We start from the raw sequence: 224,877 nt of genomic DNA on the forward strand, positions 1-224,877 counted from the left end.
ATAAACGGTTGACAGGGCAGCGGAACGATGTAGAATACGCGGCCTTGATTGAGCAACAGCTCAAACGCTCTTTAAAAAGTTAACCAAGTAATTCGTGTGGGCGCTGGCCGAGGTATTTCGGATACGAAATATCAGGACAGTGACTCGTCGAAATTGAGTTTTGTCTTGAGCAAGAATTAAGAACTTTCGGGTTCTTGTATGATTTAAACTGAAGAGTTTGATCATGGCTCAGATTGAACGCTGGCGGCAGGCTTAACACATGCAAGTCGAGCGGTAACAGGGGGTGCTTGCACCCCGCTGACGAGCGGCGGACGGGTGAGTAATGCTTAGGAATCTGCCCAGTAGTGGGGGATAGCCCGGGGAAACCCGGATTAATACCGCATACGTCCTACGGGAGAAAGCAGGGGATCTTCGGACCTTGCGCTACTGGATGAGCCTAAGTCGGATTAGCTAGTTGGTGGGGTAAAGGCCTACCAAGGCGACGATCCGTAGCTGGTCTGAGAGGATGATCAGCCACATCGGGACTGAGACACGGCCCGAACTCCTACGGGAGGCAGCAGTGGGGAATATTGGACAATGGGGGCAACCCTGATCCAGCCATGCCGCGTGTGTGAAGAAGGCTTTCGGGTTGTAAAGCACTTTCAGCGAGGAGGAAGGCTCTGAAGTTAATACCTTCAGGGATTGACGTTACTCGCAGAAGAAGCACCGGCTAACTCCGTGCCAGCAGCCGCGGTAATACGGAGGGTGCAAGCGTTAATCGGAATTACTGGGCGTAAAGCGCGCGTAGGTGGTTAGGTAAGCGAGATGTGAAAGCCCCGGGCTTAACCTGGGAACGGCATTTCGAACTGTCTGACTAGAGTGTGGTAGAGGGTAGTGGAATTTCCTGTGTAGCGGTGAAATGCGTAGATATAGGAAGGAACACCAGTGGCGAAGGCGGCTACCTGGACCAACACTGACACTGAGGTGCGAAAGCGTGGGGAGCAAACAGGATTAGATACCCTGGTAGTCCACGCCGTAAACGATGTCAACTAGCCGTTGGGACTCTTGAAGTCTTAGTGGCGCAGCTAACGCACTAAGTTGACCGCCTGGGGAGTACGGCCGCAAGGTTAAAACTCAAATGAATTGACGGGGGCCCGCACAAGCGGTGGAGCATGTGGTTTAATTCGACGCAACGCGAAGAACCTTACCTGGCCTTGACATCCAGAGAACTTTCCAGAGATGGATTGGTGCCTTCGGGAACTCTGAGACAGGTGCTGCATGGCCGTCGTCAGCTCGTGTCGTGAGATGTTGGGTTAAGTCCCGTAACGAGCGCAACCCCTATCCCTGGTTGCTAGCAGGTAATGCTGAGAACTCCAGGGAGACTGCCGGTGACAAACCGGAGGAAGGTGGGGATGACGTCAGGTCATCATGGCCCTTACGGCCAGGGCTACACACGTGCTACAATGGCGCGTACAGAGGGCTGCCAACTCGCGAGAGTGCGCCAATCCCTTAAAACGCGTCGTAGTCCGGATCGGAGTCTGCAACTCGACTCCGTGAAGTCGGAATCGCTAGTAATCGCGAATCAGAATGTCGCGGTGAATACGTTCCCGGGCCTTGTACACACCGCCCGTCACACCATGGGAGTGGATTGCACCAGAAGTAGTTAGTCTAACCTTCGGGAGGACGATTACCACGGTGTGGTTCATGACTGGGGTGAAGTCGTAACAAGGTAGCCGTAGGGGAACCTGCGGCTGGATCACCTCCTTAAACGAAGCCGAATGCTTCGGTCAGAGTCCACACGAATTACTTGGTTGGCTAATAAAGAGAGCAAAAGGGTCTATGCAGGCCCGATGACTGTGTCACGTTAACGTGAAGCAGGCATTAGCGCTGTAGATTGTGACAGCTGACAAGGCGCAGGCTGAGAGAGCGAGGGAGCGTACATGAGTACGTGACCGAGTGAACGAAGGCTACAACGCAGCTCAGGTGGCACAAGATGCAGTGATAATTGGGTCTGTAGCTCAGGTGGTTAGAGCGCACCCCTGATAAGGGTGAGGTCGGTGGTTCAAGTCCACCCAGACCCACCAGAATTTCACTGCTCGTCGTTGTCGAAGCACTTGCATAGCAGGCTATGCGGCGCACTTCGACGCCTAGATCAGCAAAATTCTGGTCTTGGAGGCGATAGCAGAGCGCAGGTCAGGTTTCGTTAACCTAGGCGCAGCTTGAGTGAGTAAGGGAGTGACCCTCGATGGGTCATGACCGCAGCGAACGAATGTTGCAACGACGGGTAACGGAAGCTGGACAAGTTCTGGGGCTATAGCTCAGCTGGGAGAGCGCCTGCCTTGCACGCAGGAGGTCGGCAGTTCGATCCTGCCTAGCTCCACCAAATATTTTACTGACTAACCAAAGATGGGTTAGCAGTGTACAGAAACGAATGTTTCATATCGATGAAGCCTTCCTTTCTGATCACTGGGTCAGATTTGCTCTTTAACAAATTGGACGAGATAGAACACGAATAGATTTCTCTCATTATCTCCGAGAGAAACTGTTCAAAGTGATAGCGATTTCAAGCGTTATCCGGTGTTGTCGTTGAAGTGGTTGTTATATTGCTTCAAGTGACTGTCTCGAAACAGGGTTCTGTATCAGGCTTGCCTGGTGAAGGATGCTGAATCGTGATCAGTTGTCTTGGGGTTATATAGTCAAGCAACTAAGCGCATACGGTGGATGCCTTGGCAGTCAGAGGCGATGAAAGACGTGGAAGCCTGCGATAAGGTTCGGGGAGCTGGCAAACGAGCTGTGATCCGGACATCTCTGAATGGGGAAACCCACCGACTTTCGGGTCGGTATCTTGTACTGAATCCATAGGTGCAAGAGGCGAACCGGGGGAACTGAAACATCTAAGTACCCCGAGGAAAAGAAATCAACCGAGATTCCCTAAGTAGCGGCGAGCGAACGGGGACCAGCCCTTAAGCTGGACAACTGGTAGGAGAAGGCTCTGGAAAGTGCCGCCATAGTGGGTGATAGCCCCGTATCCGAAACCTGAGTCCAGTGAAATCGAGTAGGTCGGCGCACGAGAAACGTTGACTGAACATGGGGGGACCATCCTCCAAGGCTAAATACTCCTGACTGACCGATAGTGAACCAGTACCGTGAGGGAAAGGCGAAAAGAACCCCTGTGAGGGGAGTGAAATAGACCCTGAAACCGTATGCGTACAAGCAGTCGGAGCAGACTTGTTCTGTGACGGCGTACCTTTTGTATAATGGGTCAGCGACTTATGTTCAGTGGCGAGGTTAACCGTTTAGGGGAGCCGTAGGGAAACCGAGTCTGAATAGGGCGAATTAGTCGCTGGGCATAGACCCGAAACCGGGCGATCTATCCATGAGCAGGTTGAAGGTGCCGTAACAGGCACTGGAGGACCGAACCCACTGTCGTTGAAAAGCCAGGGGATGACTTGTGGATCGGAGTGAAAGGCTAATCAAGCCCGGAGATAGCTGGTTCTCCCCGAAAGCTATTTAGGTAGCGCCTCGGACGAATACCACAGGGGGTAGAGCACTGTTTCGGCTAGGGGGTCATCTCGACTTACCAACCCGATGCAAACTCCGAATACCTGTGAGTACTATCCGGGAGACACACGGCGGGTGCTAACGTCCGTCGTGAAGAGGGAAACAACCCAGACCGCCAGCTAAGGTCCCAAAGTACCAGTTAAGTGGGAAACGATGTGGGAAGGCTCAGACAGCTAGGAGGTTGGCTTAGAAGCAGCCATCCTTTAAAGAAAGCGTAATAGCTCACTAGTCGAGTCGGCCTGCGCGGAAGATGTAACGGGGCTCAAACTGGTCACCGAAGCTGCGGCTGCATACATTGTATGCGGGGTAGGGGAGCGTTCTGTAAGCCTGCGAAGGTGTGTTGAGAAGCATGCTGGAGGTATCAGAAGTGCGAATGCTGACATGAGTAACGACAATGCGGGTGAAAAACCCGCACGCCGGAAGACCAAGGGTTCCTGCGCAACGCTAATCGGCGCAGGGTGAGTCGGCCCCTAAGGCGAGACCGAAAGGTGTAGTCGATGGGAAACGGGTTAATATTCCCGTACCTTGGATAGCTGCGATGGAGAGACGGAGAAGGCTAGGTGAGCCGGGCGACGGTTGTCCCGGTTTAAGCGAGTAGGGAGTGGACTTAGGCAAATCCGGGTCCACAATCCTGAGACGCGACGACGAGTGCCCAAGGGCGCGAAGTCATTGATGCCCTGCTTCCAGGAAAATCTTCTAAGCTTCAGGCTATTCGAGACCGTACCCCAAACCGACACAGGTGGTCAGGTAGAGAATACCAAGGCGCTTGAGAGAACTCGGGTAAAGGAACTAGGCAAAATGGTGCCGTAACTTCGGGAGAAGGCACGCCGGTGTGTACGTGAAGCCCCTGCGGGTGGAGCGGAAGCCGGTCGAAGATACCAGGCCCCTGCGACTGTTTATTAAAAACACAGCACTCTGCAAACACGAAAGTGGACGTATAGGGTGTGACGCCTGCCCGGTGCCGGAAGGTTAATTGATGGGGTTAGCACTCGTGCGAAGCTCTTGATCGAAGCCCCGGTAAACGGCGGCCGTAACTATAACGGTCCTAAGGTAGCGAAATTCCTTGTCGGGTAAGTTCCGACCTGCACGAATGGCGTAACGATGGGGGCGCTGTCTCTACCCGAGACTCAGTGAAATTGAAATCGCCGTGAAGATGCGGTGTATCCGCGGCTAGACGGAAAGACCCCGTGAACCTTTACTATAGCTTCACAGTGAACTTTGAGCATGCTTGTGTAGGATAGCTGGGAGGCTTTGAACCCGGGACGCCAGTTCCGGTGGAGCCAACCTTGAAATACCAGCCTGGCATGTTTGAGGTTCTAACTCTGGCCCCTTATCGGGGTTGAGGACACTGTGTGGTGGGTAGTTTGACTGGGGCGGTCTCCTCCCAAAGCGTAACGGAGGAGCACAAAGGTGGGCTAAGTACGGTCGGACATCGTACGGTTAGTGTAATGGCACAAGCCCGCTTGACTGCGAGACAGACACGTCGAGCAGGTACGAAAGTAGGTCATAGTGATCCGGTGGTTCTGTATGGAAGGGCCATCGCTCAACGGATAAAAGGTACTCCGGGGATAACAGGCTGATACCGCCCAAGAGTTCACATCGACGGCGGTGTTTGGCACCTCGATGTCGGCTCATCACATCCTGGGGCTGAAGCCGGTCCCAAGGGTATGGCTGTTCGCCATTTAAAGTGGTACGCGAGCTGGGTTTAGAACGTCGTGAGACAGTTCGGTCCCTATCTGCCGTGGACGTTGGAGATTTGAGGAAAGCTGCTCCTAGTACGAGAGGACCGGAGTGGACGAACCGCTGGTGTTCGGGTTGTGTCGCCAGACGCATTGCCCGGTAGCTATGTTCGGACAGGATAACCGCTGAAAGCATCTAAGCGGGAAGCCCCTTCCAAGATGAGATCTCCCTGAGGCCTTGAGCCTCCTGAAGAGCCGTTCAAGACCAGGACGTTGATAGGCTGGGTGTGTAAGCGCTGTGAGGCGTTGAGCTAACCAGTACTAATTGCTCGTGCGGCTTGACTATATAACACCCAAGACAATTGCGGATAACGCAGAGCGACAGCTCAATCGAAATCAAACATCACGTTCCATCTCGTCCCCCAGTGATCATCCGTTTTGCCTGACGACCATAGCGGTCTGGAACCACCTGATCCCATCCCGAACTCAGAAGTGAAACAGACCAGCGCCGATGGTAGTGTGGTTCGCCCATGTGAGAGTAGGTCATCGTCAGGCTCTTAATACCCAAAGCCCCAGCATCCTTGATGTTGGGGCTTTTTTATTTGTGCTTCGGGAGAAGTGATATACTTCCTTCCATTATCCGAACCAAGTTTTGATGGGAGCCTTCCAATGGCCGCAACTGATCACCTGGTCATTTTTGACACTACTCTCCGGGATGGCGAACAGAGCCCTGGCGCCACCATGAACAAAAACGAGAAGCTACGCATTGCCAAGGTTCTCGAGAAGTTGCGTGTTGATGTGATCGAAGCGGGCTTCGCGATTGCCAGTCAGGGTGACTTCGAAGCCGTCAAGGCCATCGCAGAAACCATCAAGGATTCCACGGTGTGTAGTCTCGCTCGTGCCCTGGACAAGGATATTGATCGGGCGGCTGAGGCCATTCGTCCGGCGGCCAGCGGTCGTATTCATACCTTCATTGCCACCTCACCGATCCATATGAAGCATAAGCTGCAGATGGAGCCGGATCAGGTAGTGGAGCAGGCGGTTCGGGCGGTAAAGCGTGCTCGTAGCCATACCGACGACGTGGAGTTTTCCTGTGAAGACGCCGGTCGTTCCGAGCTGGATTTCCTATGCCGAATTATCGAAGCGGCGATTGATGCCGGCGCCCGAACCATTAATATTCCAGACACTGTCGGTTATGCAATCCCCGAGCAGTTCGCTGAAACAATTCGACAGCTATTGAACCGTATCCCCAACGCTGACAAAGCCATTTTTTCCGTCCATTGTCATAATGATCTGGGGCTGGCTGTGGCTAACTCTCTTGCTGCGGTTACCAGTGGTGCCCGCCAGGTGGAGTGCACCATTAACGGTCTGGGTGAGCGTGCCGGTAATGCTTCTCTGGAAGAAATCGTGATGGCGGTGCGTACCCGTCAGGATCTCTTCAATATTGATACACGAATCGATACCCAGCACATCGTGCCGGCGTCCCGGCTTGTGTCGACCATTACCGGTTTTCCGGTACAGCCGAACAAGGCCATTGTGGGTGCCAATGCCTTTGCCCATGAGTCCGGCATCCATCAGGATGGCGTACTCAAACACCGGGAAACCTATGAGATTATGCGCGCGCAAGACGTGGGCTGGCATACCAATAGCCTGGTTCTGGGTAAGCATTCCGGTCGTAACGCCTTCCGTACCCGGTTACTGGAACTGGGCATTCAGTTCGATACCGAGTCCGAGCTGAATGAAGCGTTTACCCGTTTCAAGGCCCTGGCTGATCTGAAGCACGAGATTTTTGATGAAGATCTCCAGGCCATAGCCAGCGACACGCGTCAGAAAGACGAGGAGGGGCGTTATGGTCTCGTCTGCATGCAGGTCTGCTCGGAAACCGGTGTTGTACCCAAGGCTCATCTGACCCTGACCATGGATGGCAAGGAACACACGGTTGAGGCCGAGGGTAGTGGTCCGGTGGATGCAACATTCAAGGCGATTGAGTCGCTGGTTGATTCAGGCTGTAATCTCCAGCTGTATTCCGTGAATAATATAACCAGTGGCACCGATGCCCAGGGCGAAGTGACCGTGCGCCTTGAGCGTGGCGGGCGTATTGTCAATGGCGTTGGCTCTGATACTGATATCATCATCGCATCAGCAAAGGCCTATATCGAGGCGTTGAACCTGATTGCCAGAGGTGGTATTCGTCAGCACCCTCAGGTGGCCGATGTCTGATAGTGACGTTATGTGGCACTTGTCCCCGGTCAGAGGCATGACGTGATCCGAACAGAAGCGGAAAGGCAGTTCTATCTCGGGGCCGCAGGCATTCATCTGTGGTATGCCCGCGCACCGCTGCCTGGCGCGGCGCCAAGCCCGGAGTATGATTTCGGCGTTGCCGAAGTCGAGCCAGCCCCGGTCGTTGTTGATGCGCCGGCAACCAAGCGTGCCGTGCCCACTCGCCCTGCCGTTGATCCCGGCAATAAAGACCGTCTGGCGCAACTCAAGAATCTGATGGAGACCGGCGCTGGTAAACCAGATAAAGCAGCGCCGCTGGCCGAGGCTGAGTCGCAAGTTGTGGATTCCGTCGAGCCAGACTCGGCAGCAGACCTGTTGGGTGAAAATCAGCCCAATGTCAGCCCACGGGTTGCTTCGATCAAAGATATCGCTCGGCTGTGTCTGCAGTTCTGGGTGGGAGATAGAGTTCTTTTGCTTGCCAATCTCTCCGAGGAAGCCAGTTTCAGCATGCAGGACGCACTGGCTCGCAACATTCTTCGCAGTCTCGGTGAGCAGACCCTGGACATGTCAGACGTCATTCGCTGGCCACTGTTCAATAATCTGAGGGTGTCGCTCAACAGTGATGCAGATCTGACGGGCTTACTGCGGCAAGCGCTGGTCCCTGCCACTGGCAAGTCTGTCATAGCGCTTGGTCTGGGAGCCGGGGCCGGTGCGGTGCCCAATATCCTTTCCGACGTTATGGGTCGCGGCCCGGAAGTGGTGTTTGACGCCTCCCTTGCTGGCCTGGCAAGTAACCCGGTATTGAAACGAGAGTTATGGCAAAAGATTCGCTCCCTGGGCGCGAAGGATTAATGTCGACACGGGTCCTTCGCCAGGTTCAGAATCAGGACCTGAGGGTTCGCAGCCTCGTGGAATCCGATCTGCCCCGAGTGATGGAACTGGAATGCCTGGGGTATTCTCACCCTTGGCCGATGTCTGTGTTCCAGGACTGTTTTAAACCGCAATATCGACTGTGGGCGCTGGTGCAAGGCGATGAGTTGGTCGGTTATGCCGTAGTCAACTATATGGTTGATGAGGCTCACCTGCTGAATGTCTGCGTGCATCCTGCTCTGCGGGGTCGAGGAGCTGGCCGTCACTTGCTGCGTTACGCTGTGGCGGAATCCATCCGGGATGGCATGGTACAGATGATTCTGGAAGTTCGGCAAAGCAACGAAGCGGCTGCTGCGTTGTATGCCAGCGAGGGATTTGAGGAAATCGGCCGCAGGCCCGACTACTATCCGGATGCCACTGGGCGAGAAGATGCCCGCGTATTGGTCTATCGGTTCACCTGACCCCACGCTACCCCTTATAATAGTCCGTTTTTCACCCAACCCAATCAGGTTTCCGTTGTTTATGTCTAACCTATCCCAGGAAGTGGCCAAGCGCCGCACCTTTGCGATTATCTCGCACCCGGATGCCGGTAAAACCACCATTACCGAGAAAGTGCTGCTCTTCGGTCAGGCGCTTCAGAAAGCCGGAACGGTCAAGGGCAAGAAGTCCGGCCAGCACGCAAAGTCCGACTGGATGGAGATGGAAAAGGAGCGGGGTATCTCGGTCACCACCTCAGTGATGCAGTTTCCTTATGGTGGCAAGCTGGTCAACCTGTTGGATACCCCAGGTCACGAAGACTTCTCTGAGGATACCTATCGGACCCTGACGGCGGTTGATTCGTGCCTGATGGTTATCGACAGCGCCAAGGGCGTTGAGGAACGCACCATCAAGCTGATGGAAGTGACCCGCCTGCGTGATACGCCAATCATCACCTTCATGAACAAACTGGATCGCGACACCCGGGACCCGATCGAGTTAATGGATGAAGTGGAAGATGTTCTAAAAATTGCCTGCGCCCCCATCACCTGGCCGATTGGCATGGGCAAGAGTTTCAAGGGTGTCTACCACTTGTATCGGGATGAAGTGATCCTCTATCAGACTGGCCAGGGCCACACCATTCAGGAAAAGCGGGTTGTCAAAGGCCTGAATAACCCCGAGCTCGATGAAGCGATTGACGGCTATGCCGCTGACCTGCGTGACGAAATTGAATTGGTTAAGGGTGCGTCTCATGAGTTTGATCATGAGGCATTCCTTGCCGGGCAACTAACCCCGGTGTTCTTTGGTACAGCACTCGGTAATTTCGGTGTGGACCATATGCTGGACGGCCTGGTTGACTGGGCGCCTGCGCCCCAGGGGCGCGAAACGGATGTGCGCAAGGTCGAGCCGGCGGAGGATGCTTTTTCCGGTTTTGTATTCAAGATCCAGGCAAACATGGACCCACAGCATCGTGACCGGGTCGCGTTCCTGCGTATCGTGTCAGGTCGCTATAATCAGGGTATGAAGGCGCGCCATGTGCGGATTGGTAAAGAAGTGAGGTTCTCCGACGCTCTGACGTTCATGGCGGGTGACCGTGAACATGCCGAGGAGGCATACGCTGGCGATATTATCGGTTTGCACAACCACGGTACGATCCAGTTGGGCGATACCTTTACCGCCGGCGATGACATGAAGTTCACCGGCATTCCGAACTTCGCGCCGGAGCTGTTCCGCCGTATCCGCCTGAAGGATCCGCTCAAGGCGAAGCAATTACAGAAAGGCCTGATCCAGCTCTCTGAGGAGGGTGCTGTTCAGGTGTTTCGGCCGGTGAAGAACAACGATCTGATTGTTGGTGCAGTAGGCGTCTTGCAGTTCGATGTGGTGGTTAGTCGCCTCAAGAGTGAATACAAGGTTGAGGCCGTTTACGAGCCGATCAATGTTGCCACTGCACGCTGGGTGAGCTGCAGTGATGAGCGCAAACTCGATGAGTTCCAGCGCAAGAATCAGGAGAACCTGGCCCTCGATGGCAGTGACCGGCTGGCCTACATTGCACCGACCATGGTCAACCTGAATCTGGCTCAGGAACGTTATCCGGATATCCAGTTCCATAAAACCCGGGAACACTGATCGGCCACCGGAGGACTCCATGCAGCTGGTTGATGCCCATTGCCATTTCGACTTCCCCGAGTTTGATGGGATTCGTGACCAGGTGTTGGCGGAGGCCAGAGGCCGGGGAGTGGAGGCGTTGGTCATTCCGGGTGTTCGCCGGGCGGACTGGGCGCGGGTTCAGGCGCTGGCTTCACCGGATAGGGGGCTCTGGATTTGCCTGGGAATTCATCCCTGGTTTGTTGGAGAGCACAGTGAGCAGGATCTGATTGTCCTCGAGGCGCAGCTCGCCGACCTCCCCGAGGGCTGCGTAGCGCTGGGAGAATGTGGCCTTGATGCTCTTCATGGTGAACTCGCCGCGCAATTGCCTTGGTTCCAGGCGCAGGTTGATATTGCCGCGAGGGTGAAGTTGCCGTTGGTCATTCACTCGGTGCGCAGCCATGATGAAGTGCATGGGTTGCTGCGCTCTTCCGGTTGGTCTGGCCGGGCCTTGGTTCATGGCTTCTCCGGAAGTTACCAGCAAGCCAGAAAGCTGGTGGATCTTGGCTGTTATATCGGGGTTGGTGGTGTGATCACCCACGATCGGGCGCGTAAAACCCGCGATGCGATTGCCAGGTTGCCGGTCGAGGCCCTGGTGATCGAGACCGATGCGCCCGACATGGCTCCGGCCGGTGTGGCCAAGGGACAGAATTCACCGATTTACCTGCCGAGGGTACTGCAGGCGTTGGCGGAGCTGAGGGCCGAGTCGGCCGAAACGCTCTCTGAAGCCTTGTATGATAACGTTCGACAGTTGTACGGCTGGTGTTGATGCCAGTGCAGAATAGGGGATTGACGAAACACAGTGAGGCAGGGTTGGTTTTCCTGACTGCTTCGAGTATACTTCGCGCCCTGGCTTTTCAAGGCGATGTCACTATCTCAGCCCCGAATGGTGGCGACGTCAACATACAGGTATGAACCTCCTCCGGATGCCTTGCATTTACCGGTGGTGGTTTTTAACGTTTCTTATATAGCGTTCAAGGCGGAATCAATGAAGACTCTGAGTGCGAAACCAGAAACAGTAAAACGTGACTGGTACGTTGTAGACGCAGCCGGCAAGACGCTGGGTCGTCTGTCAACCGAAATCGCCCTTCGTCTGCGGGGCAAGCATAAGCCTGAGTATACCCCTCACGTGGACACTGGAGACTACATCATTGTTATCAATGCCAGCCAGGTGAAGGTTACCGGCAAAAAGGCATCGGCAAAGATGTATTACAGCCATACCGGCTTTCCGGGTGGAATCAAATCCATCAACTTCGAGAAGCTGGTTGACAAGGCTCCCGAGCAAATCATTCAGAAGGCCGTAAAAGGTATGCTTCCGAAGGGTCCGCTTGGTCGCGCCATGTTCAAGAAGCTGAAAGTGTACGCAGGCGCTGAGCATGCTCATGCCGCCCAGCAGCCCAAAGAACTCGACATCTAACGGAAGGCGAATATGTCTGTAGCACAAAATTACGGTACTGGTCGCCGCAAATCATCCACGGCTCGCGTCTTTATCAAGCCGGGTAGCGGTAACATCTCCATTAACGGTCGCACCATCGAAGATTTCTTCGGTCGTGAAACTCTTCGCATGATCGTTCGTCAGCCGCTGGTTGTTGCTGAGTCTGCTGATCGATTCGACATCACCATCACCGTAAAGGGCGGTGGTATCAGTGGCCAGGCTGGCGCAATTCGCCATGGTCTGACTCGTGCGCTGATGGAATACGACGAAACTCTGCGCCCTGCGCTGCGTAAAGCGGGTTACGTAACCCGTGACGCCCGTAAGGTTGAGCGTAAGAAGGTTGGTCTGCGCAAGGCGCGTAAGCGTCCGCAGTACTCCAAGCGTTAATCGGCGCCATTGCCGATGGAAAAACCCGATCCTATGGTCGGGTTTTTTTATGCCTTGAAGGTCGCCAGATTTTTGATCTGACGCAGGGATAGGCTCTCAGTTGAGCCTTTCCGGCTTGTAAGCGAGGGGTAATTTCATTACCATTTCAGCGCTTATATTTTTGGGTTGTGAAGTCCTTTTCGAAGCGCAGTGCCGGTTTTTCCGCGTCTGTGCCTCGCCTGATGGGAGAAAACCATAATGAGTAATGGCGACGTGAACCAAGGTCGACGCCGGTTTTTGATCGGTGCAACGTCCGTGGTGGGTGGTGTCGGCGTCGTCGGTGCAGCGGTCCCTTTCGTGGCGTCCTGGAATCCCAGTGCGAAAGCGGAAGCGGCCGGTGCTCCGGTAACCGTAACTGTCGACAAGATCGAACCTGGACAACAGATTACCGTCGAATGGCGGGGTAAGCCGGTGTGGATTATCCGGCGCACCGACGAGATGCTTGAGAACATTGAAAAGCTGTCTCCGCGAATGAAAGATCCTGAGTCCGAAGACCCTCAGCAACCGGCTTACATCACCGGCGCACAGCGGTCCATCAAGCCGGAGTTTATTGTCCTGGTGGGTATCTGCACGCACTTGGGGTGCGTGCCAAGCTATCGCCCGGAAGTGGCGCCGGCTGACTTGGGTAGTGAATGGTTGGGTGGTCTTTTCTGTCCGTGCCATGGCTCCCGATTCGACTTGTCCGGTCGTGTGTTCTCCAATCAGCCGGCTCCGCTGAACCTTGAGGTTCCGCCGTACCGGTTTGATGACGATGCGACCATGACCATTGGTCTTGATCCGGAGGCAGCGTAATGAACAAACTGCTTAATTGGGTAGACGAGCGTCTGCCGGTTGTCGATGCTTGGAACAAGCATGTAGGTAAGTATTACGCTCCGAAGAACTTCAATATGTGGTACTTCTTCGGTTCGCTTGCCATGCTGGTGTTGGTGAACCAGCTGGTCACCGGAATCTGGCTGACCATGAGCTATAATCCGTCTGCGGAAGGTGCGTTTGCTTCCGTTGAGTACATCATGCGTGATGTCGAGTGGGGCTGGCTGCTTCGTTATCTGCACTCCACCGGCGCGTCAGCGTTCTTTGTGGTGGTCTATCTGCACATGTTCCGTGGTCTGATGTACGGCTCGTACCAGAAGCCGCGTGAGCTGATCTGGATCTTCGGCATGCTGATCTACCTGGTGCTGATGGCAGAGGCATTCATGGGCTACCTGCTGCCCTGGGGTCAGATGTCTTACTGGGGTGCTCAGGTTATCGTTAACCTGTTCGGTGCAATTCCGGTAATTGGTGAAGACCTGTCTCTGTGGATTCGTGGTGACTACCTGATTTCCGGTATTACCCTGAACCGCTTCTTTGCCCTGCACGTGGTTGCATTGCCGATCGTACTGCTCGGTCTGGTGGTGCTGCACATTCTGGCGCTGCACGAAGTGGGTTCTAACAACCCTGACGGTATTGATATCAAGAAGAACAAGGACGAAAACGGTATTCCCAAAGACGGCATTCCGTTCCACCCGTACTACACCGTACATGACCTGTTGGGTGTGGCGGTCTTCTTCTTCATCTTCTTCATCGTTGTGTTTTACTTCCCGGAGATGGGCGGCCTGTTCCTGGAGAAGCCGAACTTCGAACCTGCGAACAGTCTGAAGACGCCGGCACACATCGCACCGGTATGGTACTTCACTCCGTTCTACGCAATGCTTCGTGCGGTAACCGTTGATCTCTTTGGTCTCGATGCCAAGTTCTGGGGTGTGGTTGTGATGGGTGCAGCAATTGCCATCCTGTTCGTGCTGCCATGGCTCGACAAGAGCCCGGTGCGGTCTATCCGCTACAAGGGCTGGATGAGTAAGGTTGCGCTGGCCATCTTTGTCGTCAGCTTTATCGTCCTGGGCTATCTGGGTATCGTTCCGGCCACCGAGGGTCGTACCATCGTCGCCCAGATTCTGACAGTGCTGTACTTCCTGTACTTCATTCTCATGCCGTTCTACACGCGCATGGAAAAAACCAAGCCAGTACCAGAGAGGGTGACAGGATAATGAGAAAGCTGATTTTTGGTCTTTTCATCGCAATCCTGCCGGCTCTCGGGCTGGCGGCTGCTCCCGGCGGTCCTCTCGACACCATGAAGCCGGATCACACCAACAAGGAATCACTGCAGCGGGGCGTGGCATTGTTCACCAACTACTGCATGGGTTGCCACTCCATGGAATACGCCCGTTACAAGCGGGTGTCGGATGACCTGGAGATTCCGGCGGAACTCTACGAGGAGAACCTGATCTTCACTGGTGCCAAGATCGGTGAGTTGATGCAGATCTCCATGAGTAAGGATATGGCTGCCGGCTGGTTCGGTGCTCCGCCACCTGACCTGACTCTGGTCACGCGTGTGCGTGGTGAATCCTGGGTGTACTCGTACCTGCGAGGTTTCTACCAGGATGACACTCGCCCACTGGGTGTGAACAACGTGGTATTCGCCAACGTTGGTATGCCCCATGTGATGGTCGAGATGCAGGGTCTGTGTGCCGTCGAGCCGAAGATTGGTGTCGGCGCCTCGGTTGAGCCGCTTAGTGGTAACATCAATAACGCGGATGTCTGTCCGGAATATGCCATCGAAGGCAATATGTCGGGTGCAGACTTTGACCGTGCCATGTGGGACCTGACCAACTTCATGTCTTACATGGGTGATCCGGTGAAGGTTGAGCGTGAGCGTCTGGGGATTTTCGTGCTGATCTTTGTGGCGATCTTCTTCATCTTTGCGTACCTGCTTAACCGCGAGTACTGGAAAGACGTACATTAAGATTTAGGGTATAATCCTCAATCCTGAATTCCAGCGGGCCGGTAAGGTTCGCTGGAATTTTGCGTTTGTGGATTGTTTCGATTTTTAGAATCGTGAGGTAGCTATATGGGCGTTGTGACCAAGCGGTCATCAATGACGTTTTTCTCGGATCCGGCCAGTCATTACAGCCACCGTGTTCGCATTGTTTTGGCTGAAAAGGGTGTAACCGTTGATATCGTAGACGTGGATCCGGACAACCCGCCTGGAGAATTGGCGGACCTGAATCCGTATAACGCCCTGCCTACTCTGGTGGATCGGGATCTCGTTCTGTACGAGCCCAACATCATGATGGAGTACCTGGACGAACGTTTCCCGCACCCGCCATTGTTGCCGGTATACCCGGTCGCGCGGGCCAATAGTCGCCTGATGATTCACCGTATTCAGAAAGACTGGTGTGGCCTGGTTGATCAGGTTCTGGCGCAACCAACGGGCAAAGCGGCAGATACGGCTCGTAAAGAGCTGAAAGAGAGTCTGCTGGCAACAGCACCTCTGTTCGCGGAAATGCCGTTCTTCCTGTCAGAAGAGTTTACGATTGTGGATTGCTGCATCGCTCCGATTCTCTGGCGCTTGCCTGCGCTGGGAATTGATCTGAGTGACAAGCAGGCCAAGCCTATTCAGAAATACATGGACAGCATCTTTGCCCGGGAAGGTTTCAAGGCAAGCCTTTCAGACCTGGAAGAAGACATCCGAAGCTGATCGGCAAGCCCGCATGGCGGGGCAGGAGTGGTTGCAGTGCCTGATATGAGTGTCACTATGACGTCTAGCCGTCCATACCTGGTGCGATCCCTGAATGAGTGGATTCTGGATAACGACTGTACTCCTTACATCGTCGTCGATGCTGGTGTACAGGGTGTTCAGGTGCCGACAGAGCACGTCGCCAACGGTCAGATTGTTTTGAATATCAGTCCCGGTGCCGTGCGGGGGCTGGTGATCGGCAATGGCGCGCTTGAGTTCAGTGCCCGCTTTGGCGGGGTGCCCATGCAGGTGTTTATCCCGTTGCAGGCCGTCATGGCCATTTACGCCAAGGAAAACGGTGAGGGGATGGTGTTCGGCAGCGAGCCGGGCTCACCGGACCCCGATGGTGGAGCGGATGGCGATGCGCCGGCTGACAGGCGTTCCGATGAGCGCCCGAGTGGGCGACCAACCCTGAAAGTGGTGAAGTAGCCGGCGAAAGCCGGCTTTTTGTTATCCGCCAAACAGTTTGTGGTCAACCAGGTCGCACAGGGTGTTGATGATCAGAAGCATCAACGGGGTGGCTTCATGGGGTGCCAGATCATTCAGTGCAATTTCATGGTCTTCCGGGTGCATTAGCGAGGTGATGTCTGACTTTTCCCGGGCACTTAGCACGACCACCTGCATCTCCCGGTCGTGGGCGGCCTGGATCGCCTGGATGAGGTTGGCCTTGTGGCCGTCATCGACAATGACAAACAGCAGGTCACCGGGTTTGCCGATGGCGCGAACCTGTCGGGAGAAGGTGTCGTTGAACCGGTTATCCCTGCATATGGCCGAATAGGTGGTGGCATCCGCACCGAGGTTGATGGCGGGCAGTGCCGGCCGGTCCTGCTCGAAGCGATTCAACAATGCGGTGCAGAAATACTGGGCCAGGATATTGGCGTTGCCATTGGCGCAGGCGATAAGTTTGCCGTCCTGCAGCAGGGTACTCACAAAGGTGTCTGCCACGTCCTCGATATCCGGCCCAGCGGTGCTGGCGGCCTGGGCAGTCTGTTCCATGTGGTTGGCAAACCACTGGTTAATCTTTTGTGCGGTGTCGGTCATTGGTTCGGTTATTCTGCCTGGATTGCATTTTTGACCCATTGTACCCGGTATTTGCGCACCGTACCCGGCATGATCGCGACGACGTCAATTCTGGAGGCGATGTTCCACAAACCATGCCTGTGCAGGTAATAAGAGGCAGCCCGGAGCAGTCGTCGCTGCTTGCCATACGTTATGGAGCCTGCTGGATCGACCAGGCTGCCATCGCCGCGATAGCGAACCTCGAAGAACACCAGCGTATCGCCGTCCCGGCCAATCAGGTCAAGTTCTCCGCCCCGGTTGTAGACGTTCTGCTCCAGAATGGTAATACCGTTTTTCGCCAGATAGCGGGCGGCCACCCCTTCGTAATGACTTCCAATGGCGCGTTTGCCTTCCATGGCTTATGTCCTCTACAGGCGCTGGCTATCACCTTGCTCAGTTTCACGAGCGCCGTCCCGGGAGGTAGCCTCGTTGAGTTCCGGGGCCAGTACCGGGCGCCCGTTCTGGAACTGTGCCCAAAGTTGATAGCGGTGGATGGCGCCGTCCGGGGTCATGGTGAGGGTGCCGGTTTGACCATCAATGGCGGCGCCTTCCACCTGCCGCAGCAGCGGCAGCCGTTTGCTCAACTGCCAGGCGTCGGCCCCCATGGCAAACAGCCGGCCCAGTTGGCCGCGTGTGCCGCTGAGATTCTGCTCGGCCTGGGTGCGCAGTGGGTTGTCCTCGGCCAAGACCCAGGGGATGTCGGTAAACGTCACCCGGTTCAGGTCGCGATCGCGCCCCGGGTCGGGTGAGCCCTCGTAGACAATGGACGGCGCATATACCGGCAGGTCGCCAGAGAAGTAAAACGCAAACAGCGGATTGAACTGGCGTGCCACGCTGGGTTGCGCAACCAGTACAATGGCCTCGGCATCCTGGCGACGACGAGGCTCGAATTCGACGTTTTGGCCAATGGTCCTTTCTACTTGAATGGCCCGCTGCCGGGACGTGGTGACGCCCAGTAAATCGGCGGTGACTGACCGGAAGTTGTCTTCCGGGAAGAACCGTTCAATATCGAGCACGGTGCCGTTGTGGGTGGCCATGCGTTGCAGCAATGCCTGTTCCACGCGATCACCCCATTCGCCCCTGGGAATGAGCACCAGGATTTGGCGGAGCGACTGTGCTGCCAGCTGGTCGGCAATCTGCCGGGCTTCATCTTCGGCTGATAGGCCGAACTGGTAAAGCCCGTCGGGCACACGGCTGTCCGCCGGCAGGTAATTCAGCCCGAGCACTGGAACGGCAAGTGTGTTTCTCGAACTCAGGCCTGCAAGTGCGTCTTTCTCGAGGGGGCCAACAACCAGGTCAATGTTCTGGCCAGTCAGTTCCTCATACAGCGCCGTAAAAGGTTTGCTGGAGGTGTCGACGATGCGGATATCGGTTTTGCTGCGGTCCGCGCTGTCATCACTGAAATAGGCAGCGAGGAAGCCGTCCCGGATTGCGCGCCCGGCACTTGCCAGAGAGCCCTGCAGCGGAAGTGCCAGTACAATGCGTTCCGGCCGGCTGGTGGCCAGCTCCGACAGCAGGCGAAGGTCTGCGGGCAGGGTCTGTGCCGCGGGGTGCCCTGGCCAGTTATTCTGCCAGGCCCTGATCAGGCGCCCCTGTTCATCCAGGCCGACGTCGCGAGCGCGCAAGGTGGTGGCAAGCTCCAGCCAGCCTTGTTCTTCGAAGCCAATGGCTGTTTCTGAAGCCTCATTCAGCGCTTGCCCGGGGATGGTCCTGAGGTATTGCCAGATCTGGTTGTGGGTGTCCTGTGGGTCGCTTTGGGTGTCAGTCTGGCTGAGCAGCATCAGCGTGAGCGCGGCGGACAGCTGGTCATCATTGAGGGCGAATGTCTCAGCCTGCAGTTGCGCGGCTTTTGCCATGATGTCTGACGGGTAGCCGAGGAAGTGGTCTGGCGACAGATTGCCGACCAGTTCATTCGCCCAGTCGCTGTCTTGCAGTTCGACGGCGCTGGCCATGGACAGAAGTAATTTCTGGCCGGTTAGCTGGCTGTCGATAGTGTCCAGCTGCTGGTTGCGAAGAATCCGGCGTGCCGCCCTGTGGTTGCCCTGATCCTGGAAGTTGCTGGCCATCCGCAGCAGGTAACGCTGTGCTGTTGCGGGGTCTCGTTCACTGGCAGCAAGTTCGAGTGCACGCTCTGGTGTGTCTGCAACCTGGCTGTCCAGGTTGACGGTGGCGCAACCCGCAGTCAGAAGGGTGACCAGGGTGATCAGGGCAAAAAGTGTTCGATGGCTGCGGTATTTAGTCATGGCAGGCTCGGAGTCTCCGGATCATTAGGCTTGTGGTGCCGCTTTATTGGTGGCAAGTTTACCAGCTCCCGGCCCATTTCACATGACATGCCTGTCATGGGTGCCGGGTTGCACGGGAGTGACGCAGCTCCTGTCTTCTATCGGTGGGAGTATGTATATGCCCGGTTCGGAAAATGTCCGGAAAGAGATGGATGGTGTTCTGTACGTTGTGGCAACGCCAATTGGTAATCTGGATGATCTCTCCGACAGGGCTCGCCAGACCCTGGCGAAGGTGGATCTGGTGGCTGCGGAAGATACCCGCCACTCAGGACGTTTGCTCCAGCATCTTGGGTTGAGCAAGCAAATGATGGCGCTGCATGACCACAATGAGCGCTCTCGGGTAGCTGGTATTCTGGAGGCGTTGGCAGCGGGGCGGCAGGTAGCATTGGTGTCTGATGCTGGCACACCGCTGATCTCGGACCCAGGTTACTTGCTGGTTCGCGAGGTTCGCGCGGCCGGTTACCGGGTGTCGCCGGTGCCTGGCCCGTGTGCGTTGGTCGCCGCCTTGTCTGTCGCGGGGTTGCCAACCGACCGGTTTCTGTTCGCAGGTTTTTTGCCAGCCAAGCGCTCGGGCCGGCAGGCTGCGTTAACGGAATTGGCGCGGGAACCGGCCACTCTGGTGTTCTATGAGTCGCCGCATCGCATTATCGATTTTATGAAAGACCTGACTGAGGTGTTGGGGGTTGATCGTGAGTGTGTGTTGGGGCGGGAGCTGACCAAGACCTTTGAGACCTTCTATAGCGGTCGCGCGGATGAGGTGCTTGAAGAGCTGGAGAGTGATCCCCATGGAGCCCGGGGTGAGTTTGTGGTGATGGTCCGTGGCGCGGCGCCGACACCCGCTGGAGAAGCCTCCGTACTGGACACCGATAAACTGCTGGGGTTGTTGATCAAGGAGTTGCCGGTGAAGAAGGCGGCGCGGATTGCGGCGGAAGTCAGTGGTCTGGGTAAAAATGAGCTCTACCAGCGCGCGTTGGAGCTGAAAGATCATTAAGGCCTTGCATGGCGGCGGGTGCGGGGGTATTGTCGGCACCGAGCTCGCCAGACAGTCGCCGCCGGTTTCGATCGGGGGAGGAAAGTCCGGGCTCCGCAGGGCAAGGTGCCAGGTAACGCCTGGGCGGCGCGAGCCGACGGAAAGTGCAACAGAAAGTATACCGCCTAAGCGCCTTCGGGCGCCGGTAAGGGTGAAAAGGTGCGGTAAGAGCGCACCGCGTGGCTGGCAACAGTCCACGGCGATGGTAAACCCCACCTGGAGCAAGACCAAATAGGAATCCAATGGCGTGGCCCGCGCTGGATTCGGGTAGGTTGCTTGAGGCCTGCGGTGACGCAGGCCCTAGATGAATGACTGTCCAAGACAGAACCCGGCTTATCGGCGAGCTCGCCATTTTCTTTTCTGATGTAATGCTCATCCTTCTCACAATTCGGCCTTTATAGCCAAAAAATCTTAAACTTCAGAAAGGCTCTTTAGAGTTTTCTGCAGGTGCTTGTTTTTTCTCCTTTTCTTTACGTCTTTTTAACGATTTTCTAAGTTTCCCCTTTGTAACCTCTTGTCATTAAAGGAACTTTCGCCTGTGTGGTGCCGAATGCGGCGCTTGCATTGTCTTTTGCGTGTTTCTATAGTGTGCGGAAGTGGGAAAAAGTGGTTTCAAGTGGTTTTTTGTGGAAATAGCAGCCTTGGATACGGCATAAATGAGCAACTTTCTTGGCAGTCATGCCATCAATATGGACGCGAAGGGTCGCCTGGCGATCCCGACAAAGGTGCGTGAGGAACTCGCGCAGCTTTGTGGTGGCCGTATTGTTCTGACCGCCAATGCCGATGAAGAGCGCTGTCTTTTGCTGTATCCAGAGCCGGAGTGGGAAACCCTCAGGCCTAAAATTGAAGCGCTGCCAAACATGAATAAAGCCGCCCGGCGTTTACAGCGGCTGATTCTCGGTAATGCGGCGCCCATGGAGCTGGATTCCGCTGGCCGCATCCTGGTGCCGCCGACGCTGAGAAGCTACGCCCACCTGGAGAAAAAGCTGATGCTGATTGGCCAGGGCAAGAAGCTGGAGCTCTGGAGCGAGGAGCGCTGGTTTGCCTGGCTGGATGAGTCTTCTGGCGATGACGATATGCCGCCGGAAATGGAGGCGCTGTCGCTATGACCAAAACAGAGCAGGCGTCAGATCAACCTTTCCGGCATCGCTCGGTGCTGCTGGATGAGGCTGTTGATTATCTGATCAATGACTCGGCTGGTCGTTATGTGGACGCCACCTTCGGTCGGGGCGGTCATAGTCGTCTGATTCTGGGCCAGCTGGACGCTCAGGGCAGCTTGCTGGGTATCGATAAAGACCCGGAAGCCATTCAGGTTGCAAAAGAACTGGCCGCGGAAGACGGCCGGTTTTCCTGGTATCACGGCTCCTTTTCTGAGTTGAGTCAGGCTCTGGACAGTCAGCAGTGGCCGGCGGTACAGGGCGTGTTGATGGATCTCGGGGTGTCGTCGCCACAGTTGGACGATGCCGCGCGCGGGTTTTCTTTTATGCGCAATGGTCCGCTGGATATGAGGATGAACCCTCAGGAGGGGCAAAGCGCTGCTCAATGGCTGGCAACTGCAGACGAGCGAGACATTGCGGATGTGATCTGGCGGTACGGCGAAGAGCGTTTCTCTCGCCGTATCGCGCGCCTGGTCATTGCCCGCCGGCAGGAAGAGGCCATTGAAACAACCCGCCAGCTGGCGGAGTTGGTGGCTGAAGCGGTGCCCAAGAAAGAAAAGCACAAACACCCGGCCACCAGAACGTTTCAGGCTATCCGCATCTTTATCAATCGGGAGCTGGAAGACCTGGAAGTCGGTTTGGCTGCTGCGGTCGAGCGCCTGGCGCCGGGTGGTCGCCTGGTGGTGATCAGCTTTCACTCGCTTGAAGATCGTCTGGTAAAGCGCTTCATGCGAGATTTGGCCCGTGGCCCGAAAATACCAAAGGGTGTGCCAGTGACCGCTGATCAGGAGCGCTCCGAGTTTTGCCTGGTAGGTAAGGCCAGCAAGGCCAATGAGCAGGAAATTACCGAAAACGTCCGTGCCCGTAGTGCAGTCATGCGGGTACTGGAAAGACGAACCAACTAATCGAATTCGCAGGGGAGCGCGACGCTATGGGCGCGGTAGCCATCGAACAACCAACCAAGACCACCAGGCTCAGCAAGCAGCGGGTCCGTGACGGCGTGGTAACCGCCGTGCGCCTGTCCCGGCAGGTTTTCGACACCACGCGGGAGAGCCGGGTGGTGGTGACTCTGGCGTTGGTGGCGGTATTAACACTGTCTGCCATCGGTGTTGTTGTCAGTGCCCACGAAAACCGAGAGTTATTCAATACGTTGTCCGGGTTGCAGCAGCAGCGTGATGCTTATCAGCGGGAATGGAGTCAGCTCTTGCTCGAGCAGAGTGCGCTGAGTGCTCATGGGCGCGTAGAGCACCTGGCGGCGGAACGGTTCAATATGGTGGTGCCGGGGCGACAGGACATAGTTCTTGTGCCGCTGATGTCTCCGGTTGCGGCGAAATAACGATCATAACAAACACATCAGGGTGATCGATTTGTCCGGTCAGGGAAAGCAGGCAGCAAACTGGCAGCAGCGTTTGTCCGCGGGGTTGAAGGCCTGGCGCTTCGGCTCGGTGCTGGGCGTTTTTCTGCTGGTGATGCTGGGTATTGGCTGGCGTCTGGTCGATCTGCATGTGGTGGATAAGGAGTTTCTGCGCCAACAGGGCGATGTCCGGACTATCCGGGTTGAATCGATTGACGCGCATCGTGGTGTGGTTAGCGATCGACATGGTGAGCCGCTGGCGGTCAGCACCCCGGTTCAGACGCTTTGGGCGAACCCCTCTGAAACTGATCCTGATGACCCCCGGTTGGCGGGATTGGCTCGCCTGTTGGGTATGACAGAAGGTTCGCTGCGGGAGCGTTTGCGTACTTTTGCGGATCGTGAGTTCATCTATCTGCGCCGGAAAGTTCAGCCAAGCCTGGCGCGTGAAGCGCTGGATCTTGGGATCGGTGGCATCTATGCCCGGCAAGAATACCGTCGGTACTACCCTGCCGGGGAGGTGACTGCGCATGTGGTTGGTTTCACCAATATCGACGAGCTGGGTCAGGAAGGGATTGAACTGGCCTATAACCAGTGGCTAACCGGCGAGCCCGGGCGCAAGCGGGTGCTCAAGGATAATCGTGGGCGCGTCATCAAAGACCTGATGTTAATCCGGGATGCCCGGCCCGGCCGGGATCTTGAGCTTAGCCTGGATCTGAGGCTTCAATACCTGGCCTACCGAGAACTCAAAGCAGTGGTAGCTGCCCATAACGCCCGGGGCGGCACGTTGGTCATGCTGGACGTTGATACCGGTGAAGTTTTGGCAATGGTTAACCAGGGTTCATACAACCCCAATGACCGGGCCCAGTTATCCGCGGATAATCTGCGTAACAAAGCAATCACCGACTTGTTTGAGCCAGGTTCCACCATCAAGCCGATTACCATCGCGGCGGCGCTGGAATCCGGCAAGTACCAGGTTAACAGCACCATAGACACCTCACCCGGCTTTCGCCGATTTGGTCGTTTTACCATCCGGGATGCGCGAAATTACGGAACCATGGACCTGACAGAAATGATCGTCAAATCCAGTAACGTGGGGGTCAGCCAGATTGCCACGGAGCTTGGGGGCGATGTGTTGAGGAATCTGTTCGCCAGGATGGGGTTGGGGCAGGCAACCGGTATCGGCTTCCCAGGGGAAGCCGTTGGTGTTTTACCGGCACCGTCAAGGTGGCGCCCGGTTGAAGAATCCACGTTGTCTTACGGTTACGGCATGAGCGTGAACGCCTTGCAGTTGGCTCAGGCCTATATGGTGATTGCTAATGGTGGCATCCGTTATCCGTTGAGCCTGATAAAGCAGGACGCGCCGCCCCAGGGGCAGCGGGTACTGAGTGAAGACGTGGCGTTTGCCGTGCGCGGTATGCTGAAAGAGGCTGTGGCGCGGGGAACGGGTGGTCGCGGCCAGCCGGGCCTTTATGCGGCCGGAGGCAAGACCGGCACGGTTCACCTGGTGGGCGCCCGGGGTTATGAAAAGAGCCAGTACAAAGCGATATTTGCGGGCATGGCGCCAATTGATGACCCGCGTATCGTGACGGTTGTGGCGGTGGATGCGCCTCAATCCGGAGAGTACTACGGTGGCGAAGTGGCGGCCCCGGTATTCGCCCGGGTGATGGGGGACGCACTGCGACTGCTGAATGTGAAGCCAGAACTGGAAGTCAGCGGGGCCAAAGGCTCTAGTCGGGCCTCCGGAGAGAGAGGGTAACACCATGTGCATCACATCTATCAGCAACTTGTTACAGGGTATTGTCGACGTGCCATCGGTGTTTGATGTCACCATTCATGGCCTGAAGACCGACAGCCGAACGGTGACGCCGGGGGATGCGTTTATCGCACTGGCCGGGGCTCGAACGTCATCGGAGCAATACGTTGACCAGGCGATATCGGCGGGTGCCACTGCGATACTTCTGGAAGCTTCGGAATCGAGGGAATGCCACGAGCGCCATGGCGCGTTGGTAGTGCCCGTGGTTGGGCTCCGGGCCCAGTTGGGACGGATTGCAGATCGATTTTTCGAGCACCCCTCCCGGCATTTGCGCCTTATTGGTGTGACCGGTACCAACGGGAAAACATCGGTCACCCAGTACATCGCACAACTTTTGAAGGAAACCGGCACCCCTTGTGGTGTGCTGGGCACTCTGGGATATGGCATGCCAGGTAACCTTCAGCCGGCAACCCACACCACGCCGGACGTGGTCCAGGTCAACCGGGTACTTAACCGGATTCGAAACGACGGTGGTCGTGCAGCGGTGATGGAGGTGTCATCCCATGCATTGGATCAGGGGCGGATTGACAAGCTGACCATGACCGGAGCGGTGTTTACCAATCTGACACGGGACCACCTGGACTACCACGGTTCCATGGAAGCTTACGGCGAGGCCAAAGCCAGACTGTTTCGCAGGGAAGAGCTGCACTTTGCGGTAATCAACTTTGACGATCCTTTTGGGCGGCAGTTATTCGAACAGCTCAATGGGCAATGTGACCGGGTTCGTTACAGCCTGCATGAGGCCCAGACCGAGTTGTGGCTGAAAGATTTCGCGCCTGTGGCGACTGGCTTCCGGGCCCGTGTTGATGGCCAGTGGGGCGAATTCGACCTGCAGGTGCCGTTATTGGGTAGCTTCAACGCCAGCAATGTTCTGGCGGCTCTGGCTACGGTCCTGACGCTGGGGGTGCCTGTTGACAGAGCGGTCGCCGCAACAGCAGGGCTGACACCGCCACCGGGGCGGCTGGAGCGGTTCACCGGTGCCGATGGCAGGAACGTGGTTGTGGACTACGCGCACACGCCGGACGCCCTCGCCAATGCCTTGGCGGCCCTGCGCTCCCACGTCACCGGCCGGCTGATCTGCGTGTTCGGTTGTGGCGGTGACCGGGACCCCGGAAAGCGTCCGGAAATGGCTCGCGAGGCGGAGAAAGAGGCGGATGTGATTATCGTCACCGATGACAACCCTCGCTCTGAACACCCGGCACGGATTGTCCGTGATATCGCGCAGGGTTTTTCAAAGGAAGGGTGTTTCAAGGTTATCCATGACCGCGCTGAGGCGATAGCGGCAGCGGTGACCATGGCCGGGCCGGAAGATCTGGTGCTGATCGCCGGGAAGGGACATGAAGCCTGGCAGGAGATTGCCGGGCAGAAGCTTCCGTTCAGTGATGCAGAGCAGGTTCGCCACCTATTGAAGCTGAATGGGGGTGTGGCATGATGCGCGCCTTTTCTCTGGCGGAGGCCCGCGACGGGTTGCAAGCAACTGTTGCCGGATCCGTTGCAGCGCTTGACGCAGTTCGGTTTGACGGCGTTTCCACCGACACCCGGTCTGTGGTGCCAGGGCAGCTGTTTGTGGCACTGCGAGGCGAGCGGTTTGATGGTCACGGATTTGTCCGGCAAGCGATGGAGCAGGGAGCGGTTGCGGCGGTTGTGGATACCGCCGACAGCTCCCTGGCGATCCCACAGTTGGTGGTCGCCGATACGGTGGATGCGCTGGCGCGGCTCGCGGCCGGAAATCGCGATGAAAGCAGCGCTCGCTTGTTGGCGGTGACCGGCAGCAGTGGCAAAACCACGGTCCGGGAAATGACGTCGGCGATTCTTGCGGGCATGGGGCCGACTCTGACCACGGAGGGCAACCTGAATAATCACATCGGGGTGCCGCTGACCCTGTTCCGCCTGGCACCAGAGCACCGGTTTGGTGCCATTGAGTTGGGTGCCAGTGGCCTGGGAGAAATTGCCCACACGGTGGCGGTGGTTCGCCCAGAAGTGGCAATCCTGACCAACGCCGGCCAGGCACATCTGGAAGGCTTCGGCAGCTACCAGAACATTGTACTGGCCAAGGGTGAAATTATTGATGGTGTGCCCGCCGATGGCGTGGTTGTGCTGAATCGCGACGACCCCGCTTTTGACCAGTGGCGCGAGCGGGCGGGCCGGCGCCGGGTGCTGAGCGTTTCCCGGCTCGGGGTTTCAGATGCTGACTATCAGGCGGTCGCCAGCACCCCGATGTCAGAGGGGTTTGAATCCGAAGTAACCGGTCCGGAAGGCTGGCATTGCAAGGTTCGTATACCGCTGGCCGGCGAACACAACATAACCAATGGTCTGCTGGCGCTGGCGGCTTGCCGGGCGCTGGGAGCCACGGATCAACAGATCGTGGACGGCCTCGCAGGGGTGCAGGCGGTGAAAGGGCGATTGCAGGTACTGAACCCCGCAGCCGATTTGACCGTGATTGATGACAGCTACAACGCCAACCCGGCGTCCATGATCGCTGCCCTGAATGTGCTGGCGGGTTACCCCGGCACTCGGGTGGCGGTATTGGGTGCCATGGCAGAGCTGGGTGCGGAGGCTGCCGAGTTGCACCGGCAGGTGGGTGCCCATGCCCAGGCCAAAGGCATTGAGCGCCTGTTGGCGGTAGGCCCGGGTGCAGAGGCATACGAGGCCGGTTTTGGTGCCGGCACTGAAATTTTCCAGAGTCATGAGCAGGCTGTGCCGGCCATCGTGGATGGCCGGCAGGGCGCTATAACAGTTCTGGTGAAAGGTTCTCGCAGTTCCGCCATGGATCGCGTGGTGGAGGGGATTCAGACAAAGGTGAAAAACACATGCTGCTCTGGCTGACAGAGATTCTATCGCAATACTTTTCCGCACTGACGGTGTTTCAGTACCTGACCCTGCGCGCCATTCTGGGCGTGCTCACGGCGCTGTTGATATCGCTGCTGATCGGGCCGGTGATGATTCGCAAGCTAAGCCAGTACCAGATTGGCCAGGCGGTGCGTGATGATGGTCCGCAGACCCATCTCAGCAAAGCCGGAACACCGACCATGGGCGGTGCGCTGATTCTGGTGGCGATTGCGATTTCCACCCTGTTGTGGGCGGATCTGAGCAACCGCTACGTCTGGGTGGTGCTGTCTGTCACGCTGCTGTTTGGTGCGATTGGCTGGGTTGATGATTACCGTAAAGTGGTTGAGCGTAATCCCCGTGGCCTGCCTGGGCGCTGGAAGTATTTCTGGCAATCGGTCATCGGCGCTGCCGCAGCTATTGTGCTTTACATGACGGCATCGCTGCCCCAAGAGACCTCGCTGTATCTGCCATTCCTGAAAAACGTATCACTGACTTTGGGGCCGGTGATGTTCATTCTTCTGACCTACTTTGTGATCGTTGGTAGCAGCAACGCCGTGAACCTGACCGACGGTCTGGATGGGCTGGCCATCATGCCGACGGTGATGGTGGCGAGTGCGCTGGCGATCTTTGCCTATGTGTCTGGTCATGCCCAGTTCGCCAACTATCTGCTGATTCCACACCTGCCGGGTGCCGGTGAGCTGATCGTGTTCTGCTGTGCGCTGGTCGGGGCGGGGCTTGGTTTCTTGTGGTTCAACACCTATCCGGCTCAGGTGTTCATGGGGGATGTAGGTGCACTTGCACTGGGCGCTGCCCTGGGCGTGGTGGCCGTGATTGTCCGCCAGGAGATCGTGCTGTTCATCATGGGCGGCGTGTTTGTGATGGAAACCATCTCGGTGATCCTGCAAGTGGCTTCGTTCCGGCTGACCGGGCGTCGCATCTTCCGCATGGCGCCGTTGCATCACCATTTCGAATTGAAAGGCTGGCCCGAACCGCGCGTTATTGTGCGTTTCTGGGTGGTCACTGTGGTTCTGGTACTGATTGGCCTCGCCAGTCTGAAAATCCGATAGGAAGTGGTTACAGCTATGAGTGTCATTGTTTCGGATCGTCGCACATTGGTAGTAGGGCTCGGTAAAACCGGGCTCTCCTGCGTGCGCTATTTGTCCGGAACGGGCCGCGACATTGCTGTGGCTGACAGCCGGGAAAACCCGCCCGGGCTGGAAGAACTGCGCGCGGGCTGGCCGGATATACCGGTCTATCTCGGAGTGTTTGATCCCTCGTTGTTTGCCGGTTTTAACGAACTGGTGGTCAGCCCGGGTATTGCCATTGCGGAGCCAGCCATTGCCGCTGCCGCCAAAAATGGCGCTCGAGTTCGCGGTGATATTGATGTGTTTGCCGACGCGGCAGATGCGCCCATCATTGCTATCACGGGTTCCAACGGTAAGACCACGGTCACCACCCTGGTCGGGGAGATGGCCCGGGCGGCGGGACGGAACGTCAAGGTTGGCGGCAACATCGGTACGCCAGCCCTGGATCTGCTTGGTCAGGGCGCAGACCTGTATGTGCTGGAACTCTCGAGTTTTCAACTGGAAACCACCGAAGAGCTAAATGCGGAGGCTGCCACCGTACTCAACGTCAGCGACGATCACATGGACCGTTACCCCGACAAAATGGCCTATTTTCAGGCAAAACAGCGGATTTACCGGGGCTGTAAGAACGCCATTGTGAATCTTGACGACGCCCTGAGCACTCCCATGGCGCGGGATAACCTGCGGTTTATCTGTTTTGGCTTTAATCGGGTGAACCCGGAGACCTTCAGCACCCGGGACGACGATCAGGGAACCTGGATAACCTTCGGGTTCGACAACCTGTTGCTGGCCAGCGAGCTCAAGCTGATGGGGCGGCACAACATCAGCAACGTGATGGCCGCATTGGCCCTTGGTCACGCAGCGGGCCTGCCAATGGAGACCATGCTTGGGGTGGCACGTGAGTTTACCGGCTTGCCCCATCGCTGTGAGTTTGTCCGGCATCTGGATGGCGTTGATTACATCAATGATTCCAAAGGCACCAACGTGGGTGCCACTGTTGCCGCGATCGAAAGCCTGGCCCCCGAAGACGGCCAGGTAATCCTGATTGCCGGTGGCGATGGCAAGGGCGCTGACTTCAAACCCTTGGCGGAACCCGCAGCCAGATACTGCCGTGCGGTCGTATTGATGGGTCGTGATGCCGATACCATTGCCAGGTCGTTGGCCGACGGAGTTGACCAGGTCAAGGCAGGGTCGCTGGCCGAGGCTGTCGAGCAAGCGCGCCGGCTGGCGCGGTCAGGCGACCGGGTGGTGTTGTCACCGGCCTGCGCCAGTTTTGACATGTTCCGGGATTATAACGATCGCGGAGACCAGTTCCGTGCGTTGGTGGAGGCCCAGTGATGCAAGTGGGTGCAGCCAGTTACCGGCCACAAGCCTGGTTAGGTGATCTCCAGCCCCTGCCAGTGCTGGTGGTGACGTCCGTTGCGCTTCTGGTGCTGGGCGTGGTGATGATTTCGTCCGCCTCCATGGATATGGCGGCGGCCACCATGGGCAACAGTTATCACTATGTGATCCGGCAGGTGCTGTTTGCGGCGCTCGGTTGCCTCATGGCCCTGGTCGCCGTGAATGTGCCGGTGTCCTGGTGGGAGCGCAGCGGGTGGTTGCTGCTGGGTGTCGGCATACTGGTGTTGTTGCTGGTGCTCACACCCATGGGGCGCACCGTCAACGGTTCAACCCGCTGGATCCCCCTGGGACTGTTCAATGTGCAGGTATCCGAGGTGGCCAAGCTGTGCCTGATTGCCTATCTGGCAGGATACGTGGTCCGGCGCCGGGATGAATTGCTGAACACCTGGCCCGGGTTTCTGAAACCCCTGGTGGTGTTGGGTCTGGCGTCGGTGCTGCTGGTCATTCAACCAGACTTCGGTGCCACCGTGGTGCTGGTCACCGCCGCAGCGGGCATGATCTTCCTTAGCGGTGTTCGGCTGACCCGGTTTGCTCCGTTGATCGGCATCCTGGCGTTACTGGGAACCGTTCTGGTGGTTACCCAGCCCTACCGTCTCAAGCGGGTAGTGAGCTATCTGGACCCGTGGAAAGATCAGTTTGACACCGGGTATCAGCTCACCCAGTCCCTGATTGCTTTCGGGCGGGGCGAGTGGGCGGGCGTTGGCCTGGGTAATTCGATCCAGAAGCTGTTTTATCTGCCGGAGGCACATACCGACTTCATCTTCGCCATCATCGCCGAAGAGTTTGGTTTGTTGGGCTCGCTGATTGTGCTGGCATTGTTCACCGCACTGGTAGTGAGCGGGTTTGTGATTGCGCGGAGGGCGGAGAAAGCTGGTATGCCGTTTGGTGCGTGCTTCAGTTATGGCCTTACCCTGCTGATGGGTCTGCAGGCGGGTATCAATATGGCCGTCAGCACGGGATTGTTGCCCACTAAGGGGCTGACGCTGCCCTTGGTGAGCTACGGCGGCTCCAGCCTGATGATGACCTGCATTGGCATCGGCGTGCTGGCAAGGGTTGAAATTGAACGGCTTGATAAGGTGCGAATGAATTCAGAACAAACCAGAAAAAAAACGCGGGGAGGTGCTGTGTATGAGTAAGCCCCGTCGTTTTCTGATGATGGCTGGTGGCACCGGTGGCCACGTATTCCCCGCGCTGGCGACCGCCCGTGCGCTGCAGGACAGAGGCCACGAGGTGTTCTGGCTGGGTGCAAAGGGCGGTATGGAAGAGCGGCTGATCGGCGAGACGGATATTCCGCTGTCGTTGATCCATATTTCCGGGCTTCGTGGCAAAGGCAAACTGGCCCTGGTGCTGGCACCGATCCGCTTGATGCGCGCACTGGGTGAGGCGTTCACCGTACTGCGAAAGATCAAGCCGGATTGCGTTGTGGGCATGGGTGGCTTTGTGACTGGCCCCGGCGGTATCGCTGCCTTTCTGCAGCGTGTGCCCCTGGTGATCCATGAGCAGAATGCCATCGCGGGAATGACCAACCGTTGGTTGACTCGGGTTGCGGATACGGTGCTCGAAGCCTTTCCCGGGAGCTTCGGTGCGAACGTGGTTACCCGCTGCACCGGCAACCCGGTGCGCAAAGATGTCACCGAAATCGACGGGCCGGAACGCCGCCTCGATGGCCGGACCGGGCCGGTGCGTGTTCTGGTTGTAGGCGGCAGTTTGGGTGCCCGGGTTTTCAACGTGCAGGTACCAGCTGCACTGGCGTTGTTGCCGGAGGAACTGCGCCCGGAGGTTCGGCACCAGTGTGGTGAAAAAAATGCGCAGGAAGCCCGGGACGCCTATGAGGCTGCTGATGTCTCGGCCAGTGTTGAACCGTTTATCCGGGACATGGCCGAAGCCTACGCCTGGGCAGATATTGTGGTGTGTCGGGCTGGAGCCCTGACGGTGTCAGAACTCTGCGCCGCTGGCGTCGGGGCAGTGTTGGTCCCTTTCCCCCACGCTGTGGACGATCACCAGACCCGCAATGGCGAACACATGGTAAAAGCAGGGGCAGCGATTCTGATACCCCAGCAGATGATGACTCCGGATGTGCTGGCAGAGACCTTGAAAGATCTCGCTGGCGACCGGGAACGAATTTCGACAATGGCGACGGCCGCCCGCTCACTGGCCCGCCCTGATGCAACGGAGAGAGTTGTGAATTACTGTCTGGAGGCCGCCAATGGCTGATGTAACCAATCCGCCGCTGGTCTATCAGGTGCCCGAAATGCGCCGTATTCGCCGTATCCATTTTGTTGGTATCGGCGGTGCGGGCATGAGTGGCATCGCAGAGGTGCTCAAGAACCAGGGCTACGACGTGTCCGGGTCGGACCTGAAAGAGAGCCCGGTTACCGGCCGCCTCGGCGCCATGGGCGTAGAAGTCCAGATCGGCCATCGGGCGGAGAACAGTGAGCAGGCAGACGTCGTGGTCGTCTCTTCTGCTGTCGCCGGCGACAACCCTGAGGTGACAGCCGCCCGCAGCCGCCGCGTGCCGATCGTACCGCGAGCAGAAATGCTGGCGGAAATCATGCGCTATCGCCACGGCATTGCCATCGCTGGCACCCACGGCAAGACCACCACCACCAGCCTGATTGCCTCGATTCTTGGGGAAGCAGGACTGGACCCAACCTTTGTCATTGGCGGCAAGCTGAACAGTGCCGGTACCAATGCCCAGCTCGGTGGCTCCCGGTACCTGGTGGCGGAAGCTGACGAAAGCGATGCATCGTTCCTGCACCTGACCCCGGTGATTTCGGTGGTGACCAACATCGAAGCCGACCATATGGATACCTACGGCGGTGATGTTGAAAAACTGAAACAGACGTTCGTGGACTTTCTGCACAACCTGCCATTCTACGGCATTGCCGTAATGTGCGTGGATGACGCCTACGTGCAGGAAATCATTCCGCGGATATCCCGGGCCATCATTACCTACGGCATCGACAACCCGGATGCGGATTACCGGGCCGAGCAGATCAGTTCGGATGGTCTGAGAACCCATTTTGTTGTGCGCCGCCCGGGGAATCGCTCAGACCTGACGGTCGAGCTGAAAATGCCGGGCCGTCACAATGTTCTGAATGCTCTGGCGGCCATTGCCGTCGCCACCGATGAAGGGGTGGATGATCAGGCAATCTGTCGGGGCCTGGCGGGCTTTGCCGGTGTCGGCCGGCGCTTCCAGGTGTATGGCGAATACCGGATTCCGCAAGGGTCGGTAATGCTGGTGGACGATTACGGGCACCACCCCACGGAAGTGGAAGCGGTTATCCGTGCAGCTCGCGATGCCTGGCCTGGCCGGCGCATTGTCATGCTGTACCAGCCCCATCGCTACACCCGTACCCGGGATTTGTACGAAGACTTTGTACGTGTGTTGTCGGAACTCGATGGCCTGTTGTTGATGGATGTGTATTCAGCCGGCGAGCCGGCAATACCCGGTGCCGATGGCCGTGCCCTGTGCCGGAGTATCCGGCAGCGTGGCAAGGTTGAGCCGGTGTTCGTCGAGGAAAACCGGGAAATCGAAAACCTGTTGGAAAGTGCCCTGAAAGACGGCGACCTGCTGATTACCCAGGGTGCCGGCGATATTGGTGGCGTTGCTGCACGACTGGCTGCGGCGGGAGTGAGCAAGTGAGTGATTTGAGTCATACCAACGCACAGCCCTATCAGGCATCACCGGAACTGGTGAAAGCCTTCGGGCGCGTGGCGGTCTTCATGGGGGGCGATTCCGCAGAGCGGGCGGTGTCCCTGAAGAGTGGCCAGGCTGTGTTGTCGGCGTTGCAGTCGGCCGGCGTTGATGCCTTTGGTATTGACGTGCGTGGCTGCCTGCTGAAAACCGTCGAAGCTCCGGAGTACGACCGGGTGTTTATTGCCCTGCACGGCCGGGGCGGCGAAGACGGCACCCTGCAGGCGATTCTGGGGCAGGCGGGCATTCCCTACACCGGCAGCGAGGTTTTGGCCTCGGCCCTGGCCATGGACAAGTTACGTACCAAGTATGTATTCCAGGGCTGCGGTCTGCCAACGCCTGCATTCCGGGCCATGACCTCCGCCGCGGAGGCGGATGAGATTATCCGGAGCCTGGGCACACCGTTGAGTGTCAAGGCGGCCCATGAAGGCTCCAGTATCGGGATCTTCAAGGTTCACAATACCGAAGAGCTGGCGGAGGCCTATCGAAAGGCAGCGGAAATCGATGATCTTGTGCTGGTGGAACAGTGGATTGAGGGGCCGGAATTTACCGTCAGCCTGCTTCAGGACAAAGCTTTGCCGGCCATTGGCCTGAGTACAGACCATACCTTTTACGACTACGACGCCAAGTATCTGGCTGACGATACCCGGTACCGGATTCCGTGTGGCCTGGCCCCGGATGATGAAGTCCGGTTGCAGCACCTGGCGCTGGACGCCTTTCGCGTGCTCGGGTGCAGAACCTGGGGGCGGGTCGACATCATGCAGGATGCGGACGGCGAGTTCTGGTTGCTGGAAGCGAACACTGTCCCTGGTATGACTGACCACAGCCTGGTGCCGATGGCCGCCAAGGCAGCAGGCATCAGCTTCGAAGAACTGGTCGTGCGGATTCTCAAGGACACTCTGCCGGAGGCGACGAATGCTTGAAACATTACTGATCCGGAGCCGGGCGGTACCGCCCGAGCCGCCCCGGCGACGGGGGGCAACCTCGGTCGGACCGGAGCGGGACCGGTTTGGTGTGTTGCGAGGGGTATTGTCGGCGGTGCCCTGGCTGCAGGTGGGGCTGGGCGCGACCATTGTTCTGCTGGCGGCCATGGTGCCCTGGGCAACCGACCGGCTGCTTACCGCCATGGACCAGCAGATCATTGCGGTGGATGTGCGCGGAGACTTTGTTGGCGACAGCTCGGTGGCCGTGGAGCGTGCTGCCGGAGCCTGGATTGGCAAGAGTTACTTCGCTACCGATCTGGCGGAGGTGAAAGCCGAACTGGAACAGCGGCCCTGGGTAGCCTCGGCCGCGGTCAGGCGGGTTTGGCCAGGGCGGCTGGAGATCGACATCCGGGAGAAAAAGCCATTGGCGTATTGGACGGATGGCCGGCTGGTAAGCAGGTCAGGCGAGCTATTCCTGCCGCCAAACCCGGAAGTGGCGGGCAGATTGCCCAGGCTGGCGGGGCCGGATGAGCGGGTGCGAGAGGTGATTTCCATGGCCCGCACCATGAGTGACCAGTTGGCCGGCTACGGGCTCGGATTTGCTGGCTTGTCCCTGGAACAACGGGGCGCCTGGACACTCACGCTGTCAAACGGCATTGAGGTGGTTTTGGGGCGCGACAAGGTTGAGCAACGTTTTGAGCGTTTTATTACGGTTTATGAGAACCGCCTGGCTTCGCGAGTGGACGAAGTCAGTCGGGTTGATGCCCGCTACTCCAACGGCGTGGCGGTGCAGTGGAAGTCGGATGTGGCAACCGCCGCGCCGAAATCCTGATAACGATTATTACGAACCTGGGGTTTGGTGAAACACATGTCATCGGTTGAAACGGAAAACATGATTGTCGGCCTGGATATCGGAACTTCCAAAGTGGTTGCGATTGTCGGCAAGCGCAAGATGGATGGAACCATCGAAGTGGTTGGTATCGGCTCACACCCGTCCCGCGGCCTCAAGCGGGGGGTGGTGGTGAATATCGAAACCACGGTTCAGGCCATCCAGCGGGCAGTGGAGGAAGCCGAGCTGATGGCTGGCTGTCGAATTCATTCGGTCTACGCAGGCATCGCGGGTAGTCATATCAAGAGCCTGAATTCCCACGGCATTGTGGCCATCCGCGACCGGGAAGTGACTCAGGCCGATATCGACCGGGTGATCGACGCGGCCCAGGCGGTTGCCATACCCGCGGATCAGAAAATCCTGCATATCCTGCCGCAGGAATTCGTGATCGATAACCAGGAAGGCATCAAGGAGCCCATGGGCATGTCTGGTGTGCGCCTGGAAGCCAAGGTGCACCTGGTGACCTGTGCGGTAAACGCGGCACAGAACATCGAGAAATGTGTGAAGCGCTGCGGCCTTGAGGTAGACGACATCATTCTTGAGCAGCTGGCATCGAGCCACGCGATTCTGACTGAGGACGAAAAAGAGTTGGGTGTCTGTGTGGTGGATATCGGTGGGGGCACCACCGATATCGCGGTGTTTACCGGCGGTGCGATCCGCCATACCGCGGTGATTCCCATTGCCGGTGATCAGGTCACCAATGACATTGCCATGGCGCTGCGCACGCCAACGCAAAATGCCGAAGAGATCAAGATCAAATACGCCTGCGCGCTGACTCAGCTCGCCGGTGCCGACGAAACCATCAAGGTTCCCAGTGTCGGGGACCGGGCGCCCAGAGACCTGTCACGGCAGGCGCTGGCGGAAGTGGTGGAGCCTCGTTACGAGGAGCTGTTCACCCTGGTGCAGTCGGAACTTCGCCGGTCGGGATTCGAAGACATGATTCCCGCAGGCATCGTGATTACGGGCGGTTCGTCCACCATGGAAGGGGTGGTGGAGCTGGCCGAAGAAATCTTCCACATGCCGGTAAGGCTGGCCTGTCCGCAGGCGGTCTCCGGCATGACTGAAGTGGTCAACAACCCGATCTACGCCACTGGTGTGGGGTTGTTGATTCATGGCTTCCGGCAAATGGATCTTGGCCGGGCGCCGGTGCTCAAAGGGGAGGATGCACCTTCCCTGATTGAGCGCATGAAAGCCTGGTTTACCGGTCAGTTCTGACGGTGAATCAGCAGGTAGTACACGAAGGTATCTCGAAAAACACAAAACGATCGAATGAAACCGGTCTGGAAAGACCGGAAACAGCACGAAGGAGTAGGGGATATGTTTGAACTCGTTGATAGTGTTCAGCAAAACGCAGTTATAAAGGTTGTCGGTGTTGGCGGTGGTGGCGGTAACGCCGTTCGTCACATGCTTAACAGCGACATTGAAGGTGTGGAGTTTATCTGCGCCAACACAGACGCCCAGGCACTGAAAGACCTGGACGCCCGCCAGATTATCCAGCTTGGTGGCAACATCACCAAGGGCCTGGGTGCTGGTGCCAACCCGGAAGTGGGCCGTCAGTCTGCCCTGGAAGATCGTGACCGTATTGCCGAGGCGCTCAGTGGCTCTGATATGGTCTTTATCACCGCTGGCATGGGTGGTGGAACCGGCACCGGTGCCGCGCCTGTTGTCGCGGAAGTGGCCCGGGAGCTGGGTATCCTGACCGTTGCCGTGGTCACCAAGCCGTTCCAGTTTGAGGGTGGCAAGCGTATGAGCGTGGCCGAGTCCGGCCTGAAAGAGCTGGGCGAGAGCGTTGATTCACTGATCACCATCCCGAACGAGAAGCTGTTGGCGGTGATGGGTAAGAAGACCAGCCTGCTGGACGCCTTTGCCTCCGCCAACGACGTGTTGCTGGGCGCGGTTCAGGGTATCGCTGACCTGATCACCCGCAACGGTATGATCAACGTTGACTTTGCCGATGTTAAAACCGTGATGTCCGAAATGGGCAACGCGATGATGGGTACCGGTCGTGCCACCGGCGAGAACCGCGCCCGTGAAGCTGCTGAGGCCGCCGTTCGCAGCCCGCTGCTGGAAGACATCAACCTGCAGGGCGCCAAGGGCATCCTGGTCAACATTACCGCCGGCATGGATCTGAATCTGGGCGAATTCTCCGAAGTTGGTGACATCGTTCGTGAATTTGCGTCAGACGCCGCCACGGTAGTGGTGGGCACGGTTATCGATCCGGAAATGACCGACGAGCTCAAGGTCACCGTGGTGGCGACGGGTCTCGGTGGTGAACGTGAGAAGCCCACCAAGGTGGTGGACAACTCACGCACACTGGACGGCAAGACCGATTACAACCAGCTGGACCGGCCTGCTGTGCTGCGTCGTCGTGCGGTTTCGCAGGGCAATGTGGCGCTGGACCAGAGCAAAGAAAGCGAAGAGCAGGGCGTGGACTATCTCGATATTCCCGCATTCCTTCGCCGGCAGGCTGATTGATAATCTGTCTCACCTGTGTTCGGGGGTATCGGTTTCAATGCAGTGAAATGGAACCTTTAGTCCGGAATAAACGTGAGCTGGTTGGCCATAGCGGATGACTATTGCAATTTTTAAGTAAAGTCATGTTGGCTAAATGGTACTCAGTCTTGAATTCTGATATTCTCCGGGCAGTTTTTTGCTCAGAATATCGACTTTTTGTGACGGAATGATGAACCGATGATCAGACAACGGACACTCAAAAATACCATCCGTGCGACCGGTATCGGCCTGCACTCAGGGGAAAAGGTTTACCTGACCCTGAAGCCGGCTCCGGTTGATACGGGCATCATCTTTCGCCGTACGGACCTCGACCCGATGGTTGAGATCCGGGCATGCGCGGAAAATGTAGGTGAGACCATGCTGTCCACGACGCTGGTAAATGACGGTGTCCGTGTGGCGACCGTAGAGCATTTGCTCTCAGCCATGGCTGGTCTTGGCATTGACAACTGCTACGTCGAACTGAGCGCGGCGGAAGTGCCGATTATGGATGGTTCAGCCGGGCCGTTCGTATTCCTGCTGCAGTCGGCCGGCATTTCCGAACAGGATGCCGCCAAACGCTTCATCCGCATCAAGCGGGAAGTCACCATCGAAGAAGGCGACAAGAAGGCGACCTTCCTGCCGTTTGAAGGCTTCAAGGTCAGCTTCGGTATCGACTTTGACCATCCGGTGTTCAAGGGTCGCGCCCAGACTGCCACGGTGGATTTCTCCAGCACGTCTTTTGTGAAGGAAGTCTCCCGTGCCCGCACGTTCGGGTTCATGCGCGATATTGAAAAGTTGCGTGCGATGAATCTGGCGCTGGGTGGCAGTGTGGACAACGCCATTGTGGTCGACGACTACAAGATTCTTAACGAGGATGGCCTTCGTTATGATGATGAGTTCGTCAAGCACAAGGTTCTGGATGCGATCGGCGATCTCTACCTGCTGGGCAACAGCCTGATCGGTGAGTTCCGCGGTATCAAGTCCGGTCACGACCTGAACAATAAGCTGCTGCGCAAGCTCAGGGCAGAAGAAGACGCATGGGAAGTGGTGACCTTCGATGATGAAGCCACTGCTCCTATCTCTTATATGAAACCTGTGCTCGCGGTGGGTTAAGGCCGGAAGCCTTAATCCCGGACGTGGCTTGCGAGTTTTTCGAGAACCTCGCGTAGTGCTTTATCCTTCGTGTGCCCGGCTTCCTCTTTGAGGAGCCGGGCATTTTCTTTGCTGAGGGGCGTCATTTTCGCCTCCGGTTTGTCCCGGTACCTCAAGGGTGACACCTTGATGCGAACCTTCCAGACAAACCTGAACAACTCCTGCTCCCGCAGCTTTTCCATGATCTCGTGTTGCCGGAACCGTAACCGGGTAGCCTTGCTGGCGTTGTCGGTGGCCAGCACCAGTTCTCCGTCGGTACAGCTGACAAAACGCGTGCCGTCTGCCAGCTCCTCCGGAACCGCGTCGAGCACCAGTTGTTCCGCCTGCTGGTGAAGCTCGGCTTTGGTCAGCAGGGCTTTCAGAGTAGAGCCGGGGCTGGAAGCCACTTTGCCAAAGATCATTTTTTGGTCATTTTTTTTGCTCATAACCGGCTTTTTTCTCGACGGGACTGTTTACGATTGGTTACACTTCGGCACGCTTTGTGCGTAGCACTGGTATTCCACTCGTTTTACATTGTCACAAACGAGTATGTCTACCGGGCGCTGCGATTTATCAGTACGTAGTTGTTGCCAAGGATAGCAGAACCGCTCGGATATTTACTTCCGGGCCGCAGCACTACAGGGACAGGTATGCGGCTCTTCAATGAAATCGAATGACGATATGAACGTAATATTCGTTGGCAAACGCCACGGCCGTTCCCGGGCAATCGCGCTCAACGCCGGTATTGTTGCAGCTCTGGTGTTTACTGTGCTGGCGCTGCTGTTGGCGGCTGGCTGGGCGGGTTATCAGGTGGCCGTGGCAAAGGCGGAAGCCAAAAAGCCCACAGAGACCGAATTGGTATCTACCTGGCAAGACAAGCTTCAGGAGCAACGGGCCGAGGTGACGCGGGTTCGGGAGAACGTGCAGCAGCAGGTGGACGCTCTGACACTCCGGCTTGGTGATATCCAGGGGCGGCTTCTGCGACTGGATGCCCTTGGTCAGCGCTTCGTTGAGTCCGGGCTGGTGGCCAGCGATGAATTCAACTTTGATCAGCCGGCGGCTGTTGGTGGCCCCGAAGACGGTATGGGTGGTGAGTCCTACAGTGCCCCTGAGTTGACCGATATGATCGAGCAATTGGAGCGCACGCTGGATGATCGTGAAAAGCAGCTGCGATTGCTTGATAAGGTGGCGTCCCGCAACAAGCTCGAAGACGAGCTGTATCTGCAGGGCCGTCCCATTACCTGGGGCTGGTTGTCGTCCCCTTACGGATACCGTACCGACCCCTTCACTGGCAAGCGCCGCTGGCATGCCGGAGTGGATCTGGCGGGTAAGGAAGGCAGTGATATCATCACTGTCGGTGCCGGCGTTGTGACCTTTGCCGGTGACCGCTTTGGCTACGGCAATCTGGTTGAGGTAGATCACGGCGACGGGCTGGTTACCCGTTATGCCCACGCCAAGACCATCAAGGTCGAAACCGGTGATGTGGTCCAGAAAGGGCAGGTTGTGGCACTGATGGGAAGCACCGGCCGGTCTACTGGCCCCCACGTGCATTTTGAAGTGATCCGCAATGGCAAGTCCGAAAATCCTGAGAAATATATCCAGCGCGCAAGCCGCTGATTCCATTCCCGTGAACCCCACCTTTTGTCCTGTCGCCAAATAAGGTTAGAATGCCGGCTTCCTCCGTTTAACTGAAGAAGCAGTGGTCTATGTTCACAAAGCTTGCAACGAAGATGTTCGGCAGTAAAAACGCCAGAGAAATCAAGCGGATGCGCAAAACCGTTACGCGCATCAATCAACTTGAAGAGGCGCTGGGCGGGTTGTCGGACACCGAGTTGCAGGGCAAGACCGCTGAATTCCGCCGGCGTCTTGATGAGGGCGAAGCCCTGGATGCCCTGCTGCCCGAAGCCTTTGCCACCGTTCGCGAGGCCAGCCGCCGGGTGATGGGCATGCGTCATTACGACGTACAGCTGATTGGTGGTATGACCCTGCACGAAGGCCGCATTGCCGAGATGAAGACCGGTGAGGGTAAAACCCTGGTGGCCACCGCAGCGGTTTATCTCAACGCATTGCCCGGCAAGGGCGTTCACGTTGTCACCGTCAACGATTACCTGGCAAGCCGTGATGCCGAGTGGATGGGCAAGCTGTATCGCTTCCTTGGCCTGACCATTGGCGTGGTCGTTGCTGGTCAGCCACCGGAAGAGAAGCGCGCCGCCTACCAGGCGGATATCACCTACGGTACCAACAACGAATTCGGCTTTGACTACCTGCGCGATAACATGGCCTTCAGTATTGATGACAAGGTTCAGCGCGGTCTCAACTTTGCCATCGTGGATGAGGTGGATTCCATCCTGATCGACGAAGCCCGTACCCCCCTGATTATTTCCGGTGCTGCCGAAGATTCCTCGAAGCTCTATCAGGCCATCAATACGCTGATTCCGGGCCTTGAAAAAGGCGAGGTCAGTGAATCCGGAGAAAGCTCCGGCGACTTTACCATCGACGAAAAGTCACGCCAGGTGGAGCTCACCGAGGCCGGTCATGAGAAGGTTGAAGAATTACTTCTGGAGCGAGGCCTGCTGCAGGAGGGCGAAAGCCTTTACTCGGCAGCCAACCTGAGCCTGCTGCACCACGTTCATTCGGCCCTGCGGGCTCATCACCTGTTCCAGAAGGATGTCGACTACATCGTTCAGGGTGGTCAGGTGGTGATCGTTGATGAACACACCGGCCGGACCATGCCGGGCCGCCGCTGGAGCGAAGGCCTGCACCAGGCCATCGAGGCGAAAGAAGGCCTGAAGATCCAGGCCGAGAGTCAGACCCTGGCGTCGACCACCTTCCAGAACTATTTCCGTCTGTACGACAAGTTGGCCGGCATGACCGGTACCGCAGACACCGAAGCTTTCGAATTCCGTCAGATCTACGGTCTGGACGTGGTGGTGATTCCGCCCAACAAGCCCATTCAGCGGATTGACTACAACGACCTGGTGTACCTGACCCAGGAAGAAAAGTTCCACGCCATCATTGATGAGATCAAGGATGTCACGGGTGAAGGTCGGCCTATCCTGGTGGGTACCGCGTCCATCGAGGCCTCCGAGCTGCTGTCCATGCTGCTCAAGAAGGCCCGCATCGAGCACAAGATCCTAAACGCCAAGCAGCATGACTCTGAGGCACTGATCATTGCCCAGGCGGGCCGCCCCGGCGCGGTGACGATTGCAACCAACATGGCCGGTCGTGGTACGGACATTGTGTTGGGCGGTAACTGGGAATACGAAGTGGCCGCCCTGGATAATCCGTCCGAGGAAGAAGTCGCCCGCATGAAGGCGGAATGGACCGAACGCCACAATCAGGTGCTGGATGCCGGTGGTCTGCATATTATCGGTACCGAGCGTCACGAATCCCGGCGGATTGACAACCAGTTACGGGGTCGTGCCGGCCGTCAGGGCGATCCGGGTTCTTCCCGTTTCTTCCTGTCGCTGGAAGATAACCTGATGCGGATCTTTGCGCCTGAACGGGTGAAGAACCTGATGCAGGCCATGGGTATGAAAAAGGGTGAGGCCATCGAGCACCGTATGGTCACCAACGCCATCGAGAAATCCCAGCGCAAGGTGGAAGGTCGTAACTTCGACATGCGTAAAACCCTGCTGGAATACGATGACGTAGCCAACGATCAGCGCACGGTGATTTACGATCAGCGTAACGAGGTGATGGCGTCTGACGACATCTCCGAGATGGTCGACACCATTCGCAGCGATGTGGTTGACGCTATGGTCAGCGAGTTTATTCCGCCCCAGAGCATGCCGGAACAGTGGGACGTGGCCGGGCTGGAAGCGCAGCTGCAATCTGAAATGGCGATTGATCTGCCGATTCAACAGTGGCTGGATGAAGACAGCAAGCTGTATGAGGAAAACCTGCGCCAGAAGATTCTCGACGCTATCGTCACCGAATATAAGGCGAAAGAAGAGATTGCTGGCGCAGAGCCCATGCGCAAGTTCGAGAAACAGGTGTTCCTGCAGGTGCTCGACACCCTGTGGAAGGAGCATTTGTCGAACATGGACCACCTGCGCCGCGGTATCCACCTGCGCGGTTACGCTCAGAAGAACCCGAAACAGGAATACAAGCGCGAAGCCTTCAACCTGTTTGAGACCATGCTGGACACCATGAAGCGTGACGTCACCCGTGTGTTGTGTCATGTCCGGGTTCAGAGTCGCGAAGAGATGGAAGAGATCGAGCGCCGCCGCAAGGAAGAGCTGGAGCGGGAAATGGCCCGGGCCAAGTTGCGGCACGATCAGACCAGTGCCACCCAGGGTGAGGATGCTGGCCAGGGCAACCAGGCCCAGGGCACCCCGGAGACCTTTGTTCGCCAGGAGCGCAAGGTAGGGCGAAACGAGCCGTGTCCCTGCGGGTCTGGCAAGAAGTACAAGCAGTGTTGCGGTAAGGTCAGCTAAAACCTGAGCAGCAACCTCGGCACCAGAACCCGCAATCGGCCAGTGTATGGGCGGTATGCGGGTTTTGTCGTTTACAGTTTCGGATAAATTCAGGAGGCAGGCATGGCAGTAGGTCCCGGAACCTTACCCGAGTTTTACCCGGTGGCGGGTATCAAGGTGGGGATTGCGAGTGCGGGTATCAAAAAGCCCGGGCGTAAAGACATAGTGGTGTTTGAGTTGGTGCCGGAGGCGAGGGTCGCGGGCATATTTACCCGCAATCAGTTTTGCGCGGCTCCTGTGGTACTCAGCCGGAAACACTTGGCCCAGGGCGCACCCCGCTACCTGCTGATCAACACCGGCAATGCCAACGCCGGTACCGGCGAACGTGGCATGGCCGATGCTCTGCGCTGTTGTGAAGCGCTGGCCGCCGAAGCAAGCGTTAGCCCTGACGCAGTGTTGCCGTTCTCAACCGGTGTGATCGGTGAGCCCTTGCCGGTCGACAAGATTGTCAAGGCGCTGCCGGAAGCCTTGGCCAGTGCCCGGGAAGACCGCTGGGCGGAAGCCGCCAGTGGCATCATGACCACCGACACCCGGCCCAAGGGGGCGTCTGTGCGGGTGGACCTGGGTGGCCATGCGGTGACCATTTCCGGCATCAGCAAGGGCGCGGGCATGATCCGGCCAAACATGGCCACCATGCTCGGGTTTATCGCCACCGACGCCCGTATTGCACCCGACGTGCTGCAGTCATTGGCGTCGGAACTGGGCGAGAAGTCGTTCAACCGGATTACCATTGATGGCGATACCTCCACCAACGATGCCTGCATGTTGATGGCCAGTGGCCAGTACGACGGGCCGGAAATTACCGCAGGCAGCCCGCACCTGCCGGCGTTGAGAGAAGCCCTTCGTCAGGTATACCTGGACCTGGCCCATGCCATTGTCCGGGACGGTGAGGGTGCCACCAAGTTTGTCACCATCGACGTCAGCGGTGCTGCCAGCCAGCAGGAGGCGCTGGATGTGGCCTATACCGTCGCGCACTCGCCGCTGGTGAAGACCGCGCTGTTTGCCTCGGACCCGAATTGGGGCCGGATTCTGGCGGCGGTGGGGCGCGCGGGCGTGCCGGACCTGGACCTGTGCTCTTTGGAAATCTATCTGGGGGATGTCTGCCTGGTGCGCAACGGTGGCCGTGCCGATGATTACTCCGAGGACCGGGGTCAGCGGGTAATGAGCCAGGAAGAAATCACCATTGCCATCGACCTCAAGCGCGGTAGCGTCCAGGAAACCGTGTGGACCTGTGACTTCTCCCACGACTATGTGACCATCAATGCCGAATACCGTACCTGAGCCTGAGACCCTGGCGGGGAAGAAGCAGATCCACGTTGCCGTCGCCGTCATTATCCGTGACGGCCGGGTTCTGATTGCCCGCCGTCCGGATCACGTGCATCAGGGCGGACTGCTGGAGTTCCCGGGTGGCAAGGTGGAGCCGGGGGAAACCGTACAGCAGGCCCTGGTTCGGGAGATTGCCGAGGAAACCGGCCTGCAGGTACCCTTGGCCAGCCTGGAGCCGGTGATCGGTATCCGCCACGACTACGGTGACAAACAGGTGTTCCTGGATGTCTGGAAAACCTCGGAGGCCGAGGGGCAGCCAGAGGGCCGGGAAGGGCAGCCGATCAGTTGGCTGCGCCCGTGCGAGCTCGCCGATGCGGATTTCCCTGCCGCCAACCGCCCGATCATCAGGGCACTCAATTTACCGCAGCGCCTGGCTATTGTTGGCCCGATGGCATCCTGGCAGGACGGTATCAGCCGGCTGGAACGGTCGATTGGCGGTATGGCGGGGCAGCTGGTTGTGCTTCGGGCGCCTCAATTACCGGATAACGATTACCTGAAACTGGCGGCAGAGGCTTTGCCGATCTGTTCCGGTGCCGGCGTCGGACTGGTTTTGCATGGCCATCCGCGTTTGCTGGGTGCATTTCCGAAAACTGCCGGCCTGCACCTGCCCTGGCGTGAGGCTCAGGCGCTCTCAAGGCGCCCTGTGCCGGCCGATCGATGGCTGGGGGTGTCGTGCCATGACCAAAGTCAGCTGCACCATGCGGCGGCTCTGGGTGCGGATTACGCGACGCTGGGCCCGGTGTTGGAAACGCCCACCCATCCGGGGCAACCCGGAATCGGCTGGGAGCAGTTCGAATTCCTGGTGGCCAATGCCAGGCTTCCAGTCTACGGGCTGGGGGGGCTGGCGCCAGGTCATGAAACACTGTGTCGTGAGCGGGGCGGCCAGGGCATTGCCGGCATCGGATTCTGGTGGTGAGCCGCTGGCGGAGATTACGGATTTCCGCCGGCATCAGCCTGTGCGAAAGTGGTTAAACATTGACAGATCAACAACGAGCGGGGAGTACAGCGTGAGCAAGTTGACCCATCTGGATGATAAGGGCGAAGCCCGAATGGTGGATGTGACGAGCAAGGCCGTCACCGAGCGGGAGGCCCGGGCGGAAGCAACCATCCGCATGGCGCCGGAAACCCTGCGAATGATCATTGATGGTGAGCATCCCAAGGGCGACGTGCTGGCTACCGCCCGTATCGCCGGCATCATGGCGGCCAAGAAGACCCATGACCTGATTCCCCTGTGTCATGCCCTGAATCTGACATCGGTGAAAGTGGAGTTGTCTCCGGGGGCGGATGGCGCCTCTGTGCATATCCTTACCCGTTGCAAGCTGTCGGGGCAGACCGGTGTCGAGATGGAGGCGCTCACGGCTGCCAGTGTTGCCGCTTTGACCCTGTACGACATGTGCAAAGCCGTTGATAAGGCGATGGTGGTGGATGGTGTGCGGCTGTTGGAAAAGAAGGGTGGTCGCTCGGGACACTGGCGCGCGCCGGAACAATGATCTGCTCTCTGGCCTTGGCCGTACTCTTTCCGACCACACTGTATTCGGAGAGTAAACGTGCCAACACTACGCCAGGCAAGCAGCCGCATGATAGAATGCCCGCCCAATTTGTCAGAACCACGAGGAAATACAGTGGCTGTTCGTTACATTGAGACCTGCCGTTTGCCCACCCCCTTCGGTGTGTTCGACATGCACGGCTTTGAGGAGCCGGACACCGGAAAGGAGCATGTGGCACTAACGCTGGGCGATATTGATAGCGATGAGCCGCTGCTGGCACGTACCCATTCCGAGTGCCTGACTGGCGACGCCCTGTACAGTATGCGTTGTGATTGCGGGTATCAGCTGGAAGAAGCATTGCGCAGCATTGCCCGCGAAGGCCGTGGCATTCTGATGTACCTGCGCCAGGAAGGCCGTGGCATCGGGTTGCTGAACAAGATTCGCGCCTACCGGTTGCAGGACCAGGGCGCAGATACCGTAGAGGCCAACGAGCGGCTGGGTTTCGGTGCGGATTTGCGGGACTACAGCATGTGCAAGGACATGCTCGAGCACCTGGGGATCCGAAGCCTGAAGCTGATGACCAACAACCCCAGGAAGGTCAAGGCGTTGGAGTCTTACGGAATTCAGATTTCGGAGCGGGTTCCCCTGCACGTGGGTCGCAACCCGCACAACGAACACTATCTCAATACCAAGCAAAGCAAGCTCGGCCACTGGCTCGAGACTCATCAGGATGACGACCCGGCCTGATTGAGCCGGTTGGCAGAGTCGGCTGATAGCACGGCTGCGCTATCAGCCAGCAGTGATCACTTGATGGCGGTCAGGGCGGCGTTACCGAGGCGGTCAATCCGACTGGCGATGGCGCTACGGATACCTTCCGGGTCCAGCCCGCATTCCTTGAGCAATTCCCCGTGCTTGCCATGGTCGACGAAGCGGTCAGGCAAGCCCAGCTGCAGCACCGGCAGCATCACTTCCCGTTTATTCAGGCATTCGGTCACTGCGCTACCGGCACCGCCGGCCACCACGTTTTCTTCCAGCGTTACCAGCAGGTCATGTTGTTCGGCCAGTTCCAGTACCAGGCTCTCATCCAGTGGTTTAACGAAACGCATATCCGCCACTGTCGCATTCAGGCTGTCGGCCGCTTCCAGGGCTGAGCCCAACAGGGTGCCAAAGTTAAGTATGGCCACCCGAGCGCCCGCGCGGACAACGCGACCCTTGCCGAGGGGCAGAGCCGACAGCGCCTGCTGGATTTCGGCACCGGGGCCGGTGCCCCGGGGGTAGCGCACGGCAGCTGGGCCATGGTACTGAAGACCGGTGTGCAGGAGCTGGCGGGTTTCGTTTTCATCTGAGGGGGTCATCACCACCATTTTCGGGATGCAGCGGAGATAGCTGATGTCGAACGCGCCGGCATGGGTCGGGCCGTCTTCGCCCACCAGCCCCGCCCGGTCGATGGCAAACAGCACGTCCAGATCCTGGATGGCAACGTCGTGAATCAGTTGGTCATAGCCCCGTTGCAGAAATGTGGAATAGATGGCCACGACGGGTTTGGCACCGTCACAGGCCAGTCCGGCGGCCAGGGTGACCGCGTGTTGTTCGGCGATGGCGACGTCAAAGTAGCGGTCCGGGTAGCGTTCGGAAAACGCCAGCAGGTCTGAGCCTTCACACATGGCGGGTGTAATGCCGACCACGCGCTCATCCTGCTCGGCGGCATCGCACAGCCATTGTCCGAAGACGTTGGCGTATTTTGGTTTGGCCTGCTTCGGTTTGACCGGCTCCGGTTTGCTCGGTGGCACGGGTTCAATCTTGTTGATGGCGTGATAGCCAATGGGGTCCGCCTCTGCGGGCGCAAAGCCTTTGCCTTTGGTGGTGACCACATGCAGGAACTGCGGGCCGTCCAGCTCCCGGATGTTCTCCAGGGTTTCAACCAGCAATGGCAGATCGTGGCCATCAATCGGGCCGATGTAGTTGAAGCCCAGCTCCTCGAACAGCGTGCCCGGGGCAATCATGCCCTTGAAGTGTTCTTCGGTTTTCTTCGCCAGCGCCATCAGGTGCGGGGTGCTTTTCAGCACTTTCTTGCTGCTGTCCCGAACCTGGTTGTAGGTTCGGCTGGCCAGCAGCTTGGCAAAATAGTTGGACAACCCGCCCACGTTGCGGGAGATCGACATGTCATTATCGTTCAGGATGACCAGCATGTCGGCATGCAGATGGCCGGCGTGGTTCAGGGCCTCGAAGGCCATCCCGGCGGTCATTGCGCCGTCGCCGATTACGGCGATGCTCTTGCGCCCGGTATTCTGCATGCGGGCAGCAATGGCCATGCCCAGTGCGGCGCTGATCGATGTGCTGGAGTGGCCAACGCCAAAGGTGTCGTATTCACTTTCCGCGCGTTTCGGGAACCCGGCCAGGCCATCCTTGCGGCGGATGCTGCCCATCTGTTCCCGGCGACCCGTCAGGATCTTGTGGGGGTAGGCCTGGTGGCCAACATCCCAGACCAGTCGATCTTCAGGCGTATTGAAGACATAGTGCAGGGCGACGGTCAGTTCCAGAACGCCCAGGCCGGCACCAAAGTGCCCGCCGGTCTGGCCGACAGACCAAAGCAGAAAAGCCCGGAGTTCTCTGGCCAGTTGGGGAAGATCTTCCTCGGGCAGGGTGCGCAGCTGGGCGGGCACGTCAATCCGGTCAAGAATGGGCGTGTTGGGCCGCTGCGACGGGATTTCCCTGAAAATGTATGTGTCCTGCATCAGCTCGGGTCTTTATCGGAATATGGATTCTATGACTGGCATTATAAGGGAACAGGGAGGTGTGTTTCACACTTCCCGGGCCAGATGTTACAAAACGGTGTCGTCAAACCGGCCGATTCTTGTTTGTCAGCGCGGTTCAGTGGCTTCTGGCCACCACATAATCGGCCATGGCCCTAAGCACCTCGGCTTCTTCGCCGAAACTGTCCAGGGCACTCTGGGCCTGATCCAGCAGCTTCTCAAGGTGTTCCCTGGCACCGGAAACACCCAGCAGGGCCGGATAGGTGGGTTTCTCCCTGGCGGCGTCCGAGCCCTGCCGCTTTCCGATAATTTCGGTATCGCCTTCAATATCCAGCAGGTCATCCTGCACCTGGAACGCCAGGCCCAGGGCGCTGGCAAAATCAGACAGGGCGGCCAGTTGTTGATCTGTGACCGAACCGGATGCCAGCGCGCCAAGGCGAACACTGGCTTCGATCAGGGCGCCGGTTTTGTGGCGATGCATGGACTCAAGCTGTTCTATGGTCAGTTGGCGGCCAACCGATTCCAGATCAATGGCCTGGCCACCAACCATGCCCTGATGTCCGCTGGCGGTCGCCAGTTCCCGAATCATTGCGATGCGTTGTTGGTCTGACAGCTCCGGGGCCTCCGCCAGAAGTGCAAAGGCCAGGGTTTGCAGCGCATCGCCGGCCAGTATGGCGCTGGCTTCGTCAAACGCGATGTGAACGGTTGGTCGGCCACGCCGGAGGTCGTCGTCATCCATGGCGGGCAGGTCGTCGTGCACCAGGGAATAGGCGTGCACCAGTTCCAGCGCACAGGCGGGGGTCAGCGCCGCCAATGGATCGGCGCCGATGGCGCGGGCCGCGGCCAGGCACAGTGCCGGGCGAACGCGCTTGCCACCGCCCAGAACGCTGTAGCGCATGGCCTCATCCAGCCTGGGTGAGGCGGCGCCATCGCGAATAGAGCGTTCCAGTGCCTGGTCAATCTGCTGGCGGGATTGCTCCAGAAATTCCAGAGCCAGGGACAGGCGTTCACTCATCAGTTGGCATCATCCGCTGAAAAGGGACGGGTCTCCAGGGAGCCATCGCTGTTCTGAACCAGCTGTTCAACACGCTGTTCGGCGGTTTTCAGGGCGGTCTGGCATTCTCGGGTGAGCTTTACGCCCCGTTCGAAGGCTGCCAGTGACTGCTCCAGCGAAAGCTCTCCCTGCTCAAGATCGCGAACCAATCGCTCAAGTTCGTCCAGGGATTTTTCAAAGTCGGCAATGGATGTGCTGCTGTTATTCTCACCGGCCATGGGCGACCTCCGGTCAGGTGTTTCGGAAATTGCGCGGATTATATCAGAGTCCCTGAGCTATCGCTGCCAGGCGAATTGGCGTTTTTCCAGAGTTGTGGCATTCGGTCCCCAGGATTGCTCGGTGACTGACACCTGGCCCTGTCGGGACACGGTAACAACCGTGGTTGCTCGGGTTCCGTAGTGGTCGCCGACGATGAATGGTGAAGACAGAAATCGCTCGGTTTCCATGCCAACGCCGGTATCCGGAAGGCTCCGGTCGGGCGCTGGCGTGGTGTCCTGTAAGAGTGACAGTAGCTGTTTGTGCAGCGGCGCCGGGTCTTGGCGCGCTTGTTCCACGCAATGGCCAACGGCCTTGCGTAGCCTCAGCAGTTTTGGCCAGGGGGTCTGCAGCAGGTGGTTGCTCAGGCCATAAACGCCCCGGAATACCTGCCGGCCCGGGTGGGCGTCCCGATTGCTGTAATACCAGCCTCCAAGACCGGTCAGCTTCACCAGGTTGAACCCCGCATAGCGCCCGGGCTCTGCATCCAGTGAGGATTGCAGTTCACCGGTTGAGAGTCTCAGTGCGTGTAAGGGCAGTTCGCCACGGCTTTGGCGGCCAGCCTCGGGGCTTCCTTCCCGCACATTGGTAACGGCTGTTACCGTGCCGTCGGTATTGACCGCCAACCAGGTGCCGCCGGATTCCAGGTCCTGTCCGGCCAGAATTTGCTGGCCGCTGTTATCCTGCCACCAGTCCATGGCGGCGGTGGGGCGCCGGAAGAACTCGTCCCGGTTGGCTGCCACCACCAGGGGAAATTCCGGGCTTTGTCCGATGGCGAAAGCAATGAGGCACATGGTCGATGGCAATCCTTTAATTGAATTGGGAGGCTGCAGCGTTTGGCAACAATGCGTATCATACCAGCCTGATTTATTCCCGGGATTAAGCAAACAAACATGACCCTGATCGGTATATTCATTCTGTATCTGGCACTAGGTGCACTGGCAGGCACCATGGCAGGCCTGTTCGGAATCGGCGGTGGCCTGGTTATCGTTCCGGTGCTGATTTTCACTTTTGGCTTCCAGGGGTTCAGTGCCGAGATCGCCGCTCACCTCGCTATTGGTACTTCTCTGGCCACGATTGTCTTTACGTCCATCAGTTCCATCCGCACCCACCATATCCATGGTGCTGTCCGGTGGGAACTGGTGCGGCCCATGACGGTCGGAATCATCGTCGGGGCGTTGTCCGGGGCGTGGACGGCATCGCTGCTGAGTGGCCCGATGCTGAAAACCATCATTGGCGCCTTTGCGATTCTGGTCGCGCTGAAAATGCTGCTGGAAGCAAACCCGAAGCCCGGTCGGGATGTGCCTGGTAACGCCGGTCTCGGGGTGGCCGGTGGGTTTGTGGGCTGGGCATCTGCCATCTTCGGAATTGGTGGTGGCACACTCTCCGTGCCTTACCTCACCTGGTGTAACGTGCGCATGCAACAGGCTGTCGCCACGTCCGCGGCCTGTGGCTTGCCGATTGCCTTGGCTGGTGCTGCTGGCAACATCTGGACCGGCTGGCAGAACCCGCAGCTGCCCGATTTCAGTATTGGGTTTATCTATTTGCCGGCGTTGGTCGGTATTGTTGCCACCAGTGTCTTTTTTGCCCGTTTCGGTGCAAAGCTGGCACACAAGCTGGATGGCCGCCTGTTGAAGAAGATATTTGCCGTTGTGCTGATCCTCGTCGGCCTCCGATTCCTGCTTAGTTGAGAGCGTATTCATGTTGCAACACCCGCAGATTGACCCGGTGGCCATCGCCATCGGCCCCCTGAAAATCCACTGGTATGGCCTGACCTACCTGGTTGGCTTCGCCGCTGGCTGGTGGCTTGGCCGCCTGCGTAGCCGCAAACCCTGGTCGCCCCTGAATGAAGAGCAAGTAGGTGACCTGCTGTTTTACATGGCCCTGGGTGTCATTCTCGGTGGCCGTTTCGGGTATGTGGTGTTTTATAACTTCGATGCCTTCCTGGCCGACCCGTTATGGTTGTTGCGGGTGTGGGAAGGGGGGATGTCGTTCCACGGCGGCCTGCTGGGCGTTATGCTGGCGATGTGGTGGTTCGGGCGTAAAACGTCGGCCGGGTTCTGGAGCATCGCCGATTTTGTGGCGCCGCTGGTGCCGGTGGGTCTGGGCGCGGGCCGCATCGGCAACTTCATCAATGGGGAGCTCTGGGGCAAACCGACGGATGTGTCCTGGGGCATGGTATTCCGCACCGCTCCAGACAGCCTGGCCAGGCACCCCTCCCAGCTCTACCAGTTTGCCCTGGAAGGCGTGGTACTGTTCGCCATCCTGTGGTGGTTCTCCTCCCGGCCGCGCCCGAAAATGGCCGTCTCTGGCCTGTTTCTGGCCTGCTATGGCAGCTTCCGATTCTTTACCGAATTCTTCCGCCAGCCTGACCCGCAACTGGGTTACCTGGCCTTCGACTGGCTGACCATGGGGCAGGTGCTATCGTTGCCCATGGTTATTGCCGGCGCTGCCCTGATTGTTATTGCTTACCGGAGAAACGCTGCATGAAAGCTTACCTCGACCTGATGCAAGACGTTGTCGACAACGGATTCGACAAGGGCGACCGCACCGGGGTTGGCACCCGCTCCGTGTTCGGCCGGCAAATGCGCTTTAACCTGCAGGACGGCTTTCCGCTGGTGACCACCAAGAAAGTCCACCTGCGCAGCATCATTTACGAATTGTTATGGTTCCTGAAAGGCTCCACCGACAACAACTGGCTGGCGGAACGAAAGGTCAGCATCTGGAATGAATGGGCACTCGATAATGGCGACCTGGGGCCAATTTACGGCAAGCAGTGGCGCAGCTGGCAGTGCCACGACGGTCGGGTGATCGATCAGATCAGCGAGGTTATCGAGCAAATCCGAACCCAGCCCAACTCCCGCCGCCTGATTGTCTCCGCCTGGAACCCGGCGGAACTGCCGGATGAGTCAGTCAGTCCTCAGGATAATGTGCGGGAAGGGCGTATGGCGCTCGCTCCCTGCCACTGTCTGTTCCAGTTCTACGTGGCGGACGGCAAGCTGTCGTGCCAGCTGTACCAGCGGAGTGCGGATCTGTTTCTGGGGGTGCCTTTCAACATTGCGTCTTATGCTTTGTTGACCCACATGATTGCCCAGCAGTGTGATCTGGATGTTGGTGAGTTTGTGCACACGTTTGGGGACTGTCACTTGTACAGTAATCACCTGACCGACGATATTGTGTTCGAGCAGCTAAAGCGCGAGCCCCGTGCGTTGCCCAGGCTGGTCATCAAGCGCAAGCCGGCATCCATCTTCGACTATGAGCTGGAAGATTTTGAATTCGAAGGCTATGACCCTTACCCGGTGATTAAGGCTCCGATAGCGATCTGATCCCGAGCCTGGGATCGCGGTCCGGTTGGCTGGGGGGAGGCAGGGCAGCGGGTGGGGCTTTCCGAAAAACGCTGTGAATACGTCCGTGTACGCTTGGCTCCGCCATCCCTGGCTCCGCACATTTTCGGAAAGCCCCACCCGCTGCCCTGCTTTCGAACAATGGTGATCGAAGATCCCGGATGCGCAGTAAGGTTTTAAACAGTCCGGCCTGCCTGAATGGTTAAGCCGCAAGGGGGCGGGGATGCCTCTCCAAAAATGTGCGGAGCCAGGGATGGCGGAGCCCAAGCCGCGCAGGGATGCCTTGAGGCGTTTTTTGGAGAGGCATCCCCGCCCTCTTGCCGCCCCCAAGGCTCAAGCCAAAGGCCCAGAACTCCAGGTTATGAGGACCAAATATGAGAAAAGCACTGATTGTTGCGATGTCCCGGAACCGCGTCATCGGGCGGGACAACAAGCTCCCCTGGTATCTGCCTGGCGACCTGCGTTACTTCAAGCAGGCGACCATGGGTAAGCCCATCATCATGGGGCGGAAAACCTGGGATTCTATTGGAAGGCCACTGCCGGGACGGATGAACGTCGTCATTTCACGGAATGCAGACTGGCAGGCGCCGGCCGGTACGGTTGCGGCGGCTTCATTGGATGAGGCGTTGGTCAAGGCTCAGGCCCAGGCGGAGCTGGAGGGTGGTGATGAGGTAATGATTATCGGCGGTGGCCAGATCTACGCCGAGGCACTGCCCATGGTCGACCGGATGTACATCACACAAGTACACGCCGAAGTAGATGGCGACGCTTACTTTCCGGAAGTGAACTGGGATGACTGGGAAGAGATCGGACGCGAAGATTTCTCCGCGTCTGACAATAATCCTTACGACTACAGCTTTGTCGTCTACCAGCGTAGCCGGTCAGCCTGACCGGCTAGCGGTTCTGGCCCTTAGCGCGGGGCGCGCTTGGGGCTATTGGCAGAGGGCTTGCCGCCTTTGCCAGCAGGCTTGCCCTTGGGCGGTCCCTTGCGGAAGCCGGGCTTGCCATCTTTGCTGAATTTCTTGCCGGGCCCACCCTTGCGGAAACCGCCTTTGCCCGGAGGCGGGCCTTTGCGGTCGCGACGGGGCGCTGCCGACACTTCCGGCAGGGCTTCGGGCTGCTCCAGCGGCAGGGAATCCGGCTGGGAGGCTTCCAGCAAGCAGGCGAGGGCGCCAGCAACGGCGGCCATGTCCATGTCATTGCGCTCGGCAATGTCATCCAGCAGGGCAATGGCCTTGGCAGATCGGGGATCGTTGGTGAAGCCCAGCAGTTGCTCTTCAAACTGCTCTACCCGCATTTTCTGAAGGGCAGCCGGTGACGGCAGCTGGTACGGTTCCATTGGCGAGTTGGTGGCCCGCTCCAGGGTGCGCAGCCAGCTGCGCTCGCGCGGTGTGACCAGCAAAATCGCTTTGCCGGTGCGGCCGGCGCGGCCGGTGCGACCAACCCGGTGGATGTACGCCTCGGTGTCGTAGGGCACGTCGTAGTTGATCACGTGGGTAATCCGGGGCACGTCCAGGCCACGGGCAGCAACATCGGTGGCGATGATGATGTCTTTCTTGCCGCGCTTGAGGTCTTCTACGGTCTGTTCACGCTGGCGCTGGTTGAGGTCACCGCTCAGGGGCGCAACCGCATGGCCTCGGGCTGACAGTTTTTCCGCCAGCAGGGTGGTCTCGGCCTTGGTGCGCACGAAGATAATAGAGGCGTCGAACGGCTCCACTTCCAGGATGCGGGTCAGGGCGTCCAGCTTGCGCTCCGCGTAGACTGGCAGAACGAACTGGGCGATACGCTCAACGGTGCGGGTTTCGCTTTCAATGCGCACTTCCGTGGCGTTCTTCAGATAGGTTTGGGCAACCTTTTTGATCTGCGGCGGCATGGTGGCCGAGAACAGGGCGCGCTGACAGGTGTCCGGAGTTTTCGCCAGAATTGCTTCTACGTCGTCAATAAAGCCCATGCGCAGCATTTCGTCTGCTTCATCCAGCACCAGTGCCTTCAGGCTGCCCAGCTTCAGGGTACCTTTGCGCAGGTGGTCCAGCATCCGGCCTGGCGTACCCACGATGACCTGGGCGCCACGCTTCAGGCCGCGGATCTGTGGCGCAAAATCCTGGCCGCCGTAAATCGGCAGAACGTGGAAGTGTTTGAACTTGCTGGCGTAGGTGGTGAACGCCTCGGCTACCTGAATGGCCAGCTCCCGGGTAGGGGCAAGCACCAGAATCTGGGGCTCTGCAACGCTGGCATCAATACGGCTCAGCAGCGGCAGTGCAAACGCGGCCGTTTTGCCAGTACCGGTCTGGGCAACACCCAGTAGGTGGTTGCCGGCCAGCAAGGCTGGAATGGATTGCGCCTGGATGGGCGACGGAGTTTCATAGCCAACTGCGGAGACGGCTTCCAGTACTGCTGGATCCAGCCCCAGTTCGGCAAAAGACAATTCTGACATGAATGTACTCGGTATTCGGAGGGTATCGCATTACAAATGCAATGCATGATTTTGAAACATTATAGTCGGTTTGGGCAGTCTTTAACATGACTATTGCCGGTAATAGGGTAGGTAGTTGCCGGGGAAGCAGCTTGCCAGCTTCGGTAAACTGCGGCAGTCTTGGTTGTTTGCAGGCTAATTAACAGGAATGGAAGAGTATGACGTTCGATGAGCTTCTGAATTCGGTGCGCGAGGGCCGAGACGTTGTGATCCCGGCCAGTTGGGGGCAGGGACGGGCTACCTTCGGTGGGCTGGTAGCGGCGCTGGCATTCGACGTGATGGCGTCGAAAGTTGCCCCTGGCAGGGCCATGCGGGCGATGCAGGTGTCTTTTGTCGGGCCGGTGGAACCGGATGTGCCTGCGGTGTTTGAGGCAGAGTTGTTGCGTGAGGGCAAGGCGGTCTCTCAGGTACAGGGGCGAATTCTGCAAAACGGTGAGACCAGGCTGGCGTGCCTGGCGAGTTTTGGTGGTGATCGGGAGTCATCAGTTCAGGTGGCGCCATCGCCCGCCCCGGAGGCTGTTCCGGTAGACCAATGCCAGGAGTTGCCATACATTCCCGGCGTTACCCCGGAATTTACCCAGCATATCGACATGCGCTGGTCTTTCGGCAACATGCCGTTTTCCGGCAAGGGTGGTCGTGAGATGGGGGGCTGGATGCAGTTCCGGGAGACGCCCTCGGCCCTGACCGACGCGCACATTGTGGCGTTGGTGGATGCCTGGCCACCAGCATTATTACCGCATTTGAAGGGGCCCGCACCGGCCAGTTCCCTGAGCTGGGCGTTGGAGATTGTGCATCCGCGGCCGACCATGAAGCCGGGAGAGTGGCTGCTCTACAGGGCCACGATTGATCAGGCAGGTGCCGGTTACGGCCATACCCATGCCGGTATCTGGACTGGGAGCGGCGAACTGGTGGCGCTGAGCCGCCAGACGGTGACCGTTTTTGGTTGAATGGGTGGGGGCTCAGGCCGCCATTTCAGCTTTCAGGGCGTCCAGTATGACCCGGGCAAACTCTCTGGGGGAGTCCTCCTGCAGGAAATGGCCACCGCGCAGGGTAATGTGGGGCTGTCCTAGTGCCCCGGGAATGCGTCTTTGCATGTGACGATCACCTCCCCGGGTGATCGGATCGCCATTGCTGAAGCAGGTGATGAAGGGCTTGCGCCATTTCTCCAGGATCCGCCAGGCCTCACGGTTGGCGGCGCTGGCTGGATCATCCGGTGAAACCGGAACCAGGCCCGGAAAGGCGCGGGCACCCGCTTTGAATGCCGCGCTCGGAAAGGGTGCCTCGTATGCCGCCATCTCACCCGGGCTCAGAGCCCTTTCGGTACCCAGCTGTATGATGCGGGCCACGGGAAACCAGGGGCTGTGGCTGGCAAACGCTTTCCAAGCACGGAACACTGCAGGCACCGGCGAGTCTCCGGTAGGCAGCATGCCGTTACCGACAATGATCCGGCTGAAACGTCTGTGATGTTCTGCGGCCAGTCTCAGGCCAAGCAGTGATCCCCAATTCTGACACACCAGGGTGATGTTGGTGAGGTTCAGGTCTTCCAGCCAGCGGGCCAGCCAGCTCATATGGCTACTGTAGCTGTAATCGGTCACATTGGCTGGTTTGTCGGATTTTCCGAAGCCGATCAGATCCGGTGCCAGTACCCTGTAACCTGCTTCTGCGACCATGGGGATCATGTGCCGGTAAAGGTAGGACCAGGAGGGCTCGCCATGCAGCATGACCACCGGTGCTCCATTGGTCGGACCTTGATCGACGAAGTGCATGCGCAGGCCTGGCTCAACGTCCAGATAATTTGCTTGGAAGGGATAATCCGGAAGGCCTGCGAAGCGGGCTTCGTCGGTTCTCAGAATACGCATGCCATCGACTGTCCTGACTGATTGGTTGCGTGATTGTCTTTACGGCAATCGTCGGAAATCAGGATAAATCAGATGGAAATTTTGTGTGTTTGAGTTGCGTAACAGTGCGTTGCCGGTTTGAATCAGGACGCGATATCAAACAGGCGTTCAGGGTTGTCAATCCGGGCCAAAGCATCGTCACAACAATTGACGGCGCCACAGTCGTCGGCCGAGCACAGGCCGATGGTATGGCAATGGATGTCCTGATGGCCGTCGCCCTGGTTTCTGAAAATCCTGGCTCTGGAAAGAATGGAACGGCAATGGCCGCACAACAGTGTCGGCACGGCACTGCCTTCAGCCAGGATGGCGGTGTAATGGGTAGTATTTGTCATAATAATCCTCCTGATCCATAGAACATAAGGACAAAATGTGACAGTTCAAAGTCGCCACAGTGATCCTGCATTGGTTCGGGTTCAGCAGTTATACGTATCAGGCGTCAGGATCGACCACGGGGCGACGGTTTGAGCGTTTGTCCTCCCAGTCCAGGTCTTTCGGGTCGTACCAGCCGAGTTTGTCCATGACCCGGTGCCGGGTATACTCGGACAGGGTTGGCCACAGTTCCTGGAAGTCTTCCAGCCCTCTGTCCCGTTGCCTCTGCTGTTTGCTCTGCAAGCGGTTGATGATGCGCGGAAGATGTAGGGCTTCACCGAGTTGACCAGGCACCAGAACTTCCTGCCCCATCACCTTACGGCGGTGCATACGCGAAGCCAGAACCTTCTGGAGTTCTGTCGCGGCCTCAAGGGCTGTTTCAACGGTAAAAGCGTCTGAATCCAACAACATGACCTGTTAATTGGCTGATCGATAACCTGATACTATATCGTGAAGGTGGCTATAGTGGCCACGCTATCGTGTTAGTCTGTTTTTTCGTGAAACGTTCCATCTGTTATGGGCACCGTTCGCTTCAGGGTATAGGGATTATGTACGCAAAACTTGAGACACGGACTTTTCTGGCGATGCTGGTGGGCGTTTCCATCGCCTTCGCGTTGTTGATGAAGCCATTTTTCGGGCCAATATTCTGGGCCATCGCCATTGCCCTGATTTTTTACCCGGTCAATCAGTGGCTGACCCGCCGTATGGGCGACAGGCCTAACATCAATGCCATGATCACCCTGCTGGTTTGCATCATCATCGTGGTGATTCCGGTGCTTGGGCTGGGAGCAGCCCTGATCACCGAAGGCATGGGGCTGTACCAGAAGATCCAGAGCGGTGAGATCCGTCCTGGTGAATACATTGACCAGGTCAACCGGTCGTTCCCGGCCATTCAGGCATTTCTGGGCCAGTTCGATATCAGTTTCGGTGAATTGCGGGATCGCGTGGTCAGTGTGTTTGTTGGAGGCAGCCAGTTCCTTGCCAAGCAGGCGCTGGGCATCGGCCAGAACACTTTCCAGTTTTTCCTCGGCCTGGCGCTTATGGTGTATCTGGCGTTTTTCCTGATTCGGGATGGCCAGCAACTGGTCGAGCTGCTGATCAAGGCGTTGCCCCTGGGTGATGAGCGAGAGCGCCTGCTGTTTGCCAAGTTTGCCGAAGTTACCCGCGCAACGGTCAAGGGCAATTTGCTGATTGCCATCATTCAGGGGGCGCTGGGTGGCGTGATTTTCTGGATTCTGGGGATCTCCGGTGCGCTCCTGTGGGGGGTGGTGATGGCCATTTTCTCCCTGCTACCGGCCGTTGGCGCTGCCATTGTGTGGATTCCGGCGGCGGTCTACCTGGCTGCCATCGGTGAGGTGGTGCCAGCGGTCATTCTGACGGTCTACGGTATGGTGGTAATTGGCCTGGCCGATAACCTGTTACGGCCCATCCTGGTGGGGCGGGATACCAAGATGCCGGACTACCTGGTTTTGCTGTCGACCCTCGGGGGGCTTGTCATGTTCGGCATTAACGGGTTTGTGATGGGCCCGCTGGTGGCGGCTCTGTTCATGGCGTTCTGGGGTATCTTTATCCGGGAGTTTGGCAACGAAACTACCGGGAATATGCCGGAACGTGCGACAGGTTCGGCAAGGGACGACTGATCTGTGTTAGGGTCTGTGGGTCGCCCGGGCTTGTGGAGATGGGCGCCACATAACAATAAATAGACCGATATCCCTGAGGTATCAGGAGCAGATCAGGTGTCAATGACGAATCCTTTCAGCCATCGCATACGAAAGGCGGCTATGGCCGCCGGAACTATCGCTTTCCTGGGATTGACATCCCCGGCCTATGCCAACGACGTCGTCGCCCTCAAGCATGCTTTGTACGGTGCCGGTTACGATATAGAAAACGTTAACCCGGAACTGGACAGTAATACCCGAGCCGAACTGGAAAAGTTCCAGAGTGACCAGGGGCTTGAGGTAACCGGTTCGCTGGATGAGGCAACCGAGCGCGCCCTGGGTATGACCGCTGTGCAGCCGGTGGCCAGCGCTGCGGGCCAGGCCGGAGCTGGAGCTGCGCCGGCGGCACAGGAGAGTGCCGCTGCCGCGACCGAGCCGGAGCCCGAAGAGGAAGAAGAGGAGAGCGGCTGGTCACTGTGGTGACCGGACGATAGCCACAAAAAAGCCCGCCAGGCATCCGTCAGGCGGGCTTTTTTGTTAGTGCGTGGGTGCTTAGTCCAGTTTCGACAGGTCCCGCACAGCACCTTTGTCGGCACTGGTCGCCAGCAGCGCGTAGGCCTTGAGTGCTGCAGAGACTTTGCGGTCGCGGGCGAGTTCGGGCTTCCAGCCTCTGGCGTCACGGTCTTTGCGACGTTTGTCCAGTTCTTCGTTGCTGACCTGCAGATTGATGCTGCGCTCCGGGATATTGATCAGGATGGTGTCACCATTCTCGATCAGGCCGATGGCACCGCCGGCGGCGGCTTCTGGTGACGCGTGCCCGATGGATAATCCGGAAGTGCCACCTGAGAAGCGGCCGTCCGTCAGCAGGGCGCATTCCTTGCCTAGGCCCTTGGATTTCAGGTAACTGGTGGGGTACAGCATTTCCTGCATGCCTGGGCCGCCACGGGGGCCTTCATACCGGATAATGACGACCTCGCCGGGTTTGACTTCGTCGCTCAGAATGCCGGCAACTGCCGCATCCTGGCTTTCAAAGACCCTGGCTTTACCCTCGAACACGTAGATGCTCTCATCCACGCCCGCTGTTTTTACCACGCAGCCGTCCTGGGCAATGTTGCCGAACAGAACCGCCAGGCCACCCTCGGATGAGTAGGCATTTTCAACGGACCGGATGCAGCCGTTTTCACGGTCGCCGTCCAGGCTGGGCCAGCGGGTGCTCTGGCTGAAGGCAGTCTGGGTGGGAATGCCCGCCGGGCCGGCCTTGTAGAACTCAACCACCTCAGCGGTGGGAGAACGCATGATGTCCCATACTTCCAGGGCATCTTTCATGGTTTTACTGTGTACCGTTGGCAAATCGACGTTGATCAGTCCGCCACGTTCCAGTTCACCCATGATGCCCATGATACCGCCGGCCCGGTGTACATCTTCCATATGGTATTTCGGGGAGTTGGGAGCCACCTTGCACAGCTGGGGTACTTTCCGCGACAGCTGGTCAATTTCGGCCAGCGTAAACTCAACACCGCCTTCCTGGGCCGCCGCCAGCAGGTGCAGAATCGTGTTGGTGGAGCCGCCCATGGCAATGTCCATGACCATCGCATTCTCGAACGCGGAGAACGACGCAATGCTGCGTGGCAGCACGCTGGCATCGTTCTGCTCGTAATAGCGCTTGGCATTCTCCACAATTTGACGACCGGCGTTCAGGAACAGCTGTTCACGGTCGGCGTGGGTGGCCAGCATGGAACCGTTACCGGGCAGCGCCAGGCCAATGGCTTCGGTGAGGCAGTTCATGGAGTTGGCAGTGAACATGCCGGAGCAGGAACCGCAGGTAGGACAGGCGCTACGCTCGTATTCTTCGACCATTTCATCGGTGGCAGTCGGGTCGGCTGCGATCACCATGGCGTCCACCAGGTCCAGTTTGTGCTCGGACAACTTGGTTTTGCCGGCCTCCATCGGGCCACCGGAGACGAAGATTGTCGGAATGTTCAGGCGCATGGCGGCCATCAGCATGCCAGGGGTGATCTTGTCGCAGTTGGAAATGCAAACCAGCGCGTCGGCACAGTGGGCGTTAACCATGTACTCGACAGAATCGGCAATAATTTCCCGGGAGGGCAGGGAGTAAAGCATGCCGTCATGGCCCATGGCGATGCCATCATCCACCGCAATGGTGTTGAACTCTTTGGCAACGCCGCCAGCCGCTTCGATCTCACGGCAGACCAGTTGTCCGAGGTCTTTCAAGTGAACGTGGCCAGGCACAAACTGGGTGAAGGAGTTGGCAACGGCGATGATTGGTTTGCCAAAGTCTTCATTTTTCATGCCGGTGGCGCGCCAGAGCGCCCGGGCACCGGCCATGTTGCGGCCAGCGGTTGATGTATGGGAACGGTACTGGGGCATGGTGTGCTGCTGTCTCCCTGGTTATCTGGTTGTACTTGAGCACAAAGGATACCAGATTAAACGCTGGTCGCATGGCTGTTTTGCCAGTGCGTGTTTACAATACGTAACAAGTAACGGGATATTTTGACCAGAATTTCGAGGGAGTCTGTCTATGGGTGGCCAGGAAAGCCTGCAGCTGCGTCGTCTCAAGGATTTCCAGCCATTGGGGCGGTTGACGGACGATCAATTGGTGTTGTTGGCCAGCCGGGCTGAACGCCGGACCCATGGGCCCGGCCAACGGGTGATGGAGCGGGGCGTTCGCGACGGCCTGGACTTTTTCCTGATATCCGGGAAGGTAGAGCTCGAGTCTGTGGACGGCCGTAAAACGGTGATTGAGGCTGAGACGGAAAAGGCACTCAACCCCATCGCCCGGTTGCAACCCAGGATGTACGACGTTACTGCAGTCAAACCCTGCGAGTTTCTGGTCATTGAGCAGGAGGTTCTGAACCAGATGCTGAGGTCGGCGCCGGTTGCCCAGGTGGAAATGGATTCCGGGGATGGCGGCGCCGATGAAAGTGAAGAACATCATCTGTTGATGGAGTTTTACGCCGAACTCCGCTCCAATCAGCTCAAGTTGCCCAGTGTGCCGGATGTGGCCTGGAAAGTGCGTCGGGTGGTGGACCGCGAAGACTCGACGGCGCTTGATGTATCCAAGGCGGTCTCAGCCGACCCCGCCATGGCGGCAAAGCTGGTGCGGTCCTGCAATAGTCCGTTGTACCGGGGGTTCAGTGATGTCCGGAACGTGCGGGAGGCGGTGGTTCGTTTGGGTATGCGAACCACCCGGCAATTGGTAACAGTATTTGCCATGCGCGAGGTGTTCAAGACTCGTCGGGCCTCGCTGCAGAAGGAAATGGAACAGCTTTGGCGGCATTCCCGGGAGGTGGCGGCCTTGTGTTGGGTGCTGGCGGATCACGCCACCCGGATTGACCCGGAAGAGGCCCTGCTGGCGGGCTTGCTACACGATATTGGTATCGTTCCGGTCTTGGTGCAGGCCGAGCACCATGTGAACCTGTTTGCCGATGAAAAGAACCTTCAGCATGCCATGTCGGAGTTGCGGGCCGATGTAGGGTGTGCGGTTCTGGAGAACTGGCAGTTTCCGAAAGCGTTTATCGAGTCCGCCCGCCATGCGGAAGACTGGAACTATGAGTGTCGGGAGTCTGCGCCCCAACTGGTTGATGTTGTGATCGTGGCGCAGTTGCATTCCATGATTGGATCCAGTCAGAATGCCGGCTTGCCCGCTTTTGACCAGGTGCCAGCCTGGCGCCGCCTGGGGGAACTGGATCTCAATGCCTCCCGGAGCCTACAGCTTTTGAGTGAGGCCCGTGAACGGGTAGATGAGGTGCAAAAGCTCCTGTCCATCCGATAACTACTGCCTGATGACGGAGTCTGCCCTGCAGTGAATGACACCATTATGAATGTTCCCCTGTTTCCGTTGAATTCAATTGTTTTGCCCAAGGGGCGCATTCCCCTCCAGCTGTTTGAGCCCCGCTACATCGACATGCTCTCCCGGTGTATGAAAGAAGACCGTGGGTTTGTGGTGGTCTTGCTCCGTGAGGGCGGTGAAACCGCCCGACAGGCGGCGTTCTACGATATCGGAACCTACGTGCGGATTATCGATTTCCAGCAATTGGACAGCGGGCTGCTCGGGATTACTGTGGAGGGTGAGTTGAAAGTGTCTGTTGTTCGCAGTTGGCAGCAGGAAGACGGCTTGAACCTGGGGGACGTGGAGTGCCTGATCGCAGAAGCCGAAAGCGAGGTCCCTGAGCGTTACCATGAACTGCCTTCCGTGCTGAGGGCGTTGTTCCGCCACCCGGTTGTCAAGGATCTGGGTATGGATGTGGACTACGAGGATGCCCGGGACGTAGGCTGGCGGCTAACGGAGCTGCTGCCCCTGGACAAGCAGGAAAAACAGCGGCTGGCAGAACTGCAGGATCCCCTCGAGCGGCTGCAACGGCTTCAGGAATTGCTTGAGGCGCTGGAGCAGAACTAGCCCGGAGGCAAGGGCGAATAGGAAAGACTGGCGGTGTCCCACTGAGTGATGAGGTAACCTGCGGCGAACGCCAGCCAGAGCATTACCGCTGCCCAGGTCAGGGCATCCGGCCAGATGGGTACTCGGTCGTACCGACTGTAGCTGGCGCGAATGGCGCCGGTAATGGCCATCCCCAGCAATACTCCTCCCAGTACATCGGTAAACCAGTGTACCCCCAGGTAGAGCCTGCTCAGGGCGATAGGCACCAGGGGGAAGGACAGCAATACATAGGTTTGCCAGCGTTGTCGCATCCTGTTTTCGCCAGCGATGAAGCTGGCGGCCATAGTTACCAACACCGTTGCCCCTGCAGTGTGGCCGCTGGGAAAAGCGCCTGAGGCCGGTGGCCTAAGCACCTGATCCGGGCGATCCACCATCAGGCCGGTTTTGACCAGCCATACGCAGGCAAAGCAGAGAATCGCCGCCAGGGCAATGTGCAGGGCAGCGGCGTAATACCCCCTGAACGAGAGAATTGCCACGGCCAGTACGGCCGCACTGATCAGTACCGGAGGGTCGCCCATGAGCGTGGCGGCGATCACCGGAATATCCAGCAGCGGTTGCCGCAGCACTTCAAACCAGGCAACCACCAGGTGGTTCAGCTCGTTGATCCGCCGGCTGTAAGTAATCAACTGGGTCAGGATCACAAACATCGCCAATGACCCCGTAGCCAGAACAATCGATGGCAGGGGGAATTCGCCTTTGCGGGCAGGCCGTTCGTTGGTGTAAAGCCGCCAGAACCGATGCGTGGTGTCGTAACGGGCCATAAACGACTCCAGCCAGCGGTAGGGCCTGCTGCCCTCGCCAACGCCAAGCCGGAACTGAAGAACCACCACGTACAAAGCCACGAGCACCGCTGCGCTGATGCCAATAACCGGGTAGAAATGAGGTGGTGGTTCTATTTCGCTGGCGAGGGCGCTGCCGACGGCATAGCCCGGCAGCACATAGACCAGAGCCCAGCCGACCGCAGAAATCAGGTTGAAGGTAAGAAACCGGCGCCATGGCATGTGCAGCGCACCGGCAATCAGCGGGATGACCGGGCGGATAGGGCCAATAAAACGCCCGGCAATCACACTTTTGCCGCCGTGGGCATTAAAAAAAGACTCGCCCCGGGTGATTAGCCCTGGGTAACGGCTGAAGGGCCAGACCGAATGCAGCCGCCCCTTGAAGAAACGGCCCACGGTAAAACTGATGAGGTCACCGATAACCGCTCCCATGCCTGCCCAGGCCAGGGCTTCGGACAGGGGCATGCCGGATTTTCCTGCCAGTGCGGCAAAACCAAACAGCATGGCAACGCCGGGTACAACAATGCCGGCAATTGCCAGGGACTCCACCATGGCGGTTGCAAAGAGTGCCAGTATCAGCCAGCCGGGGTTGTCTGCTACCCAGGCTGCGGCACCAGCCAGCCAGCTTTCAATCATATGTCGACGGACTCTCCCGGGCTGAACCAGGCCGAATCCATACCCCGTTTACGTGCCTGATGCATTGCCTGATTGGCCCGGTTACGGAGTGAGACCGTACTGGTATCGCCGTTGCCGCGAGTGGTGCAGCCCAAGCTGACAGAGAGCCTGCCAATACCGCTCCACTCCCTTTCGCCAATGGTTCTGCGAATCCGCTCGGCGATGACGCGTACGCCTTCCTCTGGCGTGAAGGGGAGGATCAGGAAAAACTCCGAGTCGTTCAGGGTGTACAGGCTGTCGCCCGCCCGGATAACGCCAAACAGATGCTCGGTGACCGATTTAAACAGGTTCTGCAGCCCCGCTTTGCCATGCAGGTCCCTTATTTCGTCCGTGTAATCAAAGCTCAGGTTAATCACTGACAAGGGGTGACCAGTGGCAATCGCTCTGCTGATTTCCTTTTGCAGCGTTTCGTCAAGAAACCGTGAGTTGTGGGCGCCGGTGACCGGGTCGGTAATGGCAAGATCCTCCGCTGATTGGGCGATGTGATCGTAGTGCCAGATGTACAGGGCGCCGACTGCAAGTGTCAGGATCAGGCCCACCGAGGTCATCAGGGCGTAGGCGGCGGGATGACCGAGCCACACAGCACCCATTACCGGAACCAGGAGCAAGGCAGACAGGCTTAGCCCCTGGCGCAGCGGCAGAACGAGAAGATTCAGGATCAGGAGCGGCATCGCCCAGTGAGTTATTCCGGGGCTGTCCAAAACCAGAATGGCAGCCACCAGGCCTGCGTTGAGGCCGGCCAGAATCAGCAGGTGCCCGGGGGCCGATAGCTGCTGGCGGCGACACACGAAGGTGTAGATCAGCCCGGCCAGCAACAGGCAGGTCATCGCCAGGGCGAGATAGAATAACTCGTAAAAGCCGTAGCGCAGGTTCTGCAGTGCCAGCGAGAAAATGAACAGGGCCGCCAGTCCGTAGCCGAAGCTGTGAGTCCAGGTTCTGAGTCTTGTTTCTGTCATCGCGCGTCACCTTCGGTGCCGGTGGGGCTCTGGACATCCGGGTGTCGCCAGTTGCTGTAGGCCTGGGTGCGGTTGCCCCCCTGTTGCTGTGCCCGGCGGAGCGCATTGGCGGCGCTGTGTTGGAGGCTGTCTGCGTCGTCTCCGATGTTCAGGCCGGCAATGCCGGTGCTGACGGTCAGCCTCATGCCGTGGGAATCAAGCAGCTTGCAAAGGCCATTGCGGATTTTTTCGGCATTAGCGGCGGCGCCCGCGGTGTTGATACCAGGCAGGATAACCAGAAACTGCAGGTCGGCTACTCGGTAGTAAGTGTCAAAATCCCGAAGCTGGGAATGCAGGTAACGGCCAATTCTGGGCAGGATGGCGCGAATGTCTTCGTCCGGATCATTGTCACTCAGGTGGGTATCCAGCCCGATCATCATCACAGACATGTCGGTGCCCTCACGCTCGCTGCGCTGGATTTCCTTGTGCAGGTCGGCAGACAGGTACTCCCGGCTGGCGGCCTGGGTGAGTTCGTCGGTTCGCCTCAGCGGTGCCAGCTGCCGGGCCTTGTATTCTCGCAGGAAGATCAGCAGCGTGGAGAGCAGCGTTGTCAGCACAAAGGCACTGATCATCTGGTGGCGGTCGGGAAGAATCACGGCCCATTGGGTGGAAACCAGTATGGCAAAGGTCAGGAGCGCAGTGATCAGGGCTGCAATATGGGTTGGCATCAGAGCAAAAGTCACTAGCGGTAGTACATAGAGCCAGTGGCTGAGCGCCCAGGGCCCCTGCCAGAGTGCGACCAGTAACAGGATTGCCAGGATTGAGTAGCTGGCTGTTTTGAAGTGTTTCCAGAGCCGGGCATGGTGGCTGGTGAAACGTGGGTTGCTGGCCAGGCTGATGCCCGCCGCCGCGGCAGCGCAAGCCGCCAGCAGGAATTCGCCCAGCATTATGCCGGCTGCGCTGGTGAGCGCAAGCGCAACAAAACCGGCTCTTGAGAGCCGGCCTGGCAGGAACTTTTCAGCCGACTGGGGCATGTTATCTATCCTTTGCTGGCGCATCCATTTGAATCTGTGCAGCGCTATAATAGTCGTTTGGGATGCGGACTTGAAACGGGAAAGGTAAAGTAGCGTTCCAGTTCCGGAATCAGTATGCAAAATATAAAGGTAATCCGATGGATGTAGCAGCCTACATGGCAGAACTCGGTCAACAGGCTCGGGCCGCCGCCCGGGAAGTGGCCCGTTCAACCACCGCCGTTCGCAATCAGGCACTGCTGGCAACGGCCAGGGCGTTGAGTGCCGCCCGTACCGAGCTGGTGCGGGCCAACCAGAAGGATCTTGAAAATGGCCGGGCGAATGGTCTGGATGATGCCATGCTTGACCGCCTGGAGCTTACTGAGGCCCGCATTGACACCATGATTGAGGGGCTGCAACAGGTGGCAGGCTTGCCAGATCCTGTGGGTGAAATTACCGACATGACCTACCGGCCGTCCGGCATTCAGGTTGGCAAGATGCGGGTGCCTCTGGGGGTGATTGGCATTATCTACGAATCCCGCCCCAACGTGACGGTTGAAGCAGCCAGCCTGTGCCTGAAGTCGGGTAATGCTACCATTCTGCGCGGAGGTTCTGAGGCTATTCATTCCAACCAGGCCATCGCTGCCTGCTTGGCGACCGGGCTGGCTGAAGCCGGTTTACCTGAAACGGCAGTGCAGGTGGTGGCGACTACCGACCGGGCTGCAGTAGGTGAACTCATTACCATGCCCCAGTATGTGGATGTGATCGTGCCGCGGGGCGGCAAAGGCCTGATTGAACGAATCAGCCGTGACGCCCGGGTGCCGGTCATCAAGCACCTGGATGGTGTTTGCCATGTATACATTGACAGCCACGCGGACCCGGAAAAGGCGCTGAAGGTCGCCGTCAATGCCAAGACCCACCGTTACGGAACCTGCAACACCATGGAAACCCTGCTGGTGGATGAGGAAATTGCCGATGACATGCTGCCTTTGCTGGCTCGGGAGTTTGTGGCCAAGGGGGTTGAGCTGCGTGGCTGTGAACGCACCCGGGCGGTCCTGCCCGATGTGATCGCTGCCACGGAAGAAGACTGGCATGCGGAGTACCTGGCGCCCATTCTTGCGGTGCGGGTTGTGGCTGGGCTGGAGGCGGCCATGGATCACATCAACCGCTACAGCTCTCAGCACACCGAGAGCATTATTACCGAAAACTACTCCCGTGCCCGCCGATTCCTGACCGAAGTCGATTCCAGTTCGGTGATGGTGAATGCTTCTACCCGCTTCGCTGACGGATTTGAATACGGCCTGGGTGCGGAAATCGGTATCTCGACCGACAAGCTCCATGCCCGTGGACCGGTGGGCCTGGAAGGACTGACGTCACAAAAATACGTGGTGTTTGGCGACGGCCACATCCGGGCATGATGTCATGCATGTGATCTACGGCGGCACCTTTGACCCGATCCATCACGGCCACCTGCGCCTTGCGCTGGAGATAGCCGATGCCCTGGCGGTGACAAAGGTGCATCTGGTGCCCTGCCATATTCCCCCGCATCGTGGCAGCACCGGTGCCAGCTCCGAACAGCGGCTGGAGTTGATCCGAATGGCCATTGAAGACGAGCCCCGCTTGCGGGTGGATGACCGCGAACTGCGCCGGGCTGGCGCCTCCTATACCGCCGACACCCTGCGTCAGTTGCGCCAGGAGCTGGGGCCAGATGAGCCCCTGGTAATGGTGGTGGGCACCGATGCCTTTGCCGCTTTTGATCGCTGGCGTGAATGGGCCGACATGCCGGGTCTGGCGCACATTGTGGTTGTGAAGCGCCCTGGTGCGGATTTGCCCGTTGGTAGTGAGGCGGCTCGCCTGGTGCGTGAACGCCGGGCGGACGGCCCTGAGGCTTTAAGCTCAGCGCCTTGCGGGGCGGTACTGGAGCTGGATCCGCCCCTGCTGGATATCTCTGCAACGGGTATCCGGCAGCGCATCGCGGACGGGCGCTCTCCCCGGTATCTGACCCCGGATTCTGTATGGCAGAGAATCCAGGCGCTCGGCCTTTACGGTGCGTGCCCCGCCGGGAACTTTTAATGGTACAATTGCGTCTGAATATCACTTATCGGGCGGTCATCCTGGCCAGAGCCCGGAAAACAGGGTAATTATGCAGGCAGAACAACTGAAAGATCTGGTCGTAACCGCACTTGAAGATATCAAGGCACAGGAGGTCAGTGTGATTGATGTCCGTGATCGAACCAGTGTTACCGACTTTATGGTTCTTGCATCCGGCACTTCAAGCCGTCACGTAAAATCCCTGGCAGACTCCGTCGTATCTGAAGCCAAAGATCAGGGCGTCAGAGCAAACAACGTTGAAGGCGAGGGTGGCAGCGACTGGATTCTGGTGGATCTGGGAGACGTGGTCGTGCATGTCATGATGCCTGCAACCCGCGAATTTTACGACCTGGAACGCTTCTGGCGTGACGCGCCGGACCTGGGTGCGGCGGGTCACGAGTAACCATGAAACTGCGTCTGATCTGTGTGGGGCAGAAGATGTCCGACTGGGTCAGTACGGGGTATAACGATTATGCTCGCCGGATGCCGCCGGAGCTGCCCCTGGAACTGACCGAAATTGCCATGGCTCACCGGGGTAAGAACCCGGACATTCCGCGGCTGATGCAGCGTGAAAGCGATGCCATCCTGGCGTCGGTCGCCCCCCGTGACCGGGTCATCGCCCTGGAAGTGGGCGGCAGGCCCTGGTCCACCGAAAAACTGGCCAGCCACCTGGAGAGCTGGCAACAAGACGGTCAGGATGTTTGTTTTCTGGTAGGCGGCCCCGATGGTCTGGCCGATGCCTGCCGGCAGCGAGCTGACCAGCAGTGGTCCCTGTCTCCGCTGACCTTGCCCCACCCTCTGGTGCGTATTGTGCTCGCCGAGCAGCTCTACCGCGCCTGGTCTATCACCCGTAACCACCCGTACCACCGGGCCTAGGAGTTTTCATGGCCTGGGGTGAGTTCAAGGATACTGCAGCCGAGCGCCGGCTGTTCCAGCGCCGTGCCGTGGCCATGCTGGTGTTCGTCCTGCTAATGATGATCGGCCTGCTGGCGCGGATGTACCAGCTACAGATTGTCGAACATGAGATCTACACCACGCTGTCAGACAAAAATCGGGTTCAGGTCCAGTCTGTGCCACCGCCCCGGGGCCTGGTGTACGACCGGAACAATCTGCTGCTGGCAGAGAATCGCCCGGTGTTCAGCCTTACACTGGTGCCAGAACGCGTGGCGGGTATGGAGGCCACCCTGGCCCGGTTGTCCGAGATTCTGGACATCGCTGAGGAGGACATAGAACGGTTTAAGAGGCGGCTTCGTGAACCTCGCCGGCCCTTCCAGGAAATGCCTCTGAGCTACGATCTGGGCGAAGAGGAAATTGCCCGAATGGCGGTGCACCGGCATGAGTTCCCTGGCGTGGAGGTGCGCGCTGAACTGGTTCGATATTACCCCCACAGTGAACTGACCGCTCATGCCCTGGGCTTCGTTGGCCGAATTAATCGGGAAGAGCTGCAGCGGATTGACCCGGTGAACTACGCGGGAACCAACTACATTGGAAAATCCGGTATTGAGCGATTCTACGAGCAGGTGTTGCACGGTACGGTGGGCTACCAGCACGTCGAAACCAACGCCCGGGGGCGTATTCTGAGGGTACTCGAGCGGGTAAACCCGGTGCCCGGTGAGGATCTGCAGCTGCACCTTGACCTGCGGCTGCAACGCAAGGCCTATCAGCTGCTCGAGGGGCGCCGTGGCGCTATTGTGGCAATCGAACCAGAGACTGGAGGTATTCTGGCGCTGGCCAGCGTGCCTGGCTTTGATGCCAACAAGTTTGTCACCGGAATCAGTGTTGAGGACTACCGCAACCTTAGCACCGATATTGACAAGCCCCTGTTCAACCGGGCACTGCGTGGTCAGTATCCGCCAGGTTCCACGATCAAGCCGATGATGGCGATTGCCGCCCTGGACAGCGGCGTGACCAACCGGGAAAGGCGAATCTGGGACCCCGGATACTTTCAGTTGCGAGAGGGCGGCCGGCGTTTTCGTAACTGGAACAGGTCGGGAGATGGCTGGGTTGATCTGAAGTATTCCATGGCCCGATCCAACGACGTTTACTTCTATGAGGTAGGCGTTGAAATGGGGGTCAGCGTGATGTCCGAATACCTGGCACATTTCGGCTTTGGCGAAGATGCCACCCTGGATGTATCGGGGGCGCTGAGCGGTCTGTTGCCTACCGCCGACTGGAAGCGGGCCGCCCGAAATGAGCCTTGGTATCCGGGGGATTCTGTGAACATGAGCATCGGCCAGGGTTTCATGCTGTCGACCCCGCTGCAGCTGGCGACGGCGACAACCCTGATTGCCAATCGCGGCATATGGGTGGAGCCCCGCCTGCTGAAGGATATCCGTGGTGACCGGTCGGTGGATGAGTTTTTGCCGTCAGAAACCCATGAACCGCTGGTTCTTAAGAATCCGGACGACTGGGAGTTTGTGGTGGAAACCATGGAAGAAGTGATGCATGGCGCAAGGGGAACAGCGCGGGCGGCTGGTAGTGGCGCCAGCTACCGGATGGCCGGGAAAACTGGAACTGCTCAGGTGTTCAGTCTCGGAGAAGATGAGGAATATGATGAAGAACAAATAAAAGAGCGCTTGCGGGACCATGCTCTTTTCGTCGGTTTTGCTCCCTCGGATAATCCCAAGATTGCAGTGGCGGTTATCGTTGAAAACGGCGGTGGTGGCAGCTCCACCGCTGCGCCGGTTGCCCGGGCGCTGTTTGATGCTTGGCTCGAGGATTTTCCTGCGGCCGATCAGCCATCGGTGATCAGTCAGGTTAACCAGGAGGTAGGGCGCTGATGGCACTGGGGAGCTTGCTCAATAATCCCGCAGATCACAATCTTGGCCGGTCTCGGGGAGTCTGGTCGGCCATCCATCTGGATCCGTTGCTGCTTGCGCTGCTGTTGTTGCTTATGGGCGGCGGCCTTTTCGTACTTTACAGTGGCGCTGACCGGAATATCGAAGTCGTCAAGGCTCAGGGCATCCGGTTTGGTGTGGCGCTGGTGGTGATGTTCGTTTTTGCTCAACTGGACCCGGCCGTATTCAGACGCTGGGCTCCTTGGCTCTATGCGGCGGGCATTGTTGGGCTTGTGGCCGTGCTGTTGGTGGGCGTGGGAGCCAAGGGTGCCCAACGCTGGCTGGCGATTCCCGGATTGCCTAGATTCCAGCCCTCGGAATTCATGAAACTGGTTGTTCCGATGATGGCTGCCTGGTATCTGTCGCGGCATTTTCTGCCGCCGCGCCTGTCCCACGTCGCGGTTGGGTTGGTCCTGGTGCTGGTGCCCATGGCCCTGATTGTTCAGCAGCCCGACCTTGGTACTTCGCTGCTGGTGGGTATGGCCGGGATATTTGTGGTGTTCTTTGCGGGCATGAGCTGGAAGCTGATTTCGGCGTTCTTTGCGCTGGTATCGGTGTCTGCGCCGATGATGTGGTTTTTTGTCATGAGGGACTACCAGAAGCAGCGAGTGCTGACATTGCTCGACCCTCAGAGTGACCCTCTGGGAGCGGGCTGGAACATCATCCAGTCCAAAACCGCCATTGGTTCCGGTGGCATGGATGGCAAAGGCTGGTTGCAGGGTACCCAGTCCCATCTGGAGTTCCTTCCCGAAAGTCACACGGATTTTATCGTGGCAGTGCTGGCCGAGGAATTCGGTTTTATTGGCATGTTGCTGCTGATGACCCTGTATTTCTTGATCATTCTTCGTTGCCTGTATATTGCGGTCACCGCCCAGGATTCATTCAGTCGTTTACTGGCAGGTGCCTTGACCATGACCTTCTTTATCTACGTTTTTGTGAATGTGGGCATGGTCAGTGGATTGCTGCCCGTGGTGGGTGTGCCCCTGCCACTGGTCAGCTATGGTGGCACGTCCGGGGTAACGTTGATGGCAGCGTTCGGGGTGCTGATGTCGATTCATACCCATCGCCGTATGATCTCTGCGTAGAGGGTGTAAGCGATGATGGCTTGCCGGTAATGGTGAATACTGCCGGGAACCCGTTACAATATTACAGGTCACTAAGGCTGGGTGCCGGATGAAGATGCATGGGTTGTCGAACATAATGATCAGGGAACAAAGAACAATGTGGTTGGGGGTGCTGGTAAGCCTGATCCTTGCGGGTTGCTCCAGTACGCCCAAGTCGACATCTTCAGAGCCGGATCACTCATCACGCTATACGATCAAACAGGATAGAGCGCCTTCCGGGAGTTTCGATGTTTCGGGCCTGCAAGATGCGGTTCCCCGTTACGAGCAGCCCCGGAATGCCGGCAATATGGCTCAGTACAAGGTGTGGGGGAAAACCTACCGGGTTATGGACAGTAACGACGGCTACGTCGCCCGGGGAATCGCCAGCTGGTACGGCGAGAAGTTCCATGGTCACAAAACGTCCAATGGCGAGATATTCGACATGTATTCGATGTCTGCCGCCCACAAGTCCCTGCGCATACCGAGTTATGCCCGGGTGACGAACCTTGAAAACGGCCAGTCTGTGATTGTTCGGGTGAACGATCGCGGGCCGTTTCACGATGACCGGCTGATTGATCTGTCGTACGCGGCGGCCAAGAAACTTGGCTACAAATCCAAGGGCACCGCAAGGGTTGAGGTGGCAGCGATCACCGTTCGCGAAGACGGCTCCATGACGCTGGCCGGCAAACCGTTCAAGCCGGGTGTCGGGGCACCTGCTGTCGCCGCTGCTCCGGTGCCTGGCCAATCGGTGGGCGGGAACAGTGGGCTGTTTGTTCAGCTCGGCTCGTTCAGCCAGCGCGACCCCGCGGAGGCCTTGCTGGCAAAGGCGCGGGGCGTCATCGAAACCCCGATGCGAGTGCGCGAAGTGACAACAGGCTCTGGCCGCTTTCACCGGGCCCAGATAGGGCCATTCAGTGATGAGTCCGAGGCCCGTCATGCACAGAATTTACTGGAATCCCGGGGCTTTGGTCAGTCTATTGTGCTGACCGACAGCCACTGATTCCTGAAACCCCAGAAGAAAATACACCTTACGACGAATGAACCTACCCATGGCTTTTAATTCAGTGATTCGCAGCTTTGTTTTTGTCTTGTCCCTGGCCACCCTGCTGGTGGGACAGGCGGTTGCCCAGTCGGCTTTGATTCCGTCTCCGCCCCAGATCGCAGGCAGTTCCTGGGTGCTGAAGGACCCTCTCAGTGGTCGTATCATCATGGAGCATAACAGCCAGGAACGAGTGCCGCCTGCCAGCCTGACCAAGATGATGACGGCCTACATCGTTGAGCGCGAGCTGGATGAAGGCCGAATTGCCATGACGGACATGGTGCCGATCAGCGTTAAGGCCTGGCGAACCGGCGGCTCCCGGACCTTTGTTCGGGAGGGTACACAGGTATCCGTGGAAGACCTTCTTAAGGGCGTGATTATTCAATCCGGCAACGACGCCTCCGTCGCGTTGGCGGAGTTTGTGGCCGGTAGTGAAGATGCCTTCGTGGATATCATGAACCAGCAGGCGCGCCAGCTGGGTATGAACAATACCAATTTTGAGAATTCCACCGGGTTGCCACATCCTAATCAGTATTCCACCGCCTATGACCTGGCCCTGCTGGCCAAGGCCATTATTGAGGACTACCCGGAGAACTACCCGTTGTATGCGGTGAAAAGCTTTACCTACAACAACATCCGTCAACCGAACCGGAACAGTCTGTTGTGGCGGGATGAAAGTGTGGATGGCCTGAAAACCGGCCATACTGAAGAAGCCGGTTACTGCCTGGTGGCCTCTGCCAAGCGGGACAACACGCGGCTAATTGCTGCCGTGATGGGAGCCAGCAGTGCCGAGGTGCGGGCCCGCGAAGTTCAGAAGATGCTGAACTATGGCTTCCGTTACTATGAGACGGAGCGCCTGTTCCGGGCCGGTCAGGAGCTGGTGGATGCCAAGGTCTGGGGTGGCAAGAGCGATCAGATTTCTGTAGGCCTGGCGGAGGATGTGTTTGTAACGATTCCCCGTGGTGCCCGGGATAAGCTTGAATCAACCGTAGACCTTGATTCTGTCATCAAGGCACCCATCAAGGTGGGGGATGAGCTGGGCCGGATCCAGGTTATGCTCGACGGTGAGGTGTTGGTGGATGAGCCTGCACTGGCACTGACTGATGTGCAGCAGGGTGGCGTTTTCAAACGGCTTTGGGATGCTATCAAACTGTTTTTCGTACAACTGTTCAATTAAGGTGGTCGGTGATAGCCAGCCGGGCATCGGGGAGTATCTGGCATGAGTGAGCCTAAAGCGCCGAAGATCGAGTTTCCCTGTGACTACGTCATCAAGGTGATCGGCAATTCCGCTCCGGATTTCACCGAGTTTGTCGTGGAAGTTGTGGAGCAGCACGCTCCTGGTATCAGCGAAACGGATATTTCGGTGACGGACAGTAGCAAAGGTCGATTTTCCTCAGTGCAGCTCAAGATTGTGGCCACTGGAGAAGCGCAGCTCAAGGCCCTGTTCGAAGATCTGAAAGCGAGCGGTCGCGTGCACATGGTGCTCTGACGCCATGGCTGATCTGATTGTCCGTTCATTGGGCCAGCAGCCCTACATGGAAGCCTGGGAGGCGATGAAAACCTTCACCGCCAACCGGGACGAAACCACCGTGGATGAGCTGTGGTGCCTTGAGCACCCGCGGGTGTTTACCCAAGGCCAGGCGGGCAAGGCAGAGCATATTCTGTTGCCGGGCGATATCCCGGTGATTCAGGTGGACCGGGGCGGGCAGGTGACCTATCACGGCCCCGGCCAGCTTGTTATCTACCTACTGATCGATCTGCCCCGTTGCAAACTGGGTGTTCGGGAGCTGGTGGATCATATCGAGCAGGCTATTGTTCGCACGCTTGCGCAATCGGGCATCGAGGCGGCGCCAAGGCAGGATGCGCCGGGTGTCTATGTCAACGGCGCCAAGATTGCCTCGTTGGGGTTGCGGGTACGCCGGGGTTGCTCGTTCCATGGTCTGGCGCTCAACGTCAATATGGATATGGAGCCGTTCAGCCGCATTAATCCCTGCGGCTACGCCGGTATGTCCATGTGCCAGGTCAGTGATTTCGAACCGGAAGCCAGCGTCTACAGTCTGGAGCGCCGGCTTGTTCAGGAGCTGGTCAGCGGGCTCGGTCGCCAGCAGGTGGAGCTGCGACAGGGCTGGCAATGATGCTCAGGCGGCGACGCTGGCCTGGCAGGTACGGTTGCGGCCCTCGGATTTGGCCTGGTAAAGCGCTTCGTCTGATCGCTGCAGCAGGCGGTCAATCGACTCCGATCCCTGGATCGTTGCCACGCCAATGCTTATCGTGGCCCGAATAACCTTGCCATCCACAGTAATGGTCTGGCTGGATACCGCCTGCCGTATCCGCTCAGCGGAGGCGTAGGCATCCGCTAACGAGGTCTCCGGCAGCAGAATCAGAAACTCCTCGCCGCCCCAACGGGCAATGGTGTCCACCTTTCGGCACTGGCTGGCCAGCGTTCTTGCGACCAGAACAATCATCTCGTCACCGGCCTGGTGGCCGTGAGTGTCGTTGACGCTCTTGAACAGGTCGATGTCTGTCAGCAGGACGGAAAAGCCGCGGCCGCTACGCAGGTAACGTTGATATTCGTTATCCAGTTGTTCCAGGCCTTCGCGCCGATTGGCCAGCCCGGTCAGCGCATCGTGTTTCGCCGCGTATTCAAACTCCTTGGCCAGCTTGATTAACCCGAGTTTGCTGCGCCGGCGGCTCTGGTCAAGGATGTAACAGGTCACCATGACGAACGCCAGGACGATGATCATGACAAGGCGGAAGGTGGCGTTGTAGGGGGATGCAAACAGCGCGTCGCCAATCGGGCTGAACAACACCAGGACGGCCAGCCATCCACCCAGACAGGCGTAAATACCGACCCGGGCCTCACTGATATAGAAAATAATCGGTGGGTAGGCAAACAGCCAGATAATCGCTGAGCCGTCTTCCACTGCTTGCGTTGCCAGGTAGGTAAACAGCACTGTGATCAGGGTAATAAAGACCCGGCGATGAAAGGTCTTGTGGCCCACGAATAGAAAAATCAGGCTGTTGATCGCCAGCAATACAGCGAAGCTAATCAGGAAGGGGGCAGTAACCGAATCCCCCTGCTGCATTGAGCGCCAGGAAAAAAACAACAGCAACGGTACCGCAGCGGCCGTAAGCCCGTTGATAAGGGCCGGTACCGGGATCTCACCCTTCACCCGGAACTGGGAAAGTTCAGAATCTGGTGTTCTGGTTGTTGAAGGCTTCATGTCTTGGCTTTTATTGTAATTGACGAAAGTCACATTGTTCCTGTTAACCAATTCTAGAACGCATTGTGACTTGAGATTGTGTTAAATCGTAACCATCGACCTGAACATATTTACGGTGAACAATATTTGTCCACATTGGCTGCGGAAACGGAGCTTTTGCGGCGTAGAGGTTAGGTTGTCACCGCTTGCGATCCGTATAATGCAGTAACGGCGCCGGGGAAAACTGTTCCGGGCGCGGTCGAAACGCCAAAATTTTCTGAACATACAGGTTATCCATGTCTTCCAGACGCCCCGGAAAATCCGTGTCCCGCATCAAAACCGGCAGCTTCGAGCGCAGGCTTTCCCTGACCAAGGCCGGGCTTTTCGCTGGTACCCGTATGGCATCACACATGGCCACCAACTGGTTCAGCAACAAGGACACTCGGGAGCAGCGCCATCGTGCGATGTTGTCGAGCCAGGCGCGTTTCCTGGTGGATGAGTTAGGCCGGCTGAAAGGCAGTGTGGTCAAGATTGGCCAGGTGATGGCGCTCTATGGCGAGCATTTTTTGCCAGAAGAGGTGACCGAAGCCCTGCACACCCTGGAAGACCAGACCACGTCGCTGGAATGGCCGGCGATCGAGCGGGTGCTGAAGGCTGAGATTGGTGCCGAAAAGCTCGCAGAGCTGGATGTCGATCCGGAACCAATCGGTGCTGCCTCCCTTGGCCAGGTGCACCGTGCGGTGCGACGCAGTGACGGCCTGGAGTTGGTGCTCAAGGTGCAATACCCCGGCGTTGCTGATGCCGTGGACAGTGACCTGAATGCCGTGGCGCAGTTATTGAAGGTGGCCCGGCTGGTGAGCTTCGGCCCGGAATTCAATGACTGGCTGGAAGAAGTCCGGCAGATGATGCACCGGGAAGTGGATTACCGCCTGGAGGCCAGGACCACCGAGAAATTCCGCAACATGCTGGGCTCCGACCCAAGGTTTGTTGTGCCCAGGGTATTACAGGAGTATTCGACCGACCATATCATCGCTTCTACCTACGAGCACGGCCATTCCGTTGGCTCCCCGGCGGTACGGGATTTGCCGCTGGAGCGCCGCAGTGCCCTGGGCGAGGCGGCGCTGGAGTTGTTCTTCCGGGAGCTGTTTGACTGGGGCGAAATCCAGACAGACCCGAACTTCGGGAACTACCGCATCCGGATTGCCGGCGAGGAGGGTGGTGACGAAGACTATGACCGCATCGTGCTTCTGGACTTTGGTGCCGTTCAAAGTTATTCACCGGCCTTTCTTGATCCGGTTATCCAGATGATTCGCGCGTCCTACGAGCAGGATCTGGAGCAGGTGATTGAGGGTGGCGTTACCCTCCGGTTCATGAGCCGGGATTGGCCAGAAGAAGTCCTGGAGAAGTTTGGTTCGGTGTGTATGTCGGTGCTGGAGCCCCTGGCCCGGGACCGCAGCCAGTGGCCGGACTATGCCGTGAACGCCAGGGGCCAGTACCGCTGGAAGCAGAGTGACTTGCCTTCGCGGGTAGCCAAACACGCAGCGCGCTCAGCCATCAGTCGGTATTTCCGGGTGCCCCCGAAGGAATTCGTGTTCCTCAACCGAAAGTTGATCGGGGTGTACACGTTCATCGCGGTAATGCACGCGGAGTTCAACGGCGAAGACCTGTTGCGCAAATACCTTTATGGTGGTGGCGCCGATGAGGCAAATCCGGTGGCCTCCAGCACTACCCAGATCACGAAGGCATAGCGCAGGCCCTTTCCGATACCCACCAGGATCACAAAGTTGAGCCAGGGCACTCGCATGATGCCGCCCACCAGGGTCAGCGGGTCTCCAACAATCGGCAGCCAGCCCAGCAACAATGACCATTGCCCATAGCGGTTAAACCGGTTGCGGGCCTTGTGCAGCTGCAATTCGCTGACCGGAAACCATCGTTTATGCTTAAAGCGATCCACCTGCCTGCCGATAAGCCCATTAACGACTGACCCCAGCGTATTGCCCAGTGTGGCCCAGAACCACAGCCAGAATAGCGGCAGGCCCTGACTGGCCAGAGTGCCCAGCAGCAGCTCGGAATAGGCTGGCAGCAAGGTGGCGGCGGCGAATGCGGTGAAAAACAGGGTCAGATACGCCAAGGGCGCCTCCATGCTCTAGTATTGTCAGTAAAAGTTCATTAACAAAGGTTTCGCGGTTTATGAAACACCTGTCGCTTCGCTTCAAGCTCTATGGTCTGGTTATCTCACTGCTGCTCGTAATGGGCATCAGTATTGTGGTGACTGCCCAGTTATCACTTGGTTCGATGGAAGAGCGATTGTCCCGGGAAACCCGCGATACCGTGCAGAATATTGTCATGGACCAGCTGAGCGCAACGGCCGGGCAGTACGGTGAGTTGGTGACCGGCCTGTTCGAAACCGCCTACCAGACGCCGGAAGTGGTGCGCAGCCTGATCACCCGCAACATTGAGTCGGACAGTTCCGGCCGCATCAGCCGCCGGGATCTTCAGGAAACCATCGGAACCATTCTGTCCGAACAGCAGCATTTAAGTTCCATCTACGCCCAGTTTGAACCCGACGCATACGATGGCATGGACATCTATTTCACCGACGGTGTAGAGGAACACAGCAGTGATGAAGGTACCCTGGAGATCTACTATTACCGTGATCCTCAGGGCAATGTGTTGTTCAGCCGCACCGAAGACCCGTCCACCAAGTACCTCGACAACCGGAACGAATTCGGCATTCGTGAAGCAGAGTGGTATCTGTGTTCCAGGGATTCCCTCAAACCCTGCCTGATGGAGCCTTACGAATACGAAATCGAGGAGGGATACTCTGAGCTGATGACCAGCCTGGTAGTGCCGATTCAGAACAACGGTGAGTTTGCCGGTGTGTCCGGTGTGGATATTAACCTGTCCACACTGCAAGCCACGATTGCTGGTGTCAGCCAGGCGTTGTTTGATGGTGAGTCCCGGGTGTCACTGTTAAGCGAGGGCGGGCTGATTGCCGCATCCAGCCATTACCAGTCCCACCTTGGCCGGCCATTACAGGAAGCCGTACCAGACCTGGCTGACGAATTTGTCCGCCTGCACCAGCGTGGCGGCCGGTTTGATGATGGGCAGACCCTGGCGGTGGCCTATCCGGTGGACGTGCAGTTACCCGGCGCCGAATGGTCGTTGTTGATTGAATTGCCGCGCTCAGTGGCCCTGGCCAGTGTTGAGGAAATCACCGGTCTGTTGTCTTCCGAAGTGGCTGATACGGCGGCGCGGCAGACCATGGTGGGTGTGGTGGTGGTACTGATTGCCATTGCTGTGTTGATTCTGCTGGTGCGTTCAGTCACCCGGCCATTGGATGAAATTCGAGACCGGATGCGCAACCTGGCCAGCGCTGAAGGGGACCTTACCCGTGAACTTGATATAGACACCCACGCAGAGCTGATTGACCTGGCCGGTGGCTTCAACGCTTTCCTGGCTCGCCTGCGGGAAATGATCAATGACCTGAAAGAGGTCAATGCCCAGGTGCGAGGCCAGGCTGCAGACGTGGGCGCCATCGCCCGTGATACTGACGACCAGACGTCGCGACAGCATCAGGACATCGACAGCGTCGTCACCGCCATGAACGAGATGTCTGCCGCCGCGGGCGAAGTAGCAGGCTTTGCCGGTGAGGCTGCTGATAATGCCCGGGCCGCCCGGGATGGCATCCGGTTTACCCAGGATACCCTGGGCGCGGCGCTCAAGGGCGTCGATGCGCTGGCGGGAGATATGGAACAGGCCAGCTCCGCCATCGGCCACGTGGCACAGCGCAGCGAGGAGATTAACCGAATCCTGGAAGTGATTCGCGGCATTGCCGAACAGACCAACCTGCTGGCGTTGAATGCGGCCATTGAAGCGGCCAGGGCCGGCGAGCAGGGCCGGGGCTTTGCGGTGGTGGCCGACGAAGTGCGAACCTTGGCGTCGAAAACCCGGGAATCCACCGACGAAATCAGCGATATGATCGAACGCCTCAAAGGCGATGTGGACGGCGCGGTAACCGTCATCCAGGGTGGTGTTGAGCGAGCAACCACTGCGGTAGACGGCACTCGCGAAGCGGACCACTCACTGGCCACGGTGGTGGAGCGGATTGGTACCATTGTCGAGCATGTCACCCAGGTGGCCACGGCCGCCGAAGAACAGAGTTCGGTGAGCGAAGAGATCAACCGCAACCTGACCCAGATTGGCGATGCGGCCAACGATCTGCGGGAGCTCGCACAGCGGGTCCGCCAGAGCGGTGACGCGCTGGACGGCCAGGTGCAAGTGCTTGACCGGGAACTGGGCCGGCTGAAAACCTGATGACTTAACGCAGAGGGTTAGTATCGCCCCTTACTATCACAGCCATGAGAAGCATCAATTTTCAATTGTTGCTTCTCATGTCATCATTCAAACCAAGTATTGAACCATTCGTTTCACCCTGGGGCTCACCCGGATTCAGGAGGTTGTTATGGAGCAGGTCACTATTTATGGCCGTACAAGCTGTGGTTTTTGTGTTCGGGCGAGGGACCTGTGTGAATCCAGAAACATCCCGTACATCTGGATCGATATGATCGAGCGGGGAATGAGCAAGCAGGATATTGCCGACCAGATCGGCCGCCCTGTGTATACCGTGCCCCAGATTCTCGTCGGTTCCGAATACGTTGGCGGTTTCGATGATTTTTATGGCTACGTTCGCGACCATGAGGCCGCAACAGCACGCTGATTGCCATCCGTTTTCAGGTACAAAAAAAGCCCGGCTACCGTGAGGTGACCGGGCTTTTTCATGACGACCAGATCAGAGCTTGAACTCAGTCCTCAGCTTCTTCTCGACCAGCTGGTTTTTCAAGTGCGCAACCTTGGGCAGACCATTCTCGAATGGCGGGAAGCTCTCGCCCTCGATCAACGGCTGCAGGTAGTCCCGGCAATCCTGGGTAATGCCAAAGCCGTCATCGGTAATGTAGTGGATCGGCATTTTCTTTTCCTGGTTGGCCACTTCGCTCAGGTTGGCCTCACCAATGCTCCAGCGGTAGGGTTTCGCCTGCTCGCGAACGATGGTGGGCATCAGCGCCTGTTTGCCCGCTATTGCCATTTCCACGGCGGCCTTGCCTACGGTATATGCCTGCTCTACATCAGTGGCCGAGGCAATGTGCCGGGCGGCCCGCTGCAGGTAGTCAGCAACGGCCCAGTGGTACTTGTGTCCCAGGGCCTGTTTGACCATGTTGGCCAGTGCCGGAGCAACACCGCCCAGTTGGGTATGGCCAAAGGCATCCTTGGCACCGGCGTCGGCCACAAAGCGGCCGTCTTCGTACTGGGCCCCCTCAGAGGCGACTACCACGCAGTAGCCGTAATCTTTCACACACTGGTCGACTCGCTCCAGGAACTTCTCCCGGTTGAACGGAATTTCCGGGAACAGAATGATGTGCGGCGGTTGGCCTTCACCCTGGCCGGCCAAGCCACCAGACGCTGCAATCCAGCCCGCGTGCCGGCCCATTACTTCCAGGATGAACACCTTGGTGGAGGTTTCGCACATGGACTTGATATCCAGGCTGGCTTCCAGGGTAGAGGTGGCAATGTACTTGGCCACCGAACCGAAGCCCGGGCAGCAGTCGGTGAACGGCAGATCGTTATCGACAGTTTTGGGCACACCAATGCAGGTGATCGGATAACCCATTTTTTCACCAATCTGTGAGACCTTGTACGCCGTATCCTGAGAGTCGCCGCCACCGTTGTAAAAGAAGTAGCCGATGTCGTGGGCGCGGAAGACTTCGATCAGCCGCTCGTACTCGCGCTGGTTCTCGGAGATGTTTTTCAGTTTGTAGCGGCAGGAGCCAAAGGCGCCGCCCGGGGTGTGAAGCAGCGCGGCAATGGCGTCGTCTGATTCCAGGCTGGTGTCGATCAGCTCTTCTTTCAGGGCGCCGATAATGCCGTTACGACCGGCAAACACCTTGCCTATTTTATCCGTGTGCTTGCGTGCGGTCTGGATAACGCCACAGGCGCTGGCATTGATAACGGCGGTAACCCCGCCAGACTGGGCATAAAATGCGTTCTTGATAGCCATCTCGGGCTAAGGCCTCCTGCTGGTTCAACGATGGCGCAGATGATACGCCAAACACGGCGGTTTTTCATGAGCACATACCGGCTCTTGACCCCGCAGAAAGTATGGTAGAGGCTTGGCAGGTTTCAAACCGGAGGCAACACGTTAATGCACATACACATTCTGGGCATCTGCGGCACCTTTATGGGTAGCCTGGCGGTTATCGCCAGAGAGCTTGGCCATACCGTGACCGGCTCCGATCAGGGTGTTTACCCGCCCATGAGTACCCAGCTTGAGGCTCAGGGCATCGAGTTGATGCAAGGCTATCGGGTCGAGAATCTCGAGCCCAGACCAGATTTGGTGCTGATCGGCAATGCCATGTCCCGGGGCAATCCGGAAGTGGAAGCAGTGCTCAATCGCGGCATTGACTACATGTCTGGCCCCGAGTGGCTGGCCCGGGAAGTGCTCCGCCATCGTTGGGTGATGGCGGTTGCCGGCACCCATGGCAAAACCACCACCACCGCTATGCTGTTGTGGATTCTGGACCAGGCCGGGTTTGATGCCGGCTACCTGGTGGGTGGCGTGCCCCAGGATTTCCCGGTTTCGGCGCGCCTCGGTACCAGTGACTTTTTCGTGATTGAGGCGGATGAATATGACAGTGCGTTTTTCGACAAGCGTTCCAAGTTCATCCATTACCGCCCGAACACCCTGATTCTGAACAATCTGGAATACGACCACGCCGATATTTTCGACAGCGTGGAAGCCATCGAGCGCCAGTTCCACCACCTGGTGCGTACCGTGCCTTCCCAGGGGCTGATCATTCGCCCGGCGGTTGACAAGCACCTGGACAACGCCCTCGACATGGGCGGCTGGAGCCCGGTGCAGGATACCGCCATCGGCAGCGAGATCAGCCGCACCGCAGACTGGCGCGCTGAACTGCTGGCGGAGGATGGCAGCCGGTTCATGGTGATTCACCACGAGCAACCGGTGGCCACCCTGAAGTGGAATCTCACCGGCATGCACAATGTGCGCAACGCGCTCTCGGCCATCGCCGCTGCCCGCCATGTGGGTGTCACCCCGGACCATGCAGTGGCAGCCCTGTGCCGGTTCTCCGGCGTGAAACGACGCATGGAACTGGTGGGCGAAGTAGGCGGTGTGCGTGTGTATGACGATTTCGCTCATCATCCCACGGCCATCGCCCTGACGCTGGAAGGTTTGCGTAACCGGGTGGGGGATGAGCCGATATTGGCGATCATCGAACCCCGGTCCAACACCATGAAACAGGGCGTGCATCAGCAAACCCTGATTCCCAGTGCCGCTGCTGCTGACCGGGTACTCTGGGGTAACCTCAGCGAGATGACCTGGCTGCCAGAACTGGTCGAGGGCTGGCGGGCTGAACACGGTGAGCTGGATCACCATGCCGTGGAAGATTCGGTCGAGGCACTGATTGCCCGGGCCCTGGAACAGCTGCCTGAAACCTGCCACATTGTGGTTATGAGCAATGGCGGCTTTGGTGGTATTCATCGCAAACTGGTTGCCGAACTGGAGAAACGTCGTGGCTGATAACTCGCCGGTCATCAATCTGGCCTTTACCGGTGCCTCTGGTGCCCAGTATGGGCTGCGACTGCTGCAATGCCTGGCAGCCAATGGCTGCCGGGTGAATGTGATGGTGAGCAAGGCTGCCCAGGTGGTAATCGCCACCGAGACAGAGTTCCGGCTGCCGGGTTCCAAGCCGGCCATGGTTGAGGCGTTCACGGACTATGCCAAGGCAAAGCCGGGGCAGGTGCAGGTGTTTGGCCGGGAAGAGTGGTTCTCGCCACCAGCTTCCGGCTCCGGAGAAAAGGCCCCGTTGGTGATCTGCCCCTGCAGCACAGGCACCCTGTCGGCGCTGGCGACCGGCGCCAGCAACAACCTGATCGAGCGGGCCGGCGATGTGGCGCTGAAAGAACGCCGCAAGCTGATCCTGGTGTTGCGGGAGACACCGTATTCCGAGGTTCACCTGGAGAATATGCTTAAACTGACCCGCATGGGGGCGGTAATCATGCCCGCCAGCCCCGGGTTTTACCACAACCCCCAATCACTGGATGACCTGGTGGACTTCATGGTGGCGCGGATTCTGGACCACCTGGACCTGTCGCAAACCCTGGTACCCCGTTGGGGCGAGAGCGCGGACTGACGATCCGCGCCCGTCCGGGGCGATGGTTTTGGCCAAAGCGATTGATGGTTTTCACCATTGAGCGAAAACCCGCCCCGCCACAGACTTGCTGAACACAACGATAAACCAACCCGTTCACCGAGGTTCAGCATGATTCCACGTACTCTTTTCGACGCCGATCTTGAAGGCTTCCGGGACTCCGTCCGCAAATTCCTGGAGCAGGAAGCCGCGCCTTATCACGAGCAATGGGAAAAAGACGGTCAGGTCAGCCGCGAGCTTTGGCGGAAGGCGGGCGAGCTGGGTTTCCTGTGCCCGATGCTGCCGGAAGAGTATGGCGGTGTTGGCGCCGATTTCCGCTACTCGGCGGTGATTATGGAAGAAATCTCCCGGGCCGGTTTGTCCGGCATCGGTTGGGGTCTGCACTCCGATATCGTGGCGCCTTACATCCTGAACTACGGCTCAGAAGAGCAGAAGCAGAAGTATCTGCCCAAAATGGCTTCGGGTGAAATGATCACCGCCATCGCCATGACCGAACCGGGCGCGGGTTCTGACCTTCAGGGCGTGAAAACCACTGCGATTCGCCAGGGCGACCACTACATTCTGAACGGCTCCAAAACCTTTATCACCAACGGCCAGTTGGCAGACCTGGTAATCGTTGTTGCCAAGACTGACCCCAAGGAAGGCGCCAAGGGCACCAGCCTTCTGCTGGTGGAAACCGCCTGGGAAGGCTTCGAGAAAGGCCAGAACCTGAACAAAGTAGGCATGAAGGCCCAGGATACCTCCGAGCTGTTCTTCCAGGATGTAAAAGTACCGGCAGACAACCTGCTGGGCGCCATGGAAGGGCAGGGCTTCTTCCAGCTGATGCAAGAACTGCCGGCGGAGCGCTTGCAGGTGGCGCTGACCGCTGTGGCGGCCGCCGAGGCTGCCTGGCAGTGGACTCTGGACTACGTGAAAGAGCGCAAAGCCTTCGGTAAACCGGTTATCGCGTTCCAGAACACCCGCTTCAAGCTGGCGGAACTGAAAGCCGAGATCACCGCCGCCCGCGTGTTTACCGACCGCTGCCTGGAGCTGCACCTGACCAAGAAGCTGGACATTCCCACCGCCGCCATGCTCAAGCAGCACACCACCGACCTGCAGTGCAAGGTGATGGACGAATGCGTGCAGCTGCACGGCGGCTACGGTTACATGTGGGAATACCCGATCGCCCGGGCCTGGGCAGACTCGCGGGTTCAGCGCATCTATGCCGGCACCAACGAAATCATGAAGGAAATCGTGGCCCGGTCGTTCTGATCGGAGCCCTGTAAGTGCAAGCCCCGGCACATTCCGGGGCTTGCCTGTTACCAAACTTTACAATTTGCCAAGCCTGTCAAGGTCTGCACCGATTACATCTCCTAAAGTAGCGGCACTAATAAAGATAAATGGTTGCCGCGATGAAACGCCTGATCACCCTTACTGTTCCTTTGCTGTCTCTTGTTATCGCCGGTTGCGGTGAAGAATCCGATCGCTTGCCGGTTGACGGGCGAGATTTCGATGGGGTTGATTACAGCGAGCCTGCGCCATATCAGGGGCGCGTGATTGACGGTTACCTCAACAATGCTCGAGTCTGGCTGGATATTGATGGTGATGGCCAATTCACCCCGGGCCCGCTGGAAGTGGAGTTGGCCAACGGCGCAGTGGTGACTCTCGACGAAGGCGAGCCCACGGCCATGAGTGGAGCGGGTGGCAGGTTCTCTATCGATATTTCGGCACTCAGCGTGGACCCATCCGTTGGGCCCAATCTGGACCCCAGGCATTACCCGCTGTACGCCCTGGCCATTCCCGGAAAAACCCTGGAGGAAACCTCCCGCGGCGACGTAGTTGTTGAGCAGGCTTACCTGATGTCGGCCGGCCCCGGCATCCGTAACGTGACACCACTGAGTACCCTGGCCCGGTTCCGCGCCGACGCCGCCCGCCGCAACAGCCTGAGCCCGGTCAATGAAAGCCAGTTAGCGGATCTGGATGGCCTGAATCTCTGGCAGGACTATATCGTTGCCGGTGATCATCGCGCCCACGCTTACGCCAGAGCCTTGGCTCGCTTCATGGCCAGCCAGATTCCGGATAGCTACAATGAAGTGCTCTCTCGCCCCGGCAGTGACGGTACCGAGCGGCAACTGAGTAAGGATGCCGTTTTCCTGTTGGGGTATTCCCTGGTGCAGAATGCAGGCGATGTTATCGCCATCGTTGATGCGGCTGCGGCAGGCAATTACGAGAATTTGGACACCGATTCACTGGCATTGCCCAGCGTGCCAGTGGAGTTGGCCAATCCGGTGCTCTTGACCCGCCTGCAGGTATCGGCGGATTCCAGGCGTGGGCAGGATCTGCCCACCGGAACCTCGGATCTCGATATCTCGGCGGAACTGTTCTTTGATTACACCGAAGACGGCCGGCTGCTCTCTGTGTCCAGTCGTGGGTGCCTGGCGCCTTCCATACCGGAGTTCGCCCGCCTGATTCAGGTGAGCGGTTATATGGCGCAGTTGAAAACCCAGTGGCTGCCGTCAGCCTCTCTCTCCCGCCAAAGTCGACAGCGCTATGAGGAAGAGGGCGAGGCCATCCACGAGCGAATTGTCTTCGATTGGGACAATCAGCAAGCGTACTTCGATACCGTAACCAGCTGCCACGAGCAAACCCTGGCGGTTTCTCCGGAAAGCTCAGAGCTGGACGGAACGCCGGAACTGTCCTGGAGCTGGACCCAGGACGATTCCGGTGTGGAGTTGGTTGAGCGCCTTGGGAGCGCGGGAGGTGAGCGGCGAACCTTCACGACACTGGCCGCCAACTCGCCATCGGAAGAGCTGGAAGCCGATGCGCCGGATTGGGTGACCGGTTACCGGGTACTGGCGGAGGAAGCGACGGAAGCAGAACTCAGTTTCACCACGCCCGATGACGCCTGCGAACCTGAAGGTACCGACCGAACACCGGTTGATGAGGCGGCACCCTATGTCACCCGACTATTCCCGTTTGATTACGCCGGCAATACAGAGGCCGCTAACAACTTCGGGCCCCGCGCCTATGAGTACGACGCCCGTGACGTGGACGGACTGGCCATAGAGCGATTGCTGAAACTGCCGTTCCTGGACACGGCAACGGCTAATCTCGATGGGGTCAGCCCCGGTGATGGCGCCTTCCAGTGGTCGCTCTATTACCCCCGGCTGGATGCCGACAGCCTGAACCCCGACCTGCCCAACCTGATCCAGAACGCCTACCTGCTGGACGTAACAACCGTGACCAGCTGCGGTGCCCGGTTCCAGGATGCGCCGAGAAATGCCTATGCCAGGGTGGATTATCAGTATCAGACCCTGTCGGATTATCTGGTGGGTTTGCTGGCGGAGTGACTTGAGCTCGTCGGGTTGTGGCTTCCGGGGTTAGACGCGGGGCCATGGCCCGGGGGGTTCAGAAACGGAAAAACCACCAGTGCTTATGAGGCCGGTGTGATTCTCAATGCTGGGTTGTTATTTCTGGCCATTCCTGAGGAAGGAATGGTGCCGAGGAGAGGACTTGAACCTCCACGGGGTTGCCCCCACTAGCACCTGAAGCTAGCGTGTCTACCAATTTCACCACCTCGGCAGGTGATTTGCAAAATCGCTGTTAGTTTGTTGAAAACCTAGCGTTTTGCCAGTGTTGAGGCGTCGCCCCTCAACCGATGGCGCGTACTTTAATAATTCCCCCGAACGCTGTCAAATATTTTTTCAAAAATCTTTTTGCCGTATTTATGCCTATAAATCAGCCCGCGGTTAGGCAGGTACCGCCTACCGACGTTATACTGCTGGGATAATGAATTCCGCCGCAGTGTTTGCGGCCTGATAACAAGGATCCGAATGGTTTCCAGGAAGAAAGAAGGACGGGATCCTCACGCTGAACGTGAGGCCCAGAAGTATGAAAACCCCATCCAGAGCCGGGAGTTTATTCTCAAGCACCTGAAAGAGCGCGGTGCGCCGGCCACTCATGAAACGTTGTGTCAGGAACTGGGGCAAACGTCCGAGGAAGGTATCGAGGCGTTGCGGCGACGGCTGATTGCCATGTGCCGTGATGGCCAGTTGATCTGTAACCGCCGGGATGCGTTCCTGCCCATTGAAGAGGCGGACCTGGTCACGGGTAAGGTGACTGGGCACAAAGATGGCTTCGGGTTCCTGATTCCCGATGACGGCGGCTCCGATCTTTTCCTCACCGCGCGCCAGATGCGCCAGGTGTTTCATGGTGACCGGGTGGCTGCCCGGGTGGACCGCGTGGATGATCGTGGTCGCCGTGAAGGGGTAATTGTCGAAGTTCTGGAGCATCGCACCAGTCAGACGGTTGGTCGCTTCTTCAAGGAAAGTGGCATTGCATTTGTGGTGCCCGAGAATGCCCGCATCAATCACGAGATTCTGGTACCGGATGAGCACGCCGGTAAGGCTGTGCACGGCCAGTACGTGGTAGTGGAAATTCTGCGCCAGCCCACCGTACGCACCCAGCCGACAGGTCGGATTATCGAGGTGCTGGGGGAGCACATGGCTCCTGGCATGGAAATCGATGTGGCCATCCGCTCCTATGAGATTCCCCATAGCTGGCCAAGTGCCGTGGGTGAGCAGGCAGCGGGGATTCCAGAAGAGGTTGCCGAGAAAGACAAGGCCAACCGGGTGGATATCCGTAACATGCGGCTGGTCACCATTGATGATGAAACCGCCCGTGATTTTGATGACGCCATCTACTGTGAGCCCCGGCCCCGTGGCGGTTACCGGTTGGTCGTGGCCATTGCGGATGTGTCGCACTATGTACGCCCTGGTTCGCCGCTGGATGAGGAGGCGATTCGTCGGGGTAACTCGGTGTACTTCCCGGACCACGTGGTGCCCATGTTGCCGGAGAAGCTCTCCAATGGATTGTGTTCGCTAAACCCGGGTGTTGATCGATTGTGTATGGTGGCGGATATGACCATCAGCGCAGCCGGTAATATCAGTGGCTACACCTTCTACCAGGCGGTTATGCGCAGCCATGCCCGGCTGACCTATAACAAGGTCAGTGCCATGCTGGAGCACCCGGACTCGGAGCAGGGCTACAAGCTGTCGGCCCATTACGCCGATTTGCTGCCGCATCTGCATAACCTCTATGAGCTTTATAAGCTGCTACGCCGTGCCCGGACTGAGCGTGGGGCGATTGATTTCGAGACCACCGAGACCAAAATCGTTTTTGATGCCGAGCGCAAGATTGAGGAAATCGTGCCGGTGCACCGCAACGATGCCCACAAGATCGTAGAGGAGTGCATGCTCTGCGCCAACGTGGCCACGGCCCGGCTGTTGAAAAAGCATCAGGTGCCGGCGCTTTATCGGGTGCACGATGGGCCCTCTGAGGAACGTCTGAATAACCTGCGCTTGTTCCTGGGTGAGCTCGGTTTGCAGTTAGGGGGCGGTGACAAGCCAACCTCCGGGGATTACCAGCAGCTGTTGGCCCAGGTTGCCGACCGTCCGGATGCCAATGTGATCCAGATGGTGATGCTGCGCTCCCTCAGCCAGGCGGTATACAGTCCGGAAGAAGCCGGCCATTTTGGTCTGGGCTTTCCCAGCTATACCCACTTTACCTCGCCCATTCGCCGGTATCCGGACCTGATCGTTCATCGGGCCATCAAGTCCCGGATTCACAATCCGGACGTTCAGAAAGACGTGGTGTCGCCGAAAATCCACGATCCTGAGCTGGCGGTGTATCCCTACGACTATGCTCGTATGGAGCAGCTGGGTGAGCATTGTTCGATGACTGAGCGCCGTGCCGACGATGCCACCCGTGACGTGATGGCCTGGCTCAAGTGCGAGTTCCTGCGGGATCACGTGGGCGAGGAGCACGATGGTGTGATTGCGGCCGTCACACCCTTCGGTTTCTTCGTCGAACTGTCGGATATCTATATTGAGGGACTGGTGCACGTGTCCACTCTCAGTGGCGATTACTTTCACCACGATTCCGCCAAGCACCGCCTGATCGGTGAGCGCACCGGGGTGAGCTTCCGGTTAGGGGATGAGGTTCGCGTCAGGGTTGTTCGGGTAGGCCTGGAAGATCGCAAGATCGATCTGGAACTGGTCAGCACGCCCAGAAAGCGGACGGCAGATCGTGACGCCCTGGACATGTCCAAGCGCGAGACCCGCGGTAAAGGTGATCGTGCCGGTAAGGGCGGAAAGGGTGGAAAGCGCGGTAAATCTGCCAAGCCTGAGAGTGCCAAGGAGAAGCTGGCAGCCGAGGCGGCCAGGGCGGCGTCCCGAAAAGGGGGCAGGGGCAAGCCCTCTGCCGGCGGTAAAGCCCGCAAGCCCCGAAAGTAAACCGTTGCACAGGAAATAAGCGTCAGTGTCACAGGAATATGTATTTGGCTGGCATGCCGTCGATGCCGTTCTCAAGCGGGAACCGGAGCGCCTGCAGCAAGTCTGGATTCAGACCGGGCGGCAGGACAAGCGGGTTAAATCGGTTACCGACACCCTGGATGGCCTGGGTGTGCGTTGGAAAGTGGTGCATCGTCGTGAGCTGGATGAGCGGGTCGCCGGTGTTCACCAGGGTATTGTTGCCGCCGTGGCGGAAAGCCGTGAGTGGACCGAAGCGGACTTGCTGGCCCAGCTGGCCGCCAGTGGCAAACCACCATTCCTGCTGGTGCTGGACGGGGTGACCGACCCGCACAACCTCGGTGCCTGTATGCGTACGGCAGATGCCGTGGGAGTGCAGGCGGTGATTGTGCCCAAGGACAAATCCGCTTCGCTGACCCCGGTGGCCCGAAAGGTTGCCTGTGGTGCGGCGGAGACCGTGCCGTTTGTTCGGGTGACCAACCTGGCTCGCTTCCTGCGCGAGCTCAAGGAACTCGGCGTTTGGCTGATTGGTACGGCCGGAGAGGCGAGTGCAAACCTGTATCAGGCAGACTTCAAGGGGCCGGTGGCCCTGGTGATGGGCGCCGAGGGTAAGGGTATGCGCCGTTTAACCCGGGAACACTGCGACCAGTTGATCAACATTCCCATGCTGGGGCATGTCGATAGCCTGAACGTGTCGGTGGCGACCGGAGTTTGCCTGTATGAAGCCCTGCGCCAGCGGCTCGGTTAAGTCTTGCACAACACCGCCCATACGCCTAGAATACGTGACCCCTTTTCCAAGGGGTGGTTTTGTATTGCCTGAATGCAGGCAGGCAGAACCTGGCTTTTGATCGGGTCTTTATATTTAAGGCCTTGTTGATAAAAGCAAAAAGAAGCCGGCAGCTTTGCTGTCACCTCCTTGCTTTCGTGCTCGGGAACGGGGCTTAACCGCGCCCGCCGCAGAAGAAAGCTGTTTAAACCGTAGGGAGAACTCATGCGTCACTACGAAATCGTTTTTATGGTACATCCGGATCAGAGCGAGCAGGTGCCCGCAATGATCGAGCGTTATACCAGCGTCATCACTGAAGATGGCGGCAAGGTACATCGCCTGGAAGATTGGGGCCGTCGTCATCTGGCTTACCCGATCAACAAGATTCACAAGGCTCACTACGTGCTGATGAACGCTGAGTGTTCACAAGCCGCTATGGACGAGCTGACTCATAACTTCCGGTTCAACGATGCCATCATCCGTGACCTGATTCTGCGTCGCGATGAGGCTGTTACCGACATGTCTCCGATGAAAGCTGCCGAGTCCCGTGAGGACCGTCGTTCCGGCGGAGACGATCGTCCGCGTCGTTCAGCTGACTCTGAAGATCGTCAGAGCGCATCCCAGGACGAAGAAGAGTAATCAACCGGAGTTAGGAGTTACGTTATGGCTCGTTTTTTCAGACGTCGTAAGTTCTGCCGCTTCACGGCAGAAGGTGTGAAAGAGATCGATTACAAAGATCTGGACACCCTGAAAGGCTACATCACTGAAACCGGCAAAATCGTGCCCAGCCGTATCACCGGCACCAAAGCACGTTATCAGCGTCAGCTGGCTACCGCTATCAAGCGTGCCCGCTACCTGGCACTGCTGCCGTATACGGACAGCCACGACCACTAAGCACAGATAGACAGGACCCGGGACCATGCGTGCACTGGCACAATATGTAATGCGCGGTCCCCTGCAGGCTGGCGGGGTTGCAGCAGTTACCACTGCAGTGCCCCTGTTGTTCTGGATTGGCGCAGCGGTTATTGGCCTGGTCATTCTCAGACTGGGCATCCGGCAGGGGTTGAATATCGGCCTCTGGGCATTAATGCCGGCGTTGGGCTGGGCCGTTTACGGCCAGGATCCAACGTCACTGGTGGTACTGCTGCAGGTGATGCTGATGGCATCCATCCTGCGGACAACCCTGGCCTGGGAGAAAGCACTGTTGTCGGGTGCTTTTCTGGCGATACTGAGCGGGTTGATGTTGCCCGTCATGTATCCGGCACTGCTGAACGATCTGGTTCAGACCGGTGTCAGCTTTTACGAGCAGTACAACGCCGAAGTGGCCCGGTCATTGGGCAGCGATCTTGAGCTGATCATCCGGGACACCATGAACGCCAGTATGGCGGGCACTTACTTCGCGACAGCGGTTGGTATGACCATGCTGGCGAGGGCTTGGCAGGCGGGGCTCTATAACCCCGGCGGATTCCGCAAGGAATTCCATGCCCTGAGGTTGTCGCCGGCCATTGCGGTGGTTTGTGCACTCACCATGGTGATTGGCCCGGTGTTGGGGCTCAATTCCATGCTGTTGGCCTGGGCAGCGGGTACGCCGCTGTTCATCGCTGCGCTGGGGTTGGTTCACGGTGTTGTTGGTCGTAAGCAGTTGAGCGGTAACTGGCTGGCCATGTTTTATCTGGCGCTGGTATTGCTGGGTCCGAGTCTGATGTTGCTGTTATTGGTTCTGGCTTTTGTGGATAGCTGGCTGGATATCCGGGGGCGTATACAACCCGCCGGGCCAGCTGAATAAAGCACGAAGAGGTTAACGAGATGGAAGTTATTCTGCTCGAGAAAGTAGCAAACCTTGGCTCCCTGGGTGACAAGGTAAAGGTTAAGGCCGGTTACGGTCGTAATTTCCTGCTGCCGTACGGCAAAGCTGTTCCTGCCACGGCCGCAAACATACAGGCGTTCGAAGAGCGTCGCGCTGAGCTGGAAAAAGCGGCTGCTGAGAAGCTGGCTGCTGCCCAGGCCCGTGCCGAAGCTCTGGAAGGTGCATCCTTCACCATTACCTCCAAGGCTGGTGACGAAGGCAAGCTGTTTGGTTCTATCGGTGTTCGTGATATCGCAGACGTGGTTTCTGCCGGTGGCACGGAAGTCGAGAAGAGCGAAGTTCGTCTGCCGGAAGGTCCTATCCGGACCACTGGCGAGTTCGAGATCGAACTGCAGCTGCACTCAGACGTAGAAGTAACCATCAAGCTGGCGGTTGTTGCCGAGTAATCGGTCATCGTTGATTGATGTAAGCATGGAGTGTTGAAGCCAACGGCTTGAGCATTCTGAGACGGGCCCGAGCCGGAAACGGTTTCGGGCCCGTTGCTTTCTGGTATTCTTGTTTCCTGTTATTCAATTCAACGTTGTCTGGTGTTTATGGCCAATCCCACTTTGAAACCTGCATCCATTGATCCGGAAACCAGCCGTATCAAGGTTCCGCCCCATTCTGTTGAAGCGGAGCAGGCGGTGCTCGGTGGTTTGATGCTGGATAACCGGCGTTTTGATGAAGTCTCCGAGATCATTTCTGCTGCTGACTTTTACCGCCAGGACCACCGGTTGATTTTTGGTGCCGTGGAGCGCCTCGCCAGTGAAAGTGAACCCCTGGATGTGGTTACCCTGGCCGAGTTTCTGGAGCGTGCCGGTGACATTGAAGATGCCGGTGGCTTGTCGTATCTGGCCGAGCTGGCAGAGAAAACGCCGGGTGCGGCGAACATCCGTGCCTATGCCGAGATTGTCCGTGAGCGTTCGGTGCTTCGAAAACTGGTGGAGGTCTCTGGCCAGATTTCCGACTCTGCGTTCAATCCCCAGGGGCGAAAGAGTAGCGAGATTCTGGACGAGGCCGAGCGCAGCGTATTCCAGATCGCCGAATCCCGGTCGAAGGAAGGCTCTGGCCCCAAGGCAATCAATCCCATTCTGGCGACAACGCTGAGCCGTATTGAAGAGCTGTTTGAATCCGGTGAACAGACCACGGGTTTGACTACGGGCTTCCGGGATCTGGATGACCAGACCTCCGGTATGCAGCCAGCGGACCTGATTATCGTTGCAGGCCGGCCCTCCATGGGTAAGACCACCTTCGCCATGAACATTGTCGAGAACGCTCTGATCAGTACCGGCACGCCGATACTGGTGTTCAGTATGGAAATGCCGGCAGACGCTCTGGCCATGCGTATGCTGTCTTCCCTGGGGCGGATAGACCAGACCAAAGTCCGGAGCGGTAAGCTGGAGGAAGATGACTGGCCTCGGCTGACCTCTGCGGTGAGCCTGCTCAAGGACAAACCCCTCTATATTGACGATACGCCGGGCCTGAGCCCGACGGAGATGCGGTCACGGGCACGGCGGATTGCCAGGGAAAATGGCGGCAAAATCGGCCTGATCATGGTCGACTACCTGCAGTTGATGCGGGTGCCTGGCAATACCGAGGGCAGGACGGCAGAGATTTCGGAAATATCGCGATCCCTGAAGGGTATCGCCAAGGAGCTGAGCTGCCCGGTGGTGGCGCTGTCACAGCTTAACCGTAGCCTGGAGCAGCGGCCCAACAAGCGGCCGGTGAACTCGGATCTGCGGGAATCCGGTGCGATCGAGCAGGATGCCGACGTTATCATGTTCGTATACCGGGATGAGGTCTACAACGAAGACACCCAGGATAAGGGCATCGCGGAAATTATTATTGGTAAGCAGCGGAATGGTCCTATCGGCACCATTCGCCTGGCGTTCATCGGTAAATACACCAAGTTTGAAGATCTGGCCCACGGCGATTACAGCGATTACGGTGGTGATTATTAATGCCACGCAGTACCGTTGCCCGCGTTGACCTGGATGCTCTAAGGCATAATTATCGGTTGGCTCAGGCCAGGGCCGGTGGCGCGCGTGCCATGGCAGTGGTCAAGGCGGATGGTTATGGCCACGGAATTGTTAACGTTGCCCGGGCCCTGGCCGGCGAGGTCGAAAAATTTGCCGTAGCCTGTATTGAGGAAGCGCTGGCAATCCGGAGCGTCGGCCTCGGGCAGCCCGTCGTGTTGCTGCAGGGCGTGCATACCCCTGACGACTTGCGTGATTGCGTACAGCATGGTTTTGAGCCCGTGATGCATTGCCACGGGCAACTTGACTGGCTGGCCGCGGGCCCAAACCCCCGATTCTGGCTGAAAGTGAACTCTGGCATGAACCGTTTGGGGTTTCGCCCGGAAGAACTGGATTCCGTGGTTGCCGCCTTGGGGCCGTCAGCGACGACGGGGCCATTGCTGGGGTTTGTTACCCATTTCGCCTGTGCTGATGACCTCACCAGCGGTATGACCGATCATCAAACCCGTTTGTTTGAGAACGCCACGGCTGCCTGGCCAGCGTTAATGCGCAGTGTCGGCAATTCTGCGGCCCATTTTCGGCCGGGCCAGCCGCTCTATGATTGGAGTCGGCCCGGTATCATGCTGTACGGGGCCTCGCCCATGATCGGCAAGACCGGCCCGGATTTGGGACTGCAGCCAGTGATGACTCTTGAGGCGCCATTGATCAGCACGCGGGTTGTTCGCGCCGGAGAATCCGTGGGTTACGGTGCAAGTTGGGTGGCTCAGGAGGATACCCGAATGGGTATGGTGGCCATCGGGTATGGTGATGGTTATCCTCGCCATGCCGGTACCGGAACGCCGGCAGCCATTCGTGGCAAGCGCGTTCGCCTGTTGGGCCGGGTATCCATGGATATGCTGGCAGTCGACCTGACAGGTGCACCAGAGGCCCGTGAAGGCGATCCGGTGGAGCTGTGGGGTACGACGGTCAGCGTCGACGAAGTCGCAAGCTGTGCCGGTACCATAGGCTACGAGCTGCTGACCGGCGTTACCGCAAGGGTGCCCAGGGTCTGCGAGTAAAAGGCAGGCCCTCAGGGCTCTTGGGCGAGTTCAGTGGGCTTCAGGTTCGTGAATGATTTCTTCGATAAAATCGAGAATCGCCGCCAGGCTCCGGTCATCGAGCTTTTTCAGCACCTTGTGAACAACCATCTTGCTGCCTTTAAGCATGCTGCTGATGCCCATTTTGGCCATGCCCATCATCATGCTGCTGGCATTCAGGCGCCGCAGGGGCTCCAGGAAGAAGAAATCCAGGCCCTGTTCAGTCAGCTCGACAATCAGGTTGTACAGCTTTTCGATGGCTTCCTTATCGGCTTTACCGCGCCCCTTGAGCTCGCTTACGGTATACAGGGCCCGGGTGCGCAGTTCGTCCGGGATGGGGGCCACGATATGGCTTTGTTGTTTCAGCATAGAGGTTCCTGTTGTTGTATGCTCGTCAGTGAGAATGGTTTTACACCGGCGCTTGAAGTTGCATGATAGTGCAGCAAATGGATTGCCCGGGCCATTGGCCTGAGTGATTGCCAGCGCCCGTCATATCAGTGATATTCCGGAGGCAGTGATTCAACGTGCATGTACTTGTGGTTCACGACTATGGCCCTCTTGGCAGGGTGTTGCTGGAGCGGCTGCGAAGAACCCATCTTCAGGTCAGCCCTTTGCTGGTCAGCGACCCGGCCAATGCCGACTTGCACGCTCTGGAAAACTGGATTCCTGAAGACACTGACCTGATTGTGAATGCCCTGTGGCTGGTAGACCCCGAAAAGGCCGAGGATAATCGCGAGGCAACGCACCAGGCGGCGTTTTCCCTACCCCTGGCGCTGGCGGAGTTTGCCCGTGACCGGAACATGGCCCTTTTACAGCTGTCGTCTTGCTATGTCTTTGATGGCCGCAAGCAGGCGGCTTACATTGCCTCCAATCCCGGGCAACCAGTCAATGAACTGGGCCGCTGGCAGTGGGAGTGTGAACAGGCGCTTCGCACCGTATTGCCCAGGCATATTCTGCTCAGAACCGGCTGGAGCCTCGCCCGGTTTATCGAGAAGGTTCAGAAAAGCACCGCTGGTAATGAAGGGCTGCATTTGCCCGGGCGTTGCAAAGGCCAGCCGGTGGCCGTGCAGGATCTGGCACGGGTGATTACCGCGGTGGTTCTGCAGGTAGATTGTGGCGCTGAGGTATGGGGCACCTATCAGTACGCCGGGGCTGAAGAAATCAACCTCTATGAGCTGGGGCTTGCGATTGCCGGGATGCCCGGTATTCCCGAAGACATAAGGATAGTGGATGAAGTGCCAGGGTGGGGGCACCTGGAGCCGGTGAACACCACGATGGTGTGCAGCAAGATTCGCAACACCTTCGGCATTAAACAGTTGCCGTGGCGAACCTGGTTGTCAGAGGAGGTGGCGATGCTGAAAACCTCGCCGGAGGCAGAAGCAGACAAGGCGCCGGCGAGTTCCTGAAGCTACCGGCGCTGTTGGTCCCCGGGCTTACTGCTGGCAGCCCTGGCGAGCGAAATCCCGGGTGACCATCTGCAGGGCTTCAACATCAAGAAGTTCTACTTCCCGGCCCCTGGCCCGGATGATGCCCTGATTCTGGAAGCGGGTGAACACCCGGCTCACGGTTTCCACGGCCAGCCCCAGGAAATTGGCGATATCGTTTCTCGCCATGGGCAAGCTGAAGTTGGTGGGCGACATTCTGCGACGGCGGAACCGGCTGGATAGAGACAGCAAAAGGGCAGCGATGCGCTCTTCGGCGGTATTCTTGCTCAGCAGCATGGCCAGTTGATGGCTGTTCTGGATTTCCTGGCTCATCAGGTGGTACATGTGGTGCTGCAGTTCCGGCAACTTGCCGGTGAGTTCTTCCAGTTTGTCTACCGGGAACTCACATACACTGGTCCGCTCCAGGGCTTTCGCGGTGCAGGCATAGTGTTCGCTGCTCATGCTGTCGAGGCCCACCAATTCGCCGGGCATGAAGAAGCCCGTCACTTGCTCGTCGCCACCTTCGGTAATGATGGATGTTTTGATGGAACCGCTCTTGACCGCAAAGCACGAGCGGAACGGCGTGCTCTGATCAAAGATGTGCTCGCCGCGATTGAAAATCCGTCCCTGCTGGACAATGTCTTCCAATCGCTCCAGATCGTTTTCTTCCACCGCCAGGGGAAGACACAGGTTGCTCAGGCTGCACTGCTGGCAGGAGGCCTTGAGGGGAGACACTTGGTGAAGTCGAATTGCCTGGGCCATATTGACGAACCATCCGGGTTGATCCATATCAGGCTGCGGTCATGCGCAGCCGTCCTCATTCCTGGTTGGCAAGGATTGCCCCTGCTCAGGAAGCAAGACCATGGCCAATCCGGATACGCTCAAAGTTTAGCGGACCGCCATGGGTGACAATGCTGAAACATCTGGATTCTCACACATTGATCAAAATCAAGTATAGCAAAAGAGTCTAGTCTTATGCGTGGATTTTAAGAAGGCTTTAGTCTAACCGGTCCGGTGGTCAATCGGTGGGTATTCCTTCAGGACGACCTTTTTTTGCGTTGCTCGGTTCGGGCCTGCTTCTCGGCGTTCCTGGCCTCTTCATCGGCCCGGGCCTGCTGAAGTTCTCTCTCTACCATCTCAGGTGTTTCCAGGGAAATCCGGCCGATGGTTCCGGCCCTGAATTCATTGAGCAGGATCTCGGACACTTTGTGGAGGTCCGGCACACCGCCCCGGCGGAAGAACTTTCGTTTCGCGGCAATGGCATCCATCAGGGCCAGGCCATCGGCCGGCTTCTGTTCCAGACCGTAGCGGGCCATCACCAGTTCCGGGTAGGACTTGACCAGGTAGTCCGCTTCAAACATCGCCACATCTTCGAAGTCCAGCACAGCGCTGCGAATGGCGCCGGAAATGGCCAGCCGGTAACCGCACTGTTCCGGGGACAGTTTGGGCCATAGGAAGCCGGGCGTGTCATAGAGCAGTATGTTGTCTGGCAATTTGATGGCTTGCTGGGCCCGGGTAACCGCCGGCTCGTTGCCGGTCTTGGCGGCGGGCCGGCCGGCAAGGGTGTTGATCAGGGTGGACTTGCCAACGTTCGGAATGCCCAGGATCATCACCCGAAGCGCGCTTTTCTGCCGATCATGGCCGGGGGTAAGTTCCTCGGCCAGCTTGAGGATACCCAACGCTTCCTTACGTTCGTTATGGGTCAGGGTGATGGCACGAACGCCCCGTTCCTGCTCCAGCCACTGAAGCCATTGATCGGTGATCGCCGGATCAGCCAGATCACGCTTGTTCAGGATTTTGATCAGCGGGGTGTCACCACGAAGCGAGGGCACCAGCGGGTTCTCACTGCTGAAAGGAATGCGCGCGTCGACTACCTCGATGATCAGATCCATCTGAGGCATGACTTTTTTGATCTCCTTTCGGGCCTTGTGCATGTGCCCGGGAAACCAGTTAATCGCCATGGTGTGTGCTCCGCTCGCTGTTTAAAGGCGCCATTATGCAGGGGAATGACCAAATTTTCATAGTCGCTGCGACCCCCGTGTGCCGGGAGCCGACGGAGTTTTTTTCGGAAGTGTGTACAAAAAGAAGGGTGATCGGGGTGAAAAGTGGGGCCGGAATGTTTTAGTGTGTACAGCCTTGAACAGTGAAAGCAACGAAATCCGGTGGTTAGAGCGTGGCCACCGGCCATTTGGAGACATTTATGAAGATTGCAAAAATTATTGGTTCTGCTTTGGTGGCCATCAGCCTGTCAATGCCTGCCTTTGCCCAGCAAGCCGCCCCTGGCCAGCCTGACCAGGTAGACCAGTTGGCCGAGATGGTGGGTTTGTCTGATGACCAGCAAACTGAAATTCGCGGCATCATCGACGAAATGCAGGGCGAAATTGGTGCGCTGCGTCAGAATGCCCAGTCACTGCAGCAGGCACTGCAGGCTGAAATCAAGGCGGACTACAGCGAATCTGCCATTCGGGATAATGCCGAGAAGCTGGGTGATGTAACGGGCGAGATCGCTGCGCTGTCTGCACTGATGCAGGCCCGCGTAGATGCGGTATTCACTGAAGAACAGCGTGATGAGCTGGATCGTCGCATGCGTGAAATGCAGCAGCAGATGCAGCAGCAACAGCAGATGATGCAGCCTGGCCAGTAAAACCGGCTGAATCAGACCCCGCCCGAGCGATGCTCCGGCGGGGTTTTTTATTATGGGGCAGGGAAAGGCTTGAACAGGATGATCAGCCTTGGCAGCAGGGTCAGGGCGCCGACCAGGGCCATGAACATGGCAAAGCCGGTGAACAGGCCGAAGTAGATGGTGGGGATGAAGTTGGACAGCACCAGAATCGAGAACCCGGAGATGATGGTCAACGAGGTGAAGAACATGGCCTGGCCGATGCTGCGGTGACATCGGTGCATGGTGGCCAGGTAATCACCGTCTTTGGCTAACTCGGTCTTGAACCGGTGGATGTAATGGATGGTGTCATCCACCGCAATGCCCACGGTAATGGCAGCCACGGTGATGGTCATCATATCCAGAGGAATCCCCAGCCAGCCCATCAACCCAAGCACCGAGCCAGCCGCTATCAGGTTCGGGGCCATGCCGATCAGCGCCAGTTTGAGTGACCGGAACAGGATCAAAAACATCACCATAATGGCTGCGAAAACCACCCCGATGGTTTTGATCTGGGAGTCGAACAGGCTTTGCAGCATGTTGTTGTACATGACGGTCATACCCGAGAGCTGGACTCGTTCCGGGGCGTAGCCAAGTTCCGTTGTCAGGTGGTTGTGTATGCGGTCCAGGAGGTCCTGCCGGCGCAAATCCGGCATGGTTTCCAGAATCCGGATGCTGAACCTGGCCTGGCTCTGCTCTTCCGATATATAGGGTGTCAGAAGGATGTCCTGTAAATCGTCGGGTACCGCGGCGGGCACAAACGCCAACTCAACGGCGTTGAGCGGCGTACCGCCGTTGATCTGAGCGAGCAGGTCCAGGGTGGTGCTGATCGACAGCACTTTGCCGGTCTCTGGCAGGCTGTTCAGGTAATCGTGCACGTCACCAAGCTGGCGCATTTTCTGGTAGGTATACCAGGTGTCCCGGTAGTCTTCTTCGTCACAGTCTTCCACAAACGGGTCGCAATCGCTGGCGAAGGGGTCGTCGCTGTAGTTCTCAGGTGGCGGCTCATCGGTGATCACCACATCCAGCGGCGTGGTGCCGCCAAGCCGGTCGTCTATGGTGATCATGCCCTGGTGGATTTCGGTGGAGGATTTGAAGTAATCAATAAAGCTGTTCTCAACCGTCAGCCGGTTCAGGCCAACCACGCATAGTGCGGCAATCACCCCGGAACCCACAAGCACGGTGCCACCGAACCGCTCGGTGAATCGGGCAAAGGCATCGGTGAACGGAATCCTGTCCGAGGTTACCCGGCTGTCCAAAGGGGGCGGCAGCAGGCTGAGCAGGGCAGGGAACACCAGGAAGGTGATGATGAAGGCTACGGATAGCCCCAGGGTCATCATCCAGCCGAAATCAATCACTGGTCGAATGCCGCTGAAGGTCAGGGAGCCGAAGGCGACAATGGTGGTGATGGCCATATAGAAGCAGGGTTTGATCATGGCCATGACGGTGCGGCGCAGGACATCCCGGGGCGCAGCATCTGGCTCGTCGTGCTGGAACTCCCGGTAGCGCACAATCAGGTGAATGGTGAGCGACAGGGTCATGATCAGCAGCAGGGAGATAAAGTTGGATGAGATGACGGTAACGGGCCATTGCGCCCAGCCAAGGAAGCCAATCATCAGCCACACGGTAAAGCCACAGCACAACAGGGGCACCAGAACCCAGCGCCACTGCCGGAAGATAATCGCCAGAGTCAGCAGCAGGAACGCCAGTACACCCAGGCCAAAGGTAGACAGGTCGTTCTGAATGAAGCGAATCATATCGGCCACAATCATCGGTACGCCACCCAGGTGAATGCTGGCGTGCTCCCGGTGGTTATCGAGGATCACCCGGACCTTCTTGATGGTGGCATCCCTCTCCTTGCCCAGGGATTCGGTGTAACGAATGAATTCCTGGCTGACCTGTTCCAGTTGCCGTTGGTCATCGGCGCTGGCGTTGCCGGAGTTCACCCTGTCCCGCAGGTTGTCACGCTGGTTCAGCAACTCGAAATAGCGCTCGGGTGTGGGCAGGTTAACCTGAATGGCCGTGGTGCCGGCATCTTCGCTGAGCAACAGGTTCGGGTACATGGGGTTGTCCAGCAGCGCCTGGCGCGCGGTGTCCGGGGCAACCTCGTGTTCGTCCAGGGTCTTGATCTCGGTGTCGACGGTATCCAGCGTCAGGTCAGGGCTGTGTAGCAGCGGTGCGTTCAGGATGCTGTTGGTCGAGCTGACGGCTTCCAGCGCCTGCAGTTCGTCCCGCAGGGCTTTGAGGTGGCCCAGGCCTTCCGGGGTGAAGAGCGGCTCGTGGGGCGTGTAGGTCACCACCAGGAAGTCGTCCGAGGTAGTGAAGGTGCGGTTTACCTGCCGGTACTCTTCCAGTGAGCGATCATTCTCAAGCACCAGCGATTCGGCGGAGGCGTCGAGCCGGAACTGGTCAAAGCGCAAGGCTGCCAGGGCCAGGATGGCTCCGAACAGGACCAGGACAATCCAGGGGTGGGGAAGGATAAAGCGATCGTAAAAGGCACCGATGCGGTTCATGTATCAGGACTCTGCAGCGAAAAACGACTGCAGAGTGTGCCACAAACCTCAGTGAACTTTGACCTTTGATGCCGCGTCTTCGAGCGATTCGATCAGGTGTTTCAGTCGACGGGTCATCTCGGCGCTGTCGGAAAGCTGGGTGACCATGCTCTGGGTGGTGTCCCGGATACCCTGGACATTGGCCAGCACGTCATCGGTACCGGCTGTCTGTTCGGCGGACATATCCGCGATTTCCTGGTTGGTCCGGTCAATGCGGGTAACCACTTCATTGATGGCTTCCAGTGCCTGGCGCCCCAGTTCCGACTCCTCCACGCAGCGGGCAGCGCTCTCTGAGCTGCCGGTCATCTGCTGTACCGAGGTATTCATGGCCGCCAGCAACTTGTCCAGTCTGGTCTGGATCTGGTCGGTGGAGTCCTGCACCCGTTGGGCCAGTTTGCGAACTTCATCCGCGACCACGGCAAAGCCCCGGCCCTGCTCTCCGGCCCGGGCGGCTTCAATGGCAGCATTCAGTGCCAGCAGGTTGGTCTGCTCGGCAATACCCTTGATTTCGGTGATGGTCTGGCCAATGGCCTGGCTGTTCTCGGCCAGGGATTCGACGCTGCTGGCGGAGTTGCGGATAACCTGTTCCAGCTGGCGAATGCTATCGGCGCTCCTGCCCACGCGTTCCTGGCCGGCAAGGGCGGTGTCGCGGGCTTCGTGGGACAGGGTTTTGGCAATGCCAGACTGCTCGGCAATGCCGACGAAACTCTGCAGCATGGTTTCGATCACTTCGGCAGAGCGATCAGCGCCAGCTTGTTGGCGGGCCAGATCATCTCGCCGGGATTCGGCCGCGAGCGTCAGTTCCTGAACCTCCCGGTTCAGCCGTTCGATAGCCTCCTTCATGCTGCGAACAACCTCGACGGTACGATCCTGCATGGCATTGAAAGCGGTAGCCATCTCGCCGATCTCATCGGTGGAATCCACCGGCGCCCGCTCACTGAGATTGCCGCTGGCCTGAACCGACACCATGGTGTCTTTGAGGCGGTGTATGTGCCGCTCTATAAAGGAAATCAGCAATTGGGAGCCGGCCATCTCAAGTGCCATAAGCACGGCAACCACCAGGGCAAACCCCGGTGCGGTGTCGGCAAACACCTGTGAGAAGGTCGCACCAGACTGGTCAGCGATCAGCTGCATGGCGTAAAGCACCAGCAGGCAGAGCACAGCAAACACTACAATATTCAGCAACCAGAACTTGTACTTCAGCCGGGCATTGCGCAGCAGTGTCAGCATGGGCGCCTCAGTCGATGGCTTTAACGGGAATCTGCATGGCGTTGCTCGCCTGCGGGACGTCGGGCACGGCCAGCCCCAGGTTGTTCTTGTCGAACACCCGGTCAGCCCGATAGCTGGAGCGCACCATGGGGCCTGATGGCACTTCCATGAAGCCCTTCTCCAGGCCGATGTCGCGGTAACGGTTGAACTCTTCCGGGGTCACGTAGCGTTCCACCGGCAGATGGTTGGGAGTGGGGCGAAGGTACTGGCCAAGGGTAAGAATGTCGACGCCAATGGCCCGCAGGTCATCCATGGTTGCCAGGATTTCTTCTTCGGTTTCACCCAGGCCGAGCATCAGGCTGGTCTTGGTAAGTACGTCTGGTCGGTGCTTCTTGGCGTGGGCCAGCACGCTCAGGGTTTTCTCGTAACCGGCCCGGGGGTCGCGCACGCGGTGAGTCAGGCGTTTGACGGTTTCGACGTTCTGGGCGAACACGTCCAGGCCGGAATCCACCACTTTTTCCACGTCGCTCATCACCGCGTCAAAATCCGGGGTCAGGGCTTCAACGGCCACTTCCGGGGTGCGATGTTTGATGGCAGAGACGCAGGCGGCGTAGTGCGCTGCACCACCGTCGTCCAGATCGTCCCGGTCTACCGAGGTCAGAACGATGTAGCGCAGGCCCATCAGCTCCACAGACTTGGCGGTGTTCTCAGGCTCCTCCGGGTCCAGCCAGCCTTTGGGGTTGCCGGTGTCGACCGCGCAAAACTTACAGGCCCGGGTGCACACCGAGCCCATCACCATGATGGTGGCGGTACCGTTGGTCCAGCATTCGCCGATGTTGGGGCAGTGGGATTCCTGGCATACGGTGCTCAGGCGGTGTTCCGATACATTCCGGCGCACGGCATCGTAACGTTCGCCACCGGGCATACGCGCTCTCAGCCATTTTGGCTTGCGCTCCAGGGGCTTGTCTTCCGTGCTGGCGGCCGTTCGTTTCACGCCGTCCTTGATGGCGGAAAAGCCGTGTTCGTTACGGAATTTGGAACCACTGGTAATACGGGGCTTTGCGCTTTCGCTCATTGGGCCGGAGACTCTCGCAGAAAAGGTATGGAGAACTTTAAAGGTTAATCGGCGGGGCGAGCAGTTACAAGGCAGATACGGGCAATCACGGGGTAACCGGGCACGACTTTGGTCGTACCCGGTTGATGGTTATCAAGCCTGGGATTTGTCCAGGGCCTGGGTGATGTCGGCAATGATGTCGTCTACGTGTTCAATGCCGATAGACAGGCGCACCAGGTCTTCACTGACACCGGCACTCTTCAGCTCGTCTGCGTTGAGCTGGCGGTGGGTGGTGGTGGCCGGGTGGCAAGCCAGGGATTTGGCGTCGCCAATGTTTACCAGGCGCAGGATCATGTCCAGCGCATCGATAAACCTGGCGCCGGCCTCGCGGCCGCCCTTGATGCCAAAGCTCAAAATGCCGGAGGCCTTGCCGCCGCAGATCTTGTCACAGGTGGCCTTGTAGGGGCTGTTGGCCAGGCCGGCGTAGTTCACCCACTCCACGGCGGGGTGATCCTGCAGGAACTGGGCAACCTTCTGGGCGTTGTCGCAATGGCGCTCCATGCGCAGGGCCAGGGTTTCCAGGCCCTGCATGATCAGGAAAGCGTTGAATGGCGACAGGGCAGACCCGGTGTTACGCAGTGGCACCACGCGGCAGCGGCCGATAAAAGCGGCTTCGCCCAGGGCTTCGGTGTAAACCACACCATGGTAGGACGGGTCTGGCTGGTTCATCATCGGGAACTTGTCGGCACTGGCTTTCCAGTCAAACTTGCCGGAATCCACCACAATACCCGCTACAGTGGTGCCGTGGCCGCCGATGTACTTGGTCAGGGAGTGAATGACGATATCGGCGCCATGCTCAAACGGTCGGCACAGGAACGGGGTGGCGACGGTGTTATCGACAATCAGCGGAATGCCGTGCTTGTGTGCAATCTCCGCCCACTTCTGGATATCCACCACGTTGCCGGCCGGGTTGCCGATAGACTCACAGAACAGGGCGCGGGTCTGGTCGTCGATGGCGTTTTCCACCGCCGCAAAATCATCGTGGGGCACCATCTTGCACTCGATACCCTGGTTGGGCAGGGAGTGGGCGAACAGGTTGTAGGTGCCGCCATAGAGTTGGCTGGTGCTGACGATGTTATTGCCCACTTTACAGATGGTCTGCAGGGCATAGGTGATCGCAGCCATGCCGGAGGCCACGGCCAGGGCCCCGATACCGCCTTCCAGCGCCGCCATGCGCTCTTCCAGAACCGCGTTGGTCGGGTTCATGATGCGGGTATAGATGTTGCCCTGAACCTTCAGATCAAACAGATCGGCACCGTGCTGGGTGTCGTCGAAGGTGTAGGATGTGGTCTGGTAAATGGGTGTGGTGGCGGCCTTGGTGGTCGGGTCGCTCTTGAAGCCGGCGTGCAGTGCGAGGGTTTCCGCTTTCATCACAACATTCCTTGCTGGTGGTTTGTTCGTTATTGGTTTGAGGTCCTGAAGTATGGCACAGAGGTTTCCAGAAGAGGATGATGCCTGTCAATCGCCATAGATCAGTCCAGGGCTCCGTATACCAGAGCTCTGAGTTCCTGACGTATCGCATAAGAGGAAGAGGGCATTAGCTGAGTCATGAAAATCACCACCATGTCCTCCACCGGATCGACAAAGAAACTGGTGCTGGCCAGCCCACCCCAGCCGAACTCGCCTTCTGAGCCGATAGTGGCGGATTTGGCGACATCGGTTTTGACCGAAAAGCCCAGTCCGAAGCCGCTGCCCGCGTAGGGCGTTTCGCTGAAGCCACCAATGGAGAGCGCCGGCAGATCCTTGCCCCCGGGCAATTGGTTCAGGCGCATGAACTCAAGGGTCTTTCGCCCGATAATCCGCTGGCCCTGATACTCGCCACCCTGGCACAAGGCCTGGGCAAACCGGTAATAGTCATCAATGGTGGAGACCAACCCGCCACCGCCAGAAAGGAAGCGGGGCTGCTTGAGATATTTCGAGCGCTGCGGGTCATCCTGCAGTTTCATGGTATCGCCGGGTTGATGCAGGTAGCAGGCGGCAAACCTGTCTTGCTGGTCTGGGCGCACCTGGAAGCCCGTCTCGGTCATACCCAGTGGTTTGAATATATGCTCCTGGAAATAGTCATCCAGCGGTTGGCCGGAGAGCAGCTGGACCAGGTAGCCGATCACATCTGTAGACACCGAGTAGTTCCAGGCGGTCCCGGGGGAAAACTCCAGTGGCAGGTCGGCCAGCCGATCCACCAGCTTGTCCAGAGTCAGGATGGAGCTGCCATCCAGCTTCAGTTGGCGGTAGGCGGCATCCACTTCGGTTCGCTCGGTGAAACCGTAGGTCAGCCCTGAGGTGTGGGTCATCAAGTCCCGGATGGTCATGGTGGTAGCTGCCGGCTCGGTTTTGAAATCCGGGTAGCGGCCACCCTTGTAAACCCGCAGGTTGCGCCAGGCCGGAATGTACTTGTGTACTGGGTCGTTCATAAGGAACTTGCCCTGTTCGTAAAGCTGCATCATGGCGATGCTGGTGATGGGCTTGGTCATGGAATAGATGCGGAACACTGTATCCCTTTCCAAGGGCAGGTTTCGCTCTATATCTCTGAGCCCTCTGGCCTCACGCCAGACAATCTTGCCGTGTCGCGCAACCAGTGCTGTAAAACCGGGTAGCTTGCCGGGCTGGATGTAGTTCTGTTCAAAGTGCCGGCTGATGCGCTCGAGGCGATCCAGCGACAGTCCTGACACGAGGGATTCCGGCATGGCTGCTATCCTGTGCTGTAAAACACGCAATCGGGCTCTCAACGGGGTTGGGCCAGAACGAAAAAAGCCCGGATCTTTCGAACCGGGCCTTTAAGAATACTGGTAGCAAGGGGCGGAGTCGAACCGCCGACCCCAGCATTATGAGTGCTGTGCTCTAACCAACTGAGCTACCTTGCCATTTCGATCGAGGCGTGCCCCAAACGAGGCGCGTATTTTCGGTATTTGGGTCCAAGGTGTCAAGGCTTTGGGGCCAAAAATCCGGAAAAATTACACGTTAAACCGGAAGTGAATTACGTCGCCATCCTTAACGATGTATTCCTTGCCTTCCAGGCGCCATTTGCCGGCATCCTTGGCGCCGGCTTCGCCGTTGTACTGCACGAAATCGTCGTAGCTGATGACTTCGGCGCGGATGAAGCCGCGTTCGAAGTCGGTGTGAATAACGCCGGCAGCCTGGGGGGCGGTAGCGCCGATTTTAACCGTCCAGGCGCGCACTTCCTTTACGCCTGCGGTGAAGTAGGTTTGCAGGCCCAGCAGGCCGTAACCGGCGCGGATCACGCGGTCCAGGCCGGGCTCTTCCATGCCCATTTCATCGAGGAACATGGCCTTTTCTTCGTCTTCTAGTTCAGAGATTTCGGCTTCCATCTTGTTGCAGATGGGTACTACCACCGCGTTCTCGGAGGCGGCAATTTCGCGAACCTTGTCCAGGTGTGGGTTGTTCTCGAAGCCGTCTTCATTCACGTTGGCGATGTACATGGTGGGCTTGACGGTGAGCAGGCACAGCTCGCGTACCAGGGCCATCTGGTCTTTGTCCAGGCCCATGCTGCGCACCGGTTTGCCTTCATTCAGCACCGGCAGCAGCTTCTCGAACATTTCCAGCTGGGCCTTGGCCTCTTTGTCGCCGCTCTTGGCTACCCGCTGCACGCGCTTGATAGCTTTCTCGACGGTGTCCAGGTCGGCCAGCGCCAGCTCGGTGTTGATCACTTCAATGTCAGATGCCGGGTCAACTTTGTTGGCCACGTGGATGACGTTGCCGTCTTCGAAGCAGCGCACTACATGGGCAATGGCGTCGGTCTGGCGGATGTTGGCCAGGAACTGGTTGCCCAGGCCTTCGCCTTTGGAGGCGCCGGCGACCAGGCCGGCGATGTCGACAAATTCCATGGTGGTGGGCACGACTCGCTCGGGCTTTACGATTTCGGCCAGTTTGGTCAGGCGTGGGTCGGGCATGGCCACCACGCCGGCGTTGGGTTCGATGGTGCAGAACGGGAAGTTCTCTGCGCCGATGCCGGCTTTGGTCAGTGCGTTGAACAGGGTAGATTTGCCGACGTTGGGAAGGCCGACGATGCCGCAGTTAAATCCCATGGAATGCCTCTGCTGGAACTGAAAAATTTGGGCGGATTATACCGGGGTATCGGTACGGGTGCGAGTAAGGGGATGTGCCTTGCTCAGGGGGTCGGTTTGAAACTGTGTAACCGGTTCATGGCGGCAGCCAGTTTGCCGTTGGCGGCGTCTGGCAAAACCCGCATGACTTCGTCGAACACGGCGCTCAGCTGCTCGGTTTCCAGTTTGCCGAGTCGGCCCAGTACAAAACCGGTGACCTTACGGCTGTCGCCGGGATGGCCGATGCCGAGGCGTAGTCGCTGGAAGTCGTTGGTGCCGAGGTGGGCAATGGTGTCCCGCAGGCCATTATGACCACCGTGACCGCCGCCTTTCTTGAGTTTGGCCGTGCCGGGAGGCAGGTCGAGCTCGTCGTGGGCAACCAGAATCTGTTCAGGAGAGATCTTGAAGAAGTCCGCGAGGGCCTTGATGGCAATGCCGCTGCGGTTCATGAACGTGCTGGGGTTCAGGAGGTGCAGGTCGAGACCCTGCCACTGAATGCGGGCGTAAAGCCCGTGGTACTTCCGTTCGGGGCGTAGCGTCTGGCCCGCATGGCGGGCCAGCGCTTCGACGAACAGAGCGCCGGCGTTGTGGCGGGTATTCTCGTAGTCGGCGCCGGGATTTCCCAGGCCAACCACCATGACAATATCCTGTGCCATTCGCCTTTGCCCCCGGAGTGATTACTCCTCGCCGCCTTCCTCGCCTTCGGCGTCCGCGGCGTCGTCCGCCTTGGCACCTTTCGGCTTGTGGATAGAGGCAACCGGCTGGTCGTGGTCTTCACCCTGCAGCAGGGCAGCAACACGAACGCCTTTCGGCAGTTTCAGGTCGCTCAGGTGGACAACCTGGTCCATGGCGACGTCAGTCAGGTCAACTTCGATGAACTCAGGCAGGTTCTGCGGCAGGCAGATAACTTCCACTTCGGTCATGGTGTGGGAAACAATACCACCCTGAAGCTTAACCGCCGGCGCTGTGTCTTCGTTCAGGAAGTGCAGCGGTACGTTAACGTGGATCTCGTGATCCTTGTCTACGCGCAGGAAGTCGGCGTGGGTCAGCAGCAGCTTGTACGGGTGGCGCTGCAGATCCTTCAGGATCACGCTTTCTTTTTTGCCCTGAATGTCGATGGTCAGAATGTGAGAGAAGAAGGCTTCGTTTTCGAGGGCCTTTTTCAGCTCGTTGTGCCAGATGGAGACCGGCGTTGCGTCTTTTCCGCCACCGTAGATGATGGCCGGGATTTTACGCTCTTCGCGACGCAGGCGGCGGCTCGCACCTTTCCCCTGATCGTCACGAGGAAATGCTTCAATAAGGAATTCCTGAGACATGGTATGTACCTCGTTGTTCATCTGAACGGCCCGCGACCAGGCTCGGGACAGATGAGTTCTTTGAATGACCGGATTTTTCCGATCGACTAAAAGAGTCGGGAGCCCTGTTGGACTCCCGACCCGAAAACTGCCTTTAAAGTCTGAGTGTTACGGAGCTTGGCCCGTTCAGACGTTCTCAAACATGGCGCTGATGGACTCTTCGTTGCTTACGCGACGAATCGATTCCGCAAGCAGTCCAGCCATGCTGAGGGGGCGGATTCTAGCACAATTTTTGGCTTTGTCACCCAGTGGAATGGTGTCGCACACCACCAGTTCGTCCAGCTCCGAGTTGTTGATATTCTCGACAGCCGGGCCGGACAGCACCGGGTGGGTAATATAGGCGACTACGCGGGAGGCGCCGTGCTCTTTCAGGGCGTTGGCTGCCTTGCACAGGGTACCGGCGGTATCGACGATGTCGTCAACCAGAATGCAGGTTTTGTCTTTGACGTCACCGATGATGTGCATTACCTGGGAAACGTTGGCCTTCGGGCGGCGTTTGTCGATGATGGCCAGGTCGGCATCATCCAGACGCTTGGCAACGGCGCGGGCACGTACAACACCGCCTACATCCGGAGATACCACGACAAAGTTTTCGAACCGCTGCTTTTCGATGTCTTCAAGCAACACCGGGGTGGCGTAGATGTTGTCCACCGGGATGTCGAAGAAGCCCTGAATCTGGTCAGCGTGGAGGTCGACGGTCAGCACACGGTCGACGCCGATGCTGGAAATCATGTCAGCAACCACTTTGGCGCTGATGGCTACCCGGGTAGAGCGAACGCGACGATCCTGGCGGGCGTATCCGTAGTAAGGGATAACGGCGGTGATCCGTGTGGCGGAAGCGCGGCGCAGGGCGTCGGCCATCACGATCAGTTCCATCAGGTTGTCGTTGGTGGGGTAGCAGGTGGGCTGGATAATGAAAACGTCGTGACCACGAACATTTTCATTGATCTCAACGGTGGTCTCACCATCGCTGAAACGGCCAACGGTGGCCTGGCCCATGGGAATATGCAGTTTCCTGGCAATATCGCGCGCCAGTTCAGGGTTGGCATTGCCAGCGAAGATCATCAATTTGGACACGACAGCATCCTTCTCAGTATCGGCGTTTGATTCAGAAGAAGCGGGAGAAAGGTGGCTGGGGTGGCAGGATTCGAACCTGCGCATGACGGGATCAAAACCCGTTGCCTTACCACTTGGCGACACCCCAATATCATCGTGCTTTCTTGGCATCATTTCAGCTCTGTCAGCTTTTTGTGCAGAGGTGAATGGTTCACCCCTTTAGCTACGAACCCCGTGATGCCGGAGGGTTTGCTTTCCCAGATAATCCGGGCTGCGGATTCTGTCGGGAAACGTCCAAAAATGCAAGCCCCGGTTCCGGTTAATCTTGCAGGTCCGAATTGTGAAAGCCATTCCAGGCTCTTGTTAACCTCAGGATACAGTTTTCGAACTACATCCTCACAGTCGTTTCGGTACCTCGAGGCGTCTCCCTCAAAAGCGGGCGCTATTTTCATTTTTGGGGTGTCCCTTGTCAACCCTTCTTCCGAAAAAATCTTCCCGGTGTTTATTTCGCAGTCAGGCTTGAGGACCACAAACCAGTCTTCCGGCGGATTGGCGGGCGTGAGCTTTTCACCCACCCCTTCGCCAATGGCGGAGCGGCCGCGAACGAACACCGGTACATCGGCGCCCAGATCCAGGCCCAGCTCGGCAAGCTCGTTTTCATCAAGATGCAGTTCCCAGAGGTGGTTCAGTGCCACCAGGGTGGTCGCGGCGTTGGAGCTGCCGCCCCCGAGGCCGCCGCCCATGGGAAGTCGTTTTTGAATGCGGATCGTCACGCCGGGCAATGCATGGCTGGCGCGTTCGGCCAGGGCACGGGCTGCGCGAATAATGAGGTTGTCGTCGTCAGGTACCCCGGGAACCGGTTCCTCAAGGCGTATGCGGGCATCCCCCGGGGTCAGGGTGAAGGTGATCTCGTCGCCGTAATCGAGAAACTGAAACAGGGTTTGTAGTTCGTGATAGCCATCGGGTCGTCTGCCCACGATGTGCAGGAACAGATTGAGCTTGGCCGGCGAGGGCAGGGTAATGCTGTTGCTCATGTGCTCAGTCCTTTCTCTGCCAGTCACTGATCACCACTCGAACGCGCTTGTCGTCCTTCAGGGCGGTGATTCGGGCGGGGAGCTGAGGCAGGTCTTCAATGAACGCCTGCCAGCGATCGTAGCGTATTTCCCAGCCGTCCTGGCGAATGATGGCTAGCCGTTGCTGGTCATCGAACAATAACCGGAAATTGCCGTCTGGTGCCGGCAGGCCACGAATCCACCAGGTCAGGCTGTCAATGGGCAGCTGCCAGCCGGTTGCGGCCTGTACCAGCTGTTCCGGGTTCGATGATTGGTAGGTGTCGCCGTTAGCCAGTTGCAGTTCGAGAAATCCCGGTGTTCCGCGCAGGTTGGTGCTACCCATTCCGAGAAAGGATGATGACAATGCCAGGTCATATTGCTCGCCTTGCTGTTCCCAGTGATTAATGACGGCGGTGCCGCTATCGGACGGTTGGCGCACCGCAAGTTTCCCGGAAAGCTGCCAGTGATTGAATTGACCCAGTGTGCGGGACCGTTCGGCCCAGTTGGCTGGGGGCTGGTCGGTCATGCCTTCCGGGAGCGGTTCCAGCTGAATGGTGGTGCAGCCGCCCAGCACGCCAAGTACCAACAGGGCGGCGAACAGATTCTTCAACATCAGGAGTTTCCGTTGCCGGTCAGGCGTTGGATGGTTTCAATCAGAATGTCGTGGTCCGGATTCTGTTCCAGGCCTTCTTCCCAGATCACGCGAGCCTGTTCTTCATTTCCGCTGACCCAGAGGGCTTCACCGTAATGGGCGGCTACTTCCGGGTCCGGGTAGGCGGCCCAGGCGTCGGCCAGGTATTCGAGGGCGGCTTCGGTGTCGCCCTGGCGAAACAGTACCCAGCCCATGCTGTCGAGAATGGCGGGATTATTCGGATCCAGGGCCAGTGCCTGTTCGATGTAACTGCGGGCTTCATCCAGGCGCTCGGTACGAATGGTCAGGATATACCCGAGCGCATTCAGCGCCACCGCGTTGTCTGGTTGATTCGATAATATGGCCCTGAGGTCCTCTTCCGCCAGTTCGGTGTTGCCGAGAGAGTCGTGCAGCATGGCTCGGGCGTAACGGACCTGAATGTTTTCAGGAAAGGCCTCAAGGGCATGGTTGGCGGCTGCCATGGCGTCTTGTTCGCGCTGCTGGTCGAGCAGCAGGTTGACTTCAAGGAGCCAGAAGTTCTCAGCCTGCCCCGGGTTTGAATCCCTCAATGTGTCAATCTTGGCAAGTGCGCTATCCAGATCCCCTGTCTCGGCTTGCAGTTCACTTGCCCTGGCGAGGGCGGGGAAGAAGTAGTTTCCGCCTTCTACGCTCATATAGTAACCGATGGCGTGGGTGATGTTGCCCGCATCTTCCTCTATGCGGCCAAGGTAGTAGCTGGCTTCATCGGTGTGGTGGCCCTGTTCGATCAGTTCCGTAAGCTCCTCTTTAGCCAGCTCCGGCTGGCGATTTTCCAGGGCAACCAGAGCGAACGACAGCCGCAGCCCCGGGGTCTGGGGGTAGCGTTTGACCAGTCGCTCGAACTCGTCCTGGGCAGCCTGAAGCTCTCCTTCGTTAATCAGGATGCGGCCGTAAAGCGTGCCCAGTTGCCGGTTGGCGGGGAATCGCCGGGTGTTTGTGGTCAGGTAAGTCAGGGCTTCTCTTGTTTGGCCGGTCTGGTATAGCAGGTCGCCTTTGAGAGCGATGGCGGGCTGGAAGTTGGGTTGCTGATTGGTGAGCCGCTCAATGCGTTCCAGGGCTTGCTCCGGGGCGCCGGTGATTTTCAGGAGCAGGGCAATGCTGTACTCAAGCTCGGGATTGCCCGGGTGCCGTTTAGCCAGTCGCTCATAGAGCTGCAGCAGTTCCCGTTGCTGGGCCGGTGGCAGGTTGGCAGACATCGCCGCCAAGCTGTCAAAGTCAGCGTCCTCTCCCTGCTCCATAATGTGTTCCATATGGACCAGAGCGGTTTCAAGATCCTGGCGTTTGACCGCCTGAATCGCGGAAACCCGGTGTGCCAGCAGGTTGTCGGGCTCCAGTTGCAGCCATAGCTCTGCCAGTTGCTGCTGCGCGTTGTCGGCATTCAGGGACTGGGCAATGCGCATGGCACGGGTGATAACGCCGCGATCTTTAGAGGTTTTGGCTGCCTGCAGGTAGTTGACCAGGGTTACGTCGTAGCGCCCTCGCTGGGCGGCAATCTCCGCCGCCAGGAGTTGGTAAAGCACTTCTGGCTCGAAATCCGCATAACGAATCTCTTCCTGTGGCGTCGGGGTGACCGCTATGGGAGTTGGTTCATCAGCCTTCGTTTCTTTTGTTTCGGAAAAGCTGGCGCAGCCGGGCAGGGCGGCAATGGTGAAGGCCAGCAGGCTGGTAACCAGATACGGTGCGGATTTTTGCATGCAACTTCCCGTGTGCTGTCGGCAGTACGTCAGAGTATGTTCTGTTCTGCCGTAGAATTGAGGCAGATCGGGTTTAGGCCGTGGCCGAGCCTCTATAATGGCATAAGCATTATAACTTGCCCAACCTGTCCGCAGTTCCCGAAGGCGGCGTGTTTTCGGGTGGCAGGCGGTGGCCCTCACCGGTAGAATGGCACAATATGATCCACGACTGGCATAAGGTTTTTTAACCTCGAAATGGCATTGCTGACACTGGGAATCAATCACCGAACCGCACCCGTGGAGATCCGCGAACGTGTGGCTTTTACCCCGGAGCGGATGGCGGAAGCCTTCTCGGAACTCCGGGCGGCGTCCGGTGCCAGCGAAGCGGCTATTCTGTCTACCTGCAACCGCACGGAGCTTTATCTGGCCGGGGACGACGACTGCGCGCCCACGGTGCTGCGCTGGTTGGCCGGTTTTCACGAGCTGGATGTGGCCGACCTGGAAGAAGTGCTCTACGTTCACCGGGATTCCGAGGCCGTTCGCCATATGATGCGCGTAGCGGCGGGGCTGGATTCCATGGTGCTGGGCGAACCGCAGATCTTCGGGCAGTTAAAGGATGCCTACTCCCTGGCCCGCGAGCACGGTGCCACCGGCTCTTTCCTGTCCCGCCTGTTTGAGCAGACGTTCTCGGTAGCCAAGCGGGTTCGAACCCAGACAGCCATCGGGGAAAACCCTGTTTCAGTGGCCTATGCCTCTGTCAGCATGGCGCATCATATCTTTGCCGACATGTCCCGCAACAAGGCGTTGCTGATTGGCGCGGGCAAAACCATTGAACTGGTCTCCCGCCACCTGGCCGATGCCGGCGTGAGAGACTTCCTGGTCGCCAATCGCACCCTGGAACGAGCCCAGGCGCTGGCCGAACTGCACGGTGGCAAGGGCATTGTGCTGTCGGAAATTCCCGATCACCTGGCGGACGTCGACATCATCATTTCCTCCACGGCCAGCCCGTTGCCAATACTTGGCAAGGGTGCGGTGGAGCGCGCGTTGAAGAAGCGCAAGCATCGCCCGTTCTTTATGGTCGACATTGCGGTACCCCGGGATATTGAGCCGGAGGTTGGGTCGCTGGCCGATGTGTATCTTTATACCGTCGACGATCTGCGGCAGGTAATCGAAGAAAACATCCGCTCCCGTGAAGGTGCTGCCCGCGAAGCCGAGAACCTGATCAGCAGTGGCGTGCAGGAATTCCTGGATCAGCTCCGGGCCCTGGATGCGGTCTCTACCCTGAAGGTGTTCCGCCAGCGTGCCGAACTGCTGCGGGATGTCGAATCTGAAAAGGCCCTGCGTGCTCTACGCAACGGCGTTGATCCCGAGACCGTCTTGCGCAGCCTGGCGCGGGGCCTCACCAACAAACTGCTTCACCAGCCCTCTGTGCAAGTGCGTAAAGCCATGGCCGAGGGCCGCACCGAAGTTACCGAATGCCTGCGGGAGCTGTATCAGCTTGATGCCCTGGAAGCTGACGAGCCCACCACCACGGAAAAATTATGAAGCCATCGATCCAGTCCCGCCTCGAACAGCTTGTTGAACGGTTCGAGGAGGTCAACGCGTTGTTGAGCGATGCCTCGGTGATTGCTAACCAGGACAAATTCCGGGAACTGTCCCGGGAATTTGCTGAGATTGAACCGGTGGTGAAGTGCTTCCAGGCCTGGTGCCAATCCCATGAAGATATCGCGGAGGCGAAAGAGCTGGCCAAAGACGGCGATGCCGAGATGCGTGCCATGGCGGAAGAAGAGCTGGCCGCCGCCGAAGCGCGTAGTGAAGAGCTTGATGAAGAACTGCAGCGATTGATGCTGCCGAAAGACCCGAACGACACCAAGAATGTGTTCTTGGAAGTGCGCGCCGGTACCGGCGGTGACGAAGCCGCGATTTTTGCCGGCGACCTGTTCCGCATGTATTCCCGTTATGCGGAAAAACACCGTTGGCAGGTGGAAGTGCTGAGCGAGAACGAGGGTGAGCACGGCGGCTACAAAGAAGTCATCGCCCGGGTGTCAGGAGATGGCGTCTACGGAACGCTCAAGTTTGAGTCTGGAGCCCACCGGGTGCAGCGGGTACCGGAAACCGAATCCCAGGGCCGCATTCACACCTCCGCCTGTACCGTGGCGGTGATTCCAGAGGCTGATGAATCCGAAGCCATCGAAATCAACAAAGCTGATTTGCGGGTAGACACCTTCCGCTCCTCCGGCGCTGGTGGCCAGCACGTCAACAAAACCGACTCTGCCATCCGCATTACCCACCTGCCCACCGGCATAGTGGTGGAGTGCCAGGAAGAACGTTCGCAGCACAAGAACCGCGCCAAGGCCCTGAGCCTGCTGGCGTCCCGGCTGCAGAATGCCGAGCTGGAGAAACAGCAGAAGAGCATGGCGGAAACCCGCAAAAGTTTGGTGGGCAGTGGCGACCGCTCGGAACGTATTCGCACCTACAATTTCCCCCAGGGTCGGGTGACTGACCACCGCATCAACCTCACCCTGTACAAGCTGGATGAGGTGATTGCCGGGGATCTCGACGCCGTGGTGGTCCCCCTGCAACAGGAACACCAGGCTGAATTGCTGGCAGAACTGGCCAATGAGCAGTGAGTCCTCGCTGACCTGTGAAACCCTTCTGAATAACGCCATCGAACAGATTGGTGGCGATTCACCCCGCCTGGACGCTGAATTACTGTTGAGCCACGTAACCGGCCTGGGCCGTACCAGCTTCCGCGCCTGGCCCGAGCGGGAAGTTGCCCCTGATCAGGCGCAAGCGTTTCGCGAATTGGTGGCTGAACGGGTCAAGGGCTTACCCATCGCCTACCTGCTGGGGCAGCAGGAATTCTGGTCCTTGCCCCTGAAAGTCAGCCCTTCCACCCTGATTCCCCGGCCAGACACCGAATGCCTGGTGGAAACCGCGCTGGAATTGCCTTTGCCTGACAACGCCCGCGCGCTGGATCTTGGTACCGGTACCGGTGCCATTGCCCTGGCATTGGCCAGTGAAAAGCCTGGGTGGCAGATCATGGCCAGCGATCGTATTGAGGAGGCTGTCGAACTGGCCCGGGAAAACAGCCGCTCCCTGCAACTGCCGATCACCGTAGTGCAGAGTCACTGGTTCGACCAGATCCCCGAAAGTGGCTTTGACCTGCTGATCTCCAACCCTCCCTATATACCCGTCAGTGACCGTCACCTGCACGAAGGCGACGTGCGCTTTGAACCACCATCCGCGTTGGTGGCGGGCGATGATGGCCTGGATGACATCCGGTTGCTGGTCGCCGAAGGCCTCCAACACCTGAACCCCGATGGCTGGATGCTGCTGGAACACGGTTACGACCAGGGTGAAGCTGTTCGGAATTTGTTTGCCGCAGCCGGATGGCGCAACATAGAAACCCGCCGGGACTACGGCGGAAATGACCGAATGACCCTGGCCCGGAAACCTGCCAGCGACCAGTAGCGAGATCTCTCATGCTCAGCGACGAAGAACTGCTCCGATACAGCCGCCAGATCCTGATGCCCCGGTTCGACATCGCCGGCCAGGAAAAACTCAAGGCCGCCCATGTGCTGGTCATCGGCGCCGGTGGTTTGGGGTGCCCGGTTGCGTTGTATCTGGGCTCAGCCGGCGTTGGCCATCTGACCCTGGTAGACGACGACCAGATCGAACTGGCTAACCTGCAACGGCAGATTGCGTTTGAGCAGAGCTGGCTTGGCGATTCAAAAGCGGAGCGCCTGGCGGAGCGGGTAAGGGCGATTAACCCGGAGATCACCGTTAATGCGGTGAATCGGCGGGTGGATGGCGACGACCTCAAACAGCTGGTTGCCGAATCCACTCTGGTCCTCGATTGCACCGACAACTTCAATACCCGCTTTGCCCTGAATCGGGCTTCGGTCGCCAACAAGGTCCCGCTGGTATCCGGTGCTGCCATCCGTGGTGAAGGGCAGTTGTCTGTTTACGATCCGCGGCAGGCGGATAGTCCTTGTTACCATTGTCTGTATCCTGAGCAAGGCAATGAAGACCTGACTTGTTCCGAAGCCGGTGTTATTGCCCCGTTGGTAGGCATGATCGGTTCAGCTCAGGCCATGGAAGCAATAAAGGTTATCTCGGAAGTGGGTAAACCATTGGTAGGTCGTTTGCTAATCCTCGATGCCTGGCAGATGGAATGGCGGGAAATGAAGCTGGCGAAGGACCTCCATTGCCCGGTTTGTGCCGGCTAGCTCAAGAGTAGGTCAGGGTTGGGAACGGCCTTTCCAAAACCCTGCGGAGCCATGGATGGCGGAGCGGAGCCTACAGGGACGTATTCTCGGCGTGTTTTGGAAAGGCCGTCCCCAACCCTGACCGGCAGTAAGACTCCAAAGTCTCAATCCTTCAAAGCCTGAAATCTCGCAATGGCCTCTTTCCGGCTCTCTTTCAGATCGACGATCGGTCTGGGATAGCCTTTCGGGATAACTCCGCCCTTGGATGGCTCATGAATCCGTTTGTTATCCAGCTTGGCCAGTTCAGGCACCCACTGGCGGATAAACTCTCCAGTTGGATCAAACCGCTCGCTCTGGGTGACAGGGTTGAATACCCGGAAATAAGGTGCTGCATCGGTGCCCGTTGAGGCACTCCACTGCCAGCCGCCATTATTGGACGCCAGAAAACCATCCACCAGATTCTGCATGAACCAGGCTTCGCCCAGCCGCCAGTCGATAAACAGGTTCTTGGTCAGGAACATCGCAGTGATCATCCGCAGACGGTTATGCATCCAGCCGGATTGCTTCAGCTGGCGCATGGCAGCATCCACAATGGGAATGCCGGTTCGGCCCTCCTTCCAGGCCTCAAAGTGTTCGCCCGGCTCGTTCCATACCAGCGCTTCTGTTTCCGGTTTGAATGCACGATGCATGCTGACGCGCGGATAGTGGTAAAGAATGTGAACGTAAAAATCGCGCCAGGCGATTTCATTGATCCACGTCTCGATGCCGTCGCCGGAGATGCCGGACTGCCGTGCGGCAATCAGGCACTGGCGGCCGGATAATACGCCATTGGCCAGATAAGGCGAGAGTTGGCTGGTGCCGTCCACCGCCGGGAAATCCCGGTTGTCTTTGTAGCCTTTTGCCCGTTCTTCCAGGAAATTATCCAGTTGCTGATGGGCGGCGTCTTCGCCGTTGGCCACCAAGGGTTTCGGTGCATCTTTGAACGGTGCGGGCAGGGTGTCGGTTTGCTCGGCTTCTACCTCTGGCCCCATGGACGACGGCGCCGGGTACAGGGTGGGCTGGGTTTCCTCTATCCAGCTGCGCCAGCGCCGGGAGAAGGGAGTGAAAACCGAATAGGGTTCGTTCTGCTGGGTCAGAATCTGGCCCACCGGGGCCACGGTCTGGTCCCGGTACTTGGCAACCCGAATACCCAGGTTCGTCAGCCGGTCGTGGGCCTGTTTGTCTCGGCGGCGCTCGTTGACGCCGTACTCTTCATTGAAGTGCAGGCCTGCAATCTGGTGTTGTTTGCAGAATGCCTCCAGCTTGTCGAGGCTTTCAGCAAAGGTGTCCGCGTAAAGAAATGACAGGGTAATGCCCAGCTTGGCCAGCTGGCGGGCCAGAACATTGGCGTGCTCAAGCACGAACTGCACCCGCGCGGCGGACCAGTCGTGCTCCTGCCATTGCCCCGGCGTCACCAGGAAACAGGCCTTCACGGGTTTGCTGCGGGCGCAGGCGGCAGTGAGGGCGGCGTTGTCGGCCAGGCGGAGGTCGTTGCGGAACCAGACCAGTTCTGTCATTGGGAAGCGTACCCCTGAATGTGAAGCATAGGTGAAATTACAGGCGATAAATCATTGGCTTGTATATTCGCTGCAACTACCGGATTGGATTATAGTTAAGCAGACTAGCCGTATACGAAACAGGAGCCTTTTTCTCGGCATGATTGAAGCTACCGAAAGCCAGCGCGACGGTGTCTGGGCACACCCATACCAACTGGCTTCGGGCCAGACACAGCAGCACCAGCTTGGCCATAAACGATTATGGGTGACCCTGTTGGATCGGGAGTGGCAGATTCGGGAAGAGAAAATTGACGTCGAGTCTGATCCCCAGCACTGGCTGGAAACCACCGGCTACACTCTGCCTTCGGCCGAGATTGCTGCTCAGCGTTTCGTTCGCTCCAGCGACAACGGCGTGGTGAGTTTTTATCCAGCCATGGCCAGCCTGCCAACGGTGATTCGTCCTTTTCAGCCCCTGACAATTCCGCCTGGCGCCCGTTGCGTTCTCTACGTGGGAACCGCACTCTGGATGAAAGTCTGCGTGGGTGAAGAGCGGCTGGAATTGGCGGAAATCCCGCTGGCGCCACCTTCCCTGACCTGGCTTGGCCGGAATACCCGTGAGGGTGAGTTGTGTTACGCCTCGTCGACATATGGGCGATTAGCGCTGGAAGCGGTACCCAAAAGGCCCTGGCGGGCGGTTACCCCAGTCACCATCATCAACAGTCGGGAGAAGCCGCTCCTGCTGGAGCGTTTCAGTATGCCTACGCCATTGCTGTCTCTGTATCGCAACGAGAAAGGGCAGCTGTGGACACCCGGTATCACTGTAGAATGCGAAACGGACATGAGTTCTGCCAGCCTGCAGATAGCGTCGTCTGTGGTTGCTGAGGCTGGCCCTTGCGAAGCCATCGCCCCGGCCCGGGAAAAGCTTGCCCGGGGCCGAAGGCTGGTTCGCGCCTTCGACCATATGTTTGGCTAACAGCCGCTACAGGAGCAGTTACGTGTTGGAAGCAATTCAGGCAACCATAACACAGGTGATCAATGGGATTGCCTGGGGGCAGTGGTTGTCCGCCGGATTCTTGCTGGCTCTGGGTATCGTTCTGGGTTCACTGGTGGCCCGCAGTGTTGGCCGCATGGTTGAGAGCCGGGTGTCTCGCCATCACATGGTGATGATTCGCCGGTTGTTCTTCTATGCAATCTTCATGTTGTTCGCCATGGCAGCGCTGCGCGAGGCTGGTTTTTCTCTCGAGGTTGTACTGGGTGCCGCCGGTATCCTGACCGTCGCCATTGGTTTTGCCTCGCAAACCTCAGCCTCCAACATCATCAGCGGGTTGTTCCTGGTCATGGAGAAACCCTTCGAGATTGGTGACTTTATCGAGGTGGATGCCACTATCGGGGAAATCGTTTCTATTGACCTGCTGAGTGTGAAACTGCGCACGCCGGACAACCTGTATGTGCGAATCCCCAATGAGACACTGATCAAGACCCGGTTGGTAAACCGCTCCCGCTTTCCCATTCGCCGGATTGATCTGACTGTGGGTATTGCCTACGCGGAAGATGTGGAGCGTGTCAGTGATCTGCTACTGGAGCTTGCTGAGAAGAATTCGGTTTGCCTGGAAGAGCCAAAACCCTTTGTATTGGTCACCGGTTTTGGTGCGTCATCGGTGGATCTTCAGTTTTCTTTCTGGGTTCCTAAAGACAAATTCTTCGAGGGCCGTGGTGGCATGATGGTGGCCATCAAGAAAACACTGGACCAGCAGGGTATCGAGATTCCGTTCCCCCATACCAGCATTTATGCCGGTAGCCATTCCGCGCCCTTCCGTGTGCAACTGATGGGCCCGGAACAACAGAAAGATAAGGACTCCCCGGATGTCGCGCGAGACAACTGAAGCAATCAAGACCACTCAACCAATCCAGGCCGATAACAAGATCGCTCTGGGATGGCGGGAATGGGTGGCCCTGCCGGATCTGGATATTGGCCGCATCAAGGCGAAAGTGGATACCGGTGCGCGCACATCGTGCCTGCACACCTTTCGCACCGAACCCTACACGGAGAACGGAGAGCGCAGAGTGAAGTTCTGGGTTCATCCCGTTCAGAACGATCTGCACCACGTGGTGGAATGCGATGCCAAAGTGCTGGATGAGCGAACGGTGTCGGATTCCGGTGGCCACAAAGAAATGCGGCTGGTGATTGAGACCACCCTGGTGGTGGGTGATCAGAGCTGGCCGATTGAAATGACACTGACAAACCGGGATTCCATGCGGTTCCGGATGTTGCTGGGCCGTACCGCCATGGCGGGCCGCTCCCTCGTTTACCCTGAAGCTTCCTACCTGGCCGGCAAACCGGCATTAAGGACCTGAATATGAAAATTGCGGTACTGTCGCGAAACCGTCACCTGTACTCAACCCGGCGTCTGGTGGAGGAAGGCATTAACCGTGGCCACGAAGTGAAGGTGATCGATGCCCTGCATTGCTCCATGAACATCACCTCTGCGAACCCGTTGATCCATTATCACGAAGAGGTGCTGGAAGACTTCGACGTGGTGATTCCCCGGATTGGTGCCTCGGTCACCTTCTACGGCACAGCCGTGCTGCGCCAGTTCGAGATGATGGGGGTGTTTCCGCTGAACGAATCCGTGGCCATTACCCGTTCCCGGGATAAATTGCGTTCCCTGCAACTGCTGGCCCGAAAGGGCGTGGGCATGCCGGTCACCGGTTTCGCCAACAAACCGGACAACGTGCCGGAGCTGCTGAAGATGGTGGGCGGCGCGCCGGTGGTGATCAAGCTGCTACAAGGCACTCAGGGCATCGGCGTGGTGCTGGCGGAAACCCGCAAGGCGGCAGAGAGTGTGATTGAGGCCTTTATGGGCCTGAAGGCAGACATCCTGGTGCAGGAGTTCATCAAGGAAGCCGGCGGCGCTGACATTCGCTGTTTTGTGATCGGTGACAAGGTGATTGCCGCCATGAAACGCCAGGGCGCCGAGGGTGAGTTCCGCTCCAACCTGCACCGGGGTGGCACGGCCTCGCTGGTGCGGATTACTCCGGAAGAGCGCCGCACCGCCATTACCGCCGCCAAGGCCATGGGCCTGAACGTGGCGGGTGTGGACTTGTTGCGCTCCAGCCGTGGCCCGCTGGTGATGGAAGTAAACTCCTCGCCGGGCCTGGAAGGCATCGAGAATGCCACCGGCAAGAACGTGGCAGGCATGATCATCAACTGGACTGAAAAGAACTACAAACCCTGGAAGACCAAAACCCGGGGCAGGGGATAAGCGCGCATGGCAAGAGCACCGTTTGAAATCGCTGGCGTACAGGTAAAAGCCGGTACCCGGGAGACTGTGGAAGTCCCGGTGGCCAAACTCTACACCCACACACCGCTGCACATTCCCGTGGAGGTGGTGCACGGCCGCCGTGACGGCCCGGTACTGATGGTGTGTGGTGCGATTCATGGCGATGAAATCAACGGTGTGGAAATCATCCGCCGGGTGCTGAAAAACTCGGCCCTGCGGTATCTGCGCGGTACCCTGGTGGCAGTGCCCATTGTCAATATCTTCGGATTTGTGCAGCGCACCCGTTACCTGCCGGACCGCCGGGATCTGAATCGTTGCTTCCCGGGCTCGGAAACCGGTTCCCTGGGCGGCCGCATTGCCTACCTGTTGCGCACCCAGATTATGGAAAAGGTCACCCACATTATTGACCTGCACACCGGCGCCATTCACCGCTTCAACCTGCCGCAGATTCGCGCGGAACTGAAGAACCCGGAAACCTCCCGCATGGCGGATGCCTTTGGTGCGCCCATCATCATCAATGCTGGATTGCGGGAAGGCAGCCTGCGGGCCTACGCCGATTCCCTGGATATTCCGGTTATCACCTTTGAGGGGGGTGAAGCCCTGCGCTTTGATGATGTGGTGATTGCCAGTGGTGTGAAGGGAATTATCCGGGTGATGCGGGAACTGGAAATGGTGCCTGCCAAGAAAGGCCCGAGGGCGCCCAGAAAGCGCTCTGAAACAGCGGCTAATTCACAGTGGGTGCGGGCGGATATGGACGGCATCATGCGCCCGGTGGCCAGTCTCGGACAGAAGGTGCGTAAAGGCCAGAAACTGGCCATGGTGGCGGATCCCTTTGGTGAATCGGAGGTGGCGATCACGTCCCCCTGTTCCGGCATCGTGATCTGTGTGAACAACCTGCCACTGGTGAACGAAGGCGAGGCCATCTATCACATCGCCCGCTTCGACGAGCTGGGCGAAGCTGAAAAAGCCATGGACTACTTCCGCAGCTCCTTCGAGAGCGAAGTGTCGGAAGACGCGGTAGTGCCCGTACACCCCTGGGACGAACTGCAAAAGTAACCGGAGGCGGCATCATGATCTGGCATCAGAACACCATCGAACTGGCCCCGCTACCACGGGGCTTTCACCTGGTCACCAATGAAATTCTGGCCCAGGCGCCGGAACTGACCAACTGCGAAGTGGGGCTACTGCACCTGTTTATCCAGCATACTTCCGCCTCTCTGGCGGTCAACGAGAATGCCGATCCCGATGTGCGGGGCGACCTGGAGCGCCATTTCAACGTTATGGTGCCCCAGAATGCTCCGCATTATGAACACACCATGGAAGGCCCGGACGACATGCCGGCCCACATCAAGAGTGTGATGATCGGCCCGTCACTGACGCTGCCCATCAGTCACGGCCATCTGGCCCTGGGTACCTGGCAGGGTATCTATGTGTGTGAACACCGGGATAACGCCGGTAGCCGGAAGATTGTGGCGACGTTGCAGGGGCGTTGGTAAGCCACATTAACGTCACGGATATTATCGGGCCCGGATGGGTGGTGGCCTACCCAAACTCATTCTACTGATGGGTGGGAACCCGCCCATTATCACCGTCCGATAACAGCAACTCAGACTTAACCTTCTGTTCTTTGGCCGTTTTCCCGATCTGGCCTGGTGCTTGCTGATTGCTTCCCCCAGCGGGGCTCTTCTCTGGCCTCATCAGCACCCAACCAACAAGACCAATCGGGAGCACTCATTATGAGATTTCAATCCATTGCGGCGACTGCGCTCGCCTACGCTGTTTTTGCAACCCCTGTTCTGGCTCAGGATCGTTCCGGCTGGCCGGCCAGTTTTACCGTCGGTACGGCGAGCCAGGGCGGAACTTACTTCGCTTACGGATCTGGCTGGGCAAACTTTGTGGCGAAGAATCTGGGGGTTTCTGGTGGGGCTGAAATCACCGGTGGCCCGGTTCAGAACATGGCGTTGGTCCATACGGGTGATCTAAAGCTTGGCTTAACCACCATGGGCCCCGCCCGGGAAGCGGTTGATGGCCAAAGCCCCCTGGCTCCGGGAATGAAGATGGATAATGTCTGCGCCATGTTCCCGATGTACGAGACTCCTTTTTCTATTGCCGCGTTATCCAGTTCCGGTATTGCTTCGATCTCGGATATTCCACCTGGTGCAACGATCGGGTTTGGTCCCGCTGGCTCCACGTCTGATACCTATTTTCCACGCATGATGGAAGCCCTGGGTGTTGATTTTAAACGTCGCAATGGAAGTTGGTCCGATCTTGGTGGACAGCTTCAGGACGGGTTGATTGATGTGGTGGCTTTCGCCGCAGGTATTCCCATTCCGGCGGTCAGTCAGTTAGAGGTGCAGACTGATGTGAACGTCATTGGCATGAATGATGACGAAGCAAAAACGATCACAGACAGTTTTCCGGTGTCGGAATTCATTATTCCGGCCAGCACCTATCAGTCACTGGACGAGCCTTCCCGTGTGGTGTCGATGTGGAACTTCGCCATGGTGAACTGCGATATGCCTGAAAGTTTCGTATACGAAGTCACCAAACTGACCATGGAAAACAATTCCGAGATGGTGTCAATCCATCGGGCTGCCCTTCATTCTGTCCCCGAAAACTATACCCAGAACCAGGCGCTGCCATGGCACCCGGGTGCGGCCCGCTGGTTTAACGAGAACGGCTACCCCATCGACGACGCGGCTATCAAACACTGATGGTTGTTGCCGGTGGGCCACTTTGCAGCTCACTGGCACTCGCTCGTTACCGATTTACCGCCTCCCGGACAGGCAGGACTTATCATGAACAAAAAACCATTCCAGAGTGGTGGAGACACACCGCTTGCAGAAAACCTGACGGTCAATGAAGACCACATCCTGGCCCACAACGTGGATGACGAACCCGTAGAGGCCAACCGCCGACTGTTCACCGGTGTTCTGATGAAGTTCGTGGTGATGCTGGCCATTGCCTTTTCTGCTTTTCACCTCTACATACTGAACGTGGCGCCCATGGAAACATGGTCGTTCCGAATTGTGCACGTGGCTGGAGCGCTGGTGCTGGGCTTTGTCCTGTTTGCCGGTGCGCGGTTCGTGTCCGGTGATGAAGGCGGTGTTCGGCATCGCTGGACCACCTGGTTTGCGGCTGTTGCCCTGATTCCCGCTATCTACGCGTTGTATCAGATCTATGTATTCCATCAGATGATTCTGGACGGCGCCATGCGGATTCCCGCCGAGCTGGAAACCTGGCACTTTGGTTGGCCTCTGCTGGCTGCCTCTGGCGTGGGCATTGTGATGAGCTGGTTCCATCAACGTGATCGTGCTCGGTTCAGTGTGCCAGACCTGGTCTTGATCATCTGCTCGGTGGCCGTTGCAGCGTATCTGTTGGTGGTTTTCAACACGTCCATGCGTATGACCACCGGCACGGCCTTCGCCCCCGTGGGAATTTCCTTTGCGGCAGTGGCAGGCACAGCGCTGATTATGGAACTTACCCGCCGGGTAGCCGGCATGGCCCTGGTGGTCATTGCCCTGGTGTTTCTGGCTTATGTGTTTGCGGGCCCGTACCTGCCGGGATTCCTTGGCTATCCGGGCCTTTCGGTTCAACGGTTCTTCAGCCAGGTATACACCGATGCAGGTATTCTGGGGCCCACCACGGCGGTGTCCTCAACCTACATCATTCTGTTCATCATCTTCGCCGCGTTTCTGCAGGCTTCGAAAGTGGGTGACTATTTCGTCAATTTCGCGTTCGCGGCGGCCGGCCGTTCCCGGGGTGGCCCTGCCAAGGTGTCCATCTTCGCTTCCGGTCTGATGGGTATGATCAACGGCACCAGTGCCGGCAACGTGGTGTCTACCGGTTCCCTGACCATCCCGTTAATGAAGCGCGTTGGCTATAGCAAAAAATCGGCTGGCGCAGTTGAGGCGGCGGCATCCACGGGCGGGCAGATCATGCCACCGATTATGGGCGCCGGCGCGTTCATCATGGCCGAGATCACTGGCATCCCCTATACGGAGATTGCCATTGCCGCGGTGATTCCCGCGATTCTCTATTTCGCCTCGGTGTACTTCATGGTTGATTTCGAGGCCAAGAAACTGGGGATGCGGGGTATGCGTGCGGACGAACTGCCGGACCTTCGGCTGATGCTGCGCCAGGTCTATCTGTTTGTACCCATCATCATCCTTATCGTGGCGCTGTTTCAGGGCTACTCGGTGATTCGTGCCGGCACACTGGCCACTATTTCGGCGGCGGTGGTGAGCTGGATTTCGCCCAACAAGATGGGGTTGCGCCAGATTCTGCACGCGTTCGAGATAGCGGCCTACATGTCAATCCAGATCATTGTGGTCTGTGCAGCGGCCGGTGTGATTGTGGGAGTGATCTCACTGACCGGTGTTGGCGCCCGTTTCTCGGTGTTACTTCTGGATGTGGCGGCACACAGCAACCTGCTGGCGCTTGTGTTTGCCATGTTCATTTCCATCCTGCTGGGCATGGGCATGCCAACCACCGCGGCTTACGCGGTTGCTGCTTCGGTTGTCGCGCCCGGGTTGGTGCAGCTGGGCATTGAACCGCTCACGGCACACTTCTTTGTGTTCTACTTTGCCGTTGTCTCGGCGATTACACCGCCGGTGGCCCTGGCATCCTATGCGGCAGCGGGTATCTCCGGCGCTAATGCTATGTCTACTTCCGTAGCCTCCTTCCGTATCGGGATTGCCGCGTTTATTGTGCCGTTTATGTTCTTCTACAACAGTGCTTTGTTGATGGACGGCGGCTGGTTCGAGATTGCCCGAGCGTTGATGACGGCAACCTTTGGCGTGTATCTGTTGTCGGCAGGTGTGCTGGGCTGGTTCGCCCGCTCCACAGCGCCGGTTCCGGTGCGGATCTTGCTGGTGGTTGCGGCCTTGCTCACCATCGAGGGCGGTTTATGGACTGATCTCGCGGGTATCGGGCTGGCACTCCTGGCTATCTTTATCCAGCGCAGGGTGGCACCGGCTCTGGCCGCCGCCTGACCCGGCCCGTGCCTGGCCGGGCAGCCTGCTGCAAAGCGGGTTGTCCTGCCAGACCGGGGGCGCTAGGCTTGACCTGAGCCCCTCTAAGCTTCTCGGAACAAAGTCTCATGCCCCAGCGGTTCAGCGTCGTTGCCCTTCTGGTTATCACTCTGCTTTCTTCGTGGATGCTCGGTGGCTGGTATGGCTACCGGCAACTGGAGAGTGAGGCCTTGCAGGAGGCCTTTCGATACCGGCAACTGGTGGCCAATGAGCTGAACCGGTACCTTCCGGTTCCGGCATTGATTGCTGAACACCCTCTGCTGGCGGATGCGCTTAAGCAACCAGATGATTCGATTACGGTGCTCAGGGCGAATGAACAAATGCAGCGGATGGCAACCATTGTTGGAGGTTCCGACATCTACCTGATGGACCTGTCCGGTTTGACCATTGCAGCCAACAATTTTGGCCAGCCGGACACCTTCGTCGGCAACAATTACGCCTTCAGGCCCTATTTTTCAGAAGCGGTACGAACCGGGCAAGCCGTCGCTTATTTTGCCCTGGGCTCCCGGTCCCTGGAGCGTGGCCTCTACTTTACCCATTCCGTGCGTGATCAGAGGGGTAACATGTTGGGCGTTGTGGCCATCAAGGTTCTGGTACATGAACTGGAATCACAGTGGCATCGCCCAGAGTCACCTCAGCAGGCCGAGATGGTCGTGCTGGATGGGGATGGTATCAGTTTTCTGTCCAGCCGCAGCCAGTGGCTTTACAGGGACTTCGGCACCGTGAACGATGGCGAAAGAGCTGACAGGGTCCATCAGCGTTACCCCGAGCGAGCATTGCCGCCAATCGATTTTTCGGTCATCGGACAGCCCTGGGGGCTGGCGGAGCATTCGTTGCGTGTCCGGTTGGGTGAGAGTGGAAAGGCTGAAAACTACCTGGCGGTGCAGGCCGACTTACCGCGGCTGGACTGGAGCCTGATGGTACTGACCGCAACCCGGCCCGTACTCTGGGCCCGGGCCGGGTTCCTGGCCGGCGGACTGGCACTGTTCCTCGCGGGCTTCCTTACCTGGCTGTACCTGAGAGAGCGATATCGGCGTGAGCGGGAACTGGCCTTGCGGGGAGAGCAGCTTGAGCGTCGGGTTGCCCAGCGAACAGCCGACCTGAAGCGCTCCAACGATCAACTCCTGGGTGAAATCCAGGAACGGGAGAGAGCCCAGACGGAGTTGCGCGAAACCCAACACGAGCTGATTCAGGCGGCAAAACTGGCGGTACTTGGGCAGATGTCCGCCGGACTGAACCATGAAATCAATCAACCACTGACGGCCATCCAGGGATACGCTCGCAACAGCCGGATGTTCCTCAAGCGGGGTTCAACCGATATGGTTGATGCCAACCTTGGGGAAATTGTCTCCCTGTGCGACAAAATGGCGGAGTTGATCCGGCAATTCAAGGTTTTTGCCCGCAAGTCTGAGGGACCGCCATCGGTGGTTGATCTGCGGTTGGCTGTCGATGGTGCTCTTAAGATCATTCGTGCCCAGCACAGCAGTTCCGGCATCGAAATACACTGGTGCCGGCCCGAATATCCTGTGATGTGTCATGGTGACCTCATCCGCATTGAGCAGGTGATGGTTAACCTGATTGCGAACGCAGTCCAGGCACTGGAAGATAGAGACCAGCCGTGGATCGATATTAAGATTGTAGACGATGGTGAATATTGGCATTGCCGGGTACGCGACAACGGTCACGGCCTTCCCGGCAACACAGAACAAGTGTTCGAGCCTTTCTTTACTACCCGCTCGGTCAAGCAGGGCCTGGGATTGGGGTTGTCTATCTCGCGCCAGATTGTCGAGGCGCTTGGGGGAAGTCTTATTGGCCTTAACCGTGACGATGGCCCCGGTGCTGAATTTGTACTGAAACTGAAACAGCGTAGGGCAGACGAATGACAACAGCTTCCGTCCTTTTCGTGGATGACGACCCGGATATCCGGCCGCTGATGGAGCAGACCCTGGCGCTGGAAGATATCCCGGTGGTCTGTTTCGCCGATGGTGCTTCAGCCCTGAAACAGATCCATCCCAGCTTTGAAGGTATTGTCCTGTGTGATTACAACATGCCCGGCATGGATGGTTTGGATCTGTTGGAGCGTGTCCGGGCCACGGACGAGGATATTCCGGTGATCCTGCTGACCGGTCAGGGTGATATCAGTACCGCTGTATCGGCGATGCAGCGAGGGGCTTACGACTTTATTGAGAAGCCCTTCGACCACGAGGAATTGATTGAGCTGCTGCGACATGCTCTGGAAAAACGCCATCTTGCGCTGGAAAACCGTCGACTCAAAGCCCAGTTGCGACACCTGGCCCGGCCAGGCCCCAGGATACTGGGCGATTCGCCCGCCATGCAGAGGGTGATGGAAACCATAGACCCGGTGCTGGATATCTCGGCAAACGTCCTGCTGCATGGTGAGACGGGTTCGGGCAAAGATGCCCTGGCACGCTACATTCACGAAAACAGTCCTCGCAGCGGTCATAACTTCGTGGCGATCAACTGCGGTGCTGTGCCAGAGCACCTCATTGAAAGCGAACTCTTTGGTCACGAGGCGGGGGCGTTTACCGGGGCTGACAAACGCCGCATCGGTAAAATTGAACATGCTCATCGGGGAACATTGTTCCTGGATGAACTTGAAAGCATGCCGATGCCCTTACAGGTAAAGCTGTTGCGGGTGCAGGAGGAACAGCGGGTAGAGCGCCTGGGCAGTAATCAGGTTGTGGACGTGGATATTAGGATTATTGCTGCCACCAAGGCTGACCTGAAAGAACTCAGTGACAAAGGCGATTTCCGCTCAGATCTTTATTACCGTCTGAACGTGGTCAAGGTGGATATTCCTGCGTTGCGGGAACGCAAGGAAGACATCCCCAAGCTGTTCCACCATTTTGCGTTGATCGCCGCCGCCCGTTATGACCGCGAAAGCGTGCCCCTGGAGGCCCGACAAGCCGCCCGGCTAATGGAGCATTCCTGGCCCGGAAACGTTCGTGAACTGCGAAACCTGGCGGAACGTTACGTACTGCTTGGCCCGGCGGCACTGGAAGAAGGCGATTCCGCGAGCGGGCCCAGCATTGCTGGCCGGCAAACATTGTCGGAGATGATGGATAGCTTCGAACGCTCTGCCATTGTCAGTGCCCTTAACGCCTGCCATGGCAGTATCAAGGACACCATGGTCCAGCTCGGTATTGCCCGGAAAACGCTGTATGACAAGATGAAGAAGCATGGTTTGGACAAGGCGGAATTCAAGGACTGATGGTTTACGCCGATCAGCCATGGCCACCTGGCCCTGGGTGAGCATGTGTAACCTAAAGTGGCACCCGAATGGATATATAGCTAATCTTGCTTGAGGAGGGATGTTCAGCAAGGAGAGCAAGTGAGCCGCTTTTACCGCATATACAGAATCCACGAATTACTTCGCAGTGCTAAAAAGCCAGTTCCCATGCGCAGGTTTATGGAAGAACTGGAGGCCAGCCGGAATACCATAACCCGAGACTTCGAATACCTGCGAGACTCCCTGGGCGCTCCAATCGAATACTGCCGGGAAGAGAACGGCCACCACTATGCACCGGAAGCGCCTGTATTTGAGCTGCCAGGATTTTGGATGAATCCAGCAGAGCTTTATGCCCTGCTAGCCTGCGAGTACTTGCTGGAGAACGTTCAGCCCGGGCTTATCACAAATCGCCTGGCTCCACTCAGGACAAGAATCCGGGATTTGTTGGGTGAATCCGGCCATGATGCAGAGACCATCAGCGAGCGCATTCGAATCCAACCAATCCAGACCCGCTCAGCGGAACACCAGATTTTTGATCCGGTTGCAGAAGCAACGCTTGCGGGCAAATGCCTGACCTTCCATTACCTCTCCAGAAGCACGAGCACAGACAAGCTGCGAACCGTGCACCCCCAGCGGTTAGTGCATTACCGCTCTAATTGGTATTTGCTGGCTATTTGTAATGAAGCAAATTCCCTTCGGCTGTTTTCACTGGACCGAATGTCTGCCCCCTCCGTCTCTGCTGATCCATCCAAAAAAGCATTGAAAGATGATCTGGACGCCTTTGCGGGCTCTGGGTTCGGAATATTCGGGGGTGCAGCAACACAAATCGCCCACCTGAAGTTTACCGAGCATGCGGCCCGCTGGGTGGCCGAAGAAATCTGGCATGAAGAACAAAAAAGTGAATGGCAGGATGGCAGTTACCACCTTCATGTTCCCTACTCCGATGAGCGTGAGTTGGTTATGGAGGTACTGCGCTATGGGCCGGATGTTGAGGTTGTTGCGCTGTGTGCAGCCATTAAGTATGAGACATCCGGGATAAAATGGGATTGAATGGGACAATGTGAAACGGAGCGAGGCGTGGCGCGGCGTTTGGGCTTAACCAGGGGTGTCTCAGCCATGCGTGAGCAAAATGAGACATCAGGGCGTTTGGAGGGTGGCGTGTCATTAGGATTGAGACGAGCGGAAGAGTCAGGTAAATCATCTTTAAAACCTTCCGAACCATTCTTTAAAAACAACCTGGTGATGAGCTGAACCAGTTCTTTCACCTGAGACCGGAGTTGCTTAAGCTCCTCGCGTATAGCATGGTCTGACTCCCTTCTTCCGTAACACCTGGTGTCGTCGCCCTCGCCTTTCTGCTGATCGCTTTCGCGGCGCCCTACCTGGTTGCCATCGCCGATCACCACGGTGCCCTGGTTGCCAACAACGATATTACCACGCGGCTTTTGTTTGTCCTGGTTGGCGCCTTCCTCTTCAATAACCTCTTCAATTTTCCTCAGCAGATCATCAATCATGTTGCCTCTCTGAAATACTTAATAGCGAAATGCAGCCAGCTCTATCACATTGTTTAGACTGGCTTCGTCCATTGGTTTCCCCTGCCTCACGTAAAACTCGTACACCAGGCGCACGATGCGGGCCTTAGCCCTTGCCGAGATATCAGGACGGTGTTTCTCAAGCATCGCCAGAACCTTAGCGGCGACCTCTTCCAAGTTCTCCAGGTCCAACTCAAACTCCGGTTCTGGTGATTCCTTGAGGGCTTGCGCCTTACCTTCAGGATCTCCCTCGCCCGTGGCTAGCCACTCCAAAGAGACACCAGCAGCCCGAGCCATCTTCACTAGGTTCGTTCGAGAAGGATCAGACTGCCCGGATCGCCACTTTCGTAACACAGATCCAGAAACCTCGGCTTTTTGTGCCATTAATGTGGCGCCGCCTGCTTTCTTTATGGCGATGGCTACGCGCTCCGAAAACGCGTCAACCTTCTCCCTCTGAACATTGACCTCGCCTGCATCGGAAGATTGACGCGTCATAGTTACACCTAATCCTTTGATTTCCATATTTTTTAAGCCAAAAATTCACGTTCGTGTCAAAGATAAGAACATTGACCGCAACGTAAGTGCTTGACAGTGACACGTTCGTGTCGCAACATTCGGTCATGACGGAACAGAAAACACAAAAGAGCGTTACGACATGACTGAAAAAAGCACCCCGAAAAAAGCCAGCCCTAGGGACTGGCATCGCGCCGATATTGTCGCCGCCCTGCGCAAGGCTGGATGGAGCCTCCGGAAGCTAGCAGTCCATCACGGCTATTCCTCGCCAACCACCTTGACCACGGCACTGGATCGACCTTGGCCAAAAGGCGAACGGCTGATTGCCGATGCCATTGGGATCGATCCCGAGACCATCTGGCCCGCCAGGTATACACAGAACTACACCCGACCAAAGGCAAAGGATAGCACCTTGCAAGGTGTATTAAACCCACGTTCAAAGCAGTGCAAGTCACAGGCTGCATAACGCGCCTCCTCAGGTGCTCGGTTATGGCCAGTGTAGGCACGTGGATATTGAGGCAGCTAGGGCAACAGCGGCCTTTGTTTGGAACAGGTATTCAAGAGGTTTTCTAATGCGCCGTCGGAATTGGAAACGGGTAAACCCAACATCACTAAGGCATGCCATGGAGCTTTGCCTGGATTATGGCCGCGAGAAACGAAACCTCTCGGTCGACCGGGTAGCCGACCTGATGGGGATGCCCTCGAAGTACACGCTCTATAAGTGGCTGGAGAACGGCCGCATGCCGGCCGTGATGATTCGCCCCTTTGAGCACGCCTGCGGGGCAACCTTCCTTACCCAGTACATCGGGGCTTCCGCTCAGAAACTACTGATTGATATCCCAGCCGGTCAGCCTGCCAGTCAGGACGATTTGCTAACCCTTCAGTCCACCATGAATGACGCGGTGACCCTGCTCGCGCAGTTCTACAAGGGCAACCTGGAAAGCGAGGAAGTGATGGGTGGAATCACTGCGGCCATGGCCCAACTGGCCGGCCACCGCTGCAATGTTGATAAAGCAGCTGCGCCAGAACTGGCTTTGTTTGATGGAGGTGAAGAATGAACCAGGACTGGTTTACGGCGAAAGAGCTGGCCGGGCTGAGTGGAATGCCGGGAACTCACAGCGCAGTGGTTCGTCGGGCCAAGCGCGATGGCTGGAAGAGTCGCCAGCGTCGGGCGCAGGGCGGTGGCCGGGAATATGCGTTCTCTTCACTACCTCTCGAAACCCAGGCTGCCGTCCTGAAGAAGTTCGGATCCAGCGCCAAGGCTTCGACCAAAATCAAGCCAGAAAAGGCCACCAAAACCACTGGCCGCGAGGAACTCTGGGACCTCTACGAAGCGGCTCCCAACACCATGAAGGAAGCGGCGCAACACCGCCTGGTTGTCATCGAGTCCATCGAACGCCTGCAGGACAACGGCGCCAGCAAAACCCAGGCGATCCACCAGGCGATGGTCACTTACCAGGAATCACGGGCCACCATCTATCGCTGGCTGCAGATCGCCAATTCGGTAGCGCTGGAGGACCGGTTGGCGGCACTGGCTCCGTCCTACAAACCGGGCCGCCCACGTGCCGCCTGTGACGAACGGGCCTGGGATCACTTCAAGGCCCTGTACCTGACACCGGAACAGCGCACCGTTGCCCACTGTTACGAGCTGACAGAACAGGCCGCCAAGGCCGAGGGCTGGGACTGGCCGCCGCTGCGCACCATCAACCGCCGTGTGAAGGACATTCCGCGCCATATCCGGGTGCTGGAGCGGGAGGGTGAGAACGCATTGCTGCGGCTGTACCCGTCCATGAAACGGACCGTTCGGGACATACACGCACTGTTCTGGATCAACGGTGACGGCTACCAGCACAACGTGTTCGTGCGCATGCCCAACGGTGAGATTGGCCGGCCTAAGACCTGGTTCTGGCAGGACGTGTACAGCCGGAAAATCGTTGGCTACCGCACTGATCAGAGTGAAAACACAGACATGATTCGGCTTTCTCTTGGCGATGTCATAGAGCTTCTAGGGATCGTCGAACACGTCACCATCGACAACACCCGGGCGGCCGCTAACAAATGGCTCACCGGTGGTACTAGCAACCGTTACCGTTTCAAGGTCAAGGAAACCGACCCACTGGGTCTTCTGCCGCAACTCGGCATCAAGGTTCACTGGACATCGGTTGTGGCTGGTAAGGGCTGGGGCCAGGCCAAGCCAGTGGAGCGTGCCTTCGGTGTTGGTGGCCTGGGTGAATACGTCGATAAACACCCGAAGTTCGAGGGCGCTTATACCGGCCCGAACGTTACCGCGAAGCCCGACAACTACGGCGAGAAAGCCGTTGATTGGGATGTGTTCGTCAAGACCCTGCGCCAGGCCATCACTCAGTGGAACAACAAGGAGAATCGCCGCACCGAGATCTGCGCTGGCGTCAAATCTTTCAACCAGGCCTTCGAAGAAAGTTATCAGCGCAATGCCCACAAAATCCGTCGGGCCACCGCTGCCCAACGCCGCCTCTGGCTGATGCAGGCGGAATCGGTCCTGGTTCAACGGGATGCCACCGTGGCCCTCACCATCGGCAATGGGCCCAACGGCAAAAACCGCTATGGCGCGGACTTCCTCACCGATCACGCCGGTGAGCGCGTGGTAGTCCGGTTCGATCCAGACAACCTCCACAACGCGGTGCACCTGTACCGCAACGACGGCCGCTATCTGGGCGAGGCGGAATGTCTGCATGCCGCTGGCTTCGGCGACACCAGCGCAGGCCGGGAGTGGAACCGCGAGAACAAGCGCCGCAGCAAGGCCAGCAAACTGGCAGCCAAGGCCGAGAAGCGCATGAGCGCACTTGAGGCCGCCGAATATCTGCCAGAGCCGGAGGACTCGGTACCAGAGGAAGAAAGCAATGTGCGCCGGGGTGATTTCGGCCGGGTTCAGAAAGCGGTGGCAGGCAGCGACATCGTTGACCAGCCCTACCAGTCACCAGCCGACAAGTACGGATTTAACGACGCGATGGAGAGACATCTGAAGAAGTTCAAAGGCGAGGCATGAAAAAGCCCGGGAGGTGCAACTCCCGGGCCCAGAAAGGCCCTTAGGCCAATCACTACTCAAAGCAAGGTAAGGATAACACATGACACGAGAGCAGCGAAAAACCATGAAAGCCAAACGTAACGATGCCCTGGCCGCAGCGGTCGAACAGATCATTGCCGATGAGGGCTTAACCCAGGCCTCGGTTTCCAAGCTGACCAACATCAACGCCGCCCGCCTTAACCAATGGTTAAAAGGCACTTACCTGGGTGATAACGAAAAGATCGAACAGGCCATCCAGCGTTGGTTGGACTCCCGCGAATCTGAGGCAGAGCTGGAAGGCAAGCTGCCAGCGGACACTGACTGGGTACGCACCCCCAGCGCTTCATCCGTGATGTCTGCGCTGAGTTTCGCCCAGATGGCAGGCTCCATCAGTGTTGTCTACGGCGGTGCAGGCATCGGTAAAACCACCGCCATCCGCACCTATCAGAACCAGGCACCGAACGTGTGGGTAGTCACTGCAACACCGACGGTGGCGCGGCCGGGCCCGATCCTGACCCGGATTGCCCAGGCCCTCAACTTGCGCACAACCGGTGCTGTTCACATTGTCGAGAGCAACATCATTGAGCGCGTCCAGGGCACCCGTGGCCTGATCGTCATCGACGAAGCGCAGCACCTGTGCCACCGAGCCCTGGACTCCATCCGCGCCATTCACGACGCCACAGGCGTGGGCATCTGCCTGTCTGGCAATGAAATCGTGTACGCCCAGTTGACCGGTGGTACCCGGGCGATCGGCTTTGCCCAGCTGTTCAGCCGGGTATCCAAGCGGGTACGCCTGAGCAAGCCACAGGACGGCGACATCACCGCCATCCTGGATGCCTGGGGAATCACCGACAAACAAAGCCGCAAGTTCTGCCTGGCCATTGGCCGGCGCCCGGGCGCACTGCGTGGCCTGAGCCAGACGCTGCGCCTTGCCACCCTGTTTGCCAATAACGTGGGCGAGCCCCTGAGCCTGCAGATTATCCGCGATGCCTGGACTGACCTTGGAGGTGACCTGTGAGCCGCATGCACCCAACCGCCTATCTGGAACATCACGCCGACGTTTACGCGGCGCACTTGATGCACAAGCACGGAGTAACGCTGGATCAATACCTGGCGGATCCGGCCCGGTACGAGCACCTGCTGGGTGCTCCGTTCCCTCTGACGCCAGCGCAGACAAAGGTGCGTGTGCGGCTGATCCGTGAAGAGGTCCTTCAGGAGCAGGCCGAGGAAATCGCCCAGCAGCTGGACGGACTGCCACGGAACAACGTGCGGCCGTTCGAGCCGCTGCACCACAAACGCCACCAAAAACGCCGTGGCATTGCGAGCTGCCGTAACCGCTCGCTTAAACCGACCAAACCCCTAACCACATGAGGCAGAGCCCTATGAACATGCAAGCCAACAACGCGGACCAGTTTCGCCGCAACGCCAAGGGCCACCTGGTGCCCGTGGAGCAAATCAAGGACATCGACCGGCTGCGCGATGACCTGGTTCAAGAAGTCATCGGCAAGGTGACCAAGCTGCAGGAAGAGATGCGCCGTGTGAAAGCGGAGATCTCCACCGAAGTGGAAGCGTTCCTGGAACTGTCCGCCCGTGAGTACGACACCAACTACGGCGGCAAGAAAGGCAACGTCACCCTCTCATCGTTCGATGGCCAGTACCGGATCGTTCGGGCCGTGGCAGATCACCTGGCGTTTGATGAGCGCCTACAGGTAGCGAAGGAACTGATCGACCAGTGCATCCACGAGTGGACGGCCGGCAGCAGCTCCGAAGTCCAGGCCCTGGTTGAGCATGCCTTCCAGACCGACAGCGCGGGCAAGATTAGCACCGCCCGCGTGCTGGGCCTACGCAGCCTGAACATCAAGAACGAAAAGTGGCAGCAAGCCATGCAGGCCATCATGGATTCCATCCAGGTGACCGGCAGTAAGAGCTACCTGCGCTTCTATGAACGCCAGGGCGAGGACGGCGCCTACCGCCAGATCTCGCTGGATGTAGCGGCGCTTTAAGGGGGGCGTAATGAACTATTACGAAGCGAAATTTGCGAGGGAGCGGAAGGACCGGCCAAGCGATTGGCTGATCGTCCAGGTTGGCCGGTCCTTCCGTCTACTTCAGGTAGCCCAATTTTAAAGGATCTAAGCATGAGCAAAGAGAAGAATGCCAAGCCCGAAACCGGCGCTGTAAACGGAGCAACCATTGAAATCCAGCAGCTTCCCGAGGGATTGGCCATTGCAGTGGAGTTTCACGGTGACGCGGTTGACGAGAGTCAGCGGGAAGGAATGAAGAAACTAGCGCTTGTTGGCGTTGAAGCCATGCGTGATTGGATCCGGGAACGGTATGACGTCACAAATGAGGAAGTGCTTCGTCGGCCTAATTGCCAGGATCAGAAACCCAAAACCCATTGAGCGAAACGCCCCAGCCGGGGCGTCTGCCAGGCGTGGTGGCCTGGCACTGATGAGCAGCCGAACCGGAGGGAGCTATGGCCCCCATGACAAAGACCACAGAGCTAGGCACCGAACGGCGCTGCACCAAGTGTGACGAGTTCTGGCCGGATGATGCCGAGTTCTTCTACACCAAACACGGTAAGACACAGCAGCCCTGCAAAGCCTGCTACGCGCAATTGCCATCCAGGGCGGCCCGGAAAAGGAGAGCTGTAAGCCATGGCCAAGACAGATGCCGAGCGCAAGCAGGCCCAGCGCGAACGGAACAAACACCTGCGCATGCAGCGCATGGAGCTGAATCTGGCCTGGGGTGAGCGTGAGCTGATCGCCAGCAATGCCGAGGCTCGGGGCTTTACGGATCAAACCGAATACCTGGTGAGGCTGGTGTTGGACGACGCGGACCGGATCGAGCGTGACCGGTCACGAAATCAAGAAAATGATCGAAGGGGCGCCCCATGAAGGCATTCGGATTTAATGAAACTGACATTCTGCGAGGTGAAATGCAGGCGGCCCAGGTGGATGCCTGGATTATCAAAGAACGCCCGGAATGGTGCGCAGGCGAGCAGGGCTGGGAGTTTGCATCACCCCGCTTTACAGAAGCCAAAGCGGAACTGATCCGACGCATGCGGGAAGACGACGTTGACGCTGATTTAATCGCCCAAGTACAGGCTCTCAAGGCCTATTACATCCCAGTGGAGGAATCCCGATGAGCAAATGGGACGAGATCAAAAAGCGCTTGGAGCATTTAGGCGGATCGGTAGATCTGCTGGCTGATGGGCACAAGCTCAGCCTGGTAAAGCTCCATAACAAGAAAACCATTTTTGTCAGGGTCTACGTCAACGATCTGGTTAAGTTCGAGTGGACCAAAGCCGAAGAAGAAAAGCCCGTTCATTCAGAGGGACGCTTTTGGCGCCCCATGAAGCGTGCAGCCTACAAGAAAAAGGCCTACCCATCGCTCAAGCGGATCTTCGGAAAGAAGGAGGCAGACCGGGCCGTGACGCCGCGAGTGATCGGTTTCGTTCCAGACTTCGGTACCGAAGGCGCCGCCGTCGCACACCTGAAAAAGCACTTCCCGGATCTGGAGATCGTGGAGCCTGAACAGGAAGCGAGTGAATGACTGACAACATCACCGACCTGTTCGGAAAGCTGGGCAACGAAACGTTCATTATCTGCCCGTGTACGGAGAACGGAACACCGGTGACACCAGTTGTTCTCCATGACCAGCAGGGACCGATCATCACCTCGCTGATGTGCCCTGAGTGCGAAACAACGATACCGGTGATAAACGGGATTCTGCAGATGGAGAAGCGGTCATGAAACACGACAACCGCAAAAAGGTCCTGGCCCAGATCCACATCGCCCGCAAACAGCTGGCCCTGGACGAAGACACCTACCGCCAGATGATCGCAACCGTCACCGGCGGCAAGCGTTCCTGCTCAGACTGCAACGTGGCAGAGCTTTACCAGGTGCTTCAGCACCTCAAGGATCGCGGCTTCAAGACCCGGCCAAAGAAACGGGTTGCCCAGCACCCAGGCACTCCTCACAACCTGGGCCGGGAACCCATGCTCCAAAAGGTGGAAGCGCTGCTGGCCGAGATGAAAGCGCCTTGGAGCTATGCCGATGCGATCGCAAAGCAGCAAACCGGCATTGCCAAGGTGGCCTGGCTGAAGAAGCCGGAACATCTGCGGGCGCTGATTGCCGCCCTGGACGTAGAGCTGGAAAAGCGCCGGCTGTTGGATTCACTGGAGACGGCCATGAAGGCAAGGGCCATGTCGCTGGATGACATCGAGCGGCTACATCCGGAACTGCCCCAGAACTGGCGCAGAAACCGGAAGTGCCTGGGCCGCCTTTGCGCTCACTACATGATGCCGGACGCGTGGATTGAAGCGCACCGGGAGGGCGATAACCGATGAAGCTAGGCCGCTGCCCCATCTGCCACAGCCACATTCAGCTGGAGGCGCTCATCCAGGACGACGCCGGCAGCGAGCTGCTGGGTCTTCTGTCTGGCCTGGGGCGCCCATTGGCACGTCCGCTGGTTCAATATCTGGGCCTGTTCCGTCCTGCCAAGTCAGACCTCAGCAACGCCCGTGCGTTGCGCCTTGCCCAGGAAACCCTGGAACTGGCAGACCGTGACAGCCTGGTGGCCGCCCTGCAGGACACCATCCGCAGCATTCACGACAAGCGCACCAGGGGCCAGGTGCAGCCGCTGAAGAACCACAACTACCTCAAGCAGGTGTTGGCCACGGTGGCACCTGAGGCCCGCAAGCCAGCGGCAGAGGCGGACAACCGCCGGCCAAACGTGACCGAGAAGAAACAGGGCATGGAGGAAACACCCGAACAGGCCCAGGCAGCATGGCGCCGGAATATGGAAAAACTGGGTGTAGATCCTGACAAGTTCACCACCAACCGGAAGACCGGAGGCTGATATGACCACCTGGGACACCGACTACTTACCGCCATCCCTGTGTGAGCTGGTCGACGTGATCGGCCTGCAGGCAACGCAGAGCCTTGTCAGCGAGTACGGCGGCGTGCGGCTGACGGTGCCCACCAAAATGCCGGATGACCATCCGCTTGCCGAGCTGCTCGGCATCGATGCCGCCCGCAAGCTTTCCCACCACTACGCCCAGGAGCGCCTTGACGTACCCAACGCCAAGGCGGCTGTCATGGCCGTGCGCAATCAGAACATGCGCCAGGAGCACGCGGACGGCGACTCTGCCAGAGTTCTCGCCCGCCGGTATCGGCTCACTGAGCGCCGGGTGTGGGAGATCCTTTCAGAAGGTATGCCGGACGATCGCCAGGCGGATATGTTCAGTGAGGGTGAGGCCCGGTGAGCCATAACATGGCCAGCCAATCAGCGGAGGTCCGGGCCGATATCGAGCGCGAAAAGAAGCGCTGGCATGAAGCATGGTTGATGGTGCGGAACCGCCACCCGCAGTGGATCCGGCATTGGTTGACCACGATTGAAGATCAGAGTGAAAGGGAGGATTGGCGGCATAGGCTCAATACTTTGCGTCAAAAAGGCTAAACTCAAAGGCTTTTCCAAAGGAGAACGCTATGCCTTACGCCATGTTCGCCCTCGGACCAACCAAAGAACCCTGCTCCAGGCATTCAGATCTGAGAGCGACAATATACTTGGCGAGTGATCCGGTGTTCCAAGAAAACCCGGTCAGGTTGGATGAATACTGTAAATGTCGAATCCGGAAGGTAACTGACTTTGAGCTCAAGCAAATGGAAGCGTCCGGCGTCCAGGACAGCCTCGCTCCTGCGATTATGAGCGACAAGGGACTTCCGACGGGGCGGAGAGAAAAGAAGTTTTTGCCATTAGAAAAAACTTGGGATGTATAAGCTCGATAGAATCAAAACAACAGATGACAAAACTTTCTTTATTTCCGCAGTACCAAGTGTCTACTCCTGGGGTTGCAGTTTGAAAATCGGCTGTATCCTAATTTTTGAAACACCGAAAGAGAGATGGGTACGGCGCGAATTTCGGACATTTTGCGGGTTTAGAATATTCCCCATTCCGATTCCGAAAAAACGCACTATCCTCTTTTCAAATCTTCAACCACAGGAGAAATCTATGCCCGAGAACCTAACACCCAGGGAACTGATGGACCAACTGCGCGAACTGCAAGCTGGCCGTAGCGCAGTGACTGATCTGGTCACGCCAGGCAGCGACCTGCACGCGGTAGACCGCGATAAATTCACCGTTTTGCTGAACATCCTGGACCGTCATACGGAGCGAGTTCTGCAGGATTTTGATCGGGTGTTACAGCCTAAATAATGGCCCAATAAAGGCTGTTTAATCTGTAATACTTGCCTTGTGCTGGTGTCCTGAGTAATCTTTGGACATTCGTCTTTCAGGGGTGGGCCTCCTCCCCTGAAGGGCTTCAGGCCTAAACCTGACCCTCCCTGCCGCTAACCTGCGGCTATGGATAAACAAACCTTTCTCGACAAATTCCGCGCTGGCCCCTGGCTGATCTTCACCATCGTGATGGCTGCCATCGTCGGCTTCCTGTACCCACACCAGTTGGGCGTTCTGCTCTGGAGCCTGACCAAGCTGTCCGCCGGTGCCTACCTTGGCTACTGGATTGACCGCACGATCTTCTACTATGGCCGCCCCGGCGATATCAAACACAAAGATTTAGACACCGCACTGCTGATCATTGGCTGCATGATCCGGCGCGCGCTCATCATGGCCGCAGCGATCACCGCCCTTGGATTGGGGGTCTGACTATGCGGCTGGTCCTGTGGTTGCTCCTGCCGGCGCTGTTGTTTTCCTGCGCCCCGGCCAACGCCCAGGGCGTGCCTGGCAACGCCGATCGTTACCAGCGTGACCTGACCCGAATTGTTCAGCAGGAGCTGGGTCTGGATGGCTCCGTGGCCGTGCATGCTGCACAAATCCACCAGGAAAGCGGATGGCGCCCCGGCGTTGACAGCCCGGTGGGCGCCCAAGGCATGGCCCAGTTCATGCCAGCCACTGCCACCTGGATCTCCGAAATTTACCCCGACCTTGGCCAGGCCGCGCCGTATTCCCCCGGCTGGGCGATGCGAGCGATGGTTCGATACGACCGCCACATCATGGAGCGCGTAAAGCCGTGGTACGCGCGCGACGTTCCTGAATGCGACCTCTGGGCTTTCACCCTGAGTGGCTACAACGGTGGCCCAGGGTGGGTAAGCCGTGACCGGCGACTGGCCAAGGCCGCCGGTCACAACCCCGATCTCTGGTGGAACCACGTTGAGCACTTCACCAATCGCGCAGACTGGGCAAAGCGAGAGAATCGCCATTACCCAAGACGAATACTCCTGCAACTGACACCGCTTTACACCAGGGCCGGCTGGCAAGGGAGTGATCCATGTTCAAGATAATCGGCAGTGTGATTATGCGATGGCTGGGAGGTGGCACATTGGCCGCCTTATTGGCTATGGGCGGCGGCTGGCTTTGGCATGACTGGCAGACCGGCCGGCTGGAAGAACGCCTGGCCGAGGCGCGCGGAGAATCAACAGACCTGAGAACCAGCCTCAGCCAATGGCAGGCAGAGGCGGAGCGCCGAAAGCAGATGTTGGACCAGGTGCGTGAAGACGCCAGAGCTTCCGAGGCCGCAAGACGCGAATTGGAATCCCGGCTGGAAAAGAAGGATGCCGCCTACCAGGAACTGAGACAGCAAATAGCAGCTGCGCCAGAAAGCGACGATGGGCCTGTTGCTCCGGTACTTCGGAAGACCCTGGAGGATCTGCCATGAAATTGCTGCCTCTGTTGGCATTTGCCTTTGTTCTGGCTGGTTGCGGCACTACACCTAAGCCGATCCCCGCACCTGAACGAATGCCTAGTCCTGTTGTATGCGACCTGAAACTAGGCATGACAAAGCCCGAGCCGGAACCGGTACGACCAACCGGAGATTATACCCAGCGCCACGTGAGCGATTACGTGGCCCGGCTTCATCGTTGGGGCGGTCGAGGCTGGGAGAAGCTAGCAGGGGCCAGGCAGCGCAACGAGAAATGCAAAGAAAGGCACCAAGAAAATACCGCCGATTCAGAACGTGAGGATCAGTAGTGGCGATGGATGAGAAATCATACGAGGAGGCTCAGGCATTGACTGAGCGACTGACGCGGGCCGGTATTGAACAGGCCCTGCAATGTCATCTGGAGGCGCCGCTGGAGATTAATGGCCAGCGGTTGTGCCTGGACTGCGATGGTCCCCTAAGCTTCGCTCGGTTGCAGGCAAACGCCGATGCCGTGCGTTGCGTGGAATGCCAGACAGACCATGACCGCAGGGGGAAGTGATGGATTTATCGAGTGTGGATTACGGTGCGGCCCGGTTCTGGATGGACTTTCTTCAGGTGGCCGCGATATTGGCGCTGGGTGTTTACCAGCACATCACCAATAAGGCCAAGGCAAACGCCAGCGCGATCGAATTGGTAAAGGAGGACTACGACGACCTGAAAGACCGGGTGGCGGCCGTGGAGGGCCAGTTGAAGAACGCGCCAACGCATGGGGATTTATCGAAGGTTTACGACCGCCTTAACGACGTGGCGGGCGACCTTTCCGGCGTTATCGGACAAATGCGTGGGCTCTCCCATCAGCTTTCGATGGTGAACCAGTACCTGCTCAACAATAAAGGAGGCCAGGGCCAATGAGCTACCAGGACTTTCAGACCGAAGGCCGTCGTCTGGGGATTCTCCGCATCCTGCATCGGCGAAACCAGTTTACCTCCAATGAGTACAGCCTGAACGACGAGCTGGGCGGCAACTACGGCCACCACGTCAGCAAGGACGTGCTGCACACAGACTTGGCCTGGCTGGAGGAACAGGGCTTGGTGATCTGCCAGCAGCCTCGGGCCGGCTGGATCGCCACCCTGACCAGCCGTGGTGCCGACGTTGCCGAAGGCCGCGCACGCGTTCCAGGTGTCGCTCGCCCGTTGCCAGGAGCGTAAGCCATGCCGCCGCGCTCAAAGATTTACGATCTGCCTCAGGATCTCCGAGAGGAGTTGAACGAACGGCTGGTCAATACCGGCTTCCAGGACTACGACGGCCTGACCGACTGGCTGGAAGAGCGCGGCTTCAAGCTCTCCCGCTCCGCAGTTCATCGCTACGGCCGTGGCCTCCAGGAGGAGTTCGAGGAAGCCATGGGTGATGTCCGCAAAACCACGGAACTGGCCAAGGCCATGACCGCCGAAAATGAAGACGAAAGCGGCCATCTTATCGACGCTACCGCCCGAATCGTGCAGGACCAGCTGCTGCGAATCACCATCGCCATGCGCAAGGCTGAACACGAGCCGGAGAAAGCGGCCAAGCACCTCAGCAGTGTGACCCGCGCCCTGGCCGATATCGGCCGGGTGTCCCTCGGCCAGAAGAAGTGGGCCCGTGAACTGCGCCAGGAAGTGGCCAGGGAAGCTGCGGATGCGGCAGAAACCAGTATGGCCAGCCAGGGCATGACCCGCGAATCCATCGACGCCATCAAGCGTGACATCCTGGGGATTGCCTGATGGCCACCGAACTGCCGGACTCTGTACTGCTGCCGTACCAGAAAGCCTGGATTGAGGACGATTCCGAACTCAAGATCGCCGAGAAGAGCCGCCGTACCGGCCTGACCTGGGGCGAAGCCGCAGACGCCGTACTGACAGCCAGCGCCTCCAAATCCGCCGGCGGTACCAACCATTTCTACGTTGGCTCCAACAAAGAGATGGCCATCGAATTCATCGACGCCTGCGCCATGTGGGCGCGGGCCTTCGACAAGGCCGCCTCCACCGTCCAGGAAGAAGTTCTGAGTGACGAGGACAAGGACATCCTCACCTTCAACATCCACTTCGCTAGCGGCTTCAAGATCCAGGCGCTGTCCAGTCGCCCCAGCAACCTGCGGGGCCGCCAGGGTAACGTCACCATCGACGAGGCCGCCTTCCATGCGGAGCTGGCAGAAGTACTCAAGGCGGCATTGGCACTGACGATGTGGGGCGCCAAGGTGCGCCTGATCAGCACGCACAACGGGGTGGAAAACCTCTTTAACGAATTGATCCAGGACAGCCGTGCCGGCAAGAAACGCTACAGCGTGCACCGGCTCACCCTGGATGATGCCTGTGATCAGGGCCTGTATAAGCGCATCTGCCAGGTGCGTGGCAAGGAATGGAGCCCGGCCGCCGAGAAACAGTGGAAAGAGAACCTGCTGAAGGACACCGCCACCCGCGAGGACGCCCTGGAGGAGTACTACTGTGTTCCGAAATCCGGCGGCGGTGCCTACATCTCCCGGGCGCTGATTGAGGCTCGAATGGTTGAGGCACCGGTGGTGCGGTACGAAGGCACGGCGGATTTCAACGCCTGGCCGGAACACTTACGCAACGCGGAGATGCGCGATTGGTGCGAGCATGAGCTGCTGCCGCTGCTGCAGGGGCTCAACCCGGAAGACCGCCACTGCTTTGGTGAGGACTTCGCCCGCAGCGGAGACCTCACATGTATTGCGCCCATGGCAATCTCCCAGCAGCTCAAGCGCCGGGTGCCATTCCTGGTCGAGTTGCGCAATGTGCCTTTCAAGCAGCAGGAACAGGTACTGTTCTACATCGCTGATCGCTTGCCCGGTCTGCAGTACGGCGCGCTCGATGCTCGGGGTAACGGCCAATACCTGGCTGAACAGGCCGTCGATGAGTACGGCGCCGATCGCATCGAGGCGGTGATGCTCTCGCAGTCCTGGTACCTGGAAAACATGCCCAAGTTCAAGGCTGCATTCGAGGACGATGGTATCGAGATCCCGCGCGACAGCGACGTGCTCGATGACCTGCGCGCCCTGCAGGTGATTAAGGGGATTCCCAAACTACCTGACGCAAAGACGGGCGAAGACAAGAAGCGCCACGGTGACTCGGCGATCGCTCTGGCCATGGCGTACTACGCCAGCTTCCAGCAGGGCGCGCTGGAGTACGGCTACGAAGCCATCCGCACCGGCCCTGACCACACACACCATCGGCCGGTGCGTGCCACCGCCGGGTTCCGTAACCGAGGAGGACTGCTGTAATGGCCGAATCATCCATTGTGGACGCACACGGCCGTCCGATCCGGAAGGCCGAGCTGAAGAAAGAGCTGGCCGCGCCATCGCTCACCGGCGTTCGCCAGGTGTGGCACAACGGCATTGCCAGCCACCTGACACCGGACCGCCTGGGAATGATCCTGCGGGCGGCCGAGAACAACGACGGCCACGACTACCTGACCCTGGCTGAGGAAATGGAAGAGCGGGAACCGCACTATGCTTCCGTGCTTGGCACCCGCAAGCGAGCGGTGAGCGGCCTGGACGTAGTGGTGGAATCAGCCAGTGACGATCCGGCGGACGTGCGCCTGGCCGATGCCGTGCGAGACCTGGTGCGCGATGCCGTGTTCGGGGATCTGATTGAAGATCTGCTGGACGCCCTGGGCAAGGGCTATTCAGTGGCTGAGATCATGTGGAACACCCGGGGCGGCCAGTGGTGGCCACGGGAATACGTCTGGCGGGATCCGCGCTTTTTCCGGTTCGACCAGGCCACGGGACGAGAGCTGCGCCTGATTGACCCCGAGAACGTCGCCCAGGGCGTGCCCCTGGCCCCGTACAAGTTCATCGTGCACCGCCCCAGGCTGAAGGCAGGCATCCCGCTACGCGGTGGTTTGGCCCGCCTTGTGGCGGTGTCTTACATGGCGAAGAGCTACACGCTGACGGACTGGCTGGCGTTTGCCGAGGTATTCGGCATGCCGTTGCGCCTGGGTCGCTACAACGACAGCGCCAAGCCGGAGGAAGTGGACATCCTGCGCGCGGCCGTGGCCAACCTGGGGTCGGACGCGGCCGCCATCCTGCCTGAGGGCATGAAGATCGAGTTCCAGGAGATCGCCAACACCCAGGGCGGCGCCGACCTCTTCAAGGGCCTGGCCGAGTGGATCGACAAACAGACCAGCAAGGCGGTGCTGGGCCAGACCATGACAACGGATGACGGTTCCAGCCAGGCACAGGCCACCGTTCACAACGACGTGCGCGAGGACATTCAGCGGGCCGACGCACGCCACCTGGGCGTGAGCCTGAATCGTGACCTGGTCAAGCCGTTCATCGACTTGAACTACGGTGTTCAGCGCCGGTACCCGAATCTGCGGATCCACGTACCGGAGCCGGAAGATCTCAAGCAGCTGGTCGCGGCGCTGAAAGATCTGGTACCGCTCGGCCTGAAAGTGGAAAGCTCTGTGATCTCCGACAAGCTGGGCCTGCCGGATCCGGCCAAGGATGCGGATATCCTCATGCCTGAGCAGCAGGCTGTAACCGCCGTTGAATCGGCCCGTAACCAGTTTTTAAAGACCGCTCAAAACCGGGAATCCGTGGTCACCGAAAGCGAACCGGACTTTGCGGAAATCGCCGAGGCGGAGGATGACTGGGAGGTACAGCTTGCGCCACTGGTGGATCCTATCGAACGCCTGGCGCGGCGTGTGGCCGACGAAGGCGGCAATGAGGAGGACTTCCTGGCCCGCCTGGGTGAAGTACTCGACGAGATGGATGAGACCGAACTGGTCCGCCGCTTGGCATCCAGCACCTTCAAGGCCCGGGGCCTTGGCGATGCGAGGGATGACTGATGGCCAACTTCAAAGCTGGCCCGGTACCGCGTGACGCCCTGGCGTATTTCCGCGACAAGGATCTGCGTGTCGGGTTCGACTACCAGGACGTGTGGGGCCGGGAACACGCCCATGCGTTCACCGTGGCCAAAGCCATGAAAGTAGACATCCTGGACGAAGTCCGAGCCGGGCTGGACGAGGCACTGGCCGAGGGCAAGACGTTCCGCGACTTCTCCCGGGAGCTGAAACCCAAGCTCCAGGAGAAAGGCTGGTGGGGTATCAAGGACGAAATCGACCCGAACACTGGCGAGCGTCGCCGGGTGCAGCTCGGATCTCCGCGCCGGCTGAAGACCATCTACCAGTCCAACCTGCGCAGCGCCCGATCGGCAGGCCAGTGGCAGCGCATTCAGCGCACCAAGGAAACCCAGCCGTACTTGCTCTATGAGCTGGGCCCCAGCGAGAACCACCGGGAACAGCATGTGGCCTGGGCGGGTACGCTGCTGCCCGTGGACCACCCGTGGTGGCGGGACCACATGACGCCCAACGGCTACGGCTGCAAGTGCCGGGTACGCCAGGTGTCGGAGGTTGAAGCCGAACGCATGGAGCGTGAAGGCATCCAGGATCCGCTGGCCGAGATTGAGACGGACCCGGAAACTGGTCTGCCGACTGGCCGGCGCCAGCGCCGCACGATTCCGGTCCGCCGTGAGCCGCCGCCCACCCGTACCGTCAGCTTCACCAATAAGCGCACCGGTGAGATCACCCAAGTGGACCAGGGACTGCACCCTGCCTGGGCCAGCAACCCGGGGCAGGACCGTGTGCGGGTACTGCGCGACCGTATGACCGGGAAGCTGGACACCGTGGACCAGCGCCTGGCACGGGCCACCACCCGGGACGTGATGGACAGCCCGATCCTGCCGGACTGGGTGCGCCGCCCGGACGGCGAGCTGCCGGCTGGCATCATCGAGCGCCGGGCACAGACGGCCCTGGGTGCGGACACACAAGTGGTCCGCCTAGCACCTGGTCGTCTGCCGGATCCGGACAGCCTGGCTGTCGAGGATTACTGGCAGCTGCCAGACGTGATCAACCGGGGTATACTGATCGCTCAGGACGATGACCAGCTGACGGTATTCCGAAGCCGTGAGGGTGACACCGGTAGTCCCTGGTGGCTGGCAACGGTTCGGGGCAGCGATGACAACCAGCGCCTATACCTCACCGATTATCGTGTGGCCACCGACGAAGACCTGGAACAGGCCCGCAGTCGCGGCCAGGTGATCCGAGCCTCAGAACAGCCCTGATCTGGTCAAGTTTTGCTCACGCCGTAGGACGCTCTCAGAAGCGCTAGAAGGACGTTAAAGCGCTGAGAGCTACCATGGCCGGGGTCAAACCCTGACCGTCGTTTTTAAATGGGCTTTAAATGCGGTCTCGGCGATTGCCAACCGCAGGCCGAGTCCGATAATCTGTTTTCACCGGTACCGCCCCGGTTCCGGTTTTTCTTCCCCTCCTGATTGATTCTTTACCTGAACCCCTTCAGGCCATTGCGCTGCCTATGCTGTCGCTAGTCTGGCGGCATGGAAAAAACAAACGCACTCCGCACCGGCCTTGCCAAGGCCCTGAACACCGAACCGACACCGGGCCAGCGCCTGGCGATGAACGTTGAGCTGCCAGTTGGGGAAATCCCTGAATGGATCGAGCTGCTTCCTGCCGGTGACATTGTCTTGGGTCGGGACGGACGCACATGGCGCAATCGGGATCCGCAGGCAATCGTTGATCAGTTTGCAGCGCGAGGCCTTGATCTAGTGATTGACTGGGAGCACGCCAGCGAGCACCGCGCTCCGAACGGCCAAGAGGCACCAGCTGCTGGCTGGGTCAAGGAGCTGGCCGTGCGTGACGGCACCGTATGGGGTCGTGTGGAGTGGACCGAGAAAGCCGCAGGCCAGCTGAAGCGCAAAGAATACCGCTACCTCTCACCCGTATTTCTATTTACCCGCGATGAGCGTCAGATAGTTCGGTTCACCAGTGCGGGCCTGACCAACCAACCCAACCTGGAGCTAAAGGCTCTAAACCAGCAAACCCACCAGGAGGAATTCCCCGTGTGGAAAGATCTGCTTAAAAAGCTGGGTCTGCCCGAGGATGCGACTGAGGAGCAGGCAATCACTGCCCTTAATCAAGTCCAGTCAGATCTGGAGAAAGCAAAGAACCGGGAGATCGCTCCCAGTCTCGACAAGTACGTGCCCCGCGCCGACTTCAACCAGGCACAGCAACGCGCTGCCAATGCGGAGCAAACGTTGAACACCCTGAAGAAGGAGCGCGAGGACGAGGCCATCGAAACCGCCATCAACCAGGCCCTGGAAGACGGCAAGATCGCGCCGGCCACCGTGGACTACCACAAAGCACAGTGCCGCACCGAGGGTGGCCTGGAGCGCTTCAAGACGTTTGTTGAGAGTGCCCCGGCCATTACCGGTGATTCCGGCCTGGACGGTCGCAAGACCCCGGGCGCTGATAAGGCACTCAACTCCGAGACCCTCAAGATTGCCGGCATGATGGGCAACTCTGAAGAGGACCTCAAGAAATACGGAGGTGTGAACTGATGGCACTTACCAAGGATCGTATGACCCCGGTTCGCGACGGCGAGGTAATGCCGTTTGCCGTCGCCGCAGGCGCGCAAATCTTCCAGGGCGCGCTGGTTGCGACCAACGCCGCTGGCTTCCTGGTGGCTGGCTCAGCCGCTACCGGGCTGACCTACATCGGCCGTGCCGATGAACACGTCGACAACAGCGCCGGCGCCAACGGCGATGAGATCGTTCTGGTCCGTCGCAACAAGGCCTTCCTCTGGAAGAACGCCGATGCCGATCCCGTCGACCAGTCCCTGGTCGGCAAAACCTGTTACATCCTGGACGACGAGACCGTCGCCGCCACTGACGCCACCGGGACTCGTTCCGCCGCCGGAACAGTGCTGGCTGTCGAAACCTCTGGCGTCTGGGTCGAATAAGGAGAGCATCAGTGATTGTTAATAAAAGTGCACTCGATGGCGTGTTCTTCAACCTGAAGACCACGTACAACCGCGCCCTCCAGGCCGCCGAGCCGGAGTGGGACAAGATCGCCATGAAGGTGACCTCGTCCTCCTCAGAAAACCGCTACAAGTGGATGGAGCGTTTCCCGGCCATGCGCAAATGGGTTGGGGAGAAGGTAGTCAAACAGCTCAAGGGCCAGGGCTACACCATCATCAACGATGACTTTGAGGCCACCATCGAGGTGGACCGCAACGACATCGAGGACGACACCCTGGGCATCTACGGCCCGGAAGCGGAGATGGCCGGCTACAGCTCTGCTCACCTGCCGGACGAGCTGGTATTCGACCTGGTGAATGCCGGCTTCGTGGAACTGGGCTACGACGGCCAGCCGTTCTTCGATACCGATCACCCGGTCGGCAAGAAAGATGGCAGCACCGTCAGTGTTTCCAATAAAGGCATCGCCGCGCTCAGCTTTGCCACTCTGGCAGCGGCGCAAGCCAGCTTCGGTGCCGCGCGCACGGCGCTGCGCAAGATGAAGGACGATGAGGAGCGCCCGCTCAACATCAAGCCCAACATCCTGCTGGTTCCGCCGGCGCTTGAAGACACTGCCACCGCACTGATGAGTGTCGAGCGGCTGGAAGATGGCAAGCCCAACCCGTACCGCAACGCGGCGGAAGTGGTTGTCTCCTCCCGCCTGACGTCGGACACCGCCTGGTTCCTGCTGGACACAACCAAGCCGGTGAAGCCGTTCATCTTCCAGGAGCGCAAGGCGCCCGTGTTCGTCTCCCAGACCAACATGGACAGCGACAGCGTGTTCCTGCAGAAGAAGTACCGGTACGGCGCGGAGGCGCGTGGCGCTGCTGGCTTCAGCTTCTGGCAGATGGCCTACGGCTCTACCGGAGCTGGCTAAACGCCAGGTGTAGCGTGACCTGAAAATGACCGGGCCTGTGCCTGGCCATTTTTAAAACCGAACAAGCATTGGGAGGGCACCATGGCTGCCACCAAGACAAGCAAGGCAAAAACCACCAAACCGGCCACTAAGGCCGCCGAGGGCAATGCGTCCGAGAAGGATAACGCCCCGGTAACAGATGCCACTGAGGTCAAAAGCAACGCTCAGGGCGAAGACAACAACCAGGTTCAGGACACTGCGGGAAGCGAGCAGGCTTCACCGGCGGATAACGGGGGCGACAATGGCGACACCCAGGATCCGCAAGCGAAACCGGAAGACGATGCAGGCAAGGAAAAGGGCAATCCAGCGCCGGCGCAGGAAGGCACCAAGCGCATCGCGGTGAAGTCCATGACGCCCAGCTTCCGTCGTGCCGGCTTCGAGTTCAGCCGTACTGAACGGATTCTGGACGTTCGCCGATTGACCGACGAGCAGCTCCAAGCCATCCAGGAAGAGCCGCGCCTGGTGGTTCGCCCGGTAGGTCAGGAAGACTGATATGGCTGTCTACGCCACGCTCCAGGACCTGATCGACCGCTTTGGGAACGACGCCGTTCTCGTGGCGTCCGATCGGGACCGGGACGGCCAGATGGACACGGACGTTGTCGACAAGGCGCTGCTGGACGCCGATGCCGAGATCGACACCTACGTGGGTCAGCAGTACAAGCTGCCGCTGCCCAAGGTGCCGCGCATCCTTACCAAGCTGGCTGTAGACATTGCCTTCCATGTGCTGTCACCGGAGGCGGACACCGCCACCGAACACCGGCGCGGACGCTATGACAACGCCATTGCCTTGCTTCGCCGCATCGCCAAGGGCGAAGTCAGCCTGGGCATCCAGGAGCAAAGCCCGGTCAGCATCAAACCCCAGATTACCTCCCGCACTCGCCGCTGGGGCCGTGACCGGAGGCTGACATGAGCATCGGTGTGCAGTACGACCTGGCCAGCGTAGCCCGACTCCAGGAGCGGATTGCCAAGCTGGGAGAAATCGACCGCCGCGGGCTGCTGGAGCAGCTCGCAGGCGTGGCCGAAAGCCAGACTCGCAAACGCATCAACGAAGAACAACAGTCGCCGGCCGGAGAGCCTTGGCAGGCTTGGAGCGCTGATTATGCCGCTACCCGCCACGGCGGCCAGTCCCTGCTCCAGGGCGAGGGCAACCTGGTTGACAGCATCACCAGTGAGATTGAAGGCGACGAAGCGCTGATCGGCTCCAACCTGGTCTACGCCGCCATCCACCAGCACGGCGGCACGCCGGACATGGCGCCGGGCCCTGCTGGAATTCCAGCCCGTGAATACCTGGGCTTCTCCCAGGACAACCTGGACGAGATCGAAGCCGTGGCCGATCGCTGGCTCGACAAACACCTGGAGGCAGCATGAGCGGTGACATCAAGCTGACGCGGGACGCGATCGTTGCAGCCATCAAGACGGCATTGCCGGACCTGTATACCTGCGAAGCGCACGGTGGGCGGTTTGACCTGAACGAACTGAAGCGCTGGAGCAAGCAAGCCCCAGCGGTTTTGGTGGCGGCTGTGTCGGTACCGGCCATTGCCGATGGCCCCACAAACAATGCCGAGGTGCGCTGGGTTGCGTACCTGGTCACACGTGACACGCCCCAGGCCACGCGGGATGTTGCCGCCCTGGACCTGTCCGAGGCCCTCTTGCGGCTGGTCCGTAAAAACACCTGGCAACTGGACAACACTCAGAACCCCCAGCGCGTGGCCGCCGAGAACCTATACAGCGGCCAGGTCGACCGCCACGGCATGGCCCTGTGGGCAGTTAGCTGGCAGCAAGCCGTCAGCCTGCGCACGTCTGACATCGCCGAACTGGCGGACTTCACCCTTTATACCGCCACCCATGAAGTGGGTGACGGCCCGGTTGCCGAAGACCGGGTTGAACTGCCCCAGGAGTAATGACTGTGAGCAAAGAAACCATCTACGTGAAACCCCGTGAAGGCCTGCGTATCCGCCAGGAGAACGGCAAACCGCTACCGGAAGACGGCGCGCATGTACCGCTGAATTCGTTCTGGCGCCGTCGCCTGCGGGACCAGGACGTGGTGGCCGCTCAGGCCCCGCGCAAGCCGAAGGCGAAAGCCAAATCCACCGAGAAGGAGGCATAAAAGATGGAGATCAGTGCCGGTATCTATAACCAAATCCCCGCCGCATTGCGGGTGCCTGGTGTTTACATCGAGTTCGATGACCGCCTGGCAGGGAACTCCGCCTTCCAGGGCCGCCTCCTGGTGATGGGCCAACGCCTGACCACGGGTGAGCGTGACGCCCTGGAGCTGTCGCGCGTCACCAACGCCGAGCAAGCCGAACGCTACTACGGTCGGGGCTCCATGTTGGCCGAAATGCTGCGCCATTCTCTGAATGCCCAGCCGTACCTGGAAACCTGGGCGCTTCCCCTGGACGACGTCGACGAAGGTTCTGGTGGTGTGAAGTCCACTGGCAAAATTGCCCTGGCAGGCAGTGCCAGCGCCGCCGGCGCCATGGTGCTGTACATTGCCGGTTACCGCGTGCGTATCGGCGTGGCCGTGGGCGATGATGGAACCGCCATTGCCCAGGCCCTGGCTGATGCCATCAACGCGGACACCCGACTTCCTGTAACCGCGACGGTAAACGGTGTGGAGACCTCGGAAGTAGACCTGGAATGCCGCTGGGCTGGCGAAACGGGCAACGATATCGACATTCGGTTTGCCGCCCTGGGTGAAGACCGCATTGCCGGTGTCACTCCGACCATCACTGAAATGACCGGTGGCGCCAGCAACCCGGATCTTGTCGACGCGATCGCTGCACTGGGCCCCGAACAGTACAACTGGATTGCCTGCCCCTACACGGATACGGCGAACCTGACGGCGCTTAAGGACGAACTGGACGACCGCTTCGGCCCGATGCGCCAGATTGGCGGCCGCGCCTTTGCTGCGTTCCGTGGCACCCACGGCGAGACTGGCACCTTCGGGGGCAACCACAATAGCCCTCATCTGACGGTGATGGGCACCGGTAAGGCCATCAGCCCCACCTGGTTGTGGTGTGCAGTGAATGCGGCCGTCGCTGGCCAGGCGCTGGCGATCGACCCGGCCCGGCCGCTGCAGACCCTGCAATTGCCCTTGATCTTGGGCCCGAAGGAAGCCGATCGCTTCACCGATACCGAGCGCAACCTTCTGCTCTACGACGGCATCGCCACCTTTAAGGTGGCCAACGATGGCACCGTCAGCATTGAGCGCCAGGTAACTACCTTCCAGGAGACCGACAGCGGTGTGCCGTCGGATTCCTACCTGGACATCAACGTGGCAGAAACCCTGGAGCGGATCCGCTACGACCAGCGCGCCCGCATCCTGCAACGCTTCCCGCGCCACAAGCTGGCAGAGGATGCCGATGCCGATAACTTTGGCGCAGGCCAGCCAATCGTCACACCCAACGTGGCCAAGGCCGAGCTGCTTAGCCTGTACCGGGATTTCCTCAGCCGGGGTTGGGCGCAGGATTACGAGGGCTATGCCGAATCCCTGGATGCAGCGATCGACACCCAGAACCCGGGGCGCCTGAACGTTATTGATTCACCCAAGCTGGTTGGCCAGTACCGCATCCACGCCATGCAGACACAGTTCCGGAAGTGAGCCTTTAAGGGCTCCGTAAAACCGGTTTGAGACAGGAGTAACTCCGTTATGAAGATCACTGGCAACGTCAAGATTCGGGAAGGTGGTGAAGAGCTGCTGACCGATGGTAAGGGCACCCTCAACCCGGGGGGATTCGAGCGAGAGGCCAAGATGAACGGCCGCAAACCGGTGGGCTATACCGAGAATCCGGTAGCGCCCACCCTGAGCGTGGTGGTGCATCACACGGCAGACACCGACATCGTGCGGCTGTCGAGCCTGACCGACGCCACCATCATCCTGGACACCGACACCGGCCAGACCTGGATGCTGCGTGGTGCATTTACCACATCGCCAACCCCGCTGGACGTTGGTAACGGATCCGTACAGCTTGAGATGTCCGGCCTGGCACTGGAGCGCGTGTAATGGCTGAGGTAACTGTTGAGCTGGAGATAGGCCTGGTGGTGGGTGATAAAACCCAGAAAACGGCAGTGATCCGGGAGCTGACCGCCGGTGACATCTTTGATGCGCAGGCAGATTCTGAGCGTGTGGTACACACAGAGGAAGGTCCGCAACTGGTGGCCAGCCCCAGCGCTGTCGGGATCCATACATTGCGCCGGCAGATCGCCAAAATCGGCAATGTGGAAGGCCCGCTTTCTTTGGCGGAAATGCGCAAGCTGCACCCTGTCGATCTGGAATTGCTGCACGAGGAGTGCAGCAAACTGGAACAGGCCGTGATTACCTCCATTGCGTCCCACGAGGTGGCGCAGCGGGGGCGAGCTGATGAGGGCCAGGCCAAATCTTGAACGTGTGACTGTGCGGGTCGCCCGAGCCACCGGCTGGGCCCCGCATGACATCGACCGCCTGCCCCTTCGCCGCCTTATAAACACCCTCCGAATCGCGAGCGAAACCCATGAGTGAAATGAAAGCCAGCGTCGCTCTGAACCTGACCGGAAACTTTGAACAGCGGGCTGAGCGCTATGGCCGGGCCGTTGGTCAGTTCAGCCGCAACAGCGAGCGCCAGTTAGGTCGAGTGCGCCGGTCTGCTCAGATGCTCGGGCGCGGCCTCGATGCCATGGGCAACCGCTACACCGCATTGATCACCGGCGCCGCCGGTATCGGTACACTGCGTGCTCTGACCCAGATGGAAGAGAGATTCACCCGACTGGGTATCCAGGCCAACAAGTCCGAAGAGGAAATGGAAGGCCTGCGCCGGAAGATCTTCGAGACCGCCCGGGCCCCGGATATCCGCGTTGATCCATCCCAGATCACCAGCGCAATCGAATCCATCGTCGAGAAGACCGGCGACCTGGAATTCGCCCAGCAGAACATCCGCAACATCGGTCTGGCCATCTCGGCCACTGGCGCAGCTGGCCAGAACATCGGCGAGATCATGGCCGAGTTCCAGAAGATGGACATCAAGGACTCAGGTGAGATCCTCCGGGTTCTGGACACTCTGAATCAACAAGGCAAGCAAGGTGCCTTCACCCTGCAGAATCTTGCCTCTCTCGGTCCACGGGTAGTTACGGCATACACCGCCATGGGGCGTGAAGGCGCCGGAGCCATACAGGAAATGGGCGCCGCCTTGCAGGTTATCCGGATGGGCACCGGCAGTTCCGAGCAGGCTGCAACCGCTTTTGAGGCGTTACTGCGCACACTCCAGAACGCCGACAAGGTAAAGTCGCTGCAAGCTGGTGGCATCCAGGTATTCGACCCAAAGGAGCTGGAAAAAGGCCGCCAGGTGTTGAGGCCCATCAATGAGCTGATGGTCGAGATTATCCAGGCTGTAGACGGCCAGACCACTCGGCTTTCCTCCGTATTCGATGCCGAGGCGATGCGGGCTTTCAACGCCGCAGCCGGTGAGTTCATGCGAACTGGCTCGGTTAACAGCCTGGAGAAGTTCATGGACGTCCAGGGCGATGGGTCCGCCACCATGAACGACTCCGCCAGGGCGGCGGACACCATGGCAGGTGCGATGCGGAACCTGACGTCGGCCTGGACCAACTTTGCAGATGACAACCTAACAGGAGCCGTGCAATCGGCGGCTGACGCATTGAATAGCCTTGACCCCGAAACCGTGGATCGCTGGCTGAAGATTGGCGGCATTGCCCTCGGTGGTCTTGGTGTCGCGGTGGGTGGCCGCTTCCTTGGCAAGCTGGGATCCGATGTCTTCAGTGCCGGTAGAAAGGTTCTAGGCCGAGGCCGAGGCCGTGGTGGCGTCGGGGGTGCCCTCGGTGGCTTGGCTTCCGGCGAGGCTCCGATCCCGGTTTATGTGGTAAACCAACCAGGTGTCGGTGGCCAGGGCGGCGCGGGCCGTCGTGGTCCCAGAGGCGGGGGCGCTGCTGCCAGGTCTCGCCGAATTTTCAACCCGATGCGTAACTTGGGCAGGGCTCCGGTTGGATCTATTGGAGCGCTTGGCGCCGGCGCTATTGGTACAGCGGGCTTGGCCGTTGGTGCTGCTGGAGCTGCTGGTTACGGCGTGGGAACGCTGATCAATAAGACGCTGATCGAAGGCACCGAAACTGGAAGAAAGATTGGTGACTCGATTGGTGAGGCAGTGGCCAGGACACTCGCATTCTTCGGCAATGACGAGGCACAGAGGGCCGTCGAATTTAATGACAGACGAGATGCCGGCACATTGAAGATAGAGGTTAACCAGGAAGGCAGAGTAACTGCGGTTACGCCAGCTCGGGGTGATGGCGGGCCTGATATGGATGTTGATCTTGGTATATCAGGCCTGATGCCGTGAATAATTTATTAGAAGCCCACGAACGTCTCACTGCCCGAAGTGGCGTTCTTCCCACAAGCTTCAGCGCCTTGGGATTTCTGAGTGAGCCATCCCGGGGTGCCGTTCCTGCTGATGTGGTAGGTGACGGTATGGCCGCTTGCAACTCTGGAATCGTTGCTGATTTTCACAGAGAAGACTACTTCCTTTTCCCAACCATACTGTTCTGCGCGGTACGGCATGGCTTCCCAAACCTCAACGCTGGCATTACTAGTGTGCCCTTTGAGTTTGGTGAAGAGCGTCGGGCAGCTGTCTCTGAAATCCTGAAGCCATTCCGTAGCCATGGCTATCTCGCTGTCCGACATGCGCTCGCTCATATTAATTTCAAAATCAGGTTCTGGTTCCATAACGGCGGAGCCGACCACGTAAGAGACGGGTACCAGGACTATAGCCAGCAAAAGGATGAAGGTTCGGGACATCTTTATTTCTCCGCAAATAAGAGGAGCCTAGCACATGCCCTGGTCTGATCGTATCGGCGAAGCCGTGGCCACCTTCCGTGGCATAGAGATCCACCTGGAGCGCACCAGCCAGACGCCGGGACGCAGGGTGGAAGTTTATGAATACCCGCTGAGGGATCAGCCCTACGCCGAAGATCTCGGCCGCAACAAGCGCGAATGGCAGGTTGAAGGCTTCCTGATCGGCCCGGATTACGACCTGGCACGGCAGCGCCTTGTCGAGGCAGCGGAAACACCAGGCGCTGGTGAACTGGTGCATCCATACTACGGCACACACCAGGTGGTGTTGGTTGGTGGTATGCGGATCCGCGAGAGCACCCGCGAGGGTGGCATTGCCAGGGTTTCCTTCACGGTGGTGCGTGCCGACGACGAGCCGCGTCTGCCTCGTGTTACTCAGGATACTCAACGCCAGGTGCAACGTACCGTTGCCGAGGCTGAACAGGCCGTCCTCGATGACTTCGAAGAGAACTTCAACATCCTGGAGCTGGCCACTGATCGTGTGGCGGCTATTGAGACTGGCCTGCAGAACGCCCTCCGAGGGATCGAGAGCGCCGTAGGCGATGTCACCGGCCCGATATCGGAACTGATCCGCAGCCCGGCCGAGCTGGGCGCACAGATTCTGGAAAGCATTGCCACGGTTCGTGACCTGGTGAACGAGCCGGGCCGTGCCCTGGGTGTTTACGATGACCTGTTCAGCGCTGGCGACGAGCCACCGGTAACCTCGCCGCTGGATCCGGTACCGCGTCAGCTGCAGATGGCGGCCATCCGTGCCGGCAATAACCTGGTTCGCCGTGCGGCCGTTCTCCAGTCTGCCCAGGTGGCGGCCGCCACGGACTGGCTGGCAGCGGATGATGCCATTGCCGCCAGGGACACGATAACCGCCGGTATCGAGCTGCAGCTGACCTCCGACTTTGTCCCGGCCAATGACGTTTACGCCAGCCTGACGGCCGTGCGGGCGGCGGTAGTTCGGGATCTGGAACAGCGCGGGGCCCAGCTTCCCCGCCTGCGATCGGTGACCCTGCAGCAGCCCCTGCCCGCTCTGGTGGTTGCCCAGAAACTCTACGGAGACGCAGGCCGGGCCGATGAGCTGATAAGCCGCAATCGGGTAGCACACCCGGGCCGGGTACCGGCGGGTGAGGCGTTGGAAGTACTGGGGGAATAAGGAAACAAGGCTGAAGGGCTTCAGGCCCTTGGCTACTGCGTGATCAGGCCACCATTAAACCTACTCTACGGGCTGATTACCAGAGTTTTTTGAAGGCCCCCGGCGACCAGCCCGCGCCGGGGGTCACATGCAAGCGGGCCTTATGTCTTCACGGGTTGAACTTCTCATTGACGGTAATCGACACGGCGGCTGGACCACCGTGAATATTCGCCGTGGGCTCAACCAGGTGGCGGACCGTTTCGAGCTTTCCCTGACCGAAAAGTGGAGCGAATCCACCGAGCCAGCGCCGGTCCGGAGCGGTGCCGAATGCCAGGTGTTTATCGATGACGATCTGGTGATCACCGGCTACGTCGACGAAGTACTTCCCGCCTACGATGCCAATCAGCACAGCCTGGTGGTCAGCGGCCGCTCCAAAACCGCCGACCTGGTGGACTGTTCCTCCCGCCGCAAGACCTGGAGCAAACCCCGCAAGCTGGAAGCCATTGCCCGTGAGCTGGCCGAGCCGTTCGGCATTGAGGTGGTGGTGGAGGCCGACACCGGTGCGCCGATCAAGGCCCCGGCCGTGGAGGCTGGCCAGCCCTACTATGAAGCCCTGGAACAGATGGGCCGGTACCGGGCGGTTATCTTCGTGTGTGACCCCCAGGGCCGTTTGGTAATTACCAAGCCACCCCGTGGCCGAATCGATACCGCGTTGGCGCTGGGTGAGAACATCCGCAAAGGCTCCGGCCGCTTCTCGGTGCGGGACCGCTTCTCCGAGATCATCGTCCAGGGCCAGCAGCCCGGTGATGACCTGCTTTCAGGTGAGCAGGCCTCCAGCCCGGAAGGCACTGCCACCGACCCCGTTATTCGATTCCGCACCCAAGTCATCGTTGCTGACACGCCAGTTGATAAGGCCGGCTGCCGGCAGCGTGCCGAGAACGAAACACGCCGCCGTCGCGGCCGTGGCCGTGGGCTGACCTACACCGTGGCCGGCTGGCGCCATGGCAGCGGCCTGTGGACGCCTGGCTTTGAGGCGTCCGTGCGCGACCGTTGGCTGGGCATCCAGGACGACATGATCATTGAAGGCGTTCAGCTTGTGCTGGATGGCCAGGGCGAGCGCGCCGAGGTTCAGGTGGTACCGCCATCGGCCTGGGATCTGACCGCAGAGCCGGAGCCGGAAGAGGAGGAATCCGTATGGGGATGAGAGACATCGTCCGCCTGCTGGCTCCTGTCTGGCGCCGCCTGCGCCTGATTGTTTCCCGAGGTGTTGTGCGGCTGTCTGACGACGGCCGCAAGCTCCAGGTGGTGCAGATGGATCTTCTGGCCGGCGAGACAGCCGCCATGGAAAGATTCCAGCAATACGGTTTTACCTGCCGCCCCCTGGACGGAGCCGAAGCCATCGCTTTAGCCGTTGGCGGATCCCGTGGCCACCTGGTGGCCATCGCGGTGGATGACCGCCGGTACCGGATGAAGAACCTGCAGAACGGCGAGGTTGCTCTCTACACCGACGAGGGCGACTACATCCACATGAAGCGGGGCCGGATCGTGAAGGTGAACGTCGGCCAGGACCTGGAAGTGGTTGTGGGCAACGACGCCAACGTGAGCGCCGGCGGATCCGTGAACGTCGACGCCGCCACCAAGATTGCGGCCACGGCGCCGGAGATCACTGGCCAGTGTGACACCGCCAATGTGACCGCTACTGCGAGCGTCACCCTGGACACTCCACAGGTCACCATTACAGGTGCCTTGACCGTGCAGGGTGCCATTGTGGGCCAAGGTGGTATGGCAGTCAGTGGAGGATCTGGCGCCAGTGTCGACGGTAACATGCAGATCAATGGCGGTGACGTTAAAGCGGACAATATTTCCCTCAAAGGCCACACCCATCCCGGTGACTCCGGCGGAACCACAGGGCCAGCGCAATGACCGATATCGCACTCCATCCGGGCTTTGACGGCCGCATCGATATCCAGTTGAGCGGCGGCGACCTGGTCGCAGACGACGGCCTGCGCACCGCTGTTGTGCTGTCCCTGCTCACCGATCGGCGAGCAAACCCGGGCGATGTCCTGCCAGATGGCAGCGACGATCGGCGTGGCTGGTGGGCAGACATGCTGGCCAGGGCCGGTGGCGATCGCTTCGGTTCCCGCCTTTGGCTTCTGTCCCGAGAGAAGAACCTGGCCGAGGTTCGTCGCCGGGCCGAGACCTATGCCGCCGAATCCCTGGAATGGCTCCGCGAAGACGGCATCGCCAACACCATCGAGGTGGAAGCGGAGACGGTAGCCACCGATCGCCTGGGCATGAAGATCCGAATTATTCGCAGCGATGGCCAGGCCATTGAAGAGACCTTTAACAACCTTTGGGAGAGCCTTTAAATGCCGTTTGAACGTCCGTCACTGAGTGAACTCCAGGAGCGCATCCGTGCCGATATCCGCGCACGCCTGCCTGGTGCTCAGCCGGAACTGCGGCGCTCCCTCCTGGGTGTACTGGCCGACATCGAGGCCGGCGGCATCCACGGCGTTTATGGGTACCTGGATTTCCTGGCCACCCAGCTGTTCCCAGACACCGCTGAATCCGAATACCTGCAGCGCTGGGCCCGTATCTGGCGAGTGCCTGCAGTGGATCCTACAACGGCCACAGGCGATGTGACCTTTGCGGGTAATGATGATGTCGTCATTCCCCAAGACACCCGCCTGCAGGCCAAGAATGGCGCCGAGTACCTTACGGATGCGGCAGTCACCATCGCCGCTGGCACCGCTATAGTTTCAGTTACCGCCACGGAGACCGGAGAAGACGGCAACCAGGACGCCGGCACCGAGCTGGAACTGGTCAGCAGCCCCTCAGGCGTGGAAGGCACCGCAACCGTTGGTGCTGAAGGTCTGACTGGCGGTACCGACCCAGAAACGGAAGAACGCCTGCGTGAACGGCTCCTAGCCCGCATCCAGCGACCACCACATGGTGGCAGCAGAGACGACTACATCCAGTGGGCCCTGGAAGGCCATCCGGATGTGACCAGGGCCTGGGTCTATCCAAACGAGCTGGAAAACGGATCCGTCACCACCCGCATCATGACCGACGAAGCCACGGCCGATGGCACGCCCACAACCGAAGTCGTCGACGCGGTATTGGAATACATCGAATCAGTGCGGCCGGTGGCCTCAGTGCCGTACGTGGTCGCCCCAGTTGCGGTACCGCTGAACCTGGAAATAACGATCGTACCCGACACCCAGACTGTTCGTGACCGCATCGAACTTGCTGTGCGGGACTTCCTGCGCCGCGAGACAGAGCCTGGTTCCACCATTTACCTGAGCCAGCTCAACGGCATCATCTACGTGGCCGCCGGCGAAAGCCGCCATACGCTTGTCAGTCCTACGGCCGATGTCACGCACTTGGTCAATGAAATAGCCACACCCGGGGTTTTCACATGGACCGCCTGACCGCTGATCAATACCGCAATCAGCTGACAGCGCTGGCGCCCCCAGGGCAGGCCCTGCCGAATCAGTCAGACAGCAATTGGCAGCTGCTACTGCAGGCACTGGCAGAAGAATACGCCCGCCTGGACGGCCGGCTCCATGACCTGGTCAAGGAAGGCAACCCGGAAAGCGCCAACGAATTGCTGACCGACTGGGAGCGCCTTCTGGCGCTACCAGGGCCGTGCGACACGCTTCCCGAGACCATCCAGGAAAGGCGACTGGCAGCCCATTCCAAGCTCATCCGCGTAGGTGGCGCCAGCCCGGCATATTTTATTGAACTGGCCAAAAGCCTTGGCTACCAGGTAACGATCACCGAATACCGCCCCTTCAGGGCAGGGTTTTCAGCCGCAGGCGATAGCCTGACCAACGATCAATGGCTGCACCACTGGATGGTAAACGCGGCGGAAACTGCCGTAGTTGAATTTAGCGCCGGCCAAAGCGCCGCCGGCGAACCTGTGCGCAGCTGGGGCGAAGACCAGTTGGAGTGCCCAATAGAGCAACTCAAGCCTGCACATACCGTAGTTAACTTCAGTTATGGGGAATAGACATGTTTCGTATTGATGGTCCAGGGGCGACGCAAGACAACAAGTTTACCGAGGGCGATCCCGCTAACGGAACACGTGCGACTTTGGTTACCGATGAATGGCTGAATGCTGTTCAGGAAGAGTTGTCCCAAGCGATAGAAGCAGAGGGTTTGGAGTTGAATAAATTAGACTCTGGCCAGTTATTAAAAATTTTCCGGAAGCGTCCTATCAAAGTCGACAGTGTTGCAGATCTGGCGTCTCTCTCGCTTCAAGACGGGCAATCTGTACATGTTAAAGCCTTTTGGATTGGGTATGAATTTGGGGGTGGCTTGTTTTTTTGGCAACAGGATAAAGCCAAAACAGAACATGATGGAGGAACAGTTATTGATCCTCAAAAACTCGTCGATCTTACTGCGCCTGGTAACTTTGGTAGTTATTTTGCGGCGGCAGGAAGCGGAACTGGCTGCTACGTGCGCACTGGTCGCGCAGAAACAGCCAGAGATTTTGGAGCTGTTTTTGATGGTGCAGCTGACGATGAGCCCGCCCTAAACGCGTATAACAATCCTAATGGTAACGTGTCGGCATACAGCGTCACAGCGGCGGCTCTACAGAACGGTCCACTTATTGTGGACATGCAAAACAAAATTAAATGGACGGGCCAAGCTTCCGACGCTGCTTATAATAAAGCCGTTTTCCAAGAAGTTCTGGCTGGGCTCCCTAATGGTGCTGAGCTTGAATTCCCTAGCCGAGGGTATGCGTGTGTAGATGGTGGAATCACGGCGGATATCAAAGGGCTGTCAATGCGAGGTACTGCCGGGGCGGGGTCGTTTGACAAGGCTCTGATTCAGTTCCAAAACACAACCGGCGATAGCATGACGTTTACCGGTTACGGTCTTTTAATGGAGGGCATGAAATTCAAAGGGGTCGGCACTATCCCGGCGAGAGGAAGCGATGTAACGCAAACTTTGTTTAATTTGGCGATGGCTACGACTGACGCCGATCACTACTACTTCAACTGTGGGTTCAGCGGGGCCAATGTGTTTTTTTCCGTTAAGGACCAACCGCTTAGGAATTTTAAAGCTGTAGGCTGCACTTTTTCGATTGCGCAGCGAGTTTTCGAGTACACACATCTGGGCGGCTCGGACGTACGCGACCTTGAATTTTTTGCGAACCGATATCACTCGATCGGTCGTGTGGGTGATCTAGGCGCGGCGATCATCTTTATCGACCCTGCGTCCAACATTCAGAACGTATTGATTCAGGATGGGCATGCGGACGACTCTGTAGAACTTTTCCGAGGCTATGCATCAGGTACTGAAATAGCCGGCGTTCCGTCTCGCCGGGCTGTTCGTGGTTATGTCGATGCTGATTCTTCAGGTCATGGCATCACTGGTTCACGACGGGGCTTTATGGTCGGCGGGGGGCAGATTATACAGCCGTTCAGTCCTGAATTGAGCTCGGTTGCTGCGATATCACTAAAAGGATCGGCCGCCGCTTACATGGTGGACGGCGTTAAAATTCTGGGCGCCGGGGGTCACGGCATTTTTTTAGATTCCGCCTACGCTGAGATCCAAAACGCTCGAATACATAATGTTGGGCAGAACGCGGACGCTACTTATGACGGTTTCCACTTCGCGCCTACAGCGACATCTCCTATTGTTGGTGGCGGGTGTAGCTATCGCCAAGATCGCTATTCTGTCGCTACCAATAAAGCTCGGTTCGGCGTTAACAACTTAGCCAGCGGGACCTACTTTCAGGAGCGGATTCTGGTCGATAATGTGGTCGGCAACGAGTATAACTACGATCCGACAAAAGAGTCACGGGGGCCGGACCCGCAGGGTTTTGGCGGTTTTCACCGGGAGTCTTTTGGTTCTTCAGCCCCTACAACCGGAACGTGGCGGCGTGGAGACATTGTCCGCGATGCTGATCCCGTAGCTTCCGGTAAAGTTGGATTTGTTTGTATAGCTTCGGGTTCACCTGGTAGCTGGAAACCTTATGGCGCCATTGACGCCTAATCAATCTCAATAATTCCGGGTCTTAGTCTTATTTCTTTTGGCCGTCTACATGCGCCGGAAAGCCTCAGGTGTGAAGTGGCGGATAGGGTTCGCAGAATGGCAGAAATCTACTGAGGATTTTTTCAGTGGTGCAGTGGTTGGGGCAGCGGTTGATTTAGGCTGGGATCCTTATAACAAGTAAAGGTTTCGATGACTGGAATGAATAACCTCGGTTATGTTGCCCATGTGAAGCAAGATGATTACGCAGGCGATTGGCATGAACCGCATCGCCTGGAGGAGCATTTGCGCAAAGTAGCAAAGCTCAGTGCATCAAAAGCGGGAACGTTTCAGTCTTCGGGCTGGGGCATGGCTGCCGGACTTTGGCACGATCTGGGCAAGTATCGTGGTGCCTTCCAGAAATACATCCGCGATGCGTCCGGATATGAACGGGAAAACGCCCACGTAGAAAGCCCGCAAAGGGTGACGCATTCCACAGCAGGAGCGGTTCATGCGATCAATCAATGGCCATCCGTGCCGGGCTACGTCACTGCTTATCTGATTGCGGGGCATCACGCAGGGTTGCCGGACTGGTCTGGAGGTCGTGGCTCACTTCAGTTTCGCTTGCGAGAGTCGGGGCCAGAGTACTCTGAGGCCATGGAGGCGGCCATTCCTAAGGACCTTTTGACTGCGCACCAGCCGGATATTCCGGAGCCTGCCAGGAACACAGATTCAATCGGCTTATGGATGCGGCTGCTGTTTTCGTGTCTGGTGGATGCCGATTTTCTGGATACCGAAAGCTACATGGCACCTGAGCGGGTGAACCAGAGAGGACGATTGCCGCGACTGCCTGACCTACATTCAGTGTTCTTTGAGCGCATGAATGAGTTGCAGAAAGCGGCAGAGGACACCCCGTTGAATCGTACTCGAAAGTCGATTTTTGATGCGTGCCAACGAAGTGCTGCTGAGTCGCCGGGGATATTCAGCTTGACGGTTCCCACCGGTGGTGGAAAGACCCTCGCCAGTCTAGGGTTTGCGTTGGAACATGCCAGAAAACATGGTAAATCGCGAGTTATCTACGCCATCCCTTTCACCAGCATCATTGAGCAGAACGCGGGCGTATTCCGTCAGGTTCTGGGCGAGGAAGCTGTGCTAGAGCATCATAGCAGTCTGGATGTTGATCCCAGTTTGGAGAGTGCGGGATCAAGGTTGGCTGCAGAAAACTGGGATGCTCCATTGATTGTTACCACCAACGTCCAGCTGTTTGAATCCCTGTTTGCCAGCAGAACCAGCCGTTGTCGGAAATTGCACAACCTGGTGAACAGTATTGTGGTACTCGATGAGGCCCAGCAGATTCCACGAGATTTTCACGAACCGATTACGCGGGTAATGCGGCAGATGAGCGAGCATTTTGGGGTTACCTGGGTGCTCTGCACGGCGACACAACCGGATCTTGGAAAGCAGGTCGATGCATTTGGCAGCGTTCTCCATACCGGTCTCGGTAATATTCGGGAAATAATCCAGAAACCAGCCGCACTGGCTAGCCAATTGAAGCGCGTAAGCATCGAGATGCCATCCGATCCGGACGAAAAATTATCCTGGGAGGGCTTGTCTCACCAATTGGCGGAAGAAGATTGTGTGCTGGTTGTGGTTAACAAGCGTCAGGATGCGAGAACGCTTTATGAGCTTCTTCCTCAAAACGGCGACACGTATCACCTATCCGCCAATATGTGCGCGGAGCACCGGTCCCAGGTCTTGGCGGAGATTCGTCACAAACTGTCTGAGCGCAAGACTGGATCTGACAGACCTCTGCGAGTCGTCAGCACCCAATTGATTGAAGCCGGTGTGGATGTCGATTTCCCCGTAGTTTACCGGGCCATCGCTGGCCTGGATTCCATCGCGCAGGCGGCAGGCCGCTGCAATCGTGAGGGGCGGCTTCCGAATAACGGCCGTGTTGTTGTGTTCCAGCCCGAGCAGTTGCCGCCTCCCGGTTTCCTAAGGCAAGCAGCACAGGTGACCCTCAAACTGCTCAGAAGCGGTCAGTTGAATGACCCGCTCAGCCCGCAGGCGATACAGGCATTCTTCAGTGATCTCAATACACAAGGAGATCGTGACAAACATGGGATTTGCAGACTATTGAAGGCGGAGAGTTCGTCGGATGCACCGTTGGCGATCCAGTTCCGTGCGGCGGCAGAGAAGTTCCGACTGATCGATGATAAGGGTGTTGGTGTGGTGGTTCCTTTCCGTCCGGAAGGGGCTGAAGAGCCACCTGTCGATCAATGGTTGTCGATGCTGGAGCAGGATGGTTCGCAGAAGTGGGTTCACCGGAAATTACAGAGATACAGCGTCACATTGCCGGAGTCGCTCGCCAAGCAGTTGCATGGCATGGGGGCAATCTACGAACGTGCCGGTAAATTTGTTGTTGAATCCAGTCATTACCACCCGGTTTGGGGTGTCCAGGCACCGGATAGCCTGATCCCCGCCGAATCAACCGTTATATAGGAGGGCTCATGGGCTTTTGCCTGGATGTCAGTGGAGAGTTTGCCTGTTTCACCAGGCCTGAGATGAAGGTAGAGCGGGTGAGCTATGACGTGATTACCCCGTCGTCGGCCAGAGCCATTTTTGAGGCTATTCTGTGGAAACCTGCGATTCAGTGGCAGGTTACAAAGATCGAGGTGTTGAATCCGATCAAATGGATGAACCTGAGGCGCAACGAAGTGGAATCTATTGTATCCACTCGCACGGCCAAGTCGGCAATGACCAGCGGGGAAGGGCATCTGGGAATTTATGTTGACGAACAGCGCCAGCAGCGTGCGAGCCTGTTATTGAAAGATGTGCGATACCGACTTCATGCCGAATTTCAAATGACGGATAAGGCCGGCCCGCAGGATTCAGCTGCCAAGTTTGCGGATATGTTTCGTCGCCGCGCCGAGAAGGGTCAATGTTTCAACCAGCCTTACCTTGGTTGCCGTGAGTTTAGTTGTGATTTCGCTTTAGTCGATGCTGCGGATGGACCGGAGCCAATTAAGCAGTCATCTGACCTTGGATTCATGTTGTATGACCTGGATTACGAGGAACCCGCCTCTCCCCAGCCCCTATTTTTTCGAGCCCATATGCGGGATGGCGTTGTGGCCGTGCCTGACCGCAACAGCCCGGAGGTGAGGGGATGATTCTTCAGGCACTGTGTGAGTACTACGACCGGAAGAAAACGGCGGGAAGCCCGCTGCCGCCCGTGGGATTTGAAAAGAAAGAAATTCCGTTTGTCATAGTCCTTAGTCCTGAAGGGAAGTTTGTTCAGTTAAAGGACACCCGAGAGTTTCAGGAGAAGGGTAAGCCAGTAGCCAAGGCTTTCACGGTACCGCAAGGTGTAAAGCGCAGCGGTGCCAAATCCTACGAAACAGCCTACTGCCTCTGGGACCATGTCGGATATGTACTGGAACAGCCCAAGGTTTCCAAACCAGGTATAGAGCCCAGTCCAAAAGAAGTCGACATGGCCGGGAAGCAGCACCAGGCCTTCATTGATCTGGTAGACCGTCTTCGAACAGAGATACCGGATGACGAGGGCGGTCAGGCCGTTCATGCATTCCTTCACGACGAAGCCGAGAAAGCGAAAGTCCGGCAGGCACCGGAATTTCAGGAATGCCTGAAGATCTCGGGGTGCAATCTCACCTTCCAGTTGAGTTCTGACAACCACCTCGTCTGCCAGTCACCTGCTGTTCGCCAATGGATCGCAGAGCAACCCCTGGACAATGAAAATCAGGATGGCATTTGCCTGGTTACTGGCGAAAAAACCAAGATTGCTCGCCTGCACCCTGCGGTAAAAGGTGTGTGGGGAGCCCAGATGGCCGGCGCGAACATTGTTTCTTTTAATATCGACTCGTTCAATTCCTGGGGCAAAGATAAAGGTAATAACGCGCCAGTAGGCGAGGAAGCCGCCTTCAAGTACACCACCGCTCTTAATCAACTGCTGCGTACCAGCAGCCCTCAGAGGTTACAGTTAAATGAGACATCGGTGGTTTGGTGGTCATCGGGAGAGAGTTTCCTCGAAGACAGCTTGCCATCATTCTTCAACGATACCCCCAAGGATGACCCTGATAGGGGTGTCAGAGCGGTGAGGCAACTGTTCGAAAGTGTTTACTCCGGCGCATTTTTGGAAGGGGATGGTACGAATCGCTTTTACCTTCTCGGACTATCCCCCAACGCAGCTCGCATAGCCGTCCGGTTCTGGCAGGTTGGCACCGTGGCGGAATTCAGCAAACAACTAGCCCAGTGGTTCCGGGATATTGAAATCGTCAGCAGGAACGCGGACTACCCGCCTTTGAAACCACTGCTTCGATCAACGGCATTGTTGGGAAAGGATGAGAATTTGCCGCCCCATCTGGTCGGGGAAACAGTGCGGGCCATCCTGATGGGATTACCGCTGCCAGCGAGTCTTATGCAGGGTGTCATCAAGCGAATCAAAGCAGAGCAGGGCGATGTGACACCCTATCGTGCGCGATTGATCAAAGCCTTTCTGAACCGCTCTTATCGTCATCAGAACCTCACCAATAAGGAAGTGACCATGGCCTATAACCCTGAAGAAAAGCGGATTGGTTACCGCCTTGGCTGTCTGTTTGCCGTGCTGGAAAAGCTGCAATCGGATGCCAATCCGGTACTGAACGCGGGTATCCGGGATCGTTACTACAGCAGTGCCAGCTGCAATCCGAAATCTGTTTTCGGAACGCTGATGCGGTTGCATGCGCATCACCTAAAGAAACTTCCACACCAGGGGCAGCGAGTCGTCGCCGAGAAGCGTATTGCGGAGATCATGGCGGATATCAACGACTTCCCCGCACACCTCAATCTGGAGGATCAGGGTTTGTTCGCCATTGGTTACTACCACCAACGCCAGGCGTTATTTACCAAGCATTCAAAAGAACCAGCGCATAATGAATCAGAAGGAGTCCAAGCATGAGCCTGAACAACCGTTATGAATTTGTGTACCTGTTTGATGTAAAAGATGGTAACCCCAATGGAGATCCAGATGCTGGCAACTTGCCGCGCGTGGATGCTGAAACTGGACAAGGACTGGTGACCGATGTATGCCTCAAGCGCAAGGTCAGGAACTATGTTGGCATGGTGAAGGCAGAAACTCCTCCGTTCGAAATCTACATCAAAGAAAAGGCGGTGTTGAATAATAATAACCTGAAAGCGTACAAGGAACTGGGGCTTAAGCCTGAGTCCAAAAAACTGCCGAAAAAAGAAGAGGATGCCAAAAAAATCACTCAGTGGATGTGCCAGAACTTCTTCGATATCCGTACGTTTGGTGCGGTCATGTCTACCGAAGTGAACACCGGTCAGGTACGAGGCCCGGTCCAAATGAATTTTGCCCGAAGTATCGAGCCGGTTGTCAGCGCCGAACACAGTATCACCAGAATGGCCGTAACGACCGAGAAAGAAGCTGAGGCTCAAAGCGGTGATAACCGCACAATGGGGCGGAAGTTCACAATCCCGTATGGCTTGTACCGTTGTCACGGATTCATCTCGGCGAATCTGGCGAACCAGACCGGTTTCAGCGAAGAGGATCTGGAGCTTTTCTGGGATTCGTTAGTGAACATGCTTGACCATGACCGCTCAGCCAGCCGGGGCGAAATGTCGCCGTGTGCATTGCTGGTATTCAAGCATGATTCGGCGCTTGGTAATGCGCCTGCCAGGAAGTTGTTTGAGCTGGTTGACGTTAAGCGGAAGTCTGAAGGGCCGGCCAGGGATTTCAGCGACTACGAAGTTACAATCAAAGAGGACCAAATGCCGAAGGGTGTGCAACTGATCAAGTATCTGGACTAGCCCGGAGCTGACTGCCTCATTCAGTATCGATATCAGGGAGAGTACTTCAGGGATGAAACAATGTACGTCAGTCAAGTTCAGCGGCCATGCGCTCAGGCGCATGTTCGAGAGATCGCTGTCTACTGAAGAGGTCATATTCACTATACAGACCGGGGAAACGATAACGGACTATCCTGACGATAAACCCCACCCGAGTGAATTGCGCCTGGGGTGGGTAGACGATAAGCCTGTTCATGTTGTCGTGGCACAGAATCAGGCGAACAATGAGTGTTACGTGATAACTGCTTATGTGCCATCACCGGACATCTGGAATGAAGACTTCAAAACCAGGAGAAACTGAATGAAATGCGCAATCTGTAAAAACGGCGAAACCTATCCTGGCACCACTACGGTCACAATGACACGAGGGGAGGCAACCATTGTTGTCAAAAATGTGCCTGCTGAGATTTGTGACAACTGTGGCGAGTACTACCTCGATGATGCGATCTCCGCGAAGATTCTGAGCATGGCGGAAGAGGCAATCAAGCAGAACCATGAGGTAGAAGTGATTCAGTTCGCTGCCTGAGCCAGGGGTTTCCTGATTATGCAGGATGAAAAACTCGTTCCGCTTTCTGCGTTGCAGCACTATGCCTTTTGCCCCCGCCAATGTGCTCTGATTCACAACGAACAGGTGTGGGCAGAGAACTGGCTGACGGCACAAGGGCAGGTTTTGCACCAGCGGGTGGATCGGGGTGAGCCGGAAACCCGCAAGGGTATTCGCTATGAGCGGGGTGTGTTGGTCAGCGCGGAATCGCTCGGGATCACCGGAAAGCTGGATCTCGTAGAAATCGAGCTATCAACCGGGATGATGAAACCGGTCGAGTATAAAAGAGGCAAACCCAAGCGGGAGAGCTGGGACCGGATTCAGCTTTGTGCCCAGGGTCTGTGCCTTGAGGAAATGAGGTCGCAGCCGGTGCTCTCAGGAGCGCTCTGGTATTGGCAAACCCGTCACCGGGATGAGGTGGCATTTACAGATGAGCTCAGGGAAGAGACGCTGACTGTCATTACTGAAGTGCGCAACTTGCTCCGTAGCGGTCAGACCCCTAAAGCAGTTTACGAGAAGAAGTGTGACTCCTGCTCGTTATACGATCTGTGCAACCCGAAACTGCTTGGAAATGACGGAAGCACACGGTACGTAAATGAGTTGTTTGACGAGGTGGATCGCCAGTGAAAAAGCTCCAGAACAGTCTTTACGTCACCCGGCAAGGTGCTTATGTGCACAAAGAGCGTGAAACCGTAGTCATAGAGCATGAGCGCACGAAACTCATGCAAGTGCCGATTCACTCGGTCTCCGGTTTGTTTTGTTTTGGAAACGTCCTCGTCTCCCCAGCCCTGATGGGGTTCTGCGGGGAGAAGGGAGTAAATCTGGCATTCTTTACTGAATATGGCCGCTTTTATGGGCGCCTACAGGGAAAGAAATCAGGCAACGTGCTCCTCAGGCGGGCTCAGTACAATGCTGATGAATCAACAAGCCTTGAAATCGCCCGCTCCGTGGTCGCTGCAAAATTGGTTGGTTGCCGGAATGTGCTACTCAGACATCAGCGCAATCATGGGGAGTCAGCATCTCTGGGCAGGACGGTGAAGCATCTTGCCGCTTCAATCCGGCTAGCAAAGTATGTCGATAATCTCGACTCCTTGAGAGGCATTGAAGGGGACGCCGCTGCACAATATTTTGCTGTATTTGAGGAATTGATTAACAAGGGCGCTCGTGAGGAATTTGCTTTCTCAGGCAGAAATCGAAGGCCGCCACGTGACCCGGTTAATGCGTTGTTGTCATTTGTTTACTCAATCCTTGGCCAGGATATCAGTGCTGCACTTAACGGTGTGGGTCTAGATCCTCAAGTAGGTTATTTGCATGCCGATCGGCCAGGTCGTGACAGTCTCGCACAGGACTTGCTGGAAGAATTCCGGCCATGGCTGGCGGACAGGCTCGTACTGAGCCTGATAAACCGGAAACAGCTGAGAGCAACTGATTTCGTCACTGAGTCCTCGGGAGCGGTCAGGATGTCAGACGATGCCAGGAAAACGCTACTTGTGAGCTATCAGGAACGCAAGCAGCAGGAAGTGATTCATCCCTTCCTCAAAGAGAAGGTGCCGGTAGGAATCGTTCCGCATATTCAGGCGATGCTGCTTGCCCGTCACCTCAGAAAAGATCTTGAAAGATACCCGCCTTGTGTCATCCGATAGGAGTGCTATGCCATGATGGTACTGGTTACCTACGATATTTCGATGGAAGACCCGGAGGGCCCCGGTCGGTTAAGGCGAGTGTCAAAGGCGTGTCTCGATTATGGGGTGCGTGTTCAGTATTCAGTGTTTGAATGTGAGGTTGATCCAGCTCAGTGGACGTTTTTCAGGGACGAATTACTGAGCTTGTATGATGAAGATAAGGATAGCCTGAGGTTCTACAAACTCGGTAAGAACTGGAAAACTCGAATTGAACATCATGGAGCGAAGCCGGCTCCGGATATTTTCCGGGACGCGATGATTTTGTGATCGCTAACCGGTAGTGCTCATTAAAAAGCTGGAACGTTAGCGAAAGGCCAGGGCCTGTGCGGCACCTGGCCTTTTTGTATTTGCGCATCTAATGAATAGCAAGAAAATTATAATGCGTGCTCATGTTAGCGGAACCCGAGGAGTGGCCGCTTTGGATTCAGTCGGTTAGGATAGGGCGGTCGCGCCCCTCGCGGGCGCGTGGATTGAAACGTGCACCTCAATGCAGTCGCCGTCGTCCGGCTCGTCGCGCCCCTCGCGGGCGCGTGGATTGAAACACCGAATTGAGCAATGGATTCTGGGCAGCGAACGTCGCGCCCCTCGCGGGCGCGTGGATTGAAACTTTGCCGCTGCATCTCTCGATGCTCCGGCCATCGTCGCGCCCCTCGCGGGCGCGTGGATTGAAACCAACCACTTACAACAAGGATTGCCGTGGCGCCCCGTCGCGCCCCTCGCGGGCGCGTGGATTGAAACATCAGAATCCTCGCAACGCTCCAATTCGTCGAGGTCGCGCCCCTCGCGGGCGCGTGGATTGAAACTGCTCAGCCAGCGCCCTGGTTATGTCGGACTGGGGTCGCGCCCCTCGCGGGCGCGTGGATTGAAACTATCCACATTGCCAACATGTCTTTCGCTTCTTGGTCGCGCCCCTCGCGGGCGCGTGGATTGAAACCAGTAAACGTTAAGACGATTACGCATCACTCACGTCGCGCCCCTCGCGGGCGCGTGGATTGAAACTACAAACACAAGGGCCGCCAGGTCCTGGACCTGGTCGCGCCCCTCGCGGGCGCGTGGATTGAAACCACTGCGACCGACTGCGCCAGTCGGAGAACCTGACGTCGCGCCCCTCGCGGGCGCGTGGATTGAAACCACAACAAGAAGATCGGTCTGGTATCCACCCCCAGTCGCGCCCCTCGCGGGCGCGTGGATTGAAACATTGAATCCGCTTTGGCGGATTGCTGAAACACAAGTCGCGCCCCTCGCGGGCGCGTGGATTGAAACTCCAAGTTGGTTGAAGAATGGGTGGAAGCCCATAGTCGCGCCCCTCGCGGGCGCGTGGATTGAAACCTGAAGGGTCTATGCTTCGCCAACGAAGTGACCCGTCGCGCCCCTCGCGGGCGCGTGGATTGAAACCTTGATCAAGTGGATCTGTAGATGTACCTGAAGGAAGTCGCGCCCCTCGCGGGCGCGTGGATTGAAACTCCCATCAACACTTATGTCAAGCTCTGTTCTTGGTCGCGCCCCTTGCGGGCGCGTGGATTGAAACCACGCCGGCCTGAATGGCTCGGTCGATGTCGGTTGTCGCGCCCCTCGCGGGCGCGTGGATTGAACCCCCATGGCTGGCCGGACGCTTACGATGCTTCCTTCAGGCCGAGCGGTGCTGATACACTCTAGTTTGCGTATATACGGAACACATGCGATCTGAATAAAGCTGGCATAAGGGCAGGATTGCCCGTCAAGGGGCCCCGGGATTATTGGGGTATCAAGGAAGAAGCAAGGAGCAAAGCCATGAGCGGCAAGAAAGTTGTGCTGTTGGGGGATCTAGGTACCGACCATGAGGGTTTTCCGCCCACCCCGGTAATCAATGGTTCCCCGGATGTATTCATCGACGGCAAGCCTGTCGCTCGGGTAGGTGACCAACTTGCCCCGCACTCCAAACCCAAGCATTCCCCTCATCCGCGTACTATCGCTTCCGGTTCAAGCACGGTTTTCATTAACGGGTTACCCGTTGCCACAACCGGTGGTGCGATTTCCTGTGGTGGAGTCACCATTGGCAGCAGTAGCGTGGTGGTAGGCGATACCCATGCGCCATTGCCATTCTCTGGTGTTTCGGGGGCAAATTCTCACTCTGCGCCTTTGAACTCAGAGTCCAGTACAGCAAAAAACCATACAAACGGCACACTGGCCTCTTCCGGCGCGCAGCTGCGCAGTAGCACGTCCAGCCACGATGGTGGAGGGGCTGGCTCAGCCGCAACCCCTTCTCAGGCCACCAAGGCTATTGACGAGTCTGGCAAAACCCTTCGCCTGGGGGTGTTTTTTGATGGCACTGGCAACCATCGGGGCAATGACCAGATCCTGGCGAACCGCGATGTGACGAATGTGGCGAAGTTGTATGACCTTTACAGGGAGACGACTAATATCAGGAGGGTCTATGTTCGTGGGCCGGGTACTATTGATGGCAAGCACACTCCGAATGGCTTTGAGGCCTCGGAGGATTTGATGGGTCTGGGGTTGGGCATTGGGCCGGAAGGGGGCCATGACAGGATAGAGATTGCGATTAGGCGGATGCGAGATGAAATCCATGCTGGGGATTACAACGAAGTGGTCTTCGATGTATTCGGCTTCAGCCGTGGCGCGGCCCTGGCCCGGCATTTTGTCAATCTGATCAATGGACAACCGGAAACGGTCCTGCTGCCCCAGTTTAAGGGTGCCTCTTTGTTCTCCCCAATGGTTGGCGTTACACCCGTACCTGCTTTTCCGTCTGGTGTGAAGGTGCGGGTAAATTTTGTTGGCCTGTTTGACACTGTGGGTAGTTTTTACCTACCCGGAGACAACGCCAACCTGGACTTTAATCTGAACCTTTCGCCTAGCAGTGCTGAGAGGGTTGTGCACCTTACGGCCCATCATGAGATCCGCAAGAATTTCCCATTGAGCAGTATTATGAATGACAACGGTAATGGGCCATCACACTTTACGGAAATAGCCGTACCGGGTGCCCATTCCGATGTGGGCGGCGGTTATGAAAATCCAGACAAGGGTTTCGAGAATATTGAGAAGATCGTTCTGGGCATTCACTCGGGTCTTGCGGACGGCGGCCATACCCAACGCACAGCCATTCCGCAACTTGAGGCGAAGTACGCGCGACCAGGTCGGACTGTGGTGGCGGTGCCACAGCCAAATGGCGATATCCACGTGCAGGAGCGTAGGCGTACACGTAAGGAACTGGCGATATACAACCTACACCGGATGCATGGATTAGCTTTGCAGGCGGGGGTTCCATTGGGAGGACTGGATCCGACTGATATCGATCATGCATTACCTTCCGTCCTCCGGTCAGCAATCGCGTCTTGGCAGTCGGCAGGAGGCTCGCTGGAAACGTCCAGGGATTACCTGTATGGGTTTATCCATACTTCCCATAGTGTCTACAAATTTGGGTTAGACCCAGAGTCCTCGGGCAAACGCACGGTTTTCTCTAACAAACCGAACAAAGCCATAACACCATCTTCGGTAGGAGTAGCAAGTGCACAATGAAAGGGTCCTAAGGGCAACCTTTATCACCTTGTTTTCGTTCCTCGCTGTAGCTTGTTCCTCGGAGCCCCGCGAGTACGACTTTGCTGTATCTGTTGCGGGAGGACCCGAGGGGTGGCCTGTGTGGGTTGAAGAAGTAATCGTTGATCAATCCTGGAGAGTGCCGGCTGGTGGAATTGAACACGGCTTTGATCAACACCCTCCAATGGGCGGTGTGGCCGTATTGGGTCCCAAGCCGGCGCCGGGAGAAATCTATGCCCGTTGGTTCTCCCACCGGACTGAAAAGTTTTACGACGTTGCCCTATCGCTACCGGAGGACCTAGATGACAAGTTGCGCAAGTGGTATCGAGACTACCCGCTTGAGGACTACAGTCATACTCTGATTGTTGGGTTTTCGGGTAAGGGGGAGGCTCTTGCCTGGTGGAAAGCTTTTTGCTCTACCTGCAACTATGATCGCAGCCACGATTTCAGCACGCCGTTGGTCGAGAATGTTAAGGGAGAAGTCGTTGAAGGAGATCCTGGCCGCTACAACGTAAGAACTGGCGAGCACGTGGAGAGGGGAACCATTCCGCCGCCACCGATGTGGTTGATTCGTCAGTCAGATGGCGACGCAGGAAATTGAGAAGCAACTTCTCAGGTTAACCGAGTTGTGATTTGGGAGAGGTGAGTGCGCAATAACACGGTTCTCAGAATCAGGGTGATTATCCTGCTGTCGCTTTTAGTCACAGCCTGTTCATCGGAACCCCGCAAGTACGACTTCGCCGTGTCCGTGGCGGGAGGCCCGAAAGGCTGGCCGGTTTGGGGCATGGCGTCGCGCCCTTTACTATAGCGGCTGCACAGGAGGTGTATAAATGAAACGTGTAATGATTATTTGTCTTCTTTTCCCTGGGCTTGTTTTGGCTGAAGGCCCAGAATTCGCCAAGAAAACTATTGACCTGAAATTACAGAAGTACGAGGAAAAACTGGTTGCATGCGAAAGGGTCGAGAGTAATAGATATTCACCGGGAGACGACGCATTAGATGTATTGATCCAAAGGGCGCAGCCATTCTCCAGTGGCTGCGCCCTTTCTAATTAGCCTTTCAGGGCGCAATCTTCTTCTTAAGCGCCTTGGTCAGAGGCCTTGGCAGGCTCGGCAGCGATTTCAGCAGCCATGGCAGAACCTTTCTTTTCACGCCATTCAGGGATTCCGGCACTACCGCTTCGATCAGGTGCGGGCCGGGGTTGTGTTTGGCGTATTCCATGGCTTTGATCAGTTCTTCGGCGGTGGTCACCCGGGTGCCGTGAACGCCCATGCTCTGGGCCAGCAGCGCGTAGTTGGTCACCGGGCCACTGATGTCGAGTTGAGACTTGGCCTTGGCCCCGGCTTCTTCTGCGCCAACCCGTTCCAGCTCCACGTTCAGGATGGAGTAGGAGGCGTTGTTGAAGATAATGGTGGTCACGTTCAGGTTTTCCCGGGCCATGGTCCACAGGGCCTGGTTGGTGTACATGGCGGTGCCGTCACCGATCAGCGCGTAAACCTGGCGGTCGGGGCAGGCGATGGCCGCACCGACCGCGTTCGGCATGCCTTGTCCGATGGCGCCACCGGTGAGGGTGATCATGTCGTGCCTTGGCGAGCCGGCGGTCATGGCATTGAGCATCAGGCCGGAGGTGATGGATTCGTCCACAATGATGCTGTTCTCGGGCATCAGTTCGCCCACCGCCCGGCAAACTTTTTCGGCGGTGAGTTTGCCTTTGGGCAGGCCGGGGCGTCCAGACGCCTGCAGCTTTGGTTGGGCACTGCTGGCACCCAGGGTATCGGCCAGCTTCTTGAGGCTGGCGGTGGCATCCTGTTCCGGCGTGCTCAGGGTATGCGCGGTGCAGTTGTCCGGCACCAGGTAACTCTGTTTGCCGGGGTAGGCGAAGAAAGATACCGGCGCCTTGGCGTCCACCAGAATCAGATGGTCGAACTCGGAAAGCTGCAGGGTAGCGAGTTCTGCCAGGTAGGCGATCCGCTCCACCGGCGGCAGGCCGGCTCCCCGTTCAATGCGGGTCGGGAAGGTTTCAGCAAACAGGGTGACACCGTTGTGGGCGGCAATGCGGGCGGCTTCCAGCAAGGCGGGCTCGCGCAGGGCGCGGCCACCCAGCAGCAGGGCGGTTTTCTTGCCGCTGCCAATGGCCTCGGCGGCCGCCTTAACAGCGTTATCTTCAGCGGCAGGCGCTTGCGGTTGAGTGGGTGCGGCACAAGGTTTGCCGCCTTCGCCCCAGGACACGTCTGCCGGCAGAATCAGCGTGGCTACCTGGCCCGGCAAACCCCGGGCCGCAGTAATGGCTTCGGCGGCGTCCTGGCAAAGGGCTTCTGTACTTTGTGACGTGCGCACAAAATTGGGGGAGATGTTGCGGGCCACGGTTTCGATGTCAGACTGCAACTGGGCGTCGTATTTCACATGGTAGATGGCATGGTCGCCAACAATGTTGACCACTGGCACCTTGCCTTTGCGGGCGTTGTGCAGGTTGGCCAGGCCATTGCCCAGGCCGCAGCCCAGGTGCAGCAGGGTGGCGGCGGGTTTGTCGGCCATCCGGGCGTAGCCGTCGGCGGCACCGGTGGCCACGCCTTCAAACAGCGCCAGTACCGCTCGCATTTTGGGTTCGCTGTCCAGAGCGGCGACAAAATGCATTTCGCTGGTGCCGGGGTTGGTAAAGCAGACTTCAATACCCGAATCCACCAGGGTTTTCATGAGTGCCTGAGCGCCGTTAGTCATTGTTGTTCTCCAGCTTGGGTCAATGTGTGTGTGTTTGGCAGGTCCAGGTGGGCCGCGCTGATGTCGGCAATTCGGGTGACGCCGGTCAGGGTCATGGCCAGTTTCAGTTCCTGCTGCCAAGTGTTCAGGAGTCGGGTTAATCCGGCCTGGCCTTCCGCCGCCAGGGCCCAGGCCCAGGGCCGGCCAACCATCACGCCGTTGGCCCCCAGGGCGAGGGCGCGGAAAACGTCCACGCCGTTGCGGATGCCGCCATCCACCAGGATCTCGGTGTCTTTACCAACGGCGGCAACAATATCAGGGAGTTTGCTGGCGGTGGCGGCTACACCGTCGAGCTGGCGACCGCCGTGGTTGGAGACCACGATGCCATCGGCACCCACGTTGACGGCTGCCTTGGCATCGTCCACTTCCAGGATGCCTTTGAGGATCAGCTTGCCGGGCCAGCGTTCCCGCAGCCATTCGATGGCCTGCCAGGTAACGGAGGCGTCGAACTGGGTATCCACCCACTGTTTGAAGGAATCCAGATTGCTGGCCTGGGGCACCGCGTCGCTCAGGTTGCCGAAGGTCAGCGGTTTGCCTTTTATGGCCACTTGCCAAAGCCATCCCGGCCGCGACAGCAGTTGCTGTGCCTTGAGGGCGACGGAACGGGCACCGCTGCTGTCCAGACCGTTGCGGGTGTCCCGGTGTCTGGGGCCGGGCAGGGGCAGGTCGATGGTGAAAATCAGGGTCTGGCAGCCGGCATTCCAGGCTTTTTTCAGCAGGGTGTCCACGTACTCCCGGTCACGAATCATGTACAACTGGAACCAGAAGGGTGCACTGGCGGCGGCTTTCACTTCTTCCAGTGGGCAGATGCCAACGGTAGAGAGGGTGAACGGCACGTCGGCGGCATTGGCGGCTTTTACCGCCTGGGCTTCGCCGCGCTGAGCCATCATGCCGGCCAGCCCCAGGGGCGCCAGGGCAACTGGCATGCTGCAGGATTGGCCGGCCAGCTGGGCGCGGGTGTCTACGTTGTCGACATCAATCAGAACACGCTGGCGTAGGGCGATCTCTTGCCAGCCGCTGACATTGGCCCGCAGGGTTTGCTCTTCGGTGGCACCGCCGTCCAGATAGTCTGCCAGGAAACGGGGCAGTTTACGGCGGGCGAGGATCTGGTAGTCGGCGGCAGTGGCCGGATAACTCAGGGGCATGGTGTCAGCCTCCGTGGGTGATGGAACGGGCGGCCGCCCGGGCAGTCAGAATGCAACCGGGCAGGAAGGTGCCTTCCAGTGATCGCTTGCCGTTGCTGCCTCCACCACCAAAACCGGCCGCTTCACCCACGCAGTAAAGGCCTCGGACGGGCTGGCCGCCGGCATCCAGCACCCGGCTTTGCAGATCGGTGCGCAGGCCGCCCAGGCTCTTGCGGGTGGTCAGTTGCATGTGAATGGCAATGAAGGGGCCGGCCCCTGGTTTTTGCAGTGGCGCCGGTTTGCAGGTACGCAGCCGGTCCGGGCCCCATTGGCGGGCGTGGCGTATCATGCGGATTTGCGGGTCATTGTTCAGCTGGCTGCCTTTGCTGAAATTGGCATCGAAGGCATCGGCGGTGGCTTTCAGAGTGGCAGCGTCAATGTCCAGAGAGCAGGTCAGGGCGTTCATTTTCTTCGCCAGCCCTTCCAGGGTGTCATCCACCAGGAAGTGCCGGCTTTCGTTCTGCATCTGATTCACCAGTGGTTTGTTGCCCAGCAGCAGTTCTTTCAGGAACAGGGGGAATTGCTTGTCCCGGATGCGGGCGTTGTGTTCGGCACCGGAGATGGCAAATTCTTTCAGGACGATACGCCGGTTCAGCAGGTGCCAGGTCCAGGGTTTTTCCTGTTCCGCCACGCGCTGGCACAGCCAGTGGGTATCGAAGCCGGTCACCAGGGGCTCCGGCCCGATGCGCTCGCCCCGGTGGTTCAGCCAGAGTGCGGATTTACATGGAATGGTAGACAGGCCGTGGCCCGGGAAATGCGGATAGGGGTGGGGGAAGCCCGCTGCATAATTCCACATTTCGCCGGCGTGAGTGATGCGCGCGCCCAGGTGATCTTTGGCCCAGTGATGCAGTTTGCCATCGGCAAACGGGTGGGCACCGTTAAGCATGGTGGCCGGTTGCGGGCGATGTTTGGGCCAGTTGGCCCGGCATTCGGCGTGGCTGCCGTTGATGCCGCCCATGGCCAGCACCACATTGGCGGCCTCAAACCGGACCTCTTCGCCGGTTTCTTCGTTGATGGCAATGGCGCCACAGACCTCACCCGCCTGATGGTCCAGCCCGGTGATCCGTTGGCGGTGATGAATGGTGAGGCGGCCGCTGGCATTTTCCTCATGCAGGGCGTTAACCATGCAGCGCACCAATTCCCGGGAGGTGCCCCAGGTGACGTGGTAGCGGGGCACACTATTACCATCGCCAAACCGGCCACGTTCTACCCAGTTCACCGCCGGCATGAATTTAATGCCCTCGTTGGCGAGCCAGTCGTGCACCTCGGAGCGGGAATGTTCAACGTAGTAGCGGGCCCACTGCATGGGCCATTCATCATTGGGGTCCAGTTCACCAAAGCGCAGCCAGTCCTGAAGGGCCAGTTCCGGGGAGTCGGCAATTCCCATACGCCGCTGTAGCGGGGTGTCGATCAGCGCCATGCCGCCAAAGGCCCACAACGCGAGGCCGCCAAAGCGTTCGGGGGTGTCCCGGTCAACGATGGTAACAGTCTTGCCCGCCCGCAGGGCTTCGAGGGCGGTAACCATGCCCGCCAGGCCGCCGCCGGCAATCAGGATGTCTGAGCAATCAGGTTTTGCCATGGTGCATGTCCAAAATGTGTTTTTGGTTTTGTTGTTACAGACCATATAACGCTATGATCGGATCTGAATTGACTTCAGAGGCCAGAATAATTGACTTTAGAAGCCACCGTTTCCATGGGGTGGGTCAACACCGTGATCGATGCCGCTCGCCGTCTGGGGGTTGGCGACACCGTGTTGCTCGAAACTGCAGGCTTGCCAGCACAGGCACTGGCCTGGGAGCGCTGGCCCATCGATTTCATTACCCGGCTCTGGCACGCCGCCGAACGCTGTACCCACGATCCAGGCTTTGGCCTGAAAGTGGGCACGGGCGTGCGCCCGGCCAGTATTGATGCTGTCAGTTTCGCCATGCAGAGTGCGGCGACGCTGCGTGAAGCCATTACCCTGGTGCAGAAGTATCAGCGTCTTATCTCCGACGGTGGGCGCTTCCAGATGTTGCCCGGTAGCCGGGGTACCTGGATTGTCTACCATCCAAGGCAGGGCCGGCTGGCGTTCAGTCCCCACCAGATTGAGGCCGTATTGTCGGCGGTGGTCAGCCTGACAGACTGGATAGCGGGATCGGCGGTGCGGCCGGTGCGGGTGCAGTTCAGCCAGGCCCGGCTGGGGCCGGTTCGCGGTTATCGGGAGGTGTTTGGCTGCCCGGTGGATTTTGAGCAGGCATTCAGCGGGCTGCTGGTGAGTCATGAGGTGCTGGACAAGCCCCTGCCACAGGCAGACCCGGCCCTGGCTCAGGTACACGAGCAATACAATGCCGGGCGATTGGCGGCCTTGGAAAAGGGCGCGGTGTCGGCAGAAGATCTTCGGCAATGGCTCGTGGCCCGTGTCGGACCAACGTTACCCCGTCGGGCAGAGGCAGCGGGAGCGTTGGGTATCAGTGAGCGGACGCTGGCGCGCAGGCTGGAGACTCAGGGCTATACGTTTAACAGCTTGCTGGATGAGGTGCGCCAGGAACTTGCCCTGGCGGCCGTAAGAGAATCCCGCCAGTCCCTGGCGGATATTGCACTATCCCTCGGCTTCGCCGAACCGAGCACGTTCTACCGGGCCTTCCACCGTTGGACCGGAATGCCCCCGGCGCGCTGGCGCAAGCTGGAGGCAGTTTAGACTTACAGGTTGGCTTCGGCGAACTCCGCCAGCACCGACCTCGGTACACCCTGCAGGTGAATGTGGCCTCCGTGGCGGAAGCCCTTGAAGCGCTCGGTCATGTAGGTCAGGCCGGAGCTTAGCGGGCTCAGGTAAGGCGTATCAATCTGCGCCAGGTTGCCCAGGCAAATCACCTTGGAGCCGTTACCGGCACGGGTGATGATGGTTTTGATCTGGTGCGGCGTCAGGTTCTGGGACTCGTCAATAATGATCAGGCTGTGCTGGAAGCTGCGGCCGCGGATGTAGTTCATGGATTTGAAGTGCAGCGGCACTTTGCTGAGGATGTAGTCGACGCTGGCGGTCATGTTCTCATCGTCTTCGTGCAGGGCTTCCAGGTTGTCCACGATGGCGCCCAGCCAGGGCTCCATTTTCTCCGCCTCGGTGCCAGGCAGAAAGCCGATGTCTTCGTCCAGCCCCTGGGTAGACCGGGTGGCGATGATCCGCTTGTAAAGCTTGCTGGCCACGGTCATTTCAATGCAGGCGGCCAGCGCCAGGATGGTTTTACCGGAGCCGGCGGAGCCGGTCAGGTTGACCAGGTGGACATCTGGGTCCAGTAGCAGGTGCAGGGCCATGGCCTGGTAGATATCCCGTGGCACCAGCCCCCAGACTTCCTCGTTCATCAGGTCGTGTTGGTGCAGATCTTTGATCACCAACTGGTCGTCGGAGATGTCCACCACCTGGCCGACAAACCCGTGCTCATCAATCACGAACTCGTTGATGTTCAGTCTGGCCAGTTCGCCCTCGCGTTTGAGCAGGTGTTCGGTGACCCCTTCACGCTGTACCGTTTCCACCTTGGCGATGTTATCCCAGAAGGAGTTCTGGAACTCCTTGTAGCCTTTGGGTAACAGATCGATGTCGTCCAGCAACTGGTCGTTGTGGTAGTCCTGGGCCTCTACGCCAAAGCCCCGGGCTTTCAGGCGCATGTTGATGTCTTTGCTGACCAGGATAATGTCGCGGGATTTGTGCCGGGCCTGCAGGGCGGCCAGGGTATTGATGATCTTGTTGTCGTTCAGGTGCTCCGGCAGGGAATGATTGCCGATGCCCTCGGTGCTCATGATGATCGACAGCGTGCCCAAAGGCTCTGCCTTTTTACCGCGAACAATCGGCACACCTTTTTCAATGACTTTCGGGCTGGCATCGCCCAACAATTTGTCGATGTTGCGAATGGCCTGGCGGCAATCGGCGGCGACGGTTTGTTTGCCGGACTTGAGGCTGTCGAGTTCTTCGAGAACCGTCATCGGAATGATGACGTCGTGTTCTTCAAAATTCAGGAGGGCGTTCGGGTCGTGAATCAGGACGTTGGTGTCGAGGACGTACATTTTTCGGCGAGCTTGCGGTGCTCTTGGCATAGGTAGGGCTACCTCTCTGGTGGCTCAGTCGTTCTCGGCGCAGCGTTGCGTCAGTTCCTTCTGGGAAATCAGCTTCAGCATATCGTAAGTGGTTATGATACCGGTAATTTTTGAGTCCCTGGTGACAAAAATACGGTGCAGGTGTTCGCGCATCATGATATTGGCAATGTCTCGCACCGGGGTATCTTCGTCAACCGAAAGTACGATGGGGGTCATGATATCTCGCACTTCAACCGGCACCTTGCCCATTTCCTCGAAGATGACCATGCGCAGTCGACGGGCTTCTTCCTGCTCTTCCGGGGTCAGGCTGGGCTGGCCCTCGGAGCGAGTCGCATTCCAACGGAATTCGGTGATGTCCTTGAGCGTCGCGATGCCGATAATATCGCCGTTGTCGTCTGTTACCGGGCTGCCGGTGATTTCGTTGTCCGTCAGAAAACGCGCCAGCCGGTCCATGGTCCAGTGGTGCGGTACGGCTTTAACGGTCGGGGTCATGATCTCATGGGCGAGAACGCTCATTGGTGGGCTTCTTCCATTTGCAGTCCTTTTGATGAAGCTTAGCCGTTCCTTGGCTGTCCGTCACCCCTGTCTCTGTGTCTTGATCAACCCTTGGTCTCGGTTGGTCAGCGGTCAGCGGGGACGACCGCCTGGAGATTGCCGTTTTCGCCCCATTCAAGTTGGTAGCCCTGATACTTGTCTTCTTTGGCCACGGCCTCCAGCGCTTGCAGGGACTTCACTGGAATGTCGACCAGCAGATTATTCACCAGCCAACCGGGGAGGGCTCCGTTGGGTTCCGTGTGCTGAACCCAGACCATACGGGTTTTGTCGCCGTTCGGGGTGAAACGGTAAAGGGTGTCTGAGCGATCAACCCGAACCCGGCTGTTGAATTCCGCCCGCATACCCGGCACGGCATTCAGGTCCATCACCACTTCACCGGTGTCGCCGTTGCCCCGGGTGCGTATGCGCAACACGTAATCCCGATCGGTCACCGGCCAAGGCATATCGTTAACGGAGTAAGCGTAGCGATCGTGGAAGTCGCCCTGGCCAAAGGCATAGGATTCGGTGCAGTTATGGACCCATTCCTTGCAGGATTCGGGATTGATCATCACTGCCATCAGGTTTTCCAGGGGAACGTCCAGATCGGCCACGGCCTTGAAGGCCTGAAAGCCGGAATTGCTCTGGTCCATGGTGTAAATACGAATGTTGTCGACTTCCTTGCGCAGGGTCCACTCCCGGGCATCCTCTGGCGGGAGAGGCGGGTGGTCACTGGCCAGGCTCGGCAGGGTCAGAAACATGAGTGTACTCAGTACGCCCGCCACCATGCCTTTGAAGCCATGGGCTCTGGTTATTGTCATAAGCTACACTTCCGTGATGAAGGTGTGCTGAGTCTAACATGGAGCCGGTTTCTGCTTTTCGGCAGGAATAAGGGATTGTGAACCAGGTAGCGTACTGTTGCGCTACAACTTATGAATGGCCTGATCTGACGGTAATTATGAACAAGAAGAACCTGATTGATGCCAAGGGCAGAATTGCACCAGGGGTGCTGGAACAGCCGGTTGAGACCATTAACTACATGGATTTTGACCTGCGGACGGTCATGGACCGGCCCCGGTCCCGATTGGCCCGGCGCTGGCGGTTCAACCAGTTCCAGTTTGTCAGTGTCATGGCGCCGGGCTGGGTGTTCGGCATGGCGATTGTTGACCTGAAACTGGTGGGCAACGGTTTTTTCTATCTGTTTGATTTTGAAAGCGGTCAAATGTTTGAGCAGTCGTTCATGCAGCCGCTGGCCCGGCACACCGATATTGAACCCTATCCTGAACATGGTCATGCCCGGTTCCGCAAAGGTGACGTGTCGCTGGCCATAGAGCCGGCCACCGGAGGCCGCAACATCCGGGTGACGGCGCCGGGTAACATTCAGGTGGACCTGGAGTTGCAAGACACCGATCAACCCCTGAGGCTGGTCTGCCCGGCGGGCTACAATGGCTGGGTTTTTACCCGCAAATCGGCCGGGGTTCCGGTTGAGGGGGAGGTGCGTTGGGGCCAGCAGGTATGGCGCTGTGATGAGCAAACCCGCGGCTCTATCGATTGGAGTTGTGGCTTCATGCGCCGGGAAACTGCCTGGAATTGGGCCTGTCTGGCCGGGGTAACGGAGCGAGGGGTGTCTGTGGGGCTTAATCTGGCGGCCGGTGTGAATGAAACCGGGATGACCGAGAACGCCCTGTGGCTGGATGGCCGGTGTGTGAAGCTGGGCACCGCCCGCTTCGAATTTGACCGGTATCGGCCGGGTGCCGATTGGCGGGTTACCACCGAGGATGGCCTGGTGGACCTGAGCTTTGAGCCTGCAGGCTCGCGCAAGGAACGCCTGAACGCTGGCGTGCTTGCCTCCAATTTCCGGCAGTTTGTGGGCACGTTCCGGGGAACGGTCAGAGATGAGGCGGGCCAGTCAGTCCCCGTAGACGGGCTGCGGGGACTGATGGAAGACCACTATGCCCGCTGGTAAGGCGGGCGCAGCGATTATTTTTCCGGCAGGGTGACGTTCAGTTCCAGTACCGAGCAACTTTCGTTACGGTCCACGTCCACCTGAACCATATCGTCACTGATCTGGACATATTTGCGAATCACGTCCAGCAGCTCCTTTTGGAGCTGCGGCAGGTAATCCGGCATGTCACGCTGGCCCCGTTCGTGGGCCACGATAATCTGCAACCGTTCTTTAGCAACGCTCGCAGTGTTGGTCTTCTTGCTTCGGAAATAATCCAGAAAACTCATCCCTTAGCCCCCTTTGAACATCCGTGAGAAGAAACCTTTTTTCTGGGAGGTCATGAAGCGGTGTTCCCGCTCCTCTCCCAGAAGCCGGGCAACGGCGTCGTCGTAGGCCTGGCCGGCATCGCTCTGGTCTTCCAGAATCACTGGCAGGCCCTGGTTGGAGGCGTTTAGTACCACCTGGCTCTCCGGGATCACGCCCAACAGCGGTATCGCCAGAATTTCCTCGACATCGGTCACCGACAGCATCTCGCCGCGTTCTACCCGGTCAGGGTTGTAGCGGGTCAGCAGCAGGTGTTCCTTGACCGGGTCCTGTCCCATCTCGGCGCGCCGCGACTTGCTCTGGAGGATGCCCAGAATGCGATCGGAATCCCGTACGGAGGAAACTTCGGGGTTGGTGACCACAATGGCCTCATCGGCATAGTACAGGGCCATCAGAGCGCCATGTTCAATGCCCGCCGGGGAATCGCAGACGATGTAATCGAAGGTTTCCGACAGTTCGTTGATGACCTTTTCCACACCGTCTTTAGTCAGTGCTTCTTTCTCACGGGTCTGGGAGGCGGGCAGAATAAACAGCGTGTCTACCCGTTTGTCTTTGATCAGCGCCTGGTTGAGTGTGGCTTCGCCCTGGATCACGTTGACGAAGTCATAGACCACGCGGCGCTCACAATTCATGATCAGGTCCAGGTTGCGCAGGCCCACATCGAAGTCGATTACGACGGTCTTGTGGCCGCGCTTGGCAAGGCCGGTGCTGATTGAGGCGCTGGTGGTGGTCTTGCCAACGCCGCCCTTTCCTGAGGTAACGACAATGATTCTAGCCAAGGTTCAGTTCCTGTTTCGCAGTGGATTCGTCATGTCTTCAACGTTGTTATTGGCTGTCACAACATCAGGCCTTGTCCAGTGGCGTCACCACCAGCAGGTCGTCCCTGAGCTGGATCTGCACAGCGCTTTTCCAGCCATTGTCCTGAAGATCTTCGGAGATTTTATAGTGTCCGGCGATGGACACAAGCTCTGCTTCAAGTGACTGGCAGAATACCCGGGCGGTTTCAGCTCCGTGGATGCCTGCCAGCGCGCGCCCCCTGAGTGGTCCGTACACGTGGATATTGCCCGCGGCGAGCACTTCGGCACCGGCCTGAACCGGGGCCAGAATGATCAGGTCCCCTTCCGGCGCATAGACCTGTTGGCCAGAGCGAACGGTCTGGCTGATGATCTTGGCCGGCGCCGGTTCGCTGGTGGGAACGTCAGCGGGGCTGGAGGTCTCGGCTTCCGACTTGGTGGCCTCATCAGGTTGCGCCCGGGCCTGCGCCTGTTCGCGCAAGCTACTGCCGGGAAACAGCGCCAGTGAGGCTCCGCGTGCCAGGCGGCGCTGGTCGTCGTTGCCGGCACGAACGCCGATCACATGGATGTTATGGCGGCGGCAGGTACCAATCATCTTGAAGAAGTCCAGCTCACTGTCCAGCCCTTCGTATTTCTCCAGGCTGATCACCAGGGGTATATCTTTGAAAAATCCCGGAGCCTGGCTGATCTTGTCCCGGAGATTGGCTTCGAACTCGTCGTTGTCGAAGTAATAAAGTTCCAGGGCTGTCAGCGAAACAGAGGCACTTTTCAGCTGGAAACTCTGTTTTAGCCCGGAGGCGGCGGTATCGCTCATGAATCAGTGTCTTCCCTGGTGGCTTACTGGTTGGGTTCGTTGCGGGCTCGCAGTGGCTGCTGATCAAACCGGATGCCAGACCAGCCTGTGCTGATGAACTGGCGGATGTTGCCATGGCTGTCGCCGGTTGGGTCGCCCAGCACCTGCTGATAGTGTTGGGCAAACAGGTTCAGGGTATCCGCCTCGCTCAGGTTGCAGTACTGGCCCAGTGCGAACACCCGGCAGGAACCGGCATTTTCACCGGCATCGTTTCTCAGCGGGCCATTGTTGAAGCCCGTGGGCTGAAACTCGAAATGCTGGTCGATCAGCGCCAGGGTGTCATCAAAATTGGCGTGGCCCGCGTCGAGGGAAGCCAGGTGGATGCGCACTGTCTCATTGATGTTCATTATTTGTGATCCTGCTTCGGACCAATCTGATATTTTTCTTTCCACTGCTCATAAGGCATGCCGTAGATTTCTTCCCGGGCGTCCGGATCGGATAGCTCAAAGCCCCTTTCCTGTGCTTCTGCCCGGTACCATTTGGACAGGCAGTTGCGACAAAAGCCCGCCAGGTTCATCAGGTCAATGTTCTGCACGTCGGTATTCTGGCGCAAATGCTCCACCAGGCGCCTGAAAGCAGCGGCTTCGATCTCAGTGCGGTCAGACTCGGGTATGGGGTTGGTCATGGGGCCTCGCAGATGACGTTCCGGTTTGATGTTGGGGTTCCTGACATTCTCTGCATGTTAGCTTAAGATACAAGGCTGTATAAATGTACAGATTGTTTACGCGAGCCCACGGACCATGCCCCAGCGCAAGATCATTCATGTGGATTGCGACTGCTTCTATGCGGCGGTCGAGATGCGCGACGACCCAACGCTGAGGGACGTGCCCCTGGCGGTTGGCGGCGCCGAGGGCCGGGGCGTGGTGACGACTTGCAACTACCGGGCAAGGGCCTTTGGTGTGCGCTCGGCCATGCCCGGCAGTGAAGCCCGCAGGCTGTGCCCGGGGCTGGTGACCGTGCCACCGGATATGGCGCGATACCGGGCGGCGTCTCAGCAAGTCATGGCCATTCTCCGGGAAATGACCGATCTGGTTGAGCCTCTCTCACTGGATGAAGCTTTTCTGGATGTGTCTGACATAACCGAACACCGGGGCAGCGCCACCCTGATGGCCCGGCATTTGCGAGAGCGGGTCCGGCAGGAAGTGGGGATTACCATCTCCGCCGGCGTGGCCCCGAACAAGTTTCTGGCCAAGATTGCCAGTGACTGGCGCAAGCCCGACGGCCTGTTTGTGATCACGCCGGAGCAGGTGCCGGAATTTGTCGAATCCCTGCCGGTGGAAAAACTGTTTGGTGTGGGCCAGGTGACGGCCGCAAAGCTGCATTCCATGGGCGTGAAAACCTGCGGTGACATGCAGTTGCTGGGGGTGGACACCCTGATTGAGAAATTCGGCAAGCAGGGCTACCGGTTGTTTGAAATGGCCGCAGGCCGGGATGAGCGGCCGGTAATCGTTTCGCGGGTGGCGAAATCGGTCAGCGTGGAGCGGACGTTTTCCCAGGACCTGCCGGACAAGACCGCCTGTGAAACCGTGATGCCCGCCCTGGTGGCGGATCTCAATCTGAGACTGGCCAGGAAGGGGCGGCAGAAGCCCATCCACAAGCTGTTTGTGAAAATCCGCTACAGTGATTTTTCAACCCATACCCTGGAGCGGGTACGGGAGTCGGTGGGCGAACCCGAGGTTGCCGATTACCAGCCCCTGCTGGATGAACTGGTTACCCGGGCCGATCGCCCGGTCCGTTTGTTGGGGGTGGGCGTGCGTTTTCGCAACGATGAAGCCCCGGTTACCCAGTTGAGGCTGTTCGATTGATCTCTTCCCAAGTGGCTATATCCCCGCCTTTTTTAGTGTAAATCGGTCTTGCGTTCTCTTTGACGTGACATTGTGTCATATCTAGTTTTAGGTTGACGATTTCCTGCTGTAATCGTTGCGGGCCAGGCCCGCCCATTAAAATAACAAGTGCAGGAGAGCAAAATATGAACAAGCCTGACAGGTGGTCCCGGTGTCGCCATAGCGCGCTGGCCGGGTTGTTATTATTAGCCTTTGCCGCCCCCGCCGCTGCGGAACTTGGCGACTACGGGTTCTGGCGAACCCTCGGCAATCTGGTTGCGCCTCCCGGAGCGGATAATCCGGTTACCTCTGACCAACGCCAGGGAGAATACCCCCTGCTGGCAAATCCGCCCGGGTACAACGACGGCTTTTCGCCCGGTGCCTACTACCAGTGGCAGACGGTTCCACTGGCGCCGGAAACCGGGGCGGTATGTGGCAACGGTTCCGAATACAAGTTCTTTGTAAACCGGGTGCCCAACACCTCCAATACGGTGGTTTATTTTGAAGGCGGCGGTGCCTGCTGGGACTATGAAAGTTGCAGCGGTCAGACTGGCATTCGTGGTGCCCGGAACCCCCATGGCATACCGGACGACTACCTGTCGTTGTTGAACCCCGGCGCAAGCCTGGTCAGCCCGTTTGTGGTGCGCCTGCACCCCTGGAGCCGGGTGAAAACCCAGAACTGGAATATGGTCTACGTGCCTTATTGCACCGGCGACATCTACTCCGGTGACCGGGTAGCGGTGTACCAGGACCCGGAGGGCGAGGCTGAACCATTGGTCTGGCACCACAACGGGCTGCGTAATAGCCGGGCGGTGATTTCCTGGTTGAAAGACAATCTCCAGCGGCCCGGGCAGATGCTGACAACTGGCTGCAGCGCAGGTGGCATCGGTGGCTTGACAAACTATTATCCGGCCCGCCGGGACATGGCGCCCACCCGCAGTTTTCTGATCAACGACTCCGGGCCGGCATTCAGTGCGCCGGTAGGGGCAGATCCACAACAGTACCCCTCGGTCTTGCTGCAGGGTTTGATCCGGCAGGTGTGGGGGCTGGATCAGGACAATGGGCCTCTGGCCTATCTGAAGTCTGGTTTGCCCGGATTAAACCTGAATGACCTGGGGTCGCTGTATCCCGCCCTGGCCAGTGCATTACCTCAGGATCGCATGGGGCATACTCATTTCTGGCGCGATCTGAACTACTCATCCTATTCCTACGAACGTTTCTTCGATGACATCGAACAGGCGCCGGATCAGGCTACCAAGGAGGCCCTGCTTCACCAGAAATGGGCGCAGGATACCGAACGCCTGAAAAATACCCTGGCCGGGCTGGATAACTTCGGTTACTACCTGCCCATGTTCCGAGATGTGAATGAAAGCCACTGCACCTCAATCATCGAGTTCGCCAATTCGGATATTCAGGAACTGGGCCTGGAACTGGACCACTTCGTGAACAACGTGATGAATGGCAGCGGTGCGGTTATGCAGGCTTCAGAGACCGACACGGTGGCGGATTACAACAAACCGTTCAATCTGCTCTACTGGTCGCTGGACCAGTTGCTCTGAGGGTCTGGTTCGGGCTGGCCCATGGTCTCGATCCGCGCTTCTAGCAGGCGTTGACGCAAATACTGGTCTCGGGTCAGCCCTCCGGGTATTCGGTCCAGGGCCATGACCTCTTCAACAATCTCTTTCTCCCGGACCTTATAGCGATCAAACTCGGGTTTGGGGGCCGACCGCCAGGCCTCAAGGCGCGCCTCAGACCGGGCCTGATAGCGTTCGATCAGTTCTGTGGCCGCCGCCTTGGCGGCCGCTTCGTCCTGCTCCAGCAGCTGTAGCAGGGCGAGCCTCACCATGAGCGCTTCTGGCGCGCTGACCTGGGTTTCCTGCTCGTAGCGGGCCAGCTGCTGTTCCAGTTGGTCGGCCCGGTTCTGTCGTTGCTGGGCGTCCAGTTCGGCTGCTTCCTGGAAAAAGCGTTGCAGCTCTTCCTCGAAATCGAGTCGTTGGGCGAACTGAATGATTCTGGGGTCTTCCAGCAATGCCTGTTGCTCGGGGGTCAGATCGATCGGTACTGGCGTGTCGGCAGGGGCGTGTGAAAGGGGATCATTGGGGGCACCGTCGTCGACCTGCCCTGGCGGTGTGTCGGCCGGTTCAGGCCAGAGTAACACCAGTGCTGCTGCGGTGGCCACGGCAATGATGAAGGGTTTTCCGTGCTTCATGACGGGCTCCGGCAATAAGGCTTCGGAACCAGTTTAGACCAGATTCTCAGGGACACTAAAGCGTGGCGAAGGTCGCTCCGAACATCAGTACTGACACCCAGCCCATGCCTGCGCCGATGACAGCCCCCGCGGCAACATCGCTCGGGTAGTGCAGGCCCAGAACCACCCGGGAGGCGGCTACCGATAGGGTGAAGGGCAGAACATACCAGGCGGCCACTGGCATGGCGACGAACAGCATGGCCTGGAAACAGGCTGCATGCAGGGTGTGCCCGGAAGGGAAGCTGTATCGATCCAGCGGTGGTGTGCCGCAATTGATGGCCGGAAACGAGATAAACGGGCGCTCCCGGATAAGTTTGTGTTTCAGGCCTTTGTAGGTGAGGGTGCAGGTGAGTCCGGTAAAGGCCATCAGCACCGCCAGCCCCAACCCCTGTTCCGGAGCCAGCAGCGGCAGGGCGAGGATCAGTGCATACCAGAACCAGCCGTCGCCAAGTCGGCTGACGACCCGGAAATAGCTCAGTACAGGCCGGAACCTGACTGCACGGTTGATGGCCTGGCACAGCGCATACTCGCGCTGGTCTGCCAGGTCAAAGAAGCGAGATGCCTTGTTTGTTGATGCCATGGTATCGGGCCTGTGCCGGTTGGTTGAGTACCAGGTGTTCAAATTGTTCAATCTGGCTGTTCCAGCTCAGATCCAGCGCATCCAGGCGGGCCTGGGCGCGAACCCGGCTCAGAAGGGTGGGTTGGTCAGCCAGTCGCAGTGCGTGGTTGATAAAGGCTTCGTCCTCCGACAGCTCTGCTTTCAGACCATTTTCTTCGTGGCGAAGGTGTTCAGCGGCCGCCGCGTCGTCAAAGGCGACCACTCCGAGCCCGCTGGCCATGGCTTCAAGGACCACGTTGCCAAAGGTGTCGGTTTTGCTTGGAAACAGGAACAGGTCGCCCGAAGCATAGTGCCTGGCCAGATCCTCTCCGCGCTGGGTGCCGCAGAAAATGTATTCCGGGTGGCGTTCCGCCAGTTGTTTGCGCATTGGGCCGTCTCCCACAAGAATGAAGCGGGCATTGGGATGGAGGCCCCGGATCCGTTCAAAACAGGCGACCGCCATGCGCAGGTTCTTCTCGGCGGCCAGTCGGCCCACGTAGAGTACTGCCCGGTCACTGTTGGTCAGCCCCCAGCGGGCGCGCAGGTCGTGGTCACGCTTGTGGGGAGTGAAGCGATGGCAGTCCACGCCGCGGCTCCACAGGCCAGTCGGGTGGATGCCCATGGCTTGCGTAACCGCTTGCATTTTTCGGGTTGGTACCAGAGTGATGGCGGTCCGGTTGTGGAACCAGCGGCCATAGGCGCAGAGTAATCGTTCCAGGCCGCCGGCACCGTAGTAACGGGAGTAGCTATGGAAATTGGTGTGAAAGCCGGACGACACCGGGATGCCAAGATTTCGGGCGGCGGATACCGCCGCTACGCCCAGCGGTCCCTGGGTGGCAACGTAGATGGCGTCTGGTCGTTGACTTTGCCAGAGTTTTTTCAGGGTGGCCGGGCGCGACACGCCAAACTGCAGATCGCTGTATCCGGGCAGGGGCAGGCCGGTGACCACCAGCTCACGGGTAAAGAGGCCGTCACCGGTGCTTTCAAACAACCCTTTCTGCTCATGGGCCTGCTTTGGCCTGACCACCGTGATCTTGTGCCCCCGTTGCATCAACCCCTGGCACAGATGCTTCAAGGTGTTGGCCACGCCGTTGATTTCCGGCGGAAACGTCTCCGAAACAATGGTAATGTGTTGCGGGCGCCGGTCAGTCAGCTTGGGGTTGGTCACGGTGCGTCCTGAATATGTCGCTGTCATGCTTCTACTATGGAAATCCGGCATGACAGCCATGCGACAACTTTGTGACATTCCCTTTACGTCTTCTATGTGCACGAGGAGATCTCATGCAAACGCGAAAACTTGGACAAACCGACATCGATGTCAGTCTGATCTGCCTGGGAACCATGACCTGGGGGGAGCAGAACACCGAGCAGGAAGCGTTTGAACAACTGGAATACGCCATCGGGGCGGGTATCAACTTCATCGACGTGGCCGAGATGTACCCGGTGCCGCCACGGGCGGAAACTCAGGGCCTGACCGAGACCTATCTGGGCAACTGGCTTGCCCGAAGAGGGCGCCGGGAGGATCTGGTGATTGCCACCAAGGTGGCCGGACCGGGCAATGGTTTGAGTTATCTGCGCGGCGGCCCGAGACTGACCCGGGAGCATATTCGCGAAGCCTGTGAGAGCAGTCTGGCGCGCCTGCAAACCGATTACATCGACCTTTACCAGGTGCACTGGCCAGACCGCAGTGCAAATTTCTTCGGCAAGCTGGGGTATCAGCGTAACCCGGACGAAACCTCGACCCCCATCGAGGAAACTCTGGGCGCCCTCGATGAGCTGGTCAAAGAGGGCAAGGTGCGCCACGTTGGCCTGTCCAATGAAACGCCGTGGGGGACCATGGAATATCTGCGCCTCGCTCGCGAGAAACAGTGGCCCAGGGTGGCTTCCATCCAGAACCCCTACAGCCTCCTGAATCGGTCTTTCGAGCTGGGCCTGGCGGAGTTTGCCCACCGGGAAAGCACCGGTTTGTTGGCCTATTCACCCCTTGCGTTCGGTATGCTGACAGGTAAGTATTTGGGCGGAAAATGGCCAGAAAAGGCCCGCTTGACGCTTTACGAACGCTTCAGCCGATACACCGGGGAGCGGGCTGCTGATGCAACCCGTGCCTACGTGGAGCTGGCCCACCACCATGGGCTGACCCCGGCGCAGTTGGCGCTGGCCTGGGTGAATAGCCGCGAGTTTGTGACCAGTAACATTATCGGTGCAACCACCATGGACCAGTTGAAGGAAAATGTCGGGTCTGCAGATATCCGGCTAAGCCCCGACCTGGTGGCGGCGGTGGAGGCTATTCATGATGAGTTTACCTACCCCTGTCCCTGAGGGGGGGTAGCCCACGGTGAGGTTGCCCTGTTTCCGGTTTCTCAGGGCAGGGCGGTTACAGATTGCAATATAAGTGATCATTTGTTGACAAAAAAAGTGACCAGTTTGCGTCGAGCTACTGGCGCATTTGTGTACAAAGTCACACCATTTTCAGGGACAATCATTAGACTTTGGTACTGAAGCGTTAATGTTCCGAAATCATTTTTCCGGGTGCTTTTTGTCATCATGATCATTCGTCTTTTTATCGCCCTGCTGGCCCTCAACTTCGTCGCGTTCGTAGTGCGCGCCGAAGCCGCTGAGCCTATTCTGGCCGATCGTATGATGGCTGAGCGTGATGACATGGTATCGGCCGAGGAAATCTACGAGCTTCAGGAATGGATGTCTGGAGACTATGAAGACGACCACATGGATGCCTTTGCGGCTATTGGTTCGCGTTTGTTGAGTATCGGATTGAGCCGCCGCGCGCAGCAGAAGGTCTACGCATCTGACCCCGCGCAGCCTGATCATGGCATTGGTCTGTTGAACGAGGGTGCGGCCCTTAACCTGCGCTGGCGCTTCTGAACCACCTTCAAGGCCCCTGTTTTACCCGTATCTTGCCACGTTACTCCCACCAATCAGCCAATCTCATGACCTGACGCATTGTCAGCTTCATTCTGTCGTGTGATCATCGACCCCGTTGCGATTCTCAAACAGTGGAGAGCTGGTGATGGCAGAACAGAACGGAGTCTATTACGACGACGCGAATGCGTGCGTGGACCGGGTAATCGAACGGGTAGGCAAGCGCATTACGCTGGGGTTGCCTCTCGGTCTTGGTAAGCCAGTTCGCTTTGCGAATGCCCTTTACCAGCGCGCCAAGGATGATCCGGAAATCCAGCTGCATATAGTCACTGCGTTGTCGTTGCTGGCTCCCGAGGGCGCATCGTCGCTGGAGAAGCGTTTTCTGGGGCCTTTTACCAAGCGCCTTTATGGCAACATTCCTGAGCTGGATTACGCGCGAGACGTCAATCGGAACCGGTTGCCAGACAACGTGACTGTCTCGGAATTCTTCTTCAAGGCTGGCAGTTATCTCAACAATCAGAGCCAACAGCGCCACTACGTTTGCACCAACTATACCCACGCCGTCCGGGATCTGATGGCGCAGGGGGTCAATGTGTTGGGCCAGTTGATGTCGCCTGGTGAAGATCATGGTCAGCCAGGACACCTAAGCTTCAGTTGTAATCCGGATTTGACCCTGGACATCCTGCCGCTGCTTCGGGAACGGGAAGCCGCTGGCACTCCGGTGGCCATGGTGGCAGAGCTCAATCACCACCTGCCGTGGTTCGGGCATCACGCCGAGGTTGAAGCCAGCCAGTTTGACGTGATCCTGTCTCACCGGGCCTCCGACTATCCGTTATTCTCCGCGCCCCAGATGGCGGTGAGCCCGGCGGACCACCTGATCGGGTTTTACGCTAGCAGCTTGCTGAAGGATGGCGGCACCCTGCAGGTGGGGATCGGGTCTCTTGGCGCCGCCCTGGTGCACAGCGCCATCATCAGACACAAACATAATGACGCCTGGAAAGCCGTGTTCGACCACCTGCAGGTGCAGGATCAGTTTCCGGTGGTGCAGGAGTATGGTGGTACAGAACCTTTTGAACAGGGAATTTATGGGTGCAGCGAAATGATGGTGGACGGTTTTGTCTACCTGCTTCAGGAAGGTATTCTCAAGCGCGAAGTCTACAATCATCCGGAATTGCAGAACCTGATCAACCGGGGTGAACTGACCGAGACCCCGAGCCTGGAGGCCCTGGACGTTTTGCACAACGCAGGCCTGATTGCCTCACCATTGCGGGCGCGGGATGTGAACTGGCTGGTCCGGCACGGGGTGCTGCGCGACCATGTTGAGTTCAAGGGCGGAAGGATACGACTCAATGAGGAGGTGTCGGTTGAGGCAGATCTATCCAATGCCGACACCCGCAAGGCGCTCGAGGCATTGGCGCTGGGTGACAGGCTGGCTGGTGGGATTGCCATGCACGGTGGTTTCTACGTTGGCCCGGAGAAGTTCTATCAGGCCCTGAGAGAGCTTTCAGACGACCAGCGCGACAAGATCTGCATGACCAGCGTTAATTTTATCAACCACCTGTATGACCATCGCTTTGGTGATCAGAAGCTCAAGGTGGCACAGCGGGTCCATGGACGGTTTATCAATTCGGCGATGATGTACACCCTCAACGGTTCGGCGGTGTCGGACGGGCTGGCGGATGGCCGTGTGGTGAGTGGTGTTGGCGGCCAGTACAACTTTGTGGCCATGGCCCATGAGTTGCCGGGGGCTCGCTCCATCCTGGCCCTGAGGGCCACGCGGGTCTCCGGTGGTAAGACCGTCTCGAACATTGTATTCAACTATGCCCACTGCACCATCCCAAGACACCTGAGGGACATCGTGATTACCGAATACGGGATCGCGGACCTTCGTGGGCAGTCCGATGAACAAGTGTTCCTCAGGCTGATCCGGATTGCCGACTCCCGATTCCAGGAGTCATTGCTGGCGCAGGCCAAGAAAGCGGGCAAGGTAAAAGCGGACTTCAAACTTCCAGCACACTGGCGCCAGAATACCCCTGAGAAAGTCGCCCGGGCCCTGAAGGCCGGGGGGGAAGGCGACTGGTTCCCGGCCTTCCCGTTTGGCAAGGATTTCACCGACGAGGAATTGAAGTTAGGGAAAGCCCTTAAGGGGCTGAAAGCCGCAACGGCTACTCCCCGTGGTAAACTGGCGACCATCTGGCAGGCCCTTAAGGCGGACGACGAAGAAGGGCGCTATGACGCCCTGCTTGATCGAATGGGTTTGAAAAAGCCGTCAGGATTCCGGGAAAAGCTGGACCGGAAGCTGGTAATCCATGGCCTGCAAAAACTCGAACCCGTAAAGAAACAGGAAACAAAACAAGCTGATGCAAGCCGATAAGCCGCAACTAAAGCCCGAAGTATTCACTGTCCATTACGTGCTCAAGAACCGTATAGGTGAGCTGGTGGATACCTCGGAAGGCAGTGAGCCACTGCATTTCCTGTACGGCACCCCGGAAATCATCGCGGGCATCCAGGAAGCGGTGAAAGACCGCCGGGTGGGCGATTGTCTCGAAGTCACTATCCCCCCTGAAATGGCCTACGGAGACTACCGCGAAGACCTGGTCCGCAAGGTGCCCCGCTCGCTTTTTGAAGGTGTGGAGAACCTGCAGGTTGGTATGAAGTTCCAGACCAACTCCGGCGACCAGGCCCAGGTGGTGCAGGTGGTGTCCATCGATGGCAACCTGGTGAAGGTAGATGCCAACCATCCGCTGGCTGGCTTTACCCTGTATTTTGACCTGGAGATCGTCGGTCGCAGAGAGGCTACGGAAGACGAGGTAGCCCAGGGGCGCCCGCTGTTCTGAGGCCGGTGGGCGTGGCCTCGAATTCGTCTGCGTGAATATGCTTCAAACCGGCACTGATCTGCTGATGGATTAAAGCGGTCAGGGCGTTACTCGATTCCGAGCGGGCCGGGTCTATGGCCGGGTGAATCACCACATCCACCTGGGTCGGCGGTTGCCTGAGCAGCCGGATCAGGTGGGTATGGAAACTGTCGTCACCGATGAACGGGGCGATCGGATCCGGACGATGTGCTCTGCGGTAACCGATGGTTATTGGCTGGATAGGTGTGTTGGCGTCGCGGGCGGCGGCCAGCAAAAAACCGTGGATCGGCAGCACTGCCAGTCCCGAGCTGGTGGTGCCTTCCGGAAAAACCAGGACAGACTCGCCGGTATTCAGGCATCGGCTGATCTCCGATTTTATTCGCCTGGCCTGGCCGCTTCCGCGCTGGATGAACAAGGTGCCGGCTTGCCTTGCGAGCCAGCCGATAATTGGCCAGTTGCCCACCTCAGCCTTGGACAGGAACCTCAACGGCGTTATGCACCCCAATATGGGAATGTCAGACCAGCTGATGTGGTTGGCAACGTAGAGTGCGTGGGCTTCCGTGGGCTGGCCGTGCACCCGGATACGGAACCCGAGGCACTGGCAGGCCCGACGGAAGCAGAAAGCGGCCCAGGGTGAACGGTCGACAGGTTGTCGCCGGAACAGGTCGACCAGTTTCAGGGTGATGGCCAGGGCGCAGGTGCCTGCCAGAAACACCAGGAACCCGGTAAGCCGGATTAGTAATCGTATCCACCCCATCTGCTGCTCCTTTGCCTTCAGGCAGTGCGCCCCATGAAATGCCGGCTATACCTGGCGGTCAGTTTGCTGACTTCCAGAACCACCAGCAGGTCCGCGCAGCGGAAGTCCGGGTCCCAGCAGGGTTCTCCACAGACCCTTGCGCCAAGGCGCATGTAGGCGCGAATCAGGGCTGGCACGTCATCGCTGTGTTCGTGTTCGGCGCGGGTCAGGTGTGGCAGGGCCCGGAGTGGGGTTACCCGGAATGCAGGCGCGGCAAGGTATTCATTCTGCAGGTGCCGTGCTATCCGCCAGGCTTTCATGCCGCCATCGGCCATGCTGATACTGGCGCAGCCAATCAGATAGTCCACGTTCCGGCTATCCAGGTATTCTGCCAGGGCTGCCCACAAAAGGGTGATGGTGCCGCCATTGCGGTAATCGGGATGAACGCAGGTCCTGCCCAGTTCCGCAAGGGTGCCCGGCAATTTACCCAGGTTGCTCAGATCGAACTCGCCTGATGAATAGAAGCCGCCAACCGAAGGCACGTCGCTCTGGTGCAGGATGCGAGTGGTTGCAACCACTTCACCGGTGCCGGCATCGGTAACGATCAGGTGGTCGCAAAGGGCGTCGTAGGCATCGGCATCTATACCCGGCGTGGTGGCGCCCAGATCACTGCCATACTCCTCGGAGAAAACCCTGTAACGCAGTCGCTGGGCGGTTTCGATGAGTTGTGGGCACCGTGTCAGGGTGGTTTTCAGCTGGCGCCCACGGCGCGGCTGGGAACGGGCGATTTGTGCTGTCATGGCCTTGGCCTCTTGTTTCAATCACAAGCCAAGGCTATGAAGCTCCTGTGACAGTGAGGTGAACTGCCGGTGACGTCTGTATGACAATGGCCGGGATCTGCCACAAACCGGATTTGTGTCACAGGCTGTAACCCTATGACCGTTCCATGTATATTTCTGAATAGCATGTATAATTGCTGTAACGGTACGTTGCCTGTATTGTCGGGTGGACGACCCCAAAAACCGGAATAAAAAAACAGAGATGGATGGCGTGGAACAGACAAACGAGAGTTGGCGAATCCTGATCGTAGAGGACGATGAACGGCTTGCGGACCTTACCCGCGAGTACCTCGAAAACAACGGGCTGACAGTCTCCCTGGAAACTCACGGTGGAGCCGCAGTTGAACGAATCCGTAATGAGCAGCCAGATCTTGTTGTGCTGGATCTCATGTTGCCGGGCGAAGACGGCCTGTCGATCTGCCGTCGAGTCAGGCCCTTCTATTCTGGCCCCATCATCATGCTCACTGCCAGAACCGACGATCTGGATCAGGTGCTTGGTCTGGAAATGGGGGCTGATGATTACATCGGCAAGCCGGTGCAGCCAAGGGTTCTGTTGGCCCGAATCCGGGCCATGCTCCGGCGGATGGAGACCGCCCCTGCCGGTAATCCGGAAGAAGGTGGTGAGGAGCCTGTGCGCTTGCAGTTCAACGACCTGGTGGTTGATCGCTCCATGCGGGAGGCCTGGCTCAGTGAAGAAAGCATTGACCTGACCAGCGCAGAATTTGACCTGCTTTGGCTGCTGGCCAGTAATGCCGGTCGGGTGCTCAGCCGTGAAGAGATCTTTACCGCCTTGCGTGGTATCGAGTACGACGGCCAGGACCGCTCCATTGATGTTCGGGTGTCCCGTATCAGGCCGAAAATCGGAGATGATCCCATTCACCCTCGTCGAATAAAAACGGTGCGCAGTAAAGGCTACCTGTTCGTAAAGGAAGCCTGACCGTTATTCCGCGGCCTGCCCTCCCTGGTGGGCAGGCCGTGTTACCAGGGTAGGCCCAATGTCCCTGAAATTTTTCCTGACAGTCTATGCTCGCCTGGCCGGTGTCACCGCGCTGGTGATTCTGCTGTGTGTTCTTCTGTTCAACGGTATCAACTCCGTTCGTCATCAATTCTGGCATGAACGTTTCGCGGACCCCTTGATGCGCTGGCTGGCGGCGACGCCCGCGCCCACAAGGCAGTATCACTGGATGCCGTCCCTGTTCGATCTGCGCTCTGGCCCGCCGGAACAGTTCGATCTGGACAAAGTGGCCATCGAGCGGCTGGGGTATGGGCAGGTGGTGGCGCAGCGTACCGATGTTGGGTTTCGTTATCTGGTTCGCTCTTTCGAGGGTGGCCTCGTCAGCCTGCGCCTTGAGCAACCATACCGGGAAATGGCCCAGGCAGTTGCCCTGGTGGTTCGATGGCATCTGGAAACGGTGAACCCTGAGCAGCGGGCCGATGTTGCCGCGCAACTGGCGAAGGCCCTGGGCGTGCGTGTTGAACCGGTACAGGACCTGCAGGCGCTGCCCAATCAGGACGTTATTGAAGACATCGCCAACACGGGGCTGGTGGTTTTCAATGAGCAGGGCACCCGAAACACCCAGGTGCTGCTGCGCCTTGAGGAAGGTGATCTGGTTGTTGTTCGCATGCCGTCACCGTTCAATCCCTGGGCCTGGCCAATGATTGTGCTGCTTGGCATCGTGGTGGGCTCGGTGCTGGCGGCCGCACTGTTTCTGGCCATGAGGTTTGTCGATGGCCATCTCAGGAAGGTGGAATCTGTGGCGGTGCGTATTGGCCGTGGCGAAATGGGCGCCCGGGTGGAGTCTGAGGATGGCACACTGGTGTCGCGGCTTGCCTGTTCGTTTAACAGTATGGCGGAGCACATACAGCGGCTGGTTCAGGTTCAGCGGGAAATGATCCACGCCGTTTCCCACGAATTGCGCACCCCGGTAGCCCGAATTCGCTTTGGTGTCCAGATGATCGAATCCGGAAGCAGCCCGGAAGTTCTCGAGAAGCAACTGGACGGTATCGATGGTGATATCCAGGAGCTCGATGAGCTGATTGATGAAATACTGACCTACGCCCGCCTGGAGCAGGGTGGGCCGGTGTTCAGCTTGCGTGAGGACTCGGTAACCGACCTTGTTCGGCAAGTGGTTTCTGAACAACAGATGATCCGCCCGGAGATCCGGATTGAGTGTCGTATAGATGAGGAATCCGAGCGTTGGGCCCTGTCGGATGTGGAGCCCAGGTACATCCACCGGGCTATCCAGAATCTGGTGGGTAATGCAGGCCGGTATGCTGCTGGCCGGGTGCTGGTGAACTGCCATCTTGACGAGGACAACTGCCGGGTTGACGTGGAAGACGACGGCCCGGGGATCCCCGAGCAGGACTGGGAGAAGGTGTTCACCGCCTTTGCCCGGCTGGATGACAGCCGCACCCGAACCTCGGGTGGCTATGGCCTGGGGTTGTCTATCGTACGGCGCATTCTTTACTGGCATGGCGGCCAGGCATTTGTCGGGCGCAGTGACGAGCTTGGAGGCGCACGGTTTAGCCTGGTCTGGCCAAGACGTAAGCCGGATGACGCCATTTTGTGAGCCAGTGCTCACGACCTCACCTGATGTAACAAAGCTCTACAGAATAACTACTGAATACGGCGGCTCCCGGAGTAAGAATAGACAGCGTAAGGGATGACTTTTGAGGTTGTAGTTCTTACGAACTTTCCTTGTTTCATTCGTCATTTGAGGGCCGGATTTATCCGGCCCTTTTTTTATGCAAAATTTCCCGCCAATGGTGGTTATTCACACTCGGAATGTTCTCGGGCTGGTAGACTCTCCTGAAAAAAGGAGATCTGAATGTCCCGCTATTTGCTTGCCATTGATCAGGGTACCACCAGCTCCCGGGCCATCGTTTTCGATGCCAGGGGTACGCAGGTGGCGGTCGCCCAACAGGAGTTTCACCAGTATTTTCCCCGAGACGGCTGGGTTGAACATGACGCCGTGGAGATATGGGACAGCACCCTGGCGGTGTGTCGCGAGGCTTTGGAAAAAGCCGGTGTCCAGGCGTCTGACCTGGCCGGCATCGGGATTACCAATCAACGGGAAACGACGGTTGTATGGGACCGTGAGACCGGCGAGCCGATCCACCATGCCATTGTCTGGCAGGATCGCCGTACCGCTTCGTTGTGCACCAAGCTCAAGTCGGATGGCCATGAGGCCCTGGTGGTTGAACGCACAGGCCTGCTGATTGATCCCTATTTTTCTGCCACCAAGGTTGCCTGGCTGCTGGACAATGTGGAGGGTGCCCGCAAGCGAGCTGAAGCCGGTGAGCTGGCGTTTGGTACCGTCGATACCTGGTTGTTGTGGAACCTGACCAATGGTCAGTCCCATTACACCGATGCCACCAACGCATCACGAACGGCCCTGTTCAATATCCATAATCAGGACTGGGACGATGACCTGCTGGCGCTTTTTCGGGTGCCCAAAGCGTTGTTGCCAGAAGTGCTCGACTGTGCCGATGAATATGGCGATACCCACGCGGATTGGCTTGGGGCACCGGTCAAGGTGGCGGGCATTGCCGGTGATCAGCATGCCGCGCTGATCGGCCAGGCTTGTTTTGAGCCTGGTATGGCCAAGAGCACCTACGGAACGGGCTGTTTTTTAATGCTTAATACCGGTGACCAAGCCCTGCGTTCGGAAAACCGGTTACTGACCACCATGGCTTACCGGCTAAACGGGAAACCATGCTATGCCATCGAAGGCAGTATTTTTGTTGCTGGCGCCGCCATGCAATGGCTCAGGGACGGTTTGCGCCTGATTACCCATGCCAGCGAGTCGGCAGGCCATGCCGAAACGGTGGGTGTGGATAACCCGGTTTATCTGGTGCCGGCGTTCACCGGGTTGGGGGCTCCCCACTGGGACCCGAATGCCAGGGGCGCTATCTTGGGACTTACTCGTGATACCGGTATTGCTGAGATTGTCACCGCTGGACTGCAGTCGGTGTGTTACCAGACCAAGGACCTGGTGAGGGCCATTCGCAACGATGGCGCGCGCCTGGAGTCGATCCGGGTAGATGGCGGCATGGCGGTAAACGACTGGGTAATGCAGTTTCTCTGTGACATTCTGAACGTGACCGTTGATCGGTCAAAGGTAACAGAAACCACCGCCCTGGGCGCGGCGTATCTGGCAGGACTACAGACCGGGGTGTTCGAAAGCCTGGAGCGGATTTCCGATATGTGGGAGTGCGAGCGGCAATTCCGGCCGGATATGAAGCCGGCGCTTCGGGAATCGCTGTATGCAGGCTGGCTGGATGCAGTCGAGCGGGTCTGCAACAACTGACCCGCACTCTCAACTGGTGCGTTCGAAGGCAATCAGGTGATCGGCTTCGACACGCACCGGCACGTGTTCGCCCATGTGGAAGTCCAGGTGGCTTCGGAACAGGGCCTCGAATTCGGTATCTTCTGAGCACCGGAACCGATACAGGGTTGAAGTGCCTGCGAAGGTTTTCTCCACCACTATGGGTTTCAGGTCGGAGTGCTCATCGTAGACGATGTCGTCCGGGCGAATCAGAACGTCCAGTAACGTGCCCGGCTTCCATTTATAGGCCCGGTTGCCGTGGATAACGCCCAGTTCGGATTCAATGGTGTCCGGCCCCAGGGCGGTACCGGGAATGAAGCCGCCCTGGCCAACAAAGCTGGCTACGAAGCGGTTGGCGGGTTCGTGATACAGGTTGTAGGGTACGTCCCATTGCTGCAGGGTGCCGTCTTTGAGCACCGCCACCTGATCGCACATGGCAAACGCTTCCTGTTGGTCATGGGTGACGAGGATAGCGCTGATGCCGAGTGTTTTCAGGATATCCCGCACATCCAGGCTCAGCCGGCGACGAAGGTCGGTATCCAGGTTCGAGAACGGCTCATCGAGCAGAATAAGCGTTGGCTCTGGCGCCAATGCCCTGGCCAGGGCAACCCGCTGTTGCTGGCCGCCGGATAGCTCATGGGGGTAGTTGTTTGCCAGGTCCTGCAGATGAACCAGGTGGAGCAGTTCCATAACTTTCTGGCGGCGTTCGGCCTTGTTCATGTTCCTCAGGCCAAACCCGACGTTATCGGCAATGGTCAGGTGGGGGAACAAGGCGTAATCCTGAAACACCATGCCGATACGGCGTTTCTCGGGAGCCAGGGTGCGCCCGGGAAGGCTGATCGCCTGGGACTGGAGCTGGATTTCGCCGCTGTTCAGCGGCAGAAACCCGGCCAGGGCTCTGAGAATGGTGCTTTTACCACAGCCGCTAGGGCCGAGCAGGCAGCCGATGTCGCCATGGCTCAGGGCGAAACTGACGTCTTTAACGACAGAGTCGCCGCCATAGCCGCAGGACAGGTTGTTGACTTCCAGCAGCCAGTCGGCCGGTGGCAGCAAAGATTCAGGCATGGATCAGTCCAGGCGATTGAGAATGAGGAACTCGAGTAGGGCCTTCTGGGCGTGCAGGCGGTTTTCCGCTTCATGCCACACCACTGAACCCGGGTGTTCCATCATGTCGGCGGAAATCTCCTCGCCACGGTGGGCAGGCAGGCAGTGCATGAACAGGGCATCCTTGGCGGCCACAGACATCAACGCCGGGTTGATCTGGTAATCCTGGAAGGCTTTCTCCCGGGCCTTCTGTTCGTCTTCCTGACCCATGGAGGCCCAGACATCGGTGACCAGCAGGTTGGCGCCCTTTGCAGCCTCTTCTGGTGTCCTGACCACAGTTACGCGATCACTGTGGGCTTTCAGCAGGTTGCTGTCTGGTTCATACCCTTCCGGGCAAGCCACGTTCAGATGAAAATCGAACTGGGCCGCCGCGTTGATGTAGGAGTGGCACATATTGTTGCCATCACCAATCCAGGCAACGGTAGCTCCGCGGATGCTGCCTCGATGTTCACGATAGGTTTGCATATCCGCCAGCAGTTGGCACGGGTGGAATTCGTCGGTCAAGGCGTTGATCACCGGCTTGCTGGAAGCCGAGGCAAAGCGCTCAACGGTTTCGTGGGCAAAGGTCCGGATCATCACCGCATCCACCATGCTGGATATCACGATGGCAGAGTCCTCGATGGGCTCGCCCCGGCCAAGCTGGGTGTCCCGGGGTGACAGGAACATGGCGGTGCCACCGAGCTGGGTCATGCCCGCTTCAAAGGAAACCCGTGTGCGGGTGGACGACTTTTCAAAGATCATCGCCAATACCCGGTTTTTCAGGGAATCCCGGGTTTTACCCGCATGCCACTCTTTACGAAGCCTGGACGCATGATCAAGGAGCTGTTCCAGCTCACTGGTTGTCATGTCGTTCAGGGTCAGAAAATGTCTTGCCGCCATGAAAGGCCCCTGTTTCAAGGAAACTGCTGTACGGTTTGCATCTGAAAAGGGCATCAAGTCTAGCCCTTCACAATCCGTAAAACAACGCCGGGGGTGGGGTGGTTGCTCTGGGTCAAACACATCGGTTTGGTGGCTAATCGACCAGCCGTGTACAATAGCGGCTAAATGCCGTGTAACGGTAAACCTGACTTCAACCAGAGGTATGAGTTCATGGATATCAATGAAACCATCAAGAGCCAGCTCGAAGAGAATCCGGTCATTCTTTACATGAAGGGCACTCCGCAGGCACCGCAGTGCGGTTTCTCCGCCCGTACCGTTCAGGCTCTGATGGCGTGCGGTGAGCGGTTTGCGTTCGTGAACATTCTGGATAACCAGGAGCTGCGCGAGGCCCTCAAAGTCTACTCAAGCTGGCCGACCTATCCGCAGCTTTACATCGGTGGTGAGCTGGTGGGCGGTTGCGACATCGTTCTGGAAATGTCCGAGAGCGGTGAGCTGGCCAAGGCGGTTAAAGACGCGGTCAAGCAAGCCGAAGCCTGAGTTTTTTTAGCGGCGCTTCGGGGTGAACACCAGCTTTACCTCGAAGCGGTCCCGCTCTTCTCCTTTTGGCTCCGGATAGGGGCTGGCAGCGAGCGCTGCACGATACGCTGCATCATCAATCCCCTGAATGCCTGTCGACGCCACAACCCGTGCCCGGGTGAGGGCGCCATTGTCGAGAAGCCTGAGTTCCAGTTCCATGGTGAGTGTCTCCTGCAGGCCCGCAATCGCAGGCACCCGCTGCCGCTCCAATTGTTCTGCCAGATGGGTGGCCAGCAGAATCAGGTATGGGTCCTGCTCTGACGGCGACAGGGCTATCCGCTGAATTTCTTCCGGCTCATCTGTGGTGGTTGAGGTTGACGGTGTGGAGGCCGCCGATTCAGGGCTGGCAGGTTGCTGTTGTGAGCGGGGTCGGCTGGATCCGGTTCTGGCTGCTGGCTCTGGGCTGGGCTGTGCGGTTTGGGTCGAGCCAGGCTCGGCAACGGGTCGGTTTGCTGAGTCGGTCGTTATTTGCTCAGGGGCCTCAACGGTAAAATCCGGATGCCTCGGGAGTTGTGGTTCAGCGGCGTTGGGGCTGGATGCGGTGCTGGTTTCGGAGGCCGGGGACTGGAGGGTAAACACCAGGCGATGACTGAACTCCCGGGCTTCCCTCAGGGGTGAAGGAAGCCCGGCCAGTAGCAAGGTGTGCACTGTCAGGGCCAGGGATATGGCCAGAACCAGCCGATAGGACGCCGGGATCGACGGAGGTCGAAGGCCTGGCTCTGACATCGCAATCAGGCGGTTTTGGTGCGCAGGTTGCCCACGACGGCATTCAAGGCACGGTCAATCAGGGCGCCCTGTTCCAGGAGCGTCAGGCGGCCCCGGCGCATTTCGTGGGCCAGTTCCACCCTGGTTTTCTCGATCACCTTCAGGCCCATGCGATTGACGAACACGAAACAATCGGCCTCTTCGATAACCGCAGACAGTTTACATCGGAAGCTGGTACCGTTGACCAGCTTGAACTCGACCCAGTTGCCGATCTCGATGTCATCCAGCTTCGCTACATACTCCGCAATGGCAGCATCTTCCAGTTCCTGCTGGCGCTCAACGGCGGTCTGATGCACGGTGGGCGCTTCTTCTTCGATCTCTTCAGGGCTGTCCTGGCGTGCCTCGATGGCCGCATTGGTGCGGAAGGCTTCCGCCAGTTCGTGCTTAAGCTGCCCCATCATCTGGTCCAGACGAGAAGCGTTGTAAGACACTTCCTCCAGCCCGGCCCGGAGTGTCTTGAGTAAGGCAGGAACAACCCTGACCCATTGATCTCGTTCTTCGTCTTCCTCGTGGGGATGCAGGCACCAGATCAGGTCGTCTACCACCCGGGCCGTCTCGTGCCAGCGGTGCTCGGTGTCGTCACGCAGGTAGGCGAGAAACATGACCCGGCTCCAGCCATTAATCAGAATATCGTGAACCGGCTCGGGCAGGCGGTATCGGGAGACTTTTTCTTTGATCAGCCGGTCGACCGCTTCCTGGGCCTTCTGGGACTTGATGCGGCCCCGTTCAGACTCCCGGGTACGTTGTTCCACCAGAGACGCCTTGCGGTTTTCGCGCTCCAGGAACTGTTCGAACTCCTGGTTCAGGGTTTCAAACAGGGCGACATCGCCGTCAAACTCGTTGAGAATTCGCTGCACGACGTTATGAATCTGGCCATAGAGCTTGTCTCTGGCTTTTTCATCACTGGAACTCCAGCCAATACCGGCGCGGGCAAGGGAGTTGAGCAGTTTGCGGGCCGGGTGGGTAGCCTTGCTGAAAAAGCTCTTGTCCTTGATGACCACTTTCAATATCGGAATTTGCAGCCGGCTGATCAGTACCTGTACCGGAGCAGACAGGTTGTAGTCATCCAGTATGAACTCGAACAGCATGGAGACCAGGTTGATCAGGTCTTCGTCTACTTCATTCAGTGCTGGCTTGCGTCCATCCTGGCCTTCGGCTCTTGCCAGCAATTGCTGCACGATCTGCCGGAGATCCAGTTCCACCGGTTTGCCGGTGCTTAGATCTTCGCTGTCCTGAAGGTTGTCGTAGCTAGGCAGGGAATTGAGCATATCTGCCAGTTCAGGTCCTCCGACTACCCGCAGGGCCGGGTCCGCGCTACGTGGAGGCAGGCCTGAATTGGCCCTCTGCAGCGCCAGCATCTGGCGAATCTGATCAAACAGGGCGGTGTCTTCAGGTCTCTGCTCGTAAGCGGCGGCTTCACCGCCTACGGTCTTGGGCGCTTCGCCCTGGGCTGGCTTGCCTGAGGCTTTTTGCTGTTGGCCAGCCTTGCCGTGGAATCGGAAGTTGGGGATGACGCCGGCCTGAATCAGTATTCGGTTGGCTTCATCCAGCAGCATGCCCAGGTTGGACACCACGTAGCGATCAAACTGCTTGAGAACGATCAGCCGCTCCCGAATCTGGATCTCCAGCGCCTGGATGGCCTCGGTGAACGCGCTGCACAGGTGTTCCGGTGCCATTGGGTTAACCGGCACCTCTTCAGTGGCGTCCGGGTACACTTCGGTGAATCTTGCCTGCAGCTGAATCAGGGGCCCCTGGAAGTGCGCCTTGGCCTTGGTGATCATGGCATTCAGGGCAACCTGTTCTTCCAGGTCATCATTGCCGACCAGCGACAGGGTGTCTGCACTTGCCTGCTGGGTGGCGTCCGGCGTTTGCAGTTGTCCGGCGTGGGGTGGGTTGGCAAAGAACTGGGCAACGGCGTTCTGGAAATGCCGCTCAACCCCTTTGCGCTTTATGCGGATTTCCCGCATCGCTTCAAAATACCGGTTTTGCTCGTTATTGCTACGGGCATTATTCGCCAGTTCGAAGAGTGAATCATCGACAGCGTCAAAAGCCCCTTGCAGCAAATCTCCCAATCCCGCGACAACCGTGTCACGGATACGGGTTACCTCCGCAGGAACCGGCCGGGAGCTGGCTGCTTCCCGGTGTTCGCGGAGGTAATGTATGCCGGACTGCTTGTTCATGGCCGACTCCTGTTTACGCCTCAACCGGATACATGACCGAGCTTGCTCTTCTTCTATTCTGAATTATTGGTTAAATTTAGCGCATTTTTGGTTGGATTAACATGAATAAACGCTAACCTGGGACGTCATTCAAAAAGCCGGCCTCATCGGCCGTGTCCGGTTCACCGAGCCGGGCGGGGTTCCAGGGCCGGCCGAGACCGTTTGCCGAGGCGTTTGGGGTGCACAATCGCCGCTTTCACCACGTTGTCCTTGATCTGTAGCACCTCCACCCGATGGCCACCCACTTTGAGGCAGACGTTGGTTTCCGGAATGTTTTCCAGGGTTTCGGTGATCAGGCCGTTCAGGGTTTTCGGACCGTCGGTGGGCAGTTTCCAACCCAGGGTCTTGTTGATGGATCTGACCGCTGTACCGCCGTCGATGATGTAGGTGCCGTTATCCTGTGGAATGATGTCTTGTGAGGTGGCGGAGTAATCGGTGGTGAACTCGCCCACAATCTCTTCAAGGATGTCTTCCAGTGTGGCCAGGCCCAGAACCTCTCCGTATTCATCCACCACGATGCCAAAGCGGCGGCGGCCTTTCTGAAAATTGAGGAGTTGAGTGTTCAGGGGGGTGCTTTCCGGGATGAAATAGGGCTCCTGGCTTAACTGCATCACCATAGCTTTGTTTATCTCCGGCTCCTGCAGCAGTTTGGCGGCACTGCGCAGGTGTAGTATTCCCTGAATGTTGTTGATGTCTCCCTTATACACAGGCAGGCGAGTGTGCTGGCTGCTTCGGAGTTGGCGAATGATGGTGTCCGTGTCGTCGTCCAGGTCGATGCCCGCCACTTCGTTGCGGGGCACCATAATGTCGTTTACGGTCACTTTTTCCAGGTCCAGTATGCCTACCAGCATGTCTTTATGCTTGGCGGGTATCAGTGCGCCGGCCTCATTAACAACTGTTCTGAGTTCTTCCCGGCTCAGGTGGTCCTCTGTGGCCTGGGCTGAAGATACGCCGAGCAGACGCAAAATGCCGGTGGTGAACAGGTTGACGGCCCACACCAGCGGGTAGAGGATCTTCAACAGCGGCCTGAGTACGTAGCTGGCGGGAAAAGCAATTTTCTCCGGGAACAGGGCCGCCAGTGTTTTCGGGGTAACTTCGGCAAAGATCAGGATAACGATGGTGAGCAGTACGGTGGCGATAGCGATGCCGGCATCGCCCCAGATCCGGATGGCGATCACCGTGGCGATGGCCGAGGCAAAGATATTGACGAAGTTGTTGCCGATCAGGATAACGCCAATCAACTGGTCGGTCCGGTTCAGGAGTTTCTGGGCGCGGCGTGCGCCTTTATGGCCGGTTTTCGCCATGTGTTTCAGGCGGTACCGGTTGAGGGACATCATTCCCGTCTCTGAGCTTGAGAAGAAGCCCGACAGGATAATCAGGCCGACAAGAAGAATGAACAGCGCCGTCAGCGATGTTTCGTTCAAAAGAAAAGCCCTTATATTGACGACAAGAGTGGAAAATAGGGTGTGTTGGTTTGTGGTGTCAAGCGATTCGGGCGATCAGCCGCCTCTCTGGAACAGCAGTTCCAGCACGAATTTGCTGCCGTAGAATGCCAGCATGAGCAAGGCGCACCCGGCCAGCGTCCAGCGGCTGGCGGTCATTCCCCGCCATCCTTTGGTGTAGCGGCCTACCAGCAGGCCAATAAACACCATCAGCGAGAGCATGGAGAACAGCGTTTTGTGGGCCAGGTCCTGGGCGAACAGGTCTTCGATAAAGACTGCGCCAGTCACAATGGCCAGCACCAGCAGAACAACGCCCGCCCAGACCATTTCAAACAGCAGGGACTCCATGGTTTGCAGTGGCGGGAGGTTGCGGACCAGCAAGCTGTTGTAGTTGTGTTTGAGCTGCCGGTTCTGGAAGTACAGCAGTACCGCCTGAATGGCCGCCAGGGTGAACAGGCTGTAGGCTGTCACTGACAGCGCAATGTGCGACAGCATGCCATAGCTCTGGTCTGGCACAAGGCGGGAGGGGGTGTGGGTGATCAGCGTCATCACAATCGTCAGTGCCGCGATTGGGTAGGCTCCGAGGAACAGGCTTGCGACCGGCTTGGTCAGGTTCAGCCCCAACAACAGAAACACGATCAGCCAGGATATGAGCACGGAACTTTTGAAGAAGCTCAAATCGAAGCCGCCATCCATGTGCACGGTCTGGGCAATCAGCAGGCCATGGGCAATCAGTGCCAGGACGCCAATCAGGGTGGTGATGGCCAGATTACTCTGTACCCGCCCCCTGAAATGCAGAGCCTGCAGGGCGGTTCCAACGCTGTAAAGAAAGAGTGCGGTAACCGCGAGAATCAGCGTTCCCATGACATCCTTAGTGTGTTGCCTTGTAATGAAAGCGGGCACGGAGTTGTTCAGAGGCTCCGTAGTCTGGGTATAATGTCGCGATTATGCAACAGGAATCAAGCAGCCCGGGCTGGCTTCTTGATTTGTGTGAACAATTTCTCCGGGGTACGGAAGAGCAACATGTTTGAGAACCTCCAGGACCGGCTATCCGGTAGCTTGCGCAAGATCTCCGGCCAGGCACGCCTGACCGACGACAACATCAAAGACACGCTTCGCGAAGTTCGTATGGCGCTGCTGGAAGCAGACGTCGCGCTGCCCGTGGTTAAGGATTTCATCGAAGGTGTCCGGCAGCGGGCTATTGGTCAGGAAGTCCAGCGCAGCCTCACGCCGGGTCAGGTGTTTGTAAAGGTTGTCCAGCAGGAGCTGGAGCGTGTGATGGGCGAGGGGAATGAATCCCTCAACCTGTCTACCCGGCCGCCGGCGGTGATCATGATGGCTGGTTTGCAGGGGGCCGGTAAAACCACGACGGTCGCCAAGCTCTCCCGTTTCCTTAAAGAGCGTCAGAAAAAGTCCGTGATGGTGGTCAGTGCCGATATTTATCGGCCGGCGGCCATCCGGCAGCTGGAGACCCTGGCCGGTGAGGTGGGTGTCGAGTTTTTTCCCAGCACCACCGAGCAGGACCCCGTGGACATTGCGAACGGTGCCATAGAGGCGGCGCGGCGCAAGCATATCGATGTGGTCATTCTCGATACCGCCGGTCGCCTGCACGTAGACGAGCAGATGATGGGCGAGATCGGGCGGCTGCATAAGGCCGTGAGCCCGGTAGAAACCCTGTTCGTGGTTGATGCCATGACCGGTCAGGATGCCGCGAATACCGCCAAGGCGTTCAACGATGCCCTGCCGCTGACCGGTGTGGTACTGACCAAGACCGATGGCGATGCCCGGGGTGGTGCGGCGCTGTCCGTGCGCCATATTACTGGCAAGCCGATCAAGTTCCTGGGTGTTGGCGAGAAATCTGATGCTCTGGAGCCGTTTTATCCGGACCGTGTTGCTTCCCGCATTCTGGGTATGGGGGATGTGCTTTCCCTTATTGAGGAGGCCGAGCGCAAGCTGGATAAACAGAAGGCCGAGAAACTTACCAAAAAGATCAAGAAGGGTAAGGGGTTTGATCTGGAGGATTTTCGCGACCAGCTCCAGCAGATGAAGAACATGGGTGGCATTGGCGGCCTGCTGGACAAGTTGCCGGGCATGGGGCAGATGGCCCAGATGGCGCAGCAGCAGGTCAATGACAAGTCGGTTGGCCAGATGGAAGCCATCATCTGCTCCATGACGCCCAAGGAGCGCCGTTACCCGGATGTGATCAACAACTCCCGCAAACGCCGCATTGCCGCCGGCTCCGGCACCCAGATACAGGATGTGAATCGACTGCTGAAGCAGCACAAGCAGATGCAGAAGATGATGAAGAAATTTGGCAAGAAAGGCGGAATGGCCAACATGATGCGTGGTCTTGGTGGTATGATGCCGCCCGGCGGCGGTGGTGGTGGCATGCCCCCGTTCGGCCGTATGTAAAAAGCCTTACATATAAAATGGGGAAACCGAGCGTTTCCCTGTTTTCATTGGCGCTTTTTTGGCATAGAATAGCGCCCCTTTCGAGTATGGGTCTTCTCGTCAGCCGCCAGTCGGCATGGTGAGAATCGTACAAAGTTCGTACAACAGAACAGGATATTGGTCGAAATGGTAACAATCCGTTTGGCTCGTGGCGGCTCCAAGAAGCGCCCGTTCTACCATCTGACAGTCACTGACAGCCGTAACTCCCGTGACGGCCGTTTCATTGAGCGTGTTGGTTTCTTTAACCCGGTTGCCCGCGGCCAGGAAGAGCGTCTGCGTGTAAATCGTGAGCGCGTTGATTTCTGGCTGGGCCAGGGCGCCCAGGCAAGCGATCGCGTTGCCCAGCTGCTTAAAACTGCTGGTTAATTGCACGTAAAGACCGGGGTTTGACAGGCATGACACAGCATCCACAGGAAACTGTGATCGGCCAGATCACCTCGGTGTTCGGGGTCAAGGGTTGGCTTAAAGTCTTCTCTTATACTGATCCCCGGGAAGGGATACTGGCTTATCGTGACTGGACCCTAGTCCTGGACGGTAAGCGTATCCCGGTAAAGCTTGAGGAGGGTCGCCGCCAGGGGCAGGGGATCGTCGTCAGGCTTAAAGGTGTTGATGATCGTGAGCTGGCCCGTACCTATGGCGGTGCCGAGATCCGGGTTCCAACCGAGCAGTTGCCGGAATTGCCTGAAGGGGAATTCTATTGGCACCAGCTGGAGGGGCTTGAAGTGTTCACGGTTGAGGGTGAGTGCCTGGGTAAGGTGCATCACCTGCTGGAAACAGGCTCCAACGATGTCCTGGTGGTGCGCGCAACGGCGAGCTCCATTGACCAGCGCGAACGGCTTATCCCCTATCTGCCTGATCAGGTGGTTCACGGGGTAGATCTGGACAACTCGCGCATGGTGGTCGACTGGGATCCGGAGTTCTGACGGGTGTGGATTGGCGCGGTCAGTCTGTTCCCGGAAATGTTTTCTGCGGTGACGGATTACGGTATTACCGGCAGGGCAGTTCGTGAAGGGTTACTGACCTTCAACTGCTGGAATCCCCGGGATTATACCCACGACCGACATCGCACGGTGGATGATCGGCCCTATGGCGGCGGCCCCGGAATGCTGATGAAAATTCAGCCTCTCAGGGATGCCATCCATGAGGCCAGGGCATCGGCACCCGGCAAGGCCTGTGTGGTCTTCCTTTCGCCGCAAGGTGAAAGGCTGGATCAGTCGGTGGTGGAGTCTCTGGCCGCCGAACAGCAGCTGATTCTCGTTGCCGGTCGTTATGAAGGCGTAGATGAGCGCCTGATATCGGCGGAAGTCGACCGGGAAGTGTCTCTGGGGGATTTTGTCCTCTCAGGCGGCGAACTGGCGGCGATGGCTGTGATTGATGCGGTAACACGCCTCATCCCCGGAGCGCTGGGTCATGCGCAGTCAGCGGAGCAGGATTCCTTCGCTGACGGTTTGCTGGATTGTCCGCACTATACCCGGCCCGAGGTTTACGAAGGTCAGGCGGTGCCGGAAGTTCTTTTGGGCGGTCACCATGAACAGATCCGGCGTTGGCGATTGAAAGAATCGTTGAGGCGAACCCGGGAGCGACGCCCCGACCTGCTGGAAAAGCGGGTGCTTACGGAAGAAGAGCGTCAGCTTCTGGAAGAAATTTTTAACGAACCGGGTGTCTCTGAGTCATCAGGGCATTGAAAGATTGGGTATCAGGAGCATTACGATGAGCGGCAAGAACAACATCATCAGTCAACTTGAAGCAGAACAGATGACCAAGGAAATCCCTGCGTTCGCGCCGGGTGACACCGTGGTTGTTCAGGTTCGCGTAACTGAAGGTAACCGTGAGCGTCTGCAGGCGTTTGAAGGCGTGGTTATCGGCAAGCGCAACCGTGGCATGAACTCTTCCTTCACTGTTCGTAAGATCTCTTACGGCGTGGGCGTTGAGCGTACTTTCCAGACCTTCTCCAAGCTGATTGACAGCGTGAGCGTGAAGCGTCGCGGTGACGTGCGTCAGGCCAAGCTTTACTACCTGCGCGATCTGTCTGGTAAGGCGGCTCGTATCAAGGAAAAGCTCAACTGATTCAAGCTTCTGGCTGATCAGTAACAAAAAAAGCAGCCTCGAGGGGCTGCTTTTTTTGTTTGCCCGGCGAAGCCGGCAAACCCGGCCATCTGAAAGAAGATGGCGTCACCCCGACTGAGGGGAAGACAATCCGACTGGCAAGGGCGTCACTGGCCAACGGTGGGGTCTGAAGGAAGCCATAGGAAGTTAACGGTACACAACGCAAGTGAACCTGCTTCGGCAGTCCAGGTGGGTTAGCGTGCAAAATAGCGCGACGCCCGATACTCAGTCAGACCTGTGCTGTGTTTGAGGGTGGCATCGTTAACAGGGAGCCGGTGCAGTAACCGGGGAAGCCTGACACCGAATCCGGCGATGCCGGAGGCTGTGGCGCAAGGTGAAAGCCGAGGCCGCAGTCGGTGCGAGGTGGCAGATGAAGCCGTAGTAGTGAGGAAGTTCCGGCCTGAGAAGCCTGGTAACAGCGTGGAGGACAAAACCGGAATGACCGCTGGCGGAGGTTCAGCGGACCGGTCAGGGTCAAAAGCTCTGGTCGGATGCGAAGGGCGGAAGTCATTAACGAGAGTGACGGACGACGAGCGAACAGGTGGACGCTGCGTTCACAAGCTGCCCGACGGGGCAGGGAAGTGCATCGGGGTGCTGCGGGAACGCAGTGGCTCTGGTGTTCTCCGAACAAGGGGTAGAGCGATACCGTGGCGGCAGATTGCCAGAGCGCTAGTACCCGGACGGATCGCCTGAAACAGACCGGCAGCCAGACCGATCCTCGAAGCCGTCACCACAGAGATGAGCAGGCATGAGGAAATACTACAGTCTGTACGGGCAATTGCTGTCAAAACAGCGCCTGTATGAAGCCTTCAGACACATCAAACGCAACAAGGGCGCGGCCGGAATCGATGGGCAGAGCCTGGGTGCGTTTGAGGCGAATCTGGAGGTGGAGCTGTCGTGCCTGTTGCTCGAGCTGAAGGAAAAGCGCTATCGGGCGCAACCAGTCAGGCGCGTAGCCATCGCCAAGGATGACGGCGGTGAGCGTCTGCTGGGCATTCCGACGGTTCGGGACCGGGTTGTACAACAGGCGCTGCGCCGTATTATCGAACCGATCTTCGAGCCGGATTTCCACCCGTCGAGTTACGGGTATCGTCCGGGACGCAGTGGTCACCACGCCATTGGCAAGGCGGAGTTGTTTATCCGCCGCTACCGGCGTGACTGGGTTGTGGACATGGACCTGTCGAAATGCTTCGACACGCTCAACCATGACCTGATCATCCGCCAGTTCCGCCAACGGATCACGGACGGCAGTGTCCTGTCACTGCTGCGCCAGTTCCTGGAAAGCGGCGTGATGGTGGGATACCACCTTGAAGAAACGGAGCTGGGAAGCCCGCAGGGCGGCGTGATCAGCCCGCTGATTGCGAACGTCTATCTGGACGCCTTCGACCAGTTCATGAAAGCCCGGGGTCACCGGATCGTCCGCTACGCGGACGACATCCTGATCCTGTGCGGCTCACGAGCGGGCGCGGAGAATGCGTTACGGGTGGCCCGGCGCTATCTGGAAAATGAGTTGAAGCTGACGGTCAATACCACCAAAACCCACATCGCCCATAGTGATGAAGGGGTTAAGTTCCTGGGCGTGGTGATACATAGCAAGTACACCCACATACAGGGAAAGAAGGTGGTCAGGCTTAAGCAGAAGCTGAAATCACTGACGAAGCGAAACCGGGGCATCGGACTCGCGGCCATTATACGTGAGCTGAATCCGGTGTTGCGGGGCTTTGTCAGCTACTTCCGGGTGGCGAACTGCGCGCGGGTGTTAAAGCAGGTGATGAGGTGGCTAAGGCGGCGGTTACGCTGCCTCCAGCTCAAGCAGTGGAAAAAGCCGAGTCGGCTGCATCGGAGGCTGAAACAGCTGGGTTACCAACCCCCGTTCCGGCATATCAAGATGCAAAGCTGGCGCAACGCGGCGTCCCCACTGGCCAGTCTGGCCCTGCCCAACACCTACCTGCACAATGACCTGCAGTTGATGGATCTTGCGAAGGTCAAAACCGGCATCACTGTCCCCGAGTTCGGGGTAAGTTAATGGCATGAGCCGTATACGTGGCCCGTATGTACGGTTCTGTGAGAGGGATGAGGCGGTAACGCCTCACCCTACTCGCTATGCTGTAATGCCGACAGGCAGCCAGTGAAGAGGTGTTATCTTGCCCCGGCCAGACGATGAGCAGTTGATAACCCGGTTTTCCGATGCCATCTGGCTGGAAGATGGCCTGGGTGAGAAAACCCGTCAAGCCTATGCCAGTGATTTGTTCAGGCTGGCCGATTGGTTGCAGGCTCAGCCAGGGAGCCCAACACTCCGTGATGCCCGGCGCACCGATCTTCTGGCCTGGATGTCGAGAGGGCTTGCGGATGGCCTCAAAACCAGTACCGCGGCCCGGCGGTTGTCTGGCATTCGTCGTTTTTATCGCTTCCTGCTGCGTGAGGGCCTGATTGCTGAAGATCCCACCCTCAGAATCGACAGCCCGCGGTTGCCCCGGCGGCTGCCGGATACCCTGACTGAAGATGATGTGGATGCCTTGCTCACAGAGCCGGACCCGCAGGAGCCAATAGAGCTGCGCGACCGGGCCATGTTGGAAATTCTGTACGGTTGCGGACTGCGGGTATCTGAGCTGACCGGGTTGACGGTTGATCAGGTTAATCTGCGTCAAGGGGTTGTCCGCATCAGTGGTAAAGGAGGCAAAGAACGGCTAGTGCCCTTGGGCGAAGAAGCGGTGGACTGGTTGGTTCGCTACATGAAAGAGGCCCGCAACGAGTTGTTGAAGGGCAAAAGCAGTAACGCCCTGTTTCCCGGTAATCGGGCCACGGCCATGACTCGCCAGACCTTCTGGCACCGAATCAAGCATTATTCAATTCGTGCAGGCATCCATAAGCCTATTTCTCCGCATACCCTGCGCCATGCCTTTGCCACGCATCTGCTTAATCACGGTGCTGATTTGCGAGTGGTGCAGATGCTGCTGGGGCATTCCGATCTTTCG

General features: G+C 58.2%; 222 protein-coding genes, 5 tRNA genes, 3 rRNA genes, 2 other RNA genes and 1 CRISPR repeat array (1 of these 233 only partly in view). Of the genes, 169 read left to right on the forward strand and 63 right to left on the reverse strand.

Translation table 11 applies throughout. The features are described from left to right. Nucleotides 1-205: 205 nt before the first annotated feature. The 17 genes from RVM24_RS00005 to RVM24_RS00085 all read left to right on the forward strand — a co-directional run bounded on the left by RVM24_RS00005 (nt 206) and on the right by RVM24_RS00085 (nt 16,273). A 16S ribosomal RNA gene (locus RVM24_RS00005) occupies nt 206-1,746 on the forward strand. Nucleotides 1,747-1,986: 240 nt separating this feature from the next. Beyond that, nucleotides 1,987-2,063 (forward strand) — tRNA-Ile (locus tag RVM24_RS00010). A gap of 223 nt (nt 2,064-2,286) precedes the next feature. Next, a tRNA-Ala gene (locus RVM24_RS00015) sits at nt 2,287-2,362 on the forward strand. Nucleotides 2,363-2,673: 311 nt separating this feature from the next. Next, a 23S ribosomal RNA gene (locus RVM24_RS00020) occupies nt 2,674-5,565 on the forward strand. A 95-nt stretch (nt 5,566-5,660) separates the two neighbouring features. After that, nucleotides 5,661-5,774, forward strand: a 5S ribosomal RNA gene (gene rrf / locus RVM24_RS00025). The 16S, 23S and 5S rRNA genes sit together here with 2 tRNA genes alongside, the layout of an rRNA operon. A 114-nt stretch (nt 5,775-5,888) precedes the next feature. Beyond that, on the forward strand, nt 5,889-7,439 hold the full coding sequence (locus RVM24_RS00030) for a 2-isopropylmalate synthase (RefSeq protein ID WP_138435408.1): 1,551 nt from the start codon (nt 5,889-5,891) through the stop codon (nt 7,437-7,439). A gap of 42 nt (nt 7,440-7,481) precedes the next feature. Beyond that, the gene (locus tag RVM24_RS00035; protein ID WP_058092406.1) at nt 7,482-8,291 is read left to right on the forward strand and encodes a hypothetical protein; all 810 of its coding nucleotides are present in this window, start codon (nt 7,482-7,484) and stop codon (nt 8,289-8,291) included. Further along, nucleotides 8,291-8,770 carry a ribosomal protein S18-alanine N-acetyltransferase gene (gene rimI, locus RVM24_RS00040; protein WP_431474739.1) on the forward strand — a complete coding sequence of 160 codons (480 nt, stop codon included), beginning with the start codon at nt 8,291-8,293 and terminating at the stop codon, nt 8,768-8,770. Before RVM24_RS00035 ends, rimI begins: the two co-directional genes overlap by 1 nt. 61 nt (nt 8,771-8,831) lie before the next feature. Continuing rightward, complete coding sequence (gene prfC / locus RVM24_RS00045; RefSeq protein ID WP_058092408.1) at nt 8,832-10,412, forward strand: peptide chain release factor 3; 1,581 nt, start codon at nt 8,832-8,834, stop codon at nt 10,410-10,412. 19 nt (nt 10,413-10,431) lie between these two features. Further along, complete coding sequence (locus RVM24_RS00050) at nt 10,432-11,199, forward strand: TatD family hydrolase (RefSeq protein WP_058092409.1); 768 nt, start codon at nt 10,432-10,434, stop codon at nt 11,197-11,199. Nucleotides 11,200-11,418: 219 nt separating this feature from the next. Beyond that, nucleotides 11,419-11,847, forward strand: coding sequence for a 50S ribosomal protein L13 (gene rplM, locus RVM24_RS00055; RefSeq protein ID WP_022988664.1), 429 nt, complete (start codon nt 11,419-11,421; stop codon nt 11,845-11,847). 12 nt (nt 11,848-11,859) lie between these two features. Then, complete coding sequence (gene rpsI, locus RVM24_RS00060; protein ID WP_058092410.1) at nt 11,860-12,252, forward strand: 30S ribosomal protein S9; 393 nt, start codon at nt 11,860-11,862, stop codon at nt 12,250-12,252. Between the two features lie 237 nt (nt 12,253-12,489). Then, a complete protein-coding gene (gene petA / locus RVM24_RS00065; protein ID WP_058092411.1) occupies nt 12,490-13,083 on the forward strand; it encodes a ubiquinol-cytochrome c reductase iron-sulfur subunit in 594 nt (197 codons plus the stop codon). After that, nucleotides 13,083-14,315: a cytochrome b gene (locus RVM24_RS00070; protein ID WP_058092412.1), complete on the forward strand. Its 1,233-nt coding sequence runs from the start codon at nt 13,083-13,085 to the stop codon at nt 14,313-14,315. Before petA ends, RVM24_RS00070 begins: the two co-directional genes overlap by 1 nt. Next, nucleotides 14,315-15,070, forward strand: a complete 756-nt coding sequence (locus RVM24_RS00075; protein WP_058092413.1) for a cytochrome c1 — start codon at nt 14,315-14,317, stop codon at nt 15,068-15,070. Before RVM24_RS00070 ends, RVM24_RS00075 begins: the two co-directional genes overlap by 1 nt. Nucleotides 15,071-15,175: 105 nt before the next feature. Continuing rightward, nucleotides 15,176-15,805, forward strand: coding sequence for a glutathione S-transferase N-terminal domain-containing protein (locus RVM24_RS00080; RefSeq protein ID WP_319636207.1), 630 nt, complete (start codon nt 15,176-15,178; stop codon nt 15,803-15,805). Between the two features lie 57 nt (nt 15,806-15,862). Beyond that, a complete protein-coding gene (locus RVM24_RS00085) occupies nt 15,863-16,273 on the forward strand; it encodes a ClpXP protease specificity-enhancing factor (RefSeq protein ID WP_228263750.1) in 411 nt (136 codons plus the stop codon). Nucleotides 16,274-16,294: 21 nt separating this feature from the next. Here the strand turns inward: RVM24_RS00085 and RVM24_RS00090 are convergent, their stop codons facing one another. Genes RVM24_RS00090 through RVM24_RS00100 form a run of 3 tightly spaced genes read right to left on the reverse strand, consistent with a single transcriptional unit; the run spans nt 16,295 to nt 19,146 of the window. Further along, a complete protein-coding gene (locus RVM24_RS00090) occupies nt 16,295-16,885 on the reverse strand; it encodes a D-sedoheptulose-7-phosphate isomerase (RefSeq protein WP_431474740.1) in 591 nt (196 codons plus the stop codon). An 8-nt stretch (nt 16,886-16,893) separates the two neighbouring features. After that, nucleotides 16,894-17,259 (reverse strand): YraN family protein, encoded by a 366-nt coding sequence (locus RVM24_RS00095; RefSeq protein ID WP_431474741.1) that lies wholly within the window; start codon nt 17,257-17,259, stop codon nt 16,894-16,896. A 12-nt stretch (nt 17,260-17,271) separates the two neighbouring features. Further along, the gene (locus tag RVM24_RS00100; RefSeq protein WP_431474742.1) at nt 17,272-19,146 is read right to left on the reverse strand and encodes a penicillin-binding protein activator; all 1,875 of its coding nucleotides are present in this window, start codon (nt 19,144-19,146) and stop codon (nt 17,272-17,274) included. Nucleotides 19,147-19,297: 151 nt separating this feature from the next. Between RVM24_RS00100 and rsmI the strand changes: the two genes are divergently transcribed. The 18 genes from rsmI (at nt 19,298) to lpxC (ending at nt 38,969) form a co-directional block, all read left to right on the forward strand. After that, complete coding sequence (rsmI, locus tag RVM24_RS00105; protein ID WP_431474743.1) at nt 19,298-20,176, forward strand: 16S rRNA (cytidine(1402)-2'-O)-methyltransferase; 879 nt, start codon at nt 19,298-19,300, stop codon at nt 20,174-20,176. 39 nt (nt 20,177-20,215) lie between these two features. Then, nucleotides 20,216-20,567: RNase P RNA component class A (gene rnpB / locus RVM24_RS00110), an RNA gene on the forward strand. A 304-nt stretch (nt 20,568-20,871) separates the two neighbouring features. Continuing rightward, complete coding sequence (mraZ, locus tag RVM24_RS00115) at nt 20,872-21,324, forward strand: division/cell wall cluster transcriptional repressor MraZ (RefSeq protein WP_061333007.1); 453 nt, start codon at nt 20,872-20,874, stop codon at nt 21,322-21,324. Continuing rightward, nucleotides 21,321-22,277: a 16S rRNA (cytosine(1402)-N(4))-methyltransferase RsmH gene (rsmH, locus tag RVM24_RS00120; RefSeq protein WP_431474744.1), complete on the forward strand. Its 957-nt coding sequence runs from the start codon at nt 21,321-21,323 to the stop codon at nt 22,275-22,277. Before mraZ ends, rsmH begins: the two co-directional genes overlap by 4 nt. A gap of 26 nt (nt 22,278-22,303) precedes the next feature. Next, entirely contained in the window at nt 22,304-22,708 is a 405-nt protein-coding gene (gene ftsL, locus RVM24_RS00125; protein ID WP_431474745.1) for a cell division protein FtsL, read from the forward strand. Nucleotides 22,709-22,739: 31 nt separating this feature from the next. After that, entirely contained in the window at nt 22,740-24,482 is a 1,743-nt protein-coding gene (locus RVM24_RS00130; protein WP_431474746.1) for a peptidoglycan D,D-transpeptidase FtsI family protein, read from the forward strand. Nucleotides 24,483-24,486: 4 nt separating this feature from the next. Further along, nucleotides 24,487-25,971, forward strand: coding sequence for a UDP-N-acetylmuramoyl-L-alanyl-D-glutamate--2,6-diaminopimelate ligase (locus RVM24_RS00135; protein ID WP_431474747.1), 1,485 nt, complete (start codon nt 24,487-24,489; stop codon nt 25,969-25,971). After that, nucleotides 25,968-27,365, forward strand: coding sequence for a UDP-N-acetylmuramoyl-tripeptide--D-alanyl-D-alanine ligase (locus tag RVM24_RS00140; protein WP_431474748.1), 1,398 nt, complete (start codon nt 25,968-25,970; stop codon nt 27,363-27,365). The genes RVM24_RS00135 and RVM24_RS00140 overlap by 4 nt, the downstream gene beginning before the upstream one ends. Continuing rightward, complete coding sequence (mraY, locus tag RVM24_RS00145; RefSeq protein ID WP_058091011.1) at nt 27,350-28,435, forward strand: phospho-N-acetylmuramoyl-pentapeptide-transferase; 1,086 nt, start codon at nt 27,350-27,352, stop codon at nt 28,433-28,435. The genes RVM24_RS00140 and mraY overlap by 16 nt, the downstream gene beginning before the upstream one ends. A gap of 15 nt (nt 28,436-28,450) precedes the next feature. Next, a complete protein-coding gene (gene murD, locus RVM24_RS00150) occupies nt 28,451-29,791 on the forward strand; it encodes a UDP-N-acetylmuramoyl-L-alanine--D-glutamate ligase (protein WP_431474749.1) in 1,341 nt (446 codons plus the stop codon). After that, nucleotides 29,791-30,990 carry a putative lipid II flippase FtsW gene (gene ftsW, locus RVM24_RS00155; protein WP_431474750.1) on the forward strand — a complete coding sequence of 400 codons (1,200 nt, stop codon included), beginning with the start codon at nt 29,791-29,793 and terminating at the stop codon, nt 30,988-30,990. The genes murD and ftsW overlap by 1 nt, the downstream gene beginning before the upstream one ends. Beyond that, nucleotides 30,983-32,068, forward strand: a complete 1,086-nt coding sequence (gene murG / locus RVM24_RS00160; RefSeq protein WP_072678063.1) for an undecaprenyldiphospho-muramoylpentapeptide beta-N-acetylglucosaminyltransferase — start codon at nt 30,983-30,985, stop codon at nt 32,066-32,068. The genes ftsW and murG overlap by 8 nt, the downstream gene beginning before the upstream one ends. After that, nucleotides 32,061-33,500: a UDP-N-acetylmuramate--L-alanine ligase gene (gene murC, locus RVM24_RS00165; protein ID WP_431474751.1), complete on the forward strand. Its 1,440-nt coding sequence runs from the start codon at nt 32,061-32,063 to the stop codon at nt 33,498-33,500. The genes murG and murC overlap by 8 nt, the downstream gene beginning before the upstream one ends. Next, a complete protein-coding gene (locus RVM24_RS00170) occupies nt 33,497-34,474 on the forward strand; it encodes a D-alanine--D-alanine ligase (RefSeq protein WP_072678061.1) in 978 nt (325 codons plus the stop codon). Before murC ends, RVM24_RS00170 begins: the two co-directional genes overlap by 4 nt. Continuing rightward, complete coding sequence (locus RVM24_RS00175; RefSeq protein ID WP_058091005.1) at nt 34,467-35,306, forward strand: cell division protein FtsQ/DivIB; 840 nt, start codon at nt 34,467-34,469, stop codon at nt 35,304-35,306. The genes RVM24_RS00170 and RVM24_RS00175 overlap by 8 nt, the downstream gene beginning before the upstream one ends. Nucleotides 35,307-35,342: 36 nt before the next feature. Beyond that, nucleotides 35,343-36,578: a cell division protein FtsA gene (gene ftsA, locus RVM24_RS00180; RefSeq protein ID WP_431474752.1), complete on the forward strand. Its 1,236-nt coding sequence runs from the start codon at nt 35,343-35,345 to the stop codon at nt 36,576-36,578. Nucleotides 36,579-36,680: 102 nt separating this feature from the next. After that, nucleotides 36,681-37,838 (forward strand): cell division protein FtsZ, encoded by a 1,158-nt coding sequence (gene ftsZ / locus RVM24_RS00185; protein WP_058091003.1) that lies wholly within the window; start codon nt 36,681-36,683, stop codon nt 37,836-37,838. Between the two features lie 216 nt (nt 37,839-38,054). Continuing rightward, nucleotides 38,055-38,969: a UDP-3-O-acyl-N-acetylglucosamine deacetylase gene (gene lpxC / locus RVM24_RS00190; protein ID WP_058091002.1), complete on the forward strand. Its 915-nt coding sequence runs from the start codon at nt 38,055-38,057 to the stop codon at nt 38,967-38,969. 11 nt (nt 38,970-38,980) lie between these two features. On the opposite strand, the gene RVM24_RS00195 is transcribed toward lpxC, so the two are convergent. Beyond that, nucleotides 38,981-39,433, reverse strand: coding sequence for a DUF721 domain-containing protein (locus RVM24_RS00195; RefSeq protein WP_061333016.1), 453 nt, complete (start codon nt 39,431-39,433; stop codon nt 38,981-38,983). Nucleotides 39,434-39,668: 235 nt separating this feature from the next. Between RVM24_RS00195 and RVM24_RS00200 the strand changes: the two genes are divergently transcribed. The 6 genes from RVM24_RS00200 to ribA all read left to right on the forward strand — a co-directional run bounded on the left by RVM24_RS00200 (nt 39,669) and on the right by ribA (nt 47,025). Beyond that, entirely contained in the window at nt 39,669-40,604 is a 936-nt protein-coding gene (locus tag RVM24_RS00200) for a M23 family metallopeptidase (RefSeq protein WP_244178157.1), read from the forward strand. 89 nt (nt 40,605-40,693) lie between these two features. After that, nucleotides 40,694-43,426 (forward strand): preprotein translocase subunit SecA, encoded by a 2,733-nt coding sequence (secA, locus tag RVM24_RS00205; protein WP_072678058.1) that lies wholly within the window; start codon nt 40,694-40,696, stop codon nt 43,424-43,426. A 102-nt stretch (nt 43,427-43,528) separates the two neighbouring features. Continuing rightward, the gene (gene argJ, locus RVM24_RS00210; protein ID WP_431474753.1) at nt 43,529-44,746 is read left to right on the forward strand and encodes a bifunctional glutamate N-acetyltransferase/amino-acid acetyltransferase ArgJ; all 1,218 of its coding nucleotides are present in this window, start codon (nt 43,529-43,531) and stop codon (nt 44,744-44,746) included. Further along, a complete protein-coding gene (locus RVM24_RS00215) occupies nt 44,727-45,707 on the forward strand; it encodes a Nudix family hydrolase (RefSeq protein ID WP_431474754.1) in 981 nt (326 codons plus the stop codon). Before argJ ends, RVM24_RS00215 begins: the two co-directional genes overlap by 20 nt. A 91-nt stretch (nt 45,708-45,798) precedes the next feature. Beyond that, nucleotides 45,799-46,281, forward strand: coding sequence for a cyclic pyranopterin monophosphate synthase MoaC (gene moaC / locus RVM24_RS00220; RefSeq protein WP_058090996.1), 483 nt, complete (start codon nt 45,799-45,801; stop codon nt 46,279-46,281). Between the two features lie 132 nt (nt 46,282-46,413). After that, nucleotides 46,414-47,025, forward strand: a complete 612-nt coding sequence (gene ribA / locus RVM24_RS00225) for a GTP cyclohydrolase II (protein WP_058090995.1) — start codon at nt 46,414-46,416, stop codon at nt 47,023-47,025. Between the two features lie 56 nt (nt 47,026-47,081). Here ribA and dxs read toward each other — a convergent pair whose 3' ends face one another. The 4 genes from dxs to RVM24_RS00245 all read right to left on the reverse strand — a co-directional run bounded on the left by dxs (nt 47,082) and on the right by RVM24_RS00245 (nt 51,134). Further along, nucleotides 47,082-49,013, reverse strand: coding sequence for a 1-deoxy-D-xylulose-5-phosphate synthase (gene dxs / locus RVM24_RS00230; protein WP_431474755.1), 1,932 nt, complete (start codon nt 49,011-49,013; stop codon nt 47,082-47,084). A gap of 136 nt (nt 49,014-49,149) precedes the next feature. Next, complete coding sequence (gene ispA / locus RVM24_RS00235) at nt 49,150-50,046, reverse strand: (2E,6E)-farnesyl diphosphate synthase (protein WP_431474756.1); 897 nt, start codon at nt 50,044-50,046, stop codon at nt 49,150-49,152. Then, the gene (locus tag RVM24_RS00240; RefSeq protein WP_058090992.1) at nt 50,046-50,303 is read right to left on the reverse strand and encodes an exodeoxyribonuclease VII small subunit; all 258 of its coding nucleotides are present in this window, start codon (nt 50,301-50,303) and stop codon (nt 50,046-50,048) included. Before RVM24_RS00240 ends, ispA begins: the two co-directional genes overlap by 1 nt. Before the next feature lie 57 nt (nt 50,304-50,360). Continuing rightward, a complete protein-coding gene (locus RVM24_RS00245) occupies nt 50,361-51,134 on the reverse strand; it encodes an NRDE family protein (RefSeq protein WP_138435385.1) in 774 nt (257 codons plus the stop codon). A gap of 99 nt (nt 51,135-51,233) precedes the next feature. Here RVM24_RS00245 and RVM24_RS00250 point away from each other — a divergent pair, with 99 nt between their 5' ends. The 4 genes from RVM24_RS00250 to RVM24_RS00265 all read left to right on the forward strand — a co-directional run bounded on the left by RVM24_RS00250 (nt 51,234) and on the right by RVM24_RS00265 (nt 54,574). Then, nucleotides 51,234-52,031, forward strand: coding sequence for a sulfite exporter TauE/SafE family protein (locus RVM24_RS00250; protein WP_342631898.1), 798 nt, complete (start codon nt 51,234-51,236; stop codon nt 52,029-52,031). Between the two features lie 10 nt (nt 52,032-52,041). After that, a complete protein-coding gene (lgt, locus tag RVM24_RS00255; RefSeq protein ID WP_058090989.1) occupies nt 52,042-52,830 on the forward strand; it encodes a prolipoprotein diacylglyceryl transferase in 789 nt (262 codons plus the stop codon). Further along, nucleotides 52,827-53,666 carry a thymidylate synthase gene (locus RVM24_RS00260; RefSeq protein ID WP_342631899.1) on the forward strand — a complete coding sequence of 280 codons (840 nt, stop codon included), beginning with the start codon at nt 52,827-52,829 and terminating at the stop codon, nt 53,664-53,666. The genes lgt and RVM24_RS00260 overlap by 4 nt, the downstream gene beginning before the upstream one ends. 392 nt (nt 53,667-54,058) lie before the next feature. Next, nucleotides 54,059-54,574, forward strand: a complete 516-nt coding sequence (locus RVM24_RS00265) for a dihydrofolate reductase (RefSeq protein WP_342631900.1) — start codon at nt 54,059-54,061, stop codon at nt 54,572-54,574. A gap of 20 nt (nt 54,575-54,594) precedes the next feature. Here RVM24_RS00265 and RVM24_RS00270 read toward each other — a convergent pair whose 3' ends face one another. Next, a complete protein-coding gene (locus RVM24_RS00270; RefSeq protein ID WP_342631901.1) occupies nt 54,595-56,118 on the reverse strand; it encodes a DEAD/DEAH box helicase in 1,524 nt (507 codons plus the stop codon). Between the two features lie 197 nt (nt 56,119-56,315). Between RVM24_RS00270 and RVM24_RS00275 the strand changes: the two genes are divergently transcribed. Then, nucleotides 56,316-57,104 (forward strand): acyl-CoA thioesterase, encoded by a 789-nt coding sequence (locus RVM24_RS00275; RefSeq protein ID WP_342631902.1) that lies wholly within the window; start codon nt 56,316-56,318, stop codon nt 57,102-57,104. Nucleotides 57,105-57,116: 12 nt separating this feature from the next. Here the strand turns inward: RVM24_RS00275 and RVM24_RS00280 are convergent, their stop codons facing one another. From RVM24_RS00280 to RVM24_RS00290, 3 genes are all read right to left on the reverse strand, one after another. After that, nucleotides 57,117-58,016 (reverse strand): haloalkane dehalogenase, encoded by a 900-nt coding sequence (locus RVM24_RS00280; protein WP_061333030.1) that lies wholly within the window; start codon nt 58,014-58,016, stop codon nt 57,117-57,119. Between the two features lie 122 nt (nt 58,017-58,138). Beyond that, on the reverse strand, nt 58,139-58,387 hold the full coding sequence (locus tag RVM24_RS00285) for a hypothetical protein (protein ID WP_058090983.1): 249 nt from the start codon (nt 58,385-58,387) through the stop codon (nt 58,139-58,141). Nucleotides 58,388-58,484: 97 nt separating this feature from the next. After that, nucleotides 58,485-58,835: a hypothetical protein gene (locus RVM24_RS00290; RefSeq protein WP_061333031.1), complete on the reverse strand. Its 351-nt coding sequence runs from the start codon at nt 58,833-58,835 to the stop codon at nt 58,485-58,487. A 137-nt stretch (nt 58,836-58,972) separates the two neighbouring features. Between RVM24_RS00290 and RVM24_RS00295 the strand changes: the two genes are divergently transcribed. Next, entirely contained in the window at nt 58,973-60,064 is a 1,092-nt protein-coding gene (locus RVM24_RS00295; protein WP_342631904.1) for an AI-2E family transporter, read from the forward strand. A gap of 102 nt (nt 60,065-60,166) precedes the next feature. Beyond that, the gene (locus RVM24_RS00300) at nt 60,167-60,565 is read left to right on the forward strand and encodes a peptidoglycan-binding domain-containing protein (RefSeq protein WP_431475388.1); all 399 of its coding nucleotides are present in this window, start codon (nt 60,167-60,169) and stop codon (nt 60,563-60,565) included. Nucleotides 60,566-60,634: 69 nt separating this feature from the next. Here the strand turns inward: RVM24_RS00300 and ilvD are convergent, their stop codons facing one another. Then, complete coding sequence (gene ilvD, locus RVM24_RS00305; protein ID WP_431474757.1) at nt 60,635-62,470, reverse strand: dihydroxy-acid dehydratase; 1,836 nt, start codon at nt 62,468-62,470, stop codon at nt 60,635-60,637. A 151-nt stretch (nt 62,471-62,621) separates the two neighbouring features. Between ilvD and RVM24_RS00310 the strand changes: the two genes are divergently transcribed. Together RVM24_RS00310 and RVM24_RS00315 are read left to right on the forward strand one after the other, a co-directional pair. Beyond that, nucleotides 62,622-63,875, forward strand: coding sequence for an HDOD domain-containing protein (locus RVM24_RS00310; RefSeq protein WP_342631906.1), 1,254 nt, complete (start codon nt 62,622-62,624; stop codon nt 63,873-63,875). Nucleotides 63,876-63,920: 45 nt separating this feature from the next. After that, nucleotides 63,921-64,499 carry an LON peptidase substrate-binding domain-containing protein gene (locus RVM24_RS00315; RefSeq protein WP_072678278.1) on the forward strand — a complete coding sequence of 193 codons (579 nt, stop codon included), beginning with the start codon at nt 63,921-63,923 and terminating at the stop codon, nt 64,497-64,499. Here RVM24_RS00315 and RVM24_RS00320 read toward each other — a convergent pair. The 3 genes from RVM24_RS00320 to RVM24_RS00330 are packed head-to-tail and all read right to left on the reverse strand — an operon-like array spanning nt 64,496 to nt 67,961. Then, entirely contained in the window at nt 64,496-65,953 is a 1,458-nt protein-coding gene (locus RVM24_RS00320; protein ID WP_342631907.1) for a bifunctional DedA family/phosphatase PAP2 family protein, read from the reverse strand. The two genes, RVM24_RS00315 and RVM24_RS00320, sit on opposite strands and share 4 nt — an antisense overlap. Then, the gene (locus RVM24_RS00325) at nt 65,950-66,948 is read right to left on the reverse strand and encodes a GGDEF domain-containing protein (RefSeq protein ID WP_342631908.1); all 999 of its coding nucleotides are present in this window, start codon (nt 66,946-66,948) and stop codon (nt 65,950-65,952) included. The genes RVM24_RS00320 and RVM24_RS00325 overlap by 4 nt, the downstream gene beginning before the upstream one ends. Next, nucleotides 66,945-67,961 (reverse strand): GGDEF domain-containing protein, encoded by a 1,017-nt coding sequence (locus tag RVM24_RS00330; protein ID WP_342631909.1) that lies wholly within the window; start codon nt 67,959-67,961, stop codon nt 66,945-66,947. Before RVM24_RS00330 ends, RVM24_RS00325 begins: the two co-directional genes overlap by 4 nt. A gap of 137 nt (nt 67,962-68,098) precedes the next feature. Here RVM24_RS00330 and RVM24_RS00335 point away from each other — a divergent pair, with 137 nt between their 5' ends. The 10 genes from RVM24_RS00335 to lipB all read left to right on the forward strand — a co-directional run bounded on the left by RVM24_RS00335 (nt 68,099) and on the right by lipB (nt 77,142). Next, nucleotides 68,099-69,355, forward strand: a complete 1,257-nt coding sequence (locus RVM24_RS00335) for a glutamate-5-semialdehyde dehydrogenase (protein ID WP_342631910.1) — start codon at nt 68,099-68,101, stop codon at nt 69,353-69,355. Nucleotides 69,356-69,359: 4 nt separating this feature from the next. Continuing rightward, nucleotides 69,360-70,010, forward strand: coding sequence for a nicotinate-nucleotide adenylyltransferase (gene nadD / locus RVM24_RS00340; protein WP_431474758.1), 651 nt, complete (start codon nt 69,360-69,362; stop codon nt 70,008-70,010). 70 nt (nt 70,011-70,080) lie between these two features. Next, nucleotides 70,081-70,431, forward strand: a complete 351-nt coding sequence (gene rsfS / locus RVM24_RS00345) for a ribosome silencing factor (protein WP_431474759.1) — start codon at nt 70,081-70,083, stop codon at nt 70,429-70,431. 2 nt (nt 70,432-70,433) lie between these two features. After that, nucleotides 70,434-70,904, forward strand: a complete 471-nt coding sequence (rlmH, locus tag RVM24_RS00350) for a 23S rRNA (pseudouridine(1915)-N(3))-methyltransferase RlmH (RefSeq protein ID WP_058090971.1) — start codon at nt 70,434-70,436, stop codon at nt 70,902-70,904. Nucleotides 70,905-70,912: 8 nt separating this feature from the next. Then, nucleotides 70,913-72,808: a penicillin-binding protein 2 gene (gene mrdA, locus RVM24_RS00355; RefSeq protein WP_431474760.1), complete on the forward strand. Its 1,896-nt coding sequence runs from the start codon at nt 70,913-70,915 to the stop codon at nt 72,806-72,808. After that, on the forward strand, nt 72,808-73,950 hold the full coding sequence (rodA, locus tag RVM24_RS00360; protein WP_342631915.1) for a rod shape-determining protein RodA: 1,143 nt from the start codon (nt 72,808-72,810) through the stop codon (nt 73,948-73,950). Before mrdA ends, rodA begins: the two co-directional genes overlap by 1 nt. Nucleotides 73,951-74,086: 136 nt before the next feature. Continuing rightward, nucleotides 74,087-74,968, forward strand: coding sequence for a septal ring lytic transglycosylase RlpA family protein (locus tag RVM24_RS00365; RefSeq protein WP_431474761.1), 882 nt, complete (start codon nt 74,087-74,089; stop codon nt 74,966-74,968). A gap of 49 nt (nt 74,969-75,017) precedes the next feature. Beyond that, on the forward strand, nt 75,018-76,184 hold the full coding sequence (locus RVM24_RS00370; RefSeq protein ID WP_431474762.1) for a D-alanyl-D-alanine carboxypeptidase family protein: 1,167 nt from the start codon (nt 75,018-75,020) through the stop codon (nt 76,182-76,184). Nucleotides 76,185-76,226: 42 nt separating this feature from the next. Beyond that, a complete protein-coding gene (locus RVM24_RS00375; RefSeq protein ID WP_058090966.1) occupies nt 76,227-76,496 on the forward strand; it encodes an HP0495 family protein in 270 nt (89 codons plus the stop codon). 4 nt (nt 76,497-76,500) lie between these two features. Further along, nucleotides 76,501-77,142 carry a lipoyl(octanoyl) transferase LipB gene (lipB, locus tag RVM24_RS00380; RefSeq protein ID WP_431474763.1) on the forward strand — a complete coding sequence of 214 codons (642 nt, stop codon included), beginning with the start codon at nt 76,501-76,503 and terminating at the stop codon, nt 77,140-77,142. Nucleotides 77,143-77,145: 3 nt separating this feature from the next. On the opposite strand, the gene RVM24_RS00385 is transcribed toward lipB, so the two are convergent. Further along, nucleotides 77,146-78,231, reverse strand: coding sequence for a GGDEF domain-containing protein (locus RVM24_RS00385; RefSeq protein ID WP_431474764.1), 1,086 nt, complete (start codon nt 78,229-78,231; stop codon nt 77,146-77,148). Between the two features lie 275 nt (nt 78,232-78,506). Here RVM24_RS00385 and RVM24_RS00390 point away from each other — a divergent pair, with 275 nt between their 5' ends. Further along, nucleotides 78,507-79,958, forward strand: a complete 1,452-nt coding sequence (locus RVM24_RS00390; protein ID WP_286921826.1) for an ABC1 kinase family protein — start codon at nt 78,507-78,509, stop codon at nt 79,956-79,958. Here RVM24_RS00390 and RVM24_RS00395 read toward each other — a convergent pair. Continuing rightward, a complete protein-coding gene (locus tag RVM24_RS00395) occupies nt 79,892-80,341 on the reverse strand; it encodes a YqaA family protein (RefSeq protein ID WP_286921825.1) in 450 nt (149 codons plus the stop codon). The two genes, RVM24_RS00390 and RVM24_RS00395, sit on opposite strands and share 67 nt — an antisense overlap. Before the next feature lie 59 nt (nt 80,342-80,400). Between RVM24_RS00395 and RVM24_RS00400 the strand changes: the two genes are divergently transcribed. Continuing rightward, on the forward strand, nt 80,401-82,527 hold the full coding sequence (locus RVM24_RS00400; RefSeq protein ID WP_431474765.1) for a methyl-accepting chemotaxis protein: 2,127 nt from the start codon (nt 80,401-80,403) through the stop codon (nt 82,525-82,527). 148 nt (nt 82,528-82,675) lie between these two features. Continuing rightward, nucleotides 82,676-82,930: a GrxA family glutaredoxin gene (locus RVM24_RS00405; protein ID WP_072678027.1), complete on the forward strand. Its 255-nt coding sequence runs from the start codon at nt 82,676-82,678 to the stop codon at nt 82,928-82,930. A 72-nt stretch (nt 82,931-83,002) separates the two neighbouring features. Here the strand turns inward: RVM24_RS00405 and RVM24_RS00410 are convergent, their stop codons facing one another. Further along, nucleotides 83,003-84,265 carry a 6-phosphofructokinase gene (locus RVM24_RS00410; protein WP_061333038.1) on the reverse strand — a complete coding sequence of 421 codons (1,263 nt, stop codon included), beginning with the start codon at nt 84,263-84,265 and terminating at the stop codon, nt 83,003-83,005. A gap of 144 nt (nt 84,266-84,409) precedes the next feature. Here RVM24_RS00410 and mpl point away from each other — a divergent pair, with 144 nt between their 5' ends. From mpl to RVM24_RS00430, 4 genes are all read left to right on the forward strand, one after another. Continuing rightward, complete coding sequence (gene mpl / locus RVM24_RS00415) at nt 84,410-85,804, forward strand: UDP-N-acetylmuramate:L-alanyl-gamma-D-glutamyl-meso-diaminopimelate ligase (protein ID WP_431474766.1); 1,395 nt, start codon at nt 84,410-84,412, stop codon at nt 85,802-85,804. Then, nucleotides 85,797-86,417 (forward strand): flavin prenyltransferase UbiX, encoded by a 621-nt coding sequence (locus RVM24_RS00420; protein WP_230713997.1) that lies wholly within the window; start codon nt 85,797-85,799, stop codon nt 86,415-86,417. Before mpl ends, RVM24_RS00420 begins: the two co-directional genes overlap by 8 nt. Nucleotides 86,418-86,546: 129 nt before the next feature. Further along, nucleotides 86,547-87,686 (forward strand): acyl-CoA dehydrogenase family protein, encoded by a 1,140-nt coding sequence (locus RVM24_RS00425; protein WP_230713999.1) that lies wholly within the window; start codon nt 86,547-86,549, stop codon nt 87,684-87,686. A gap of 140 nt (nt 87,687-87,826) precedes the next feature. Further along, nucleotides 87,827-89,764, forward strand: a complete 1,938-nt coding sequence (locus RVM24_RS00430; protein WP_431474767.1) for a hypothetical protein — start codon at nt 87,827-87,829, stop codon at nt 89,762-89,764. Nucleotides 89,765-89,909: 145 nt separating this feature from the next. On the opposite strand, the gene RVM24_RS00435 is transcribed toward RVM24_RS00430, so the two are convergent. Next, nucleotides 89,910-89,996 (reverse strand) — tRNA-Leu (locus RVM24_RS00435). Nucleotides 89,997-90,247: 251 nt separating this feature from the next. Between RVM24_RS00435 and rnr the strand changes: the two genes are divergently transcribed. The 8 genes from rnr (at nt 90,248) to alr (ending at nt 98,368) form a co-directional block, all read left to right on the forward strand. After that, nucleotides 90,248-92,707 (forward strand): ribonuclease R, encoded by a 2,460-nt coding sequence (gene rnr, locus RVM24_RS00440; protein ID WP_431474768.1) that lies wholly within the window; start codon nt 90,248-90,250, stop codon nt 92,705-92,707. A 25-nt stretch (nt 92,708-92,732) separates the two neighbouring features. Beyond that, nucleotides 92,733-93,470, forward strand: a complete 738-nt coding sequence (rlmB, locus tag RVM24_RS00445) for a 23S rRNA (guanosine(2251)-2'-O)-methyltransferase RlmB (protein WP_431474769.1) — start codon at nt 92,733-92,735, stop codon at nt 93,468-93,470. A 243-nt stretch (nt 93,471-93,713) separates the two neighbouring features. After that, nucleotides 93,714-94,127 carry a 30S ribosomal protein S6 gene (gene rpsF, locus RVM24_RS00450; protein ID WP_061333280.1) on the forward strand — a complete coding sequence of 138 codons (414 nt, stop codon included), beginning with the start codon at nt 93,714-93,716 and terminating at the stop codon, nt 94,125-94,127. A 24-nt stretch (nt 94,128-94,151) separates the two neighbouring features. Beyond that, the gene (gene rpsR / locus RVM24_RS00455; RefSeq protein WP_008937282.1) at nt 94,152-94,382 is read left to right on the forward strand and encodes a 30S ribosomal protein S18; all 231 of its coding nucleotides are present in this window, start codon (nt 94,152-94,154) and stop codon (nt 94,380-94,382) included. 25 nt (nt 94,383-94,407) lie between these two features. Further along, on the forward strand, nt 94,408-95,274 hold the full coding sequence (locus tag RVM24_RS00460) for a hypothetical protein (RefSeq protein WP_058092237.1): 867 nt from the start codon (nt 94,408-94,410) through the stop codon (nt 95,272-95,274). A 20-nt stretch (nt 95,275-95,294) separates the two neighbouring features. After that, nucleotides 95,295-95,741, forward strand: a complete 447-nt coding sequence (gene rplI / locus RVM24_RS00465) for a 50S ribosomal protein L9 (protein WP_431474770.1) — start codon at nt 95,295-95,297, stop codon at nt 95,739-95,741. A 147-nt stretch (nt 95,742-95,888) separates the two neighbouring features. Beyond that, nucleotides 95,889-97,295: a replicative DNA helicase gene (gene dnaB / locus RVM24_RS00470; RefSeq protein WP_058092235.1), complete on the forward strand. Its 1,407-nt coding sequence runs from the start codon at nt 95,889-95,891 to the stop codon at nt 97,293-97,295. After that, the gene (gene alr, locus RVM24_RS00475) at nt 97,295-98,368 is read left to right on the forward strand and encodes an alanine racemase (protein WP_286922263.1); all 1,074 of its coding nucleotides are present in this window, start codon (nt 97,295-97,297) and stop codon (nt 98,366-98,368) included. The genes dnaB and alr overlap by 1 nt, the downstream gene beginning before the upstream one ends. Nucleotides 98,369-98,398: 30 nt before the next feature. Here alr and RVM24_RS00480 read toward each other — a convergent pair whose 3' ends face one another. After that, nucleotides 98,399-98,755, reverse strand: a complete 357-nt coding sequence (locus RVM24_RS00480) for a hypothetical protein (RefSeq protein ID WP_058092233.1) — start codon at nt 98,753-98,755, stop codon at nt 98,399-98,401. Between the two features lie 155 nt (nt 98,756-98,910). Here RVM24_RS00480 and RVM24_RS00485 point away from each other — a divergent pair, with 155 nt between their 5' ends. Then, on the forward strand, nt 98,911-99,792 hold the full coding sequence (locus RVM24_RS00485) for an SDR family oxidoreductase (protein WP_286254055.1): 882 nt from the start codon (nt 98,911-98,913) through the stop codon (nt 99,790-99,792). A 27-nt stretch (nt 99,793-99,819) separates the two neighbouring features. Here the strand turns inward: RVM24_RS00485 and fnr are convergent, their stop codons facing one another. Both fnr and ylqF read right to left on the reverse strand, forming a co-directional pair. Continuing rightward, complete coding sequence (gene fnr / locus RVM24_RS00490) at nt 99,820-100,572, reverse strand: fumarate/nitrate reduction transcriptional regulator Fnr (protein ID WP_061333312.1); 753 nt, start codon at nt 100,570-100,572, stop codon at nt 99,820-99,822. A gap of 275 nt (nt 100,573-100,847) precedes the next feature. Further along, entirely contained in the window at nt 100,848-101,771 is a 924-nt protein-coding gene (gene ylqF, locus RVM24_RS00495; RefSeq protein ID WP_431474771.1) for a ribosome biogenesis GTPase YlqF, read from the reverse strand. 239 nt (nt 101,772-102,010) lie between these two features. Here ylqF and RVM24_RS00500 point away from each other — a divergent pair, with 239 nt between their 5' ends. Further along, on the forward strand, nt 102,011-102,454 hold the full coding sequence (locus RVM24_RS00500) for a Spy/CpxP family protein refolding chaperone (RefSeq protein ID WP_106693646.1): 444 nt from the start codon (nt 102,011-102,013) through the stop codon (nt 102,452-102,454). 50 nt (nt 102,455-102,504) lie between these two features. Here the strand turns inward: RVM24_RS00500 and RVM24_RS00505 are convergent, their stop codons facing one another. The 14 genes from RVM24_RS00505 to RVM24_RS00570 all read right to left on the reverse strand — a co-directional run bounded on the left by RVM24_RS00505 (nt 102,505) and on the right by RVM24_RS00570 (nt 117,232). After that, nucleotides 102,505-104,982: an efflux RND transporter permease subunit gene (locus RVM24_RS00505; RefSeq protein ID WP_431474772.1), complete on the reverse strand. Its 2,478-nt coding sequence runs from the start codon at nt 104,980-104,982 to the stop codon at nt 102,505-102,507. 48 nt (nt 104,983-105,030) lie between these two features. Beyond that, nucleotides 105,031-106,251 (reverse strand): methyl-accepting chemotaxis protein, encoded by a 1,221-nt coding sequence (locus RVM24_RS00510; RefSeq protein WP_431474773.1) that lies wholly within the window; start codon nt 106,249-106,251, stop codon nt 105,031-105,033. A 7-nt stretch (nt 106,252-106,258) separates the two neighbouring features. Continuing rightward, nucleotides 106,259-107,305, reverse strand: a complete 1,047-nt coding sequence (gene lipA, locus RVM24_RS00515; RefSeq protein WP_286922259.1) for a lipoyl synthase — start codon at nt 107,303-107,305, stop codon at nt 106,259-106,261. Between the two features lie 132 nt (nt 107,306-107,437). Continuing rightward, nucleotides 107,438-108,715, reverse strand: coding sequence for an O-acetylhomoserine aminocarboxypropyltransferase/cysteine synthase family protein (locus RVM24_RS00520; protein WP_106693433.1), 1,278 nt, complete (start codon nt 108,713-108,715; stop codon nt 107,438-107,440). Nucleotides 108,716-108,816: 101 nt separating this feature from the next. Beyond that, complete coding sequence (locus tag RVM24_RS00525) at nt 108,817-110,028, reverse strand: serine hydrolase domain-containing protein (protein WP_431474774.1); 1,212 nt, start codon at nt 110,026-110,028, stop codon at nt 108,817-108,819. A gap of 100 nt (nt 110,029-110,128) precedes the next feature. Then, nucleotides 110,129-110,205 (reverse strand) — tRNA-Met (locus RVM24_RS00530). 90 nt (nt 110,206-110,295) lie between these two features. After that, nucleotides 110,296-111,387, reverse strand: a complete 1,092-nt coding sequence (gene ychF / locus RVM24_RS00535; protein ID WP_061333290.1) for a redox-regulated ATPase YchF — start codon at nt 111,385-111,387, stop codon at nt 110,296-110,298. 83 nt (nt 111,388-111,470) lie between these two features. After that, nucleotides 111,471-112,061 carry an aminoacyl-tRNA hydrolase gene (pth, locus tag RVM24_RS00540; protein WP_374815604.1) on the reverse strand — a complete coding sequence of 197 codons (591 nt, stop codon included), beginning with the start codon at nt 112,059-112,061 and terminating at the stop codon, nt 111,471-111,473. Nucleotides 112,062-112,082: 21 nt separating this feature from the next. Next, a complete protein-coding gene (locus RVM24_RS00545) occupies nt 112,083-112,721 on the reverse strand; it encodes a 50S ribosomal protein L25/general stress protein Ctc (protein ID WP_061333314.1) in 639 nt (212 codons plus the stop codon). Nucleotides 112,722-112,886: 165 nt separating this feature from the next. Then, nucleotides 112,887-113,837: a ribose-phosphate diphosphokinase gene (locus RVM24_RS00550; RefSeq protein WP_061333292.1), complete on the reverse strand. Its 951-nt coding sequence runs from the start codon at nt 113,835-113,837 to the stop codon at nt 112,887-112,889. 52 nt (nt 113,838-113,889) lie between these two features. Further along, nucleotides 113,890-113,964: transfer RNA gene (locus tag RVM24_RS00555), tRNA-Gln, on the reverse strand. 22 nt (nt 113,965-113,986) lie between these two features. Beyond that, the gene (gene ispE, locus RVM24_RS00560; RefSeq protein ID WP_374815602.1) at nt 113,987-114,850 is read right to left on the reverse strand and encodes a 4-(cytidine 5'-diphospho)-2-C-methyl-D-erythritol kinase; all 864 of its coding nucleotides are present in this window, start codon (nt 114,848-114,850) and stop codon (nt 113,987-113,989) included. Between the two features lie 4 nt (nt 114,851-114,854). Then, nucleotides 114,855-115,481, reverse strand: coding sequence for a lipoprotein insertase outer membrane protein LolB (gene lolB / locus RVM24_RS00565; protein WP_374815600.1), 627 nt, complete (start codon nt 115,479-115,481; stop codon nt 114,855-114,857). Continuing rightward, nucleotides 115,481-117,232, reverse strand: coding sequence for a tetratricopeptide repeat protein (locus RVM24_RS00570; protein ID WP_374815598.1), 1,752 nt, complete (start codon nt 117,230-117,232; stop codon nt 115,481-115,483). Before RVM24_RS00570 ends, lolB begins: the two co-directional genes overlap by 1 nt. 234 nt (nt 117,233-117,466) lie before the next feature. On the opposite strand from RVM24_RS00570, the gene hemA reads away from it, so the two are divergent. The 4 genes from hemA to RVM24_RS00590 are packed head-to-tail and all read left to right on the forward strand — an operon-like array spanning nt 117,467 to nt 121,443. Next, the gene (hemA, locus tag RVM24_RS00575) at nt 117,467-118,756 is read left to right on the forward strand and encodes a glutamyl-tRNA reductase (RefSeq protein ID WP_061333296.1); all 1,290 of its coding nucleotides are present in this window, start codon (nt 117,467-117,469) and stop codon (nt 118,754-118,756) included. Beyond that, nucleotides 118,753-119,841, forward strand: a complete 1,089-nt coding sequence (gene prfA, locus RVM24_RS00580; RefSeq protein WP_061333297.1) for a peptide chain release factor 1 — start codon at nt 118,753-118,755, stop codon at nt 119,839-119,841. The genes hemA and prfA overlap by 4 nt, the downstream gene beginning before the upstream one ends. After that, entirely contained in the window at nt 119,831-120,685 is an 855-nt protein-coding gene (gene prmC / locus RVM24_RS00585; RefSeq protein ID WP_286920460.1) for a peptide chain release factor N(5)-glutamine methyltransferase, read from the forward strand. Before prfA ends, prmC begins: the two co-directional genes overlap by 11 nt. A gap of 11 nt (nt 120,686-120,696) precedes the next feature. After that, entirely contained in the window at nt 120,697-121,443 is a 747-nt protein-coding gene (locus tag RVM24_RS00590) for a HesA/MoeB/ThiF family protein (RefSeq protein WP_286920461.1), read from the forward strand. A gap of 143 nt (nt 121,444-121,586) precedes the next feature. Here RVM24_RS00590 and phrB read toward each other — a convergent pair whose 3' ends face one another. Beyond that, nucleotides 121,587-122,978 carry a deoxyribodipyrimidine photo-lyase gene (gene phrB, locus RVM24_RS00595; RefSeq protein ID WP_286920462.1) on the reverse strand — a complete coding sequence of 464 codons (1,392 nt, stop codon included), beginning with the start codon at nt 122,976-122,978 and terminating at the stop codon, nt 121,587-121,589. Between the two features lie 139 nt (nt 122,979-123,117). On the opposite strand from phrB, the gene RVM24_RS00600 reads away from it, so the two are divergent. The 11 genes from RVM24_RS00600 to RVM24_RS00650 all read left to right on the forward strand — a co-directional run bounded on the left by RVM24_RS00600 (nt 123,118) and on the right by RVM24_RS00650 (nt 135,571). Next, on the forward strand, nt 123,118-123,930 hold the full coding sequence (locus RVM24_RS00600) for a hypothetical protein (protein ID WP_286920463.1): 813 nt from the start codon (nt 123,118-123,120) through the stop codon (nt 123,928-123,930). 22 nt (nt 123,931-123,952) lie between these two features. After that, nucleotides 123,953-124,840: a mechanosensitive ion channel family protein gene (locus RVM24_RS00605; protein ID WP_286920464.1), complete on the forward strand. Its 888-nt coding sequence runs from the start codon at nt 123,953-123,955 to the stop codon at nt 124,838-124,840. Continuing rightward, complete coding sequence (locus tag RVM24_RS00610; RefSeq protein WP_138437800.1) at nt 124,821-125,312, forward strand: ATP-dependent zinc protease family protein; 492 nt, start codon at nt 124,821-124,823, stop codon at nt 125,310-125,312. Before RVM24_RS00605 ends, RVM24_RS00610 begins: the two co-directional genes overlap by 20 nt. Nucleotides 125,313-125,314: 2 nt before the next feature. Further along, nucleotides 125,315-126,220 carry a 30S ribosomal protein S6--L-glutamate ligase gene (gene rimK / locus RVM24_RS00615; protein WP_058091875.1) on the forward strand — a complete coding sequence of 302 codons (906 nt, stop codon included), beginning with the start codon at nt 125,315-125,317 and terminating at the stop codon, nt 126,218-126,220. A gap of 6 nt (nt 126,221-126,226) precedes the next feature. After that, the gene (locus RVM24_RS00620) at nt 126,227-127,294 is read left to right on the forward strand and encodes a succinylglutamate desuccinylase/aspartoacylase family protein (RefSeq protein WP_106693451.1); all 1,068 of its coding nucleotides are present in this window, start codon (nt 126,227-126,229) and stop codon (nt 127,292-127,294) included. Nucleotides 127,295-127,308: 14 nt separating this feature from the next. Then, on the forward strand, nt 127,309-127,734 hold the full coding sequence (locus tag RVM24_RS00625) for a secondary thiamine-phosphate synthase enzyme YjbQ (RefSeq protein ID WP_058091873.1): 426 nt from the start codon (nt 127,309-127,311) through the stop codon (nt 127,732-127,734). Nucleotides 127,735-127,974: 240 nt separating this feature from the next. Then, entirely contained in the window at nt 127,975-128,952 is a 978-nt protein-coding gene (locus tag RVM24_RS00630; protein WP_286920465.1) for a TAXI family TRAP transporter solute-binding subunit, read from the forward strand. Nucleotides 128,953-129,036: 84 nt separating this feature from the next. Then, nucleotides 129,037-131,232 (forward strand): TRAP transporter permease, encoded by a 2,196-nt coding sequence (locus tag RVM24_RS00635; protein ID WP_286920466.1) that lies wholly within the window; start codon nt 129,037-129,039, stop codon nt 131,230-131,232. Nucleotides 131,233-131,339: 107 nt separating this feature from the next. After that, complete coding sequence (locus RVM24_RS00640; RefSeq protein ID WP_286254102.1) at nt 131,340-133,154, forward strand: sensor histidine kinase; 1,815 nt, start codon at nt 131,340-131,342, stop codon at nt 133,152-133,154. Then, nucleotides 133,151-134,503 (forward strand): sigma-54-dependent transcriptional regulator, encoded by a 1,353-nt coding sequence (locus RVM24_RS00645; RefSeq protein ID WP_431474775.1) that lies wholly within the window; start codon nt 133,151-133,153, stop codon nt 134,501-134,503. Before RVM24_RS00640 ends, RVM24_RS00645 begins: the two co-directional genes overlap by 4 nt. Before the next feature lie 120 nt (nt 134,504-134,623). After that, on the forward strand, nt 134,624-135,571 hold the full coding sequence (locus RVM24_RS00650; RefSeq protein ID WP_431474776.1) for a helix-turn-helix transcriptional regulator: 948 nt from the start codon (nt 134,624-134,626) through the stop codon (nt 135,569-135,571). Here the strand turns inward: RVM24_RS00650 and RVM24_RS00655 are convergent. Both RVM24_RS00655 and RVM24_RS00660 read right to left on the reverse strand, forming a co-directional pair. Beyond that, nucleotides 135,496-136,032, reverse strand: coding sequence for a hypothetical protein (locus RVM24_RS00655; protein ID WP_431474777.1), 537 nt, complete (start codon nt 136,030-136,032; stop codon nt 135,496-135,498). The genes RVM24_RS00650 and RVM24_RS00655 overlap by 76 nt on opposite strands. Before the next feature lie 18 nt (nt 136,033-136,050). Continuing rightward, nucleotides 136,051-136,545, reverse strand: coding sequence for a helix-turn-helix domain-containing protein (locus RVM24_RS00660; RefSeq protein WP_431474778.1), 495 nt, complete (start codon nt 136,543-136,545; stop codon nt 136,051-136,053). Nucleotides 136,546-136,705: 160 nt separating this feature from the next. On the opposite strand from RVM24_RS00660, the gene RVM24_RS00665 reads away from it, so the two are divergent. The 39 genes from RVM24_RS00665 (at nt 136,706) to RVM24_RS00855 (ending at nt 162,370) form a co-directional block, all read left to right on the forward strand. Beyond that, nucleotides 136,706-137,029, forward strand: a complete 324-nt coding sequence (locus RVM24_RS00665; RefSeq protein WP_431474779.1) for a helix-turn-helix domain-containing protein — start codon at nt 136,706-136,708, stop codon at nt 137,027-137,029. Between the two features lie 106 nt (nt 137,030-137,135). Continuing rightward, nucleotides 137,136-137,621 carry a hypothetical protein gene (locus tag RVM24_RS00670; RefSeq protein ID WP_114435486.1) on the forward strand — a complete coding sequence of 162 codons (486 nt, stop codon included), beginning with the start codon at nt 137,136-137,138 and terminating at the stop codon, nt 137,619-137,621. Beyond that, nucleotides 137,618-139,588, forward strand: coding sequence for a transposase domain-containing protein (locus RVM24_RS00675; protein ID WP_431474780.1), 1,971 nt, complete (start codon nt 137,618-137,620; stop codon nt 139,586-139,588). Before RVM24_RS00670 ends, RVM24_RS00675 begins: the two co-directional genes overlap by 4 nt. Before the next feature lie 79 nt (nt 139,589-139,667). Further along, nucleotides 139,668-140,624 carry an AAA family ATPase gene (locus RVM24_RS00680; RefSeq protein ID WP_114435488.1) on the forward strand — a complete coding sequence of 319 codons (957 nt, stop codon included), beginning with the start codon at nt 139,668-139,670 and terminating at the stop codon, nt 140,622-140,624. Then, nucleotides 140,621-140,977: a hypothetical protein gene (locus RVM24_RS00685; RefSeq protein WP_431474781.1), complete on the forward strand. Its 357-nt coding sequence runs from the start codon at nt 140,621-140,623 to the stop codon at nt 140,975-140,977. The genes RVM24_RS00680 and RVM24_RS00685 overlap by 4 nt, the downstream gene beginning before the upstream one ends. 11 nt (nt 140,978-140,988) lie before the next feature. Continuing rightward, on the forward strand, nt 140,989-141,609 hold the full coding sequence (locus RVM24_RS00690) for a DUF3164 family protein (protein WP_431474782.1): 621 nt from the start codon (nt 140,989-140,991) through the stop codon (nt 141,607-141,609). 132 nt (nt 141,610-141,741) lie between these two features. Continuing rightward, on the forward strand, nt 141,742-142,005 hold the full coding sequence (locus tag RVM24_RS00695) for a hypothetical protein (protein WP_431474783.1): 264 nt from the start codon (nt 141,742-141,744) through the stop codon (nt 142,003-142,005). Further along, nucleotides 142,004-142,068, forward strand: an RNA gene (locus tag RVM24_RS00700) — hammerhead ribozyme type II. The genes RVM24_RS00695 and RVM24_RS00700 overlap by 2 nt, the downstream gene beginning before the upstream one ends. A 192-nt stretch (nt 142,069-142,260) precedes the next feature. Then, on the forward strand, nt 142,261-142,500 hold the full coding sequence (locus tag RVM24_RS00705; RefSeq protein ID WP_431474784.1) for a hypothetical protein: 240 nt from the start codon (nt 142,261-142,263) through the stop codon (nt 142,498-142,500). Beyond that, nucleotides 142,497-142,751, forward strand: coding sequence for a hypothetical protein (locus RVM24_RS00710; RefSeq protein ID WP_431474785.1), 255 nt, complete (start codon nt 142,497-142,499; stop codon nt 142,749-142,751). Before RVM24_RS00705 ends, RVM24_RS00710 begins: the two co-directional genes overlap by 4 nt. Continuing rightward, on the forward strand, nt 142,748-143,158 hold the full coding sequence (locus tag RVM24_RS00715) for a hypothetical protein (RefSeq protein ID WP_431474786.1): 411 nt from the start codon (nt 142,748-142,750) through the stop codon (nt 143,156-143,158). Before RVM24_RS00710 ends, RVM24_RS00715 begins: the two co-directional genes overlap by 4 nt. Next, a complete protein-coding gene (locus tag RVM24_RS00720) occupies nt 143,155-143,358 on the forward strand; it encodes a hypothetical protein (protein WP_431474787.1) in 204 nt (67 codons plus the stop codon). The genes RVM24_RS00715 and RVM24_RS00720 overlap by 4 nt, the downstream gene beginning before the upstream one ends. Continuing rightward, on the forward strand, nt 143,355-143,954 hold the full coding sequence (locus RVM24_RS00725) for a gp16 family protein (protein ID WP_431474788.1): 600 nt from the start codon (nt 143,355-143,357) through the stop codon (nt 143,952-143,954). Before RVM24_RS00720 ends, RVM24_RS00725 begins: the two co-directional genes overlap by 4 nt. Continuing rightward, nucleotides 143,951-144,466: a hypothetical protein gene (locus tag RVM24_RS00730; protein WP_023011809.1), complete on the forward strand. Its 516-nt coding sequence runs from the start codon at nt 143,951-143,953 to the stop codon at nt 144,464-144,466. The genes RVM24_RS00725 and RVM24_RS00730 overlap by 4 nt, the downstream gene beginning before the upstream one ends. Nucleotide 144,467: 1 nt before the next feature. Then, the gene (locus RVM24_RS00735) at nt 144,468-144,872 is read left to right on the forward strand and encodes a Mor transcription activator family protein (protein WP_431474789.1); all 405 of its coding nucleotides are present in this window, start codon (nt 144,468-144,470) and stop codon (nt 144,870-144,872) included. 8 nt (nt 144,873-144,880) lie between these two features. Beyond that, nucleotides 144,881-145,066: a hypothetical protein gene (locus tag RVM24_RS00740; RefSeq protein ID WP_431474790.1), complete on the forward strand. Its 186-nt coding sequence runs from the start codon at nt 144,881-144,883 to the stop codon at nt 145,064-145,066. Nucleotides 145,067-145,618: 552 nt separating this feature from the next. Further along, nucleotides 145,619-145,822: a hypothetical protein gene (locus RVM24_RS00745; RefSeq protein ID WP_431474791.1), complete on the forward strand. Its 204-nt coding sequence runs from the start codon at nt 145,619-145,621 to the stop codon at nt 145,820-145,822. 147 nt (nt 145,823-145,969) lie between these two features. Next, the gene (locus RVM24_RS00750; RefSeq protein WP_421864382.1) at nt 145,970-146,272 is read left to right on the forward strand and encodes a putative holin; all 303 of its coding nucleotides are present in this window, start codon (nt 145,970-145,972) and stop codon (nt 146,270-146,272) included. Between the two features lie 2 nt (nt 146,273-146,274). Beyond that, nucleotides 146,275-146,907 carry a transglycosylase SLT domain-containing protein gene (locus tag RVM24_RS00755; RefSeq protein ID WP_431474792.1) on the forward strand — a complete coding sequence of 211 codons (633 nt, stop codon included), beginning with the start codon at nt 146,275-146,277 and terminating at the stop codon, nt 146,905-146,907. Beyond that, nucleotides 146,895-147,281: a hypothetical protein gene (locus RVM24_RS00760; RefSeq protein WP_431474793.1), complete on the forward strand. Its 387-nt coding sequence runs from the start codon at nt 146,895-146,897 to the stop codon at nt 147,279-147,281. The genes RVM24_RS00755 and RVM24_RS00760 overlap by 13 nt, the downstream gene beginning before the upstream one ends. Nucleotides 147,282-147,597: 316 nt before the next feature. Then, the gene (locus RVM24_RS00765; protein ID WP_421864370.1) at nt 147,598-147,822 is read left to right on the forward strand and encodes a TraR/DksA C4-type zinc finger protein; all 225 of its coding nucleotides are present in this window, start codon (nt 147,598-147,600) and stop codon (nt 147,820-147,822) included. Continuing rightward, on the forward strand, nt 147,822-148,175 hold the full coding sequence (locus RVM24_RS00770) for a DUF2730 family protein (RefSeq protein WP_421864367.1): 354 nt from the start codon (nt 147,822-147,824) through the stop codon (nt 148,173-148,175). Before RVM24_RS00765 ends, RVM24_RS00770 begins: the two co-directional genes overlap by 1 nt. Continuing rightward, a complete protein-coding gene (locus RVM24_RS00775; RefSeq protein ID WP_114435504.1) occupies nt 148,172-148,471 on the forward strand; it encodes a VpaChn25_0724 family phage protein in 300 nt (99 codons plus the stop codon). The genes RVM24_RS00770 and RVM24_RS00775 overlap by 4 nt, the downstream gene beginning before the upstream one ends. A gap of 3 nt (nt 148,472-148,474) precedes the next feature. Then, entirely contained in the window at nt 148,475-149,023 is a 549-nt protein-coding gene (locus RVM24_RS00780; protein WP_023011798.1) for a DUF3486 family protein, read from the forward strand. Beyond that, the gene (locus RVM24_RS00785) at nt 149,023-150,537 is read left to right on the forward strand and encodes a terminase large subunit domain-containing protein (RefSeq protein WP_431474794.1); all 1,515 of its coding nucleotides are present in this window, start codon (nt 149,023-149,025) and stop codon (nt 150,535-150,537) included. The genes RVM24_RS00780 and RVM24_RS00785 overlap by 1 nt, the downstream gene beginning before the upstream one ends. After that, on the forward strand, nt 150,537-152,105 hold the full coding sequence (locus RVM24_RS00790; RefSeq protein ID WP_431474795.1) for a DUF935 domain-containing protein: 1,569 nt from the start codon (nt 150,537-150,539) through the stop codon (nt 152,103-152,105). Before RVM24_RS00785 ends, RVM24_RS00790 begins: the two co-directional genes overlap by 1 nt. Beyond that, the gene (locus RVM24_RS00795) at nt 152,105-153,379 is read left to right on the forward strand and encodes a phage minor head protein (protein ID WP_431474796.1); all 1,275 of its coding nucleotides are present in this window, start codon (nt 152,105-152,107) and stop codon (nt 153,377-153,379) included. Before RVM24_RS00790 ends, RVM24_RS00795 begins: the two co-directional genes overlap by 1 nt. 273 nt (nt 153,380-153,652) lie before the next feature. Then, nucleotides 153,653-154,672, forward strand: coding sequence for a phage protease (locus RVM24_RS00800; protein WP_431474797.1), 1,020 nt, complete (start codon nt 153,653-153,655; stop codon nt 154,670-154,672). Then, complete coding sequence (locus RVM24_RS00805; protein ID WP_431474798.1) at nt 154,672-155,073, forward strand: hypothetical protein; 402 nt, start codon at nt 154,672-154,674, stop codon at nt 155,071-155,073. The genes RVM24_RS00800 and RVM24_RS00805 overlap by 1 nt, the downstream gene beginning before the upstream one ends. Before the next feature lie 11 nt (nt 155,074-155,084). Continuing rightward, nucleotides 155,085-156,005 carry a Mu-like prophage major head subunit gpT family protein gene (locus RVM24_RS00810; protein ID WP_431474799.1) on the forward strand — a complete coding sequence of 307 codons (921 nt, stop codon included), beginning with the start codon at nt 155,085-155,087 and terminating at the stop codon, nt 156,003-156,005. Nucleotides 156,006-156,086: 81 nt separating this feature from the next. Beyond that, nucleotides 156,087-156,536 carry an HI1506-related protein gene (locus tag RVM24_RS00815; RefSeq protein WP_431474800.1) on the forward strand — a complete coding sequence of 150 codons (450 nt, stop codon included), beginning with the start codon at nt 156,087-156,089 and terminating at the stop codon, nt 156,534-156,536. Between the two features lies 1 nt (nt 156,537). Further along, nucleotides 156,538-156,954: a gp436 family protein gene (locus RVM24_RS00820; RefSeq protein ID WP_114435512.1), complete on the forward strand. Its 417-nt coding sequence runs from the start codon at nt 156,538-156,540 to the stop codon at nt 156,952-156,954. Then, nucleotides 156,951-157,412, forward strand: coding sequence for a phage virion morphogenesis protein (locus RVM24_RS00825; protein WP_431474801.1), 462 nt, complete (start codon nt 156,951-156,953; stop codon nt 157,410-157,412). The genes RVM24_RS00820 and RVM24_RS00825 overlap by 4 nt, the downstream gene beginning before the upstream one ends. Next, complete coding sequence (locus RVM24_RS00830; RefSeq protein WP_431474802.1) at nt 157,409-157,945, forward strand: phage protein Gp37; 537 nt, start codon at nt 157,409-157,411, stop codon at nt 157,943-157,945. The genes RVM24_RS00825 and RVM24_RS00830 overlap by 4 nt, the downstream gene beginning before the upstream one ends. 5 nt (nt 157,946-157,950) lie before the next feature. Beyond that, on the forward strand, nt 157,951-158,151 hold the full coding sequence (locus RVM24_RS00835; protein WP_220269777.1) for a DUF2635 domain-containing protein: 201 nt from the start codon (nt 157,951-157,953) through the stop codon (nt 158,149-158,151). Nucleotides 158,152-158,154: 3 nt separating this feature from the next. Then, entirely contained in the window at nt 158,155-159,645 is a 1,491-nt protein-coding gene (locus RVM24_RS00840) for a phage tail sheath subtilisin-like domain-containing protein (RefSeq protein WP_431474803.1), read from the forward strand. A 48-nt stretch (nt 159,646-159,693) separates the two neighbouring features. Continuing rightward, nucleotides 159,694-160,047 (forward strand): phage tail tube protein, encoded by a 354-nt coding sequence (locus tag RVM24_RS00845; protein WP_431474804.1) that lies wholly within the window; start codon nt 159,694-159,696, stop codon nt 160,045-160,047. Continuing rightward, a complete protein-coding gene (locus tag RVM24_RS00850) occupies nt 160,047-160,427 on the forward strand; it encodes a phage tail assembly protein (protein ID WP_431474805.1) in 381 nt (126 codons plus the stop codon). Before RVM24_RS00845 ends, RVM24_RS00850 begins: the two co-directional genes overlap by 1 nt. A 107-nt stretch (nt 160,428-160,534) precedes the next feature. Then, the gene (locus RVM24_RS00855) at nt 160,535-162,370 is read left to right on the forward strand and encodes a hypothetical protein (protein ID WP_431474806.1); all 1,836 of its coding nucleotides are present in this window, start codon (nt 160,535-160,537) and stop codon (nt 162,368-162,370) included. An 8-nt stretch (nt 162,371-162,378) separates the two neighbouring features. Here RVM24_RS00855 and RVM24_RS00860 read toward each other — a convergent pair whose 3' ends face one another. Further along, a complete protein-coding gene (locus tag RVM24_RS00860) occupies nt 162,379-162,825 on the reverse strand; it encodes a hypothetical protein (RefSeq protein WP_114435518.1) in 447 nt (148 codons plus the stop codon). 34 nt (nt 162,826-162,859) lie between these two features. Between RVM24_RS00860 and RVM24_RS00865 the strand changes: the two genes are divergently transcribed. The 19 genes from RVM24_RS00865 (at nt 162,860) to RVM24_RS00955 (ending at nt 182,658) form a co-directional block, all read left to right on the forward strand. After that, nucleotides 162,860-164,023 (forward strand): DNA circularization protein, encoded by a 1,164-nt coding sequence (locus tag RVM24_RS00865; RefSeq protein ID WP_431474807.1) that lies wholly within the window; start codon nt 162,860-162,862, stop codon nt 164,021-164,023. 142 nt (nt 164,024-164,165) lie between these two features. After that, on the forward strand, nt 164,166-165,206 hold the full coding sequence (locus RVM24_RS00870) for a phage baseplate assembly protein (protein WP_431474808.1): 1,041 nt from the start codon (nt 164,166-164,168) through the stop codon (nt 165,204-165,206). Then, nucleotides 165,197-165,925 carry a phage baseplate assembly protein V gene (locus tag RVM24_RS00875; protein WP_431474809.1) on the forward strand — a complete coding sequence of 243 codons (729 nt, stop codon included), beginning with the start codon at nt 165,197-165,199 and terminating at the stop codon, nt 165,923-165,925. Before RVM24_RS00870 ends, RVM24_RS00875 begins: the two co-directional genes overlap by 10 nt. Then, the gene (locus RVM24_RS00880; RefSeq protein ID WP_431474810.1) at nt 165,922-166,371 is read left to right on the forward strand and encodes a phage GP46 family protein; all 450 of its coding nucleotides are present in this window, start codon (nt 165,922-165,924) and stop codon (nt 166,369-166,371) included. Before RVM24_RS00875 ends, RVM24_RS00880 begins: the two co-directional genes overlap by 4 nt. Beyond that, complete coding sequence (locus RVM24_RS00885; protein WP_431474811.1) at nt 166,372-167,433, forward strand: baseplate J/gp47 family protein; 1,062 nt, start codon at nt 166,372-166,374, stop codon at nt 167,431-167,433. After that, entirely contained in the window at nt 167,421-168,014 is a 594-nt protein-coding gene (locus RVM24_RS00890; RefSeq protein ID WP_431474812.1) for a YmfQ family protein, read from the forward strand. The genes RVM24_RS00885 and RVM24_RS00890 overlap by 13 nt, the downstream gene beginning before the upstream one ends. A 2-nt stretch (nt 168,015-168,016) precedes the next feature. Beyond that, the gene (locus RVM24_RS00895; RefSeq protein WP_431474813.1) at nt 168,017-170,008 is read left to right on the forward strand and encodes a hypothetical protein; all 1,992 of its coding nucleotides are present in this window, start codon (nt 168,017-168,019) and stop codon (nt 170,006-170,008) included. 189 nt (nt 170,009-170,197) lie between these two features. Next, nucleotides 170,198-172,486, forward strand: coding sequence for a CRISPR-associated helicase Cas3' (gene cas3, locus RVM24_RS00900; protein ID WP_286920469.1), 2,289 nt, complete (start codon nt 170,198-170,200; stop codon nt 172,484-172,486). Between the two features lie 8 nt (nt 172,487-172,494). Then, nucleotides 172,495-173,154: a type I-C CRISPR-associated protein Cas5c gene (gene cas5c, locus RVM24_RS00905; RefSeq protein ID WP_286920470.1), complete on the forward strand. Its 660-nt coding sequence runs from the start codon at nt 172,495-172,497 to the stop codon at nt 173,152-173,154. Further along, nucleotides 173,151-174,938: a type I-C CRISPR-associated protein Cas8c/Csd1 gene (gene cas8c / locus RVM24_RS00910; protein ID WP_286920471.1), complete on the forward strand. Its 1,788-nt coding sequence runs from the start codon at nt 173,151-173,153 to the stop codon at nt 174,936-174,938. Before cas5c ends, cas8c begins: the two co-directional genes overlap by 4 nt. Then, nucleotides 174,935-175,807, forward strand: a complete 873-nt coding sequence (gene cas7c, locus RVM24_RS00915; RefSeq protein WP_286920472.1) for a type I-C CRISPR-associated protein Cas7/Csd2 — start codon at nt 174,935-174,937, stop codon at nt 175,805-175,807. The genes cas8c and cas7c overlap by 4 nt, the downstream gene beginning before the upstream one ends. Nucleotides 175,808-175,859: 52 nt before the next feature. Then, a complete protein-coding gene (locus RVM24_RS00920; RefSeq protein WP_374815629.1) occupies nt 175,860-176,147 on the forward strand; it encodes a DUF4258 domain-containing protein in 288 nt (95 codons plus the stop codon). Next, the gene (locus RVM24_RS00925) at nt 176,148-176,372 is read left to right on the forward strand and encodes a type II toxin-antitoxin system MqsA family antitoxin (RefSeq protein WP_286920473.1); all 225 of its coding nucleotides are present in this window, start codon (nt 176,148-176,150) and stop codon (nt 176,370-176,372) included. A gap of 18 nt (nt 176,373-176,390) precedes the next feature. Then, entirely contained in the window at nt 176,391-177,017 is a 627-nt protein-coding gene (cas4, locus tag RVM24_RS00930; protein ID WP_286920474.1) for a CRISPR-associated protein Cas4, read from the forward strand. Further along, nucleotides 177,014-178,033: a type I-C CRISPR-associated endonuclease Cas1c gene (gene cas1c, locus RVM24_RS00935; RefSeq protein WP_286920475.1), complete on the forward strand. Its 1,020-nt coding sequence runs from the start codon at nt 177,014-177,016 to the stop codon at nt 178,031-178,033. The genes cas4 and cas1c overlap by 4 nt, the downstream gene beginning before the upstream one ends. A 12-nt stretch (nt 178,034-178,045) precedes the next feature. After that, the gene (cas2, locus tag RVM24_RS00940; protein WP_286920476.1) at nt 178,046-178,339 is read left to right on the forward strand and encodes a CRISPR-associated endonuclease Cas2; all 294 of its coding nucleotides are present in this window, start codon (nt 178,046-178,048) and stop codon (nt 178,337-178,339) included. Nucleotides 178,340-178,517: 178 nt separating this feature from the next. Beyond that, a CRISPR array of direct repeats spans nt 178,518-179,666; the repeat unit is 32 nt; unit sequence GTCGCGCCCCTCGCGGGCGCGTGGATTGAAAC. Between the two features lie 176 nt (nt 179,667-179,842). Then, a complete protein-coding gene (locus tag RVM24_RS00945) occupies nt 179,843-181,585 on the forward strand; it encodes a type VI secretion system PAAR protein (protein ID WP_286920570.1) in 1,743 nt (580 codons plus the stop codon). Further along, nucleotides 181,575-182,204 (forward strand): DUF2931 family protein, encoded by a 630-nt coding sequence (locus RVM24_RS00950; protein ID WP_286920571.1) that lies wholly within the window; start codon nt 181,575-181,577, stop codon nt 182,202-182,204. Before RVM24_RS00945 ends, RVM24_RS00950 begins: the two co-directional genes overlap by 11 nt. Before the next feature lie 229 nt (nt 182,205-182,433). Beyond that, nucleotides 182,434-182,658, forward strand: coding sequence for a hypothetical protein (locus tag RVM24_RS00955; RefSeq protein WP_286920572.1), 225 nt, complete (start codon nt 182,434-182,436; stop codon nt 182,656-182,658). A 4-nt stretch (nt 182,659-182,662) separates the two neighbouring features. Here the strand turns inward: RVM24_RS00955 and RVM24_RS00960 are convergent, their stop codons facing one another. Genes RVM24_RS00960 through RVM24_RS00970 form a run of 3 tightly spaced genes read right to left on the reverse strand, consistent with a single transcriptional unit; the run spans nt 182,663 to nt 187,123 of the window. Continuing rightward, complete coding sequence (locus RVM24_RS00960) at nt 182,663-184,321, reverse strand: acetolactate synthase large subunit (RefSeq protein ID WP_286920573.1); 1,659 nt, start codon at nt 184,319-184,321, stop codon at nt 182,663-182,665. Continuing rightward, nucleotides 184,318-185,505: an L-lactate dehydrogenase gene (locus RVM24_RS00965; protein WP_374815634.1), complete on the reverse strand. Its 1,188-nt coding sequence runs from the start codon at nt 185,503-185,505 to the stop codon at nt 184,318-184,320. The genes RVM24_RS00960 and RVM24_RS00965 overlap by 4 nt, the downstream gene beginning before the upstream one ends. A 4-nt stretch (nt 185,506-185,509) precedes the next feature. Next, on the reverse strand, nt 185,510-187,123 hold the full coding sequence (locus RVM24_RS00970) for an FAD-binding dehydrogenase (protein WP_286920575.1): 1,614 nt from the start codon (nt 187,121-187,123) through the stop codon (nt 185,510-185,512). Nucleotides 187,124-187,213: 90 nt separating this feature from the next. Here RVM24_RS00970 and RVM24_RS00975 point away from each other — a divergent pair, with 90 nt between their 5' ends. Then, nucleotides 187,214-188,221 (forward strand): AraC family transcriptional regulator, encoded by a 1,008-nt coding sequence (locus RVM24_RS00975; RefSeq protein WP_374815637.1) that lies wholly within the window; start codon nt 187,214-187,216, stop codon nt 188,219-188,221. A gap of 2 nt (nt 188,222-188,223) precedes the next feature. On the opposite strand, the gene RVM24_RS00980 is transcribed toward RVM24_RS00975, so the two are convergent. From RVM24_RS00980 to RVM24_RS00990, 3 genes are all read right to left on the reverse strand, one after another. Then, nucleotides 188,224-189,609, reverse strand: a complete 1,386-nt coding sequence (locus RVM24_RS00980) for a PhoH family protein (protein ID WP_431474814.1) — start codon at nt 189,607-189,609, stop codon at nt 188,224-188,226. A gap of 24 nt (nt 189,610-189,633) precedes the next feature. Next, nucleotides 189,634-190,125 carry a CBS domain-containing protein gene (locus RVM24_RS00985; protein ID WP_072677927.1) on the reverse strand — a complete coding sequence of 164 codons (492 nt, stop codon included), beginning with the start codon at nt 190,123-190,125 and terminating at the stop codon, nt 189,634-189,636. 104 nt (nt 190,126-190,229) lie between these two features. Beyond that, the gene (locus tag RVM24_RS00990) at nt 190,230-190,961 is read right to left on the reverse strand and encodes an START domain-containing protein (protein WP_374815640.1); all 732 of its coding nucleotides are present in this window, start codon (nt 190,959-190,961) and stop codon (nt 190,230-190,232) included. Between the two features lie 137 nt (nt 190,962-191,098). On the opposite strand from RVM24_RS00990, the gene RVM24_RS00995 reads away from it, so the two are divergent. Beyond that, the gene (locus RVM24_RS00995) at nt 191,099-192,106 is read left to right on the forward strand and encodes a DUF2804 domain-containing protein (RefSeq protein WP_431474815.1); all 1,008 of its coding nucleotides are present in this window, start codon (nt 191,099-191,101) and stop codon (nt 192,104-192,106) included. Nucleotides 192,107-192,120: 14 nt separating this feature from the next. On the opposite strand, the gene minE is transcribed toward RVM24_RS00995, so the two are convergent. The 5 genes from minE to RVM24_RS01020 all read right to left on the reverse strand — a co-directional run bounded on the left by minE (nt 192,121) and on the right by RVM24_RS01020 (nt 194,681). Then, nucleotides 192,121-192,372, reverse strand: coding sequence for a cell division topological specificity factor MinE (gene minE / locus RVM24_RS01000; RefSeq protein WP_061332319.1), 252 nt, complete (start codon nt 192,370-192,372; stop codon nt 192,121-192,123). Nucleotides 192,373-192,375: 3 nt separating this feature from the next. Further along, a complete protein-coding gene (gene minD, locus RVM24_RS01005; RefSeq protein WP_061332318.1) occupies nt 192,376-193,188 on the reverse strand; it encodes a septum site-determining protein MinD in 813 nt (270 codons plus the stop codon). A 64-nt stretch (nt 193,189-193,252) separates the two neighbouring features. Then, the gene (gene minC / locus RVM24_RS01010) at nt 193,253-194,017 is read right to left on the reverse strand and encodes a septum site-determining protein MinC (protein WP_286922223.1); all 765 of its coding nucleotides are present in this window, start codon (nt 194,015-194,017) and stop codon (nt 193,253-193,255) included. Between the two features lie 23 nt (nt 194,018-194,040). Beyond that, nucleotides 194,041-194,403, reverse strand: a complete 363-nt coding sequence (locus RVM24_RS01015; protein WP_072677923.1) for a HopJ type III effector protein — start codon at nt 194,401-194,403, stop codon at nt 194,041-194,043. Further along, nucleotides 194,403-194,681, reverse strand: a complete 279-nt coding sequence (locus RVM24_RS01020) for a DUF1244 domain-containing protein (RefSeq protein ID WP_058091762.1) — start codon at nt 194,679-194,681, stop codon at nt 194,403-194,405. The genes RVM24_RS01015 and RVM24_RS01020 overlap by 1 nt, the downstream gene beginning before the upstream one ends. A gap of 115 nt (nt 194,682-194,796) precedes the next feature. Between RVM24_RS01020 and dinB the strand changes: the two genes are divergently transcribed. Beyond that, a complete protein-coding gene (dinB, locus tag RVM24_RS01025; RefSeq protein WP_431474816.1) occupies nt 194,797-195,861 on the forward strand; it encodes a DNA polymerase IV in 1,065 nt (354 codons plus the stop codon). 164 nt (nt 195,862-196,025) lie between these two features. Next, nucleotides 196,026-197,438, forward strand: coding sequence for a pectin acetylesterase-family hydrolase (locus RVM24_RS01030; protein ID WP_431474817.1), 1,413 nt, complete (start codon nt 196,026-196,028; stop codon nt 197,436-197,438). Here the strand turns inward: RVM24_RS01030 and RVM24_RS01035 are convergent. From RVM24_RS01035 to RVM24_RS01045, 3 genes are read right to left on the reverse strand one after another with little or no spacing between them, the layout of a single operon-like run. Next, nucleotides 197,411-198,088, reverse strand: coding sequence for a hypothetical protein (locus RVM24_RS01035; RefSeq protein WP_230713744.1), 678 nt, complete (start codon nt 198,086-198,088; stop codon nt 197,411-197,413). The genes RVM24_RS01030 and RVM24_RS01035 overlap by 28 nt on opposite strands. A gap of 55 nt (nt 198,089-198,143) precedes the next feature. After that, entirely contained in the window at nt 198,144-198,707 is a 564-nt protein-coding gene (locus RVM24_RS01040; protein ID WP_061332312.1) for a phosphatase PAP2 family protein, read from the reverse strand. Next, nucleotides 198,673-199,920, reverse strand: coding sequence for a glycosyltransferase family 4 protein (locus RVM24_RS01045; RefSeq protein WP_061332311.1), 1,248 nt, complete (start codon nt 199,918-199,920; stop codon nt 198,673-198,675). The genes RVM24_RS01040 and RVM24_RS01045 overlap by 35 nt, the downstream gene beginning before the upstream one ends. A gap of 86 nt (nt 199,921-200,006) precedes the next feature. Here RVM24_RS01045 and RVM24_RS01050 point away from each other — a divergent pair, with 86 nt between their 5' ends. The 4 genes from RVM24_RS01050 to RVM24_RS01065 all read left to right on the forward strand — a co-directional run bounded on the left by RVM24_RS01050 (nt 200,007) and on the right by RVM24_RS01065 (nt 204,439). After that, on the forward strand, nt 200,007-201,044 hold the full coding sequence (locus RVM24_RS01050; protein WP_106693479.1) for an NADP(H)-dependent aldo-keto reductase: 1,038 nt from the start codon (nt 200,007-200,009) through the stop codon (nt 201,042-201,044). A gap of 225 nt (nt 201,045-201,269) precedes the next feature. Beyond that, nucleotides 201,270-201,605: a hypothetical protein gene (locus tag RVM24_RS01055; RefSeq protein WP_106693480.1), complete on the forward strand. Its 336-nt coding sequence runs from the start codon at nt 201,270-201,272 to the stop codon at nt 201,603-201,605. Nucleotides 201,606-201,750: 145 nt separating this feature from the next. After that, nucleotides 201,751-203,976, forward strand: a complete 2,226-nt coding sequence (locus RVM24_RS01060; protein WP_431474818.1) for an acetyl-CoA hydrolase/transferase C-terminal domain-containing protein — start codon at nt 201,751-201,753, stop codon at nt 203,974-203,976. Beyond that, on the forward strand, nt 203,963-204,439 hold the full coding sequence (locus tag RVM24_RS01065; RefSeq protein WP_058091769.1) for an FKBP-type peptidyl-prolyl cis-trans isomerase: 477 nt from the start codon (nt 203,963-203,965) through the stop codon (nt 204,437-204,439). The genes RVM24_RS01060 and RVM24_RS01065 overlap by 14 nt, the downstream gene beginning before the upstream one ends. Here RVM24_RS01065 and RVM24_RS01070 read toward each other — a convergent pair. Together RVM24_RS01070 and RVM24_RS01075 are read right to left on the reverse strand one after the other, a co-directional pair. Further along, a complete protein-coding gene (locus RVM24_RS01070) occupies nt 204,399-205,214 on the reverse strand; it encodes a lysophospholipid acyltransferase family protein (RefSeq protein ID WP_431474819.1) in 816 nt (271 codons plus the stop codon). The two genes, RVM24_RS01065 and RVM24_RS01070, sit on opposite strands and share 41 nt — an antisense overlap. A gap of 17 nt (nt 205,215-205,231) precedes the next feature. Further along, entirely contained in the window at nt 205,232-205,993 is a 762-nt protein-coding gene (locus tag RVM24_RS01075; RefSeq protein ID WP_061332336.1) for a GNAT family N-acetyltransferase, read from the reverse strand. Between the two features lie 241 nt (nt 205,994-206,234). Between RVM24_RS01075 and RVM24_RS01080 the strand changes: the two genes are divergently transcribed. The 3 genes from RVM24_RS01080 (at nt 206,235) to glpK (ending at nt 210,342) form a co-directional block, all read left to right on the forward strand. Next, entirely contained in the window at nt 206,235-206,969 is a 735-nt protein-coding gene (locus tag RVM24_RS01080) for a response regulator (protein ID WP_058091771.1), read from the forward strand. Nucleotides 206,970-207,027: 58 nt separating this feature from the next. Beyond that, nucleotides 207,028-208,602 carry an ATP-binding protein gene (locus RVM24_RS01085; protein ID WP_286922229.1) on the forward strand — a complete coding sequence of 525 codons (1,575 nt, stop codon included), beginning with the start codon at nt 207,028-207,030 and terminating at the stop codon, nt 208,600-208,602. A 258-nt stretch (nt 208,603-208,860) separates the two neighbouring features. After that, the gene (gene glpK / locus RVM24_RS01090) at nt 208,861-210,342 is read left to right on the forward strand and encodes a glycerol kinase GlpK (RefSeq protein WP_431474820.1); all 1,482 of its coding nucleotides are present in this window, start codon (nt 208,861-208,863) and stop codon (nt 210,340-210,342) included. A gap of 9 nt (nt 210,343-210,351) precedes the next feature. Here glpK and RVM24_RS01095 read toward each other — a convergent pair whose 3' ends face one another. Together RVM24_RS01095 and argF are read right to left on the reverse strand one after the other, a co-directional pair. Further along, the gene (locus tag RVM24_RS01095) at nt 210,352-211,425 is read right to left on the reverse strand and encodes an ABC transporter ATP-binding protein (protein ID WP_431474821.1); all 1,074 of its coding nucleotides are present in this window, start codon (nt 211,423-211,425) and stop codon (nt 210,352-210,354) included. A 3-nt stretch (nt 211,426-211,428) separates the two neighbouring features. Then, on the reverse strand, nt 211,429-212,343 hold the full coding sequence (argF, locus tag RVM24_RS01100; protein ID WP_431474822.1) for an ornithine carbamoyltransferase: 915 nt from the start codon (nt 212,341-212,343) through the stop codon (nt 211,429-211,431). 210 nt (nt 212,344-212,553) lie between these two features. Between argF and grxD the strand changes: the two genes are divergently transcribed. Continuing rightward, entirely contained in the window at nt 212,554-212,880 is a 327-nt protein-coding gene (grxD, locus tag RVM24_RS01105) for a Grx4 family monothiol glutaredoxin (protein WP_061332302.1), read from the forward strand. Nucleotides 212,881-212,886: 6 nt separating this feature from the next. On the opposite strand, the gene RVM24_RS01110 is transcribed toward grxD, so the two are convergent. The 4 genes from RVM24_RS01110 to RVM24_RS01125 form a co-directional block, all read right to left on the reverse strand. Beyond that, on the reverse strand, nt 212,887-213,645 hold the full coding sequence (locus RVM24_RS01110; RefSeq protein WP_431474823.1) for a TonB family protein: 759 nt from the start codon (nt 213,643-213,645) through the stop codon (nt 212,887-212,889). Nucleotides 213,646-213,650: 5 nt separating this feature from the next. Further along, the gene (locus tag RVM24_RS01115; protein ID WP_106693494.1) at nt 213,651-215,864 is read right to left on the reverse strand and encodes a DUF1631 domain-containing protein; all 2,214 of its coding nucleotides are present in this window, start codon (nt 215,862-215,864) and stop codon (nt 213,651-213,653) included. Nucleotides 215,865-216,025: 161 nt separating this feature from the next. After that, the gene (locus RVM24_RS01120; protein ID WP_431474824.1) at nt 216,026-217,327 is read right to left on the reverse strand and encodes an HlyC/CorC family transporter; all 1,302 of its coding nucleotides are present in this window, start codon (nt 217,325-217,327) and stop codon (nt 216,026-216,028) included. Nucleotides 217,328-217,402: 75 nt separating this feature from the next. Continuing rightward, nucleotides 217,403-218,209 (reverse strand): cytochrome C assembly family protein, encoded by an 807-nt coding sequence (locus tag RVM24_RS01125; protein ID WP_431474825.1) that lies wholly within the window; start codon nt 218,207-218,209, stop codon nt 217,403-217,405. 159 nt (nt 218,210-218,368) lie between these two features. On the opposite strand from RVM24_RS01125, the gene ffh reads away from it, so the two are divergent. The 7 genes from ffh to xerD form a co-directional block, all read left to right on the forward strand. After that, nucleotides 218,369-219,757 carry a signal recognition particle protein gene (ffh, locus tag RVM24_RS01130; RefSeq protein WP_072677908.1) on the forward strand — a complete coding sequence of 463 codons (1,389 nt, stop codon included), beginning with the start codon at nt 218,369-218,371 and terminating at the stop codon, nt 219,755-219,757. Nucleotides 219,758-219,922: 165 nt separating this feature from the next. Beyond that, nucleotides 219,923-220,162 carry a 30S ribosomal protein S16 gene (gene rpsP, locus RVM24_RS01135; protein ID WP_058091782.1) on the forward strand — a complete coding sequence of 80 codons (240 nt, stop codon included), beginning with the start codon at nt 219,923-219,925 and terminating at the stop codon, nt 220,160-220,162. Between the two features lie 29 nt (nt 220,163-220,191). After that, on the forward strand, nt 220,192-220,719 hold the full coding sequence (gene rimM / locus RVM24_RS01140) for a ribosome maturation factor RimM (protein WP_106693500.1): 528 nt from the start codon (nt 220,192-220,194) through the stop codon (nt 220,717-220,719). Between the two features lie 3 nt (nt 220,720-220,722). Next, entirely contained in the window at nt 220,723-221,481 is a 759-nt protein-coding gene (gene trmD / locus RVM24_RS01145) for a tRNA (guanosine(37)-N1)-methyltransferase TrmD (RefSeq protein ID WP_431474826.1), read from the forward strand. Nucleotides 221,482-221,506: 25 nt separating this feature from the next. Continuing rightward, nucleotides 221,507-221,863, forward strand: coding sequence for a 50S ribosomal protein L19 (gene rplS / locus RVM24_RS01150; protein WP_022988899.1), 357 nt, complete (start codon nt 221,507-221,509; stop codon nt 221,861-221,863). 787 nt (nt 221,864-222,650) lie between these two features. Beyond that, the gene (ltrA, locus tag RVM24_RS01155; RefSeq protein WP_431474827.1) at nt 222,651-223,928 is read left to right on the forward strand and encodes a group II intron reverse transcriptase/maturase; all 1,278 of its coding nucleotides are present in this window, start codon (nt 222,651-222,653) and stop codon (nt 223,926-223,928) included. A 118-nt stretch (nt 223,929-224,046) separates the two neighbouring features. Beyond that, nucleotides 224,047-224,877, forward strand: the 5' portion of a protein-coding gene (gene xerD / locus RVM24_RS01160) for a site-specific tyrosine recombinase XerD (RefSeq protein WP_431474828.1). The gene runs 75 nt beyond the window's last position; the window shows 831 of its 906 coding nt (coding positions 1-831); it begins with the start codon at nt 224,047-224,049; its stop codon lies beyond the right edge, outside the window.

The sequence above is a fragment of the Marinobacter sp. KM021 genome, from assembly GCF_050707965.1.
Lineage (GTDB): Bacteria > Pseudomonadota > Gammaproteobacteria > Pseudomonadales > Oleiphilaceae > Marinobacter > Marinobacter shengliensis.

Bases quoted from the DNA above. Each gene is read 5' to 3' on its own strand.
- RVM24_RS00030 (WP_138435408.1), top strand. From the start codon at position 5,889: ATGGCCGCAACTGATCACCTGGTCATTTTTGACACTACTCTCCGGGAT.
- rimI (WP_431474739.1), top strand. From the start codon at position 8,291: ATGTCGACACGGGTCCTTCGCCAGGTTCAGAATCAGGACCTGAGGGTT.
- prfC (WP_058092408.1), top strand. From the start codon at position 8,832: ATGTCTAACCTATCCCAGGAAGTGGCCAAGCGCCGCACCTTTGCGATT.
- RVM24_RS00050 (WP_058092409.1), top strand. From the start codon at position 10,432: ATGCAGCTGGTTGATGCCCATTGCCATTTCGACTTCCCCGAGTTTGAT.
- rplM (WP_022988664.1), top strand. From the start codon at position 11,419: ATGAAGACTCTGAGTGCGAAACCAGAAACAGTAAAACGTGACTGGTAC.
- rpsI (WP_058092410.1), top strand. From the start codon at position 11,860: ATGTCTGTAGCACAAAATTACGGTACTGGTCGCCGCAAATCATCCACG.
- petA (WP_058092411.1), top strand. From the start codon at position 12,490: ATGAGTAATGGCGACGTGAACCAAGGTCGACGCCGGTTTTTGATCGGT.
- RVM24_RS00070 (WP_058092412.1), top strand. From the start codon at position 13,083: ATGAACAAACTGCTTAATTGGGTAGACGAGCGTCTGCCGGTTGTCGAT.
- RVM24_RS00075 (WP_058092413.1), top strand. From the start codon at position 14,315: ATGAGAAAGCTGATTTTTGGTCTTTTCATCGCAATCCTGCCGGCTCTC.
- RVM24_RS00080 (WP_319636207.1), top strand. From the start codon at position 15,176: ATGGGCGTTGTGACCAAGCGGTCATCAATGACGTTTTTCTCGGATCCG.
- RVM24_RS00085 (WP_228263750.1), top strand. From the start codon at position 15,863: ATGACGTCTAGCCGTCCATACCTGGTGCGATCCCTGAATGAGTGGATT.
- RVM24_RS00090 (WP_431474740.1), bottom strand. From the start codon at position 16,885: ATGACCGACACCGCACAAAAGATTAACCAGTGGTTTGCCAACCACATG.
- RVM24_RS00095 (WP_431474741.1), bottom strand. From the start codon at position 17,259: ATGGAAGGCAAACGCGCCATTGGAAGTCATTACGAAGGGGTGGCCGCC.
- RVM24_RS00100 (WP_431474742.1), bottom strand. From the start codon at position 19,146: ATGACTAAATACCGCAGCCATCGAACACTTTTTGCCCTGATCACCCTG.
- rsmI (WP_431474743.1), top strand. From the start codon at position 19,298: ATGTATATGCCCGGTTCGGAAAATGTCCGGAAAGAGATGGATGGTGTT.
- mraZ (WP_061333007.1), top strand. From the start codon at position 20,872: ATGAGCAACTTTCTTGGCAGTCATGCCATCAATATGGACGCGAAGGGT.
- rsmH (WP_431474744.1), top strand. From the start codon at position 21,321: ATGACCAAAACAGAGCAGGCGTCAGATCAACCTTTCCGGCATCGCTCG.
- ftsL (WP_431474745.1), top strand. From the start codon at position 22,304: ATGGGCGCGGTAGCCATCGAACAACCAACCAAGACCACCAGGCTCAGC.
- RVM24_RS00135 (WP_431474747.1), top strand. From the start codon at position 24,487: ATGTGCATCACATCTATCAGCAACTTGTTACAGGGTATTGTCGACGTG.
- RVM24_RS00140 (WP_431474748.1), top strand. From the start codon at position 25,968: ATGATGCGCGCCTTTTCTCTGGCGGAGGCCCGCGACGGGTTGCAAGCA.
- mraY (WP_058091011.1), top strand. From the start codon at position 27,350: ATGCTGCTCTGGCTGACAGAGATTCTATCGCAATACTTTTCCGCACTG.
- murD (WP_431474749.1), top strand. From the start codon at position 28,451: ATGAGTGTCATTGTTTCGGATCGTCGCACATTGGTAGTAGGGCTCGGT.
- ftsW (WP_431474750.1), top strand. From the start codon at position 29,791: ATGCAAGTGGGTGCAGCCAGTTACCGGCCACAAGCCTGGTTAGGTGAT.
- murG (WP_072678063.1), top strand. From the start codon at position 30,983: ATGAGTAAGCCCCGTCGTTTTCTGATGATGGCTGGTGGCACCGGTGGC.
- murC (WP_431474751.1), top strand. From the start codon at position 32,061: ATGGCTGATGTAACCAATCCGCCGCTGGTCTATCAGGTGCCCGAAATG.
- RVM24_RS00175 (WP_058091005.1), top strand. From the start codon at position 34,467: ATGCTTGAAACATTACTGATCCGGAGCCGGGCGGTACCGCCCGAGCCG.
- ftsA (WP_431474752.1), top strand. From the start codon at position 35,343: ATGTCATCGGTTGAAACGGAAAACATGATTGTCGGCCTGGATATCGGA.
- ftsZ (WP_058091003.1), top strand. From the start codon at position 36,681: ATGTTTGAACTCGTTGATAGTGTTCAGCAAAACGCAGTTATAAAGGTT.
- lpxC (WP_058091002.1), top strand. From the start codon at position 38,055: ATGATCAGACAACGGACACTCAAAAATACCATCCGTGCGACCGGTATC.
- RVM24_RS00195 (WP_061333016.1), bottom strand. From the start codon at position 39,433: ATGAGCAAAAAAAATGACCAAAAAATGATCTTTGGCAAAGTGGCTTCC.
- RVM24_RS00200 (WP_244178157.1), top strand. From the start codon at position 39,669: ATGAACGTAATATTCGTTGGCAAACGCCACGGCCGTTCCCGGGCAATC.
- secA (WP_072678058.1), top strand. From the start codon at position 40,694: ATGTTCACAAAGCTTGCAACGAAGATGTTCGGCAGTAAAAACGCCAGA.
- argJ (WP_431474753.1), top strand. From the start codon at position 43,529: ATGGCAGTAGGTCCCGGAACCTTACCCGAGTTTTACCCGGTGGCGGGT.
- RVM24_RS00215 (WP_431474754.1), top strand. From the start codon at position 44,727: ATGCCGAATACCGTACCTGAGCCTGAGACCCTGGCGGGGAAGAAGCAG.
- dxs (WP_431474755.1), bottom strand. From the start codon at position 49,013: ATGCAGGACACATACATTTTCAGGGAAATCCCGTCGCAGCGGCCCAAC.
- ispA (WP_431474756.1), bottom strand. From the start codon at position 50,046: ATGAGTGAACGCCTGTCCCTGGCTCTGGAATTTCTGGAGCAATCCCGC.
- RVM24_RS00240 (WP_058090992.1), bottom strand. From the start codon at position 50,303: ATGGCCGGTGAGAATAACAGCAGCACATCCATTGCCGACTTTGAAAAA.
- RVM24_RS00245 (WP_138435385.1), bottom strand. From the start codon at position 51,134: ATGTGCCTCATTGCTTTCGCCATCGGACAAAGCCCGGAATTTCCCCTG.
- RVM24_RS00250 (WP_342631898.1), top strand. From the start codon at position 51,234: ATGACCCTGATCGGTATATTCATTCTGTATCTGGCACTAGGTGCACTG.
- lgt (WP_058090989.1), top strand. From the start codon at position 52,042: ATGTTGCAACACCCGCAGATTGACCCGGTGGCCATCGCCATCGGCCCC.
- RVM24_RS00260 (WP_342631899.1), top strand. From the start codon at position 52,827: ATGAAAGCTTACCTCGACCTGATGCAAGACGTTGTCGACAACGGATTC.
- RVM24_RS00265 (WP_342631900.1), top strand. From the start codon at position 54,059: ATGAGAAAAGCACTGATTGTTGCGATGTCCCGGAACCGCGTCATCGGG.
- RVM24_RS00270 (WP_342631901.1), bottom strand. From the start codon at position 56,118: ATGTCAGAATTGTCTTTTGCCGAACTGGGGCTGGATCCAGCAGTACTG.
- RVM24_RS00275 (WP_342631902.1), top strand. From the start codon at position 56,316: ATGACGTTCGATGAGCTTCTGAATTCGGTGCGCGAGGGCCGAGACGTT.
- RVM24_RS00280 (WP_061333030.1), bottom strand. From the start codon at position 58,016: ATGCGTATTCTGAGAACCGACGAAGCCCGCTTCGCAGGCCTTCCGGAT.
- RVM24_RS00285 (WP_058090983.1), bottom strand. From the start codon at position 58,387: ATGACAAATACTACCCATTACACCGCCATCCTGGCTGAAGGCAGTGCC.
- RVM24_RS00290 (WP_061333031.1), bottom strand. From the start codon at position 58,835: ATGTTGTTGGATTCAGACGCTTTTACCGTTGAAACAGCCCTTGAGGCC.
- RVM24_RS00295 (WP_342631904.1), top strand. From the start codon at position 58,973: ATGTACGCAAAACTTGAGACACGGACTTTTCTGGCGATGCTGGTGGGC.
- RVM24_RS00300 (WP_431475388.1), top strand. From the start codon at position 60,167: ATGACGAATCCTTTCAGCCATCGCATACGAAAGGCGGCTATGGCCGCC.
- ilvD (WP_431474757.1), bottom strand. From the start codon at position 62,470: ATGCCCCAGTACCGTTCCCATACATCAACCGCTGGCCGCAACATGGCC.
- RVM24_RS00310 (WP_342631906.1), top strand. From the start codon at position 62,622: ATGGGTGGCCAGGAAAGCCTGCAGCTGCGTCGTCTCAAGGATTTCCAG.
- RVM24_RS00315 (WP_072678278.1), top strand. From the start codon at position 63,921: ATGAATGTTCCCCTGTTTCCGTTGAATTCAATTGTTTTGCCCAAGGGG.
- RVM24_RS00320 (WP_342631907.1), bottom strand. From the start codon at position 65,953: ATGATTGAAAGCTGGCTGGCTGGTGCCGCAGCCTGGGTAGCAGACAAC.
- RVM24_RS00325 (WP_342631908.1), bottom strand. From the start codon at position 66,948: ATGACAGAAACAAGACTCAGAACCTGGACTCACAGCTTCGGCTACGGA.
- RVM24_RS00330 (WP_342631909.1), bottom strand. From the start codon at position 67,961: ATGCCCCAGTCGGCTGAAAAGTTCCTGCCAGGCCGGCTCTCAAGAGCC.
- RVM24_RS00335 (WP_342631910.1), top strand. From the start codon at position 68,099: ATGGATGTAGCAGCCTACATGGCAGAACTCGGTCAACAGGCTCGGGCC.
- nadD (WP_431474758.1), top strand. From the start codon at position 69,360: ATGCATGTGATCTACGGCGGCACCTTTGACCCGATCCATCACGGCCAC.
- rsfS (WP_431474759.1), top strand. From the start codon at position 70,081: ATGCAGGCAGAACAACTGAAAGATCTGGTCGTAACCGCACTTGAAGAT.
- rlmH (WP_058090971.1), top strand. From the start codon at position 70,434: ATGAAACTGCGTCTGATCTGTGTGGGGCAGAAGATGTCCGACTGGGTC.
- mrdA (WP_431474760.1), top strand. From the start codon at position 70,913: ATGGCCTGGGGTGAGTTCAAGGATACTGCAGCCGAGCGCCGGCTGTTC.
- rodA (WP_342631915.1), top strand. From the start codon at position 72,808: ATGGCACTGGGGAGCTTGCTCAATAATCCCGCAGATCACAATCTTGGC.
- RVM24_RS00365 (WP_431474761.1), top strand. From the start codon at position 74,087: ATGTGGTTGGGGGTGCTGGTAAGCCTGATCCTTGCGGGTTGCTCCAGT.
- RVM24_RS00370 (WP_431474762.1), top strand. From the start codon at position 75,018: ATGGCTTTTAATTCAGTGATTCGCAGCTTTGTTTTTGTCTTGTCCCTG.
- RVM24_RS00375 (WP_058090966.1), top strand. From the start codon at position 76,227: ATGAGTGAGCCTAAAGCGCCGAAGATCGAGTTTCCCTGTGACTACGTC.
- lipB (WP_431474763.1), top strand. From the start codon at position 76,501: ATGGCTGATCTGATTGTCCGTTCATTGGGCCAGCAGCCCTACATGGAA.
- RVM24_RS00385 (WP_431474764.1), bottom strand. From the start codon at position 78,231: ATGAAGCCTTCAACAACCAGAACACCAGATTCTGAACTTTCCCAGTTC.
- RVM24_RS00390 (WP_286921826.1), top strand. From the start codon at position 78,507: ATGTCTTCCAGACGCCCCGGAAAATCCGTGTCCCGCATCAAAACCGGC.
- RVM24_RS00400 (WP_431474765.1), top strand. From the start codon at position 80,401: ATGAAACACCTGTCGCTTCGCTTCAAGCTCTATGGTCTGGTTATCTCA.
- RVM24_RS00405 (WP_072678027.1), top strand. From the start codon at position 82,676: ATGGAGCAGGTCACTATTTATGGCCGTACAAGCTGTGGTTTTTGTGTT.
- RVM24_RS00410 (WP_061333038.1), bottom strand. From the start codon at position 84,265: ATGGCTATCAAGAACGCATTTTATGCCCAGTCTGGCGGGGTTACCGCC.
- mpl (WP_431474766.1), top strand. From the start codon at position 84,410: ATGCACATACACATTCTGGGCATCTGCGGCACCTTTATGGGTAGCCTG.
- RVM24_RS00425 (WP_230713999.1), top strand. From the start codon at position 86,547: ATGATTCCACGTACTCTTTTCGACGCCGATCTTGAAGGCTTCCGGGAC.
- RVM24_RS00430 (WP_431474767.1), top strand. From the start codon at position 87,827: ATGAAACGCCTGATCACCCTTACTGTTCCTTTGCTGTCTCTTGTTATC.
- rnr (WP_431474768.1), top strand. From the start codon at position 90,248: ATGGTTTCCAGGAAGAAAGAAGGACGGGATCCTCACGCTGAACGTGAG.
- rpsF (WP_061333280.1), top strand. From the start codon at position 93,714: ATGCGTCACTACGAAATCGTTTTTATGGTACATCCGGATCAGAGCGAG.
- rpsR (WP_008937282.1), top strand. From the start codon at position 94,152: ATGGCTCGTTTTTTCAGACGTCGTAAGTTCTGCCGCTTCACGGCAGAA.
- RVM24_RS00460 (WP_058092237.1), top strand. From the start codon at position 94,408: ATGCGTGCACTGGCACAATATGTAATGCGCGGTCCCCTGCAGGCTGGC.
- rplI (WP_431474770.1), top strand. From the start codon at position 95,295: ATGGAAGTTATTCTGCTCGAGAAAGTAGCAAACCTTGGCTCCCTGGGT.
- dnaB (WP_058092235.1), top strand. From the start codon at position 95,889: ATGGCCAATCCCACTTTGAAACCTGCATCCATTGATCCGGAAACCAGC.
- alr (WP_286922263.1), top strand. From the start codon at position 97,295: ATGCCACGCAGTACCGTTGCCCGCGTTGACCTGGATGCTCTAAGGCAT.
- RVM24_RS00480 (WP_058092233.1), bottom strand. From the start codon at position 98,755: ATGCTGAAACAACAAAGCCATATCGTGGCCCCCATCCCGGACGAACTG.
- fnr (WP_061333312.1), bottom strand. From the start codon at position 100,572: ATGGCCCAGGCAATTCGACTTCACCAAGTGTCTCCCCTCAAGGCCTCC.
- ylqF (WP_431474771.1), bottom strand. From the start codon at position 101,771: ATGGCGATTAACTGGTTTCCCGGGCACATGCACAAGGCCCGAAAGGAG.
- RVM24_RS00500 (WP_106693646.1), top strand. From the start codon at position 102,011: ATGAAGATTGCAAAAATTATTGGTTCTGCTTTGGTGGCCATCAGCCTG.
- RVM24_RS00505 (WP_431474772.1), bottom strand. From the start codon at position 104,982: ATGAACCGCATCGGTGCCTTTTACGATCGCTTTATCCTTCCCCACCCC.
- RVM24_RS00510 (WP_431474773.1), bottom strand. From the start codon at position 106,251: ATGCTGACACTGCTGCGCAATGCCCGGCTGAAGTACAAGTTCTGGTTG.
- lipA (WP_286922259.1), bottom strand. From the start codon at position 107,305: ATGAGCGAAAGCGCAAAGCCCCGTATTACCAGTGGTTCCAAATTCCGT.
- RVM24_RS00520 (WP_106693433.1), bottom strand. From the start codon at position 108,715: ATGAAAGCGGAAACCCTCGCACTGCACGCCGGCTTCAAGAGCGACCCG.
- RVM24_RS00525 (WP_431474774.1), bottom strand. From the start codon at position 110,028: ATGCCGGAATCCCTCGTGTCAGGACTGTCGCTGGATCGCCTCGAGCGC.
- ychF (WP_061333290.1), bottom strand. From the start codon at position 111,387: ATGGGATTTAACTGCGGCATCGTCGGCCTTCCCAACGTCGGCAAATCT.
- pth (WP_374815604.1), bottom strand. From the start codon at position 112,061: ATGGCACAGGATATTGTCATGGTGGTTGGCCTGGGAAATCCCGGCGCC.
- RVM24_RS00545 (WP_061333314.1), bottom strand. From the start codon at position 112,721: ATGTCTCAGGAATTCCTTATTGAAGCATTTCCTCGTGACGATCAGGGG.
- ispE (WP_374815602.1), bottom strand. From the start codon at position 114,850: ATGAGCAACAGCATTACCCTGCCCTCGCCGGCCAAGCTCAATCTGTTC.
- lolB (WP_374815600.1), bottom strand. From the start codon at position 115,481: ATGTTGAAGAATCTGTTCGCCGCCCTGTTGGTACTTGGCGTGCTGGGC.
- RVM24_RS00570 (WP_374815598.1), bottom strand. From the start codon at position 117,232: ATGCAAAAATCCGCACCGTATCTGGTTACCAGCCTGCTGGCCTTCACC.
- hemA (WP_061333296.1), top strand. From the start codon at position 117,467: ATGGCATTGCTGACACTGGGAATCAATCACCGAACCGCACCCGTGGAG.
- prfA (WP_061333297.1), top strand. From the start codon at position 118,753: ATGAAGCCATCGATCCAGTCCCGCCTCGAACAGCTTGTTGAACGGTTC.
- prmC (WP_286920460.1), top strand. From the start codon at position 119,831: ATGAGCAGTGAGTCCTCGCTGACCTGTGAAACCCTTCTGAATAACGCC.
- RVM24_RS00590 (WP_286920461.1), top strand. From the start codon at position 120,697: ATGCTCAGCGACGAAGAACTGCTCCGATACAGCCGCCAGATCCTGATG.
- phrB (WP_286920462.1), bottom strand. From the start codon at position 122,978: ATGACAGAACTGGTCTGGTTCCGCAACGACCTCCGCCTGGCCGACAAC.
- RVM24_RS00600 (WP_286920463.1), top strand. From the start codon at position 123,118: ATGATTGAAGCTACCGAAAGCCAGCGCGACGGTGTCTGGGCACACCCA.
- RVM24_RS00610 (WP_138437800.1), top strand. From the start codon at position 124,821: ATGTCGCGCGAGACAACTGAAGCAATCAAGACCACTCAACCAATCCAG.
- rimK (WP_058091875.1), top strand. From the start codon at position 125,315: ATGAAAATTGCGGTACTGTCGCGAAACCGTCACCTGTACTCAACCCGG.
- RVM24_RS00620 (WP_106693451.1), top strand. From the start codon at position 126,227: ATGGCAAGAGCACCGTTTGAAATCGCTGGCGTACAGGTAAAAGCCGGT.
- RVM24_RS00625 (WP_058091873.1), top strand. From the start codon at position 127,309: ATGATCTGGCATCAGAACACCATCGAACTGGCCCCGCTACCACGGGGC.
- RVM24_RS00630 (WP_286920465.1), top strand. From the start codon at position 127,975: ATGAGATTTCAATCCATTGCGGCGACTGCGCTCGCCTACGCTGTTTTT.
- RVM24_RS00635 (WP_286920466.1), top strand. From the start codon at position 129,037: ATGAACAAAAAACCATTCCAGAGTGGTGGAGACACACCGCTTGCAGAA.
- RVM24_RS00640 (WP_286254102.1), top strand. From the start codon at position 131,340: ATGCCCCAGCGGTTCAGCGTCGTTGCCCTTCTGGTTATCACTCTGCTT.
- RVM24_RS00645 (WP_431474775.1), top strand. From the start codon at position 133,151: ATGACAACAGCTTCCGTCCTTTTCGTGGATGACGACCCGGATATCCGG.
- RVM24_RS00655 (WP_431474777.1), bottom strand. From the start codon at position 136,032: ATGATTGATGATCTGCTGAGGAAAATTGAAGAGGTTATTGAAGAGGAA.
- RVM24_RS00660 (WP_431474778.1), bottom strand. From the start codon at position 136,545: ATGACGCGTCAATCTTCCGATGCAGGCGAGGTCAATGTTCAGAGGGAG.
- RVM24_RS00665 (WP_431474779.1), top strand. From the start codon at position 136,706: ATGACTGAAAAAAGCACCCCGAAAAAAGCCAGCCCTAGGGACTGGCAT.
- RVM24_RS00670 (WP_114435486.1), top strand. From the start codon at position 137,136: ATGCGCCGTCGGAATTGGAAACGGGTAAACCCAACATCACTAAGGCAT.
- RVM24_RS00675 (WP_431474780.1), top strand. From the start codon at position 137,618: ATGAACCAGGACTGGTTTACGGCGAAAGAGCTGGCCGGGCTGAGTGGA.
- RVM24_RS00680 (WP_114435488.1), top strand. From the start codon at position 139,668: ATGACACGAGAGCAGCGAAAAACCATGAAAGCCAAACGTAACGATGCC.
- RVM24_RS00690 (WP_431474782.1), top strand. From the start codon at position 140,989: ATGAACATGCAAGCCAACAACGCGGACCAGTTTCGCCGCAACGCCAAG.
- RVM24_RS00695 (WP_431474783.1), top strand. From the start codon at position 141,742: ATGAGCAAAGAGAAGAATGCCAAGCCCGAAACCGGCGCTGTAAACGGA.
- RVM24_RS00705 (WP_431474784.1), top strand. From the start codon at position 142,261: ATGGCCAAGACAGATGCCGAGCGCAAGCAGGCCCAGCGCGAACGGAAC.
- RVM24_RS00710 (WP_431474785.1), top strand. From the start codon at position 142,497: ATGAAGGCATTCGGATTTAATGAAACTGACATTCTGCGAGGTGAAATG.
- RVM24_RS00715 (WP_431474786.1), top strand. From the start codon at position 142,748: ATGAGCAAATGGGACGAGATCAAAAAGCGCTTGGAGCATTTAGGCGGA.
- RVM24_RS00720 (WP_431474787.1), top strand. From the start codon at position 143,155: ATGACTGACAACATCACCGACCTGTTCGGAAAGCTGGGCAACGAAACG.
- RVM24_RS00725 (WP_431474788.1), top strand. From the start codon at position 143,355: ATGAAACACGACAACCGCAAAAAGGTCCTGGCCCAGATCCACATCGCC.
- RVM24_RS00730 (WP_023011809.1), top strand. From the start codon at position 143,951: ATGAAGCTAGGCCGCTGCCCCATCTGCCACAGCCACATTCAGCTGGAG.
- RVM24_RS00735 (WP_431474789.1), top strand. From the start codon at position 144,468: ATGACCACCTGGGACACCGACTACTTACCGCCATCCCTGTGTGAGCTG.
- RVM24_RS00740 (WP_431474790.1), top strand. From the start codon at position 144,881: ATGGCCAGCCAATCAGCGGAGGTCCGGGCCGATATCGAGCGCGAAAAG.
- RVM24_RS00745 (WP_431474791.1), top strand. From the start codon at position 145,619: ATGCCCGAGAACCTAACACCCAGGGAACTGATGGACCAACTGCGCGAA.
- RVM24_RS00750 (WP_421864382.1), top strand. From the start codon at position 145,970: ATGGATAAACAAACCTTTCTCGACAAATTCCGCGCTGGCCCCTGGCTG.
- RVM24_RS00755 (WP_431474792.1), top strand. From the start codon at position 146,275: ATGCGGCTGGTCCTGTGGTTGCTCCTGCCGGCGCTGTTGTTTTCCTGC.
- RVM24_RS00760 (WP_431474793.1), top strand. From the start codon at position 146,895: ATGTTCAAGATAATCGGCAGTGTGATTATGCGATGGCTGGGAGGTGGC.
- RVM24_RS00765 (WP_421864370.1), top strand. From the start codon at position 147,598: ATGGATGAGAAATCATACGAGGAGGCTCAGGCATTGACTGAGCGACTG.
- RVM24_RS00770 (WP_421864367.1), top strand. From the start codon at position 147,822: ATGGATTTATCGAGTGTGGATTACGGTGCGGCCCGGTTCTGGATGGAC.
- RVM24_RS00775 (WP_114435504.1), top strand. From the start codon at position 148,172: ATGAGCTACCAGGACTTTCAGACCGAAGGCCGTCGTCTGGGGATTCTC.
- RVM24_RS00780 (WP_023011798.1), top strand. From the start codon at position 148,475: ATGCCGCCGCGCTCAAAGATTTACGATCTGCCTCAGGATCTCCGAGAG.
- RVM24_RS00785 (WP_431474794.1), top strand. From the start codon at position 149,023: ATGGCCACCGAACTGCCGGACTCTGTACTGCTGCCGTACCAGAAAGCC.
- RVM24_RS00790 (WP_431474795.1), top strand. From the start codon at position 150,537: ATGGCCGAATCATCCATTGTGGACGCACACGGCCGTCCGATCCGGAAG.
- RVM24_RS00795 (WP_431474796.1), top strand. From the start codon at position 152,105: ATGGCCAACTTCAAAGCTGGCCCGGTACCGCGTGACGCCCTGGCGTAT.
- RVM24_RS00800 (WP_431474797.1), top strand. From the start codon at position 153,653: ATGGAAAAAACAAACGCACTCCGCACCGGCCTTGCCAAGGCCCTGAAC.
- RVM24_RS00805 (WP_431474798.1), top strand. From the start codon at position 154,672: ATGGCACTTACCAAGGATCGTATGACCCCGGTTCGCGACGGCGAGGTA.
- RVM24_RS00815 (WP_431474800.1), top strand. From the start codon at position 156,087: ATGGCTGCCACCAAGACAAGCAAGGCAAAAACCACCAAACCGGCCACT.
- RVM24_RS00820 (WP_114435512.1), top strand. From the start codon at position 156,538: ATGGCTGTCTACGCCACGCTCCAGGACCTGATCGACCGCTTTGGGAAC.
- RVM24_RS00825 (WP_431474801.1), top strand. From the start codon at position 156,951: ATGAGCATCGGTGTGCAGTACGACCTGGCCAGCGTAGCCCGACTCCAG.
- RVM24_RS00830 (WP_431474802.1), top strand. From the start codon at position 157,409: ATGAGCGGTGACATCAAGCTGACGCGGGACGCGATCGTTGCAGCCATC.
- RVM24_RS00840 (WP_431474803.1), top strand. From the start codon at position 158,155: ATGGAGATCAGTGCCGGTATCTATAACCAAATCCCCGCCGCATTGCGG.
- RVM24_RS00845 (WP_431474804.1), top strand. From the start codon at position 159,694: ATGAAGATCACTGGCAACGTCAAGATTCGGGAAGGTGGTGAAGAGCTG.
- RVM24_RS00850 (WP_431474805.1), top strand. From the start codon at position 160,047: ATGGCTGAGGTAACTGTTGAGCTGGAGATAGGCCTGGTGGTGGGTGAT.
- RVM24_RS00855 (WP_431474806.1), top strand. From the start codon at position 160,535: ATGAGTGAAATGAAAGCCAGCGTCGCTCTGAACCTGACCGGAAACTTT.
- RVM24_RS00860 (WP_114435518.1), bottom strand. From the start codon at position 162,825: ATGTCCCGAACCTTCATCCTTTTGCTGGCTATAGTCCTGGTACCCGTC.
- RVM24_RS00865 (WP_431474807.1), top strand. From the start codon at position 162,860: ATGCCCTGGTCTGATCGTATCGGCGAAGCCGTGGCCACCTTCCGTGGC.
- RVM24_RS00870 (WP_431474808.1), top strand. From the start codon at position 164,166: ATGTCTTCACGGGTTGAACTTCTCATTGACGGTAATCGACACGGCGGC.
- RVM24_RS00875 (WP_431474809.1), top strand. From the start codon at position 165,197: ATGGGGATGAGAGACATCGTCCGCCTGCTGGCTCCTGTCTGGCGCCGC.
- RVM24_RS00880 (WP_431474810.1), top strand. From the start codon at position 165,922: ATGACCGATATCGCACTCCATCCGGGCTTTGACGGCCGCATCGATATC.
- RVM24_RS00885 (WP_431474811.1), top strand. From the start codon at position 166,372: ATGCCGTTTGAACGTCCGTCACTGAGTGAACTCCAGGAGCGCATCCGT.
- RVM24_RS00890 (WP_431474812.1), top strand. From the start codon at position 167,421: ATGGACCGCCTGACCGCTGATCAATACCGCAATCAGCTGACAGCGCTG.
- RVM24_RS00895 (WP_431474813.1), top strand. From the start codon at position 168,017: ATGTTTCGTATTGATGGTCCAGGGGCGACGCAAGACAACAAGTTTACC.
- cas3 (WP_286920469.1), top strand. From the start codon at position 170,198: ATGACTGGAATGAATAACCTCGGTTATGTTGCCCATGTGAAGCAAGAT.
- cas5c (WP_286920470.1), top strand. From the start codon at position 172,495: ATGGGCTTTTGCCTGGATGTCAGTGGAGAGTTTGCCTGTTTCACCAGG.
- cas8c (WP_286920471.1), top strand. From the start codon at position 173,151: ATGATTCTTCAGGCACTGTGTGAGTACTACGACCGGAAGAAAACGGCG.
- cas7c (WP_286920472.1), top strand. From the start codon at position 174,935: ATGAGCCTGAACAACCGTTATGAATTTGTGTACCTGTTTGATGTAAAA.
- RVM24_RS00920 (WP_374815629.1), top strand. From the start codon at position 175,860: ATGAAACAATGTACGTCAGTCAAGTTCAGCGGCCATGCGCTCAGGCGC.
- RVM24_RS00925 (WP_286920473.1), top strand. From the start codon at position 176,148: ATGAAATGCGCAATCTGTAAAAACGGCGAAACCTATCCTGGCACCACT.
- cas4 (WP_286920474.1), top strand. From the start codon at position 176,391: ATGCAGGATGAAAAACTCGTTCCGCTTTCTGCGTTGCAGCACTATGCC.
- cas2 (WP_286920476.1), top strand. From the start codon at position 178,046: ATGATGGTACTGGTTACCTACGATATTTCGATGGAAGACCCGGAGGGC.
- RVM24_RS00945 (WP_286920570.1), top strand. From the start codon at position 179,843: ATGAGCGGCAAGAAAGTTGTGCTGTTGGGGGATCTAGGTACCGACCAT.
- RVM24_RS00955 (WP_286920572.1), top strand. From the start codon at position 182,434: ATGAAACGTGTAATGATTATTTGTCTTCTTTTCCCTGGGCTTGTTTTG.
- RVM24_RS00960 (WP_286920573.1), bottom strand. From the start codon at position 184,321: ATGACTAACGGCGCTCAGGCACTCATGAAAACCCTGGTGGATTCGGGT.
- RVM24_RS00965 (WP_374815634.1), bottom strand. From the start codon at position 185,505: ATGCCCCTGAGTTATCCGGCCACTGCCGCCGACTACCAGATCCTCGCC.
- RVM24_RS00970 (WP_286920575.1), bottom strand. From the start codon at position 187,123: ATGGCAAAACCTGATTGCTCAGACATCCTGATTGCCGGCGGCGGCCTG.
- RVM24_RS00980 (WP_431474814.1), bottom strand. From the start codon at position 189,609: ATGCCAAGAGCACCGCAAGCTCGCCGAAAAATGTACGTCCTCGACACC.
- RVM24_RS00985 (WP_072677927.1), bottom strand. From the start codon at position 190,125: ATGAGCGTTCTCGCCCATGAGATCATGACCCCGACCGTTAAAGCCGTA.
- RVM24_RS00990 (WP_374815640.1), bottom strand. From the start codon at position 190,961: ATGACAATAACCAGAGCCCATGGCTTCAAAGGCATGGTGGCGGGCGTA.
- RVM24_RS00995 (WP_431474815.1), top strand. From the start codon at position 191,099: ATGAACAAGAAGAACCTGATTGATGCCAAGGGCAGAATTGCACCAGGG.
- minE (WP_061332319.1), bottom strand. From the start codon at position 192,372: ATGAGTTTTCTGGATTATTTCCGAAGCAAGAAGACCAACACTGCGAGC.
- minC (WP_286922223.1), bottom strand. From the start codon at position 194,017: ATGAGCGATACCGCCGCCTCCGGGCTAAAACAGAGTTTCCAGCTGAAA.
- RVM24_RS01015 (WP_072677923.1), bottom strand. From the start codon at position 194,403: ATGAACATCAATGAGACAGTGCGCATCCACCTGGCTTCCCTCGACGCG.
- RVM24_RS01020 (WP_058091762.1), bottom strand. From the start codon at position 194,681: ATGACCAACCCCATACCCGAGTCTGACCGCACTGAGATCGAAGCCGCT.
- dinB (WP_431474816.1), top strand. From the start codon at position 194,797: ATGCCCCAGCGCAAGATCATTCATGTGGATTGCGACTGCTTCTATGCG.
- RVM24_RS01030 (WP_431474817.1), top strand. From the start codon at position 196,026: ATGAACAAGCCTGACAGGTGGTCCCGGTGTCGCCATAGCGCGCTGGCC.
- RVM24_RS01035 (WP_230713744.1), bottom strand. From the start codon at position 198,088: ATGAAGCACGGAAAACCCTTCATCATTGCCGTGGCCACCGCAGCAGCA.
- RVM24_RS01040 (WP_061332312.1), bottom strand. From the start codon at position 198,707: ATGGCATCAACAAACAAGGCATCTCGCTTCTTTGACCTGGCAGACCAG.
- RVM24_RS01045 (WP_061332311.1), bottom strand. From the start codon at position 199,920: ATGACAGCGACATATTCAGGACGCACCGTGACCAACCCCAAGCTGACT.
- RVM24_RS01050 (WP_106693479.1), top strand. From the start codon at position 200,007: ATGCAAACGCGAAAACTTGGACAAACCGACATCGATGTCAGTCTGATC.
- RVM24_RS01055 (WP_106693480.1), top strand. From the start codon at position 201,270: ATGATCATTCGTCTTTTTATCGCCCTGCTGGCCCTCAACTTCGTCGCG.
- RVM24_RS01060 (WP_431474818.1), top strand. From the start codon at position 201,751: ATGGCAGAACAGAACGGAGTCTATTACGACGACGCGAATGCGTGCGTG.
- RVM24_RS01065 (WP_058091769.1), top strand. From the start codon at position 203,963: ATGCAAGCCGATAAGCCGCAACTAAAGCCCGAAGTATTCACTGTCCAT.
- RVM24_RS01070 (WP_431474819.1), bottom strand. From the start codon at position 205,214: ATGGGGTGGATACGATTACTAATCCGGCTTACCGGGTTCCTGGTGTTT.
- RVM24_RS01075 (WP_061332336.1), bottom strand. From the start codon at position 205,993: ATGACAGCACAAATCGCCCGTTCCCAGCCGCGCCGTGGGCGCCAGCTG.
- RVM24_RS01080 (WP_058091771.1), top strand. From the start codon at position 206,235: ATGGATGGCGTGGAACAGACAAACGAGAGTTGGCGAATCCTGATCGTA.
- RVM24_RS01085 (WP_286922229.1), top strand. From the start codon at position 207,028: ATGTCCCTGAAATTTTTCCTGACAGTCTATGCTCGCCTGGCCGGTGTC.
- glpK (WP_431474820.1), top strand. From the start codon at position 208,861: ATGTCCCGCTATTTGCTTGCCATTGATCAGGGTACCACCAGCTCCCGG.
- RVM24_RS01095 (WP_431474821.1), bottom strand. From the start codon at position 211,425: ATGCCTGAATCTTTGCTGCCACCGGCCGACTGGCTGCTGGAAGTCAAC.
- argF (WP_431474822.1), bottom strand. From the start codon at position 212,343: ATGGCGGCAAGACATTTTCTGACCCTGAACGACATGACAACCAGTGAG.
- grxD (WP_061332302.1), top strand. From the start codon at position 212,554: ATGGATATCAATGAAACCATCAAGAGCCAGCTCGAAGAGAATCCGGTC.
- RVM24_RS01110 (WP_431474823.1), bottom strand. From the start codon at position 213,645: ATGTCAGAGCCAGGCCTTCGACCTCCGTCGATCCCGGCGTCCTATCGG.
- RVM24_RS01115 (WP_106693494.1), bottom strand. From the start codon at position 215,864: ATGAACAAGCAGTCCGGCATACATTACCTCCGCGAACACCGGGAAGCA.
- RVM24_RS01125 (WP_431474825.1), bottom strand. From the start codon at position 218,209: ATGGGAACGCTGATTCTCGCGGTTACCGCACTCTTTCTTTACAGCGTT.
- ffh (WP_072677908.1), top strand. From the start codon at position 218,369: ATGTTTGAGAACCTCCAGGACCGGCTATCCGGTAGCTTGCGCAAGATC.
- rpsP (WP_058091782.1), top strand. From the start codon at position 219,923: ATGGTAACAATCCGTTTGGCTCGTGGCGGCTCCAAGAAGCGCCCGTTC.
- rimM (WP_106693500.1), top strand. From the start codon at position 220,192: ATGACACAGCATCCACAGGAAACTGTGATCGGCCAGATCACCTCGGTG.
- rplS (WP_022988899.1), top strand. From the start codon at position 221,507: ATGAGCGGCAAGAACAACATCATCAGTCAACTTGAAGCAGAACAGATG.
- ltrA (WP_431474827.1), top strand. From the start codon at position 222,651: ATGAGGAAATACTACAGTCTGTACGGGCAATTGCTGTCAAAACAGCGC.